Annotated in this window: 198 protein-coding genes, 7 pseudogenes and 1 CRISPR repeat array (2 of these 206 only partly in view); of the genes and pseudogenes, 69 read left to right on the forward strand and 136 right to left on the reverse strand. The window is 32.5% G+C overall.

What is annotated here, in order from left to right; translation table 11 throughout:
- The 8 genes from E0Z07_RS14925 to E0Z07_RS14965 form a co-directional block, all read left to right on the forward strand.
- Positions 1 to 137, forward strand: partial view of a Gfo/Idh/MocA family protein gene (locus tag E0Z07_RS14925; RefSeq protein ID WP_006259982.1) — the final stretch only. Its footprint begins 832 nt before the window's first position; only the last 137 of its 969 coding nucleotides appear in the window; its start codon lies beyond the left edge, outside the window; the stop codon is at positions 135 to 137.
- Positions 138 to 167: 30 nt separating this feature from the next.
- Positions 168 to 1,055 carry a 3-hydroxyacyl-CoA dehydrogenase family protein gene (locus E0Z07_RS14930; protein WP_006263756.1) on the forward strand — a complete coding sequence of 296 codons (888 nt, stop codon included), beginning with the start codon at positions 168 to 170 and terminating at the stop codon, positions 1,053 to 1,055.
- A 92-nt stretch (positions 1,056 to 1,147) separates the two neighbouring features.
- Positions 1,148 to 2,365, forward strand: coding sequence for a DUF1015 domain-containing protein (locus E0Z07_RS14935; RefSeq protein WP_025124814.1), 1,218 nt, complete (start codon positions 1,148 to 1,150; stop codon positions 2,363 to 2,365).
- Positions 2,366 to 2,380: 15 nt separating this feature from the next.
- Positions 2,381 to 3,052 (forward strand): YggS family pyridoxal phosphate-dependent enzyme, encoded by a 672-nt coding sequence (locus E0Z07_RS14940; protein WP_131540892.1) that lies wholly within the window; start codon positions 2,381 to 2,383, stop codon positions 3,050 to 3,052.
- Positions 3,053 to 3,069: 17 nt separating this feature from the next.
- Positions 3,070 to 4,419 (forward strand): exonuclease domain-containing protein, encoded by a 1,350-nt coding sequence (locus E0Z07_RS14945; protein WP_131540893.1) that lies wholly within the window; start codon positions 3,070 to 3,072, stop codon positions 4,417 to 4,419.
- Positions 4,420 to 4,430: 11 nt separating this feature from the next.
- A complete protein-coding gene (locus tag E0Z07_RS14950) occupies positions 4,431 to 5,282 on the forward strand; it encodes an ion transporter (protein ID WP_006259977.1) in 852 nt (283 codons plus the stop codon).
- Entirely contained in the window at positions 5,266 to 6,186 is a 921-nt protein-coding gene (miaA, locus tag E0Z07_RS14955) for a tRNA (adenosine(37)-N6)-dimethylallyltransferase MiaA (protein ID WP_006259976.1), read from the forward strand. The genes E0Z07_RS14950 and miaA overlap by 17 nt, the downstream gene beginning before the upstream one ends.
- A gap of 422 nt (positions 6,187 to 6,608) precedes the next feature.
- Positions 6,609 to 7,343: an acyl-[acyl-carrier-protein] thioesterase gene (locus E0Z07_RS14965; protein ID WP_131540894.1), complete on the forward strand. Its 735-nt coding sequence runs from the start codon at positions 6,609 to 6,611 to the stop codon at positions 7,341 to 7,343.
- 91 nt (positions 7,344 to 7,434) lie between these two features.
- On the opposite strand, the gene E0Z07_RS14970 is transcribed toward E0Z07_RS14965, so the two are convergent.
- Both E0Z07_RS14970 and E0Z07_RS14975 read right to left on the reverse strand, forming a co-directional pair.
- On the reverse strand, positions 7,435 to 8,307 hold the full coding sequence (locus tag E0Z07_RS14970) for a hypothetical protein (protein WP_131540895.1): 873 nt from the start codon (positions 8,305 to 8,307) through the stop codon (positions 7,435 to 7,437).
- Positions 8,304 to 9,131, reverse strand: a complete 828-nt coding sequence (locus tag E0Z07_RS14975) for a HipA family kinase (protein ID WP_039329733.1) — start codon at positions 9,129 to 9,131, stop codon at positions 8,304 to 8,306. Before E0Z07_RS14975 ends, E0Z07_RS14970 begins: the two co-directional genes overlap by 4 nt.
- Before the next feature lie 236 nt (positions 9,132 to 9,367).
- Here E0Z07_RS14975 and E0Z07_RS14980 point away from each other — a divergent pair, with 236 nt between their 5' ends.
- Positions 9,368 to 10,207 (forward strand): AraC family transcriptional regulator, encoded by an 840-nt coding sequence (locus E0Z07_RS14980; RefSeq protein WP_131540896.1) that lies wholly within the window; start codon positions 9,368 to 9,370, stop codon positions 10,205 to 10,207.
- Between the two features lie 66 nt (positions 10,208 to 10,273).
- Complete coding sequence (locus E0Z07_RS14985; RefSeq protein WP_131540897.1) at positions 10,274 to 11,455, forward strand: multidrug effflux MFS transporter; 1,182 nt, start codon at positions 10,274 to 10,276, stop codon at positions 11,453 to 11,455.
- Between the two features lie 66 nt (positions 11,456 to 11,521).
- On the opposite strand, the gene E0Z07_RS14990 is transcribed toward E0Z07_RS14985, so the two are convergent.
- From E0Z07_RS14990 to E0Z07_RS15020, 7 genes are all read right to left on the reverse strand, one after another.
- The gene (locus E0Z07_RS14990; RefSeq protein ID WP_131540898.1) at positions 11,522 to 12,748 is read right to left on the reverse strand and encodes a Ca2+-dependent phosphoinositide-specific phospholipase C; all 1,227 of its coding nucleotides are present in this window, start codon (positions 12,746 to 12,748) and stop codon (positions 11,522 to 11,524) included.
- Positions 12,741 to 14,771, reverse strand: coding sequence for a glycoside hydrolase domain-containing protein (locus E0Z07_RS14995; RefSeq protein WP_131540899.1), 2,031 nt, complete (start codon positions 14,769 to 14,771; stop codon positions 12,741 to 12,743). The genes E0Z07_RS14990 and E0Z07_RS14995 overlap by 8 nt, the downstream gene beginning before the upstream one ends.
- 1 nt (position 14,772) lies before the next feature.
- Positions 14,773 to 16,011, reverse strand: a complete 1,239-nt coding sequence (locus E0Z07_RS15000) for a YdcF family protein (protein WP_131540900.1) — start codon at positions 16,009 to 16,011, stop codon at positions 14,773 to 14,775.
- A 20-nt stretch (positions 16,012 to 16,031) separates the two neighbouring features.
- Positions 16,032 to 17,708, reverse strand: coding sequence for a RagB/SusD family nutrient uptake outer membrane protein (locus E0Z07_RS15005; protein WP_131540901.1), 1,677 nt, complete (start codon positions 17,706 to 17,708; stop codon positions 16,032 to 16,034).
- Between the two features lie 10 nt (positions 17,709 to 17,718).
- Positions 17,719 to 21,135, reverse strand: a complete 3,417-nt coding sequence (locus tag E0Z07_RS15010; RefSeq protein ID WP_131540902.1) for a SusC/RagA family TonB-linked outer membrane protein — start codon at positions 21,133 to 21,135, stop codon at positions 17,719 to 17,721.
- Entirely contained in the window at positions 21,132 to 22,052 is a 921-nt protein-coding gene (locus tag E0Z07_RS15015) for a FecR family protein (RefSeq protein WP_131540903.1), read from the reverse strand. Before E0Z07_RS15015 ends, E0Z07_RS15010 begins: the two co-directional genes overlap by 4 nt.
- 255 nt (positions 22,053 to 22,307) lie before the next feature.
- Positions 22,308 to 22,868: a sigma-70 family RNA polymerase sigma factor gene (locus E0Z07_RS15020; protein ID WP_006259963.1), complete on the reverse strand. Its 561-nt coding sequence runs from the start codon at positions 22,866 to 22,868 to the stop codon at positions 22,308 to 22,310.
- 237 nt (positions 22,869 to 23,105) lie between these two features.
- On the opposite strand from E0Z07_RS15020, the gene E0Z07_RS15025 reads away from it, so the two are divergent.
- The 5 genes from E0Z07_RS15025 (at position 23,106) to E0Z07_RS15045 (ending at position 28,809) form a co-directional block, all read left to right on the forward strand.
- Positions 23,106 to 23,972 carry a helix-turn-helix domain-containing protein gene (locus tag E0Z07_RS15025; RefSeq protein WP_006259962.1) on the forward strand — a complete coding sequence of 289 codons (867 nt, stop codon included), beginning with the start codon at positions 23,106 to 23,108 and terminating at the stop codon, positions 23,970 to 23,972.
- Between the two features lie 91 nt (positions 23,973 to 24,063).
- On the forward strand, positions 24,064 to 25,383 hold the full coding sequence (locus tag E0Z07_RS15030) for a TolC family protein (RefSeq protein WP_006259961.1): 1,320 nt from the start codon (positions 24,064 to 24,066) through the stop codon (positions 25,381 to 25,383).
- Between the two features lie 178 nt (positions 25,384 to 25,561).
- Positions 25,562 to 26,680, forward strand: a complete 1,119-nt coding sequence (locus E0Z07_RS15035; protein WP_058699900.1) for an HlyD family secretion protein — start codon at positions 25,562 to 25,564, stop codon at positions 26,678 to 26,680.
- A gap of 131 nt (positions 26,681 to 26,811) precedes the next feature.
- Positions 26,812 to 27,186 (forward strand): four helix bundle protein, encoded by a 375-nt coding sequence (locus E0Z07_RS15040; RefSeq protein WP_036496705.1) that lies wholly within the window; start codon positions 26,812 to 26,814, stop codon positions 27,184 to 27,186.
- 42 nt (positions 27,187 to 27,228) lie between these two features.
- Positions 27,229 to 28,809, forward strand: coding sequence for an MFS transporter (locus tag E0Z07_RS15045; RefSeq protein ID WP_131540904.1), 1,581 nt, complete (start codon positions 27,229 to 27,231; stop codon positions 28,807 to 28,809).
- Positions 28,810 to 29,691: 882 nt separating this feature from the next.
- Positions 29,692 to 30,800: a CRISPR direct-repeat array (repeat unit 37 nt; unit sequence GTTGTGATTGCACACCAAAAACGTGTACAGTACCAAC).
- A gap of 117 nt (positions 30,801 to 30,917) precedes the next feature.
- Here the strand turns inward: E0Z07_RS15045 and cas13b are convergent.
- The 3 genes and pseudogenes from cas13b to aqpZ form a co-directional block, all read right to left on the reverse strand.
- The gene (cas13b, locus tag E0Z07_RS15050; RefSeq protein WP_006259957.1) at positions 30,918 to 34,397 is read right to left on the reverse strand and encodes a type VI-B CRISPR-associated RNA-guided ribonuclease Cas13b; all 3,480 of its coding nucleotides are present in this window, start codon (positions 34,395 to 34,397) and stop codon (positions 30,918 to 30,920) included.
- 13 nt (positions 34,398 to 34,410) lie between these two features.
- The gene (gene csx27, locus E0Z07_RS15055; RefSeq protein ID WP_006261415.1) at positions 34,411 to 35,091 is read right to left on the reverse strand and encodes a type VI-B CRISPR accessory protein Csx27; all 681 of its coding nucleotides are present in this window, start codon (positions 35,089 to 35,091) and stop codon (positions 34,411 to 34,413) included.
- A 739-nt stretch (positions 35,092 to 35,830) separates the two neighbouring features.
- Positions 35,831 to 36,535 (reverse strand): annotated as a pseudogene (gene aqpZ, locus E0Z07_RS15060) (aquaporin Z).
- 399 nt (positions 36,536 to 36,934) lie between these two features.
- Here aqpZ and E0Z07_RS15065 point away from each other — a divergent pair.
- The 5 genes from E0Z07_RS15065 (at position 36,935) to E0Z07_RS15085 (ending at position 45,739) form a co-directional block, all read left to right on the forward strand.
- Positions 36,935 to 37,363 carry a hypothetical protein gene (locus tag E0Z07_RS15065; RefSeq protein WP_006259953.1) on the forward strand — a complete coding sequence of 143 codons (429 nt, stop codon included), beginning with the start codon at positions 36,935 to 36,937 and terminating at the stop codon, positions 37,361 to 37,363.
- 354 nt (positions 37,364 to 37,717) lie between these two features.
- Positions 37,718 to 41,536 (forward strand): efflux RND transporter permease subunit, encoded by a 3,819-nt coding sequence (locus E0Z07_RS15070; protein ID WP_131540905.1) that lies wholly within the window; start codon positions 37,718 to 37,720, stop codon positions 41,534 to 41,536.
- A 212-nt stretch (positions 41,537 to 41,748) separates the two neighbouring features.
- A complete protein-coding gene (locus E0Z07_RS15075; protein ID WP_131540906.1) occupies positions 41,749 to 43,224 on the forward strand; it encodes a TolC family protein in 1,476 nt (491 codons plus the stop codon).
- A 3-nt stretch (positions 43,225 to 43,227) separates the two neighbouring features.
- Positions 43,228 to 44,811, forward strand: a complete 1,584-nt coding sequence (locus E0Z07_RS15080; RefSeq protein WP_131540907.1) for an efflux RND transporter periplasmic adaptor subunit — start codon at positions 43,228 to 43,230, stop codon at positions 44,809 to 44,811.
- Between the two features lie 340 nt (positions 44,812 to 45,151).
- Positions 45,152 to 45,739, forward strand: coding sequence for a DUF3347 domain-containing protein (locus E0Z07_RS15085; RefSeq protein ID WP_131540908.1), 588 nt, complete (start codon positions 45,152 to 45,154; stop codon positions 45,737 to 45,739).
- A 68-nt stretch (positions 45,740 to 45,807) separates the two neighbouring features.
- Here the strand turns inward: E0Z07_RS15085 and E0Z07_RS15090 are convergent, their stop codons facing one another.
- Together E0Z07_RS15090 and E0Z07_RS15095 are read right to left on the reverse strand one after the other, a co-directional pair.
- Positions 45,808 to 46,248 carry a hypothetical protein gene (locus E0Z07_RS15090; protein ID WP_131540909.1) on the reverse strand — a complete coding sequence of 147 codons (441 nt, stop codon included), beginning with the start codon at positions 46,246 to 46,248 and terminating at the stop codon, positions 45,808 to 45,810.
- A gap of 360 nt (positions 46,249 to 46,608) precedes the next feature.
- Positions 46,609 to 47,781 (reverse strand): annotated as a pseudogene (locus E0Z07_RS15095) (IS4 family transposase).
- A gap of 486 nt (positions 47,782 to 48,267) precedes the next feature.
- On the opposite strand from E0Z07_RS15095, the gene E0Z07_RS15100 reads away from it, so the two are divergent.
- The 3 genes from E0Z07_RS15100 to E0Z07_RS15110 are packed head-to-tail and all read left to right on the forward strand — an operon-like array spanning position 48,268 to position 49,725.
- A complete protein-coding gene (locus tag E0Z07_RS15100) occupies positions 48,268 to 48,468 on the forward strand; it encodes a helix-turn-helix transcriptional regulator (RefSeq protein ID WP_006259945.1) in 201 nt (66 codons plus the stop codon).
- Complete coding sequence (locus E0Z07_RS15105; RefSeq protein ID WP_131541097.1) at positions 48,468 to 48,806, forward strand: HipA N-terminal domain-containing protein; 339 nt, start codon at positions 48,468 to 48,470, stop codon at positions 48,804 to 48,806. Before E0Z07_RS15100 ends, E0Z07_RS15105 begins: the two co-directional genes overlap by 1 nt.
- Entirely contained in the window at positions 48,799 to 49,725 is a 927-nt protein-coding gene (locus E0Z07_RS15110) for a HipA domain-containing protein (protein WP_131540910.1), read from the forward strand. Before E0Z07_RS15105 ends, E0Z07_RS15110 begins: the two co-directional genes overlap by 8 nt.
- Before the next feature lie 1,399 nt (positions 49,726 to 51,124).
- On the opposite strand, the gene E0Z07_RS15125 is transcribed toward E0Z07_RS15110, so the two are convergent.
- From E0Z07_RS15125 to E0Z07_RS15135, 3 genes are read right to left on the reverse strand one after another with little or no spacing between them, the layout of a single operon-like run.
- Positions 51,125 to 52,063: a hypothetical protein gene (locus E0Z07_RS15125; protein ID WP_131540911.1), complete on the reverse strand. Its 939-nt coding sequence runs from the start codon at positions 52,061 to 52,063 to the stop codon at positions 51,125 to 51,127.
- A 60-nt stretch (positions 52,064 to 52,123) separates the two neighbouring features.
- The gene (locus tag E0Z07_RS15130; RefSeq protein ID WP_131540912.1) at positions 52,124 to 53,128 is read right to left on the reverse strand and encodes an OmpA family protein; all 1,005 of its coding nucleotides are present in this window, start codon (positions 53,126 to 53,128) and stop codon (positions 52,124 to 52,126) included.
- A 60-nt stretch (positions 53,129 to 53,188) separates the two neighbouring features.
- Positions 53,189 to 53,653, reverse strand: coding sequence for a hypothetical protein (locus E0Z07_RS15135; protein WP_131540913.1), 465 nt, complete (start codon positions 53,651 to 53,653; stop codon positions 53,189 to 53,191).
- Between the two features lie 163 nt (positions 53,654 to 53,816).
- Between E0Z07_RS15135 and E0Z07_RS15140 the strand changes: the two genes are divergently transcribed.
- Positions 53,817 to 55,775, forward strand: coding sequence for a tetratricopeptide repeat-containing sensor histidine kinase (locus tag E0Z07_RS15140; protein WP_131540914.1), 1,959 nt, complete (start codon positions 53,817 to 53,819; stop codon positions 55,773 to 55,775).
- Complete coding sequence (locus E0Z07_RS15145; RefSeq protein WP_131540915.1) at positions 55,768 to 56,400, forward strand: response regulator; 633 nt, start codon at positions 55,768 to 55,770, stop codon at positions 56,398 to 56,400. The genes E0Z07_RS15140 and E0Z07_RS15145 overlap by 8 nt, the downstream gene beginning before the upstream one ends.
- A gap of 346 nt (positions 56,401 to 56,746) precedes the next feature.
- On the opposite strand, the gene E0Z07_RS15150 is transcribed toward E0Z07_RS15145, so the two are convergent.
- Positions 56,747 to 57,247 carry a hypothetical protein gene (locus tag E0Z07_RS15150; RefSeq protein WP_233445989.1) on the reverse strand — a complete coding sequence of 167 codons (501 nt, stop codon included), beginning with the start codon at positions 57,245 to 57,247 and terminating at the stop codon, positions 56,747 to 56,749.
- A 758-nt stretch (positions 57,248 to 58,005) separates the two neighbouring features.
- Here E0Z07_RS15150 and E0Z07_RS15160 point away from each other — a divergent pair.
- A complete protein-coding gene (locus E0Z07_RS15160; protein WP_073145115.1) occupies positions 58,006 to 59,454 on the forward strand; it encodes an IS1182 family transposase in 1,449 nt (482 codons plus the stop codon).
- A gap of 221 nt (positions 59,455 to 59,675) precedes the next feature.
- On the opposite strand, the gene E0Z07_RS15165 is transcribed toward E0Z07_RS15160, so the two are convergent.
- From E0Z07_RS15165 to nagB, 4 genes are all read right to left on the reverse strand, one after another.
- A complete protein-coding gene (locus E0Z07_RS15165; protein ID WP_131540916.1) occupies positions 59,676 to 60,131 on the reverse strand; it encodes a hypothetical protein in 456 nt (151 codons plus the stop codon).
- A 659-nt stretch (positions 60,132 to 60,790) separates the two neighbouring features.
- Entirely contained in the window at positions 60,791 to 62,830 is a 2,040-nt protein-coding gene (locus tag E0Z07_RS15170; protein ID WP_131540917.1) for a S8 family serine peptidase, read from the reverse strand.
- Positions 62,831 to 63,483: 653 nt separating this feature from the next.
- The gene (galE, locus tag E0Z07_RS15175; protein WP_131540918.1) at positions 63,484 to 64,500 is read right to left on the reverse strand and encodes a UDP-glucose 4-epimerase GalE; all 1,017 of its coding nucleotides are present in this window, start codon (positions 64,498 to 64,500) and stop codon (positions 63,484 to 63,486) included.
- Between the two features lie 374 nt (positions 64,501 to 64,874).
- Positions 64,875 to 65,675, reverse strand: a complete 801-nt coding sequence (gene nagB, locus E0Z07_RS15180; protein ID WP_131540919.1) for a glucosamine-6-phosphate deaminase — start codon at positions 65,673 to 65,675, stop codon at positions 64,875 to 64,877.
- A 416-nt stretch (positions 65,676 to 66,091) separates the two neighbouring features.
- On the opposite strand from nagB, the gene E0Z07_RS15185 reads away from it, so the two are divergent.
- A complete protein-coding gene (locus E0Z07_RS15185; RefSeq protein ID WP_207893705.1) occupies positions 66,092 to 66,451 on the forward strand; it encodes an adenylyltransferase/cytidyltransferase family protein in 360 nt (119 codons plus the stop codon).
- A 143-nt stretch (positions 66,452 to 66,594) separates the two neighbouring features.
- Positions 66,595 to 66,708 carry an IS66 family insertion sequence element accessory protein TnpA gene (tnpA, locus tag E0Z07_RS18430; protein ID WP_394346844.1) on the forward strand — a complete coding sequence of 38 codons (114 nt, stop codon included), beginning with the start codon at positions 66,595 to 66,597 and terminating at the stop codon, positions 66,706 to 66,708.
- A 312-nt stretch (positions 66,709 to 67,020) separates the two neighbouring features.
- Here tnpA (E0Z07_RS18430) and E0Z07_RS15195 read toward each other — a convergent pair.
- Positions 67,021 to 68,376: pseudogene (locus E0Z07_RS15195) on the reverse strand (IS3 family transposase).
- Between the two features lie 701 nt (positions 68,377 to 69,077).
- Here E0Z07_RS15195 and E0Z07_RS15200 point away from each other — a divergent pair.
- From E0Z07_RS15200 to E0Z07_RS15225, 6 genes are all read left to right on the forward strand, one after another.
- Positions 69,078 to 69,566, forward strand: a complete 489-nt coding sequence (locus E0Z07_RS15200) for a hypothetical protein (RefSeq protein WP_131540921.1) — start codon at positions 69,078 to 69,080, stop codon at positions 69,564 to 69,566.
- Positions 69,567 to 70,027: 461 nt separating this feature from the next.
- The gene (locus tag E0Z07_RS15205; RefSeq protein WP_038987574.1) at positions 70,028 to 70,276 is read left to right on the forward strand and encodes a hypothetical protein; all 249 of its coding nucleotides are present in this window, start codon (positions 70,028 to 70,030) and stop codon (positions 70,274 to 70,276) included.
- Between the two features lie 107 nt (positions 70,277 to 70,383).
- Positions 70,384 to 72,390 (forward strand): tetratricopeptide repeat-containing sensor histidine kinase, encoded by a 2,007-nt coding sequence (locus tag E0Z07_RS15210; RefSeq protein WP_131540922.1) that lies wholly within the window; start codon positions 70,384 to 70,386, stop codon positions 72,388 to 72,390.
- Positions 72,391 to 72,434: 44 nt separating this feature from the next.
- The gene (locus E0Z07_RS15215) at positions 72,435 to 73,061 is read left to right on the forward strand and encodes a response regulator (RefSeq protein WP_063176051.1); all 627 of its coding nucleotides are present in this window, start codon (positions 72,435 to 72,437) and stop codon (positions 73,059 to 73,061) included.
- 529 nt (positions 73,062 to 73,590) lie between these two features.
- Complete coding sequence (locus E0Z07_RS15220; RefSeq protein ID WP_063176050.1) at positions 73,591 to 74,406, forward strand: M12 family metallopeptidase; 816 nt, start codon at positions 73,591 to 73,593, stop codon at positions 74,404 to 74,406.
- Positions 74,407 to 74,486: 80 nt separating this feature from the next.
- A complete protein-coding gene (locus tag E0Z07_RS15225; RefSeq protein WP_131540923.1) occupies positions 74,487 to 75,392 on the forward strand; it encodes an omptin family outer membrane protease in 906 nt (301 codons plus the stop codon).
- A 213-nt stretch (positions 75,393 to 75,605) separates the two neighbouring features.
- On the opposite strand, the gene E0Z07_RS15230 is transcribed toward E0Z07_RS15225, so the two are convergent.
- Complete coding sequence (locus tag E0Z07_RS15230) at positions 75,606 to 76,646, reverse strand: hypothetical protein (protein ID WP_131540924.1); 1,041 nt, start codon at positions 76,644 to 76,646, stop codon at positions 75,606 to 75,608.
- Between the two features lie 422 nt (positions 76,647 to 77,068).
- Positions 77,069 to 78,658, reverse strand: a complete 1,590-nt coding sequence (locus E0Z07_RS15240; RefSeq protein WP_131540926.1) for a hypothetical protein — start codon at positions 78,656 to 78,658, stop codon at positions 77,069 to 77,071.
- Positions 78,659 to 79,144: 486 nt separating this feature from the next.
- Between E0Z07_RS15240 and E0Z07_RS15245 the strand changes: the two genes are divergently transcribed.
- On the forward strand, positions 79,145 to 79,504 hold the full coding sequence (locus E0Z07_RS15245; protein WP_131540927.1) for an adenylyltransferase/cytidyltransferase family protein: 360 nt from the start codon (positions 79,145 to 79,147) through the stop codon (positions 79,502 to 79,504).
- 220 nt (positions 79,505 to 79,724) lie between these two features.
- Here the strand turns inward: E0Z07_RS15245 and E0Z07_RS15250 are convergent, their stop codons facing one another.
- The 22 genes and pseudogenes from E0Z07_RS15250 to tnpA (E0Z07_RS15355) form a co-directional block, all read right to left on the reverse strand.
- Positions 79,725 to 80,204, reverse strand: a complete 480-nt coding sequence (locus E0Z07_RS15250) for a PglD-related sugar-binding protein (RefSeq protein WP_131540928.1) — start codon at positions 80,202 to 80,204, stop codon at positions 79,725 to 79,727.
- Entirely contained in the window at positions 80,197 to 81,030 is an 834-nt protein-coding gene (locus E0Z07_RS15255) for a formyltransferase family protein (protein WP_131540929.1), read from the reverse strand. The genes E0Z07_RS15250 and E0Z07_RS15255 overlap by 8 nt, the downstream gene beginning before the upstream one ends.
- Before the next feature lie 11 nt (positions 81,031 to 81,041).
- Positions 81,042 to 81,608 (reverse strand): sugar transferase, encoded by a 567-nt coding sequence (locus E0Z07_RS15260; protein ID WP_131540930.1) that lies wholly within the window; start codon positions 81,606 to 81,608, stop codon positions 81,042 to 81,044.
- Positions 81,609 to 81,612: 4 nt separating this feature from the next.
- Positions 81,613 to 82,308, reverse strand: coding sequence for a PIG-L deacetylase family protein (locus tag E0Z07_RS15265; RefSeq protein WP_131540931.1), 696 nt, complete (start codon positions 82,306 to 82,308; stop codon positions 81,613 to 81,615).
- Between the two features lie 7 nt (positions 82,309 to 82,315).
- Positions 82,316 to 83,218, reverse strand: coding sequence for an NAD-dependent epimerase/dehydratase family protein (locus E0Z07_RS15270; protein WP_131540932.1), 903 nt, complete (start codon positions 83,216 to 83,218; stop codon positions 82,316 to 82,318).
- Positions 83,219 to 83,220: 2 nt separating this feature from the next.
- Positions 83,221 to 84,048, reverse strand: a complete 828-nt coding sequence (locus E0Z07_RS15275) for a glycosyltransferase family 2 protein (protein ID WP_131540933.1) — start codon at positions 84,046 to 84,048, stop codon at positions 83,221 to 83,223.
- A 24-nt stretch (positions 84,049 to 84,072) separates the two neighbouring features.
- The gene (locus tag E0Z07_RS15280) at positions 84,073 to 84,771 is read right to left on the reverse strand and encodes a glycosyltransferase family 2 protein (protein WP_131540934.1); all 699 of its coding nucleotides are present in this window, start codon (positions 84,769 to 84,771) and stop codon (positions 84,073 to 84,075) included.
- On the reverse strand, positions 84,758 to 85,609 hold the full coding sequence (locus E0Z07_RS15285) for a glycosyltransferase family protein (RefSeq protein WP_131540935.1): 852 nt from the start codon (positions 85,607 to 85,609) through the stop codon (positions 84,758 to 84,760). The genes E0Z07_RS15280 and E0Z07_RS15285 overlap by 14 nt, the downstream gene beginning before the upstream one ends.
- A complete protein-coding gene (locus E0Z07_RS15290; protein ID WP_131540936.1) occupies positions 85,597 to 86,637 on the reverse strand; it encodes an EpsG family protein in 1,041 nt (346 codons plus the stop codon). Before E0Z07_RS15290 ends, E0Z07_RS15285 begins: the two co-directional genes overlap by 13 nt.
- Positions 86,638 to 87,702 (reverse strand): glycosyltransferase family protein, encoded by a 1,065-nt coding sequence (locus E0Z07_RS15295; protein ID WP_131540937.1) that lies wholly within the window; start codon positions 87,700 to 87,702, stop codon positions 86,638 to 86,640.
- Between the two features lie 58 nt (positions 87,703 to 87,760).
- Positions 87,761 to 88,618: a glucose-1-phosphate thymidylyltransferase RfbA gene (gene rfbA, locus E0Z07_RS15300; protein WP_131540938.1), complete on the reverse strand. Its 858-nt coding sequence runs from the start codon at positions 88,616 to 88,618 to the stop codon at positions 87,761 to 87,763.
- A gap of 11 nt (positions 88,619 to 88,629) precedes the next feature.
- Complete coding sequence (gene rfbD / locus E0Z07_RS15305; RefSeq protein ID WP_131540939.1) at positions 88,630 to 89,478, reverse strand: dTDP-4-dehydrorhamnose reductase; 849 nt, start codon at positions 89,476 to 89,478, stop codon at positions 88,630 to 88,632.
- 1 nt (position 89,479) lies between these two features.
- Positions 89,480 to 90,028, reverse strand: a complete 549-nt coding sequence (gene rfbC / locus E0Z07_RS15310) for a dTDP-4-dehydrorhamnose 3,5-epimerase (protein WP_131540940.1) — start codon at positions 90,026 to 90,028, stop codon at positions 89,480 to 89,482.
- A 111-nt stretch (positions 90,029 to 90,139) separates the two neighbouring features.
- The gene (rfbB, locus tag E0Z07_RS15315; RefSeq protein WP_131540941.1) at positions 90,140 to 91,186 is read right to left on the reverse strand and encodes a dTDP-glucose 4,6-dehydratase; all 1,047 of its coding nucleotides are present in this window, start codon (positions 91,184 to 91,186) and stop codon (positions 90,140 to 90,142) included.
- 1 nt (position 91,187) lies between these two features.
- The gene (locus E0Z07_RS15320) at positions 91,188 to 92,315 is read right to left on the reverse strand and encodes a polysaccharide pyruvyl transferase family protein (RefSeq protein ID WP_131540942.1); all 1,128 of its coding nucleotides are present in this window, start codon (positions 92,313 to 92,315) and stop codon (positions 91,188 to 91,190) included.
- Between the two features lie 3 nt (positions 92,316 to 92,318).
- Positions 92,319 to 93,323 (reverse strand): nitroreductase family protein, encoded by a 1,005-nt coding sequence (locus E0Z07_RS15325; RefSeq protein ID WP_131540943.1) that lies wholly within the window; start codon positions 93,321 to 93,323, stop codon positions 92,319 to 92,321.
- Entirely contained in the window at positions 93,320 to 94,249 is a 930-nt protein-coding gene (locus E0Z07_RS15330) for a glycosyltransferase family A protein (RefSeq protein WP_131540944.1), read from the reverse strand. Before E0Z07_RS15330 ends, E0Z07_RS15325 begins: the two co-directional genes overlap by 4 nt.
- Positions 94,231 to 95,691, reverse strand: a complete 1,461-nt coding sequence (locus tag E0Z07_RS15335) for a polysaccharide biosynthesis protein (protein ID WP_131540945.1) — start codon at positions 95,689 to 95,691, stop codon at positions 94,231 to 94,233. The genes E0Z07_RS15330 and E0Z07_RS15335 overlap by 19 nt, the downstream gene beginning before the upstream one ends.
- 92 nt (positions 95,692 to 95,783) lie before the next feature.
- Complete coding sequence (locus E0Z07_RS15340; RefSeq protein ID WP_131540946.1) at positions 95,784 to 97,127, reverse strand: nucleotide sugar dehydrogenase; 1,344 nt, start codon at positions 97,125 to 97,127, stop codon at positions 95,784 to 95,786.
- Between the two features lie 200 nt (positions 97,128 to 97,327).
- A complete protein-coding gene (locus E0Z07_RS15345) occupies positions 97,328 to 98,773 on the reverse strand; it encodes a hypothetical protein (protein WP_131540947.1) in 1,446 nt (481 codons plus the stop codon).
- 48 nt (positions 98,774 to 98,821) lie between these two features.
- Entirely contained in the window at positions 98,822 to 99,499 is a 678-nt protein-coding gene (locus E0Z07_RS15350) for a DUF6904 family protein (protein ID WP_131540948.1), read from the reverse strand.
- 101 nt (positions 99,500 to 99,600) lie between these two features.
- A pseudogene (tnpA, locus tag E0Z07_RS15355) lies at positions 99,601 to 100,013 on the reverse strand (IS200/IS605 family transposase).
- 255 nt (positions 100,014 to 100,268) lie between these two features.
- On the opposite strand from tnpA (E0Z07_RS15355), the gene E0Z07_RS15360 reads away from it, so the two are divergent.
- Positions 100,269 to 100,844, forward strand: coding sequence for a hypothetical protein (locus E0Z07_RS15360; protein WP_016649235.1), 576 nt, complete (start codon positions 100,269 to 100,271; stop codon positions 100,842 to 100,844).
- Between the two features lie 566 nt (positions 100,845 to 101,410).
- The gene (gene mobC, locus E0Z07_RS15370; protein ID WP_131540949.1) at positions 101,411 to 103,414 is read left to right on the forward strand and encodes a conjugal transfer protein MobC; all 2,004 of its coding nucleotides are present in this window, start codon (positions 101,411 to 101,413) and stop codon (positions 103,412 to 103,414) included.
- 61 nt (positions 103,415 to 103,475) lie between these two features.
- Here the strand turns inward: mobC and E0Z07_RS15375 are convergent, their stop codons facing one another.
- The 8 genes from E0Z07_RS15375 to E0Z07_RS15415 form a co-directional block, all read right to left on the reverse strand.
- A complete protein-coding gene (locus E0Z07_RS15375; RefSeq protein WP_131540950.1) occupies positions 103,476 to 105,491 on the reverse strand; it encodes a DNA topoisomerase in 2,016 nt (671 codons plus the stop codon).
- 1 nt (position 105,492) lies between these two features.
- A complete protein-coding gene (locus tag E0Z07_RS15380) occupies positions 105,493 to 106,782 on the reverse strand; it encodes a DUF4099 domain-containing protein (protein ID WP_131540951.1) in 1,290 nt (429 codons plus the stop codon).
- Positions 106,783 to 106,885: 103 nt separating this feature from the next.
- A complete protein-coding gene (locus E0Z07_RS15385) occupies positions 106,886 to 107,179 on the reverse strand; it encodes a helix-turn-helix domain-containing protein (RefSeq protein WP_006258064.1) in 294 nt (97 codons plus the stop codon).
- Between the two features lie 906 nt (positions 107,180 to 108,085).
- Positions 108,086 to 108,334 carry a hypothetical protein gene (locus E0Z07_RS15395; protein WP_058699861.1) on the reverse strand — a complete coding sequence of 83 codons (249 nt, stop codon included), beginning with the start codon at positions 108,332 to 108,334 and terminating at the stop codon, positions 108,086 to 108,088.
- 83 nt (positions 108,335 to 108,417) lie between these two features.
- On the reverse strand, positions 108,418 to 109,701 hold the full coding sequence (locus E0Z07_RS15400) for a relaxase/mobilization nuclease domain-containing protein (protein ID WP_131540952.1): 1,284 nt from the start codon (positions 109,699 to 109,701) through the stop codon (positions 108,418 to 108,420).
- The gene (locus tag E0Z07_RS15405; RefSeq protein ID WP_058699859.1) at positions 109,691 to 110,116 is read right to left on the reverse strand and encodes a plasmid mobilization protein; all 426 of its coding nucleotides are present in this window, start codon (positions 110,114 to 110,116) and stop codon (positions 109,691 to 109,693) included. The genes E0Z07_RS15400 and E0Z07_RS15405 overlap by 11 nt, the downstream gene beginning before the upstream one ends.
- 270 nt (positions 110,117 to 110,386) lie before the next feature.
- Entirely contained in the window at positions 110,387 to 113,434 is a 3,048-nt protein-coding gene (locus E0Z07_RS15410) for a DEAD/DEAH box helicase (protein ID WP_131540953.1), read from the reverse strand.
- A 118-nt stretch (positions 113,435 to 113,552) separates the two neighbouring features.
- Complete coding sequence (locus E0Z07_RS15415) at positions 113,553 to 114,122, reverse strand: hypothetical protein (RefSeq protein ID WP_131540954.1); 570 nt, start codon at positions 114,120 to 114,122, stop codon at positions 113,553 to 113,555.
- Between the two features lie 1,539 nt (positions 114,123 to 115,661).
- Between E0Z07_RS15415 and E0Z07_RS15420 the strand changes: the two genes are divergently transcribed.
- From E0Z07_RS15420 to E0Z07_RS15435, 4 genes are read left to right on the forward strand one after another with little or no spacing between them, the layout of a single operon-like run.
- Positions 115,662 to 118,691, forward strand: coding sequence for a SusC/RagA family TonB-linked outer membrane protein (locus E0Z07_RS15420; RefSeq protein WP_131540955.1), 3,030 nt, complete (start codon positions 115,662 to 115,664; stop codon positions 118,689 to 118,691).
- A gap of 29 nt (positions 118,692 to 118,720) precedes the next feature.
- The gene (locus E0Z07_RS15425; RefSeq protein WP_006258078.1) at positions 118,721 to 120,082 is read left to right on the forward strand and encodes a RagB/SusD family nutrient uptake outer membrane protein; all 1,362 of its coding nucleotides are present in this window, start codon (positions 118,721 to 118,723) and stop codon (positions 120,080 to 120,082) included.
- A gap of 18 nt (positions 120,083 to 120,100) precedes the next feature.
- Positions 120,101 to 120,874: a hypothetical protein gene (locus E0Z07_RS15430; RefSeq protein ID WP_006258079.1), complete on the forward strand. Its 774-nt coding sequence runs from the start codon at positions 120,101 to 120,103 to the stop codon at positions 120,872 to 120,874.
- A 4-nt stretch (positions 120,875 to 120,878) separates the two neighbouring features.
- A complete protein-coding gene (locus tag E0Z07_RS15435; RefSeq protein ID WP_006258080.1) occupies positions 120,879 to 123,431 on the forward strand; it encodes an alpha/beta hydrolase family protein in 2,553 nt (850 codons plus the stop codon).
- Positions 123,432 to 123,488: 57 nt separating this feature from the next.
- On the opposite strand, the gene E0Z07_RS15440 is transcribed toward E0Z07_RS15435, so the two are convergent.
- From E0Z07_RS15440 to E0Z07_RS15450, 3 genes are all read right to left on the reverse strand, one after another.
- Positions 123,489 to 123,830: a hypothetical protein gene (locus E0Z07_RS15440; protein ID WP_006258081.1), complete on the reverse strand. Its 342-nt coding sequence runs from the start codon at positions 123,828 to 123,830 to the stop codon at positions 123,489 to 123,491.
- A 581-nt stretch (positions 123,831 to 124,411) separates the two neighbouring features.
- The gene (locus tag E0Z07_RS15445; RefSeq protein ID WP_071307507.1) at positions 124,412 to 124,654 is read right to left on the reverse strand and encodes a hypothetical protein; all 243 of its coding nucleotides are present in this window, start codon (positions 124,652 to 124,654) and stop codon (positions 124,412 to 124,414) included.
- 166 nt (positions 124,655 to 124,820) lie between these two features.
- Complete coding sequence (locus E0Z07_RS15450; protein ID WP_131540956.1) at positions 124,821 to 125,648, reverse strand: helix-turn-helix domain-containing protein; 828 nt, start codon at positions 125,646 to 125,648, stop codon at positions 124,821 to 124,823.
- A 238-nt stretch (positions 125,649 to 125,886) separates the two neighbouring features.
- On the opposite strand from E0Z07_RS15450, the gene E0Z07_RS15455 reads away from it, so the two are divergent.
- Positions 125,887 to 126,732 (forward strand): RteC domain-containing protein, encoded by an 846-nt coding sequence (locus E0Z07_RS15455; RefSeq protein ID WP_006258084.1) that lies wholly within the window; start codon positions 125,887 to 125,889, stop codon positions 126,730 to 126,732.
- A 206-nt stretch (positions 126,733 to 126,938) separates the two neighbouring features.
- Here the strand turns inward: E0Z07_RS15455 and E0Z07_RS15460 are convergent, their stop codons facing one another.
- The 4 genes from E0Z07_RS15460 to E0Z07_RS15475 form a co-directional block, all read right to left on the reverse strand.
- On the reverse strand, positions 126,939 to 127,394 hold the full coding sequence (locus E0Z07_RS15460; protein WP_230486163.1) for a hypothetical protein: 456 nt from the start codon (positions 127,392 to 127,394) through the stop codon (positions 126,939 to 126,941).
- A 69-nt stretch (positions 127,395 to 127,463) separates the two neighbouring features.
- On the reverse strand, positions 127,464 to 127,898 hold the full coding sequence (locus E0Z07_RS15465; protein WP_230456739.1) for a hypothetical protein: 435 nt from the start codon (positions 127,896 to 127,898) through the stop codon (positions 127,464 to 127,466).
- 194 nt (positions 127,899 to 128,092) lie between these two features.
- Positions 128,093 to 128,566: a hypothetical protein gene (locus E0Z07_RS15470; RefSeq protein ID WP_006258087.1), complete on the reverse strand. Its 474-nt coding sequence runs from the start codon at positions 128,564 to 128,566 to the stop codon at positions 128,093 to 128,095.
- A gap of 35 nt (positions 128,567 to 128,601) precedes the next feature.
- Positions 128,602 to 128,958: a hypothetical protein gene (locus E0Z07_RS15475; RefSeq protein ID WP_131540957.1), complete on the reverse strand. Its 357-nt coding sequence runs from the start codon at positions 128,956 to 128,958 to the stop codon at positions 128,602 to 128,604.
- A gap of 870 nt (positions 128,959 to 129,828) precedes the next feature.
- On the opposite strand from E0Z07_RS15475, the gene E0Z07_RS18080 reads away from it, so the two are divergent.
- The 4 genes from E0Z07_RS18080 to E0Z07_RS15490 all read left to right on the forward strand — a co-directional run bounded on the left by E0Z07_RS18080 (position 129,829) and on the right by E0Z07_RS15490 (position 133,266).
- Positions 129,829 to 129,966: a hypothetical protein gene (locus tag E0Z07_RS18080; RefSeq protein WP_165868435.1), complete on the forward strand. Its 138-nt coding sequence runs from the start codon at positions 129,829 to 129,831 to the stop codon at positions 129,964 to 129,966.
- Positions 129,967 to 130,060: 94 nt separating this feature from the next.
- Entirely contained in the window at positions 130,061 to 130,252 is a 192-nt protein-coding gene (locus E0Z07_RS15480) for a cold-shock protein (protein ID WP_006258090.1), read from the forward strand.
- Between the two features lie 588 nt (positions 130,253 to 130,840).
- On the forward strand, positions 130,841 to 131,572 hold the full coding sequence (locus E0Z07_RS15485; protein ID WP_006258091.1) for an outer membrane beta-barrel protein: 732 nt from the start codon (positions 130,841 to 130,843) through the stop codon (positions 131,570 to 131,572).
- A 14-nt stretch (positions 131,573 to 131,586) separates the two neighbouring features.
- Positions 131,587 to 133,266, forward strand: a complete 1,680-nt coding sequence (locus E0Z07_RS15490; protein ID WP_006258092.1) for a S41 family peptidase — start codon at positions 131,587 to 131,589, stop codon at positions 133,264 to 133,266.
- 279 nt (positions 133,267 to 133,545) lie between these two features.
- On the opposite strand, the gene E0Z07_RS15495 is transcribed toward E0Z07_RS15490, so the two are convergent.
- From E0Z07_RS15495 to E0Z07_RS15525, 6 genes are all read right to left on the reverse strand, one after another.
- Complete coding sequence (locus E0Z07_RS15495) at positions 133,546 to 133,926, reverse strand: transposase (protein ID WP_006258093.1); 381 nt, start codon at positions 133,924 to 133,926, stop codon at positions 133,546 to 133,548.
- Positions 133,927 to 133,941: 15 nt separating this feature from the next.
- Positions 133,942 to 134,346, reverse strand: a complete 405-nt coding sequence (locus E0Z07_RS15500) for a hypothetical protein (protein ID WP_006258094.1) — start codon at positions 134,344 to 134,346, stop codon at positions 133,942 to 133,944.
- Complete coding sequence (locus E0Z07_RS15505; RefSeq protein ID WP_131540958.1) at positions 134,343 to 135,059, reverse strand: ISL3 family transposase; 717 nt, start codon at positions 135,057 to 135,059, stop codon at positions 134,343 to 134,345. The genes E0Z07_RS15500 and E0Z07_RS15505 overlap by 4 nt, the downstream gene beginning before the upstream one ends.
- A 158-nt stretch (positions 135,060 to 135,217) precedes the next feature.
- Complete coding sequence (locus E0Z07_RS15510; RefSeq protein ID WP_207893706.1) at positions 135,218 to 135,898, reverse strand: response regulator transcription factor; 681 nt, start codon at positions 135,896 to 135,898, stop codon at positions 135,218 to 135,220.
- Positions 135,861 to 136,646, reverse strand: coding sequence for a sensor histidine kinase (locus E0Z07_RS15515; RefSeq protein ID WP_006261437.1), 786 nt, complete (start codon positions 136,644 to 136,646; stop codon positions 135,861 to 135,863). The genes E0Z07_RS15510 and E0Z07_RS15515 overlap by 38 nt, the downstream gene beginning before the upstream one ends.
- A 630-nt stretch (positions 136,647 to 137,276) precedes the next feature.
- The gene (locus E0Z07_RS15525) at positions 137,277 to 137,588 is read right to left on the reverse strand and encodes a hypothetical protein (protein ID WP_006258099.1); all 312 of its coding nucleotides are present in this window, start codon (positions 137,586 to 137,588) and stop codon (positions 137,277 to 137,279) included.
- 195 nt (positions 137,589 to 137,783) lie between these two features.
- On the opposite strand from E0Z07_RS15525, the gene E0Z07_RS15530 reads away from it, so the two are divergent.
- A complete protein-coding gene (locus E0Z07_RS15530) occupies positions 137,784 to 138,635 on the forward strand; it encodes an RteC domain-containing protein (protein ID WP_006258100.1) in 852 nt (283 codons plus the stop codon).
- Between the two features lie 1,075 nt (positions 138,636 to 139,710).
- Positions 139,711 to 140,592, forward strand: a complete 882-nt coding sequence (locus tag E0Z07_RS15540) for an AraC family transcriptional regulator (RefSeq protein ID WP_006258102.1) — start codon at positions 139,711 to 139,713, stop codon at positions 140,590 to 140,592.
- 661 nt (positions 140,593 to 141,253) lie between these two features.
- Here the strand turns inward: E0Z07_RS15540 and tnpA (E0Z07_RS15545) are convergent.
- A pseudogene (gene tnpA / locus E0Z07_RS15545) lies at positions 141,254 to 141,705 on the reverse strand (IS200/IS605 family transposase).
- Positions 141,706 to 142,624: 919 nt separating this feature from the next.
- Between tnpA (E0Z07_RS15545) and E0Z07_RS15550 the strand changes: the two are divergent.
- Positions 142,625 to 143,890: a site-specific integrase gene (locus tag E0Z07_RS15550; RefSeq protein ID WP_036496846.1), complete on the forward strand. Its 1,266-nt coding sequence runs from the start codon at positions 142,625 to 142,627 to the stop codon at positions 143,888 to 143,890.
- A gap of 95 nt (positions 143,891 to 143,985) precedes the next feature.
- Positions 143,986 to 144,999 carry a PDDEXK nuclease domain-containing protein gene (locus tag E0Z07_RS15555; protein WP_036496715.1) on the forward strand — a complete coding sequence of 338 codons (1,014 nt, stop codon included), beginning with the start codon at positions 143,986 to 143,988 and terminating at the stop codon, positions 144,997 to 144,999.
- 64 nt (positions 145,000 to 145,063) lie between these two features.
- On the opposite strand, the gene E0Z07_RS15560 is transcribed toward E0Z07_RS15555, so the two are convergent.
- Positions 145,064 to 145,429 (reverse strand): transposase, encoded by a 366-nt coding sequence (locus E0Z07_RS15560; RefSeq protein WP_081048740.1) that lies wholly within the window; start codon positions 145,427 to 145,429, stop codon positions 145,064 to 145,066.
- Positions 145,430 to 145,448: 19 nt separating this feature from the next.
- On the opposite strand from E0Z07_RS15560, the gene E0Z07_RS15565 reads away from it, so the two are divergent.
- Positions 145,449 to 146,198, forward strand: a complete 750-nt coding sequence (locus tag E0Z07_RS15565) for a type II toxin-antitoxin system HipA family toxin (RefSeq protein ID WP_131540960.1) — start codon at positions 145,449 to 145,451, stop codon at positions 146,196 to 146,198.
- A gap of 192 nt (positions 146,199 to 146,390) precedes the next feature.
- On the opposite strand, the gene E0Z07_RS18085 is transcribed toward E0Z07_RS15565, so the two are convergent.
- The 5 genes and pseudogenes from E0Z07_RS18085 to E0Z07_RS18435 form a co-directional block, all read right to left on the reverse strand.
- Entirely contained in the window at positions 146,391 to 146,528 is a 138-nt protein-coding gene (locus tag E0Z07_RS18085; RefSeq protein WP_006258107.1) for a hypothetical protein, read from the reverse strand.
- Positions 146,525 to 147,343: a type II toxin-antitoxin system HipA family toxin gene (locus E0Z07_RS18140; protein WP_006258108.1), complete on the reverse strand. Its 819-nt coding sequence runs from the start codon at positions 147,341 to 147,343 to the stop codon at positions 146,525 to 146,527. Before E0Z07_RS18140 ends, E0Z07_RS18085 begins: the two co-directional genes overlap by 4 nt.
- A gap of 13 nt (positions 147,344 to 147,356) precedes the next feature.
- Positions 147,357 to 147,770 carry a HipA N-terminal domain-containing protein gene (locus E0Z07_RS18145; RefSeq protein WP_006258109.1) on the reverse strand — a complete coding sequence of 138 codons (414 nt, stop codon included), beginning with the start codon at positions 147,768 to 147,770 and terminating at the stop codon, positions 147,357 to 147,359.
- 21 nt (positions 147,771 to 147,791) lie between these two features.
- Positions 147,792 to 148,139: a helix-turn-helix transcriptional regulator gene (locus E0Z07_RS15580; protein WP_006261442.1), complete on the reverse strand. Its 348-nt coding sequence runs from the start codon at positions 148,137 to 148,139 to the stop codon at positions 147,792 to 147,794.
- Between the two features lie 206 nt (positions 148,140 to 148,345).
- Positions 148,346 to 148,477 (reverse strand): annotated as a pseudogene (locus E0Z07_RS18435) (transposase domain-containing protein); the annotation flags it as partial.
- A gap of 315 nt (positions 148,478 to 148,792) precedes the next feature.
- Between E0Z07_RS18435 and E0Z07_RS15590 the strand changes: the two are divergent.
- The gene (locus tag E0Z07_RS15590) at positions 148,793 to 149,962 is read left to right on the forward strand and encodes an ATP-binding protein (RefSeq protein ID WP_059051139.1); all 1,170 of its coding nucleotides are present in this window, start codon (positions 148,793 to 148,795) and stop codon (positions 149,960 to 149,962) included.
- Positions 149,963 to 150,046: 84 nt separating this feature from the next.
- Here E0Z07_RS15590 and E0Z07_RS18310 read toward each other — a convergent pair whose 3' ends face one another.
- The 3 genes from E0Z07_RS18310 to E0Z07_RS18150 are packed head-to-tail and all read right to left on the reverse strand — an operon-like array spanning position 150,047 to position 150,975.
- Positions 150,047 to 150,262, reverse strand: coding sequence for a hypothetical protein (locus E0Z07_RS18310; protein WP_225581824.1), 216 nt, complete (start codon positions 150,260 to 150,262; stop codon positions 150,047 to 150,049).
- Positions 150,263 to 150,293: 31 nt separating this feature from the next.
- Positions 150,294 to 150,482, reverse strand: coding sequence for a hypothetical protein (locus E0Z07_RS18315; protein WP_225581823.1), 189 nt, complete (start codon positions 150,480 to 150,482; stop codon positions 150,294 to 150,296).
- Entirely contained in the window at positions 150,472 to 150,975 is a 504-nt protein-coding gene (locus E0Z07_RS18150) for a DUF6088 family protein (protein WP_262491722.1), read from the reverse strand. The genes E0Z07_RS18315 and E0Z07_RS18150 overlap by 11 nt, the downstream gene beginning before the upstream one ends.
- Before the next feature lie 405 nt (positions 150,976 to 151,380).
- Here E0Z07_RS18150 and E0Z07_RS15605 point away from each other — a divergent pair, with 405 nt between their 5' ends.
- From E0Z07_RS15605 to E0Z07_RS15615, 3 genes are read left to right on the forward strand one after another with little or no spacing between them, the layout of a single operon-like run.
- Positions 151,381 to 151,584 (forward strand): type II toxin-antitoxin system Y4mF family antitoxin, encoded by a 204-nt coding sequence (locus E0Z07_RS15605; RefSeq protein WP_002992043.1) that lies wholly within the window; start codon positions 151,381 to 151,383, stop codon positions 151,582 to 151,584.
- Positions 151,584 to 151,919 (forward strand): HipA N-terminal domain-containing protein, encoded by a 336-nt coding sequence (locus E0Z07_RS15610; protein WP_006258117.1) that lies wholly within the window; start codon positions 151,584 to 151,586, stop codon positions 151,917 to 151,919. Before E0Z07_RS15605 ends, E0Z07_RS15610 begins: the two co-directional genes overlap by 1 nt.
- Positions 151,912 to 152,838 carry a HipA domain-containing protein gene (locus E0Z07_RS15615; RefSeq protein WP_131540961.1) on the forward strand — a complete coding sequence of 309 codons (927 nt, stop codon included), beginning with the start codon at positions 151,912 to 151,914 and terminating at the stop codon, positions 152,836 to 152,838. The genes E0Z07_RS15610 and E0Z07_RS15615 overlap by 8 nt, the downstream gene beginning before the upstream one ends.
- A gap of 625 nt (positions 152,839 to 153,463) precedes the next feature.
- Here the strand turns inward: E0Z07_RS15615 and tnpA (E0Z07_RS15625) are convergent.
- From tnpA (E0Z07_RS15625) to E0Z07_RS15700, 16 genes are all read right to left on the reverse strand, one after another.
- Positions 153,464 to 153,877: an IS200/IS605 family transposase gene (gene tnpA, locus E0Z07_RS15625; RefSeq protein WP_006261444.1), complete on the reverse strand. Its 414-nt coding sequence runs from the start codon at positions 153,875 to 153,877 to the stop codon at positions 153,464 to 153,466.
- A gap of 112 nt (positions 153,878 to 153,989) precedes the next feature.
- Positions 153,990 to 154,862, reverse strand: a complete 873-nt coding sequence (gene traN, locus E0Z07_RS15630; protein ID WP_006258119.1) for a conjugative transposon protein TraN — start codon at positions 154,860 to 154,862, stop codon at positions 153,990 to 153,992.
- Positions 154,863 to 154,891: 29 nt separating this feature from the next.
- Positions 154,892 to 156,181 carry a conjugative transposon protein TraM gene (traM, locus tag E0Z07_RS15635; RefSeq protein ID WP_006258120.1) on the reverse strand — a complete coding sequence of 430 codons (1,290 nt, stop codon included), beginning with the start codon at positions 156,179 to 156,181 and terminating at the stop codon, positions 154,892 to 154,894.
- Positions 156,156 to 156,446 carry a hypothetical protein gene (locus E0Z07_RS18320; protein WP_006258121.1) on the reverse strand — a complete coding sequence of 97 codons (291 nt, stop codon included), beginning with the start codon at positions 156,444 to 156,446 and terminating at the stop codon, positions 156,156 to 156,158. The genes traM and E0Z07_RS18320 overlap by 26 nt, the downstream gene beginning before the upstream one ends.
- A 12-nt stretch (positions 156,447 to 156,458) precedes the next feature.
- Positions 156,459 to 157,082 (reverse strand): conjugative transposon protein TraK, encoded by a 624-nt coding sequence (gene traK, locus E0Z07_RS15645; protein ID WP_006258122.1) that lies wholly within the window; start codon positions 157,080 to 157,082, stop codon positions 156,459 to 156,461.
- A 16-nt stretch (positions 157,083 to 157,098) separates the two neighbouring features.
- Complete coding sequence (gene traJ / locus E0Z07_RS15650; RefSeq protein ID WP_006258123.1) at positions 157,099 to 158,091, reverse strand: conjugative transposon protein TraJ; 993 nt, start codon at positions 158,089 to 158,091, stop codon at positions 157,099 to 157,101.
- Positions 158,092 to 158,094: 3 nt separating this feature from the next.
- A complete protein-coding gene (locus E0Z07_RS15655) occupies positions 158,095 to 158,727 on the reverse strand; it encodes a DUF4141 domain-containing protein (protein WP_006258124.1) in 633 nt (210 codons plus the stop codon).
- Positions 158,728 to 158,804: 77 nt separating this feature from the next.
- Complete coding sequence (locus E0Z07_RS15660) at positions 158,805 to 161,300, reverse strand: TraG family conjugative transposon ATPase (protein ID WP_006258125.1); 2,496 nt, start codon at positions 161,298 to 161,300, stop codon at positions 158,805 to 158,807.
- A complete protein-coding gene (locus tag E0Z07_RS15665) occupies positions 161,284 to 161,628 on the reverse strand; it encodes a DUF4133 domain-containing protein (protein ID WP_006258126.1) in 345 nt (114 codons plus the stop codon). Before E0Z07_RS15665 ends, E0Z07_RS15660 begins: the two co-directional genes overlap by 17 nt.
- An 11-nt stretch (positions 161,629 to 161,639) precedes the next feature.
- Complete coding sequence (locus E0Z07_RS15670; protein WP_036496719.1) at positions 161,640 to 161,948, reverse strand: DUF4134 domain-containing protein; 309 nt, start codon at positions 161,946 to 161,948, stop codon at positions 161,640 to 161,642.
- Between the two features lie 304 nt (positions 161,949 to 162,252).
- The gene (locus E0Z07_RS15675) at positions 162,253 to 163,158 is read right to left on the reverse strand and encodes a hypothetical protein (RefSeq protein ID WP_225581821.1); all 906 of its coding nucleotides are present in this window, start codon (positions 163,156 to 163,158) and stop codon (positions 162,253 to 162,255) included.
- A 75-nt stretch (positions 163,159 to 163,233) separates the two neighbouring features.
- Positions 163,234 to 164,055 carry a M12 family metallopeptidase gene (locus E0Z07_RS15680; RefSeq protein ID WP_006258129.1) on the reverse strand — a complete coding sequence of 274 codons (822 nt, stop codon included), beginning with the start codon at positions 164,053 to 164,055 and terminating at the stop codon, positions 163,234 to 163,236.
- A gap of 236 nt (positions 164,056 to 164,291) precedes the next feature.
- Positions 164,292 to 164,921, reverse strand: coding sequence for a response regulator (locus E0Z07_RS15685; RefSeq protein WP_006258130.1), 630 nt, complete (start codon positions 164,919 to 164,921; stop codon positions 164,292 to 164,294).
- An 88-nt stretch (positions 164,922 to 165,009) separates the two neighbouring features.
- On the reverse strand, positions 165,010 to 167,004 hold the full coding sequence (locus tag E0Z07_RS15690) for a sensor histidine kinase (RefSeq protein ID WP_006258131.1): 1,995 nt from the start codon (positions 167,002 to 167,004) through the stop codon (positions 165,010 to 165,012).
- Between the two features lie 94 nt (positions 167,005 to 167,098).
- A complete protein-coding gene (locus tag E0Z07_RS15695; protein ID WP_006258132.1) occupies positions 167,099 to 167,362 on the reverse strand; it encodes a hypothetical protein in 264 nt (87 codons plus the stop codon).
- Between the two features lie 561 nt (positions 167,363 to 167,923).
- Positions 167,924 to 169,312 carry an Ig-like domain-containing protein gene (locus E0Z07_RS15700; RefSeq protein WP_006258133.1) on the reverse strand — a complete coding sequence of 463 codons (1,389 nt, stop codon included), beginning with the start codon at positions 169,310 to 169,312 and terminating at the stop codon, positions 167,924 to 167,926.
- Positions 169,313 to 169,804: 492 nt separating this feature from the next.
- On the opposite strand from E0Z07_RS15700, the gene rfbA (E0Z07_RS15705) reads away from it, so the two are divergent.
- The gene (gene rfbA, locus E0Z07_RS15705) at positions 169,805 to 170,662 is read left to right on the forward strand and encodes a glucose-1-phosphate thymidylyltransferase RfbA (protein ID WP_006258134.1); all 858 of its coding nucleotides are present in this window, start codon (positions 169,805 to 169,807) and stop codon (positions 170,660 to 170,662) included.
- A gap of 208 nt (positions 170,663 to 170,870) precedes the next feature.
- Here rfbA (E0Z07_RS15705) and rfbB (E0Z07_RS15710) read toward each other — a convergent pair whose 3' ends face one another.
- The 5 genes from rfbB (E0Z07_RS15710) to E0Z07_RS15730 all read right to left on the reverse strand — a co-directional run bounded on the left by rfbB (E0Z07_RS15710) (position 170,871) and on the right by E0Z07_RS15730 (position 177,216).
- The gene (gene rfbB / locus E0Z07_RS15710; protein WP_006258135.1) at positions 170,871 to 171,920 is read right to left on the reverse strand and encodes a dTDP-glucose 4,6-dehydratase; all 1,050 of its coding nucleotides are present in this window, start codon (positions 171,918 to 171,920) and stop codon (positions 170,871 to 170,873) included.
- A 14-nt stretch (positions 171,921 to 171,934) separates the two neighbouring features.
- On the reverse strand, positions 171,935 to 173,143 hold the full coding sequence (gene wecC, locus E0Z07_RS15715) for a UDP-N-acetyl-D-mannosamine dehydrogenase (RefSeq protein WP_006258136.1): 1,209 nt from the start codon (positions 173,141 to 173,143) through the stop codon (positions 171,935 to 171,937).
- A gap of 75 nt (positions 173,144 to 173,218) precedes the next feature.
- Positions 173,219 to 174,340 (reverse strand): non-hydrolyzing UDP-N-acetylglucosamine 2-epimerase, encoded by a 1,122-nt coding sequence (gene wecB / locus E0Z07_RS15720; RefSeq protein WP_006258137.1) that lies wholly within the window; start codon positions 174,338 to 174,340, stop codon positions 173,219 to 173,221.
- Positions 174,341 to 174,527: 187 nt separating this feature from the next.
- Complete coding sequence (locus E0Z07_RS15725) at positions 174,528 to 175,928, reverse strand: UDP-glucose 6-dehydrogenase (RefSeq protein ID WP_006258138.1); 1,401 nt, start codon at positions 175,926 to 175,928, stop codon at positions 174,528 to 174,530.
- 265 nt (positions 175,929 to 176,193) lie between these two features.
- Entirely contained in the window at positions 176,194 to 177,216 is a 1,023-nt protein-coding gene (locus tag E0Z07_RS15730; protein ID WP_039329916.1) for a hypothetical protein, read from the reverse strand.
- 500 nt (positions 177,217 to 177,716) lie between these two features.
- On the opposite strand from E0Z07_RS15730, the gene E0Z07_RS15735 reads away from it, so the two are divergent.
- From E0Z07_RS15735 to E0Z07_RS15745, 3 genes are read left to right on the forward strand one after another with little or no spacing between them, the layout of a single operon-like run.
- Positions 177,717 to 178,829 (forward strand): DEAD/DEAH box helicase, encoded by a 1,113-nt coding sequence (locus tag E0Z07_RS15735; RefSeq protein WP_006258140.1) that lies wholly within the window; start codon positions 177,717 to 177,719, stop codon positions 178,827 to 178,829.
- Positions 178,830 to 178,853: 24 nt separating this feature from the next.
- Positions 178,854 to 179,282, forward strand: a complete 429-nt coding sequence (locus E0Z07_RS15740; RefSeq protein ID WP_006258141.1) for a cold-shock protein — start codon at positions 178,854 to 178,856, stop codon at positions 179,280 to 179,282.
- Between the two features lie 12 nt (positions 179,283 to 179,294).
- A complete protein-coding gene (locus E0Z07_RS15745; protein WP_006258143.1) occupies positions 179,295 to 179,486 on the forward strand; it encodes a cold-shock protein in 192 nt (63 codons plus the stop codon).
- A gap of 156 nt (positions 179,487 to 179,642) precedes the next feature.
- Here the strand turns inward: E0Z07_RS15745 and E0Z07_RS15750 are convergent, their stop codons facing one another.
- The 3 genes from E0Z07_RS15750 to E0Z07_RS15760 form a co-directional block, all read right to left on the reverse strand.
- Positions 179,643 to 180,752 (reverse strand): hypothetical protein, encoded by a 1,110-nt coding sequence (locus E0Z07_RS15750; RefSeq protein ID WP_131540962.1) that lies wholly within the window; start codon positions 180,750 to 180,752, stop codon positions 179,643 to 179,645.
- Between the two features lie 77 nt (positions 180,753 to 180,829).
- Positions 180,830 to 181,072 carry a hypothetical protein gene (locus E0Z07_RS15755; RefSeq protein WP_006258145.1) on the reverse strand — a complete coding sequence of 81 codons (243 nt, stop codon included), beginning with the start codon at positions 181,070 to 181,072 and terminating at the stop codon, positions 180,830 to 180,832.
- 691 nt (positions 181,073 to 181,763) lie between these two features.
- The gene (locus E0Z07_RS15760; RefSeq protein WP_006258146.1) at positions 181,764 to 182,648 is read right to left on the reverse strand and encodes a hypothetical protein; all 885 of its coding nucleotides are present in this window, start codon (positions 182,646 to 182,648) and stop codon (positions 181,764 to 181,766) included.
- A gap of 236 nt (positions 182,649 to 182,884) precedes the next feature.
- On the opposite strand from E0Z07_RS15760, the gene E0Z07_RS15765 reads away from it, so the two are divergent.
- Positions 182,885 to 183,715, forward strand: coding sequence for an IS5 family transposase (locus E0Z07_RS15765; protein ID WP_115283929.1), 831 nt, complete (start codon positions 182,885 to 182,887; stop codon positions 183,713 to 183,715).
- A 310-nt stretch (positions 183,716 to 184,025) separates the two neighbouring features.
- On the opposite strand, the gene E0Z07_RS15770 is transcribed toward E0Z07_RS15765, so the two are convergent.
- On the reverse strand, positions 184,026 to 184,343 hold the full coding sequence (locus tag E0Z07_RS15770; RefSeq protein ID WP_006258148.1) for a hypothetical protein: 318 nt from the start codon (positions 184,341 to 184,343) through the stop codon (positions 184,026 to 184,028).
- Between the two features lie 628 nt (positions 184,344 to 184,971).
- Here E0Z07_RS15770 and E0Z07_RS15780 point away from each other — a divergent pair.
- Positions 184,972 to 185,910, forward strand: coding sequence for a Dyp-type peroxidase (locus E0Z07_RS15780; protein WP_006258150.1), 939 nt, complete (start codon positions 184,972 to 184,974; stop codon positions 185,908 to 185,910).
- Between the two features lie 58 nt (positions 185,911 to 185,968).
- Here E0Z07_RS15780 and E0Z07_RS15785 read toward each other — a convergent pair whose 3' ends face one another.
- From E0Z07_RS15785 to E0Z07_RS15835, 12 genes are all read right to left on the reverse strand, one after another.
- Entirely contained in the window at positions 185,969 to 186,721 is a 753-nt protein-coding gene (locus E0Z07_RS15785) for an MBL fold metallo-hydrolase (protein ID WP_006258151.1), read from the reverse strand.
- Between the two features lie 71 nt (positions 186,722 to 186,792).
- Complete coding sequence (locus E0Z07_RS15790; RefSeq protein ID WP_006258152.1) at positions 186,793 to 187,623, reverse strand: helix-turn-helix domain-containing protein; 831 nt, start codon at positions 187,621 to 187,623, stop codon at positions 186,793 to 186,795.
- 128 nt (positions 187,624 to 187,751) lie between these two features.
- A complete protein-coding gene (locus E0Z07_RS18095; RefSeq protein WP_006258153.1) occupies positions 187,752 to 187,916 on the reverse strand; it encodes a hypothetical protein in 165 nt (54 codons plus the stop codon).
- Positions 187,917 to 187,982: 66 nt separating this feature from the next.
- Positions 187,983 to 188,486: a hypothetical protein gene (locus tag E0Z07_RS15795; RefSeq protein WP_058699832.1), complete on the reverse strand. Its 504-nt coding sequence runs from the start codon at positions 188,484 to 188,486 to the stop codon at positions 187,983 to 187,985.
- 70 nt (positions 188,487 to 188,556) lie between these two features.
- A complete protein-coding gene (locus E0Z07_RS15800) occupies positions 188,557 to 188,736 on the reverse strand; it encodes a hypothetical protein (protein ID WP_081048739.1) in 180 nt (59 codons plus the stop codon).
- 190 nt (positions 188,737 to 188,926) lie between these two features.
- Positions 188,927 to 190,207 carry an adenosylmethionine--8-amino-7-oxononanoate transaminase gene (bioA, locus tag E0Z07_RS15805; protein ID WP_131540963.1) on the reverse strand — a complete coding sequence of 427 codons (1,281 nt, stop codon included), beginning with the start codon at positions 190,205 to 190,207 and terminating at the stop codon, positions 188,927 to 188,929.
- 3 nt (positions 190,208 to 190,210) lie between these two features.
- Positions 190,211 to 190,840: a dethiobiotin synthase gene (gene bioD / locus E0Z07_RS15810; RefSeq protein WP_006258157.1), complete on the reverse strand. Its 630-nt coding sequence runs from the start codon at positions 190,838 to 190,840 to the stop codon at positions 190,211 to 190,213.
- Complete coding sequence (locus tag E0Z07_RS15815; protein ID WP_131540964.1) at positions 190,824 to 191,945, reverse strand: aminotransferase class I/II-fold pyridoxal phosphate-dependent enzyme; 1,122 nt, start codon at positions 191,943 to 191,945, stop codon at positions 190,824 to 190,826. Before E0Z07_RS15815 ends, bioD begins: the two co-directional genes overlap by 17 nt.
- Before the next feature lie 3 nt (positions 191,946 to 191,948).
- Positions 191,949 to 192,551 (reverse strand): hypothetical protein, encoded by a 603-nt coding sequence (locus E0Z07_RS15820; RefSeq protein ID WP_131540965.1) that lies wholly within the window; start codon positions 192,549 to 192,551, stop codon positions 191,949 to 191,951.
- Between the two features lie 287 nt (positions 192,552 to 192,838).
- Positions 192,839 to 193,672, reverse strand: a complete 834-nt coding sequence (locus E0Z07_RS15825) for a hypothetical protein (RefSeq protein ID WP_131540966.1) — start codon at positions 193,670 to 193,672, stop codon at positions 192,839 to 192,841.
- Between the two features lie 178 nt (positions 193,673 to 193,850).
- A complete protein-coding gene (locus E0Z07_RS15830) occupies positions 193,851 to 194,771 on the reverse strand; it encodes a hypothetical protein (protein ID WP_233445990.1) in 921 nt (306 codons plus the stop codon).
- A 213-nt stretch (positions 194,772 to 194,984) separates the two neighbouring features.
- Positions 194,985 to 196,922 carry a DUF262 domain-containing protein gene (locus E0Z07_RS15835; RefSeq protein ID WP_058699827.1) on the reverse strand — a complete coding sequence of 646 codons (1,938 nt, stop codon included), beginning with the start codon at positions 196,920 to 196,922 and terminating at the stop codon, positions 194,985 to 194,987.
- Between the two features lie 302 nt (positions 196,923 to 197,224).
- Here E0Z07_RS15835 and E0Z07_RS15840 point away from each other — a divergent pair, with 302 nt between their 5' ends.
- Together E0Z07_RS15840 and E0Z07_RS15845 are read left to right on the forward strand one after the other, a co-directional pair.
- The gene (locus E0Z07_RS15840; RefSeq protein WP_025125100.1) at positions 197,225 to 197,413 is read left to right on the forward strand and encodes a hypothetical protein; all 189 of its coding nucleotides are present in this window, start codon (positions 197,225 to 197,227) and stop codon (positions 197,411 to 197,413) included.
- A gap of 201 nt (positions 197,414 to 197,614) precedes the next feature.
- A complete protein-coding gene (locus E0Z07_RS15845) occupies positions 197,615 to 198,091 on the forward strand; it encodes a hypothetical protein (RefSeq protein ID WP_016649164.1) in 477 nt (158 codons plus the stop codon).
- 268 nt (positions 198,092 to 198,359) lie between these two features.
- Here the strand turns inward: E0Z07_RS15845 and E0Z07_RS15850 are convergent, their stop codons facing one another.
- From E0Z07_RS15850 to E0Z07_RS15890, 9 genes are all read right to left on the reverse strand, one after another.
- A complete protein-coding gene (locus tag E0Z07_RS15850) occupies positions 198,360 to 199,073 on the reverse strand; it encodes a hypothetical protein (RefSeq protein ID WP_006263978.1) in 714 nt (237 codons plus the stop codon).
- Positions 199,074 to 199,191: 118 nt separating this feature from the next.
- Positions 199,192 to 199,590, reverse strand: coding sequence for a four helix bundle protein (locus E0Z07_RS15855; RefSeq protein ID WP_058699826.1), 399 nt, complete (start codon positions 199,588 to 199,590; stop codon positions 199,192 to 199,194).
- 96 nt (positions 199,591 to 199,686) lie between these two features.
- The gene (locus E0Z07_RS15860; RefSeq protein WP_131540967.1) at positions 199,687 to 200,382 is read right to left on the reverse strand and encodes an HAD family hydrolase; all 696 of its coding nucleotides are present in this window, start codon (positions 200,380 to 200,382) and stop codon (positions 199,687 to 199,689) included.
- Positions 200,383 to 200,460: 78 nt separating this feature from the next.
- Entirely contained in the window at positions 200,461 to 200,856 is a 396-nt protein-coding gene (locus tag E0Z07_RS15865; protein ID WP_131540968.1) for a virulence RhuM family protein, read from the reverse strand.
- A gap of 141 nt (positions 200,857 to 200,997) precedes the next feature.
- The gene (gene darG, locus E0Z07_RS15870) at positions 200,998 to 202,032 is read right to left on the reverse strand and encodes a type II toxin-antitoxin system antitoxin DNA ADP-ribosyl glycohydrolase DarG (RefSeq protein WP_131540969.1); all 1,035 of its coding nucleotides are present in this window, start codon (positions 202,030 to 202,032) and stop codon (positions 200,998 to 201,000) included.
- Positions 202,033 to 202,035: 3 nt separating this feature from the next.
- A complete protein-coding gene (darT, locus tag E0Z07_RS15875) occupies positions 202,036 to 202,659 on the reverse strand; it encodes a type II toxin-antitoxin system toxin DNA ADP-ribosyl transferase DarT (protein ID WP_131540970.1) in 624 nt (207 codons plus the stop codon).
- A 115-nt stretch (positions 202,660 to 202,774) separates the two neighbouring features.
- Positions 202,775 to 203,752 (reverse strand): quinone oxidoreductase family protein, encoded by a 978-nt coding sequence (locus E0Z07_RS15880; RefSeq protein WP_131540971.1) that lies wholly within the window; start codon positions 203,750 to 203,752, stop codon positions 202,775 to 202,777.
- Between the two features lie 69 nt (positions 203,753 to 203,821).
- On the reverse strand, positions 203,822 to 204,394 hold the full coding sequence (locus tag E0Z07_RS15885; protein WP_006261476.1) for a Crp/Fnr family transcriptional regulator: 573 nt from the start codon (positions 204,392 to 204,394) through the stop codon (positions 203,822 to 203,824).
- Positions 204,395 to 204,499: 105 nt separating this feature from the next.
- Complete coding sequence (locus tag E0Z07_RS15890; RefSeq protein ID WP_039329963.1) at positions 204,500 to 204,835, reverse strand: hypothetical protein; 336 nt, start codon at positions 204,833 to 204,835, stop codon at positions 204,500 to 204,502.
- 275 nt (positions 204,836 to 205,110) lie between these two features.
- Between E0Z07_RS15890 and E0Z07_RS15900 the strand changes: the two genes are divergently transcribed.
- The gene (locus tag E0Z07_RS15900; RefSeq protein WP_006261149.1) at positions 205,111 to 206,106 is read left to right on the forward strand and encodes an IS110 family RNA-guided transposase; all 996 of its coding nucleotides are present in this window, start codon (positions 205,111 to 205,113) and stop codon (positions 206,104 to 206,106) included.
- Positions 206,107 to 206,780: 674 nt separating this feature from the next.
- On the opposite strand, the gene E0Z07_RS15910 is transcribed toward E0Z07_RS15900, so the two are convergent.
- On the reverse strand, positions 206,781 to 207,731 hold the full coding sequence (locus tag E0Z07_RS15910) for an RNase H family protein (RefSeq protein WP_006263985.1): 951 nt from the start codon (positions 207,729 to 207,731) through the stop codon (positions 206,781 to 206,783).
- A 290-nt stretch (positions 207,732 to 208,021) separates the two neighbouring features.
- Here E0Z07_RS15910 and E0Z07_RS15915 point away from each other — a divergent pair, with 290 nt between their 5' ends.
- Positions 208,022 to 208,240, forward strand: a complete 219-nt coding sequence (locus E0Z07_RS15915) for a hypothetical protein (protein WP_016649158.1) — start codon at positions 208,022 to 208,024, stop codon at positions 208,238 to 208,240.
- A gap of 210 nt (positions 208,241 to 208,450) precedes the next feature.
- Here E0Z07_RS15915 and E0Z07_RS15920 read toward each other — a convergent pair whose 3' ends face one another.
- The 11 genes and pseudogenes from E0Z07_RS15920 to E0Z07_RS15970 form a co-directional block, all read right to left on the reverse strand.
- A complete protein-coding gene (locus E0Z07_RS15920; protein ID WP_131540972.1) occupies positions 208,451 to 209,158 on the reverse strand; it encodes a carboxylesterase family protein in 708 nt (235 codons plus the stop codon).
- 120 nt (positions 209,159 to 209,278) lie between these two features.
- A pseudogene (locus tag E0Z07_RS15925) lies at positions 209,279 to 210,253 on the reverse strand (3-oxoacyl-ACP synthase III family protein).
- A gap of 324 nt (positions 210,254 to 210,577) precedes the next feature.
- Positions 210,578 to 211,180, reverse strand: coding sequence for a reactive chlorine resistance membrane protein RclC (gene rclC, locus E0Z07_RS15930; RefSeq protein ID WP_131540973.1), 603 nt, complete (start codon positions 211,178 to 211,180; stop codon positions 210,578 to 210,580).
- Positions 211,181 to 211,245: 65 nt separating this feature from the next.
- A complete protein-coding gene (locus E0Z07_RS15935) occupies positions 211,246 to 212,082 on the reverse strand; it encodes a helix-turn-helix domain-containing protein (RefSeq protein WP_006261486.1) in 837 nt (278 codons plus the stop codon).
- A 274-nt stretch (positions 212,083 to 212,356) separates the two neighbouring features.
- Positions 212,357 to 213,934, reverse strand: coding sequence for a calcineurin-like phosphoesterase C-terminal domain-containing protein (locus tag E0Z07_RS15940; protein ID WP_131540974.1), 1,578 nt, complete (start codon positions 213,932 to 213,934; stop codon positions 212,357 to 212,359).
- Positions 213,935 to 214,192: 258 nt separating this feature from the next.
- Positions 214,193 to 215,545 (reverse strand): alkaline phosphatase family protein, encoded by a 1,353-nt coding sequence (locus tag E0Z07_RS15945; RefSeq protein WP_006258186.1) that lies wholly within the window; start codon positions 215,543 to 215,545, stop codon positions 214,193 to 214,195.
- A 1-nt stretch (position 215,546) separates the two neighbouring features.
- Positions 215,547 to 217,532 carry an endonuclease/exonuclease/phosphatase family protein gene (locus tag E0Z07_RS15950; RefSeq protein ID WP_131540975.1) on the reverse strand — a complete coding sequence of 662 codons (1,986 nt, stop codon included), beginning with the start codon at positions 217,530 to 217,532 and terminating at the stop codon, positions 215,547 to 215,549.
- A gap of 16 nt (positions 217,533 to 217,548) precedes the next feature.
- Positions 217,549 to 219,285 carry a RagB/SusD family nutrient uptake outer membrane protein gene (locus E0Z07_RS15955; RefSeq protein ID WP_131540976.1) on the reverse strand — a complete coding sequence of 579 codons (1,737 nt, stop codon included), beginning with the start codon at positions 219,283 to 219,285 and terminating at the stop codon, positions 217,549 to 217,551.
- Between the two features lie 12 nt (positions 219,286 to 219,297).
- Positions 219,298 to 222,783 (reverse strand): TonB-dependent receptor, encoded by a 3,486-nt coding sequence (locus tag E0Z07_RS15960; protein WP_006258189.1) that lies wholly within the window; start codon positions 222,781 to 222,783, stop codon positions 219,298 to 219,300.
- A 152-nt stretch (positions 222,784 to 222,935) separates the two neighbouring features.
- Positions 222,936 to 223,865, reverse strand: a complete 930-nt coding sequence (locus tag E0Z07_RS15965) for a FecR family protein (RefSeq protein ID WP_006258190.1) — start codon at positions 223,863 to 223,865, stop codon at positions 222,936 to 222,938.
- A 95-nt stretch (positions 223,866 to 223,960) separates the two neighbouring features.
- Complete coding sequence (locus E0Z07_RS15970) at positions 223,961 to 224,500, reverse strand: RNA polymerase sigma factor (RefSeq protein WP_006258191.1); 540 nt, start codon at positions 224,498 to 224,500, stop codon at positions 223,961 to 223,963.
- A 744-nt stretch (positions 224,501 to 225,244) separates the two neighbouring features.
- Between E0Z07_RS15970 and E0Z07_RS15980 the strand changes: the two genes are divergently transcribed.
- From E0Z07_RS15980 to E0Z07_RS15995, 4 genes are all read left to right on the forward strand, one after another.
- The gene (locus E0Z07_RS15980) at positions 225,245 to 225,790 is read left to right on the forward strand and encodes an RNA polymerase sigma factor (RefSeq protein ID WP_131540977.1); all 546 of its coding nucleotides are present in this window, start codon (positions 225,245 to 225,247) and stop codon (positions 225,788 to 225,790) included.
- An 89-nt stretch (positions 225,791 to 225,879) separates the two neighbouring features.
- Positions 225,880 to 226,770 carry a FecR family protein gene (locus E0Z07_RS15985; protein WP_131540978.1) on the forward strand — a complete coding sequence of 297 codons (891 nt, stop codon included), beginning with the start codon at positions 225,880 to 225,882 and terminating at the stop codon, positions 226,768 to 226,770.
- A 35-nt stretch (positions 226,771 to 226,805) separates the two neighbouring features.
- On the forward strand, positions 226,806 to 230,117 hold the full coding sequence (locus E0Z07_RS15990) for a SusC/RagA family TonB-linked outer membrane protein (protein WP_131540979.1): 3,312 nt from the start codon (positions 226,806 to 226,808) through the stop codon (positions 230,115 to 230,117).
- 11 nt (positions 230,118 to 230,128) lie between these two features.
- Positions 230,129 to 230,686 carry the start of a RagB/SusD family nutrient uptake outer membrane protein gene (locus E0Z07_RS15995; protein ID WP_006258195.1) on the forward strand. 1,128 nt of this gene lie beyond the right edge of the window, so only the first 558 of its 1,686 coding nucleotides appear in the window; the start codon lies at positions 230,129 to 230,131; the stop codon falls past the right edge of the window.

Genomic DNA, 230,686 nt, shown 5'->3' on the forward strand with positions numbered 1-230,686 from the left:
ATAATGCTATCTTAGACGAGTTAGAGACATTCCATGACGCGATAGTGAATAAAACTACACCTATCGTGACATTAGATGATGGTACTAAAGCACTGCGCTTAGCTTACCAAATCATCGAGGCAATGGAGAAAAAATAAATTAACATCAAAAAATATAAATTAACCATTATGAAAAAAATTGCTGTTATCGGAGCTGGAACGATGGGAAATGGTATTGCACATACATTTGCTCAAAAAGGTTTTACAGTTCTTTTAATTGATATATCAGAAGCTGCTATCGAAAGAGGAATGACTACGATTATTAAGAATTTAGATCGTATGATCGCGAAAGGAAGCATCACTGAAGCGGACAAAAAAGCAACTATCGAAAACATCGTTACCTATACTGATATTAAAGATGGTGTAGCGAATGCTGATTTAGTAGTAGAAGCTGCTACTGAGAATGTAGAGTTAAAACTAAATATCTTTAAACAACTGAGCGAAGTATGTGATGAGAATGTAATCTTAGCATCGAATACTTCTTCTATCTCTATTACAAAAATCGCTTCTGTGGTGAAAAACCCTGAGCGCGTAATCGGTATGCACTTTATGAACCCTGTGCCTATCATGAAGTTAGTAGAAATCATCAGAGGATACAACACGAGTGATGAAGTGACTAAAGCAATCATGGATATGTCTAAAACATTAGATAAAGTTCCTACAGAGGTAAATGACTACCCTGGATTCGTAGCGAACCGTATCTTAATGCCGATGATTAATGAAGCTATCGAGACATTATACAACGGTGTAGCTGGTGTAGAAGAAATCGATACTGTAATGAAGTTAGGTATGGCTCACCCTATGGGACCATTACAACTAGCTGACTTTATCGGATTAGATGTATGTCTTTCTATCCTTAACGTAATGTATGACGGATTTAAAAATCCTAAATATGCTCCATGCCCACTATTAGTAAATATGGTAATGGCTGGTAAATTAGGAGTTAAATCTGGAGAAGGATTCTACGACTATAGCGAAAGCAAAAAAGCTGAGAAAGTAGCGAAAATGTTCGCTTAACCCTCCACTGTTATTGTAAACTAGTAAATACTAATAAAAGACAACCAAACTAAACTTTGGTTGTCTTTGATATTTTTGAAACCATACTTATAATGGCTAAAATAATTCCTTTTAAAGGCTTGCGCCCTACCCGAGATAAAGTAAGCTTAGTAAGCTGTAGATCATTCGAAGACTACAATGCTGTTGAGATTGCTTATCTTTTAGACTACAACCCCTTCTCTTTTTTGCACGTATTAAATCCTGCTTATGTAAACCCTTCAAAAGTAACGTATGATAAACGTTATAAGATGGTCGCAGCGAAGTTAAACGACTTTAAGAAAGAAGGTATTCTGATTACAGAAGATAAACCGATTTATTATCTGTATCAGATCAGTACAAAAAGTTGGAGTTTTACAGGGATAGTGGCAGGAACTTCTATAGATGACTACCAGAGTAATGTGATCAAAAAACATGAAGACACCTTAGAGTTTCGCGTAAGATTATTTAAGGAATACTTATATCACAGTAAGTTCAATACTGAACCTGTACTGATGATGTATCCTGATCAGGAGGATATAGAAAAGTGGATTATCACGAAGAAGCATGAGAAACCCCTGTATGACTTTAGTACTGTAACTAGAGAAAGACATACGATCTGGAAGATAGATGAGGATACTGATATCAAGTGGTTAACAGAACAATTTGCAGATATTAAAGAACTGTATATCGCAGATGGACATCACCGTTTTGCTTCTGCAGAACTGTTACAAGCAGAACATTCTAACGGAACTCCTGCTCATAACAATACAGTGATGACGTATTTAATCGCTGAAAACAATATTAAAATCTATGAGTTTAATCGTATTATACACGATTTAAACAATCATACTAAAGAAGAGTTCCTAAACCTTCTAAAAGAGAAGTTTCACGTTGTCAATAAAGAACAACAACTTTGGAAACCTACTAAGAAGATGGAATTCGGAATGTACTTAGACGGTGACTTCTATGCCTTAACGCTAAAAGACATCAAACAAACAGACTGCATCTTACAACAGTTAGATGCGCAAATACTATACGACGAAGTACTACATCCTATATTAGGATTAGATGACTTGAGAAATGATGCTCGTATAGACTATGTTCCTGGTAATGAGTCTATCGTTACGATCAAAGAACTAGTAGATGATGGTGAATACGAAGTAGGATTTATGCTTTATCCTACAAATGTAAGTGAGATCAAACAAGTGGCAGACAACGACCTTATCATGCCTCCAAAAAGCACATATATAGAGCCTAAGTTTATGAATGGTCTCTTTATATACGAAATTTAAAAAAAGATAAAAATTATGTCTATTACAGAGAATTTAAAACACGTTAAGAACACATTACCTGCTCATGTTACCCTTGTTGCTGTTTCTAAAACGAAACCCAATGAGGATATTCTAGAAGCTTATGAGGCAGGACAACGTGTATTCGGTGAGAATAAGATTCAGGAAATGACTGATAAATATGAAGCTCTTCCTAAAGATATTAAGTGGCACATGATCGGACATGTACAGCGCAATAAAGTGAAGTATATGGCACCCTTTGTCTCTCTGATTCACGGAGTGGATAGCTTCAGACTCTTACAAGAGATAAATAAACAAGCGAAACGAAATAACCGTGTTATAGAATGTTTATTACAGATGTTCATCGCAGAAGAAGATACAAAGTTCGGCTTAGATGAGGCAGAATTACTAGAAATTCTTTCAAGTGAGGAATTTGCTGGACTTAAGAATATTAAAGTAGTTGGACTTATGGGTATGGCTACTTTTACCGATAATCAAATACAAGTAAAGAAAGAATTTACACAACTAAGTAATATATTTGCAATGTGTAAAGAGAAATACGGCACGAAGGATAACCTAGACCTAAACATTGTTTCTATGGGGATGAGTAATGATTATCCACTAGCGATAGAATGTGGGAGTACGATGGTTAGAATAGGTAGTAATATCTTCGGTAGTCGTAATTATTAATTTATTAAAAGGACAAGTTGTACGCAGTTTTAGATATAGAAACAACTGGTGGGCAGTTTAATGAAGAAGGAATCACCGAAATTGCTATATATCGATTTGATGGTAATCAGATCGTAGATCAGTTTATTAGTTTAGTTAATCCAGAGATGGAAATACAACCTTTCGTAGTGAAACTTACGGGAATCAATAATGCTATGCTACGGCTAGCTCCGAAGTTCTACGAGATAGCTAAGCGCATCATAGAAATAACGGACAACTGCGTCATCGTAGCTCATAATGCTGAATTTGATTATCGAGTACTGCGCAACGAGTTTAAAAGACTAGGTTATGAATACAGTCGCAATACACTGTGTACAGTAGAATTATCACAGAAGTTACTTCCTGATATGCCTTCTTATAGCTTAGGTAAACTAGTGCGATCACTTGGTATTCCTATCGCAGATAGACATCGCGCTAATGGAGACGCTATGGCCACAGAAAAGCTATTCGAATTACTTCTATCAAAAGATAAAGAGAAGACCATCTTAACCTCTATGATTAAGTCAGATATCAAGACTGGGATTAATCCTAAGTTTATGGATATCGTAGACACTTTGCCTTCTACTGTAGGTATTTATTATATCTTGGACAAAGAAGGTAATATTATCTTCATCGGTAAGAGTAAGAATATTAGAAAGAAAGTCTTACAGCACTTTACAAGTAATTCGCCTATATTCAAGAAAATACAACAAGAAACCTATACTGTCACTTTCGAAAAAACAGGTACTGAACTCATCGCGCTTCTAAAAGAGGCTGAAGAGATCAATACCAATAAACCAAAGTACAATAAGGTCAGTAAGAAAAGTGTATTCCCCTACTCTATTTATTTAAAAACTAATCTAGAGGGATACTTATACCTATCTATCGAAAAGACAGATGGTAGAAAGAGAAATCTAATGGCGTTTACATCGCCTAATGAAGCTAGAAAATTCTTACATAAGATATTCCAAGGTCAACAAGAGTTACCTTATGTAGAGTTTATATATGAGAAAAAATCAACTAAAATAACAGCTGATAACTTCTTTATCAACTTTACCTCGACAAGAGAAGAGTTCAATGCTAATATACTTGAACTATTTAAGCCTTATGATATAGACAAAGACCATGTTCTAATCTTAGACAAAGGCCGTAAAGTAGATGAGAAAAGTGCTGTCGCTTTAGAAAAAGGGAAGCTAAACGGATATTGCTTCTATAACTTAAACCACCAAATCAACGCCCCAGAACGAATAGCAGCCAATTTAACGCCAATTTTGTTTAATAGAAACAACAGAAATATCATTCTTAATTATCTAAATAAGAAGATCGGTTACAAATTAATTCACTACTAAAAACAGTTTTTGTGAGACGCAGATTAAAAAACAAATGGGATATCCTACAGCAGAAGATTTACATCATTATTTATGGTTCAAATACTTTTGCAGGTAAATTATTTGATATTGCACTACTAGCGGTTATTCTGATGAGTGTACTTCTAGTGATGCTTGAATCGATAGAGAGCTATGATATGAAGCACCACACAGGTCTAGTAGTCTGTGAGTGGATTATCACTGTGTTTTTTACCATAGAGTATATCCTTAGGATTCTTTGTAATAAAAAACCGCTTAAGTACATCTTTAGTTTTTATGGAATAGTAGATCTTATCTCTATCCTACCGATGTATTTATCGTTCTTTATTCCTGGTTCTAGAGCACTTACTGTTGTAAGAGCACTGCGTTTACTACGTTTATTTGGTATCTTAAACCTTGTTCCATACATTGGACAACAGTCACACTTAAAGCTAGCTCTTAAGTCTAGTAGAACGAAAATTATTGTATTCGTATACTTTGTGCTTGTGATGTCGATCTTATTAGGTGCGCTAATGTATGTAATCGAGAGTAAAGAAAGTGGCTTTACGAGTATACCTAGAAGTATCTATTGGTGTATCGTAACGCTTACTACAGTGGGATATGGAGATATCGCTCCACAGACCCCACTAGGTCAAATGATAGCATCTTTTATCATGATTATGGGTTACGGTATTATCGCCGTTCCTACAGGTATTGTGACAGCAGAGTTCTCTAATATTAAACGCAACAGATTAGATGCGAAGAGAAGAAGAAACTGCTCTACATGTACTACTACAATCTATGATGATGATGCAAATTACTGCTATAATTGCGGTCAAAAATTAGGAGATGTCTACGAAAAATAACAATTATCTTATTGTTGTCATTGGACCTACAGCGATTGGTAAAACAGCTTTAGGAATCAAACTTGCACAACATTTTAATACCAATATAATATCATGTGATAGCCGCCAATTCTATAAGGAAATGGCGATAGGAACAGCTGTACCTTCTAAGGAAGAACTAGCTGCTGCTCCACATCACTTTATTCAGAATATCAGCATTCACGATACTTACTCTGTAGGAGATTTTGAAAGAGAGGCACTGGCTAAGCTAGATGAGCTCTTTACAGATAATCCTATACAGGTTATGGTAGGTGGATCGGGGCTCTTTGTCAATGCGATCCTCAATGGGCTTGATGACTTCCCTGATGTAGATCCTGGTATTAGAGAACAATTAAATCAAGACTTAGCAGAAAAAGGCCTTCCTTATTTGCAAAATATGCTAAAGGAATTGGATCCTATTCACTATGAAAAAGTAGCGATAGACAATCCTCAAAGAGTAACTCGAGCATTAGAGATCTGTATAGGTACTGGTAAGCCCTACTCTAGTTTCTTAAATATAAAACAACACACTCGCAACTTCACTCCTATCGTGATAGGTCTAGAAGCTGATAGAGAGAAGATGTATGAGCGCATTAATAAACGTGTGGATATCATGCTAGACAATGGTCTTCTAAAGGAAGCTCAAGAATTATATCCGTATCGCGATAACAATGCGTTACAAACCGTTGGCTATCGAGAATTATTTGCGTACTTTGACAACGAATTCACATTAGAGTTTGCTATTGAGGAAATCAAAAAGAATACACGCCGCTTTGCTAAGCGTCAGATTACTTGGTTTAAACGTACTCCTGATGTTATGTGGTTTGACTACCTTACGAATGCTGATAAGATTACTCAGGCTATAGAGAATGTTATAGCTGAATAAGAGACAGAAAACTGGAAACAGGGAACGGGGAACTGAAAACAGAGAACGAGGAACTGGAAACAGAGAACGGGGAACTGGAGACAGAGAACGAGGAACTGGAAACAGGAAACAGAGAACTGGAAACAGGAAACAGAGAACGAGGAACTGGAAACAGAGAACGGGGAACTGAAAACAGAGAACAGGGAACTGAAAACAGAGAACGAGGAACGGGGAACAGAGAACGGGGAACTGGAAATAGAGAACTGGAAACAGGAAACAGAGAACGGGGAACTGAAAACAGAGAACGAGGAACTGGAAACAGAGAACGGGGAACTGAAAACAGAGAACAGGGAACGGGAAACTGAAAACAAGAAACAACGATTTCACGGTTTCACAAATTCACAGTTTCACAAAAAAACAACAGCACAAAAAACAAAAAAACCATGCCTATATCACCCAACTTTACATCTATATTTACACAAAGCTTCGATGTTGATTACTTTGATTGCGATATCAATGCTCAGTTAAAAACAGTAGATTTATGTAAGATGATACAGATGGCTTCTTCTAATCATGCAGTCTTAGGAGGAATAAGCTTTTGGGATCTGCAAGAAGCAAACCAATCATGGGTAGTTTATAAGTTTAGAGTTGAGATAGACAAAATGCCTAAGTGGCAAGACCGCATTGATATCACTACTTGGATAGAGACATTAGATGGTATTCGTTCTGTGCGTAACTTTGAGGTACACTGTAACGGAGAGCTTGTCGCAAGTGCTAGCTCGATGTGGGTGATTATGAATACAGTAAGACGTCGTCCTGAGATGATGGCTATCCCTCACGACCACTTTACTAAACACAAGGACAAAAAAAGTATTCAAAGTGAGTTTACTACTTTTCAGAAGAAACCTGAGACAACGCATTTAATCACAGATAAGGTAAGATACTCTGATCTAGACATGGTTAATCATGTAACTAATATCAAATACCTTGAATGGGTGATTAATGCCTTAAAAGTATCCGAAAACACTTCTAAAGACATTTCTGTAGTTGACATGCACTTTAATAAAGAGCTTCGTTTTAATCAAGAGTATACCATAGAACAATGTGTTGCTAATAACAACCACTTTGTAATCAAATCTAATGAAGAAGACCTCAACTTCCAATGTGTAATAGAATAGTTAGAAGGGAACAGACTTATTATCATAAATAACAAAGGCTAATACATCGAGATGTATTAGCCTTTGTTATATTATTTAATACTTAATAATATTATCGTAAAATCAGTTCAGAGAATTTAGATGCTCCTGTTCTAAGAATATCAGCAGTTACTTCTTCTAGTTGATTTGAATTAATCAATTGATATAGTTCATTTTCTTGGTTACTTAATGTATCATATAATTCTAGATACTTCTCATCAATACCTTTATACTGATCTATAACTAGATAATGCTTATTCTGTTCAGGATATTCTACTAATTGCTTAGAAAAATCATTTAATCTAAAGTTTAAGCTTTCTAATTCAGATATATCTTTCTGAATAGTATCTATTGTTCTATTCGAATTAATATCAATACACTTTACACTATAAATAGATCCATTTCCTCCTATCCCATTTAATTTATAATCAAAAAACAAGGAAGGAATTACCTTCTTTTCAATCTTATAATCAATATCTATGATGTCTTCTAGAGGTTCTCTAAAGTGACTATTAATACGATTATAAAACACCTCATCTTTTTTGTTACTCTTAGTACTTGTCCTCAAGTCACCTATATATTTCTCATAGAATTTACTAAAGAAAGCTGCATCTATATTCATATTTAATTCAACTGGTTTGTCAAATTGAATTATTCCGTTATTATAAACTGCTAAACGATCTAAGTACTTCTTTAAAATATTAGTATTCTCTTCAATAAATAAATCTTCCTTAGCATTTAGTTCCAAAACTTCACTAATCTTCTTTATATTGAAATTTAATAGTTTACTCTTATTGTCATAGAATCTAGTAATAAAACTAATCTTTGATTCAGAAAACTTATAAAACACATTATTGGTTGAAGAAACCGCTATTAGTCCAATAACAATATTCTCCCTAGACAAGGAGTTATTAAAGTATCTAATTAAACTGTAATACGATTTCATTTTAATAGTTTGTTTAATATGTTGGAAATTCTAGTATTTCGTTCTTGATTACTAAGTATCTCTATTATTTTAAGCTTACCCGCCTTACTCAGTCCTACTTTTGACGGAAGGCTATCTAACACCTCTGGCAAGACCACTAGTGTTGTGTTAATTTTTTCAATAATTCTACTATTGAATTTTGAAAGTACTTCATTCTCAGCAAAATTACAAATCTTTTTGGTGAATTTTGAAGCAATTAACATATTTACAAGACTGACATCCATTACATTAATTTTCAACCCTTTATAGTTAGTTTGATTACCAAAAAGTTGTGTATGATCAATAGCAACAAAATCTATTTTTCCTTGATCCTCAACTAACAAAAGGTTCGGATTATTGATTCTACGATCTCTATTAGCTAACCATACATCACAAAAGGCTATATCCAAAAATTTATAGGGATCTAAGTATTGATTAAAATCATTCTTATTAGATAGAACTAAGTTGTGGTAATCTAGTTCTGTCTGACTATTAATCTCTTTAGAACCTATAACAAACAACTCTTCGATATCAAACTGACTATATTTAGATATCATATTATTGGTGATCAAATATTCTTGAAGTAACCTATTCTCAATTTTTATTATCTTTATTTCTGGTACTTTTATACCCCAAATCTTATAAACCTGATTCCCTATCAATTCATTAATAATATCTTCTAATGGAGGATGAATCTTAAAAATAGTTTTTGCATAATAGATATCAGCATCAGTGCCTAATATTTTAATAGGAATACTATTAGTTTCTAATATCTCGAGAATCTGTATAGCGCCAATTACCTCCATATCAATTCAGTATTTATTTCGTTTTATTAGCCTTATTTATACCACTTAATACACCGCTTATATGTAAATTTAACCTATAAAACAGATACTTACCAAAAAAAATAGATGTATATATTATATTTTTTAAAGAATGCCTCTTTACAATCAACTGTTTATACAATATAAACACATTCTTAAAACACTTTTAAATTACAACTAGGCAAAATAAACTACCTTTACCCCCTAATTAATCTACAATGTCTACACACAAGGTAATTAAAGCCAAACAATTTGATCAAGATGTACCTATTGAATTCTTTATGCTAGAAGACAATAGTCATCTATTCAACTTTGATTACCACTATCAATGTAACTTCTATCAGATCTACTGGTTTACCCAAACCAAGGAGACAACACAGAAAGTTGACTTTGAGTCCTACCCTATCTCTGATGATCAGATATGGGTCATCTATCCTGGGCAAATGCACAATATTAATCCCGATGGGGTAAAGGGATATTTTATTTCTGTCAATAAGGATTTCTTTAACCGCATTCTCGCCAAAGAATTTAACGAGCATAAGTTTAGATTTAATCCTCCCTTATGGTTTGAGTTATCAGAAGATAAAAAAGAAGTCTTTAAAGCAATCATGTTTTTATTCCAACAAGAATGGGATACACAGAAACGCACTTATATACTAGAGAAGTACCTTAATATCTATATCTCCCATATTCAAGGCTTAAAAGAGCTCTCACAGGACAATCCGCTTATAGATACTAGAGTCTTAAAGTTATTAGAGCTGGTAGAAGAAAACTATACTATACACCATCCTACCGCCTTCTACGCTGATAAAATAGCATTATCTGTAAAGCGAATGAATGAACTGGTAGTAAAGGCTACTGACTATACCCTTAATCAACATATTCACAACAGAATACTTCTAGAAGCAAAGAGGCTAATAGGATATTCTGACTTGAATATCCAAGAGATTTCAGCTGAATTAGGTTTTAGTGAAGTCAACTATTTTAACCGCTTCTTTAAAAAAAGTACAGGAGTAGCACCATTAGCTTTTAGAGAAAATGTGAAAAAAGTCCAATAAGAGTACTTATTTTGCCAAGGTCTAAGTGAATCAACAGGTTTACTTTTGCCCCATCAAAATATCAATATGAATAAGTTAACAAAAGCTCAGTTTATAGTCGTGATTATTTTATCATTACTATCTGCTATCGAACCTTTTAGTATAGATCTGTACTTACCTGGTTTCTTAAAGATCTCACAGACCTTTAATACAGATCTAAAAAATGTACAGTTGTCCCTTTCTTTCTTTTTAGGAGGATTTGCAGCAGGACAGCTATTTTGGGGAATTATCTCTGATCGCTATGGTCGTAAACTTCCGACTATTGCCTCTTTAATCATCTTTATTCTAGCATCAGTAGCCTGTATCTATGCAGAGACCATAGAACAGTTCTGGGCAGCTCGATTCTTTCAAGCCTTTGCAGGATGTGCAGGGGTAGTTATCGCTCGTGCCGTAGTGAACGAGTACTACTCTGCTGACCAGAGTATGAATGTCTTCTCTCTACTAGCTATCATAGCAGGAGTAGCACCTATTGTAGGTCCTATCGCTGGTAACTTTCTGATCAGTCACTTTGTATGGCAGTCTACTTTTGTTACACTAGTAGTACTAGGAGTTATCTGCTTATTAGCTGTTATCTTCTTCTTGCCTGAAACGCGTATTGTAACTGAGAAAAGAGATGTTAATCTAATGACTGACTTCAAAGAGATTGTCAAGAATAATGTCTTTGTCAAATATACATTAATCGGAAGTTTAACCTATAGTATCTTAATGATCTACCTAGCCAATGCCCCTTACCTTATTATGGAGTATGGAGGAATGTCTTCAGATATGTTTAGTGGTATATTTGCTTTTAATGCCATTGGATTAATCCTTGGTGCGTGGCTGGCTAACTCTGTATTGTCACGTTGGTGGACTGTAGAACAAGTCGTAAAATACACTGTCTATTTTGGTATTGCTTGGACAGTAGCCTTCTTAGTAATGTGTGTACTAAAAGAACCTATTGAGGCCTTATTAGTTCCGTTGTTCTTCATTGTACTAACTCTTGGAGTACTATTCCCTACAACTACTAAATTAGCCTTAGCACCGTTCACTACTAATAGTGGATCTGCGTCAGCTCTATTAGGTACATTACAGTTGTTGCTAACCTTTATTATATCAGCAGTAACGAATCTAATTCCTGCAGATATCATGACATTAACAGCCTATTCATTACTTGCCTGTCATGTATTGTATTTAGGGTGTTATCTGATTAAAGAGAAACAAGCTGAATAATATAATTTTAATACAAAAAGCCTTGTGACTGTAAGTTACAAGGCTTTTTTAAAAACAATAATTATACTAATTACTTTTTTTATAATTTACTGGGTTTATCCTAATCTGCTTAAGATTATCTGGCAGCTCTACAAAATACCCTGATTGATACGGGTTATAATCTTTAGAGAAGAAATCTGTTGATATAACTTGAGCACCACTAGAAAAAGCAGCTTTAGAACGAGTATGATCATTGACTTTCGCTTCATAGGTATCTATATCTGATCTAGTTCTCACAAGATAACCTTTAGTGACGTATTCTTTTATATCCTCTTGGCGTATAATAGCATTATCTAAAAGTAAAAACACACAATAAGTATCCGTTGGTTTAGACTGTACAAACATAACTCTTCCTTCTAAATTTGGACGATTGTGTACATAAGCTGACTCACCTTGATTTATCCCACCTGTAGAAGGTAATAACATAAACAACAGTTTCCCTTTAGACTGAGATACGAGTGGCCAGTTATTATTAGCCATAGCCTCTTTAAGCGTTTTATAATTTCCTCTTAAATCATCAGGTGTAATCAACCTATCTCTACCTATAATATCAACAATCTCTTGATCTAATAGGTCAAATGCATGCTCATCATATTTCAATACTTCTGTTGGATTCTTAAACAAAGGCCAATTTGAATCTTTTGCCTCAATCATGATAAATAAAGGGATATGATCTACATGCTGATCAGACCATTTCTTGATACTTTGTAATGCTAATTTTAACGTTGGATATTTAGACCTAAAATCTACATCTGCCATATGTAAAACTTTAAATCCAGGCTTATCTAAATCTGTTGTGTTATGCTTTGCTAGCTGCTTCACTCCTACTGATTTTAAATATTCATAACCTGCAGGGTTTGTATATCTATTGCCCGTTGAATCATAATAAACATCCAGTTCCAAACTTCTCAACCCACTGTCTAACTGAACCTCAAAGCTCGGGTGCTCATAAAACAAACTCTCCTTAAAATTAATTTCATTAGGGTGATACTCTTTAAAAAAGTCTAACTGCTCTTTACTCATTGCCTCTAATAACTTCCCTTTTGACTGATCTACAATTTTAGATACATAATCCAGGAGATTAGGATCTACTGGTTCTGCATAACTATTATGTGTACCTAGAACTTGAATCTGATTAATTCGTAAATCACTAGGTAAATTTATTTCTTGTTTTGTGTTTATTTGTCCATACATCACTATAGGTAATAGCATAATACCTAACAGAATACTACTTAACTTTATATTTCTATTCATCTTTTTTTATATTTGAAATCCACAATGGCTCTGACGGCCATTGTTTATTAGGTTTATCACTTGTTTTGAATATGATTTTTGATGCCTCCAAAAATTCTTTATAAGTAATATAGTTCCTTTGATAATTCTTATTATTATACGCTACCTCTTGTATATAAGAGCTTCTTTCTTTATTACTAATTACCAAATTATTGCGTATGATTATTTTTTCAAAAATAGGAGCATTGAGATAAAAAGTATCCGACCCCACATTAGCAGCGCTGAATCCTAAACTCCTTAAAACAAACCATGCTGACATTGTCCCTAAATCATCATCCATAGTTCGTAAAAAAGCTTGAGGCGCATTCTTATAAATCCTTCCGATATAAGGATCAATTCCTTTACTGTTATCATTAAAGTAGAACTGAATACTCTCTCCTAGTAGTAAATCATGGATCAATTTCTGACTCTTATGAGCACTTCTAGTAGTATTGTATAAACTAGATGTCTGAAGATCTGGCTGATTGGCGTGATTATAATAATGACCTTCAAAAAAAGTATCTAATTGGTCTTCAAATTCTTTTTCAGAACCTATAAGACTAATTAAGCCTTTTATATCATAAGGTACTAACCATCTATATTGCCAGATAGTTCCTTGATATAATCCTCTTGCTTGCATTTTATCCACATCGTGAATCTGAATATCCTTAAAATCCTTTAGCCAATAGTTCTTATACTCTTTTGCTTTTTCTAAATAATAGTTTGCAGATACAGTATCTTGAACACTTTTAAATATTTCACTCAGTGCCCAATAATCGTAAGATGATTCTAATGCCTTATCAGGAGAAGAAAAATCAAGTTGCTCAGCTTCCTTAACAAGGTACTCCTTAATGGAATCTATAGGTAACTGATATCCTTTATTCACTGCATCAGCCAAAACAACTAAAGCGTGCTCTGTCCTCACTGTAGGGCCAGGTTCATTGAGTGTAGAGAAGTCTTTTTTACCGTATGGATACATATTAGCAATAGAGTGAACTACATCTTTATACACTTCAGGATATAATATAGAATACATAGGAATAACTTCTCTATAATTATCCCATAGCGCCCAACCATGATATACATTAAAATCAGCTTTTTTCACCTCACCACTAATTGTTCTATAAGTCCCATCTGCCTCAGATATTAGATAAGGCGCCTGAAGAGTCCTGTAAAGCAAAGAATAAAAAAGCTTTACCCTCTCATCATCCTTATCACTAACCTCAGCAGCAGATAATAATTCATTCCATCGCTCTGTAGCTAGAGTTCTTGTTGTATCAAAACTTTGCCCTAATACTCTTCTATTCTGTGCATACTGTTCTGATACAGATGAAAAACCAATCTGTAATTCGACTTTAGGAGAAGGGAAATCAACAATAAATTGATATTCTCCCACCTTTCTTAAGATAGCTCCATTTCCCAAATCTATATTAAAATAAAAGTGATATATCCCAGCAGAGCATGTTGTTTTAGAACTGATCTTTCCCTGAATAACCTGATTAGATACTTCATATTCAGCACTGATAAAAGCATCACCTGTAGCACTTGACAAATCCACAAATAGTTGCCCTTTATTAGGGAAGGAATATCGATGCGCTCCATAATTATGTCCTACAGTAAAGTCAGCCTTAATGTTGTTTATAAATTCTACCTTGTAGTAACCAGGTGTTCCCTTTTCTTTCTCTTTGATTAACTCTGTTTCAATATTACTTCCTATAATTGGTTTGATTAGAATATTACCTCCACTTCCCTTACATCCCACTCCCTGAAGTCTAGTATGAGTTACACCTTCAAATTGTTTTGCTCTACTATCGTATCCTGTATGATTATAAGGATATGTCTCTGGAGAAATACATAGCATACTAAATGGAAAAGAAGCTCCAGGAGACAACTGTCCGTAATCCCCTGAAGTTCCTAAAAAAACATTCACTTTATCACTTAATTTATTTTTTTGTCCATAACCACATTGAGTTGCTATAAACAATAAAATAAGAAACTTCCTCATCTTATGGATCTAACGGCTCTAAAGGATTTATTTGTAGTAGTAATTCAGATGGGTAAAAGTCTAATAACTCCCCTTTTTTCTGCTTAACTATTTTCCCTGGTAAATAACCTAATTCACGCATAAAACGATCTAAAAACTTCTTATCTGCTATTGACTTTGTATGTAACTCATAAGAGACAATCATACTTTTTTGTTTAATATCAAAACCGTATTCAATCATTAAACGAGTAGCATTTCTAAGATTAGTAGTCGTATGTCTAGCATAAGGTTCTACAATAATTACCTCTTCCGGGATATTATATAACCCTATTAATTCTTTTTTCATTTCTATAGCTTCACAAGTCTCTGTACGATTTGGGTGTACGTGTCCACCTGAAACAATAATAAAAGGCGCCTTACCCTGTCTATACTGTTCTACTGCTAATTTTAGATTCAATTTTCCTAAAGCCCCCAAAGGATCTCTATAATTCTCTGGCCCATCCCCTAAGACGATTAATGCATTGTATTCATACTTTTTAAAATCAATGCGTTTAGCATATTCTATAGCCCTCTTATTATACAATTCCGCTAGAGGCTCATATCTAATACCTTCATCCCTGTGGTTCATATACATCAAATACAGTCCATAATCCAACATTGGTTCAAAGAAGCTCGCCTTAGAATAATCTGATTCATTTGCTAAATGCTTTGCCCAAAATAAAATAGCACTTTTAAAATAGCGTGAATTCTTATCATAAGATACTGAATCAATGTTTGGATAAAAAGGCTTCTCTCCTAATCCATATACTTTTAAAGTATGATTTAATCCGCTAAAGTTTAACTTCACTACATTAGAGATAAAATCTTTCTGATTCATCTCATTGTAATTAATGTATTTTTTAGACTGCTTTAATTCTTCAAAAAAAGTTTCTACTTTCTTCTCCTTATTATTTAAAGCAACTAACTCATCAGAGATACTTTTTATCTGATCGTCTGTAAAAATATAAGAATGAACCAATTCTTCGCTCTTAGGAAAAGTTTCACCATTTACTAACTTACTTATTAGATCTAATCTATTATGTTTTATTTCTGTAAAAGTCTTATTATCATTGAGCAACTTAACAAGACTAGGTTGTTTAGAAAGCTGATCTAAAAAATAAAAATTACTATTTCTTAACAATGTTACACTTTTATTATCACCACGTTGTCCGAAAGAAAAAGTACATACAGCGAGTAAAAAACCTACTACTATTTTTCTCATTTTTTTTATATTACTTAATATTAATAATTAGGATTTTGTTCAACTTTAGAAGTAGCCCCATCTACATATCTTTGTGGAATAGGAAAATATTCATTCTTTCCTTTAGTAAAATTAGCATTTGTCAAAAATGAACGTTTATGTTTCTCTGCTTCTAGATACTCTTGATTAATGACCTTATCTGCTATCCCCCAACGCACTAAATTAAAGAATCGTTCTCCTTCCATCGCCAACTCTAATCTACTCTCTAATTGTACAGCCTCTCTAGCCTTGTTTACATCACTCCAGCTATCATTATACAAGCCTATTTTATAATTAGCAGCGTATGACTTACCATCTAAAGCCATCACATACTTTGACTCTTTTGCTCTATTTCTAATCGCATTTACGATACTTCGAGCTTCTTCTAATTTACCTAACTCTACAGCTGCTTCTGCCTTCCATAACATTACTTCTGCATAACGAATAATATAATAGTTCAACGCAGAAACATAAGGCCAAGTCGCGCCATAATAAGATGATTTAGCAGAAACTATACGTTTCTTTGGTGCATATACTCCATAAGTAGCTACATCCCTTGCCCAAGATGCATCATACGTCACTCCTAAATCTTTATATGTTATACCTGGTCTACCTATGGTATAATCTAATCTTGGATCTACGAAATCTTGACTGTTTACATCTACATTATCTTTTACAGGTAATCCGTTAGCATCTGTCTTAAAAGCATTAACTAAATTTTGAGAAGGTCTATGAAAACCATACTGAGGATAAAAAGGGCCTCCTGGAGCTGTAAGACGATCTCCTATACTTCCATTATAGTTATTAGGATCACCATCATTAATAGAATGTTGTACTGCAAATATTACTTCTGAGCTATTGTCATTTTCTGGTAAAAACACATCTTCAAAATTAGACAGAAGCTTATATTGACTAGACATCACCTCTTCTGAGATTGTATAAGCCTCTTGCCATTTCTTTTGATATATCATTGTCTTCATCAAATAGGCTTTAGCAGCAATGCTAGTAGGCCTTCCTATCTGTGCTTGCTTAGAAGGTAATACTTTTGATGCATTATCAAAATCTGTTACTATTTTCTGCCATAACTCCTCAGAAGTAAACTCTACATTAGATCTATTATAATCCTCTACGTTAACAATTGTTTCATCTATATAGGGAATTCTATTGTAAATCTTCTTTAATTCAAAGTAGTAATGTCCTCTAAGAAAGAATAATTCTCCCTGTCTCTGCTTCTTTAGTTCTGGATCAAATGCTACTGATTGATTTAATAATCGTAGAGCGTCATTTACCCTTTTAATACCTTCATATAATGCACTCCACTTTCTTTCTATATCTATTACAGTAGGATCTGTCTGGTATAACTCCATCCTGTGGATTTGCCCTTGATCACCAGTACCTCCACCTCCTTTATATGCATCATCAGAGGTTACATCTCCAAAACTCCAATTAGACGCTGGAGAATTCATTGCATTTGAAGCATTATCCATCTGTCCATTCAGCATCTTATAAGCCCCTATAATTACTCTTTCTACATTCTTAGGATCTGTCATCTTGTCTGGTGATACTTCTCCATAAGTAGTTTCATCTAAAAAGTCTTTAGAACATGAACTCATTACTCCTGCCATAATAGTTGTGGCAAATAGTATCTTATATGTTTTATTTGAAATATATCTTTTCATTACTTATATTTTAATAATTAATACTTAATCCCATAGAGAAAGTACGTGCAGGAGGGTAAAGCCCACGATCAATACCTATATCTAAATTTTTATTACTCTTAGAATAACTTTGTAGTCCCACTTCTGGAGTTAATCCACTATAGTTAGTAATCGTAAATACATTTGTTGCTTGTAGATAAACTCTCATTTTTAGTTGTTTATGAAGTTTTTCTCCAAAAGAGTAACCTAGTTGTAAATTATTTAACTTGAAATATGAGCCATCCTCCACATAATAAGATGAAGGGCGTATATTGTTATTAGTATCATCTAAGGATAATCTTGGTATAGAAGCATTCGGATTGTCAGGTGTCCATGCCCCTAATACATCAGAAGACTTATTATAAGCTGATTGATTAAAGAAATGAGAGTTATATTTTGTTAAGTTATAAATCTTATTGCCAAAACTTCCATTAAAAAACATACTTAAATCAAACCCCTTATATTTTAAATCTACATTAAAGCCGAGAATAAAATCAGGGTGAGGAGAACCTATAAATGTTCTATCATTGTCATCTATCACACCATCATTATTTACATCTCTAAAGATTAAATCACCTGGTTTTGCATTAGGTTGTAATTTATACTTATCGATCTCCTGTTGACTTTTAAATATCCCATCATTAACATAACCAAAGAATGAGCCTATTGGTTGGCCTATAGCAGATCTAGAGATTTCTTGTCCAAAGTTTACACTGTGTAAAGACGAAGAAGGAATACCTAGATAATTAACAGAGTTTAATGCTGTCAATTCATTTTTATAAGTTGTAAAATTGAAATTAATATTATAGTGAAGATCCTTAATATTATCTTGATAAGATAGATTTAATTCTAAACCTCTATTGGTCATCTCTCCATCATTTACCCACTGTCCATCACTAGTACCACCATAGGTCAAAGGCAGCGATTTATAGACCAAAATATCTTTTGTTTTCTTGTTATAGATATCTGCTGTTACATTCAGTTTATCGTTAAAAAAACCTAAATCAACTCCTAAAGAGCTCTGTGTAGTAGTCTCCCATTTTAGCTCTGGGTTAGGTACTCTAGATTGAATCAGACCTGTCTCAACAGATGACTGTCCTCCATTAATATCATAATTTGAATTATAGCTATTACTAGAATAACTTTTTATAGTTGAGTAAGAGGGTACCTGTTGGTTTCCTGTAACTCCCCAGCCACCACGAAGTAAAAATGAAGTAAACGTATCTCCTAAATCAAAAAAGTCTTCTCTATCTATCCTCCAACCAAGTGACACAGCAGGAAAAGTATCCCATTTGTGATTAGCTAATCGTGAAGTTCCATCTCTACGCATTGTAGCAGATACAATATACTTCCCATCATAATTATAATGAACTTTACCAAAGAAGGAATTTAATGACCACCCATTAGCATTACCTCTATTTAGTTGATTGGCTGTACCATAATCTAAAAACCAATAATTAGGATCTTCATACATAAAGTTCTGTCTTGAAGCAGAAAAACCTTCATAGTAATACTCGACAGCTTCTTGTCCTAATAATACATCAAAATTATGATTGCCTAATTGTTTCTTATAACTCAGTGTATTAGTAAAAGTAAACTGATAATTAAACGAATTTCTAGTAGATAGTGAATTAACTGGATTAATAACTAGTATTTCATTAAACTTTGGTGAAAAGTTCCTTCCATTTATATTTACATAATCTAGCCCTATAGACGACCTAAAAGTAAAATCATTTAACTTTAACTCTCCGAATAAATTACCTAATAATCTCAGCTCCTTTGTTTTATTATTTTTATTTCGATCTAAACGCCCTCTAGGATTTTGAATATCATTTAATGGATTACCCGAAAACTCTCCTAACTCATTATAAACAGGCACTATAGAAGGATACATAAATGCATTATATACTATTGACCCTAATGCTGCATTAGTACCGATACCAACATTTTCTGTATATGAGGCATTAAGATTCTCCCCTATTGTCAAGATCCCATCAAAGAATCTATAATCTGAATTAAAACGTCCTGAAAATCTTTTAAAATAAGTGTCTTTTATGATTCCTTGTTGATCAAAGTACCCTAACGAAAAAAGTTGACTAGAGTGCTCCCCTCCTTTTGCTAATGATATATTGTGAGACTGAATCGTAGCAGGATTAAATATTTCTTTAACCCAATCTACATTACCACTTTTGATAGTTTTATCTTTATTTAAATAAAGCGGAATAGTTGCTTTGGTAGGGTCATTTCCATAAATATCATGTTTAGGAGCAACACCATCATTTTTATAAGCTTGCCATAACATATCACCGTACTGCTGAGCATCTAGCATCTTAGGTAGGTTAAAAGCACTTTGAACACCTGTAAAACTACTTACATCTATAGATATTTTTTCATTTCTCCCTCCTGACTTTGTTGTAATTAAAATCACTCCATTAGCCGCTCTAGAACCATAGATAGAAGATGAAGCAGCATCTTTTAATACTTGCATTGAAGCTATATCATTACTATTAATCGAATTCAACCCATTAGCTACAGGTACTCCATCTACAATTACTAATGGCTCATTATTATTAATAGTACTGAATCCCCTTATTCGAATAGAGTTCCCTCCACCTGGACTATTATCACTCATGACTTGTACCCCTGAAGCTCTACCTTGTAACATCTCGGCTACATCCGCCTTAGGTACATCCTTAATACCATCTACGTTAATAGTCGAAATAGCAGCTGTAATATTTCGCTTGCTCTCTGTTGTATAACCAGTAATTACAATTTCTTCTAAACTGCGAGCATCTTCTTCTAGGACTATAGAAGTATATTCTGGATTTTCTACCTTAATTTCTTTAGTATCATATCCTATATACTCTATTACTAATATGATCGGTTTATTCTGGACTACTTCTAACATAAAACTACCATCTAAATCAGTAGCTACAGCCTCTGTAGATTCTTTTATTTTTACAGTCGCTCCAGGAAGTGCTAGTCCATGAATGTCTTTAACTACCCCTTTTAAAACAGTCTTGTTATTTTGCTGACCTGTATTAACCTTATCTCCTTTAGGAATAACATATTGTGATTTAAAAGTGATGAATTTATCTGATATATTATATGTAGATCCTGTTCTTAAGGCAATATCCTCTAACAACTTCTCTAGTTCACGTTCTTTACTAGTAAATCTAAGAGGAATAGAGGTATTTAATGTCGAAGGAGAATAAACTACTTTGTAAGCAGTTTGTGCTTCTATTTTTTCAAATAAACTCTTCACTGTTTCTGAAGAATTACTTACATAGACATGGACACCTACCTTATCAGAAATTGTCTGATTAGTAGCATAAACGCCTGTACTTAATAAAGAAAGACAAAAAAGATATGTCTCTACTCTTAACCGGCAATAGTAATTTAATCTCATTTCTTGGTGTTATTAATAATTATAGTTTTATTTTCGTATTTATAATCAAAGCCATACATATAGCTGACACTCTGAACAATATCTGCTAGAGTAGAGTTTCTAAAATCTGCTTGAATAAATTCTTTTGTTGAAATAATATCTTCCAGGAAGTGTATCTGGATATCAAACTCTTTTTCTATTATTTGTTTCCACTGTGTAAGAGTGATGTTGTTCATCATAAGATAAGATGATGTAGAAGAGATACAAGAAAACACGTCTATGGTGTTTTTATATAATCTATGGTCTTTTAGTAAGGCCTTTTGCTCAGCAGTTAAAATGACATAGTTTTCCCTATCTAACAAGTTACTAACCTTTACTCGTCCTGTAGAGACTTCTACTATATTTCGTTTCACCCAAAAAGAAGTTCCTAAAACTTGTGTCTCAAAATTATCTGACGAAATAATAAAAGGTTTTGAGGCATCTTTAGCAACTTTAAAATAAGCCTCACCTAGTAATTTAATCTCTCTGTTTGATTGATTAAACTCATTTGACACGATTAATGTAGAGTTACTACTTAGCGTTACAGCAGTACCATCTGGTAGAATAATATGTTTAGCTAACTCATTAGAAGTAGAATATGTTAATTCTTGATTATTAACAGAAATATTCTTCTGATAAATTGTTAAACCTACCACTAATAAGAGTGAAAAAACTATTGATAATAATCTATAATTCTTTCTTCGCTTTCTTTCTCTAGTTTTATACTTTATACTATTATATATAGAGCTTCTCAGTTTACTATTCTCTTGAATTATCTTTAATTCTATTAATGGTCTTCTCTGTAAATTATCAGAAAAGTCTTCCACAACTTTTTTTTCTGTAGAGTTAGCTGTACCAAGTAAATATTTATTTAAAAAATGTTTAAACTTATTTTGCATAATTTAAGATTGTCTTACATAAGTAAGAGTCCTCTATTATTATAACTCCCTATGCAAAAACAAACGCTTAACTCATTCTTAATATGAGTAACACTTAGATAACATAGCTTTTCAATTCAGAACAAAGTATAAACTGATAAACGAAAACAATTATAAAAAAGACGCTTAAATAAGTACCCCCTACATACTCTAGTATAGTTTTAGAACTAAGAGAAAAGCTATGAAGCAAAATCACTTTACAGTATTTAATTAGTACTAATTCTGGGTTACCCCCATCAAATAACCTATCACAATAATATAGTCTACCAAATAAGGTAAAGAACTCTTAATACTTTTTAAAGCTTTACTAATTTGATTATCTACAGTACTTTCTGATATCCCAAGTTTTAATGCGATTTCTTTATAACTCAATTTATTACTATATCGAAGAACAAATATTTGATAACACTTCTCTGGTAGTACTTCTTGAGCCTTACTATATATCATATTAACTAATTGTTCCTTAAACATTATTTCTTCTTCTCTACTTAATATTTCATTATCTACTAATACATTATATACCTCTTCTAACTGAACAGTATTAAAACTAGTTGTACTAATAGCTTTTAAACTTTTATTACGAACAGACTGTATTAAATAAGCTTTAGAATTATCGATTATCAAATTGCTGTAATTATTCCATATATTCACAAAAACATCTTGAACTATATCAGCTGATAGATCCTTATCTCTCGTAATATTACAAGAGAGATAATACAATATATCCCAATACTTATAGTAGTTAATATCAACCCATTGATCTCTTGATAGTGCCATCTTATGTCTGATTAATCGATGCTAAAGTATAGCTTGCACAACTAATAAGAATTAAATAATCATTAACAAAAAATTATATTATATAGATAATAAATTGAAAACTTCCCCCCCTTCCCCAGTAACTCCATATCCCTAAAATATTCCTACTCACATCGCTTCTTTCAGCGAGTATTCTGCTTACAGATAAAGCCTATACTCCCTATTTTTTCCCTATCTTGCACCTATAAAACCATCCTTATGCTTCAAGGAAATATAGAGACAGCCAATTCTTCATTTATACATGTACAGATATACGATCAACAAAACATCTTTGATCATGCCAACTTTGGGCATCCCTATAGACCCACTCGTTCTTCCTTTCTATTTGTCAAAAAAGGAAAACTAAGAATAAGAGAACAGATTAATGAATTCGAAATCATAGAGAACTCTATCTTCCTTATTGATGTCAAATACGTATACGAAATCTTAGAGATAAGTCCCGATGCAGAACTGAGACTACTTAGCTATGATCGAAATTTCTTAGAAACTGCTTCTTTTAAGCTTCACCGATTAAAAGTATATAGAGATTTAAAAACACAATTACAACGCAATTTCCACATTAGCAAACAAGAACTAGAGATCTTCTGGACCAATGTAGAATCGCTGGGTTATTACCTGGAGCACTTCGACGAGATTGAGTATGGTCAATACATTATAGAAAATTATTTTAATATCATCCTCTATCACCTAGTAAGCGTAGCCACGCCTAGAAGTGAAGATTCTATTAACCAAATGACCTCACAGCAAAAGATCACGTATAAATTCGTGATGCTAGTCTCTGATTATTACCTAGAGACTAAGTCTGTTCAGTTCTACGCAGATAAACTACAACTCTCTATTAGACATCTAAGTACAGTAGTCAAGGAAACTTCTGGAAAAACACCTATAGAGATCATCAATGAGTTTATATTTAACGAAGCTAAAGCACAGTTATCCACTACTACTTTGCCTATCAAACAATTAGCCACTAAGCTACAATTTAGTGATCAGTATGCTTTCGCTCACTTCTTTAAAAAACATCAAGGCACTAGCCCAACTCAGTATAGAAAGATGTTTAAGCTATAGAATAATACTTTTAAACATCTTTTTTGATATTCTTAATCATTTTATACCATGTACTACTGAACTAACTTTGTCGGCATAAAGTACAAATAAAATGAAAAGAAATATTCACAAATACTTTTGTGGATTAAGCTTACTACTACTCTCATATACTTCAATATATAGCCAAGTAAGCGACCAAACACTTAGTATAGAACAAGCGGTGAACTTAGCGATGCAAAATCATCAACAATTAAAAGTCACTGCTTTAAACAAAAACATTAGCGAACAACAAACCCAATTAATTAAACAACAACGCTTACCTAATCTTGCCTTTACTGCCAATGCTTCTTATATAGGAGACGCGCTTATATTAGATCGAGATTTCAGTAAAGTCATGACGAAAGACATGCCTCACTTTGGCAACAGTTATGCAATACAAGCATCTGAACTCCTTTATAAAGGGGGAGCGATTAATAAGAATATAGAACTCGCTGAAATAGGCGAACAGCTTGCCTCTCTAGACCTTGTACAAGATCAACAAAGCATTAAGTTCTTAGTTATTTCTAACTACCTAGATGTATATAAACTGATTCATCAAGAGCAAGTTTATCAAAACAATAAAAAGTTAGCCCAAATCCGCCTTGAGAATGTCAATCGTTACTATAAGGAAGGGATGATGACTAGAAATGAAGTAATTAGAGGAGAATTAGTTCTTCAGAATATGGATCAAGCCCTATTAAGTGTAGATAATAATCTATCGATTCTAAACTATAATTTGGCGATTGCACTAGGACTACCTACATCAACTAAAATAACACCTAATGAAGCTCTTGTACACAGACCACTAGAGGGCGATTATAACTATTATCTAGATCTAGCCTATACGCAACATCCGATGATACAAAGAGTAGAAAAAGGAGTCGAAGCGGCACAAAAAAAGATAGAGATTGCCAATACTGATAAGTATCCTGCTCTAGCTGCAGTAGGTGGGTATAACATGAGTCGTCCGATCACCACATCTAACCCTGTGATGGATATGTATTCTAACGCTTGGCAAGTAGGGGTATCTCTGACTTATAATATTGACAATTTATATAAAACACCCAAAAAAGTCAAACTAGAGAAACTACAAAAGAACAAAGCAGAAGAATCTCTTACCCTTGTACAACAACAATTAGAGATGGGAGTCAATGCAGCTTATACCAAATATGATGAGGCTATACAGAACGCTAATCTATTAAAGAAAAGTCAACAACTCGCACAGGAGAATTACAAAATCATAGAGGCTAAATACCTAAACCAATTGGCTATTCAAGCTGAAATGACAGATGCAACTAATGCAAAATTAGAAGCCGAACTTCAGTACGCTAATGCCGAAATAAACGTATTATACCAATACTACAATTTATTAAAGTCAACAGGAACACTTTAATGCCCGCAGGGCATTTAATTAAGAATTAGGAATGTTTGGCTAAGCCATAATGTATTTATATGACGCGATATAGATTGTGGTAAAATACAACGATGGTGCGGATTTGTAATCCGTGACGTGACATGCAGTACCTCCTAAAAAACAAAAAGTACAAACGACATTATATCTAAAACAAGCAATGGAAAAAAAAGAAAATACAACTACTGAACAACCAGTTCAAGCTCCAGTAGAGCAAGTTGTAGAGGATAAAGCTAAAAAAGAAAAAAAGAAGAAAACAAAGATACTCTTAGTCAACACCCTAACATTTGCGGTAATAGGAATCGCTTTCTTCTGGTTATTGACTAAATACTTTCACATCAACGATAGAGATTACACAGAATCAGCACAGGTAGAAGAGTTCATTAACCCTATTAATACCCGTGTATCTGCTTATATTAAAGAGATCAAGTTCATAGAACATCAGCAAGTCAAAAAAGGAGATACACTAGTTATCCTTGACAACAGAGAAATCTTAACGCAAGTAGAACAAGCTGAAGCTGCTTATCTAAGTGCCTTAGCTGCTAAGAAAGTAACTAACTCCTCTATTCATACAGCATCAAATAATATCGGGGTATTTAGCTCTAATATTGAAGGTGCTAAAGCAAGATTGTGGAACGCAGAACAAAACAACAAAAGATACGAGAATTTACTACAAGCTGAGGCTGTTACCCAACAACAATATGATCAAGTAAAAACAGAGTACCAAGCTGCTAAATCTGCTTATGAAAGTTTAATAAAACAACAAAACACAACCAAACTTTCAGTTTCAGAGATAGAAACACGTCTTGCCCTAAATGAAGCAGATATCAAACGCACAAAAGCGATGTTAGATATGGCTCAACTAAACCTGTCATACACAGTGATTACAGCTCCTTATGACGGAGTGATGGGACGAAGACTAATCAGTGAAGGACAACTACTATCGCCTAGCCAGCAAATTACTACTATCGTAAAAGATAATGAGAAATGGGTAACAGCTAATTTTTTAGAATCTCAAATGAACAATATTCAAATAGGTAGTATTATTGATATGACAGCTGATGCTGTAAAAGGAATACGCTTTCAAGGAAAAGTAACGGCTATCTCTGCAGCTACAGGTTCTAGATATTCTAGTATGCCTACGGATAACTCTACGGGGAACTTCGTCAAGGTACAACAGCGTATCCCTGTGCGTATCGAATTTACAGATACGAATGATATAGAAAACATCGCTAACCTTAAAGCAGGGATGAATATGAATATACAACTGGCTAACTAATTAGGAATTTTAAATTAGGAATCATAGCCCTTCGGGCTTTCTAAATATATCCTATAATTAAATTTCTAATTCTTAATAATGGAATGATTAATGTGTACACTATATTTTTAAATTCATCAAATCCGTTTTCTATGAAGAATGAAAATATAGTACAAATTAAAAGCTATGCTTTTGCTATTCGAATGGTTAATACTTATAAACATCTAACTACTACTAAGAAAGAGTTTATATTAAGCAAACAATTGCTTCGCAGCGGAACATCTATTGGTGCAAATATAGAAGAAGCTATTGGAGGTCAATCAGATAAAGATTTCTATGCTAAACTATATATTGCATATAAAGAAGCTCGTGAATCTCATTACTGGATTCGACTGTTAACTGACACAGACTATCTAACGACTAAACAGAGTACAAGCCTTTTGACTGACATAGATGAGCTGCTTAAAATTATAGGAAGCATTCTAAAAACAATCAAAGAAAAAGAAAAAATAATAAACCATACTTAGGGATGTACAACGTACACAATTCCTAATTATTAATTCTATACCATGTATAACAAAGGATTATTTCACTCTTGGGTACCAAAACCAGTCATGCTATTACTCATTGTAATCATAGCTGCTGTGTTCTGTAGTATTAGTGGAATATATACCACTAATATAACCAATATCGTGGGTAGTACGGGCTCGATGACAGAGTACTACCTATGGGCTAACTATGCCTATGCCATAGGTCTAGGTACAGTCATGCCTCTTATTGTTAGGATCAAAGCGCGATTCAGAACAAAAGAACTTCTTGTAACCTCACTCACCATGTGTGGTTTATTATATTTGGTACAATCTACCACACATCAACCCTATATCATTATAGCCTGTTCTTATCTAATAGGAGTATTTAAAATGATGGGAATGATGGAAGTAGTATTACCCCTTATGATGCTTTTAAGTGTAGGAGGCAACAGAGGGATATTTTACAGTATCTACTACTCTGCCCTATTAGTTATCACCCAATTATCAGGTTACTTTGTAGCTAAGGTAAGCTTTATATTCAGCTGGCAGATTAGCTATATGAACCTAGCGATTATGTGCTTTGGAGCTGCATTGATTTGTATTATATTTCAACACAATCAACGCTTTATGCGCAAGGTCCCTTTTATTTACATTGACTGGATTAGCATCCTCTTATTCAATGTGACATTCATGACCTTAGCCTATATCCTAGCCTTTGGAAAACAACAGGCTTGGTTTGACTCAGAGATTATAAGATATGCCTCATTGCTATTTGGTATTCTCTTATTTATTTTTGTCATTCGCCAGCAGTTGATTAGAAGACCATTCTTACCTCTAAATGCCTTTAAGAAGAATAATGTAAGACACGGAACGATTATGTTATTGTGTTTAGGAATGTACCTTGCCACCGCTACGATACAGAATATCTTTGCTGTAGGTATATTAGGATATAATCCAATGACCAATGCCTCCCTAAATCTCTTACTGATTCCTGGGCTTATTACCGCAGCAGTTGCCTGTTATTATTGGTATAAAAACGAGATACCTATACGCATGCTCGTCTTCTCAGGATTCTCAGCATTTCTTATGTACTGTGTGATGATGTACCTCGCTATGGCAACAGAATTCAGCTATTCGATGTGGTACCTACCGATGTTTTTTAAAGGATATGGTATGGGAGTTATCTTTGTCACCACTTGGTATTACACCTTAGATAAGCTAGACTTAGCTAGTATGTTAGGACTGATCGGATTTGCTATTCTATGGCGTACATTTATCGCTGTAGGGATGTTTAGTGCATTATACAGCTGGACGCAATACCAGTTCCAAATTCAAAGTCTAAACAACTTAGCCGTATACCTAGATGATGCCATGCTACTAAGATCAGGATCGGGTATTAATCTATCCCTTGTCCAACTAAACGGGATACTCGCTGCTACCAAGACAGTATATGGATATATTAATATCGCTGGTATAGGAGTGTTGTTATATGTATTATTTCACCACTACGGTAGAATACGCACACTGAAAACTCGTGTGTATATCAATAAACTAGGTAATCTTATGATGAGCAAAAAAGATAAAGAGAGTATCGAAAATCAACTCCCTAACAATATATAGATTTGTACTTTTGAACCTCTAGTACACTGCTTCTTCTAAAGAAGAAAGAACTAGAGATTCTTTTTAATTTTAAAAAATAAAAGCGATTACAGAGTTCTCTGTAATCGCTTTTTCTGTTGTGATTGCACACCAATTATTCATAATCACGAACTCCTATATATAAAATAAGAACAACGTAAGTAAAAACGTGTACAGTACCAACTAGATTCACTTAGTGATAAAGATATATTTGGTTGTGATTGCACACCAAAAACGTGTACAGTACCAACTACTTTGATAAGACAGGTGTAGTCGATATCGTTGTGATTGCACACCAAATCTTTAGATTCACGAACTCCTATATTTAAAATAGAAACAACGTAAGTAAAAACGTGTACAGTACCAACTAATTGGTCGCACTGAAAAAACACTACATAGTTGTGATTGCACACCAATTATTCATAATCACGAACTCCTATATTTAAAATAGAAACAACGTAAGTAAATACGTGTACAGTACCAACATTAAATCGTAAAACAAAAAGTTATGCAGTGTTGTGATTGCACACCAATTATTCATAATCACGAACTCCTATATATAAAATAAAAGCAACGTAAGTAAACTGTGTACAGTACCAACCAAAAAGACTTCTTAATGTCAACAGTATCAGTTGTGATTGCACACCAATTATTTATAATCACGAACTCCTATATTTAAAATAAAAGCAACGTAAGTAAAACGTGTACAGTACCAACTTGCATCTTGATATAAATCAAATCTACTATGCTGTGATTGCACACCAATTATTTATAATCACGAACTCCTATATTTAAAATAGAAACAACGTAAGTAAAAACGTGTACAGTACCAACTTATATATCTCATCAAATCTAAGCAACAATGTTGTGATTGCACACCAGATACGTGTACAGTACCAACGTATTCATCGATCAGATAGAACTTGTTAATGTTGTGATTACACACCAAATACGTGTACAGTACCAACATTGGACTAAAGCAGAAGAATGGGTTACTAGTTGTGATTGCACACCAAATCTATGTACAGTACCAACGTTAGAAGAAGGCACAAATGAAGATATAGCGTTGTGATTGCACACCAAAAACGTGTACAGTACCAACGTTAGAAGAAGGCACAAATGAAGATATAGCGTTGTGATTGCACACCAAAAACGTGTACAGTACCAACGTAGTATAAAACCAAAACAAGGTCATTGTGGTTGTGATTGCACACCAAAAACGTGTACAGTACCAACATAAAGGAAAACAAATTGCTTTAAAACCTTGTTGTGATTGCACACCAAAAACGTGTACAGTACCAACAAGTATGCTGAGCAAATAGATATTGTTCAGGTTGTGATTGCACACCAAAAACGTGTACAGTACCAACAGAACTAAGCATTTGGAACGAACAGAAGGAGTTGTGATTGCACACCAAAAACGTGTACAGTACCAACTATAGACAAAATGAAGAAAGCGGAGTTATAGTTGTGATTGCACACCAAAAACGTGTACAGTACCAACCAAGAAGGAGAAGCAAAGTTAGTTCATGCTGTTGTGATTGCACACCAAAAACGTGTACAGTACCAACAGTATTTAGTGCGTGAAGCTAGTGCTAATAGTTGTGATTGCACACCAAAAACGTGTACAGTACCAACAGTGTATATATATACAAAACAAAGAAAGCGGTTGTGATTGCACACCAAAAACGTGTACAGTACCAACTATTAAGAAAAACAAACGTAATAAACAGTTGTTGTGATTGCACACCAAAAACGTGTACAGTACCAACGGGTAAAACTGGTTTGATTTGGTTAAGTACGTTGTGATTGCACACCAAAAACGTGTACAGTACCAACCGCAAAGGAGTTATTTGCGTTGTGTTTGGAGTTGTGATTGCACACCAAAAACGTGTACAGTACCAACATGTACGTACACAAGGTCATAACATCGAAGGTTGTGATTGCACACCAAAAACGTGTACAGTACCAACCTCTACATTTGCAGAGGTCAGATGTACTATATTTACTAGGGTGCAATGCCTTTTATACTTCTAAAAAAAGGCTTATCTCTTCTTATATTATTTCTTTTAAATACTATTTTTTTCATCCTAGTTTGCATATTTCTCTTTAATAGATCTGAATATCTCCATATAATACTCAGCATAGTATTCATTATCACTAATCGATCTATAATTATTTTCACAGAAATCAAAGAACTCCTTAATCGGCAGTTGGTTGTGAGCAAACTTATTACGGATATAGATTAGACTATACAAATCTTGCTCTACTTCCCCAGCTTGTCCTAACTGTATAATCTCCTCTTTTTTAAACTTGACGTCAGTTGATAATATAAGCATCTCTCTTACATCCATACCTATAGGCAGTAAACCCTGAAGTACATATTGTTTAAAGTTCTCATTACCTGATTGTTTTAAAGACTCTTTATTCGCTACTTGATTATAGACGCTACACTCTATTTCTTGTACCTCTTTTAACAGCTCTTTACTTCTAATAGATTCATAATTATCAAGCTGACGCTCTATTACATAGAGCTTATTACTATCTACCTCATTCGATAAATAAGCACTCCAGACTATGTCTGACTGATAAGTAAGAAACTCTTTTACACGACTATCATTCTCATATTTTCTAAAGTTGCCTATATCTTTTAGCTTCACATTATCAATATGGACTAAACCATCACACAACTGTAGATCAACGACCTTGTTCCAAATATAGTTTTTATTACGCTCCTGTGTATCCTTAGCTACTTGTTTATTCACTATACGCTCCTCTTTAGTTTGATAGAGCTCATTTAAGCTTAAACGGTCGTTAGATGATAATTTCAATACTTCTTCTAACATATAATTCACCATCATCAGTGTGAATACATCATTCTTCTGCTGTTGCTTTATCTTCTTCGTTACTTTAGCCTTTTCTCTTTTATCCTCTGTTGTTATCTCATAAACTTCTGTATCATAGAAGTTCTGATAGTTGCTATTCTCTTTATAATGTACGAACCAATCTGCGAACTTTTCCTTATGTTGTTTATAGCTTTTGCCTTCTAACATCGTAGGTTTATCATCCATAAAACCACGTTCTATAAAGAGTGGCATAGATAGAATGCGTTCTACTTGTTTATCTAAAGAAACTACAGTGTAGTTAGACTTTTTTAAGAAAGTAAAACATTCTTTACGAACCGTTTTAAACTGTGGAGTTCCTATACTATTCTTTACTCTTGTGATGACATTCTCTATATATTCTAACCTTGCTTCTAAATACTTATTCAGAAAATCAACTAATGTTCGTGACTTCTTTACTAAATCTATTAACTCAATAGGGTAATCCTTGACCATCACCATATTACTAAGAATTAACTCCAAATCACTTTTACTTGTATCAAAATAAGCAAAGAGTTTCTGTAGTTCGGTATGCTGATATCCCTTCCATTTAGACTTAGATTCTTTGAACATAAAGCGTTTAATATCATTGGCCAACCATACTCCTATCTTTCCTTTTTCAGCATTAAATAAAAGGTGTTTCCTTTTTCTACTTTTATCAATATTAAATTTTGTACTAGATGTATAATTATAATCATCTGCTCTTTGTTTCTGTTCTAGGATTAGCTTCTCTATCTCCTCTTTATCACGAGCTAAATCTCTAGTTATCTTATCTGTATCAGTCTCTTTTAAGTCGTTGTCCTTATACTTTTTTAGTATTTTAGTATCAGTATCTTTACTAAGAATCTCATTTATCTGTTTACCTATTTGGTCTATTAGCTTTGCTTCTACCTCTTCAGGAGTTTTCTTTAACTCCGCATTATCTGTTAATAAAGAGAAAAGCATTGAATGTATATCATTCATACTTAGATATGCAATAGGTTGACCAGTGAACACTAAAGGTTTTTCGCTTTTTACATTATCATTTGCTTCTATTATTTGTGTAATAATATCATATTTACTAGCCTTAGTAGCAGACCTCTCTTTAGGGTTTAATGACTTCCTAGCTTCTTCTAAAGCTGCCTTCTCTTTATATTGGGTATCTCTAAGTTTTACATAGATACCTATCTTTCCTGCATTCTTTTGTTCACCTTGATGCTGAAGAGTATGCTCTTTAGGGAAGTCATAACTCGGGTTAGGGAATAAAGTCCATTTATTATCTAACTCCTCCTTATCCTGCTCTTCTAACGAGTGAAAATAACTCGCTTTAGCACTATTTATATCTTTTAAGCGTGCAAATACTGTTACCTTCTCCTTGATTATCCTATCTGATTCTACTTTCCCTAACTGTTTCGTTCTTCTATCGTGTACATAATCTCCTAAATGTACTTGAAATCTCAACGTAGGGAAATCAAAAAACTCATCTAAGAAACGAATAGCAAAATAGTTAAACCTGTCTTCATAGCGCTTGCGAATCACTGGGTGAATTACTCTTGACAGATCATCTGTTTCTACGTCATCCTCATAGTCTTTATAATACTCATTCCAGTCCTCTATAAAACTATTTTGTTGAGTTGTTGATAAATGTTGATATACAACATTCGGCACTTTACTCAGCTCATCTATCATTTGCATCAGTAGCGTTTCTTTTACCCCTTCTTCTGATGTACGTATCTTTTGTTTTAATCCTCTATAAGTATGAAAAGAATAGATACGCTGTGTAGCCATATATTTAATGCTATTACCACTTTCTCTATCAACCTTTCCTTTAAAGCCTGTCAAATTTGCCTTTAGACTATCCATTTCTTTATTTGTCAGAAAGAAAGACAACAGATATACAATACCTTTCTCAGAGATATTTAAAGCAAAGTCAGGATCATTACTTTTATGATGGTTCTTCTCAAAATAAGCATCCGCACCTTTTGCTACTACCGTCTCTTTATCTTTATCTTTATCTTTATCATTAATAAATGACCAAAAAGCCTCATTATATATCGCATTGAGAATATCCTCTCTTTTATTAGCTTTAAACCTAGTATTCTTCTTCTCTATCTGCTTCTTTTTATACGCCTCAATCAGAATATCTAGTTCAGCTGCAATAGTCTCTTTTAAAAACTCTTTGGTTTTATCTGTTTTTAAATATTTATCTTTCACATGGAGCGCTGTTGACACGAATGAACTATTTAAGAAGTCCAATACCTTATTTTCTATCACTATATCACTGTGGTGATAATGTGTGTAAAAATTACGCAACTGGTCAACTGCAGTTACTAAAGAGATAAGCATCTCTCTAAACTGTCTTATTCGTTGAGAAAGAGTAAGGTCTATGGTTCTATTTCGTTCCTTAATACTCTTCTTATCCACTGTTTCTAAAATAGGAAAATAACTTGCGAATATTGCCACACGTTTTTCAAAATCACTAATACTCAACTCATCTTTAAAAACATGAATAATATAATTCTTTAAATTACCATTATCTCGCTTAGCTAGTTTACCAAAAGTATTTCTCTTGTTTACCTCCTCAAAGACCTCATAAATATTATTAGAAGCAAGATTAAAATATCCCCCAAAGAAGTATTTATCTGCTATTTTATGAGAATAAAAACGGTTTTGCTTTTCTGTTGTATCTGTAGTAAGTATATCTTTCATATTCGTCTTTTTATTATTTATTCGTTTGGTGTACTCTATCAGCATAATAACACCCGAACACTGTTATAATCATCTTTTTTCTCAACCAATTTGCTACTGGTACAGCGATACCAATAATAACAGCAAAAAAAGCTATCTTAAAAACAATCTCACTTAAGACATCTTTTCCTACACTTGTTATCGTACTATAAACTAAAGCAATAATCAGAATTACAATAGAGACGATCCCTAGAGTAAACATATTTCTAAAGAAGAAATACAAACTTTGGAAATTCTTTGCTTGTGCATTTTTGCCATTTACCTCTAAGTAATAATAAGCATAATCAAATAGGTTCTCTGCAGGTACAGCATTATTGGTATTAGCAGCTACCTCGTGTTTCTTATTGTGAAAATACTCTTGATTTAAAAAGGGAATTACTTGTTGGATATAATCATCTAGTTTGATCTCTTGGACAGACTTATAAATTATCTGGCGGTAGCTACCACACTTTAATAAGATATTAAAAGTGATAATATGAAGTGTTACTCCTATAAGAAGAGCGAATACTAAAGCTATCAAACTATTTGATAAATCCGATAGATTAAATAGAGTACCTGTACTTAATACATTGACAGAACACCAATTTAATAAATGAAGTGCTATACCTCCAGGAATAACAAAAGAGAACAGCTCGTAAAGAGAAAGTTTATCCATAATTTGTGATTAAAACATCTCTCCCAAGGTACAGAACAAACTAGTATTTTTAAAGACAAAAAATAGCAAAAATACATATAAGCAAAAGAATAAATGGCCTCATCATGATATGATACCAAATAAAAAGCTACCCTATAAATAGGATAGCTCTTTGCCTAATATCGACGACTTGGTTAGGGTTGTGCGCCTCTATAAGTTGAAAAGAAAAAAATTTTGGGTGTTTTGAACTCCGTTTTACTTATTGGCTTAAAAAAATAAAACTTCTATATTTTCTATACAACCAGAGTTTGTTGTTCCACATTTTAAATATACAACCATTTAGCAAAAAATCGCATGATATTTTTACACTACCCCAAATATTATTAAATTATAATTATTATCTGTTTTTTTTAATTGTTTTACTATGTATTAAGTACATTTTATTAACAATAAAACAAGAAAAAAGGAATATAGATAAGACTTATATTTACCTCTTTTGACATATTATAGCACTTTTTACAATTCAAGCCTAAAAAAACAATATCGATGGAAGACTTTTCTTTTCTAAATCTCAATAAAAACACAGTTATAGAGACACATTTTAAATCCATATTTAGGACAACTCCTATTTTATTAAATAGTCCTAATATTCTCTTTTTTTCCTTTTTTCTCTCTGCAATTAAGACAACCCAAAAAAACAAAAAAGGGCTCCGCATACTTAAATGCGTTGCCCTAATATATATATACAAAACAGGAGTTTTTATTTTTTCGCTTCTAAAAGGTATTTATAAATAAGCCCTCCTACTACTGCTCCTAGCATAGGGGCTGTAATAAACAACCAAAGTTGAGGCACATACTCTCCTCCTACGAAAATAGCTTGTGAAATAGAGCGTACAGGATTAACAGAAGTATTCGTAATCGGGATAGAAATCAAGTGAATCAACTTCAGTGCCAACCCAATAGCAATACCTGCAAACTTAACATTGGCTCTCTTATCTATCTGTAGCTCCTAAAATAATTACAACAAAGAAAGCTGTCAAAACAAACTCTGTGATAAAGGCAGAAGTCATACTAAACCCATTGGAGATAAGTTTCCATAACCGTTAGCTGCGAATGCTCCTGGAGTACTGGGATCTATACAACACATCTGACTTCCCTTAAAGATTAAAAACAAAGTAGCAGCGGCGGCAATAGCCCCTAGTATTTGAGAACCGATATAAGGCAAAATCTCTTTAGCTGAAAATCTCCCTCCCATATACATTCCGACAGAAACGGCTGGGTTAAAATGTCCTCCCGAAATATGTCCTACAGCATAAGCCATAGTCAAAACGGTAAGACCAAATGCCAATGACACTCCCATAAATCCTATTCCCACATCAGGAACAGCAGCTGCAAATAATGCACTACCACATCCTCCTAATACTAACCAAAAAGTCCCAAAGAACTCTGCAAAATAATTGCTCATAGCAATTTTAATATGTTTACTATTAAGACCTCTAGAATAAGCGAAGTCACATAGTGCGAACATTCTTTAACACCAATACAGAGAATATGATTTTACCTTAATATCATGTTAAAAAGAGGAGAAACAAGAACATAAAAAATTACAGATAGAATATCCCTATAATTACGTGCTCTTTTCAATTATCAACTTTATAAGACTTTAACTTTTTTACACTCCCTTTTCTCAAGGTTAAAAAGAGTATTTCTTGTCTCAAAAACAGAAATTACACAACAAAAAACAACAATTGTATAAGTGTAAAAATAAAAGTGTTTTTACGTCTGCAAAAATCATTTAAAACCTATCTATATATTTAAAAAACAAGTATCTTTGTCTCATCGTTTTGAACAATTCAGACATTAAATGAAGAAACACTTATCCATATTATTCCTATTCTTATCCTTCCTAGTGACGGCTAGCCCTATTATAGAGTGGTCTTGCACAGAGGAGGTGATGACTTGTGGTATGGAGATAAGTAATGATGGTGGTATGTCTTGTTGTGGTGGTGATATGGAGCAAGGTTCTCGCAGTATGGATATGAATATGCCATGTTGTACAGTTGCTTCACGTGTATTAGTTACCATAGCAGAGTTAAAAGTACAAACGCCAAAAGTTGTTCAAGACACAAAGGCTAAAACAGCCAATATTAAATCACAATGGTTTAACTCTAACTACTTAGAGGACTTAAAATCTATTGATTTAGTATCTGTTTCTCCCCTTTCTGTTTCTGTTTCTGGATTTAAGTATAAAGATATAGACCCCTTGTCTTATATCTGTATTTATCGTATATGATATTCTAAAAAAAGTAACTAGTTCACACCTATACCTTTAGGTCACTTTTATATTAGTTACTTCATCCACACCATTTCACTCTATTACTAGATAAGAAAGTATTATTTAAAGTACTTACCTTACTATGTACACATAGTAAGTATATAGCAACATAAATACTTAAATATTCGTTCTTAAGAAGTAATAGTACCTATCTGTGGATCAAATGATAATTACCTTTTTAGTTATCATCGCTAATTTATTTTTATCGGATTTTAGGTTTATAAATAATGTCTAAGCATATGGCATACCTATTGTTGCATAAAATAAAGGATTAGCAGATGTCATTTATTAATACAGTATAATATATATCTTATGCTTAATAAAATCATTAAGTACTTCTTACACAATAGAGTAATCACTCTATTACTACTGGTAGTAGTTATTGTATGGGGACTAATAACAGCTCCATTTAACTGGCACCAAAATATGTTGCCAAGTGATCCTGTGCCAGTAGATGCTATACCTGACATCGGTGAAAACCAACAGATCGTAGCAACCGAGTGGATGGGGCGCTCTCCTAAAGATATTCAGGAGCAAATCACTTATCCGCTAACGACTTCTCTACTGGGTATTCCTGGTGTAAAAACAGTGCGTAGTAGCTCTATGTTTGGGATGTCGTTTATCTATATCATTTTTGAAGAAAATGTAGAATTTTACTGGAGCCGCTCGCGTATCTTAGAGAAACTAAACTCTCTACCTGCTGGTACATTACCAGAAGGAGTTATACCTTCATTAGGTCCAGATGCTACTGCTCTTGGACAAGTATATTGGTACACACTTGAAGGGCGTAATCCTGAGACAGGAGAACCTACAGGTGGATGGGATCCAGACGAGCTACGTACAGTACAAGATTTCTACACTAAATATAACTTATCTGCTGCAGAGGGAGTGTCTGAAGTAGCCTCTATCGGAGGATATGTAAAAGAGTATCAGGTAGAAGTGAATCCTGATGCGATGCGCGCTTATAACGTATCTGTAATGGATGTGATGTCTGCGATTCAGAAAAGTAACCTGGATATCGGAGCAGAGACCATCGAAATTAATAAAGCAGAGTACTTAGTACGCGGTCTGGGATACATTAAAAATGTCAAGGATCTAGAGGATGCTGTAGTAACAGTACGAAACAATGTTCCTGTAAAAATTAAAGACGTAGCCTTCGTTAACTTAGGGCCTGCTACACGTCGTGGTGGTCTAGATAAAGAAGGTATTGAAGCTGTAGGAGGTGTTGTAGTAGCTCGTTATGGAGCTAACCCTATGCATGTGATTAGTAACGTAAAAGCTAAAATAAAAGAGATGGAAGCTGGGCTTCCTCAAAAAACACTTGCCGATGGTACCATATCTAAAGTAACCGTAGTTCCTTTCTATGACCGATCAGGATTAATACAAGAAACAATAGGCACATTAGAAACAGCCTTAGCACACGAGATATTAATCTGTATCATCGTAGTGATCGTACTTGTTATAAACTTGCGCGCGTCAGTGATTATCTCTAGTATTCTACCCATAGGTGTACTAGCGACTTTCATCATTATGAAGTATATGGGGATAGAAGCCAATATCGTTGCTCTATCGGGTATTGCTATTGCTATTGGAGTTATGGTAGATGTTGGCGTCGTCTTTGTCGAGAGTATCATCAGGTACATGGAAGAAGAAAAAGCCCAAGGAATACAAAGTAAGGGAATAGCCTTTGTCAATCTTATTACCAAAGCGGTATCAGAAGTATCAGGTGCATTGTCAACAGCTATGCTAACCACGATTATCAGTTTCTTACCAGTATTTGCGATGGAAGCGCAAGAAGGAAAGCTATTTAAACCCTTAGCCTATACGAAAACTTTTGCTTTATTATCTGCTTTCATCTTGGGAATTATCGTGTTGCCAACTATTGCATACTACGTGTATTCTATTAAAATAGACAAACAAAAAGTACGCAAAATAGCCAATTATATCTTAGCTGTAGTAGGTATAGGACTGTGGATCTACACAGGCGAGTTTATCGCTGTAACACTAACATTAGTGGCTATTAATAATCTGTTTACACCAGGTTGGAAAACAGATACAATAGCGAATTATATCAATGTAGCCCTTACCCTACTTGTGGCGTTATACTACCTTACAGTAGAATGGCTACCATTAGGGACGCAGCAGAGTACAGGATTAAACTTTGTCTTTGTACTTTTATCTATCGGATCTATATTAGGTGTATTGTGGTTACTAGTGATTTACTATGAGCAGATCTTAAGATGGGCACTTACCCACCGTTGGAAGTTCATGAGTATTCCTATTCTAACATTAGTATTCGGAATGCTAGTATGGTTAGGTGCAGACAAAAGCTTTGGTTTTGTAGCCAAAGGCTTTGAGACTGTGGGATGGAAATCATTTAGAGAAACTGCTTTTTGGCAAAAATCAACACAGACCTTCCCAGGTATTGGACAGGAGTTTATGCCTAGTCTTAACGAAGGATCATTCTTACTGATGCCTACAAGTATGCCTCATACAGGTATTGAACAGAACCTTCAGTTTATCGGGACACTAGACAGACGTATTTCCAATATTCCTGAAGTAGAATTAACAGTAGGTAAATGGGGACGTGTAAACTCTGCTCTAGACCCTGCTCCTACTCAGATGTTTGAGAACACAATCAACTATAGATCAGAGTATATCCTAGATGACAATGGACATAGACAACGATTTAAAGTTAATAAAAAAGGAGAGTTCGAGCTCATCAATGGAACTACTTATAATGTAGAAGATGCTTTTAGACTTATCCCTAGAGATAGTTTAATTATAGACAAAGACGGTAAGTTCTTGCGTCAATGGCGTCCTGAGATCAAAAAGGCGGATGATATCTGGCAAGAGATTGTCAATGTATCTCACTTGCCTGGACTGACCTCTGCTCCTAAACTTCAGCCTATCGAGGCAAGACTTGTGATGCTATCAACAGGTATGCGTGCGCCAATGGGATTAAAAGTATCAGGACCAGATTTAGAATCTATAGAAATAGGAGGAAAAGCATTAGAGACTGCGCTTAAAGACATCCCTTCTATTATGCCTTCTACTGTATTCTATGACCGCGCAGTAGGTGCTCCTTATGTAGAGATTCACCTAAACAGACATAATATGGCTAGATACGGAATTACTGTATCTGACCTGCAAGATGTAATCGGTGCTGCTATAGGAGGAATGGCCCTGACCACTACTGTAGAAGGACGTGAGCGATTCCCGGTAAGATTGCGTTATCCTCGAGAATTAAGAGATAACCCAGAACAGCTAGCAAAAATGCTAATCCCTACTGCTACAGGAGCTCAAATTCCTTTAAGCGAGGTAGCGGATATAGAATACGCTAAAGGTTCACAGATGATTCAGAGTGAGAACACCTTCTTACTTGGTTATGTCATCTTTGATAAAACAGAAGGAAAAGCTGAAGTAGATGTAGTACACGAGGCAGATAAGCTATTACAAGCTAAGCTAGCCTCTGGCGAACTTACCCTGCCAAAAGGAGTAACCTATAAGTTCGCTGGTAATTATGAACAACAAGAAAGAGCTTCTCAGCGATTACTATACATTGTACCACTGAGTTTATTAGCGATTCTTTTGATTCTATACTTCCAGTTTAAAACGATTGCGGCATCGCTTATCCACTTCTCTGGAGTGTTTGTAGCCTTTGCAGGAGGTTTTATCTTATTGTGGTTATACGGACAGCCTTGGTTTATGAACTTCTCTGTCGGAGATATGAATATGAGAGACTTATTCCAAATGCACAATATCAATCTGAGTATAGCAGTCTGGGTAGGTTTTATCGCCTTATTCGGATTAGCTACCAATGATGGAGTACTAATGGGAACTTATATACATGATACCTTCGAGGCTAGAGATCCTAAGACTAAAGAAGAAATTCGAGAAGCGGTAGTATACGCAGGATTAAAACGTGTAAGACCTGCAGCGATGACTACTGCTACTGCTCTAATTGCACTTCTTCCTGTGATGACCTCTACGGGTAAAGGTGCAGAAATTATGGTACCCATGGCTATCCCTACATTCGGAGGAATGCTAATACAGTCCATGACTATGTTTGTTGTTCCTGTATTCCAATGTTGGTGGAGAGAATGGGCGGTGAAAAGAATTAAAAATTAAGAATGGTTGCCCTACGGGCATTATATACACAATGTCGGCACGCAATACACTAAGGTAGAGACGCATTATTATGCGTGTCACATCTAGGACATAACTCGCTGCGCAAAGTCTCCCGACTTTGAGCAACTTAAACGAAGTATGATGGTGTGGATTTCCAATCCGTAACGACATAAACTGTGAACCATAAACCGTCAACTGTAAACTAAAAAACAATGAACAAAAATAAAACGTATATATATTTAGCTTCAGCCTTCTTAGCAGTGACTAGCTTCACTGCTACGGCTGTAGCGCAGCAGCAACCTAAAAACTCTCTATCAAGCTATCTCAATGTAGCCATAGAGAATAACCCGGGCATCAAAGCACAGAAATTTGCTCATGAAGCTTTTTTACAAAAGATTCCACAAGCAGGTGCTTTTCAAGATCCTGAACTATCTATGGACTTCTACACAAAGCCTATGGATATTGTAGGTGGGCGCTCTATTGGTAATGTAAGTATCATGCAGATGCTTCCTTGGTTTGGTACGCGTAAGACTGCCCGCATAGAAGCGGGTCATATGGCTAATATGCAAAACGAGCAATACAAAGAAGTGGTTGATAATATTACTTTACAAGTACATACCCAATGGTATGCCATGCAGAAGCTAAACGAGCAGTTAAGAAATAATGAAGAGAACAGAAAACTCTTACAACAATTAGAACAATTAGCTCTTAGAAAGTTCTCAGCGCCATCTAATAGTGCTAAGGTTACCGCTACTCCTAAAGTAAACACTAAGACTGCCTCTACTCCATCTGCTTCTACATCAAAAGGTATGGGAGGAATAAGTATGGGTGGTGGAGCTACTGCTAGTAGCACACCAGCGATGTCTTCTATGGGATCTGGCGGAGGTATGAGCGAAATGGGCGGCAGTAGCGCCTCAGGAATGTCTGATGTATTACGTATCGGATTAGAACTTATAGAGATAGAGAATAGTATTGAAAGCTTACACTCTCAATTAAAAGCAGAGAAAGCAAAATTCAATGCTCTTTTAAATAGAGAAGCAAACCATGAGGTCATATTAGGTGAAATAGAGAAAACTTCCTTTATCTATGGAGAGCAAGATGCTCTTCTTGCCATAGAGGCTAATAATCCTATGCTTTCAATGATCACAGAAGAAGGTCTTGCCTATAAAGCAAAAGCAGAAATGGACAAGAAAATGAGCTACCCTATGATAGGGCTTGGATTGCAGTATATGGTTATCGGAAAGACTAATGATAAAATGCTGGCTATGGGAGATATGAATGGGAAAGATATGATTATGCCGATGGTGACTGTTAGCCTTCCTATCTTCCGCAAAAAGTATAAAGCCCAACAAGAAGAAGGTAAACTATGGTGGAAGTCTAGTGATCAAAAATTCGAAGACACTTACAATACTTTAAAAAGTGAGTATTATGGATACAAAAGTCAATTAGATGATGCTGAACGAATTGTCACCTTGTATGAGAAGCAAACTACATTAGCTGAGACGACTTACAACCTTATTATCAAAGAATTTGTAACAGGCAAAAGCGATTTAACCAATGTAATACAAGTACAACGTCAATTATTAGATTACCAATTAAAAAAAGCAGAAGCAATTGCTAACTACAATACCATGGTAGCTTCTATCAAGAAATTATTAGCAATACGTGACAACACACAAAATATTTAGGCAATGGACAAAATAAGAAATATATTCAAAAACAATATTGTACGTTATAGTGCAATATTACTTGTAGGGTTATTATTAGGATGGATGGTCTTTGGTGGTGCAGGATCGCATCAGCACAATGGAGAACCAGCTACTACAGAAGAGGGAAATACGGTATGGACTTGTTCTATGCACCCTCAAATCAAAATGGATAAACCAGGGAAATGTCCTTTATGTGCTATGGACTTAATTCCGCTTAAATCTTCTGATGGTGGTGATGATGCAATAGACGATCAAGCAATCCAGATGTCTAAAGAAGCAGTAGCACTAGCTAATATACAGACTACTGTGGTAGGGCATCAAGATGCTGTAAAAGACATTCAACTCTATGGAACCATACAAGTAGATGAGCGATTACAACAATCTCAAACTTCTCATGTCAATGGTCGTATTGAAAAATTGTATGTTAACTTTACAGGAGAAGCTGTAAAACAAGGACAACTAATCGCTACTATCTATTCTCCTGATCTACTAACAGCTCAACAAGAGTTATTAGAAGCAGCTAAGTTAAAAGACTTACAGCCCTTATTATTAGACGCAGCTAAAGAGAAATTGCGCATCTGGAAGATGTCTGAAGCTCAAATCAACAAAGTCTTGAGCACAGGGAATGTTTCTCCTTATGTATCGGTACACGCAAATACAAGTGGTATTGTAGTAGAAAAGAGTGTAAATCAAGGAGATTATATTAATCAAGGAACTGTATTATACAGTATCTCTAACTTATCTAAGCTATGGGCTGTATTTGATGCCTATGAGAATGACCTTCCATTTATCAAAGAAGGAGATGTATTAGAATATACATTACAGAGTTTACCAGGAGAAGTATTTAAAGGAAAGATTGCTTTTATTAGTCCTATTATAGACGCTACTTCTAGAACAGCTAAAGTAAGAGTAGAAACAGACAATAGAAATAATAACCTTAAACCTGAGATGTACGCGAGTGCAAAAATATCAGCTCCTTTAAAACAGTACAATAAAGAAATGGTCATTCCTAAATCTTCTGTACTATGGACAGGTAAACGCTCTGTAATCTATGTAAAACAACCCAAGACTGCTACTCCTGCCTTTAAGCTAAGAGAAATCGTATTAGGGCCTTCCCTTGGAGAGAATTATGTAGTGATGTCAGGATTAGAAAATGGAGAAGAAATCGTAACTAATGGAGTATTTACAGTTGATGCTAGCGCGCAGTTAGAAGGAAAACGCAGTATGATGAACAACGATAATGCTCCTGCTGCTACAGGACATGAAGGTCATGCTAATCACGGAACTACGGCAAGTGCTAATCTAGAACATGCTATGCTTAAAGTAAAAGGAAACTGTGACCTGTGTAAAGAGAGAATAGAAACCGCTGCTAAAAAAGTAAAAGGGGTATCTACTGCTTCTTGGGATGTAAAGGAAAAGGTACTTCACCTTAACTTTGACAAAAAACTAACCTCTAAATCTGCCATATCTAAGGCTGTAGCCAAGGTAGGACACGATACAGAACTAGACAAAGCTACAGATGCAGATTATAAAGCCTTACACAGCTGTTGTCAATTCGAAAGATAGTTTCTTTTTTGTGAGACCGTGAATTTGTGAAATCGTTTTTTTTGTGATGTTGCGATAGTCTGATGTTGTTTTTTCGTGAAACCGTTTAGGCTATAACATCAGAGTATAATTAATTACATCATCTAAGTACATTATGCCCGTAGGGCAAGACTGTAAACCGTAAACTGTTAACTTTAAACAAAACTCTACCTTCTTTTTTCTAACTTTACCTTATCGAAAACGGTAACAGGTAACAGGTAACAGGTAACAAAAATACAAATAAGCGGTTTCACGATTTCACACCTTTCCGATTTCACAATTTGACAAAAAACAAAAAAATAGTAATACAAATAACAATCAAATGAAAAAAGTAATTTTAAGTTTTGCAGTATTAGCTTTCACACTTACTGCATGTAATGACAAAAAACAAGAAACAACAGCTCCAACAACAGAAGAGCATGCAGGACATGATCACGATGATCACACTACAGCTAGCGCTGCTGAGAAAGTAACAACAGTAAAAGAGTCTAATGTATTACAATCTACTCTTGATGCTTATTTCTTAGTTAAAAAAGCACTTCAAGAAGACAATCAAGCAGAAGCTGCTACAGCTAGTAAAACATTATTAACTAATCTTAATGCAGTAGTAACAGAAGATGCTAAGGCAAAAGAACTAGTGAAAGAATTAGTAGAAACAGCTACTAAGATTGACGTAGCAGACATCAAAGTACAAAGAGAAGAATTCGAAGACCTAACAGAAGACTTAGTAAAACTAATCAATACGGTAGGAACAGACAGAGTAGTATTTGAACAATACTGCCCAATGTACAACAACGGTGAAGGTGGTCAATGGCTAAGCGATGTAGAAGACCTATCTAACCCATTATACGGTTCTTCAATGCTTAAATGTGGTGCTAATCAAAACAAAATCACATTTGAAACTAAATAGTTTTATAACTAAAAAATAAAAGGCTGTCCGATGTGGACAGCCTTTCTATTTTTCCTCTGATAAAAAGGTTATTTTCTAACTAGAATTACACTTGGTACATTACTCATCTTAAGTTCTACTTCACTCTCTGATTTATGAGTAAAAGCATACTCTGTTAATAGACCTCCCATCTCTATTGATAGACGATAATAACCCTTTTTATTCTCCTGTACCACCGTCACATGATTGGGATCTACTCTATCTACAGCATTAATCTGTCCTTGATAACAATTTGATACTACCGTCACTACACATAGATCATTTGCCTTTAAGTTAAAACTGTGAAAGTCATACTCACTACTTCCTTTAGCCACCCACTGACCTTGTAGCCATCCAGGCATTTTTATCTTATGAGAATGTGATACCCCTACTTCCGTTGATCCCTCAGGATTACTTCCTCCTTTATTATCATCTGAAGAACAAGCTAGTGCCATAGATGCCATCATTAGTAATAGAACAATTCTTTTCATTTCATTTTTTTTTTATTATTAATACTACTTCCTTCGTTTTTTTTAGGAACGACAAAGGTATATTCTATAAATGACTCACTCTTACGGTTTTCCGTATATACAGAAATAAAGCAACTGATTTTAAGATATTTAGAACAATTCTAGTTTAATGTTTTTTATGCTCTAAAACTGAAAATACAAACTCATATAAACTTGATGGAATCTAATTTTATAAGCACACTAATGAACTATTAATTTCTTAGTAAAACTCGATATACGTTCATTAATTTTACTAATCAATAACCAATAGCGTCCTAAATAAATTTAAGGCATAAAATATCCTCCCATTTTAGTAGGTTATAGATGATATTTCGATAAAATTTAAAACAGAACCCCCTGTATCAATTTTGGAGGGGGTTTTCCTATCTCATTTATCGGATTATCTAACCATTTTTGCAGTTCAATTTTAACAAAAAGGTTTAGACGTATAAAAGCGACTAAATTAGATAAGTGCCATCCAAATTCAGACTGAGCACGCAGAGCTTTCAGTATTAAAATAGTGATAAGTGCAGTCCAAATTTGTATCATTACAGCATTTTCAGAAGTTCCTATAAAAGACTTAATATGCAGAAGTTGTTTAAGGTTTCTAAAGAATATTTCCACCATCCTTCTACTTTTATAAAGCTCACTAATTTGATTAGCAGTCCAGGTAAATTGATTTGTGATAAGCTCTATAACTTGTTCATTTTCTTGATCCCATACCGCTACTCGCCTTAGTTTATTAGGATATAGTTGTTTTGAGTTACTATTAGTTAAAGTAATTATCTCATCTTTTAAAATATTTTGATGTCTATTCTCAGGTAGTTCCAACTCTTTAATTGTTTCAAATTTTAAGTTGTCTTTATGTCTAATGACAAAGAATACTTGTTTGCTGTCCCAAACGTTTAAAAGGCTAAAATCATTATAAAAACGATCAGCAACTATAACACTACCTTTAAGTAAAGGAATATCATAAGCTCCTTTATTATTAGCTGTTTTACCATTAGTAATATTGATATAAGCTGGTAGATTTCCATCAAAATCAAGTAATGTGTGCATTTTAACTGCTCCTTTATTGGTTTTGTATTTAGCCCAATCAAAGATGCTCAAGCATAGTGATATTGTGGTGGAGTCCAATAGTAAGATTTTTGACTTGATTCTAAACTTCACTTATTTAAATTTGGGATGCTGTCCTAAACTTTGAAGTAAAACAAAATAATACTCTTTAAAAAGTTTATGAGTTCTGTTTATGTTCTGATAACTTACTGAGGATTTAGATGGTGCTCTATCTATACCAAGGTGATTTAGGTTACCTGTGGCTGAACGAAGTCTATTACTAATATCACGAACAGATTTGCTACGGGCAAAATGACAAAATAACATTGAGACAAGGTGACTCCAACTATTAAATCCTTTGTTGTGTTTGTCTGTCTGTTTTTCTTTTACGATTTTTTTGAATTTTGAACCATCAAGTTTTGCTATTATTTGAGAGAACAGTGTTATATTTACCATCAAGAGAGTCTTTTTTAGGTGTGCAACTCAAAGATATTTTGAGATCCGAAATTAACTCTCTTTTTTTGTACCTTTTTTTAAACGTTTAGCACGCTATTGATTTATACTCTTTATATAACCCTATTACTCGTTCCAAAGAAACGACCTTAGAAAACTAACAAAAAAGATTCTTACTCCTTTATAATCTCTTGATATGAATAGAGCTGTATCCAAATTTTAGAGATACAGCTCTATCTTTTATATGTACTATAGGGGCTATGTCTAATTTTTATAAATAAGCTAATACAAGAACCTTTGACTTAAATTTATCAGAAGAAAAACATATAAATAGAAACTTATTCTTTATGAATTTCCCAACCAAAAACACTTTCTATTTAACTCATAAAATAACCCCTATCGGGTATAATAACTAATATTTAGAACATATTTATACCCGATAAGGTATTATTTAGATTATTTATGTATATTTATACCTGAAAAGGTATAGATATGGATTCAATACAATTATTTGTAAAGCAAAAACGAAAAGAATTAAAGCTTACACAAGAAGATTTAGCTTTAAATGCTGGTGTAGGACTGCGTTTTGTACGTGATCTAGAACAAGGCAAAAAAACACTTCGTTTAGACAAAGTAAACGATGTGCTAGCTTTATTTGGAAAAGAAGTAGGTGTAATTGATAAAACTAGATAATAACGGCACGACAAGCGAAAATATATTTTCAAGATCAATTAGCTGGTTATCTTTTTGAAACAGATAATGGTTACTCGTTTTACTATGACAAGGATTATCTAAAAACACCTAATCCTAAACCAATTAGTTTAACCTTACCCCTATCTGAAGAAACTTATCATAGTAATGTACTCTTCCCTTTTTTCGATGGGTTAATTCCTGAAGGATGGTTACTAGACATCGGAGAAAAACATTGGAAGCTTAATCCACGTGACCGATTTGAATTATTAATCAACTTATGTAGAGACACTATTGGAGCTGTCTCAGTTTATCCGATGGAGGCAGAAAATCATGAATAATTGTTTATTTTGTTATAAGCCTGTTGAAACTGGTGAATATCATACTGCTTGTTCAAAAAAATTCTTTAGCACTACCCAAGTTCCTATATTAGAATTAGATAAAGAAAAAATAGATAAATTAGCACAAATAACTGTAAACGAAAGATTAGCATTAACAGGGGTACAGCCTAAAATATCCTTAAGTTTAAACAGTGAAAACGGTAGTAAGAGACTAACTTTAGTTGGTTTATGGGGAGATTATATCTTAAGACCCCAATCTCCTGATTTTGCTTTTATGCCACAAGTAGAAGATTTAACCATGCACTTAGCCAAGCTATTTAAAATTGAAACAGCACAACATGCTTTGATTAAAACCTCTACAACAGACCTTGCTTACATAACTAAACGCTTTGATCGTGAAAAAGGAAAAAAGATTCACATAGAGGATCTATGCCAGCTATCAGAATTACTAACTGAACAAAAATACAAAAGCTCTTATGAGCGTGTAGGAAAGATTATTAAACAATATACTACCAATTCAGGATTAGATGTAATTAAATACTTTAGACTTGTCTTGTTTAGCTTTATAACAGGTAATAACGACATGCACTTAAAGAACTTCTCTTTAATGCACACAGATAATGGTATCTTATTCTCACCAGCGTATGATCTTTTAAATGTGAATTTAATTTTTCCTGATGATAAAGAAGATTTAGCACTAACCATAAGTGGTCGTAAAAAAAAGATTCAACAAGTAAACTTTGATGAACTTGCACTAAATTTGGGTATTACAGAAGTTGTAAGAAATAATATCTATAAAGATTTCTCTAGACAAACTAATAAGGTATATGATTTAATAGATCGAAGCTTTTTAACTAATGAGTACAAAGAAGAATATAAAAGGATTTATACTGATAAGTTGAGACAAATTGGATTGTAGAAAATTATAATTGAATCAAAAACACAGATACTAAGAAAAAGACTTAGTCCATCGTTATTATAGTTATCTTCTAAAGAATCTTAAGTCATAACATATAAATCTTTAGCAAAATATAATATATTTATCTACTTAATACACAGCAAAATTATCAAATAGTTTATTTAAAGAAAAAAAGGAAAGCATCTTTTGTAAAAACAACTAATATTCAGCATATTAAAAAATTATTACTAATGTAATATCTTTAAAAACGAACACCAGCCTAGAGTAAAAAAACACAGAACTTCTAACAACTATAAAAGCTAATTTTAAAGGTAAATTAAGGTTCGCTAGAATCTGTTTATTTGTTTATTTATCATCTCTTTATGCCAAGTAAAGTCTGTGAATTTATCTAAAGTATGAACTGGATTTGACAATTAGACAGAAACAAGTAGTTATTATAGATGTATTTAACGTTTTATCTCATCGGTAGATTTAGAATTAGAGCGGGGTATCCTGATTAATGTTTACATTAATTCCGACTCAAGAATCATATGTCCTTTTAATAGATCAAACAAATTGGAAGTTTAGAAAGTAGAACATTAATATTTTAATGTTAGGTTATAGAGCCTTCTTAAAACAAAAAAAGACCATATAACAGTCTTATAATATCCCTCTCTAAGGGCAAAAAACAGGAGTAATTGTACATTATAAATCTCTATCTATTTTCAACTTCTTTTCCTTAGTACACGACAAAAGTACTAATTAGTTGATTTTAAGAAAAATAAAGGATAGGATTATTTGTAAAAAAAGGCTGATATTCAGTATATTAAAGAATTATTTCTCACCTAATACTTTTAAAAACGAACAGCAGCCTAGAGTACAAAAATACACTTTTCCCATAATATAACTATATGAGAGCACGCACGATTAGGGCAATATTCCAATAAGAAGATCAAGAAATAGATTCTGTAAAAAAGGTTAAATCCTGATCATACTCTCTTGGTATTTCTTTATCTGGAGAAACATCCACAGCCACTCCATTATTAAACTTAACATTCCTGTTCAATAAACGATATTTATTGTACATCAGTTCTTCTAATTCATATTTCTCTTCATATCTATTAGTCTTAGTAGAAGTGTACTTTATTTTAAAGTTTTCAGGAAAAAGATGTATCGGTTGAATACTAAGCTTTTATAAAAATTATCAAAAAAGTCAGGTAACGGTGCTTATTGCTTTGCTTTTCAATATATTTCCGTTAGCACGTAGCGAATATACAAAATTTAATAAATATGATATAGCATTTTGTTTTTCATCTATTTGAGCAATGATGTCTTTGAGAATTTATAAGGAATTTGCTGAACATTTGCATGACTCAAAATTATCAAAATGAATAATAATAGTTATCGGGTCATATCAATTTTACTTCTCTAACATTCCCCATCCACTCATCATAATAGCCAATGCCTTAAACCCCCAATTGATATCATCTTGTGTATAAACCGGAATAGTGGCTCTGTTGGTTAAATCGTGTACTGTAAGTTTAATTTCTTTAATTTCCTTTGGCTTCATTACCAAGGTTGGGGTTTCATTATTCAAATAATAAACATCTAAACGCAAAATCCCCTGATCTTCTTCTAAATAAAACGGATGTGCAAAATTAATTACGTTACTAAACAATGGCGAAGTATAAACAACTAATTTTTGTAATTGCATTGGTGCATTTTCATCTTTTATTTTGGGGGTATAAACAACTATATCGCATTCATAACCTAAAATAGTTTGTTTGTCTTTTTTTACTTCCCTATTAAACTGACTAAAATCTACATCATTTATTGCTCCAGATCCTTTGTTTTCAGAAGGTTTATAAGAGGAATATATTTTTTTGTCTTGTTCAATAATTTTATCGGTTTGCACCAACGTTTCCAAGTAAAGACCTACTTGATCCTGAGATTTATTATAATAATTATCCATTGACCATCCAAAACCACGAACTTTCCCTAATACTTCTTCATTTTTAATGTTATAAGTACATTCCGCAATATTTAACGTTACCGCCCAAGCTACTAACGGATTTTGGTTTCCCATATTCGCTATCAAATCAAAAATTGCTTTTACATCTGCATCGTGGGCTATCAATTTCTCGTATTGTTCTTTTATATTAGCTTTAGAGAAATCTATCTTTCCTATAAGCTTACCTAAATCAATGTCATTACTAAAAATTCCCATTTCAACGAAACCTTCTGTGAACGGTGTATTAATAATTTCACTGTCGCTATCTGGTAATTTGTTTTCGTCTGAAGAATTGCAACTAAACAAAATAAATACGGATAATAAACTGCTTATAATATTTTTTTTCATTCTTGATTTATTATAAAAAAGCTGTTTCCACTTTTTCAAGAAACAGCTTTTTATTGTTACTTATTTTTTCACCAATTCAACTCGACGATTTTTAGCTTTATTTTCGTCTGAATTGTTGGTTACCAAGGGTTTTTCAGAACCCAAACCTATAGCTGATAATCGAACTTTATCAATTCCGCCTGTGATTAAAGCATTCATCACCGAATTTGCACGATCATTCGATAATTTTTTGTTGTGAACAGCATCACCTGTATTGTCGGTATGACCCTCGATCGAAATGTTTAAGTTTTTATCTTTTTGAAGTGCTTCTGCAATTTGTTTGACCACTTCTTTTCCTTCAGCTGTAATATCAGACTTATCCACATCAAAATTGATGTATAAAATTGACTTCCCTTTTTCAGTCAAATCCTTGGCAATATCATCTGCAGTAACTTTGGTTATGGTTTGTTTAAAGGCTTCTTCCTGTAGAATATTTAATGCTGCTCCTGCATTATTAGATGTGAACTGGATATAAATATTTCCTTTTTCTTTACTTCGAATAACAAAAAACTTGATGTTTTGATTCCAATAGCCCATGTCTCCAGAACCACCTTTATTAGGGTCTTGTTTGTGATAACGTTCGTATTCTTCTTTGGTGATTTCACCATCAAAAACTTTAACCGCTCCAACAGATAGCAAATAATCCTCCATACTTTTTTCAAAATATCGTTGAGAATATTCTTCACCACGAACTGCACCAACATTGGCTTTATATAATTTACCTTCAAAAAAAGTCATCACACCATTGATCGGAAAGAAGCAAACATCAAATTTTTTTTCTATAGCTTCTTTGTGGGCTTCTAATCCTTGTGGAAGATTAATAAAAGGAAAATCACCAATATCAGCAGCAGAAAATGGAATGTTTTCAATATTGAATTCAGCCGATGAATTTGCCTCTTCTGTTTTAACTTCCTTGGCTTCAACGGTAACTTCTGTGGAATCTGCTGTGCTTTCCTGCTGTTTTACAGATTGATTACAAGATACAATCAAAGCTGATAATCCAAAAATAAGGGCTGCTTTTTTCATTTTTTTATATGTTTTTTAGGCTAAAGATAAACGTTTTTACTTTCTAAAAAAGCATTTAATCTATTGTTTTACGCCATCAAACTCAAAATAAACATCTGTTTCGGACTGTTCATCTGTACTAACACTAATGTTTTGATTAGAACCATAATAGTGAAAAATACCTTCTAAACTACCTGTTAAGGAAACAATATCCTTTGTATTTTCGCCAAAACAAGCACAAGTTTCTACGGTAAAGGTTTTAGGAGTTATATAAGAATATTTTTCACCTGATTTTGCGGTAATTTTTAATTTATTACTTCCTTCTTTTGTAACAATAACAATAGCATCGAACCATTCATATACACCATTTGTATCACTTGTGCTTAACTTTCCTTTATACGTTCCCACAGCAGGGTCAATAGAGCCTTGTATTGGTTGTTCGTATCCGTCATTATCATCATTTTTACTACAACTTGTAGCAACTGTTCCAAATGTCAATGTGGCTAATATGCCTAAAACCGTAATCTTTGTGTTTACTTTTTTCATAATGATTTTATTTTAACGTGAGATACAAAGATCTGCAAAACGAGAAATTGGAACAATCATTGAAAACCTTGATTTTATTTCTAATGGTTTACCATGGTTTTCTCGCAAGGGCAAAAAAGCAACACTTTTTATTTAGATATTTGTAATTTAATCACAAACCGCGATGTTCAGAAATATTTTATCTACACTATTTGTTTTTTTATATATTAATATACTACAAGCACAGCAACTTGTTGCTTTAGACGAAATAAAGTATGTAAAACAAATCAAGAGTAAAATTGAAAACGATGTAAATGACAGTGTTCGTTTACATAATTATTTGTTACTTTCCGAATATTGGTCTCAAACTGATAGTTTAAAAAGTAGGCAGGCACTAAATACAGTCTTGTCCTTCAAAAAAAAGATTTTACCCGAAGGTATCTTAGATTATTATCAAGGTGTTTTTTATTCACATCAAGGTAATAAAACCAATGCTCTAAAACATTATGAAAATGCAATAAATTCTTTAGAAAAAGATCCTAAAAATATTGACTTACTTATAAAATCATTATACAATCATGCTTACATACAAGTGGAAGACAAGGGATACGATTTTATGGTTAAGACACTCACAGAAAGATGCATTCCATTAAGCGAAAAAAGTAAAAACAAAAAACTTTTGGCGTACAGCTATACGCAATTGGGGTTAACTTTTATGTCGGTAGGACAATTCGAAACAGCAGAAGAGTATCATAAAAAAGCGTTAGAACAACTTGATGAAATCCCAGAATTAAATACAATTCATCTGATAACGTATCTAAATCTGGTAAGCAACTATTGTTATAAACCAGATAGTAAGTCTGCTGAGAAATATCTTAAAAAAGCAAAGAAACTTATCGAGCACTATCCAAATTCACAGCATTATTCAAATTATTACTATCAGGAAGCTATGTATTACACTACGGTTCAAGATTTTGAAAAAGCGTTAATGAGTTTAGATAAGGGTGTAGAATTAGCAAAAGAAAAAAAACAAGCCAAGCTGTTGCACATGCTTTATTTTAGAATGTATAACGTTTATCTGATGCAGAAAGATTATTATAGAGCTAAGATACAGTTAGAGCATATCTTACAGGAAAATATTTTAAGTAGAGAAGATGTAAATCGAAAAATTACCTACACGCAACTGGCTGCGGTAAACGATGTGTTGGGAAATCACAAAGAAGCCTATGAATGGATGAAGAAATCGAGTGCTTTGAGTGATAGTTTACAACAACAAAAATTATTGGAAAAGATGAACGAGCTTGAGATTGTACACCAAGCTGCTGATAAAAAACAAACGATAGCACAATTGAAACAAGAAAAAAAAGAAAATGAATTAATTACAAAAAATAAAAATCTACGGATTAGCATCTTAGGAATAGCTTTGGGCTTAAGCTTGATTATTTCTTTTTTAGTTTATCTTACCTATAAGAATCAAAAGAAATTAAACGCTCAAATTAGCATCAGTCACCAACAAGATCTTTTACATATTAAAAATGAACGAAAATACGAAGCAACAAAAGCTGTTTTGCAGGGCGAAGAACAAGAACGTCAACGAATAGCTCAGGATTTACATGATAGTATGGGTGGAATTCTTGCAAATATTCGCATGTCAATCTCTCAAGAAAATGCTCAAAATTCGGGTGAGTTATTGCAAAAAATAGATAAGTCTATTGTAGAAATACGTCGTATTGCCAGAAATCTAATGCCTGAAACATTAAAAAACCTTGGATTAGAAATTGCACTGAAAGAACTTTGCGAATCTATGTCACAAAAACAATTTAATATTCAGTTTGAAGCTTTCCATGTATCAGACAACATCCCATTTAGAATACAATTGTCATTATACCGCATTGTTCAGGAAAGCATCAGTAACGTTATCAAATACGCACAGGCAAACAATGTTATTGTTCAAATTAGTCAGCACCAAAATACAATAAACCTAACGATTGAAGACGATGGAATTGGTTTTGACACATCTAAAGTAGATTATGGTTTAGGAATAAAAAATATTAAAAGCCGTACAGCCTTAATGAATGGAACAGTAGAAATTTTATCGGAAAAAGGAAAAGGAACCACCATAAATGTAGAATGCTATGTATAAAAATAATTGTTTGAATTTGGTAATAGTCGATGACCACCCGATGATTTTAGAAGGACTAAAATCATTATTACAACAGGTGGGTAAATTTCAACTATTTTCTTTTACAAAAGGATTGTCAGCACTAGATTTTATTCAAGAAAACACAGCACATATTATATTGTTAGATATTGTACTAAACGATGGAAGTGGTTTGGACTTCTGCAAAGTAATTAAACAAAAATCGCCTAAAACCATTGTCATTGGGATAAGTAATCAGGCAGAACGTAGCATTATATTTCGTTTTTTGGAAAACGGCGGAAACGGCTACATCTTAAAAAATGCAGATGCACATGAAATCATTCAATGTATTGATAACGCTATAAATGGAGGAGTTGCATTAAGCAAAGAAGTACAGGAAATTATGTTATCTGCTTCATCAAACAATTTTGAATTGCCAAGACTAACCAAGCGAGAACAACAGGTGTTAGAATCAATTGCCAAAGGAAACACCTCTGCTGAAATTGCTAAAAAATTATTCATCTCAGTCATTACTGTAGAAACACACCGTAGAAATTTATTGCAAAAATTTAATGCTAAAAATATGATCGAATTAGTCAAAGTAGCCACGGAAAATAAGTTGATATAAATTAAATTCAGGTCAGATAAAATTATAATCTCCTGCCTTTTTTCTTTTTCTTCATTCGATTAGCAAACTGTTCTTCCTTGTAACCTTCTACCTGTGTATCACACAGCAAACTGAATAATCTCAAATCAGAATTCTACACATGTTACTTTGAGATAAACTCAAAAAGGTCTTTTGTTGATAAATCAACCATTGTATTGGTTTTGGAAATAGGATTGCCCTGTATCTTTATTACACATTAGCCCAATACTACAAAGCAATTCTACTTCATAGTTCTGAATTAGTTCTAAAACCATACTATAGTATGCTTTTAGAACTAATGAAAGACCTATTTTGTATAATTACTTGTTTATATGTCTATTGCATAATTTGGGTTTAATTGAGGTTTATTTTCATTGTTCCACCAATCATTAAATACATTTGCTGACAAGTTTCTATCTAAAGCTGAACCATTCCAAACGCTACGGCTTTCGTGGTCAATGAACGTGATGCCGTAAATCCGTCCGCTTTCGTTCTTGTGGACAATCGTATTAATACCTTGCTCTAAAAGTTGCTTTTTAAAATCTGGTTTGCTCTTTGTAGTATGTATAGCCAATTCAATGGTATTCTTTAGGACAGACCTTACAGGATTGATTTTCATTTTTTCTTTGGACTGTTCAAAATGTTTTTGAAGCTGTGTTACTCCTGCATCTTTTCCGAAAAGTGAGCCTTTGAACGGATTGCTTGTCTTGTTGCCATTCTCGTCTAATGCTACATAAACCAATCCGTTTACAGTTTGATCGTTTCGCTCGCCTTTGACTTCTTCCGCTGTGATATTGAAAAGAGAAAGTAAAGCATTATAACTACCCATAGTTGAATGTATTTCTCTAAAGAATATTTCCACTATCCATCTACTTTTATGAAGCTCACTAATTTGATTATCAGTCCATGTAAATTAATTTGTGATAAGCTCTAGAACTTGCTCATTTTCTTGATCCCATACAGCTACTCGTCTTAATTTATTAGGATATAGACCTATCAATATACTATATTGTAATAAAAGCCACTATTTTAAACAATAAAATTATCTTGAGCTTCTAGTATTAGAAAATTCCTTTAATATAGCATAAAAAAACAGTAGTAAACAAAAGTTTACTACTGCTATATTTTTTTATTTCACATTACTAATCCTCTATCATTTTTTAAACACACTATCTTATTTTTAGTACCTTAATTGTCCACTTTTTGCTGACGATTTACAACTTAACTATATTCACACACAAAAGAATCTAAATATACAACCTCCCTAAGTAAAGGTTGTTATTCACACTATGAGTACAAATAAGCAAACAGGCTATTTTAAGGTATTCACAACACCTTTTTTCATTTTATTAGCTCAAGAATGTAAAAAAACTGAAAAAAAACTTTATAAAACGTCAATAATTGTATTATGGCACCTATAATCATCAAAAACAAATAAGCGAATAAATTCATACCATAAAAAAGTCCGCCCCTTACAGGAGGGCACTGAAAAAGTCTTCTTTTTCGAAATAGAGGTAAAATAGAGAGCTTAAGCTCTCTATTTTACCTCTATGTTTTTTTAGCTTTGTACTGATCAAATAAAAAGCAATGGTAAGTCATCAAGAAACAATCTCTTTTAGTAAATATTCTGAGTTATACGATATGTTAGTTCCTAAGGATAATATGTTACGTCAGATAAATAATCTTGTCGATTTTACTTTTGTATATCAAGAACTATCAAGTAAGTATTGTGTCACCAATGGTAGAATGGCATATTCTCCTATTCGTTTGTTCAAGTACTTATTATTAAAAACAATCTTTGACATATCAGATCAAGATGTTGTAGAACGCTCGCAATACGACTTATCGTTTAAGTATTTCTTAGATATGTCAATCGAAGAAAAGGTAATAGAAGCTAGTACGCTAAGCAAGTTTAGAAAATTAAGGCTTCAGGATACTGATATGCTAAACTTGTTAATTGGTAAAACAGTAGAGTTAGCTATCGCAAAAGGGATTATAAAATCAGAGGCAATAATATTAGATGCAACACATACTAAGAGTCGCTCTAATGCAGTATCTGTTATAGAGTTTCTAAGATATCGTTCAAAGAATGTAAGGAAGGTTCTTTATGAAACAGATCCAACAGTAAAAGATCATTTACCTACTAAAAACACAGACGATAACGTAGAGAATGAGATGGCTTATTGTACAGAGTTAATCAACTACTTAGAAGACAAAGGATCTTTGAGTAGCTTACCTAAGGTAAGTGAGAAACTAAATGTTTTAAAAGAAGCGTTAGATGATGTAAAGGAACAACGAGATATATCTAAAGATCAAGATGCTCGTATAGGTCATAAGTCAAAAGAGGAATCATTCTTGGGATATAAAACTCATATTGCCATGAGTAAGGAGCGTGTTATCACAGCTGCAGTAGTCACTTCAGGAGAAAAGGGAGATGGTCCTTTGCTAACTACATTAGTAGAAGAATCTATTAAAAATGGAATGACAGTTAACACTGTTATAGGTGATCGTGCTTACTCCAGTAAAGACAATTTAATCTATGCTAAGAAGAATAATATTAGTGTAATCTCTAAACTAAATCCTGTAATTAGTCAAGGTACTCGTAAAAAAGAAGACCAATTTGACTTTAACAAAGATGCTGATATGTTCGTTTGTCCTGCAGGACATTTAGCCGTTAGAAAGGCTACTCAAGGCAAGAAAGGAGAAAATACTAATCAAGTTAAAACATACTATTTTGATGTTGAAAAGTGTAAACAATGTCCTTTAAAAGACGGTTGTTACAAACCTGGAGCCAAGACCAAATCATATTCGGTCTCTATATCAAGTCAAACACACTTAGACCAACTAGCCTTTGAAGACACTCCAGAATTTAAAGAAGAGGCTAAACATCGTTATAAGATAGAAGCTAAAAACGCAGAATTAAAGAATGCCCATGGATACGATACTGCTTTGTCGTACGGATTGTCGTCTATGCAAATGCAAGGGGCATTGGCTATTTTTGCCGTAAACTTAAAAAGAATACTGAAATTAATGTAGTAAGGATAGCTAGGTAGCATTTTGTCCTCTCAGAAAGAGAAATAAGGACTATTAAGCACTAGCTATATCTTTAAAAATAATCTTAAAAACAAAAGACGCTTTAAAAAAAGGTTAGTTATAACCTCCTTTAAAAGCGTCTTTTTTTGCCTTATAGTGACTTGAACTCAAAAAAAACCTTACTTTTTCAGTGCCCTCCCCTTACAGAGCAGACTTTTTAATCTCTAGTGACAATCATCCTGTTTATGCTTGTGCTTTTTATTGTGCTTATTTTTATACTTATTACTCTTTTTGTAGTGATGTTCTCTCTTATAGTCATAAGGGTGATAATGTCTATAATTATAATCCCCTGTATTCCATTTCTCGCGTTGCTCTACAGTTAAGATATTACCTATTTGTATTCTGATTTCTTTGTATAGTTCTTCTCTTTTGCGATCTAAATCATACTGCTTATAATGCTTAGCACTAGCCCAATGATTATATCTTGTCTCATAATCACTCTGATACTCTCTGATCTTTCTCCACTGATTATCTTTTAACCCCAGAGTAGACACATCATCATACACTATAGATACTAATCCCCCCAGATCAATACCGATACTAGTACCACTTACTTTAGTCTGAGCACTAGCCAAAGAGACTATCAACATAAAAGCCCCTAAAATTACTTTCTTTTTCATATTGCTAATTGTTTTAATTTCAACCTATTATTTTGTTAGTAAGGTAAAATACCACTTAATAGCAAGACAATATTCAAACTAGAGCCTCTATTTTTAGAAAGTACGTAACAAATGAAATCAAATACTGCAATATTTCAAAAACTATTCACTAAACATTAACTATTGTATCATACTGTTTTTTTACTGCCTCTAGAACTAAATTATTTCTAAAGAATAATGTCTTTAAAAAAGAATATTCCCTTTAAAACACAATACAAACTAAAAAACACACAATATCACACACTATTAACCATAAATTATTTAATTATAAATATTTTTTAACAAAAAGAACATTAAAGCATTAACTTTACAACAAATAATATTCTAATCAATAAAACTAATTTTCATAATTGTTCTTATACTCTTTACTTTAACTAGTACAAAGCGTTAGAATATTAAATAAAGATGAAATAAATGCCTTTAGTAATTTTGATAACACTCAACCCAGTTGAGTTTCCATACAATTTTATATTCAGAATTACCAAAAGGCAGAGATCCATTACTTGCAAAAAGAAATACTTCTTTGACCTACTAATACTTGTTTTTACGATAAGTGAAGTAAAAACAAAAAAGCACGAAGGTTCGCCTTCGTGCTTTTACTATATATCCTTACTATCTTCTTATCTTTTTGCAATACGAACCGTTTTAGAAAGATTCTCTGCTTTTACCTCTACCACATAGATATTAGAATTAAGACTTGCCATATTAATACTCACTCTTTCTTGTTGTACTGTATCCGAGCTACTTAGTACTAAACGTCCGTTTATATCATATACCTTTATATCGATTACCTTGCCATTGTATGTCTTGTCTAAAGACACATATAGATGATCCTTCACAGGATTAGGCCATAACCTTATCTCTTGTTTAGTCTCTATTTTACTCTCCTTAAGATCATCGAACTCCCCTACAGTACTAATTAGAGAATATTCCTGCTTACCAGTTTCTAATTTTCCTTTATGAGTGACCTCAATTACATAGGTTCCAGGCTCTACATCGTATAATTCTATCTTTTCGATATTATCTACATCATTGACTCCTTGTATGGCTCTAAGGTCATTAAAATCTTTATTTAACTTCCATGGATAATAGGTATTCTTGCCTTTTTTAACCACTACATCTAAATCATTGACTAGGTCGCTATTATTTTTTTTATAATTCTCATCTGAGTTTTGGTAACTCACCACACCAGGCGGATCTGTCCAGGCCAGCGTCACCACCATCTTACTTGTCTTTTCTGCTACTTGGATTTCATGTGTATATTTTTGTTGTTCTCTAAGCTCATTCTCCAGGATATGGGTACTTCGGTTATCCTTGGCCGCTAACATGACATCCACACCAGATTTAGCATTAATCACCCCCCAACCAAACAAATGATCAGGCCCCGCAGCATGACCAGCCTCATCAGCTGTATGAGCCATCAACGCGCGCAAGGTAGCTGATTTAAAAGGCATATTGGTATTAGAGGCATAAATAGCCCATTCTTGCCATAGGGTAAATACTCCACTAACAGCAGGAGCAGCCATCGATGTACCATCACTATAAGCATATAGACCAGTCTCAGCCGCCCCATATAAAGGACTTGGATTGCGATAAGCCGCTGATAATACATCTACCCCTTTAGCCGAGATATCAGGCTTTATCCTAAAGTCATTAGTAGGCCCTTGACTACTAAAACTGGCCAGCACTACATCAGAAGGTCCAGTATAGTTAGCAACCTCTACTACAGCAGCTACTACTACTGCATTTTTAGATACAGAAGAATCATTTAACAAATCACAATTACAGTTTTCCTTTTGACTCCCCCCATAAACACTATAGTGCAACTCCCCATCGTTTCCTGCTGCTATTACAGGCTGATAATAAGCAAATAAATATGCTACGCGGTCAAATTCTCTACTGTGCTCGGAATAAGCCCCAAAATTCTTCACTAAACCAGGCTCAGTTAAATATCCATAATCATCAAAGTAGTTATACCCATAAGAATGATTACTAACTAATATTCCTCCAGAGGCCATTTGCCCCATCTTGCGATAATCATTATTCCACGAATAACTCACTAGTTTTGCTTTAGGAGCGATTCCCTGGGCCTTCTGATTATATCCTAGCCCCACCATCGTTGCTCCTACATGAGTAGCGTGATAACGGCTTTTTTGATACCCTTTAGCATTATATTGTGTCAAAGAAGGAAGAGACTCTCCTAAGGTTACTCTCGAGGTTGTATTAGAAGTGGTTGTATAAAACTCTTGATGGGTATCTAATAAAGGTAGTCCGTCGATAATCCCAACTGTCATCCCTTCTCCCTCTAAGTACTTATTAACGCCAACCTCCTTTTGGATAGCATTTACCCTGGCTGTTAATCTAGAACCATAGTTTAGGGTAGACTTATAAAGCAGAATTCCATTTTTATCTATACCACTAAGCTCAAAATAATTCCCTCTGGCATTTATCCCACTTGTTGGCAGGTTTCTTTTCTCAGCCTCTAAAAAGGCCTCTTGTTTATTTAAAGCTGCTTTTCTTGTATATGCATTAATCTCTCTAGTTGCCTTTTCTAAATCATAAGTAGCCCTTACTGCACTACGCGTAGAGATTGTCTGCCCATAATGATCATACACCCCTAAACACAACAATGCAAAACCTGTTACTATTATTTTTCTCATACTTTCTATACCTAATAGGGACTAAAATTAACAATTTATTCTTATCTAAGAGGCTGATTTAATCTTTTTATTTATATCTATTCTAAACTAATGAAGAAATTCAAATATTTATAAGGGATATCTCCTTAATGATATTATAAAAAATAAAAACCTCTCTTATAAAAGAAAGGTTTTTTATTAGGGTAAGGTAAAAGGTTATTTATTTTTTGGGAAAATATAAATAAGAGTGATTAATAAAGATAGTTCCTCTTGTACCTTACTGCTGACAAAAATAACAATAGAAAACATTCATCCTTTACGGAAAACCGTAAAAGCTTATTTTTTTATTACCACGGACCTAAGCACGCGAAAAAAAACACATATAAATTATTCTCATTTTTAACCAAAACAATTTATATATTACAAAAAATAGCTAGCAAGGATTTACACCTAAACTCCAATACAACTGATAAATAGACATACAAAGGGGATAAAAAAAGAAAACCCACCAAAAGGTGGGTTCTTATAAAAAAAGCAATAGAGTTTTTATAAGCGATAGTAAAAGGACGAATTGTTATAAATTGTTTTTACTTCTCTATTGCTGTATTAATATTATTCGATTTTATTCTTGTTAGGCTCTATTACTCCACACGGATTTCATCTATACAAACTAGTTAACGATTACGTACCTTCTGTTCCCATTTCCAGGCGCTCTCTAGCATATCATCTAGTGCTTTTGTTGGTTTCCATCCTAGCACTTCATTTGCTTTGGTAGTAGAAGCATAAGCCTTATCTACATCACCTGCTCGGCGTTCTACTATTTTATAATTAAGCTTTATACCACTTACTTTTTCAAAAGCCTGAATAATCTCCATTACAGAAGATCCTTTCCCTGTCCCTACATTAAAGACCTCTACCTTATCTACATTCTCTTCTTTTATCAATCTATCTAGTGCTGCCACGTGCGCTTTGGCCAAGTCCACCACATGGATATAGTCTCGTATACAAGTACCATCAGGCGTATCATAATCATCACCAAATACAGACAACTCCTGACGCAACCCAATAGCGGTTTGTGTAATAAACGGAATCAAATTCTGAGGAACTCCATTAGGAAGCTCCCCAATTAAAGTTGAAGCATGCGCCCCAATCGGATTAAAATAACGCAATAATACTGCGCTTATATTACTTACACGAGTCACATCTGTGATAATATCCTCCCCGATTTGCTTAGTATTCCCATAAGGAGACATGGCCTTTTGTACTGGAGCCTGTTCTGTAATTGGCATTACAGCCGCTTGCCCATACACCGTACACGAAGAACTAAAGATAAAATGACTCTTCTCTTTCTTATCTAATTCTTTTAATAGATTCAGTAGAGGAACAATATTATTCTCATAATACATTAAAGGCTTTTCTACACTCTCACCCACAGCCTTTGATGCCGCAAAATGAATCACTCCTGTAATATCCTTATAATCTGCAAAAAGTTTACTTACTCCAGCTCCATCTCGTAAATCCAACTCCACAAACAAAGGGCGTACTTTAGTAATCCCCTCGATACCATCTAGTACCTCGATAGAAGAATTAGATAGATCATCTACGATAACTACCTCATATCCTTTTTGCTGCAGCTCCACTACCGTATGAGATCCTATAAATCCCAATCCTCCAGTAACTAATATTTTCACCTTTTTTACAGTTTATTTCTTTCTTTAACCATCAAAGATAGTCTTTTTACCTTTTTTAACAATATCAAAATGTCGAAACTATCTTTTTTTTGAGTCAACACCTATTTTAAGAAAACTGGGAACTTCCAATTAAGAGTTAAAAATTAACAATGTGTGCCTTGGCATTAAATTACATATAGTATTTTCTCTATTAAGTTATTCTAAATACGCACTATCGCTTAATAAAATGAAAAAGCCATTGTCTTAAGACAACAGCTTCTCTATAATCTTTGTTATCGCAGATTTATAATCCGTGATAAATATACCCTATACTGGTAGGGTAACAATTTCAAATTTTAAACTCCTTGAAACAGACTCCCATTCTCTAATATCAACTACTCGGTTCTAGATAAAAGCGATGCCGCTTCATTATCCAAGATATACTCTACATGAGACAATCTTTGTAAGAAAGTAGCAGGTATATCAGCGGAGATTTCTCCTTCTAATGCTTTTTTTATAATCTCTGCCTTGCGCTGGCTTAGCGCCATTAAGATTACCTCCTTAGCCTGAGTGATGGTTTGTACCCCCATTGTGATTGCCTGTGTAGGTACTTTATCCTTGCCTCCGAAATCATCTTTAGCATCCTCACGCGTAATATCATTCAGGGTTACCAGACGTGTTCTAGACTCTAGTATAGCACCAGGTTCATTAAATCCGATATGACCTGTACGACCAATACCTAATAATTGCAAGTCAAGTCCTCCAAAGTCTACAATCTTCTTTTCATATAGATCACAGTACGCCTGTATTCCCTCTAGAGATAAAGTCCCATCGGGGATATGTACATGTTTTGGGTCAATATCGATATGATTAAACAGGTTATGCTTCATAAACGATACATAACTCTTATCATCTATTGGTAAAATGGGATAATACTCATCTAGGTTAAAGGTAGTCACATTTTTAAAGCTTAGTCCCTCATCCTTGTGAAGGCGTATTAACTCTTTGTACACCCCTTTTGGAGTAGATCCTGTTGCTAATCCTATAATTGCGCGATCCCCTTTATTTTGTTTTTCTTTTATAATTTTAGCTATACGCTGTGCTACATAAGCCGAAGCAATATCCTTGTCCTTGTATACCTTGATAACCTCCCCTTTTCTATATGTGATTTCTTGCGTTTTAAATAATTCGCTCATCTATCTTTTTCCTTAACAACAATAAACAATTTTTTATTACCCCTACTATCTATATTTTTTCCTAAAATATAGCAACAACAAAAACACCTCATTATAGGTATTTCCTTCTTATTGGAGTAATTTTGATTCTGTAAATATAATCATTTATCCCTTGTAATGTCCATCACATTGGGTGAATAACTTGCTTTTTTGAGTAAAACAACTACACAAAAGGTATGACCTAATAAAATGAAACAAAAAGCCATACTAGAAGAATTAAGAGTTAGGAATTTATAATCGAATTATCTACCTACAGCATCAGGCATCTATATCACGTTTATTTGGCGCACAATACACATCACCAAATGTGTAGGGATAATATATAGAAATACAAAAAAACAGTAAGTTTGCACTACAACAAAATAGAGTCTAAAATCATGAAAACAGGAATAACCTTTAGTCCTTTTGATCACTTACATGCAGGTTATGTCAAAATGCTAGAAGAAGCCAAAAAACAATGTGATTACCTAATCGTAGGATTACAGACTAACCCTCATGCAGATCAGAACTATAAAGGACTTGCATCTCAATCATTAGTAGAGCGATACATCCAACTCAAAGCATGTAAATACGTAGACGAGATTGTACCTTATATCACAGAACAAGACTTAGAAGATATTATGCGCTCTTATAAAATTGATGTCCGTATTATCGGGGAAGAATACAAAGGTAAGGACTTTACAGCTAAAGACTATTGCTTAAAAAAGGGAATAGAGATCTATTATAATAAAAGATAAAATGTATCTCCGTTTAATGACATAATGCTATATTTATAATCTAAAAGAGAGAAATCATATGGCCAATCTATTGTATGCACCCGAGCAAGTGCATGTTTCATAATATAATGTAAGGAAGTAAGTTTGCTTTAAATAATAAAGAGATGAGCAAACAAGAAATTATGTACTCTCATGTAGAGGATTGGCAAGCAAGTGGATTGACACAATCAAAGTATTGTGAAAGTGTAGGGATTAACCTAGCGACATTTAGTTATTAGGTAGTAAAATATAAGAATAAGACTGTAGAAGAAAGATCAAGTAACTTTATAGTAATAGGTAAAACACCTAAAACCGAAAGTAAAGAATACGAAATTGTATACCCTAATGGAGTAAAACTTCGTGTAGAAACAAAAGACCTAAGTGAACTCTATTCATTAGTAAACCTTGTGTAATGTTTAGTCTGAGTAGTAGTCATCAATTCTATTTGTATAAATCAGCTTGTGATATGCGCAAGAGTTTCGATAGTCTGTGTGTGTATGTCTTCAAACTAATGTAGACTTTAAGTGTGTAAATATAAGATAGTGTATTAGTTATAAATTTATTACTTTTTGTTGATTATACAACTGCCTTCTTTTAGTTAAAGTTTCTTGTTTTAATACAGCTCTTTTTTCTAATATTTTATCTGAATTACCATAATAGACATCCTTAGGAGTTAGGTTATTAATAGCCTCATGATACCTGTTATTATTGTAGTTTTCTACAAAAATCTCAATAGCATCTATTAGCTCTTCAGGATGATAGTAATTATTAAGTTTTACAACATTTTTCATTGTTCTATGATATCTCTCAATTTTTCCTTGTGTTTGAAGATGTAGAGGTCTACCATGTACTTGTTTCATTTTCATATCATTCTCTAAAAAGATTTTTAAATCTTTTGCGATGTAGCAAGGTCCATTATCAGATAATAATTTAGGTTTTGCTTTTGATTTGAGTTTTGCCTTGTTTATAGCTGTTTCTACGGTTCTTTTTACATCATTAGCCTCCATAGAATCATAGTTCCCAATGAATAATATAGCGACTGTAATCGTCTAAAATCGTACTTAAATAATACCAACCCCATCCAATAATTTTAAAGTATGTGAAGTCTGTTTGCCACATTTGATGTACAAACTGTGTTTTATCTTTAAATTCATTAGATGCTTCTATTAGAATATGATTTGGAGCGGGTATTAAATCTCTCTTCTTTAATATTCTATAAACACTGGACTCTGAGATATAGATACCTTGTTCATCTGTAATTTTATAAGCTAATTCTCGTGAAGATAATTCAGGATATTCTAAAGCTATCTCAACAACTAAGTTTTGTTGACTCTCAGGAATACTATTCCATTGCCGATTACTTATTCGTTTACTCTTTTCTAATCCATCATATCCTTTTTCTAAGTAACGTTTATACCATTTATAAAAGCTACTTTTAGGAATACCAAACTCTTCAAGAGTCTTTTTAACTCCCAATTCACTTGTGGTTACGGTTTGGATTAGCTCATATTTCTCTGCTGCTGTTAGTCTCATATACTTGCGATATAATTCATTTATTCCAGCATGTCTAAGGTTTTTTTTACAATATCGTAACGCAATACCAAATCTGCAACTACCTCTTTTAGTTTTGAATTTTCTTTGCGTAACTCTACTACTTCATCACTGGTAGTCTCTCTTGTAATATCACCAGATAATCGCTTTTTACCTGCTTCTAAAAACTCTTTATTCCATTTATAGAACTGAGCTTGAGTGATAGAATACTTTCTACATAGTTCTGATACAGAAAGCTCTGCTCGTAATCCTTCCATTACGATCAATACTTTTTGTTCTGAGGTAAATAGTCTACGCGTATTTTTACGGATATCCTTTACCATACTTTCTGGTGTTTTCTTACTGACTCTTCCCATAATTATAAAGTTATCATTTTTTAGAAAACACTATCTTATTTTCAGTACATTAATTGTCCACTTTTTGCTGACGATTTACAATTAAATATACTTATTTATTACTTTTTTATACCCTCCTCTATATCCAATCTTTCCACTAGCAAACATAAACATTTGCCTCTGCATTAAAGAATCCTTCTGCTACTTAAATAAATATAATACTACTTACTCCCTCCCTGTCTAATACTATCCTGAATTTTACCATATTCGATATTCCCAACCACACTAAACTTAATTTTTATTGTTTGAAACGTTTCGTGAATATTAATCTTCTCAAGACTACTTATTTACTTATACATTTTTCTATCAATTAAAAACAATCTCCCCTTACCTAATCTCCATCAAATATAGTTTAATATGCTTCTATTATTTTATTTTTTTAGCACAAAACAATCACATACTAGCCTTATGAGTTCTATATAGTTATATTTCTTTAACTTATCAAAAACACCTTTATTAAAAAAGAGCCAACACTTGCATTTATTATAACTACACTATTTGAATTTAATCAAAATAAGCATAGTTTTGCTTTTAATACAAACTCCTTGTTAAAGGAGAAGGATTATACTTAGTTGTCAATTTTATTCTTTCTCTCTATTTATTTTAAAACAAGAAATAACAAATAACACTGTATAACCTAACTTTAAAACGAATTAAACATCATGACATTAACCCCTTTTAAAATCCGCACCCTGCTACTTTGCCTTATTTTTATATTAACTATCTCTTGTAGTGGTAGTGATGATTGTTCAAATAAAGCTAACTCAGTTCCACCTTATCAAACAGTAGGATTTAAAATTATCGATTCAAATAACAAAGAGATACAATTAGACAGTAAACTAATAAAGATGCACTCTTTTGATAAAAATGAAATAATAGATAGAACCTCTACCTTCTTTTCATGTTTTTCCATTAGCACTAAAAACCCTATCACTTCTAATAAAATTGAATTAGAATACAACAATCAGAAATTCTTAGAACTCAATTACGACAAACAAAAGACAAGAGTTGATTGTCACTCAGATCACTACTACATACAAAGTACTAAACTAAATATTCTGACAAAGCACTACATATTAGAACAACAAATTATAGACAATACTAATATTACCTATATAATCAGACGTGTTAATCTAGAACCCAACAAATAGTGATTCTTTTTTTAGCATTAGTCTATTGCTAGAGTAAAACAAGATATTAGATTTAAAGCGTTTTAAACGCATCTTTTTATCTAGGACAACTATTACCTATTTCTAGCTTAAAAGTCTTGTAATAGGCTTTATTGTCTTTAGAAGACACCTCTTGTCTACTTTTTTTAAAAGCAATAAAAGCGGCACTAGACTTTAGCCCTCTATTTATAAATTTTAACTTTTTAGGTAGCTAAGCTACCACATACTTGTTATCTGATACCCTAAGTTTATAATTAATATAAATAGCTTTCACCTTTATTATAGTAGACTGATACAGTATTATTTAACTATCCATAACTTATTAGATAATCACAACCTAATCTCTATTAATACTAACTATTAAAGACAACTACCTTACAGGTGTAGACTAAGCTTATTAAAAGTAAATCAACTATTTATTAATTATAAAACAATTACTTATTATGAAAAAAATCTATTTTATCGCAGGATTCCTAAGCTTATCAGCACTTGCCATTTCGTGCTCGAATGATGATAACTTTAAAGATGAAGTACAGAAAAACAAACAAAATCAAGGTGAACTGATGTTTATTCCAGACAATCAGACTAACAACACCTCAGATGACACCCCACTAGAGAGAGGAGACGAAGATCTAGATAAAGATAAAAGAAAAGGACCTTTTGTAGACAAAGGAAAAGGTAAAGGAAAATAATTAAGGTTAAACTAAGTCCCCACATATTAATACCTTATTAGTTAGTATAAGGCGCTTCAAAATTGAATCGCTTTATTTTTTTTTACTTTTGTTTAAAAGGGTTATTTATGTGTGTTAGGCTACTATTTTTAGTAATATTTTTATCTTTTGTTTCGTGTTTTAAACCAGAACCTATAAAACCAAGAAACGCCAATTACTTCTTAAATTATTTACATACCGACAATAAAGAAATCTATTTAGATAGCATCTCTAATTTAATAAAACTAGAGCCAAATGACTCTTTAACTAGGGAATTATACTTTAACCTAGCCTCTTGTTATGAAGAACTAGGCCTTTATCGAAAATTTAAAAACAACCTAGAGCAAACCCAGCGATTAGCTAGTCTAAAAAAAGACACTAAGCACATTGCTAAGACCTACTGGTTTTTAGGAGATCATAACGAGGCTAGACAGATCTTAGACAGCGCTTACTACTACTATTTAAAAGCAGAGAAACTATACGCATTAGAAAAAGACAGTATTCTCTGGGCTAAAATGCTCTCTTATAAAGCAGGAGTACTCTATAATACAGGCATCTACACAGAGGCCGAGACTTCTACTGCCCGGGCCTTACAGATATTGTCAAAACAAAAACAAACCCGACTTTACTACGAGGTTAACCTTCAGATGGCTCTTGTTTTAAAAGAGCTAAAAGAATATGACGCTGCCCTTCAGTATTACGCCAAGATTCCCGAACTACTAGACCTATTAGAACAGCAAGGTTACTCTAAAGATCTTTTACAGCGCTCCCAGCTATCTTACTATAATAATCTAGGGAGTTATTACCAGTCTATCTTAGACTATAGCAAGGCACAAGAATACTTTGAAAAAGGATTACAAAACAAGGATATTGATAGTTTCCCTAAGTTAAAAGCAATGCTTTTAAACAACTATGCCTATAATCAAATGCTAGCCAAAAAGGATCCTAAAACAATTGACTCCTTACTTACCCTATCCCTTGAGATACGCCATGAGATTAACCACAAACAAGGAATAACAGCCAGCCTTATGCGCAGTGCTCAGTTTAGCCTTCTCAAACAAGATACCCTTCAGGCAATCTATATCATGACTGGGGTATATAAAAATGCTTTGGAAGATCAAAACGGTTATGAACTGATAAAGAGCTTAAAGTTTTTAGCAGAAAACGATATCAAAAACAAACAAGCCTATACAGAACTCTATTTCACAAAGCAGGACAGCCTGCAGACTATCGATAGACAAACTAGAAACAAATTCGCCAGAATCGCATACGAGACTAGTGAAATATCAAAACAGAACGACCACCTAAATCAGAGAAACTCCCATCTTATTAGTATTATCTTATTAGTGGCGCTACTATCTTTTATTTTATTTGTTGTCTTTAGCCTTCAGATGAAAAACAAAAAACTACTTTATAAACAAAAAGACCAACAAGCCATACAACAGATTCAAACCTTGCTTTTACAGCAACAGAGAATCGCTAATAAAACCAAGATAAAAGAGCGCAAAATAATAGCCAAGAACCTTCACGATTCTATTATCAACAGAGTCTTTACCCTGCGTATTAATCTAGAGCAACTCCCAAGTGAGGCACAAGAGGAAAAAGAAAAGCTAATTGAACAATTAAAACAGATTGAAACACAAACAAGAGCGCTCTCACATGATATGCACAAAACCTTATTTTGCCCAGAACAGGACTTTGGACAAATTCTAGAGGATATTGTAAAGTCTCAAAAGAACTCTTTCCAGACCGCTTTTAACTGCTCTATTGACAAGCTTATCTATTGGGATCTGTACTCGCTTTACCAAAAGGCGCAGCTTTATCTAATACTTCAGGAGTTGCTTCAAAATGTAAATAAACATGCCAAAGCCACTACATGTCTTGTTCTATTTATACTTAAGGACAATCATATACAGCTAAGAGTACATGACAATGGTATAGGTATAGATCCTAAAAAAGTAAAGAAAGGACTAGGCTTTAAAAACATTACCCACAGACTAAAAGCACTAAATGGAACCCTATCAATATCAAGTGAGCATAACACAACTACGGTAAGTGTAAAAATCCCATACTTGCCAAAAGAAAAACAAAACTAATTATACCCAAAAACAATATAAAACCAAATAAAACCCCAATTCTTATGAGAATATTACTAGCCGATGATCACCTAATGACCCTAGAGGGCTATATCTCTATTTTAAATAACGAAGCCAATACCTATTTAAAAGCCCAATCTTGTAAAGAGCTATATAAGCAAATACTAAAACTTGACTATTTAGACCTAGCCATAATAGATCACGATATGCCGGGATACGAAAAAGAAAATCTTCACTCTGGTCTTGACTGCTCCTTGCTGATTAAAGAAAAGTTCCCTTTTTGTAAGATTATCCTTATCACCGCTCATGAGCAGGCACTAATTCTCTATAGCATCTATCAAAAAAGAAGTATAGACGCCCTTGTGGTAAAGTCAGACTTTACCTCAGAGATCTTACATCATCTTACCACCACTAGCCTACCTACACCCTATTACAGCCCCATAGCTAAAGAGGCTATAAAAAAGGTAATTGCCAAAAACACACTCTTAGATTCTAAAAACAGAGAAATCCTGATGTATCTATCTCACGGATATAAGATTTCCCAACTAGAAGCTTTTGTCTTTTTAAGCCCTAGTGCTATCCAAAAGAGAATTAGCAAGATGCTCCACGAGTTTACAGCCTCTGATTACCAAGAGCTCATTCAGATGGTCAAGCAATACCAAATGCTATAACAAAACACAAACTGTCCCCACTTTTTGTTCCCTTCCCTTTATTTTCTCTAGCTAAAGAGTACCCATACGTATTTTAATACCTTCCTTCCCTATCCCCTTCATATGCTCACTAGATAAAAGTAAAAGCCCCAATCAAAGAGCTATCTTACTTTTAATCCCAACTTCTACACTTGTGTTTTACAGACACTTTATCATAGCACTCTTAGCTATCTTATAGCATCCATTTTTATAAACCATTGTATTAGTAACAGCAGTTGAAAAACCAAGTAAACTTATCCGCGCTATTCTACTTTTATTACTACTATTTTAAGATTTAATTAACAATCTAAATACCCGCACTTCCCTTAAAGTTAATTCTTAAGCTTCGATTTTTGACATACACTCTGAATTGCTAAATTTATTTAACATTTAGAAAAAACAAGAAAATATAGCAACAATTCTTACAATTAAGTATCGAATAAAAGTATTTAAACACTAAACCTTAAATGTGCTAAATCTTAAAATAATTTAATAACCAAAATTAATCATTATGAAATTACACAAAAAGATCCTACTTGGATCACTTCTTTGCACGGCATTAGTATCTTGCTCTAATGACAAAGACACTTCTAGCTCAAACAACTTACAATCTCTAGCTGCTTTAAAGTCAGTACCACTAGCGGACATTCCTAAGGGCTTTGACAGCACACAAATGTGTAAAGACGTATACGCTCCAGGCACTGATCCTAGAGGAGCAGTTATCAGAAGTACTAAATGGCCTAACGGTAGTGTAATTACAGTAGGTTTATACGGAGGAAGTACTAAAGTGCGCAACAAAGTAATGCAATACGCTAAAGAGTGGTCTAATCACGCTAATATTACCTTTAACTTCGTAACCACAGGTACACCACAGATCCGTGTTACATTTACTCAAGGAGCTGGATCATACTCTTATTTAGGTACTCAGGCTCTTAATATTCCTTCTAATGAAGAGACAATGAACTTCGGTTGGTTTAACGACAATACTAGTGATGCAGAATTCAGCAGAACAGTTATTCACGAGTTTGGACATGCCCTTGGTATGATACACGAGCACCAACACCCACTTACTTCTATTCCATGGGATAAAAACAAGGTATATACGTATTATGCAGGCTATCCTAACTATTGGAGTAAAAGTGATGTAGACAATAACCTATTTGCTAAATATTCTACGACTCAAACCCAGTATAGCGCATACGACACACAGTCTATTATGCATTACAGCGTGAGCAGTGATTTGACAACAAACGGATTTAGCGTAGGAAACAATACAGTTTTATCTGCTACTGACAAACAGTTTATTGCCTCAGTATATCCATTTTAATTAAAAGTCATAAAATTTAATTCAATTATTTAGTGTCTACCTTGCTATAAGTAAGGTAGGCATTACTTATTTATATCCCTATGCACAGATACTATCTTCTTCTTAGCCTTTACTTTATTAGCCTAGCTGTACATGCGCAAAACCCAAAACAAAGCCCTTATATTATCCCTTACACCACTTGGGATACAGAAGAGCTTAACTGGGATATTGCAGGCAATCAAAGCGGAAAGTTCCCTAACCTATTATCAGAACTTAAATGGAAAGATCTTAGCGGACCTAAACTAGGAATCATCTCAGGTATCCCCATTACACCTAAACTTCAGCTTAAGCTTGAGCTTAGCTACAAGACCATTATATCAGGTAAGGTAAATGACTCAGACTATGCCGGAGATAATAAAGCAGTCAAGACCGCAGAGTTTAACCTTCAGGCAGACAAAGGCCATAGTATAAAGACTAGTTTTGAGCTATCTTATCTACTACTAAGTCGTCAAGACTTTACCCTAAACATACACGCAGGATACCTTGGTTATTATAAGACCCTTTATATGTTAGATAGTGACACTCCTTTAAACAAGGACAAGAAGTTAAATAGCACCTATAAACCAAAATACCATGGCGTAATCTATGGCCTACAGACTAGCTACACTATCCACCCTTGGCAAGCTACTTTAGACATCAGCGGCATACACATCCCGTCTTACTCGGCTAACGCCAACTGGAACCTAAGAGAAGAATTACAGCATCCTATTAGCTTTACCCATAAGTCTAAAGCCAGTGGCTATAACCTAGATCTACACCTTGGATATCACATAAGCAAAAACTTGCAACCTTTTATCACCACTAACTACACCCAACTAGACGCTTCTAAAGGCACTGATAAACTATATAAGATAAATGGTCAAACCCATACCACTCAGTTAAACAGAGTCCATACTAGTAGCTTTCATATAGGCGTGGGTATGAAAATACTTCTATTCTGTAATTAACTGTAATCAATAGGGAGAGAAGAAGAAAAGGGCCGAGCGTAAAGGAAATGTCCAGTGAACATTTTTAGCGATGGAGTCAGGAGGCGACAAGGACTTTAGAAGATGAATGAATTGGAAAAAAGGAGAAAATGAATTTGTATAATAACCAAAATAAAAAAGACTGCGATAAAAAATCTACAGTCTCTTGTTATACAAACATATAAGAATAATCATTTATACTACAGTAGAATCTAACTTAGACATAAGGTCATTTGCAGCATTTTTTGCATTTTCTATATCTTCTTTATTTATCTTGTTTCTATCTGAATCTTCTAATTTCAGCACTAATTGAACTTTACACATATTATATAATGCTCCTACAATTAAAACTGTATTTTCTATTATTAGTTGTTCATCTTTAGATAAATCTTCCCAGTTAACAAATTTCTCATAAGAGGAGTTTACTATTCTACGCATTTTTCTAAGTTGTACAATATACAGTGATTCTAGGTTCAATAGTGTACTATTATATTTTACTGCTGTGTTTTTTAAATCTAATAAATAATGATAAATTTCATTAATTTTCACTTCATTTTCTTTCATTTGCTCCATAGCTTTCTCTGCTTTTCCAGAAATCGCGGAACCTGTAAGGCTAAATATAACTCCTCCCACTAATAAACCAACACCTAAAGTAGCTGCTCCAAGAACTGTTGCCCCTAAAGCCATACCTCCCCCACCTGCTGCAAGTGGACCTCCTCCTAAAGCAGCTAAGGTAGCATTAGTTGCAGCAACCCCACTTAAAGTTGATATTGCTGTCCCTGTAGATGCTGTCCCTAGAGCCATTACAGCTGCTGTAGTTGCTCCAGAAGCAGCAAAGCCACCAGCTGTTCCTAGAGCCGCCCCTCCTAAACCACCAACAAGAATACTTGCTCCTACTGACGCATCTTTTATCTCACTCCCTTTAAACTCAGGTATTTCAACACCTCCTATTTTTATATCTTTAAAATCAGGTCGATTATGGATTCTTTCAAACAAATCAGAAAACTCTTTAAAATTTGCAAGAACTCTCATTTCATTTTTTCCAAGTTCATCCATTTCTGCACATGCGGCTGTATTGGCTTGTTCTAAACGTTCTAAATTTTTATTATTCTCTTCTTGAGCTAATTTCAACTTATCATTAGCTTTTTTCATCTTAACTCCACCATGAATTCCAAGCCCAACACCAGTTCCACCTGCAACAGCAGCAGCAATTCCTATAATTATTGGTAACGGCATACTTTTTCCTTTTTAATATATATATAATTATTATTATTTTACGCAAAAGCTAGGCAAACACTAAAAGAGCAAAACCAAAACTTAATTCACTTTTTATATTAGTGCATATCCATTTGAATGTGGTCATGAAATAATCAAACCTCACTTATTAGTAATCACCTTATTTACGATAATGCAATTACTTATTTTAAGACTATCACACACTTCCTTATTTAATTCATAGTACTCCTGTTTGGTATATACTTGTTTGAAGTATAAATCATAACATTGATCTACTCTACAAAAAATAGGCCTATCTTCATAAATACTACAAAGATTTTCTTTGAAGTATTTACATGTACCATCTCCTTTATCTAAATCAGCATAAAGAGTGACACCCTTTAGATTTTGACAACAAAGTCCACATTTACTACAATCAAACATTAGTTAAAAGTTAATGTATTATTCTTATCCTTCATAAACGAATCTATACTAGTATGATCTCCAAAAGGGGATTTAAAATTTGCTTTTTTATAAATCTCTTGTAATACAATTTTAAAATCTTGTTGATTATCTACTTGCTGTAAAGTAACAACTGCATTATTATATAACTCTGTTTCTTTCTTAAACTGAGCTAAATCAATATCCATTAACTTTACACAGTATTCCTCCAAAAGCTCAGCTTGCATTTTAGAATAAATAACAAAATCATCTATTGTAGGAATAGAATTAAGAGCTTCTACAAGTTTATTTATAGTAGAATTATTATCTAATAAATATAATAGAGAACAACTCATAATACCAGTAACTAGTGTCATAGAAAATACTTGAACTACCTCCCCTAGAACAGGAATAGCTCCAGCACCTGAGCTAGCAATCATATCTCCTACAACTGACCCCACCACAATACTAGCTCCTGTAGCTATAATTTTTGAAGCGGCTCTAAATCGCTCTCCAAACGGCAGACAATCAGGATTAAATAAAAGTATTTTAGTAGCTTCTACTAATGAAGCCCAACAATTTCTAATTATACGAACTAAACTTTTTGCTGTTGTAAAAAAAATATTACATAAAGTTGTGGTTAATGATGATAACACACCAGCTATCGCTCCTTCAATAAACTTTTGCCAAATTTCTTTATATTTACTTCTAGCATTATTATATCCGTTTTTAATCCCCTCTGCAATGCTATTAAATAAATCTTCACCATTTTGCTTCCCTGTTTTGATCTGTTCTCTAACTGCAAACCAAATCTCACTAAAGATTAACCCCAAAGCTTGTCGTAATCCCATAGATACACCAACTTTTGTTGCTGCTTTTGCACTCTCTTTAAAAAATGCAGAACTAGTATAATACGAGACATTTATCTTAGCATTATAGTTCTTTCTAGCTTGTCTATCTTTCTCAAGCATTCTTGTTTTTGTTTCTTCATCAAGTTCTGGATGTAAAGCAATATACTGTTCAATTGTTTTATCTTGCATAGATGCATTTAAACTTTTATTAGTCCATGCAAAATTTTCTTCAGCATCAGCTAATTCTTTCCCACTAAGTCCAGATAATACTCTCCCTCTATCTTCATGAATTTCTTTAGCAGATATAATGTGATCTAATTCGGCTTTTTTATCTGGAGTGATTGCTTTGGTATGTCCATGAAAACCAATAGAACCACCAGTATATTCGTCTTTAATATTCACTCCTGTTTCTTGCCATTTTTCACGTGCGTTATGTTTCTTGCTTCGGAAATTTCCGCTATTATGATAGCCAGCGCCATCATATACTTCCTTGTTATTATATGTATCTTCATTCTTTGAAGACTTATATTTTAATTTTCGATCTTTATCAATTTGGCGTACATTATTAATAGTATCAACATCTCCTCCATATTGATCAGAAACAAGAAAATCCAGTCCAAATGAGGTTATAAGACTCTGAATAACAACACGCTCATATTCAACAAATATGCTATCATACACATTCTCTTGTTTTAAAGGTGCACAACCATTATCAATATCTTTTATAAAATTACTTTCCATATATGACTACTAAACCTCTCCTTCAAGGCTATTAATAAATATTCCAAAATCGCAGGCAATAATCAGGCCGCAATATCAAAAAACAACTTTTAGTGTGTAAACAATCATTACTAAAGGATATAAGACCTAGTTTCTATTAAATTAAGTATCGTAAAATAAATACATTTCTTAATATTGGAGAAAACATTTTGGGTAAGCTTCCTTTTTTTGTTAGTAGAACATACTTAAATTTTATTCTTACAATATCATTACTAAAACAACAAAGACCGACCACATAGTATAATAACTCTTTTATTATTCAATTTAGGCTTTATGAGCTCTATAAAGTAAATTAACTACTATAGAAAAAGCCATTGCCCTAAGACAATAACTTTTCTATATATTTTCATCAAATTTAGTAAATCTCCCTACTCCCCTCCAAAGACAATATCCCCCTTGTCAAAACATAAAAAATTCAATAAGTTTACACAACTTAAAAGGTCAAAAATGAAAATAGGAATTACCTTCAGTCCCTTTGATCACCTACACGCAGGATATATCAAAATGCTAGAAGAAGCTAAGTCACAATGCGATTACCTTATTGTAGGTTTACAAACTAGCCCACATTCTGATAAGGATTATAAAGGATTAGCTCCACAGACATTAGTAGAGCGTTATATTCAGCTTAAAGGGTGTAAATATGTAGATGAGATAGTTCCTTATATCACAGAACAAGATCTAGAAGACATCATGCGTTCTTATAAAATAGATGTACGCATCATTGGAGAAGAATACAAAGGAAAAAACTTTACAGCTAAGAACTTCTGTATAGAGAAGGGAATAGAGATATATTATAATAAACGATAATTAGTGAACTAGGAACTAGAAAATCAATTAGCATAGATTATACAATAACAATACTCCACAAACTGCGTCCTGAACTTGTGAAGGATCCCATCCTATATATCAACAATACAAGACTACAAACTAACAAACAAATTATATCATAAAGACAAAAGCCAAAGATTACTAAATAATCTTTGGCTTTTTTATATTCATTTACTGTTTGATCTATCGGTTCCCCCCCCTAAAACACCTCACTCTTCCACACCACCTGTCCAGGCTTTAACGTCTGTCCTTCAGTAATACGAGCAAAACCCGCTACATAAGCAGCAGGATAAGTACATACATAATCCTCTACTATTACATCGTGATCTACAGTCACATTAGCGTTGATAATACAGTGCTTCCCAATTTTAGCATCAGCTTGTATCACAGCATTTGCTAATACTACCGTACCTTCACCTATCTCTGCAGATGGAGCCACATAAGCCGTAGGATGTATAACTGTAGCAAACCTATGCTTTACTTCACCCACTATACGTTTACGTACCTCATTATTTCCAATTCCTATAATCAACTCTGCCTCCTTTTCATAACGCTCACTATAAGGATTAGAAGCATCATCGAAGTACTCCACACTATTATCATTGTCCAACTGGTAAATCGTATCTTCTACTACCTTACCATGACCACCTTTACCGTATATTAATACTTTATTACTCATTATCAACTATATCATACTCTTGAGGTATCAAAAAACCATCCCTTAGTTTAAAACTAATAGATTCTAAATCTACCTTATCAACAAAACTAGTAGACCAGACAATGACCTTCTTATCTCCGTCTCTAAAAAAAGCACCAGGATAAGGTTTTGTTGTTGCTCTAACCAAACGATCTACTTCTACTACAGTCATTTCCTTATTAATCTCTCCATCTTTAGGGGTTCTTCCTTCCCAATATGTAGCTAAACTATTATCTTGTTCTACTAGCTTAACTTTATCATTGGCCATAGTAGGAAAAACATTTTTTATAAGAGTGATATGAGCTTGATCCACCAAATTATACAAAACAGTTGAGGTCATTTTATCATCTAATTCTATTTCTACTTGTCCTAAAATATCTCCTGTATCAACTCCTTCATCAAGCTTAAACATACTTACACCAGTTTTATCTAATCCTTTTATAATAGCCCAGGGAATTGCAGCTCTACCTCGACCTAATGGCAATAGAGTAGGATGCATTCCTACACAACCATATTTTACTGACTCTAATACTTCGTTAGAAGCTATTTGTGACCAACCTATTATAAATAACCAATCTAATTCAAAACTTTTAATTAAATCAATAGTTTCTTTATCATTAATATGATTAATCTTAAACAAAGGAATACTATGTTTAGAGCTTATGTCATCTAAATATATTCGACCAGATTTTGATTTGGCCTTTTCATCTTTTAATGTAATAACTACATCTAATTGCCCTCCTATATTATATATTTCTTCAATACAAGATAATCCCAACTGTACACATGTAACAAATCCAAATTTCATAATTCTATTTTTTAATATGTTGGTGGTTTTTTAGTTAAATAAGTTAATGTCCTAAAAATAATTTTCACATCGTTTATAAAGTTAATATCCTTTATATATATTCCATCAAACTTAGCTTTTTCCTCTTCTGGCATATTATCATAAGAACTTACCTGAGCCAAACCTGTCAAGCCAGGTTTACAAGATAGAGCTCCATTCTCTTTTCTCAACTCAATAAGTTTGACTTGGCTCTCAATTGGCGGACGAGGGCCTATTAAGCTCATATCTCCTTTAAGAATATTAACTAATTGTGGCAATTCATCAATATTTGTGCGTCTTATAAATTTTCCGAACGGAGTTATTACTAACTTTTTGGTTTCATGTGACTCAACACTTGGAGTATTGACAGGCATACTTCTAAATTTATAAAAATTAAAAACCTCACCATTAATTCCTACGCGACGTTGTTTAAAGATCACAGGTCCAAAATCTTGTAGAAAGATAACTATGCTGATAATACATAATAGTGGTAAAATAATAATTAAAACACTTACAGAAGCCAAAATATCAATAAACCTTTTAAAAAATATCTTATACATTATACTATAAATCTAAATTAAAATATATTGCTTGAAATGCCTCTGCATAATTAAGTCCTCCTTGTCCTCCTCGCATAGCTGCTAATCCCATAATAACTTCTTCTGATCTTGGGTGAGGATAAGGTCTCATTACACCTTCATATGCATCAATAGCTTCAATTTTCTTCATTACATTCTCTTTTCCTACCTCTACAAACATATTGGGTTGAAAACTATTCCCATCAATAGAATAAGCCCAGTCGGTTGAAGAAGGAATTTCCATTAAGAACAATCCCTTAATTGGTTTTATATTATCTCTTCTCTGAAACAATCTTGAAGCTGCCTGACAAGCTTTAGATACTTGGTAATGATCATTATTCAAATCATAAGGATGATGTGTAAAAATATAATCTGGTTGTATCTGCTCAATTACTTTTTCAATAAACTGAACTAACTCCAAATGTGGGACTGTATTGAATTTTATATTTGGAAAATTACCTAATATAGGCGCCTGCGCTCCTAAGATTTCTTGAGATTTATTTGTATGGTGATGTAATAAATCTACATCAGGTCGAAATTGTCTTGCTTCAACATCTCCTGATAAAATACAGTTATAAATCAAATGACCTTCCGCAGACCATTTAGCAGCCGATGCACCAAAACCTAAAGCTTCGTCATCAGGATGTGCTGTCACAGATAATATTACTTTTCTATCTTTCATAATTACTTTATTTATTGTTAAAAGAGATTAATGTTTCTCTCATACCATCTTCTGCTTTAATAGGTAGTCTATTAATCCTTAAAACTGATTTTATTTTATTATTTGATACTACTAAATTAGATGTCATTTTTACTAATCTATTAGTATTTAGCGGAATTGGTAAAAAATCACCAATTTTCGCAATGCATTTAACTATATTTTTAGGGATGAACAATTTAGAAACCTTCTTACCCGTTATTTCACCTATCAGACTAATTATAGTCGATGTAGAAATAGCTTTGTCATCACAAATATGATAAACACCTGAATCAATTATATCTGATTTTTTTATAATTTCACTAATAATAAAACTAAAATTACCTATGGATAAAAATGATCTTTGATTATCAAATTTAGCCAAAGGATAAGGAAAACCTTTACTAATTATTTTATACAAGAGTGTTAGATTTCCTTTATCTCCTGGGCCATGGACCATAGTAGGTCTAAGGATAATCACCTTCTTTCCATTAGGAATATCCTGACTCAACAAATACTCTTCTGCTTTACGTTTTGATTGTCCGTACCAAGAGATAGGATTACAATCCATATCTTCAGTCAAAATACTAGCTCTTCCATTCTCTTCTAATGCTGCTATAGAACTAACATGAATGAATAACTTTGCATCTGATTTTATAAATGTGGTATATAACTCCTTTACTAATTCATAGTTAGCATAATAAAAATCCTGCTCTGTAGCTTCTCCCTTATGGTCATGTGCTTTACCAACTAAATTAATAATAATATCATTTTGATATATTTTCTCTACATTAGCTAAATCACGCAAAGAACTAGAATCAATATCAAATTCTTTTCCTAATGTAGATAACATATTCATACCTATAAACCCTGATGCTCCAAAAACTACTATCATAATTATCTCTTCAACTTATCTAGAGTATTACTGTTTATTTCCTTTCTTCGCTTATCAAAGAACCATCCCCATTTATTAAAATAATAAATAGCTGATTTGATTCCTATTTTTGTTAGACGCCATGACTTATGTGACCCTTTTGCAAAATGATGATAAATACTTACATCTGGGTAAAAAACTGTTCTAAATCCTTTATCTATAATTCGTCGACATAAATCCGTTTCTTCCCCATACATAAATATATTTTCATCGAACATTCCAACCTTTTTAATAACATCACATCTTAAAAACATAAAACAACCTGACAGATAAGGAACATCCATTATGTTATTATACCCTGTAAATTTAAGCTCGAATAAGAGATTCCTTTTTTCAACCATACTTTTAATAGGATTAAATCTTCTTCCAATCCAATCATAAGGAGTTGGTAACAACTTACAAACATACTGAATAGATTTATCAGGATACTTTACTAATGGCATAACATTACCAATATCAACATTTTCCTCCATAAATTCAGTTAAAGTTTCCATTACACTATTATCGAAATAAACATCTGGATTTAGTACTAAATGGTATTTAACGCTATTCTCTATACTTTTCTTTAAGGCAATATTATGGGCTGCGCCAAAACCTGGATTAGATGGATTAAATATGTAAATAATTCTAGAATCCAACAACTTCAAATCACTTAGGCTATCGCTTGGTGAATTATCAACCAAATAAAGACATTCTATCCAATCATTGGACAAGAAGCTTTTTATTGCATCCTCTAACATTTGACGATTATTATTATATAAAACAATCGCTCCTGAAACTCTAATATTCATAAGATATACAACTTTAAACTAAAATTATTTTATCAAAGCAAAAAACAAATCTTTTCTCCATTTTATAATCTGTTTTAAACTAGAACGTTTCCCCGAGGTCACATTATTACTATGACGTCTATAATAAATAAGACATTCATCTACAAAAAACACCTTCCCTTTTAACAAATGCTTTAATCCTACATACCAATCATGCATTGGTAAATTGTTAGAAAAAGGTAAAATGTTAAACTTAACATTTTTTCTAAATGCCATTGTACATCCTAAAAAACGATTCTTAACAAAAATACTAACCACATTTAATAAAGGTTTTTTCTTAAAAAATGTATCACCACATTCATAACCAACATCATCTATAATAACCGCATTAGAGAATACACATGTAATACTTGGCTCGTTATCAAAAACTTTTAATATAGTTATAACTTTATCAGACCTCCAAACATCATCCTGGTCACAAAAGAAAATTATTTCTCCAGTACTATTACGAATTGCATTTTCAAAATTTTTTACTACTCCCTTACCTAATGTATTAAAATATACCTTGATTCTAGAATCTTGAAACTCATTTATAATTTCAAGAGTCTTGTCTTTAGAATAATCATCAGATATAATTATTTCATCACACTCTCTCAACTGTGAAAGAATTGATTCTACTTGTTGCTTGATATATCGCTCTCCATTATATGTAGCTAAACAGACAGAAATCCTATTTTTGACCATAATTTAAAAATCGCTTTTTAATAAAATAAAAACTTTTATGCGTTAGACTCAGTTGTAATACATGTGGTAGATCTACGTAAAGAAAAACTTTAAGCCAGTTACGCCCTTTATAATATTCCTTTAAGTCTTTAATATAAATACTATATCTATGCTTGGATTGCTCATAAGTATGAACATCATTAGAAAAATCTTGTTCTAAACAAACATCTATTACATTTATCATTTTCTCTTTTACCTTTACTTTATCAATAAAATCATGATCACAGAAATCTAAAAATAGTCTTTCGTTATACCCGCCAATCTCTCTAAAGAATGGTATACTAACCATCATTCCAGAATTAATACAACTTAATTTATTTAATTCCATTTCTCCTAAATTTATTTTCTTAAAAGGAGAACATCTATAATTATTAATTTTACAAGGGGATATAATTACATTATTACTTCTTACTACTGGACAATTAATATTCGACAGAGAACTATTAGTAACATACTTTTCATAAAAATCAATAGGTAAAGTAGTATCTTGATCTAGTAATACAATGTATTCCATATTTAATTCATGTCCAATATCTACCATTTTATTGTAAGCATATGGCAAGCCTCTATTTATATTCTCAGTAAAATAATTAACTTCTATAAAATTATCAAACTCATAAAAATAAGTTTCTCTCTTATCGTCGTCTCTCGGAGTATTGTCGAACACAGAAATGTTTAACTTGTTTTTTTTATTTGACATTCTAAAACTATGTATTAAAGTAATGAAAGTTTCACTCTCTTCTAACTCCACACCATACAATACAATGCAATAAACAATTCTCTTATTTAAATTAGCCATGATTGATAATCTTTAATTGTATCAGAAAAAAAAATATTATAGTACAAACAAATAAAACTAATACCAAAAATTAAAAGATAAGGTATTAAGCTAAGACGTTGAGGAAATACATTAATAATTAAAGGATATAAAAGAATTTGAACTATTGATAATAATTCAAATGTACGAATCGAAAAAGTTAAGCCAGTCCCACTAAAAACAAAAAAGAAGATCAACGAAAGCATGTGTATTTTTAATAAAATATCAAAATATTTATACTTAATCAAGTCCCTAAATCTAATTAAAATAAATAACATCACTAATGCTATCAAAATTTTAAAACTAAACAAATTAAGTGTGCTATCTTCCTGCTCTTGAATTATAAGATAAGAAGCTGCCTTACTAAATACTAAATCCAATCTTAACAAAATGATTAAATTTAGGTTAATTAAAGGAATAATTAAACTTAATAGCAAACTATAAAATAGTACCTTTAAGCTAATTCTATATCTTAACACTAACCAAATAGTTATGAATATAATACTTGACAAATGAAAGAGTGTTGACATTACAACACACATAAAGAATCTCTTATTATCCATTGGATATAAATATCTAATTGAATAAAGCAATATTCCTGAAGCTATTGCCGCTCTAATAGTAGTAAAATCCTGTAAAAAAAACAGATTGGTACTATACAATAAAATTGCTAAAGAAAAATATTTAAAATCTTTAATAGAAATAAACTTAAGGCTTAAAGAAATTAGTGCAAACGCAACAAAACTCCATTGCACATAAGATTGTGTAAACCAACTCAATATTACAGGAATTAAACTGGAAAGAAACTCTAATTCCCATTTCTCATTTCGATATACTATATCTTCAAATAAATATTTATAAAAATTAGAATCATTATCTATACCTACTATTCTAGTTCCTGCAAATAGGCCCAAAAAAACTACAAGAATATAAACAATAAACTTACTGTTTTTTTTATTCTTAAATAATGAGATAAGAAAACTAGAACAAACAACAAATACATATATCATTTACAGTAACTTTTTTAATTGGTTATCAATAATATTAGGCCAACAATATGCTTTAGAAAAAGTACTAACCTCTATTTTCTTAGTGTTTAAGTCATTCTTTTTTAAATTTTTAAAAAAACCTTCCCAATCCTTTATAGTAAAAAAGTAAACACTTTTATCTTCAAAATGATACATTAACTCATCTAATTTAGTGGATATAAAAGGAATTTGAGCAGTTATGTAGAAAGATGCCTTTGTTGGATAACAAATATTATAATAAAACCTTTCATCATTATATGGTATAATTCCTAAATCGCATCTAGATACAATATATTGAGCTTCTTCTTCCACATAATTACCTAAATAATATATATTTTCTTTATTGCTTAAATGATCAATCCATTCACCATTTGTACCTAGTAACAATAAAACCACATTATCACAATTAGAAACTATATCTATAAGCTGTTCTATTTGTCTTCCTTTATTTAATGTTCCTGCGTAAACTAACTTAATTTTTTCTTCTCCTTCCAAAATAGATAATATTTTATTCCCTATTTTACTATCAGTTAATTGATTCCCTCCATTTATTATATAACTACTATTATGAATAAAATATTTTTCCTTTATATATTTTTCCATATTCATTGATGCAAAAACGAAACACACAGTCCTAATAGAAAACAACTTATTCTCAAATCTTAAAAAAAACTCATCTATATCTAATTCTAAATCTTTAGCTTGTTCATATGGTAAATCATTAATTTCAATTAAGACTTTATTTCTTTTAGAACAAAAAATAAGTAATTCAAAAAATGATTTAAAGAGAATATTTATCTTTAAAAATTGTTTTGGATACAAATAAAAGAAAGTCCCTAAATGAATAAATATAATTCGTTCCTTAAAAAAAAACAGTATACTCAATATTTTTATAGCATTATATAATCGCAACAATATATTATCCGAAAACACATTAACTACTTTAAAACTACTACTTTTAAAATAATTAGCAAATGCATGATTTCTAGCCATCCCCCCATCATCAACTTTAGTTGAAACATGCCCTATATAATATTCCTTACTCATTCTGTATCTTTAAACATTGTAGACACATCTTACAATATGTCTACAATTATCATTTTTCTTATCCAATTCTCTTCAAGTAATCACCATATCCACTCTTGCATAGTGGTTCAGCAATTTCATGTAATTGTTCTTTTGAAATATACCCCATACGATAAGCAACTTCCTCAATTGCTCCTATCTTCATTCCTTGACGTTCTTCAATTACTTGAACAAATTGTCCTGCTTGCATCAATGAAGCAAATGTTCCTGTATCTAACCAAGCAGTTCCTCTATCAAATACACCAACTCTTAGTTTACCTCTTTTCAAATATTCTTTATTCACATCTGTAATTTCGTATTCTCCACGAGCAGATGGCGCAATATTCTTTGCAATCTCTACTACAGAATTATCATAAAAATATAATCCTGGTACAGCATAATTTGACTTAGGTTCTACTGGTTTCTCCTCTATAGAGATTACATTATTGTCTTTATCAAACTCTACTACTCCATAACGTTCTGGATCGTGTACAGGATAAGCAAATACAACTCCTCCCTCTTCTTGTGTACAAGATTGTAACAATTTAGACATTCCACTACCATAGAAGATATTATCACCTAATACTAGTGCAACCTTATCATCACCGATAAACTCTTCTCCTATCACAAATGCCTGAGCTAAACCATTTGGTTCATGCTGTACTGCATAACTAAATTTACATCCAATACGGCTTCCATCTCCTAATAATTTCTCAAAATGAGGTAAATCATGAGGAGTAGAAATAATCAATATTTCATTAATCCCTGCCAACATCAAAGTAGATAAAGGATAATAAATCATCGGTTTATCATATACAGGCATAAGCTGTTTACTTACTGCTAATGTCAATGGGTGTAATCTAGTTCCAGATCCTCCCGCTAGAATAATTCCTTTCATATTTTTTCTTATTATAACTTAACAAGCATTATTTTTAAACTTTCATCCCAATGTGGAATGTTTATATTATACTCTCTTTTAATTTTACTTTTATCTAATAACGAATAAGCAGGGCGTTTCGCTGGAGTTGGAAAAGCACTACTATCGATAGCATCCACTTCACAAGTAAAGCCCATTAATTCTTTTATCTTAGATGCAAAATCAAACCAACTAATTTCTCCTTCATTCGAATAATGATATAGTCCTCCTTTCCAAATATTACTACTAATAATTTGCATAATCACTTTAGCTAAATCAGCAGCATACGTTGGGGTTCCTATTTGATCACTTACTACGCCTAATGACTCCCTTTCTTGCATCAAGCGACACATTGTCTTCACAAAATTATTTCCATATGAGGAATATACCCATGATGTACGTATAACAATAGCATCAGAATGAACACTCATTAATACTTCTTCCCCTTTGCGTTTTGTAGCCCCATATACATTAATAGGAGCTGTTAGAGCTTCTTCATTCAACGGACTTGACGATGTTCCATCAAATACATAATCTGTTGAAATATGTATTAAATGTGATTCATTCTCTTCACACCACTCCCCTAATACACGTACACATTGGTGATTAACCATATCAGCTAAGTCAGCTTCTGATTCAGCTTTGTCCACAGCTGTATAAGCACCTGCATTGATAATAAAGTCAGGGTGTTCTGATTCTAATATTTCTAACACTCTCTCTGTATTATCTAGAGGCATTAACGCTCTATCCATAAAGACAAAGTCATATTGAGAATAACGCAGAACTAAATCTTTTAATTCTGATCCTAATTGACCAGTACTACCTGTAACGAGAATCTTCATCTTATTTCTTATAAATCTCGTTAAACGTTGGTAATATAATATCCTTATCAGATACTACTTCACTTCCTACTGTAATTCCCCAATCAATTCCTAAAGCTGGATCATTATAGATTATTCCTTGTTCTGAGTCTTTGTTATAGAAATTATCGCATTTATAAAAGAACACAGCTGTTTCTGAAAGCACAGAGAAACCATGTAAGAATCCTCTTGGAATAAACAACTGTAAATTATTCTCAGCTGATAATTTTACGGCTACATGTTGTCCAAAAGTAGACGATCCAGGACGAGCATCTACAGCGACATCAATCACTTCACCTTGCAACACACGTACTAATTTAGCTTGTGCAAACTCCCCTTCTTGAGCGTGTAACCCACGAATCACTCCTTGAGTCGAAAAAGATTGATTATCTTGTACAAATACAGTCCCTGTATTTGTCAATTCATTAAATCGTTTAGCATTAAAGCTCTCAAAAAAATAACCTCTACTATCTCCAAACTTTTGAGGCTCTATAATAAAACATCCTTTTAGATGTGTTTCTGTTACTTTCATTTCTTATGTGATTTTGTCCTTTGTAATTTTGGTTTTCTGTAATTCCGTATTTATGTTGTAAAGTTAGCTACCTTGGTAAAAACACGAAAAAACAAACAACAAAAAAACAGTCTATTTGTATTGTTCGTTGTAATAATCAGCGTAAGCTCCACTAGTCACATTATCTAGCCAATCTTGATTATTCATATACCATTCAATAGTCTTAGCTAATCCTTCTGGGAATGTAACAGATGGTGACCATCCTAATTCTTTATTAATCTTAGTAGCATCGATAGCATAACGTAAATCATGTCCTGGTCTATCTTTTACAAAAGTAATTAACTGTTCACTTTCACCTACAGCACGTTTTAAGACAATATCCATTTGTTTACACAACTCTTTTACTAAGTCAATATTCTGCCATTCATTAAACCCACCGATATTATAGGTCTCTCCATTTCCACCTTTGTGAAATACATCATCAATTGCTCTTGCATGATCGATTACAAATAACCAGTCACGCGTATATTTTCCATTTCCATAAATAGGCAATGGTTTCTTATTGATAATATTGTGGATACACAGTGGAATTAATTTCTCAGGGAAGTGATTAGGACCATAATTATTAGAACAGTTACTAACTACATAAGGCATACCATAAGTCTCTCCATACGCACGTACGAAGTGATCTGAACTTGCCTTAGATGCAGAATAAGGTGAATTAGGATCATAAGCTGTAGTTTCATAGAAAAAACCTGTTTCTCCTAAACTTCCATATACCTCATCAGTACTTACATGGTAAAAACGCTTTCCTTCCCAGTTACCTTGCCATAAACTTTTAAAAGCTTGTAGTAAATTTACTGTACCTATCACATTAGTTTTCACAAATGCCAATGGATCTGTAATAGAACGATCCACATGAGATTCAGCAGCTAAATGTATTACTGCATCAAATTTTTCTTTTTGAAACAATGCATTAATAAACTGTTCATCTGTAATATCTCCTTTAACGAAAGTATAGTTTGGAGCATTTTCTAAATCTCTTAAATTCTCTAGATTTCCTGCATACGTCAAGGCATCTAAATTATAAATTGAGTACTCAGGGTACTTATTTACAAATTGTCTAACAACATGGGAACCTATAAACCCAGCCCCTCCTGTGATTACTATCTTTTTCATATTATATATTATTAATCAAAAAATCTATTGAAATTTTCTTTAATGCTTCCCTTTTTGAATTAACAGCTTCAAAATCTATTTCTTCCGAAATTAAATCTGTTGATATCTCATTTACAGTTGATACTAATCTATTTTCTAGGCCAAACAACTTTAATAAACTTTCAAATCTAGCTTTTCCTCTTTCAACATTAGCAATCGCAATAAATGGTTTATTAAATATAATCGCAAATACAGTTCCATGGAATGAATCTGTAACAACAAAAGAGGACTTATAGAATCCTTCAATCCAATCTTCTATAGGAGGAAAAGCGTAATCCTTTAAATTATTAGACTTTCCTTTACCTCCTATTTCTGAAAACTTAGGCTGATTAGAGAACTTCTCTAAATTTAACTGACTACAAACTGTATCTATAATTTTATTTTTCTCGGCTGAAGAATCTAACACATAAGTATAAACACCTTTCTTTTCTACCAATTGGTTCTTTACAACAGTTAAATAGTCTTCTTTCTCTAACAATAAAGTAGGATCTAATACAACTTGAGCATCGTCTCTTTTGAGGTAGTTACTACATAATTCTATTCCTGATTTCTCTCTTACAGACACTGCATCAAACTGACTTAATAATTTACTACACCTCGCAAGCTGTTCTTCAGTATACTCACACTTATCTGTACCAAAAGATGCTGCATAAGACACCCTCTTAACATTACTTTCGTTAGGTAAAAAACTGAAGAACTCATGATAAATATTAGAAACATAGCCAGGACGCCAAACTTGATCACTACCAACTATTAATGTATTAATATTATGATTATTTACATATGTTAATAAATCTTTATCAGTTGGATTTATAAAATCTACCTTCTTAATATTATTCTTTACAAAAGCTTGACTATTCAGTGTTAAAACATCTTTTTCTTTAGGTGAAAAAATCTTATTTGTATGATGTTTTAATAAACTCTGTTTCAATCTAGACAATAGAATATGAAACATTGAAAATTTTTGGAGTCTATTTATTGTAATCACCTCATATCCGTTCTTTTCTAAAACTTTCTGCAATGCAAAATTCTGTAAGATACCTCCGTAATTGGAGATCAGTGGATGCGTAAAAATACCTGTCTTTTTCATTTGTTATATTTTTTTGAAGTTTTCTGAGTACCCCCTCCTTAATGACAACGTTGTTCTGAAATTACTTTTACACTTACCTATTGGTATCATACAAATAATCTTTTCAGATTCCGGTATATTGATAATTGATAACACTTTCCTGTCATCACTTACTTCCTTTCCCCAGTTTGCTGGACAATTTCCTACTTCATAATAATGTAAAGCATAAAGCAAATTCATTAAATAAATTCCTCCATCTATATATAGTTGATTACGTTCTCCGATAGTATAGTAATACTTACGATCATTCGTTAAAATTAGTAATTGAGTTACATTCTCAGTATACCCCACAAATCCCCCCTGTATAGCTAACAAAGAGTCTATTTTCTGCTTATCTTCTACTAAATACACATTACTTGCCTGTCTATTACAAACTGATGGTGCTGTATTAGCTAATTCTATAACTTTCTCAATAATACTACTATCAATCTTTTCTCCTGTGAAATCTCTAACACTTTTTCTTGAATGAGCAAACTCTTGAAAATCACTATTCTTTACATTTCTATAAAACTCTTCCTTAGAAAAATCATATACTCCTTTAAATGTATTAGAATAAAAACCTACTAATATATTTTTATAAAATTCATACTGTTCTTTTGTATAAATATCATCAATATCCCATCCCTTATCTTGATGTAATTCATAATATTTACACATTACTTCATATCCTACACGTATTTGAGAACGATCAATACTTTTTAATACTACATGATCTTTTAGGATTTTATGCAAATTACTAATACGATAAGCCGCAAATCCTTTTTTCATATCTTCAAACAACATTCCTTTTTCTAAAGAATGATAATTTAATATCAAATCCGCTTCTTTTTGTAATAAATCTTTTTTCCCAAACACGATAGAATATTTTTTATATAGTCTTAAGTCAATATAAAAATTATATAAAAATAAAATTCTAATACGTCCCCACCAATAAATAGGTCTAATTAATTGTTTTAATACTTTTTTCATTTTTTTACAAAATACAAATATGACTTAATAAACCTAAAGTCTATTAACAATACAGGATTTGCCATAAGAAGTTTTAATGATTTGACAAACATATTATACTCCACAAATAAAAGTATTTTATTTTTTAAGGTAACCCTCTTCACTTCTCTATTAATTCTCTCTCTTTCTTTTAGTCCACATTTAGTAACTAATCGTTCTTTTAATGCTTCAATAGCAGTAAAACGCTCAATTCTTTTATTAAAATCACCTAAATCACGTGAATGCGAAGCCTCTCTCACTAAATACCCTACCAAATCTCGTTTAATAGTTATCGTATCTTTATAGCAAAACAAAGGAATAAACATTTGAAAATTTTGACCAATCCTATTAACCTCTACTTCACCTCCAACATATTTTTTAACATGACAAGTCTTTGCCATATAACATATTGGTGCAAACCAAAAGTCACGTTCTAAGAGACAATCTTCAAATAAATTATACACATCTTCTTTTGTTTTATTTGCCAAACTACCATTTCTTTTAAAACTTCTTTCAGCAAACATTGTGGCAAAGGACCGAACCGTTCCTATTTTATCATCTGAATTCTTTAAAGAATTCACCATTATTTCTAATGCTGTTTCTTCTAAATAAAAATCATCTGAATCTGGCCAAGTTAAATACTCACCTCTATAAACCGTTAATCCTTGATTTAAAGCTTTAGCCTGTCCTCCATTTTCTTGATAGATATAGATAAATGAATAACCTCTCTCAATAAACTTACTCTCATATGATAGAATTATTTCTTCTGTTCTATCATTAGAACCATCATTAACAAAAATAAACTCAACATAAGGATAAGTCTGTTCTAATATCGAATCACATAACCTATGTAAATATGTCTCACCATTATAACATGGAGTAATAATACTTAATAAATCTTTTTCCATTTTTCCAAAATAACCATGTTTAACTTTCTTCTTTCCTTTTTATTAATACCCATCATATAGGCAAATAAAAGCACAAAAAAACAAGAAACAAAACTGACAATCATCATATTTACAAAACCAATGATAAAAATGCTTGACAAATATTTAATAATACAATAATTAATAATCGCTATAAATACACTTCTGCTAACAACATCAATATAATACATCTTTATATTAAAATCTTTTATATACTTTTTCAATAAAAGTGTATTAGACACCTGTCCTATAAACATTAAACTAATACTAATGGTAAAAACAACTGTAGGTAAAAATCCAAAATATAAAAAGAACCACGATATTGGTAGAATTAAAATATACAAGGTTCCATTAATCATACTCATCAATCTTACTCTACCAGTGGCATGTATAGCAAACATTACTGTTCTAAACATTATAGATATTAGCGTAAATAATAACGATAGACGACAGAATGAAACCGCAAAATCAGGTACATTTTTTAACCACAACTTCAAAATCAAACCCATATATGTATATATAGGCAAAGAGATTAAAAGCATTAGAATGAAAGCTAACTTACCTCCCAAAAACACTAATGCAAACATCCGTTCAAAATCTCCTTTGGCATAACTCTGAACCAATTGTGGTCTTATTGCTATTAAGAAATTATCAATAAGACTATTTAACACTCCTTGTACTTGATTTGCAATTCCAGTACTAGCATTAATAATAGCACCAAAGAACATATTTAACAAAATCATAATACCTTCACCTCTAACTGCTACACTGAAATTCCCATAAAGATCCCATGAAAAAAAAGATAGTATAGGTTTAGCAATCTCACTTTCATAAGTTAATTTCAATTTACTCTCTTTAATATTCTTAGTACAATAGCTGATATATACAACTCTAATTACAATACTCACAAAGAATACTAAAAAAGCATAAACAATTAAACTGTCTCCTAATTTTAATTTAAGTAAGTAAACAATTACTAAACTAAGCAATGATTGTAATATACCAATATAAGCTATAGCCTTCATCTTTTCATAAGCTATTAACAATGCATAATATGGAATTTGTAAAATAGCTATACAACTAGTTATTAAAGATAATTGATAAACTATCTTAACAGCATTTAACCGTTCATATGGAAACTGCAATACATTAAGTATGAAATAAAGCCCTATAGTTTCTCCTAAAAACAGAACAATAAAACATAAAAACAAATGGATAATAAACGCATTGCTGAAAGTTCTTGAAACTAATTCTTTATTTTCTTTAGCTAATGCTATATTTAAAAATCTAGCTGTAGCAGAACTCATAGAACTCTGTAAAAAAGAGATAAATATTACAATTCCCCCTACAACATTATATATACCATAATCAATAAAACCAAGATATTCTAGGACCACACGAGATGTATACAATGCTATTAACATAGTAATAAACATTCGTATAAATAAAAATAAAGTATTCTTCGCTATTGTCTTTGAATTAGACATAAATTGGTTCTCCTAATTTTAAAATATTATTACAATCTACTATCAACTATATCTCTATTCAATATAGCTTTTGCATCATAGACAATACCAGGTTCATTAATAAAACTTCTCACATCTAGATCATTAAACTCTTTATGTGCTGTCATTAATAAAACTGCATTATATGGACTTGGCATTAAACCATAACGATGATCTGTTCTCAAGAATCTATGTTCTTTCATTTCTTCTTCTGTTGTCATCACCTCTATCCCATACTCCTCTCTCACTTCCTCTACATTCACCCAAGGATCGTATACATCTACTTCTATCTCATAAGACACCAATTCCTCATAAATCTTTGCTACCTTCGTATTACGCGTATCAGGACAGTTCTCTTTAAATGCAAACCCCAATAACAATACTCTAGAGCGACTTACGTCAATCCCCTTTTGTATCATTAGCTTCACTACTTTACTTGCGATAAATACAGGAATCTCATCATTCACACGACGACCTGATAAAATCACATCTGGGTAATACCCTACTTGAATAGCTTTATGGGCTAAGTAATACGGATCAACAGAGATACAGTGCCCTCCTACAAGTCCAGGTTTGTATTTAAGAAAGTTGAACTTCGTACCTGCTGCTTCTAATACATCTTGTGTATCTATCCCTAATCTGTCGAAGATTAAGGCTAATTCATTTACAAAAGAAATATTGACATCACGCTGAGCGTTCTCTATCACTTTTGCCGCTTCTGCTACCTTTAAGGATGGTGCTTTATGTGTTCCCGCTTTGATAATGGTGCGGTACAAATCATCTATATAATCTGCTACTTCAGGTGTACTCCCTGAAGTAACTTTTACAATTGTCTCTAAGGTATTGACCTTATCCCCTGGATTGATACGCTCTGGTGAATATCCCGCGTAAAAATCTCTGTTGAATACTAGCTTAGAAGTTTCCTCTAATACAGGGATACACTCCTCTTCTGTACATCCTGGGTATACTGTCGATTCATAAATCACAATATCTCCTTGCTTTATTACAGTTCCTACTAGTTTAGACGATGATTTTAATGGAGTAAGATCAGGAGCATTAAACTGGTTAATCGGGGTTGGTACCGTAATGATATATACATTCGCATCTACGATATCACTGATACTCGTACTTGGTTTGTACCCCTTTACTCCTCCTGAGTTGTTATAAGTTAAGATAGAAACGTTTAACTGACTCTCGTCCACTTCTTTAGTAAGGTCAATCCCTCTTTGCAGCTCTGCTACTCTGCTTTCTTTAATATCAAACCCCACTACTGGGAAATGTTGTGCAAATGCAAGTGCTAACGGTAATCCGACATAGCCTTGCCCGATTACTGCTATCTTAAGTTCTTTTTCCATAGTTTTTTTCACATTATTGTTAGTTTCTAAAGATACCGTATCGTCAGTAAGTGTCATTATTTTTTAACAATAAGTTACAAATGTACACTTTTAAAATATTGGTACTAGCAAAAATATTATTTTTTGTGCGAAGTGGTGTTTTTTATTAGTAAAGACTCCCTCTTTCTTTTTCCTATATTTTTTAACTACATCTTTTTTTATTACATCAACCTTAATTTGTTTAGCTCATCAATCATAGCAGTCCTTCTTGGATATAATTCTTGAAGGGCTTTTATAGTAGTTTCTATTTTTACAGATTGATTAATAAATCTATCTTGTATTTCTTTAATAATGTAAGCTAGGCTTCTATAACCTGATCTATTGTTAAGCTCTTTAGCCTTTATAAATACCAGGGGCATTAAAAGATCTACTAAAACAAAGTCATCATAATGTTTTTGTAAAACATCAATATAACTTAGCACTAATCCTAGATTTTTAACTTGACTCACTAAATTAAACAAATCCTGTATCATATTTTCCAAAACATAAACCTTACCTAATCTTTCTAGTAACATTCTATTATATGCATCTCTGGTCATATAAGTATTTTTCTTACAAAACTTATCTACATCTTGAATTACTTCGTTTATATAATCCTTTAAAACAATACTCCAATTAGAATCACTATAGGTGTTTTTCCACTTAATTATATACTCAGATTTATCCCCCTTACTTTCTAGGGCAAACTTTTTATATAGACAGCGCATCTTTTCTATATCACCACTTAACTCATAAATCTCTAAAAGAAGACATTCCCACCTAAAAACAAGCCCTAAATAATCTAACTCCTTAGCTTGTTTAATACCTATATAGACTTGTTCTTTAGCCTTGTCAAATTCTTTATTGTCTTTATAATAGTTAGCCAGTCTAATTCTTACATCTGATAGCTCTAAGTTGTTCATTATAGTGGCTAAAAAAGAATCTATATCCTTATAATGTTCAAAAAAATCTAATTTGAGCTTAATAAGGTGTTCAAGCAAAAAACGATTATCTTTCTCTTTACTAGCCTTTTTATCAATATAGGTTAAAAAACGTTCTTTATTTTCCGTTTTAAAACAAAGCATTTTATATGAGTCTAATAAATCATAGCCATAGTCTCCATAGTCAAAGTAAATCTCTTTGTTTATTTGACTTTCTAAAAATTCGATTAGCTCTAATTTAAGCTCACCTATTTCTTGTGATTCTATTAGCTTATCTAAATACTGCAATATCTCAGATAACAAAACACCTATATGCCCACTACTATCATCACAATACTCTACAACTTTAATTACTTCTGTTAAAGCCGCCTTTATAATGTCTAAGGACTCTTTATACCTGTGACGTTGAATCAACACCTCTAAAGTCTCTAAGTGTTCTTGCAACTCACTAGCAAGTCTTGGTGTGTTATTATAATCTATAAAGCCCTTATAATTATAAGAGCTTATAATACTTTTAAAAAGTGCTCTATACCTATTTTGAATATCATCATTTTTAAACTTATCTGAGAAATAAGTCTCTAGATCCAGTTTAAACTGAGGATTCCTCTCACTGTAATACACAATAAACTCTTCTAATTCTTCTTTTTGAATGTCTTTTAAAATCTTATCTATCTTTATTTTATACATTACTGACTTTTTATTATACTTTCTACTTAAACTTACTAAAAGAAACAATTACCACTTCACGCTTTCATAATCAAAATAATCATCATCAAGCTCTAAACTTGTTACCTTAATTTTTAATCTTTTAGCCTCACGTTCTAGTTCTTCTCTGTAAAGATTATAACCCGAAGTTCCATAACAGGCTTTCTCTAGTAATCCTGGCAAGGCCTTAAAGGCCTTTTTACCTCCATTTAACAAGAAGTATTCTAGGTTAATTTTTCTCATATAAATATACAAGCAATCATTTGAGGTATCTATTCTACCGGTTATAAAACCTGTTAATTCCAAAGCTGTTTTAAAGTCAAATTCATACATTGCTTTTTCCATCCAATACTCAAACTCTAACAAATGTGCTAGTACTAGTTTATTAGTTGGCAATAGACTTTGTTTGTATCTAATGGCTTGAATAAAAAATATTCCTTGAACCCACGATAAACAACATCCATAATAAACAGATTCACTACCACTTAAATGCCCCGAATTTCGTTTTAATCTACTATCATTAAAGGCTTTTCTAATTTCATATAAAACCCCGCTTATAATTTTATCACAAGAATCAAATTCTAAATCTGAATCATAGATTTGATCATTAAAGAAAATAGAAAAAGAGTCATACAGCTCACTTAAATCTTCACGGCTTCCCCAAAGCTCAAAGCCCATAGCATTTTTGGTTGGTTTAATATAAAACATAGTCTTGTCTTTTATTTTTTACAAGATAAAAATAGTTTTTTCTCAACAATAACAACAAAGCTCATCTTATTAAAAGTAAGAAACTTAGCCCCAAAGGGGCATTATGATTGATTATCATTATGTTCTTGATACTTGACATATCGTTTTATCATATCTTCGTCAAGTCCTATGATACTGACAAAATATCCTCTGGACCAAAAATGATTACCCCAATATGGTTTCTGTTTTAATGTTGGATAAGTTTTAAAGAGCTTTATGGCTAATTTACCTTTAAGAATACCCATAAATTCACTGATAGATACCTCTGGAGGAATTGAACAAACTAAATGAATATGATCTTTTTGAACATTCATTTCTTGAATTTGCACTCCTTTCCAACTACTAATCAATTGAATATCATACTCAATCAAACTTTTTACCATTCCTTCCAAAATTAGGAAACGATACTTGGGTGTAAAACTATGTGATAATCACATTTGTAATACACATGCGTTAATTTTCTATATTTACTCACTTTTTAAATGTTTTATAGTACAAACCTATAAAAGGCATAGCCTATAAAACATCACCACCGCCAAAGGCGGTGGTTTTCTATACTTAAATAAAGCTTACTTTCAATATGTTATGATAAAATAATCCCTTAATAATAAGTTTTATCGGACACTAATGGGTAAGTATATACTTTTCTAAATATCTTTACGTTTAATTTAAATAAATCATTCAATCTTTATATATGCCTATAGACAAATCTTATTCAAAAATTTAATTAATGAAAAAAGCCATTATTTTATCTGCCACCTTACTAACATTTACCTTATCAAGCTACTCACAAAGCGATACAAATACAATAGAACACCAATTTAACACACTAATTAGCCAATCAAATAATTGGCAAAATTACAAGGTAGTAGAGAAAAATAAATTACAACAAGTACAACAAAATGTAAAGGATTCGATAAACAACCTACAAACTACTATACGAGAGAATAAGAATTCTCTTATAGAACAAAAAAAATCCATAGATTCTTTATCCAATCAATTACAAGTTCTTCAAGAAAACCTAACAATTGCAATTGATAAAGAAAACAATCTTGACTTTATAGGTATCAGTACCCATAAAAGTACTTTTAAAACAATAGTTTGGTCTATTATTTTAATACTCCTATTGGTTTTAGGTATCTTATTTATCCAATTCAAGAAAAGTTTTACCAACACAAAGGATGCCACTAGAAAACAAATCGAAGCAGAAAGTGAACTTGAAGAATATAAAAGATCATCCTTAGAGCGAGAACAAAAAATCAGAAGACAGCTTCAAGATGAAATCAATAAAAACAAACGAGTTTAACCCATAGGATAAAGCATATAAAAGACTGAGATTTATTTTATAATTCATTAAGAGTTAGCTTTGAGTTAACTCTTAATGATTATATCATTTTTCCCTTACAACTCTCCTGGTGTATATTCAATCACTCCCCCCCCTATTCTATCTATTTTTCTATTTAAAACTATTAAAAATGGCTTAGTACACAACAAAAATAGCATTGTGTCAATAAACGGAGATACATTAAATAGACTCACTATCAATTAAATGGCCCGAGTTTCGCTTTAATCTACTATCATTAAAGGCTTTTCTAATCTCATATAAAACCCCACTTATAATTTTATCACAAGAATCAAATTCTAATTCCGAATCATAGAATTTGATCATTAAAGAAAATAGAAAAAGAATCATACAGCTCACTTAAATCTTCACAACTTCCCCAAAGCTGAAAACCTATAGCATTTTTAGTTGGTTTAATATAAAACATAGTCTTGTCTTTTAAGGACAAACAAACCCTCTAAGAGTCAATAAGATAAAAAAGAAGCAATAACCTATATTTTTAATATTCTAATTTTTAAAAATATAAAACTATGCAAAGCGAAGATGATTTAAGAGCCCTTTCAAAGATTTTATCTTTTTTAAGAGCCGTTAGTATTATTATACTACTTCTGCACATATACTGGTTCTGTTACTCTTTATTTATACGCCTTGGGCTAACCCACCCTGTGATTGATAAAATCCTTTTAGGATTTAACTCAAAAGCAAATTTATTTGCACATCCACTCTATACTAAGATATTTTCTATTTTACTTCTAGCTTTAAGTCTTTTGGGAAACACAGGGGTAAAAAATCAAAAAATCACTTTAAAGAAAGTAGCTATTTTATTTTTAATGGGAGCTGGGCTTTTCTTTTTAAACTTTTTTCTTTTAAAAATAAACTTACTTATTGTAAATATCCTATACATCACAACTTTATCAATCGGGTATATACTACTTCTTGTATCGGGAGCATATTTAAGTAGACTTATAAATCAGGAGCTTTTAGAAGATGTTTTTAATTTAGAGAATGAAAGTTTTTATCAAGAGACTCGACTTTTGCAAAACCCGTATTCGGTTAATCTTCCAACTAAATTTTACTACCGAAAAAAATGGCATAATGGATGGATTAATGTAGTTAATCCCTTTAGAGCTACAATTGTTCTAGGGACTCCAGGTTCGGGTAAAACCTATGCGGTTATAAACAGTTTTATCAAGCAGCAAATAGAAAAAGGCTTTGCCATGTATATCTATGATTTTAAATACGATGATCTTTCAACTATTGCCTATAACCATCTTCTTTTACATGCTCATAAATACAAAATAACGCCTAAGTTTTATGTAATAAACTTCGATGATCCAAGAAAAAGCCACAGGTGTAACCCAATAAACCCTAAGTTTATAACAGATATCTCCGACGCATATGAATCTGCTTATACCATTATGCTTAATCTTAACCGATCTTGGATACAAAAACAAGGTGATTTTTTTGTAGAATCACCAATTATCCTTCTAGCGGCTATTATATGGTTTTTAAAGATTTACAAAAACGGCAAACACTGCACCTTTCCTCATGCAATTGAGCTACTTAACAAACCCTACAAAGATGTTTTTACTATTTTAACCTCGTACGACTCCTTAGAGAACTATCTCTCTCCTTTTATGGACGCCTGGCAAGGAGGAGCTCAAGATCAGCTTCAAGGACAGATTGCATCGGCAAAAATTCCGCTATCTCGTATGATATCTCCATCCCTGTACTGGGTTATGAGTGGAGATGATTTCTCCCTTGATATTAACAATCCCAGTGAGCCCAAGATTCTCTGTGTGGGAAATAATCCAGATCGTCAGAGTATTTACTCAGCAGCACTTGGTCTTTACAACTCTCGTATTGTAAAGCTGATAAACAAAAAAGACCAGCTAAAAAGTAGCATTATAATAGATGAGCTTCCAACTATTTACTTCAGAGGCCTTGATAATTTAATTGCAACGGCTAGAAGTAATAAAGTAGCGGTGTGCTTAGGTTTTCAGGATTTCTCTCAACTAGTAAGAGACTATGGAGATAAAGAGAGCAAAGTCATTCAAAACACGGTGGGTAACATTTTCTCTGGTCAAGTAGTTGGAGATACAGCCAAGAGCTTATCTGAGCGTTTTGGAAAAATACTTCAAAAACGCCAAAGCATATCTATTACTAGGCAAGATAGATCCACCTCTTTTTCCACTCAGCTCGATATGCTTATCCCCGCTTCAAAAATATCGTCTTTAAGTCAAGGGATGTTTGTTGGGGCTGTATCTGATGATTTTTCCCAAAAAATAAAGCAGAAGTTTTTCCACGCACAAATACTAATAGATTCTGATAGGATAAAAAATCAAGAAATGAATTATAAAAAAATACCAACTCTTACCTCTTTTACAGACTACAAAGGCAATGATCACCTAGATAGGGCTATTACAGATAATTACAATCAAATAAAAAAAGACGTTGAGCTGTTGGTTAAAAATGAAATTAAACGCATTGAAAACGATCCAGATTTAGTACACCTACTTAATAACAACAAATAAATTAAACAAAGATAGAGATAGGTATTTTAAAACAAACTATCTCTATCTTTTAGCTTAAATATTATTTAACTGTATCAAACATAAGACTTGCGTTTTTATCTAAAAACAAATACGCTTTAAAACAAATGTTATCTCTCGCTTTAAAAACAAATACTCTACTTGTTTTTTTAAGTTCCAATAACTCTTCAAGTTCTTTCTTAGATAGGTGTACTCCAAAGACTAATCTAGGTATAGTCCAATTACAAGTTTTATTTAAACAAACAAGCCTTTGATAGCTAAGCTCAAATTTACCACCTAAACACTTAGGACAAGATCCTTTTAAAGGTTCTTTTAACTCTTTTAAATAAGAGATGCTTTGGCTTAACTCCTTAAGCTTTTCACAACTGATACTATAAAACATCTGCTTATTTATCTCTGCTTGATTTGCCTTGAAAAATAAAACCTCAAAATCAAATAAATAAGCAAGGCTAGAAACAGGTAAATCTTTTGTTTTAAAATAATGATCAAGAGCCTTGTTTGTACAAACAAGATTTTTATTGTCTATATACAAATACTCTTGTTTTATTAACTGATCAAGGATTAAACTAAGACCGAGAAAAAGATCTGTAAAATAACAAAAATGTATTTGGGAAATTGCGTTTTCGTGTAAGGTTTTAATAAAGTCTTTTTTTAGTTTTTTAAACAAACCCTCTATACTAGACAAAGCATTCTGCTTTTTTGTGTGTGTTGTAATATTTACAGATTCTATTTTAAAAACTTTCATACCATTAAGCTGCTCTAGAGTATCGACTTGGTTTACCAAATTATCCTTTAAGAACTCTCCCTTGTAAATCTCTAAGGGTAAATCAAGACCTGCATCATCTACAAAGAGATTTAAACTAACTTTTTTTACATCTTCTTTAGGGGTAAAACAATCTATTGTTCTTTTTACTATCAACTGATAGATTACTTTTTCACACGTATTTAAACAAGTTGGTATCTTTAAAGTAGGTATAATGCCGTGAGTTTTTAAATCACTATCTACGATCACATCCTTATAATTAAGCCTAGCTAATTTTAAAGTTAACAGCTCTTTTTTAAACAAGGGATAATCTCTTAAGGCGTTTAATAATCTTGGTATACTTGATTTATACCAACTAGGCAGATAATTATTTAAAGTAAGGGGATAACTAATAAATTTTTGTCTGTAAAGACTAAGCAAGGCCTGTTTTGTTTTGCTAAAAGAAAACCCATATAACTTGTTAACGCATACTATAAGACTTATAAAATCATATAAAAGTAATTGCTTTTGCCTTAGAGTTTGTATGTTTTTTTCGCTTATCTCTACCCTTGAATCTTTATTAAGCAAACCAGATAAGTTTTGGGCTTGTTTTAATTTTTTATACTTTTTTTCAAAAAAGCAACAAAATAGTTTCTCCTTAAAACTAAGCTCGACACTTACCCTATAGAAAGTTTTAGTTTGACTATTCGCGCTCTTTAGATGCTCTTTAGATAATAAAGCGATAAGAACAGTTTTAATAAGACCTAGTTTAATTTTTGTTCCTGTTTGATTGTAATAATACCTACTTAACCTATTTTGAACAATCTTAAAGATAAGGTCCCTGTTATAATAAGTTTTAAAACAAGAAGTAGTATTATCTAAACATAAGTGATTTTTTAAAAAGGATTTCTCTAAACTATAAAGCCATAGGGTTTTACAAGGCAAGGTTATATTAAAGAATTCTTTGAAATACTCAAATTTTCTTCTTTGGGCCAAACTTGGCTCTGTGGCAATAACAATAGATTTAGATTTAAGGATGAGCTCCTTTATTAACTGCACTTTTTTACTTTGAACAACACAAGGCGTTTTTTTATTGGTCCTTTTTACAAGTTTTAATTTATAGTCTAAAAAATCTCTCCCTAGAAAAGAGTCATTATCTTGTTTAAAGTTTAAAGGCTTTAAATCTACCATGCAATCATCTATCCATACAACCAAATGAGTCTGTGAGCTATAATAATCAAAATGCCTATTGTTTGCATTAAAAAACGTGGCTAGAATTCTAGCCACGCTTGCTGATTGTGTTATAATAAGTTCCATATTAAATTTTTAAACCTTTATTTCTATTTTGAGCCTCTTTATTATTCTGTGTTTGACTCTCAATGATCTTAGGGTTACTAGGATCTGTGAAAGAAAAATTAGTTCTATTGTTTATTTTATCATAGTTTATAAAACCCTTATAAGGCTTGCCTCTTTTATCAATAAGTCCATCAATGGCCACAGTCTTGCCCTCTAAGAGCTCTTTATACTGATTATCATCTAGAGTCTTTCCTCTAAAGACCTTTAAGTCTTCAGGATTTGAGATCTTTTTATTTTTATTTGTCTTATCAAACAAAAATTCTATATGCTCTTTAGAGGCATTGTACTGAATATGAGCATCAAAAGGATTTCCTTTACTTGAGCTCATAGCCTTAACCAGAACCGCTTTTCCTTGTCTTAGCTCATTTAATTGATTCTCAGAAAGATCAACCCCTTTTATATGCGTTGGAATTTGCATTTTCTCAACACTAGTAACCATTATATTATTGGTTAATCTATCCACGCTTACAACCGATGGGATATAAGAATTAGTCTCAGGATCTAAAAGCTCCACTACCCTTCCCATATTACCTGTCTTTAAAAGATTGTGTTTATCTTGCCTGGTAAACTCATGTCCTTGAAAAGGTACATTTAAATTTGGGTACTTTTTTACTCCCTCAAGAGTCATTACAACCTCTCCGTTAGGGGCATGTTTAAGTCCAAGACGCGCATCTAATGAAAACTCAGCAGATCCCAAATTAAGATTAACCTGAACTAAATCTTTTGTTTTATATCCCTTTAATAAAGGTTCTAAAAGATCCATCTCTTCGAGTTTCTCTTTTGAGAGTCCTATCTGACTAAGTGATTCCCAGTTTATATGATCAATATTGTATTTATATGGATTATATTCTTTACAAGAGGTTATATCCTTATTGGTACTATTTTCAATACTTTGAATCATTTGCTTCGGATCTACTTGATGGGATAGATACAGCTGATGATTTAAAGTGTTTTTCAAGTCTAACTCACCTTGCATCTGCTTAGACAAACTAATGGCTAAATTCTCTGGAACCCTAAAAAAACTAAACCTAGTGGGGTCTTTTAATTGAGAAAAGAAATTGGTGAAAAAATTAGAAAAGAAATCTCCGCTTTTATCTAATCTTAAAAATGAGTTTAAATTATTCTTATTAATTGGTGCACTTTTAAGATTACCGTTTTCACTTAAGCCCTGTACGGCTTTAATTTTGTTATCCTTTGAATCACTAACAAGTAAGATATCATGTTTTGATTCACTGCTTTTTTTTACTTCCATAATTAATAGGTTAATTGATTAATACCCCAAAAGTATCTCCTAGACCATTTTGTACTTATTTTTGGCACAAAAAGGTATGTGTTTGACCTTTAGAGTCGTTTTACTATTCTCTTACCGGAACAGCAAAGCTGTCTCGTATAAACTGCTGCACATCAGAGAGCTTATAATATATCTTACCTTTTAATCTGTAATAAGGAAGCTTTTTATCAGATCTATACCTTTGAAGCGAGCGAGAACTTATCTTTAAAATCTGTAAAACATCTTGATTATCTAAAAGTTCTTCTCCATCGATATTTAAAGTTTGGAGTTGAACCTTGGCAATATGCTCACTTAAAGCATCAAGTTTTGTAGAGAGTCGTTCCATCCAGGAGATGAATTCTAAACGGGTAACATTCATGATTTAAATTTTTAATGGTTAATAGTCTTGTTAGCTAACCATACAAAATTCAAAAGCTTAAAAAAGGTGTAAAGCCAATTGGCATGAAAAAAACAGAAATTCTTATAAAACCGAAAAGAATTTTAAAACTAACTAACCACAAGACTATATACAATAAGACTTTAAAGGATAAAAGTAAAAAGACAGATAACGACTTCTTATATACGAATTTTTTCTGAATTACAAAGCCAATTGGCATCTGATTTACAGATAATTAAAAAGCGTACTATTTATTTCTATACTTTTTAAAAATAAACTAGCATATAACCTGTAAAGCTATAAAAAGAGCAAAAAAAAATTAAAGAGTACTAATCTTCAAGTAATTCTAAGTTAAATAAAAATACAATTCAACTAAAAAACCTTACAAACAATATTTAAAGATAAATTATAACAATAAAACACATAATTTGCAAAAAACAACAACTTAAAGTTATAAATTTAAATTAAAAACATACTTTTGTATAGTAAAAATCACATAAGGCCAATGTATTATAACCTTGATACATAAAACACATAATTATAACACATTAATGAAGTTTGTCTATTTAAAGACATGTTAATTAATACAATACGAAAAAAAAAATGAAGAAAAAACTACGCTTTATAAGTTACCTACTTATAACTGTATCACTGTTTATATTAATTAATCTAGTGTATCGCTATAATACTATAAATGAACCCTTTGATGAGTTAAACAAAGAAATATTTATCAGTTTACTTAATCTAATTATTGGATTAATCTTTTTTTTCAAATCAAGAAACACACAAAACGAGAAATAACAACGATAAGAAACACTTGTTTTTATAATTGGGTAAAAACACAGTTATTCTTTTTTTGTTTAAAACAAAGCCTAAACACAAACCATATTATTTGAGTCTTTTTGCTATTTCTTTAAAAGAGTCACCCTGTTTTTTTTCTAGTAAATCCGTTAGACTCTCTGAGGATCTTCTAATTTTATTTAGCTTTTTGTAGTTTATTTTAGTTGTGCTTTTACCAATAATATCAGTAGTTAATACAGTGTAATCTTCTTTAGACTTACTGCCTAAAAGAAAAGAAACAAAACTTTTAATTGAAAAGTAAACAAAAAAATAAAGACCTAAGAACATACTTATCATACCTTTTAATTTTAAATAATCACACCTATTTTTTAAATACTCCCCTTACATATATCCATGCCCATATAAAGTATTTCACTCTTTTAAAGAATATGTCTTTTCTTTTTGCGTTTTTTCTTTTTAAGATTCATAAACTGTTTCTGATCTAAATCATCCACTGGGCCAGTAAATAGAAAATTAAAAAAACTAACAAACTCTGCTTTATTATAAGAGTTGTAATAATTATCCACAAACTCAAAACAAGGATGAACCTTTAAGCTATCAAACTCTTTATTTAACTCAATAAATCTATGTTTTACAAGTCTCTCAATAGGATCTTGTTCCTTTTTAGAGTTGTTTAAAAGGGTATTAAAAAAAGGATCGTTATCTAATTTATTAGACAGCTGTCTATCAATATGAGAAAAAGAAAAAACTCGTCTATATTTATGACTAACAAAATAGAACTTACTTTTATCTTTATTATCAGTAACTAGATTAATTCCTTGGTTAGTGAGTAGTTTTTTAAAGTGCTTGTAATCTTTACTTTGAGAAAGATATGATCTTATTTGATCACTAACCTTGTTATCAATATTTAAGTCCTTAGCTTTAATAGACTTTTTAAAGTGTTTTTCTAAAAAGTCTATATCTACTTTTAAAGAAAGTTTACTTGAGCTTACTAGATTACTAATTTCTTTATTTTGATGATCAAGAGCAAAATACATTATAGAATTAAACTCTTTATTGTTTCCTAATCTAGCCTTGACTTTAAAGAGCTGTAAAATAGCGTTATAACTATCAAAATCTTCAAAACTATAATACTTAGGTAAACTACTAACAACACTATCTATTTGCCGGGTTAGATTTGACTCTCTATAATCTACAACCTTAAGGTCTAGGTCTACCTCTACTTTATATTTTTTAGTATAATCTGTTAGATTAAATTCTTTGATAAGCTCTTTACAGGCATTTTGAGCAATTATAAAATCAAAATCACGATTAATCTGATATCCTTGATTATTTATAGACACAGAAACAATATGAAGATGTACTCTTTTAAGATCAAAGTGTTTATAGATAATATAGGGTTGGTGTTTATAACCTATTTTTTCCATATAAGCCTTGGCTATCTTTAAAAGAGTAAGATCATCTAGTTTATCTATAGGATTAGGATTAATTGATATGTGTCTAACAGGAGTAACAGTTCTGAGATTATTAAGTAAATAAGGCTCAAAGTAACTATAAAAATACTTACTTGCATTTTCTAGGCTATATAATGGAAGTGCTATTTTATTTACCCCTAATATACAAGCAGACTTATTATCTACCTTAGTTTGATTATATACTAAAGGCTTTAAAATATCAATTCCCTTTCCAATTCTAACTACCATAATCCCTAGTTGTTTGTAAGACTTTATTCTCAAAGGATATGGTGAGTTTTATAATCTCTTGACACACTTTTGATAGTTCAATAGTAATCTCAGAGATATCTTTTAATATCTCTTGAGAATCTACAGCTAAATCTGTTCTATTTACTAGAACATTATAACTTATCCCTAAGGCTTTAAAATAGTTTATAAGATTGGTAAGGCTAGCATGGTACTCAAAAGAAGCTTGATCTATTACAACTACCTTAATAGATTCACTAAAAATACGAGAAACAATAAATCTAGTCTTATTATTAATATTGTATTTCAATAGTAATCTATCAAACTCTTTTTGTTGCTGATCAGTTAAAGCAAAGCCGTGTTTATGCCAAACGGTCTTTTTCTTCTCTATTATTTTATTATTAGTGTTTTTTTCCATGATCATAAATATTAGATATGGAGCAAACTAGTAATAAAAGTAACTGTTAAGTGATAATGGTATTTATGGGCGTAATTAGGCTTAGATTGACGATTGTTTGTATTTTAGGTCATTAGAATTTTTAAAAGTTAAGCACACATATAAAAGAAAAAACAGGGATTAGATCAGTATTTAAAAAGCTTTACAATTACAAGGCACTAGGCTAGTAAAAAACAAAAACACAGAAGTTAAATACTGTGTTTTTTATTTTTTATTACAGATACTCTAAAGCTATTTTAACTCCTTAGCCATTACATTAAAATAATCACAATTACTCCATAGATTTTTATTACCAACTACATAAAACCTTTTCTTTGCTCTTGTTAAGGCTACATTTAGCATATTGGGTTTCTGACTAACCCAGTTTCTTGCTCCTTGTGATCTAGGATCACCACCTAAAACTAAAAACACAACATCTGCCTCTTTTCCTTGGAATCTGTGTATGGTTCCACTTTCTATTTTTTTGTCATATAAAAATTCATTGTGACAATAACGAGCTATTGATTTAAAAGGAGAGATTACATAAATCTGCTTATTAAACCCTGAGCTTCTTAATTGAAAAATCTTTTCTTTTAATAGCATTATCTCATCAATAACAATATGTCTGTCTTGAAGTATTACTTGATCACTGACATTATACCACTGTGATACTGCTAATGATTGCGCCTCAGGGGTTAGATTAGTGGCCTTAACCATTTGCCCGTTATAGGCAATATCATTGGCAATTCTAAACATTGGATCATCACAACGCCTGTGCGTGCGAAGTGGAAAACCAGTCCATATTTTCTTATCAGTTCCACTTACATCCATATAAGTTCCATATCTTGAGATTCTATCGGCTAATTGTTGTACTGATGTTTTAGAATAAGACCAGTCAATATCAACCCTGTACTCCTGTCTTAGTCTTTTTACAAGCTCTACAAGCATTGTAACTACAGGTTCTACCTGTAATGGATCTCCTACCACTACACATCTTTTAGATCTTTGAATCACCCCTACAACGGATTGAGCTGTAGCCTGACCTGCCTCATCAAGTAACAACCAACCTATTTGCTGCTTACTATAACTAGAGAATAACCTCCCCACAGAGGCTAGTGTGGTTGATACAACAGGAACGCAGAGAAAAAATGTATCCCAAAGATTCTGATAGATTTTATCATCTGTCTTTATCGTGTTTTGTATTAGCTGAAAGTATGCATTTAAATTATTTCTAATTTTCTTTGCATTAACTAAAATCGCATTTTCATGCAATTTTAAAGCAGTTAAAAATATCTCACTTCTTAAACGTGCTATCTTCTTTGAGTGATATGGGTTTAAAAGATGTATCTGCTTGATTGATTTATCTAAAAAATTTAAATCACAAATATCATTAGTATCAATGCCGTATTTGTGGTTTAATTCTCTTTTAATATTATTATAATAGATAAAAAACTCATCGAGTTTTTCAATCTTAAGACCTAGTGCTTTTTTTTCTAATTGATAATCCTTTATGCTATTTAAACAGCTGTCTATCTGATTTTTTAAATCAGAAATTTGTTTATTTATTTTATTAAACTCTTGTAGTATTTCACTAGCCTGAGCATCCCAACTTGTAAAATTACTGGTTTTAAAAAGTTTATGAAAAAAGAAAAAAGAAGGTTTTCTAAGTGATAAGACCCCTAAAGTAGATTCTATTTTGCTAAAATCATTTTCTAATTCCTGTTTTTGATTTAAAAGCTCCTTTTCCCTATCTACACAATCCGTAACTTTCTTTTCAATTAACGCTATCGCAGATAAGTGTTTATCTTTTTGATTCTGATTTTCAATACACTTTGGCAGTAAATCATGAAACTCACTAGAAAGGCTCTGAAACTGAGTAAACTCGCTTATCAAGGATTTGAATTTTTGATTTTGCTTTTCAAATTCTCTAGCGTAAAGATTAGTGTTATCAGTCTTTTTATAAACACTATAAAGCAAAGCTTCAAAGCCAAAATGGTTTTCTTTTTCATTAGATTCCCAAAAAGCCTGTTTAAAAAGTGTTCTATTTTCACTATTTCCAAGGGCTGCTGCTAAAACCCCCCAACTAGGCTGATGTATAAGTCTTTGGGAATAATTTGAAAAATAACTAGCCTTTGAAAATGTTTCATTATCTATTTTTGATTTACAAGGTAGCTCTTTAGTTATATTCTCAACCGCTGCATTGTTGTTACTTGCCACAACAATTCCAAAATCCCTTTGAAGTTTTGGATTAAGAGGATAAGTATATAAATCAAAGCCGTTTTCTTTAGGTATAACATTATGCCCTTGATCAAAAATATGATCACAACCTAGATCTGATATCACAAGAGCTCTTTTTACAACTACCTCAGCAATAACATCTAACAATAGCGTAGTTTTACCCGTACCAGGAGGTCCGTTTACTCCTTGAATCCCTTCAGAGTCCTTAAGGTCTTTAAAGATTGTGTTTACCGCCGCGCTTTGAGCCGAGTAAAGTCCATATTCAATTTTAGAAGGCCACCTTCCCATGGTAAGATAGCAAGGATTAAGAGCCTTAAATAAATGCCATTTGTCTTTTATTAAGTCTCTTCTTTTATCAATACTGGGTTTAAGGGTAAGATATTGCTTTAAACTTGGGCTGAATTCACTAGTTTTTATACTAATTAAATAGTTAAGATCATCAAGGAAAAAACTATTTAAAAAACTAATTACAGCCTCACTATCCTTATAAACTTGTTCTTTTAAAACAAACACTTTAATATCAGAATTAAGCCAAGGAGCTAGCCAAGACAGATATGCAATCTCGTTTTGGATTTGTGTTAAGCAAAAAGGCTTATCCCCTTTTTGATATGAGTCACTAGAGTTATCAAGTATATTATGTCTTTCTATAAAATCCTGCTTAACCTTTTCTAGTTCTTCAGATATAGTAGATAAGTCTTTACCACTTTTAAGAGCTTTAATTCCAAGTATATAACTAGCCAGTATGTAACTATCTTGCTCTATTGATCCATTCTCATTAAGTATTAAGGCAGATAAACAGCTAAAACCAGTTACTGGTTCTTGCCAATCTTGAATCTGTTCTGATTTAAGTAATGTATTTAAATAGCTAATAATATTACTATTGCCAATTTTACCAAAATAAAGTGTGTACCTCCACTTATAATTATCTTTAGTCTTTGTTTGGTCAAGCATCCAAGGTAGGATCTGATTTAAATCTAATAGAACAGCATCTTTATTAAAGCCAGGTAAATTAAATACCTCAATGTCTCTCCAATACTTTAGTATGTTGTGTTGTTGTGTCAATTTTCTTTTTCTTTAATTACTATAATAAACCACATCAAAAAACACTTTAAATAAGCTACTATTGACAAATAGGAAGCTAGGGGAATGATTTGGCTTATTATGGCTTTTGAGATAGTATTTATTCTCCAATTAATTCTATTAATTCGGCTTTCGTTAAACCTTTATAATCATCGTAAAAATCTTTATGAATAAACACTAAATTATTCTTTATTTTATTTTTTAAACGAAGTATCTTATTATTTCTTGGTTCCTTATTTAACAGATTTGTAATTTCAGTACTTTTTCGACTATTACTATTCAAATTCATTTTTGAAAATGCCTTTGAAGCTGTTATAGGTGAATCGAATGTTCCTTCTAAAATTAAACGATCTAATTCCTTTGCAAGTGAATTTGTTTTATCTCTTTTAGCAATACCTTTACCTCTTCTCTCTAAGATAACCTTCTGTACAGATATATCTAATTTTTGTATCGGTAAAAATCTTTTTTTGGGATTACCAAACTCATAATATTTCAATCCAAAAACATCACTAATCATTACCATCTTCGCATACCCCAATCCTACTTCACCCTTTATAATGTCTTCTACATTTTTTGAATTAGAATTTATTAAAATAGCTAAATCATAAGCAATTAGCCCGTAAAATTCTAATGCTTCTTCAATTCTTTGATGAAAAGTTTTATCTATCATAATTATAGATGAATTAATTTTGTATTATCTATTTTAATTTATTATCTTTGACATTAAATTATGTCGATCTATAACAAGTTTATACTTGTTTATAAGATGTCTACTCGTTCTAAATTCGCCAAATTGCCACGAGCTGACTAATAGATCGCCTTACATTAGATTTTTATATATTTGTTTATAATATCTATGTAGGGCGTATCTTGTTAACTTTTGGGGCAAACTTGTTTCAGTTTCTGAACAAGTAGGTTTTTGGCGAAACCTTGAACAATTGTTTTCAGTGCGCCCTATTCTTTTGGCTTTTCTGATACTACAGACATCGTTCATATAATCTATGTGAGTGATTTTTTGTTTTAACCACTCACTGTTGTGATTCTTAAAAAGAAAAAACACAGTACAAGGTTCAAAACTCTAAATTGTTCTCATACAAATAGTGTGATAAAAAAAGGCCGTGATTCCTTGATTTATTTACACTACATCTTTACTTAAAAACACTAGTGTTTTAAGCAAGATTGGTTTTTCTTTAAATGATTTGCACTCTAAAAGTAAACCCTTTCTTAATGTTTTCCAAAAAGAAAACTTACTCTAACTAGTATTTTTTTAACAAAAGATGACAAAATGCGATAGTCTAACATCTAGGTGTTAGACTATCCAAGAGAATTAAGGTATTAGAAACAAGTGTTCTATACCTCAACATACCGCATAAACCTTTAATCTTTAGCCGTCTCCCAATTAGGCCATAAAGGTTTAAACAAACAAGGTGGACTTGTTTAGTATTCTTTACTTTGAATACTCTAACAATACCTTATCCTTAATGGACTTATCGAATGATTCAATTCGAAATTTTTTCAATTATTTATTACAACAAACAACAATTAGTAGTAACCAAATTCACATTTAGCCTATGATTAAACTCTTGTGTAACTACCCTTAGAGTTATGTTTTTTTAAGACTTTGATTTCATAAACAACTTAGCCCTAACTCTAAGGGATTCACATATAGTTTACCAAGTAAAATTACATTTTACGCTAGATCCAAGAACAGTTCTTGGATGCGTACAGGACCTCTATTGCCTATTAGTTATCACATCTATTTAAACCTAATAGGCAGTAAACAATTTAGTTAGTAAGGATAAAATGCTATGACAAAATACGATCCACTGTTCTATTTATTAACCAAATAAAACACTATTACATTATGGAAAAAAACGTCTACAGGCTACTGCTTAATTAGTTGGGTTTGTTTGAAATTAACTAGTAAGAAGGTTTTAAAAGTAGCTAAGTCTGTAGGCACAAAACACAAACAACACATTGTATGACTTAAAGGGATTTTAAGTCATACTAAAAGTCCATGACTATTCTCCCTGAGCTCTTGTTATGCATTTTGGGAGACATGTTAAAGAGCAAAGGGAGATAGTTCTATTAAAACAATATATAAAAACCAATTAACTAACCTTTGATACAAAGGCTTATTTAAGTACTACGGCAATAAAAATCTTAAGGATTTAAAAGTCTTCTTGTATCATTTTCAACTATAACAATTATGAAAACTCAATTTTTAACCAATACTGGTTGCGGGATAGTATTACTTTTAAGTAGTCTTACTATCACCTGTGCCTACGCCGTACCTAAAGATAGTCTTAATATCTTAGATTATCAAGACAAAACTAAACTAACTGGTAAAGTTAGTGACTCCACAGCTGAACTACCTGGAGTGTATGTTATGGTAAAAGAATCTAATATAGCAACTATAACAGATATAGATGGTAATTTTTCAATTGAAGTAGCTAAAGGACAAACCCTACTTTTTTCAATGATGGGTTATGCATCTAAACAAATTACCTACACTGGTCAATCCTCTTTAAATATTAAATTAACTCAAGAGATAAGCACTCTTGATGAAGTAGTTATAAACGCTGGTTATTACTCTGTAAAAGACCGTGAGCGCACAGGAAGCATCGCTCGTGTTACTGCCAAGGATATCGAAGTTCAACCAATTAATAATCCTCTTCAAGCTCTTCAAGGAAGAGCTCCAGGAGTAAATATTACAAATCTTACTGGTATCCCTGGCGGTGGAATTGATATTGAAATTAGAGGACAGAACTTTTTAGCTCAAAAAACAACAGGAAGAAATAATCCTTTTTATGTTATCGATGGGGTTCCGTTTATTTCAGATGCTCTTGGAAGAAATAACGGAGGTCTTTCCAGCGAAATTTTATCCAATAATATAAGCCCCTTAAACGCTATAAATCCAAGTGATATAGAAAGCATCGAAATCTTAAAAGATGCTGATGCTACGGCTATCTACGGATCGCGTGGAGCTAATGGTGTGGTGCTTATTACCACAAAAAAAGGATATCAATCTAAAACAAATTTTACCCTAAGCTCTTCTACTAGTTTTAGCAAAGTTGGTAAATATTTAGATATGATGAATACCCAGCAGTACATAAAAATGCGTGAAGAGGCTTATTTAAATGGTAATAGAGAAATTCCAGCCAGTGCTTATGATATAAATGGTACTTGGGATAAAAACAGATATACCAATTGGCAAAAACAGCTAATCGGGGATACTGCAACAGGGCAAGAGTTTTCTTTAGGAGTAAGAGGTGGTAATGAGTTTTCAAATTTCAATATCAATTACTCTCATAGTGAAAACACAACTGTTTTTCCAACAGATAAAGGTTATAAGAGAAACTCTGCTCTACTTAGTTACAACTATAAAAGTAAAGACAGTAGACTATCAGTAAACTCCTCTACTACCTACTCTAACCAAAGTAACAATCTTCCAACTACAGATCTTACCAGACAAGCCCTTACCTTACCTCCAAATGCTCCTTCGCTATACAAAGAAGATGGAAGTTTAAATTGGGAAAACAACACTTTCTTAAACCCATTAGCTCAGCTTAAGGGTACTTACGAAAATAAAACCTCAACTATTATATTAAATTCTAATATCTCTTATGAACTTTTAAAAAACCTATACACAAAACTAAACATTGGATATACAACAAATCAGTTTGAAGAAAGGAAAATTTTACCTCATACGATGTATAATCCAGCATTTGATCCAACAAGTGAATATTCTGAATCTAGTCTATCAAATCAAAATCACAATAGCTTTATAATAGAGCCTCAATTAAACCACGTATTATCAAAGGGTAAACATCAAATAAACTCTCTTTTAGGTTTTTCATACCAACAAACAGACTCTGAAGCACTTCGAGTTTATGGTAAAAATTTCTCTTCAAACGTTTTTATTAAAAATATTGGAGCAGCAAAAGAAAAAATCATCCACCCTAATGTAAAAAACCAGTACAAATACACTTCTATTTTTACTAGAGTTAACTACTCTTATAACTCTAAATACTTTGTAAACCTAACAGCTCGTCGTGATGGATCGAGTAGATTTGGAAATGATTATAAATTTGGAAATTTCGCAGCCGTTGGAGCAGCATGGATATTCTCTAAAGAAAATTTTGCTAAAAATATACCTTGGTTATCTTTTGGTAAACTCAGAACAAGTTATGGGATAACAGGTAGTGATAATATCGGAGATTATGCTTATTTAGATACCTACTCAGTGGGAGGTCTCTACAATGATATTCCTACTCTAAAACCAACTGCTCTTTTTAACCCAAAATACAAATGGGAAAAAACTAAAAAATTTGAAATAGCCACAGAACTTAGTTTTTTTAAAGATCGTATAAATGCATCTATTGCCTATTATAACAATCGCTCTTCAGATCAATTAGTTGGTATGACTCTACCCACCACAACAGGATTTTCTTCTATTACTGGTAACTCTCTAGCTGTTGTAGAAAATCAAGGTTGGGAATTTGCTATCTCTAGTCAAAACATAAAGACCAAAGATTTCTCTTGGTACACTAGCTTTAATATTTCTTTTACTAAAAATAGACTCCTTTCATATCCTGGACTCGAAGAAGGGACCGAGAGCAGTTTTTACGTTATCGGAAAACCTATCAACATTGTAAAACTCTATAAATATGAGGGGTTAGACCTAGAAACAGGAAATTTTACATTTAAAGACTACAGTGGAGATGGAAAAATAACATCTGAAGATCAACAACAGATAGTTAGCCTTGCACCAAAGTTTTTTGGAGGTTTACAAAACACAATTACCTACAAAAACTTTAATCTTGACTTTTTATTCTATTTTATTAAAACAGATAATTACAACCTTAATAGATACTATATCCCTTCTGGAGCAAACATGACAAATGTACCTGCTGTTATGACAGATTACTACTCTAAGTCAAATCCAAATGCAACCTATATGCCTGCCAATATAAGCAACCCTAACAATAATCTTTTTTCTCCATATATAAAAAGTACTGCCACCATTTCAGATGCCTCATATATAAGGCTAAAAAACGTAGGCCTATCCTATACTTTAAAAATGCCAAAACTTAAGATGGAATCTGTAAAACTATTCTTACAAGGACAAAACCTTTGGACAATCACCTCTTATAAAGCAATGGATCCTGAATTTATTTCTTTTGGTGGATTACCACCTCTTAGAACAATTTCCTTTGGAGCTCAACTAACCTTTTAATTCTTAAAATCATGAAAAAAATTACCTATATGTATAAAATAACAATCTCATTTATTCTAGTAGGCCTATTTTTTACTTCTTGTACTGATCAAATAGAAGTAGATATGCCTAATGATAAAATAGAGCATTCGGAAATATATAAAGATATAGCAACAACTAAAGCAGCATTAAATGGTCTTTATCTTGATCTAAATTACTCCTCTATCTTTAATAAGTTAAATACAGGAGTTAGTTTTAACCTTAGTCTTTTTACAGATGAACTAAACTACACAGGTAGCGAAACTGCAGCAAAAGACATGTATGAAAATACTATTTTAGATACTCATTCCAGAACAACTGCATGGTGGAATAATTCTTATCAAAACATATATTCTATTAATGCTTTTATTGAAGGAGTTACAAATTCTTCTTTTTTAGAAACAGAGTTAAAAAAACCTCTACTAGGAGAAGCTTATGTCTTAAGAGCTTTATATTACCATTACTTAGGTATTCTCTATGGAGATATTCCCTATACTACATCTACGGACTATAATCTAAATAAGTCTTTACAAAAGCTTCCTTATCAAGAAGTACTTTTAAAAATAGAATCAGATCTTACTCTAGCTACAGAGCTACTAGATTACTCTTATAGAGATATCAATAAATTCTACATAAATAAATCCATAGCGCAGGTTTTACTAATTGAAAACTATATTTTACAGAAAAAATATGACAAGGCAGAAAATACTGCCCACTTAATTTTAGAGCAAAAATTATACAGTATAGAAGATAATCTAGCTAGAACATTTAAAAAAAATGCCAAAAGTACAATTTGGCAAATTGCACCAATGTTTGCCTCTGATATAACATCAGAAGCATCACTCTATCTATTTTCTAACTTCACAAACAATAGCTCTACCGTGAGTAACCACTTACTAGATCTCTTTGATAGTAATGATAAACGAAAACAACAGTGGTTAAAAAAGACAAATATTAATAATCAAAAATTTTATCAAGTATACAAATACAAAAATCAACAAAACAATGCAGATGAGTTTTCAATTTTCTATAGAATCGAGCAAGTATACTTTCAGTTAGCCTACAGTCAATTTAGACAAGAAAACACAAAACAAGCCATAGAAACGCTAAACATTGTAAGACAAAAAAGAGGCTTAGAGAACCTGCCTTATAGCTTAAGTAATCAAGAATTTATAACAAATTACTTAGAAGAAAGCAGTAAAGAATTCTTTACAGAAAATGCTAGGCGCTTTATTGATTTAAAAATAACTGATCGGCTGGAAGATTTAAAACTCATAAAACCAAACTTTCAGTCTTACCACAACTTATTTCCTATCCCCTATAAACAGTTACAAATAAACAAAAACTTACTTCCTAATAATCCAGGATACTAACCTTTAAAATATACAAAAATGAAAGCAATAATAATATTAATAATTACATGTATTGTTAGCCTATTTTTCTTCTTGTCTTGCCAAGACAAACAACTAAATACGACAGAACAACTACAACAAAATGCTTACTTACAGAATCTTGATGGCAGTATTACCATACAAGGAAGAATTACAGTTAAAAACACAACTCATGCTCCTTTGGGTGTTACAACCGTAAACATTAAAAACAGATGGGCTTTTTCAAAAGATATAACAAGATTCCTAAAAGAAGAGTCTTCTAAAAAAACAATAGCTTATGGCCAAAACAAAAGAGTATTTGTAAATAAAAATGGGTATTACAACATAACTATAAATAAAAATGATACTCTTTCCATTATTCCTATTTCTTATCTATATAAAACTCCTAAAGATATTACAGGGCTTACCAAAAGTCAAATTTTAAATATAGAATTAGAACCTTTACCTCAAGAGGTAATTCAAGATTTTGAAAAAAACTCTCCAATAGGATATAAAGCATTATCACTTTTTTTAAAAGATGTGGTTCCTGATAGTTTAGTAACAGTATCAGGAACCATTTTTAAATCCGATACTGGAACTCCTTTAGAAAACATATATATAACTACTAACTTTTTATATAACACAAGAGGAGGGAATTCTTTTCATTTTACTAATAAACATGGACAATTTAACATTAAAGCACCTAAAAACAGTCACATTTCAATCAATCCATTACAATCAAACAACCCTAATTTCATAGTTAAAAATGATACTGTTATAAACCTTAAACTATAACATCATGAAAATTAAACTTATAATATATATATCAATAATTCTAAGTACCCTTTTTATAAAAGAGTCCTCTGCTCAGGGGAAAAAGAACGATCTTTTTAATGATCCTACATGGAGTAGTTTGTCCCCAGCAGCTTTATCTCCTGATGGTCAGTGGGCTGTTGTGTCAAAAAAATACAACAAAAATCCGAGACCTAATAAAACATACTTTATAAATACAACAACAAAAGAAAAAAAAGATTTCACACATTTTTCTAATTTTTATAAGTCATTTTTAAACAAAGGAATAGTTGTTGGAAACATCAAAAAAGACCTTGCAATTTTTTCTTTAAACCAAAATGATTCATTACTAATTAAAGAAGTAGCAAAGTTTGATACTAATGCTGAGCTAAATCTATTATTCAGTTTGAAAAATAACAGTGAATTTACTATCACTAAACTTAGTGATAATCTAAAAAAACTGAAAACTGAACTATCACTTCAAGCAATAGATAAATATTATTTATCGCCTAATTCAAATAAACTTGTTGTGATAACCAAAAAGAAAGAATTAATACAGATTAATCTAAAAGATTTTACATCCAATAAAATTACTGATTTAAAAGACAATATAAAGACTTTAAAATGGAATATTAACCAAGATGGCTTTGTTATACACATTGACAATAAACTCCATATAATAGATCTTAACTCTAATAAAATAGGGGTTATAGATATTACTGAAGATAAAGATATTGAAAACTTAAAACTAAGTTTCTTTTTAAATAATGATCTTTTTGTTTCCTATCAGTTCAATTCTGATAAGATTATACCAGAGAGTGAATATTTAGATATATGGCAAGGAAATTCTAGACAATTATTACCTAGTGATTTTAAAACAAAGTATAAAAAAACCTATAAAGCTTTTGTCTATAAAAACAAACAAGACGCTATTACATCACTAGAAAGAAGAATTGATAAAGATTATTTAAATATAGGCATCCCAGGTTATCTATTGTCTTATAATTATTTTAAAGATATAGACTTTGATACTTACTTCCCTCCTATAGAATATTCATTATACGATATAGATAAACAAAAAAATGTAATATCGTTATCAATGACCTCTCAATCTCCTTTTTATCCATCTATTGATGGAAAACACATTCTATACCCAGTTAACTATACTAAAGATAAATGGGAAGTATTAAATATAAAAACATTAGAAAAGCATTCCTTTGATACAGATAATCTAACCAAAGGTTTTTCTCCTATGTGGTCACAAGATTCAAAAACCATCTTTTATGCTTATAATGGCAATCTACATTCTTATAATTTAGAAAACAGAAAAACTATAAACCTAACTCAATTTAAAAAAACAGACAAAGTACACATAGGTAGACTAACAAACAAAGAGTCAATACCATCTTATGCTTTTTATATAGGTGCTAATAAGCCTTTTTATTTTATAGCTACACAAGAAAACAACAAAACTATATACATGTTTGATAAACAAAAAATAAAACCAATTTATACAACTAGAACCAATTTATCACTTACACCAACATCAAATAAGACATTTAGTAATGATCATAACACTGTACTTTTTACAATAGAAGATTATAATTTACCAACGAAGATATTAGCTATTAAAAATAAGAAAGTAAATACACTAATTGAATCTGATATTAATAAAGATCTGTATAAATGGCGAAAAAGAGTTGATTTCACTTTCACAGATAAATTTAATAAAAGTCTTAATGGATACCTTTTCTATCCTAAAAACTATGACCCTAAAAAGAAATATCCAATGATAGTTCAAGTATATGATCTAAAATTAGTATCTGATCCAGATGTATTTTCAATTCCTGTACATATTGACTCCGACTCTGGTTTTAATAGTTCATTACTAACCGAGAATGAGTATTTTGTTTTAAGTGCACAGACGTATGTAACTGAAGAAGGACCAGGAGTTAGCGCTGTTGACTGCGTTACTAATGCTGTTAACAAATCCTTAGAAATTGAACCTACAATTGACAAAGATAATCTAGGGTTAATAGGGCACTCTTTTGGAGGTTATAAATCCTCAGCTGTATCAGTTCTTACTGATATCTTTAAAGCATCTGTATCTGGAGCTGGTGTTCATGATTTTATAGGTGGGATGATGTTTAGATACAGTTATTATAGAAGAATGCCTGATTGGTTTATGGCTGAGAAATCTCAATCTAATATGATGGTTAGATTCTCTGAAGATCCTCAAAAATATTACAACAATAGCCCTATACTAAACGCCTATAAAACCAAAACCGCTATGCTCCTTTTTACAGGATTACAAGATAACAATGTTGATTGGGAAAATACTAGAAAAATGTTTATAGCACTTAAAAGAGAACAAAAACCCGTTATAGCACTTTTCTACAAAAATGTTAATCATGGTTTTAGTCTATCAACTCCTATGGAGAAAAATGATATAAGCAAAAGAGTATTAGACTGGTTTGATTATCATTTAAAAAACAAGAAAAACATCCCATGGATAAAAAAGGGACTTGATTATAATAAATATTCTATAAGTCCCTTATAGCTAATCAAAAGGAGGTCTTAAAATGACCTCCCTTTTGATTTTTAAAAGTATTAATTTTTATAATTTATAAAGTTCAATATAATCCCCTAAAGGAGTTTTTCCCCATAAATCATGTTCCTCATTATCAATAATAATTGTACATCTCTCAACAAATTCAGTTGGAGTACAATCACCTTCTTCAACTGTACCTACTTTAGTAAAAATAAAACCTGGTCCAGAAGGGTTTGGAGTTCTAATATAAATATCTCCACTAAAAGGATCATCTGCTTTTAAATCCGTTACAGATTCAGTATTAACAGCATTATCTGTTTTTTCACTAGCATTTATAGTAAATGCACCTACTGTTAGCATTGCAAAAACGGCTAATGGCATTAGTAGGTTTTTAATAAGTGTTTTCATAATAATAAATATTTTTAGTTACAACAACTAGCTTCTTGCTAGTTGCTAAAAAAAGTAATCTCATTTTTAAGGTTAACAAACAAAAACTTCTACTTAGTTGATTTACTTTAGCTTTTTAAATCAATCCACCACATTTATAAAAACTCGCGAGGTCTTTATAATAAAAACAGCCTATAAATAATACTAGAATTCTAAAGGCAAAACTCTTTAATTTAGTTACTGTGTTATTTTTACCTACTAAATTGATTCACAAAGCTCTATTATATATATAGATAGGCTTGTGTACAAAAAGGACAAAAGTGTCTGTATAAAGGACAATTTTATGATAAAAAAGGACAAATAGGCCTACTTTGAAAGCCTTGAAACCAAAGACAAGTAAAATGTTGTTATTTTAAATAGTCTCCTAAGAGTAGTTTAATGCGAAAATTAAGCTACATTTTTTTAGTCAATCACAAAAAAATAAAGGTGGGGTAAATCATAATAATTTACTCCCACCTTCACTTTTTAATTAAGGTTAAAACTTGTTACTAGCCGCATTCTTTTACAGCCCTGTCTAACTATTAATACTTTTTATCTAACCACTAGAATTGTATCTTATAATACTTTACTTTTTTCTTCTGAAACAAAAAGCTATACTTGTATTTTACAACAGGTGTTATTCTATAACCTTTTAGAATTAATTTATCTAATAATATATCAGATAACTCTTCAGTAAAATATATATTCTTTCCTTGCTTGGCACACTCTTCTAGATTTGAAATCAATCCATTATATTGCTGCTCTAAAGCATTCTCTGCAATAGATTTAAGTTCTTGGGCAGTCATTATTTTTTTATTAAGGTTTTTACTATGTGACAAAATTAATAAATACTCACCACAAACAAAACTATATCTGTTTTTTTACAATAATGACATATTCAGTTTAAATATTTTTGATTAATTATAAAATCAAAATCAAAATATATCAAATAAATAACTCTAATATCATCTCTTAAAGGTTGCGATAATATAAAGGTTGGTACTTTTGGTCTTTATTAAAAGCTCTTAAATACCCTCTATAACTTTCATAACCACATTTGTAGGCAATCTCTGATACAGAATAAGAAGAGAACATTAAAAGAAGTAACGATTCAATGAGTCTGTTTTGAATATGATAGTCATAGAAAGAAGTACCTAAATATTTTTTAAAATTACGCTGAAAGGTCTTAGGATGCATATTTATCTCTTGGGTAAACCACTTTAAACTAATACTAGGATTTTCTTGTTTTAAGAAACAATAATCCTGATAGTATCTTTTATACACCTCTCTTTGCTGTTTACTAATTAGAATATTCCCAGAGGGAATTGATTTAATCTTAACCCTTATTCCCCAGATATAAAATACCTGATTCACTGAAGATGTATTAATACTAAAACCTAATAACAAAATGGCATTTGAATCTTTAATAATTACTTGACTTATCACTTTTTTAAAGCTTAACACATCATTGGATGTAGTAGTTTTTAACCAATTAATAATTTCGGAGTTTTCTAATCCAAATAACTCATCACTTTTTATCATCCTTGAGATATCCCACTTTGCACTTTGCTTTTTAATAACAACAAAAGATTTTGCATCAGGGTTTTGGTATAATTTAAGGTTTAATCCAAAATACTTTTTCGCGCATACAAAATAAAGCAGCTTATCAAAAACAAAACAGGCATGCTGTAATACTCTATGTTCTAAAGCATTAACTGTTTTATCATTTAACCCCTCTAAAAACATCGAAAAACACTGCTGTAATACACCGCTAAAATCTTTAATTAAATCTAATCTCATTACCTAAATAAACCTTACAGAATAACAAGAAAATCTGGGGAGACTTTTGTTATAATATCATACAAAATCATAATTCATTGTTTTACAAAACATTACAAATTAAGACTTATTAGCTTAAAAATCATAACAAGTAAAGATTTTAACACATATAAGACTTAAAATCAGTAATTTAATCTCTTGTAAACAACTTTACAATAATTTATTTCTTACACTTAGATTAACCAATAACAAATAAATTATGATAAAACTCAACAGCAAAACCACTCAAGACTTAATCCTTAAAGAAGAGTCAAAGTTAACTCTAGATCCAAGTCAAATTATTAAAGAGGCTAAATACATGACCACATACCTTAGCCGTATTTTACAAAAGCAAAAACAAATGATTATAACTCATGGGTTTTCAAATCAAGAAGAAGAAATCTATTTCTTTAAGATTCTTAAACCCAAGATTCTCTCCAAGTTAATGTATTATAACAAAATATATAAAATAGAAACCCACTCTCCCAATACTGCATGCAAAACTCAAAAACAATACTACTTAAAAAAAATAAAACAAGTATCTTCTGAATATAAGCTATACTATACTAGTTCTGAGTTCTACAAATACTACAAAAGTCAAAGAACAGATAAAGATATAGAATATTACACAAGAGGTAATATCAATGTTTTAAAAGGGGTAAACAGCTTTGCATTTGAAATAGATCTTCAATTCTCAACATATTATGATTATAAACTCTCTCGTATTTTATCAAGTGAACTACTCTATGAGTATCTAAGTATAAGATTAAATCAAATAGATCCTCCTGCTTTTTCCAAAAGCATAACCATAAACAATGCCTTATCTTGGTCTGATTCCTCAGCAGCACTAATAGAACTTATATACGCTTTATATGCTAGTAGAGCTATTAATCAAGGAGATTTAGAAATAAGAAAAATAGCCTATCTATTTCAGAACTACTTTAATATTACCTTAAATGATATTCATCATACCTTTCACCGGATGAAAACAAGAAATTATTCAAGGACAATATTTCTAGATAAATTAAAACAATCACTTGAGGATTATATGGATAAGGACTACTAGGATAGAAATTAAAAATAAAGACCAAAAAGACCACTTACATATAGCCTTTGCCTACAGTGGTCTTTTTCATTTTAAAAGAAAATATTTACACCTTAATAAATAATCAACTCTATAGAATAATTCTTTTTGAAGGAAATAAAAAAGTTCCCGTAATTAAAGTTTCACAACTATCTTATAAGAGATAAGTCTATAAAATTGGGGTTATATTAATATGAGACGGATATATAGTTAAACCTAACCTTATATAGTTTCTCTGCGTTATCTGATTTTACTCTAACAAAAAGATTTGTAAAATTATAATTACCAAAATACATTCTGCCAAGATCTAAGAATTTTTTATTATGGATATTATTGTAGTAGTAGTCTAACATAAACTTATCAAAATCATTTATAGAGTATTCTTTTGTAAAAGCATGAGTAGGCACTTCTTCAAGAAATGTAAATTCATAAGTGTCTAAACGAGCCCCTTCAGCATTTGAAGGAAAAAAAATACTTGAGATTTTATTTTCTTCTTCTACTAGCCTGTAGCTTTTGTCTTTAGTTATGCTTACAACGATTGTATCAGTAATATTAACTTGGGCTAATGAAATATTAGCAATAAGACATAGGGTAATTGATAAAATATAGTTTCTCATATTATTGACATTCAATTGTTTTGTCATTCGTTCTATATATTCAGGTGGATGTTGTACAATAATAGGGGTTTTAATAATAATTAATTATATTAAGTACTAATCAAAACGCTTATTTAAATAGCCTTGAATATTATTATTTATTGTTCTATACAATTTAATATTGTTTTTATCTCTACTGTCTTTAATAATTACATTATCAAATGTAAATGCCCCTTGTAATATAGGAGGTAGGTTCTTGTTGTTTTGATATTCCATTAGTTCTTGATATTTACAATCACTATAACTAATAAAAAGAAGAATATCCATTTCTTTATATTTTATATCAGCATCTAACGAACTTAGTTCTTCTACAATTTCAAAATCATATTGTATACGAATATCATAATTAATATGATCAAATGTTAACTTTGAAAGCAGATTATTTTCTTCTTGTGTATCAATTTGTACATAATTGTATTTATTATTTTTATCGACATTAAGTGTAGTAGTATTATCTATATTTAGTATTATTGGATCTTTAATTTGAGCCATACTAGTTTGTAATATAAATAATAAGAATAACATGTATTTGATATTTATTTGCATTCTATCTTGTTATTTAGTGATTTCTTTATAGTTGTCATTTAATTCTTTTGTGAATCAAGTAAAAGAGTTCTTACGATAAAGGTTTCACAAGCACGCTATAAAAGATAGACTTCTATTAAGGGTGCTTATCTTATTTTTAATTACGCAATCTTCCACTCATATCGTATCGACACCTTATAATATCGTTCTTCAGTATCTTTAACCTTTAAATATAAGTTTTTATAAATCATAGTCTCTATATGCGTTCCTCCAAAATATGGAGGTTCTGGTTTTTTCCCATTAAGTTTCTCATATCTAGATATAGAATCATCAATAAAAGAATCAAGAGGTAGGATCTGATATCCACGAGGAATATCTTCTAATTTTATTTCTTTAATTACTTTAAAAATAAATACATCATGCTGGTTTGGCTCTATAGTCCATTCATTTGTCTCCTTATTAAACAGAACAGGCTGTGCAATTTTGTCTTTATTTTTAAGCTGTGTCGCATCCACTAAAATAACATCTTTAATTGGGTTGTTTTGACCAAAAGCCAGCAGACAAGTAAACAAAGTAAAAACTAAGAGTGTTATCTTTTTGAAGCTTTTACTTACAAATGGTTTTGTTGTTTTCATCTGTGTAATGTTTATTTTTAATTGTTGATTTCTTCTTACTCATTTAAAAATTCAATATACTGACCTTCAAAAGAAAAATGCTCTACCACTCCATTACTTTTCTTGACGATACACTTATTTGAGTTCTCCATTTTTATAATACTATCCCCCACTACAGCATAGCTTCCAATGATAGTAGTGGGATATACATTGATTAATTTATCATTTTGAATTCTAATTTTTAAAAAGGTATGAGGTAGTTTTTCACGAGGATTAAATTTCTCTACAACTACTCCTTTGAACCCTGTAGTGTAATTGCTTAGTACTTTTTGTTCTTGTTGCAAATTAGTATAATAACCAATAACAAAAAGGTTCAACACTATTATAAGCCCTATTATAATTTTATTTTTCATCAAGTGTCTTCTATGATCTATGATTCTACTAAAGTATGCATTATCGTAAGTAAAATAACGCTTTTGGTTTTAGAAAAGTACTTTTCCAAAACCAATTATAACGTTCTTATTGTTTATAGGTAGAGTATATTTAGGTAAAATAATGAAAATTATTTTTTTATTACAAATAATATACTTACATTTGCCGATGTAAATATGGATAGGCGAAATTTTTAATCAAAATAATAGCTTATTATGTACTTTAGTAGTTCTACACTATATTAAGAATTTATTACTCTTTAAACTTCAGTATAAAATAAATTCTATTATTTAATAGCACTTTTAAAAAAATCATTTTTTTATTTTTTTAAGCAAAATTTCATGTACTCAAAACATGGTTATCTTTTATACAACACCTCTACTGTATTAAAGTAAATAAAAAATAGACATTGTATGATTTTAAATATTTATCCTCTTTTAATAAAAGTAATTGATGATTTAAATAAGTTGTTCTTTTTCAATTTAATCAACATCTTTTAAAGTATCTAAAAAATACTCCTTCTATATAATAGGAATAAAAAAACAACCATTTATTAGGTGTTTTTATGTCTTACAACTTATAAAAGACTTAAATCTAACCACTAATATTATTTTTAACAATCATATTAAAAAGTTAGATAGTTAATACTTTATTTATAATATTGAGTTTAGATTGCACAACGCATTTAAGAAGATTATATCTAACTAAAGTAAGTAATACAAATCCATTTAATAGAATAAATATTTACACAAAAAGATTCATTTAGTTATACTAAATAGCCAAATTATCTTATTATAAAAAACAAATAGGTTATGAATTCCACAAAGAATTTCAAGCCAATAACAATATATATGAATAGAATAGAAATACAACACCTAGATCATAGAAATGATCTTACCCTAGAAGAAATGATTATATCAAAAAGTATGAATGGATGGATATTACAACTATACCTTCAACTATTTAAAAAAAAACCATCTAGTTTATAAATTAAGAGGGTTATAGAATAAATTATCTAAAATAAAATCCCTAGGTAAATACTTTATTAGGGACAATTAAAATATTAAATTAATAATTAAGATTATGCAAGAAGGTACAGTAAAATTTTTCAATGAAACAAAAGGATTCGGATTTATAACAAATGGAAATGAAGATATTTTTGTTCACGCTACTGGTTTAGAAGAAGACATTAAACAAGGTGATAATGTAACATATAACGTAGAGAAAGGACAAAAAGGTTTCAATGCCGTAAATGTAAAAAGAGCACAGTATTAGAACTAATTTTCACATCTAAGCTCGCTTTAAATTTGCAAATATTAGTATTTTTAAACACATCATTAGTAATAATTGATGTGTTTTTTGTTTTTAACAAAAAACTCTATTACAATTAAATTGCCTCTTTCCGGTTTGATTTATGCCACTTTGAAAATTTCATTACATTCCATCGATCTACTTACCAATTCACTACACAAGAGCACATGATTTCTTATTCACTTATCTTGTAGACTTACCTATTTTGTAATGTGATACCCTTTAAACAAACTCACTCCCTTACATTAAGCTTTAACATAAGTATCTTTTTTAAGGGTATATAATACTTCTAAAAAACCTATACTGATATTAACAAAGTAATTTTTTATATAAAAATTCAAATATTTCACTAAAAGTATAATTTAAACAACATACGATACAAATGTCAAATATTTATTAATATATCGTTTAATATGTTATATAATTAATTATATTGTAATTATTGTTTTTTTTTATAATCATAATCTTTTTTATCATATTTTATTAAGTTAAAATTATTTTAAATACATAGTATTTTTATCTATTTTAGAGCAACTAAATAAATAATAAATTATGATTTCAACAAAATTAGGTAGCTTAACAGCTATTTTTCTTTCAATGTTTAGCATGAGTCTCCATGCGCAAACTGAACAAAAAGAAAACCGATTCAAAGTAGGAGTTGATTTAGGGTATACTAATACCTCATTAAATACTAATATTTCGAATTTAGTAGATTCTAAGTATAATTCTCGTGGAGGTTTTGGGGTTAATGTTTCTGCAGAAATGGCCGTATGGAAGAATATATTTGTCTCTACAGGAGTTTCATACTTACAAAGAAACTATGAGTTTGAAAGAACAGGTAGTCGCGAAGGATGGTATTCTAAGTATAGTAATGATTTTATATCAGTACCCTTACTCGTTGGTGGATACTTAATTAACAATCCATATCATACTAATGGGATTTGGGTTAAAGCAGCAGGAGGTATCTACACTGAATATTGGGCAAAAATGAAAACTAAAGGGCAGTATCCTGTTTTTTCTGAGTTACAGCTTGATGGTTCATTTAATTATACAACAGTTTCTGAAAAATATGATTTTAAGAAGAATGAAAATCAGTTACGTAGATTATCTATGGGATTACAAGGACAGGTTCAAGTTGGTTATGCGATAGATAAAATAGATGTCTATGTAGGCTATAATTATCTTTATGGTCTTACAGAGACTTATAAATACGATAGTCCTGGGAATAAAAAGAATACTAGAGATTCGCACATGATTTCTATAGGAGCTGCTTATAAATTTTAATAAAATTACACACGATGAAAAGAGTAAAACATAAAATAACAATATTTAGTTTATCTATATTATCATTATCATCTCTAACAGTATTAAATTCTTGTTCTACTGATGATATTACAATTACTGATCCGAGAAGATTTACTTCAGAAGATGTAAAATCTTATGCCGATTTATTTGAAGTTTTTTGGAAGACAATGGATCAACAGTATAATTATTTTTACGAGCAGAAAAATCAAGGAGGTTTAGACTGGGATAATGTATATAAGACATATTATCCTAAATTCGCCGCTCTACAAACTTATGGTAGACCTAATGAGGATGATGGTCAAATACATGAAGATTATTTAACTGCTTTTCAGTACTTCAAAGAGATTGCACATCCAATAATAGATCGCCATTTCTATGTAAAGATTCAGTTTCCTGCAACTAATAAAAATATTATTAGAACTGAAACACTCTATGGAGGAATACTTGATACAGTAAGACCTTACGTGTATCCATTTGCACAGAAGTATAATTATATGAAAGATAGAGTGACTGCTAATGGATATAAGTCTAATACAAGTAGTTTTGGAATCATTGCAGGAAATTTAAAATCTAATCCAGATATCTATTATTTCTCTTTTAGTCAATTTGCAGTAACAAATAATTTAAAAATAACATTAGCGAACAATTATTTAAATCCTGGAAAAGGCAATGCACTATTATTGACTGAAGATATTTTAGAAGCTACTGACGAATTAAAGGCAATTGAAGATGTTAATATGCGTAATGCTATTAAAGAGGTGACCTTTAATATACTAAAAGAATACAATGAGTATTCTAATTCAAAAGCGTATAAAGAATTTATAGAAGAGGCAGCGAAGTTTAACCAAACTGAAGTGGTTAGTAATGAATTAATGCTTGCTACCCAAAATGCTTTAAGAGCATATAATGCGTTGCCTAAATATAAAACGGTTGCTCCATACGGAAACTTATATAATGAAGCGACACAATTCTATGTAGGTGAGTTTATAGGTCTTATGGATAATCACGTTAATTTTGGTTATAGATTTCCAGAATTAACAGGTGCATTAAGCCAAGTTTTAACTAGAGGAGAATTTTATCAGAAGTTCTTAAATCCTTTACATAAAGGTGAAATCAAGAAAATAATAATAGATTTACGTTCTAATGGAGGTGGTGCTGTTGTTGATGCACGTTTTATTTCAGATCGTTTTATTACTAAAAATGCTGTATTTGCTTATCAAAGAACAAGAGAAGGGAATGGTAGATTTAATTACACTCCATGGGTAGAGGCTAAAACTAAACCACATAATTTTGGTATTCCAGCGGATATTCCTATTGCTATTTTAACAGATAAAGGTAGTGCAAGTATGTCTGAAATTACTACGCTAATGTTAAAATCTCAAGGAAATCAAGTCGTAAGTGTAGGTGACTATAGTGCTGGAGCAACAGCAGGATTAGGCGCTGTAGATGACTTTAATGGAGGTACTAGAGATGAAGTTGCAGGAGGTAAATTAACATTCTATATGCCATTATTAGCAATGAAAGATGCTGATGGGGTGGTAATAGAAGGTGTTGGTGTTAAGCCAAATATTCATGTATCTCCACTAACAGATAGTGAAGTATCACAGATGACTTCACCTACTTTTGTAGATAGAGTGGTAAATGAAGCGATTAATTATTTGAATTCTAAATAGTTAAAATATACAAATAGAAATGCTCCTTAAGTATTTAACTTTTGGAGCATTTTTTATTCAATAAAAGTTATGAATTTCCACGCCATTCAGTTAGAAAGTATGGTTTCAAATCTATTGAGTAAAGAACAAAAGCTATCTAACCAAGCATTAATTAATAAACAATCCTACTATCGGTTTTGACATAGCGTAAGTGAGGTACTATATCTAATTCTATACTGGATATTCCACTCTATACTGCACCACGAATCCGTTAAAGTGGATCTTCCCCACTTTTGGTGGTTAATCTATCGAAAGCACCAATCTTTTTTCTAACAAATCAATTGAACATCTGCCATACATTTGTCTCTTTAGAGTCTTAAGTTTATTTACATTCCCTTCAACAGGCCCATTACTCCATGGTAAATCTATTGCATTTTTAATAGCGTTAGTATCTTTTAAAAGCCCTTTAGAAAAACTCTGAAACTCTGGGATACCACTGAGGTTTATTTTGTCAATCCAAGTATAAAAATAATCACTACATTTTTGTTCAAACATCATACATCGAAACTCTCTGACTACCTCCAATGTAAAACGTAAGGTAGGTGATAACTCATAAAACTGATCTAGTATATGCTTTTGTGCCTTATTGATTCTCTCCTTTTTAGTCACAAACAATATCATTGTACGTGAAGGACGTCAAAACACTAAGTTTGATGGTAAAATCACCTTGTTTCTAGCAGCTTTTCCAATTGAAATTTGAAATCGTTTAAGTGAGTCTGATAATGTGTTATAAGCGCCTGTATATCCACGATTTTTCAATTCAAAATGTAAAGTTTTAAGTAGAATTGTTGGTTCTTGAATAATTCGTGATTCGATATATTCGAGATGTTTTTCTATACCTGTTGAGCTTTGACAATGTATCGTAGGTAACTCATCATACAGCTCATATTTTTTTACTGTAACACGACTCATATGAAGCAATTTACTTATTTCTCTATGACTCTTACTTTGAGCTAATAGCTCTTTGACTTGGGTAAAACGTTGTAATTGATGATTTGACGTTTTAGTCTTTTGCCTTTTATTTTCTGGTTGTATTGTCATAGTATTTTTTTTCTCATTTTTTGAATAACCGCATATTCTCTATCTAAAATCTTTCGAACAGTCTCTCCTAAGTTCTTTAGTAAATGCCAACGATCAGCAACTTGTAAAGCTTGGGGTGCTCCTTGTGTAGAAGCTCTTTGATAATTGATAAATCTGTCTCTTGAAATTAATTGTACTTGTTTGTTTTGAGTAAGCCAATGATAAAATGTGTTTTCTTCCCTATCTTTTAACAAACCAATTGGTTTATTGGTATTTAGATCTATAAGAATACTTCCATAGCGTTCTCTTTTTCGAATAGCCCAATCATCTACACCTAAATGTGTAACATTAGTAGTTGTTGGAAGCTCTTGTTTTGCTATAATTCGAAGTAAAGAAGTATCGCTAATAGTAACAGAAAATTCTGCGCATATTTTCTCAATAGGTCTACCTCCTGTTAGAATAACTAAATTCAATAACTTTTTAGTTAACCTATCACTTCTTCTTTGATAAGAAGAAAAGATCGATTTAAATCGCTCTGTAAAGATTTTCAAAGGACATTCTAATGTAGAACAATAGAATTTTCGAGCTTTCAATTTTATCAGTGTTTGTTTACCAAAAATAGGAAGATCGACTATTTTTCTAATGTAGTAACTATGTAATTTTGAAGATGGTAGTTTGGAGTACTTGGTATATGGAGTTGTAGGTTTTGTTTGTTTAGCGACACAAATTTCTATAACCCTTCTTTATTTTACAAAAGTCAAGACGACTTCAATTAGTAAGAATTAATCTTCTATTACCAAAAGACTCTAGTTTATTTTTCTTGTTATAATGTGATTTAAAGCAATTAATTACATCTTTTTTGCTGTAGGCTAGTTAGTTTTTTTTTTATAATTCATTTTCTTTTAGAGGTTTTATAACTGTTTATAAAATCCTGTTTTTTAATATAATGCATTGAAATTGCATATAAAACAACACCTGTAAAATTATAAGATCCTGTTTTTTCAAGTAAACCTTCTTTGTGTTTTTCAACTGTCCTACAACTAATATGTAAGCTATCAGCTATTTCAGAGGAGCTAAGCTGTCTAGCGCTAAGAGTTATAATTTCTAATTCTCTTTGGGAGAAAACACATGTGGTGTTTTCTATATCAAAGCTAAGTTTTATTAGAACCTTTCTAACCCTTTTACCAAAATACTCTAATGATTTGTTAACTGTTAAAATAGCTTTTTCAATATCCTTAGATTTGGCTTTTTTACTTAAGTATCCTGAGACATTAAACTTAAGCATTCTAGCGATACTATGATGATCATAAAAGCTAGAAAGTATAATTACCTTTAAAGAAGGATAAGTTTTATTTAACTCTGCCACTGTTTGATAACCATCCATTTTAGGCATCTGAATATCTAAAAACACAATATCAACCTCTATTGTCTTTAAGCCTTGTAATAATTTTAACCCATTAGAACTTTTTAAGACTACCTTTACAGAGCTAATCCTAGATATAATCAATTCAAAACCATCTCGAAAGACTGTATGATCATCCACTATTGCTACTTTTATTATTTTGCTCTGCATAATAAATACCTATTGCATTTGAATTCTCTTCTCTTATATGCCTAAAATCAGCATTAATTTGTTTTAATCTAGCATGTATATTACTAAGACCTATACCTTTTTGGGCGTTATCACTTTTTATATCAGAATCATAGCCTATTCCATTATCACTAATTAATAAGATAAGTTTACCCTTATCCCAAAGAAGTCTTAAACTTACCTTACTAGCCCCGCTGTGCTTTATGATGTTTTGTATCAGCTCTTGAACTACTCTATAAAAAGTTAGTTTTACATTTTGATCTAACTCAAAACTAACTGGCTCATAGTGATAACTAAACTCAATACTACTTGTCTTGTTAATTCGGTTTATATAATCAGATAAAATACACTCTAAAGGATTATCCTCAATATAAGGTGGAGATAAATGATAACTCAGCTCTTGAAGCTGCTTATAAGTGTTTAAAGTTATTTTCTTTATCTGTTTTAAGGCATCTTTTTTTGTCTTTTTATCTTGATAGAGTTTTATTATCTGTAGATAACTTAACACACATGCCAACTCGTTACACACCCCATCGTGAAGCTCTCTTGAGATGCGAGCTCTTTCCTTGTGCTCAGCTTCTAAAATAATACTAAGTCGGTTGTTTAAAAGTTTGATTTGATACTCCTTAAGATTTTTCTGATATAATATCACAATAGCTATAACCACACCACACAAAGCAGTGGCCGAGATTGTGGCCAGCCAAAAGATAAGCGTTATTTTATTTTCCATATTCCAATAGATATTACAATTCTAAGGGTTAAGCTCCCTAGAATATTAATTAACCAATAATCTAAAAAATATAATTTGTTATCCACTCTATAACTACACAACACAAACAAAGGTATAGTCACACTATAATAAACAAAAAGGCCTATTACCATATAAAAATCAGGCCTTTTAAAGAGTCTTAGACTTGTTTTTTGAATAAAATTCTGATTAATTACAATAAAACTAGAAACAATCACAAAAATCATCACAAAGACCTTATTTATAGTTTTTGATACCAGAAAATGATGGTTTGTTAAAAAGCGTAATGAAAACAGATAAACTATTACAAAAAGACCTAAAGACAGGTAAAAGTAAGCCTTTGGCTTTCTATTTAATAAGTTTATAAAAAGGTAAAACAGAGCTATAAACTCTAAAAGGGAATAAACTTGGAACCAAACAAGAACATTGATCTTTAAAATAAGACTTGCTATTGTCTCGTACAAAGAAGCAATAAAAAACAATAAAACAATTCCCAAATAAGCTTTATCACAATAAATACCCTTTTGCCTTTTATACAGGTAAAGACAAAAGGGTATAATTCCAAACAATAAAGTTAATACTATTACCTCCATTGATACATAAAGCTTGCTTTTATCCCAAAGTATTATCATACGAACAAGCAGGAGGACAAGTGATTAATTCCTCTAGGATAATTCCATCGCTAATATCCTGCCCTTTTTGATCTACTCCTACTAAAACCATATTGGTTAAAGCGGTTTGTTTATTGAGCCCTGGATAGATACGCATACCTATACAATTGGTTTGACTCAAAAGCGCTTGTAGTTTATCTATCCCTACATAATAGCTATTTATCGCATCTGGATACTGAGCTTTAAACTCAGTGATATACTCAATAGCTTTTTGTTTTGTAATCACTTGACCACTTTGATTTGAAATTTTCATAAAAATACTGATTTATAATTAATCCATAAAGTTTAATACTTTAAACTATAAAGTCAATACGTATTTTTACGTAATTATACGTATAAATACGTATTGATTAAGATTAATATTTTTACTTATTTAGCACAGTTATCCAAAAACCAACATTTATGATAAATCTAAAAACAAAACCAACCTTAATAAAAATTACAACTCATGAATCAAACAACAACAACAAAAAATGCCCTTAGTCAGATTATCAAAAAAGAAGCTGAACTAGGGGCATTAGAATCTGTTTCTATTTCAAGTACATTAGAAATGATCGAGTTTTTAAAAGCTGTTTTAAAACAAATCAAAAAACAAGTTCTTCTTTATGGTTTTACCAGTCAAGAGCAAGAAATTGATTTTTTTAAAAACATTAAACCTTTAATTCTTGGAAAGCTTATCTTCTACAATAAATTATACGGTTTTAAGTGCGAGTCTCCAAGTGATATAGTATCTGCTAAGATATACTTTCAAGAAAAACTAAAACAACTCCACAGTGAATATAAAAAATACCACCTATATAGTGATATCTATAAATATTATAAAACAAAGGCTTCACATAGAGATATAGAATACTTTACAACAGGGCACATAAATAAAACACATCTGGTAAATAGTTTTAGTTTTGAAATAAACCCTAAATTCTCAACCTTTTATGATTATAAAATAGCACGTATTATAACCTATGAACTTCTAAGTGCGTATTTAAACAATAAAACAACCTCTTACAATTCCCTTATAGGTACAGCCACCCAAAACGCTATAACCTGGTCTGAATCAAATAGCGCATTAATAGAACTAATATATGCCTTGTATGTGACAAAATCTGTAAATCATGGTAAGGTTAAAATAAAAAAACTATCAAAAGCTTTAGGGCAAGTTTTCCAAATTAATATCTCAGATAATATTCACCACACCTTTCACCGCATGAAAACAAGAAGTTATTCAAGGACTATGTTTCTAGATAAACTAAAACAGTCTCTTGAGGATTACATGGATCAAGATCAGCCATACAAAGGTTAAAAAAAGCAAAGTGGGGCTAGTCTTTATAAGATAGCCCCACTTTAAATTCTGTTAATATCTAATAAAATATTAGATGTTTTTATTGTAGCATACAATCATACCTAACTATAGGTAATATCTGCAAATACTGAGTTAGTGTTATAAACTTGTTTTAATCTTTGTTTCTCTTGCTCTATAGAGATTAATGACTCGCAACCGGTTTGTTCATAAACCAACTCTGAAGCTTTCCAAACCTTTTTTGTATATTTAAAGGTTCTTTGACTTATACTAACTTCTTGCTTATTTTTATGATCAATAAAGTAACTATTGTAAAGCATTACAAAGCAAGTGCATTAAAACAAGCAAAAAATGTAAAAATGTAGGAATTAAGTCAGCAACATTTAGTTATTGGGTAATTAAGTATAAAACAGAATCAACACAATCCTAATATAATAATTTTATAAGTCTAACAAAGAATCAGTTAACTAGCATTCAAGGATATGAAATGCTCTATCCTAGTGATTTAAGCTACAAGTATATACAGATAATCTAAGTGAAATCGATTTCTCAGTAAACCTTGTTTGATATTTAACCTTAGTAGTTTGCATCAATTTAATTTATCTTAATCACCCTGCGATATAGATAAAAGTTTTTATTCTCTATTTGGCATTATTTAAAACAAGCTTAATCAAACGTTAATGGGCGTGTACTTGTTTTTATCAACCAGAGTAATCAAATAAAGCTTTTACATTGAAAAAAAGGGATTTATGCTGTATTTATTACAAGCTATTATAATTTATATTTTTTGCAAACTGAAAAAAAACATTTCGGATCTACATACTTATAACTACAAAAAGTTAATCTCAAACACTGTACAATAATATTTAGATCTCACAAAAAACTCTTACTCAGGGGTAGATAGGTATATTTAAAGACTCTATCTCAAATTACTCTTTTATTTGTGGGGATATACATATTACTTTCGTTAAAATATAAGATTGTATAGCTAATTTTCTTTTCTTTTGTACAAAGAAAATAATGAGTAATATTAGTCATTATTGAGATTACTCTAAAACAAACACTACTGTTTTTACTTATGAATAAGTTACCTTTGGAACCTTTTCTTCACCGATTTAATAATAGATTATACATCAACTGCAAAGATGTTAATAAATTAGTACAAATTAGGGATCAACACTTGTTTTATCCTCATAAATTAACTTTTTTTTGTATTCATCTGTTTTTGGAAGGACAAGGAACATATTATTTAGATTCTGTTTCAATTGATGTCGCTCCTAAACGAGTTTTAATAGTCTCAAAGAATCAGGTAGAGCAATATTGTCAGCCTATAAATTATAAGTCTGAGATTTTGATGTTTACTGAAGAATTCTTTTGTATTGATGAGCTACATTTTCAGTTTTTCTATAATACAAAACTTTTTGATTTAACTGATCATTTACAGTCAATTGATATAAGTGGGCAGTATGAAGAATTAACTTTATTATTTACACTTATCAAAAAAGAGTTAAACAAAAGTTTTTACCCTAAACAGCAATATATTTTAAATAATTACCTTTTCAATACATTACTAATTTTAGAAAATGCTATTGATAAATCTACTACTCAACAGCTAAATATTTCACACGATAAGTTAATTGTATCTAATTTCAAACATTTAGTTAACAATAATATAGATAAAAGCATGACTGTAAAAATGTATGCCTCTGAATTAAAACTAAGTGTTCGATCAATTGAATATGCATTTAAAAAAACTGATAATATCACTCCTTATGCTTGGGTATCAGAAAGAATGATTATGGAAATTAAGAGATTGTTATTATATAAAGATTTACACATAAATGAAATATCATTTAAACTAAAATTTAAAGAAGCTAATCATTTGACAGTATTCTTCAAAAGAAAAACAGGTCTAACTCCTTTGCAATTCAGAAATAAATATAAAGAGAATGGTGATTAACGCAGTTTTTATTCGTTTTTATATAAGCTTGAATAAGAGTTCAAGAATTAGCTTTGCATTGTTGTTAAAGCAGTAAATGCAGGAAGCGATAAAGTTATTATTTTTAATTTACATGTTTTAATGAAGAGAATAAGTCATTATTAATTCTCAATTTAATCTTTGTTACTAGATTTAAAAAAGTAACAACAAAACTCACACTTTAATTAATCTTTGTTGCTAGATTTAAAAGAAGTATCAAAACTCACACTTTTTTCAAGTAGCTCAAAATGAGCTAGCAAACAACAATTCACTTTTGAGGCTCCTAATTAGGGGCCTCTTTCTTAAATCAAGTTTAGCTTAAGAGTTGTGGGGGGATCTATATTTCCAATAAATAAACCAAGGCTTTTACTAATATTACAAACAGATTTACTACTGGTAAAATTACATAGAGATAAGAAATAGATATCTGTAGCTATTAATCCTTTTGGTTTATAAGAAATAAGTCTATTAAACTGGGGCTTTATTATTAATATCAAACGGATATGTAGTTAAATCTAACCTTATATAGTTGCTCTGTGCTATCTGACTTTACTCTAACAAAAAGGTTTGTAAAATCATAATTACAAAAATACATTCTGACAATATTTAATTTTTTTTTAACAAACTACTTCAAGGTATCGCGTTACTTAAAAGATAATAGTAATTGATTTTGATTGAACGACTTATATACAGTATTTTCTTCTCCTTGATTTTGAATGTATTTCTTAATTACATCCTCATTACCATATTGATCAACTGTATTTACATAATATCCGCTTGTCCAAAAATCACCTCTACCATAGCTGTTTTTTTTACTTCTGGATGCAATCGAAAAATCTCTTTTGAGGTAATACTTTTCACTGTCCTACCAATAATCTTTACAGAAAGTTTTGGTACACTTTAAATCAGAAAATGTACATGATTTTCATCTGTTCCGATTTCAACAAAATGTATTTCATAACGCTCTGAAATCTTGCTACAAACTTCAACCAAACTAATTTCAACATCCTCTGATAAAACAGTTCTTCTATATTTTATTAGACAAACCAAATGATATAGTAGTAAGCTTTTATTAGGCCGTTTGAATATATATATTCACTAATCAAACAAATATACTAATCTTTAATCTTCTACCTCAAGGCAGAGCCTTGTGAAAATCTTTTGATTATACTAATAAGTAATAGTAAATAATACCCCATATCACTAAAAAGAATAAACCTACTAAAATATTATTCTTTTGTCCTTCAAAATCCCTTTTAACAAATAATATGTATAAAAGACAAATGATAAAAACAACTATTAAACCAACTGAAATAAAAGGATACAACATATTATCTACTATTTAATTAAATATATTTACAATATAGTATTTTTTTTCAAACAATAGTGTAATCTAAGCCTTTCATTTTAATGATAACTTCAATTTAATTTTAAAAACCACCATTGGATACTCTTTTGGTGCAACAGGAAAACTTGAAGTAAAGCAAAACAATAGTAATATATTTTTACCCAATACAATCAAAGATAATATCACCGTTGCTTCATACAAACCTCATAGCTCTTTTAGATAGTCAGCAGGAAGTGCATTAACTTACAACTTAACAGATCAATTAGGACTAACATTATATGTTGATTATTCTAGTCCAAAACCAACAATAATCTATACTCCTGAAACCCCTCTATTAAATTTAAATTCTAATAAAGCAGATTTGCACTATATAGCATCAGGATTAAGACTTACAGCTTATTTCTAATAATGAAGTCATCTTAACTTTTTAGTTTTGTAAAACTTCTTCAATACTATGACAATAAAAGTCCAAATTTAAAGGCTTTACAATCGTTTTTTGATTTTTTGGTAATGAGGTAAAAAGCAGAAAAAAGCGAGGTTTGACAAAAGTAAGGTTACTAAAACGTTACTGTTAAACATTGGAAACAATCGTTCTAAAAAACTATATTTCAGTGTTTTGCATAGGTTTTCATATTGTTTCGTGGCTCACATAGGTTTAACTTTATCATTAAGAATTGTGAGTATGGAAACGACAAAAAATCAACGTTTAAGGTTCTTTTCTACCTTAAAAAGAATGCCCCGAAGAAAAACGGAAAAGTTGTAATTATGTGCAGAGTTACCGTAAACGGTAAACAGTCTGCATTCAGCACAAAGTTGGATATTTCCGCAACTAATTGGGATTTGAAGTATGGCAGGGTTTTAGGCAAAAGCCGAGAAGCCCAAGAGGTAAACGGTAAACTTGATAAAATCCGTTTGGGTATCGAGGAATGTTATTCCAAAATCCTAAAGAACGAGGAAACGGTAAACAGCACTAAACTAAAAAATACCTTTCTCGGAATGGGAAGTGGAGAACTGACCTTTTTCAAATTCTACGAACAATTTATAGCAGACTTTGAAAAAAAGGTAAACAGCGGACTTCGGGTACAAGGCACAAACAGCAGGTACAAAACGCTTTTGAAGCACCTGCAGAATTTTGCCCTCGTCAAATACGGTTATACCGATATTACGTTTAACGACCTTACTTCCGAATTTGTACAGGATTTCGACTACTATCTGCGGAACGATTTAAGTATCGGGCATAATACGATTTGGGTGTATATGATTGGTTTTACTACCCTTTGCCGATTGGCAATGAGCAGAAAGCATCTTGCCTTTAATCCGTTCAGCGAGTACAAGAACACCAAAAAGGATAAGGACAGGGGTTATCTGTTGCGGAACGAGTTGGAACAGCTTGTAACGTTCAACTGCGAAAAAAAGAAAGACGAGTTGGTTAAAGACCTGTTTGTTTTCAGTTGCTTTACAGGACTTTCGTATTCGGATATAAAAGGACTTAAAAACAGTAATATACAAGAGTTCTTTGACGGCAATCAATGGATTATTGTACGTAGAAGAAAGACAGCCACATCGTCCAATGTAATGCTGTTGGATATTCCCAAAATAATTATAGAAAAATACGCAGGACTGTCAAAGGACGACAGGGTTTTCCCTGTTCCGTCCAACAGTTTCTGTAATGATAGACTAAAAGTAATTTCCCAACAAATTGACTGCCTTAAAGAAAAGAAAGTAACCTTTCATTTGGCACGCCATACGTTTGCTACCTTGTTTTTGAGTGAGGGTGTTCCTCTTGAAAGTTTGAGCAAAATGTTAGGACATAAGAACATTGCCACCACACAGATTTACGCCAAGATACTCAACGAGAAAGTCGGTAAGGATATGCAAAAGGTATCACATAAATTTAAAGGTTTGGAACGGTCTTTTGTTGCTCAACTTTGATAATAACGTCATTATTATACATTAAATTAGGTGTAATCAGAAGTAGCCGTATATTATAATTTGTACCTTTGTTAAATGTAGATGAATATTTAAGTATGCTTATAAACCAATCCATTATAACAGATATAAAAGCCATTATAGCCCAATCAAAAGATAAGGCTATACGTGCCGTTGACCATCAGCGAACGCTGATGTATTGGCATATTGGCAAACGTATCTTTGAAGAAGAACAAGAGGGAAAAGAACGTGCAGATTATGGAACGTTTCTTATCAAATATCTTTCAGAACAACTGCAACCCGAGTTCGGAAGTGGTTTTTCCACAAGACAAATCAACCTTTACCGTCAGTTTTACCGCACATTTGAGAATGTGCATACACTGTATGCACAATTGAGTTGGAGCCAATACAAGCTACTTTTAAGCGTTGACAGTCAGGATAAAAGAGAGTTTTATATTGCTGAAACAATAAAAAATAATTGGACGGTGCGGCAATTGGAACGGCAGATTTACAGCAGTTTGTACGAACGGCTTTTGTTGAGCAATGATAAAGAAAGTGTTTTAGCGGTTGCCAAAAATGAGAAACAGCCGTCTGATGCCAAAGAAATCATTAAAGACCCAATGTATTTGGAGTTTTTGGGCTTGAAAAGAGAAACATCTTATTATGAAAGAGATTTGGAAAGTGCCATTATTACACACTTACAGGAGTTCTTGTTGGAGTTAGGCAATGGATTTTCCTTTGTAGCAAGGCAGAAAAGAATACATATTGAGGGCGATGAGTTCTTTGTGGACTTGGTATTTTACAACCGCATTTTGCAATGTTTTGTAATTATTGAAATCAAAACCACTAAACTAACTCATCAGGATATTGGGCAGTTACAAATGTATGTGAACTATTATGACAGGATAGAAAAACTGCCATACGAGAACCCTACCATTGGGATTTTGCTTTGTGCTAATAAAAATGATGCAGTAGTAAAATTTACATTACCAGAAAATCAAAAACAGATTATTGCAAGCCAATACGAACTTTACTTACCAAGCGAACAGCAATTATTGGAAGAAGTAAATAAGGAATTGGAGAGTTTTGAAGAAAGGGAGGATAAAAAATAGATGCTCTTTTGATTGAATAATACCAAGAGAATTTTAAATTATTAAAAAAAGATATAAATAGATGCTAAGTACACGACAAAAAACTAAAGCAATTGATATTTAAAGGGTTGTGTCCATTTTTAGAGAGTAATAATCTTGATAAGTAGTCAAGTCCAAGTTTAAATACACTAATAAGCCTATTGCCATGATTCTTGATTGTGATAGGCTTAATAGTGTCAATATAGTCCCCAATCTTATAGCACCATACAAAAGCAATCATCACTAACATGACTAGTTTTTCAAGCCTATCGATTTTTTGTAAGTGTGTATCTTCTATATTAAATCCGCTAGACTTGAAGGCTTTAAATAGTGTTTCTATCTGCCATCTTATTTTATAAGTATCTAAAGCTTTCTCTGGTTTATTAAACCCAATGACAATACAATAATCTATCTATGGAAATGAATTACGGTTGACAAATGAAATTGAAAGTGGTCATTATATTTTAAAACCTATATCAGATTTACCAAAAAATAGAGAATTTGCACCTGCAAACGAACATTTAACGATGCAAATTGCGAAACAAATTTTTAAAATTAAGACAGCAGAAAATGTGTTAATCTTTTTTGAAGATGGAAGTCCAGGCTATCTTACAAAGCGTTTTGATTACGATGGAAATGGGAATAAATTAGCTATAGAAGATTTCGCTTCATTATTAGGAAAATCACCTGCAACAGATGGAGAGCAATACAAATATGAAGCAAATTATTTAGAGTTATTTGATGCATTGAAAAGATATGTACCCGCATGGAAAGTAGAAGCACCTAAGTTGTTTACTTTAATCGTTTTCAATTATCTATTTTCTAATGGAGAGGCTCATTTAAAGAATTTTTCATTGATAGAAACTCAACAAGGCGATTTTAAATTAAGTCCAGCTTATGATTTGCTAAATACTAAAATCCATATTCACAATGCTGACTTTGCATTAAAAGAAGCAATATTACCTAAATCAATCTCAAAAGGAAAAATCATCGATCAATTGATTGTATTGGGAGCTAAGGCAGGAATAACAGAAAAATTGATTGCTAAAGTTCTTCAAAATCTAACTTCGAAAGAAGAACAAGTGGTAGATTTAATCGAAAGATCATTCTTATCAGAGAAACTAAAACGTAATTATTTACAAGATTATCAACGTCGATTGAAGAAATTAAGAAATGATTAATTTCAAATACAAATTTACAACTTGAATCCCCGTATACTTTTAAGCTAATACATCTTGTGCAATAGAATAATAGTTAATCGAACCTTAAAAAGTCATTTTAAGCTTAAGATTCCCTAATATTAGGTTGGTTATTGTATAAAACGCTTCTGTAAAAAAGAGCCAAAAAGATGATTTACATTTGTTGATCCTGTTTTAAAGCGTGAATTCAACTTTAAAATCGGGTTCATTTATCGCCAATACTTCCTCTCTATATTCTTGCTTTGGATCAAAGAACAAAAATACAGGCGTGGTGATTTCTTTAAACTTATTACGTGTTTTATCTATAATCATTTCATTTCTTTTATTAATTCACGATCTATTTGATGTGCCAATGCTGTGTCAACTTGATACATCTTCGCATAATGATTCCAGTTTTTTACTAAATCAAGTGCTTGATCTATGATTTTATTAGGATTGCGAATAGAATTTTGTTCGGCGATGGTTACTAAATCTTTGCGTTCAAAATCTTTGCGTTTTCCGTTGATACTCAAGTTGTGTTGGCTCACCCACATACTATCTGGACGATAGGCAAAACAAATATCATAGGCGGGGGCTAATTTCCATTTTCCTTGAGCATCCATTAAGAATGCAAAATTCTTGGTGTGATCATCACAATTACGTGCTACTACATTAAACACCATACGTTTAAACATTTGTTCTGCCTCTGCATAGGTTAAGCGCAATAAACGCATGGTTTGAAATACTTGTTCGTAGCTATATGATGTGATATTTGCAAAATCGTAATGTTGCAAGGCACATAAGGTTTGTGTATGTACTTTTTGATTTCCACCCACACGGTCAAAACGTTTGGTCATAAAATGAACGCGTTTGTTTTCTTCAATCAAACGTGATTCTGTCATTTCAATCCCAAAATCTGTCGCCATTTTATAATAAGCCATTTCTACACGACCGTAACTTTTTGAAACACCAAATTGGACATCGCTGATTTCATCAAACTTGATTAACCAATGTTCGAAACCATCTTCGGCTAGTGTTTGCCCGGATTTTACTTTTCCCGTTTTCTTATTGTATGCTATAATTGCTTTAGGGCGAGCCCCTCCTGCAGAAGTTCCCATTTTAAGCACATCTAACATCACATCTTCCATATTGTGTTGAGTACTAATATGTAATTCTTCTTTTTTTTTCTAATAACGCTTTAGTGGTTTCTATTAAATCCGATAACTCTAAGTCGTAAGACGTAGATTCTTTTCCTATAACCGGCTCAAATTCTAAGGCGCCCATTCCTCTTTTTCCGATAAAACATAATAACTCTACCGGATTTAAACTGTTGTCTGGTCGACCTTGACGTGCTAACCAAGCATTGATTAATTCCTTACCGTAGCGATCGGGTAATGCATCGGCTAATAAACCTGGCATTCCTTTGAAAGTATCATTATCCCTAAATTCGGGAAAATTATAAATACGGTTTTTGTTGGGCATTTTAATGGGAGCAATGGGCAGCTCCTCCAACTTGAATTGAGGATCATACTCAAAGCTTGCCAACCCTCTGTTCGGATCCCAAACGTTTGCCATATATGTTAATAAATGCAGTTGTTACCATCCTAAATCTGAATTGTCTTGTTGTTGGTTAGGTGCTTTTGATGCTCTTTGTCGTTTTTGCTTTTCGCCTTTAGCTAATTCTATTGGGCTGAGTTCTTCTAGCACATCAAAACTATTTAAAACATACAAAGCATTTAAAATACGTAAGATTTTGATGAGATTAATCAACGAAATATTTTCACCACGCTCTAGCAAACTCAAGGTAGTACGACTAATAGCCGCTTGTTGGGCTAAGTCTTCTTGCGTCAGATTTTCTTTGATTCGCGTTTGCTGAATAAAAAATCCTAGTTTTTGTAAAATAGCTTTATCTGATAAAGCAGTAATGTCTATTATATCGTTCATAAAGTACAAATAATCCTATTAATGAATTATATTCTATACAATGAGAAATGTTACTTTCACTATATAGCTAATGTACAAAAAAAACGCATAAACCAAACAAAAATCAGTTTATGCGTTAAATATTGTGCAATAAATAGCGTCCTAAACGTTTAAAAAAGGCATAAAAAGGATCCACCTAAGCAAGTACACCTTGTGCAGTCTAAAAATCATTCTACTGAGTCTGTAATTAACTTCTTATAATTATGCGGATATAGGTCTGTAATATTCTTGTGGTTGATGGATTGAATATTTTCAAGAACATATTTAAGCCATTGATAAGGGTTAACATCATGCTTTTTACTTCAATGATATATACCAATTACAAAGATTGGCTAATAAATAGAGAGAGAATTATAATTTTAATCATCCTCATAAAGTATTAGGAAATAAATCTCCTAAAGAATATAATCGAGTAGGAGGCTGAAGAAATAATCTTCAGCCTCCTACTCGATTATTTACTTATCGCTTTTCAAGGCTCAATTAACTCCCGATGGCTCAGATTTACAATCCGTAACAACAAAAAAAGATAAAATAGCACTCATATAGTGCATTTATTTAAAATAAATGCACTATGTGAGTGCATTTATACTTATATTTGTAATAAAATAAACAGTATGGAACGGTTATTTGAGTATTCAAACAAGTTAATCAATGAGGCTAACACAGATTTCTTTCGCTACATATATAATCAAATCAATTGGGAAAATCGAATGATAGGTCTAATTGGTCCCCGTGGTGTAGGTAAGACTACTCTTGTCCTGCAATATATCAAACAGAATTTAAGTCCTACAGAAACACTTTACATTACCGCAGAGGACTTTTATTTTGTGGATAATAAAATCATTAAGTTAGTTGATACCTTTGTCAAGTTTGGAGGCAAGTATTTATTTATTGATGAAATTCATAAATACCCTGATTGGGCAAAAGACCTCAAACTGATTTATGATTACCATAAAAATTTAAAAGTTGTATTTACGGGCTCATCTGTACTTGATATTAAAAAGGGAGCTTCTGATTTAAGTCGTAGAGCTATTATCTATAATATGCAAGGTTTGTCTTTTCGAGAGTATCTGAAACTATTTCATAACATTTCTGCTAAAACATACACATTACAAGAAGTACTACAGCATAAGGTTAATATTCCAGAGATAGAAAGGCCTTTATTATACTATACTGATTACTTAAAGAAAGGTTATTATCCTTTTGCCTTAGAACAAGACTTTGATATTCGTTTGGCTCAGATAATTAATCAGACTTTAGAGAATGATATTCCAATGTATGCTAATATGAATGTGGCTACAGGTAGAAAATTAAAACAATTATTAGCTATCGTTTCTCAAAGTGCTCCTTTTAAACCTAATATGAGTAAAATAGCTGAAATGCTATCTGTAAGTAGAAATAATATTGCTGACTATTGTCTATACATTGAAGAAGCTGGGCTAATCACTCAACTACGTAACAATACTGGGGGAATTAGAGGATTAGGCAAGGTAGATAAAATCTATCTAGACAATACCAATTTGATTTACAACCTAGCAAGTGATTCTTCAAATATTGGAAATATTCGTGAAACATTCTTCTTAAATCAGACACGAGTAAAACATAATGTTATATCTTCTGCTGACTCAGATTTCTTAATTGAGAATATAACCTTTGAAATAGGAGGCAAAAACAAAAGCCAAAAACAAATTAAAAATATTGAGAACAGTTATGTTGTAAAAGATGATATAGAAACTGGCTTTCTGAATGTTATTCCTTTATGGCAATTTGGATTATTGTATTAATTTTTTTGTGCTTTTGTTGTTTACGGATGTGATCAGCACACAATCATATGGGCGTAACACCTTACGCCTATACTACTGTGGATGTTATCTGTGTGACACGGTTGATAAATCGTCTCTACATTGACGTGCTGTGTGCTTAATTTCATATAAATTCGGATCTACTCCCAACTCAGTTAATTGATGTATTAACTCTTCTCTAAATTCATTAATAATAAATCCTCCAGAAGCTTTTCTAAGTTTTTTAATTTGTGTTTTAGAATCAAGCTTACCAAACCCCAGCAAACGCTGGTCAATAATCAAATCAATATCTTCTGAAAATCACTGTATTAAATTATAAGCCCTTACTCAGAGAAGTTTCTCCTTTAAATATAATAGAATCTGCATACTTAGATTGAAATATTGCCTTTAAAAGAATACAAACCCACCAATCTTTCTCTATTACAAAAGCTGGTAGTCCATAAACAACTTCAGCTTTTTTTAGTACAGCAACTCTTTGTTCTTCAGATAAATTAATCCACATACTCCTGTTTATAATAAAGTTTTTTAATTTCTTTTTGAATCCAAACCGGAGCAAATTTCAATTGAGATTCTACCACTTGTTGATCTATTTTATCAACAGCTAATTTAATCGCATTTAAAAAAGAATCCGTAATTTCTCTTTGCCCCTTCTCTTTAAAAGCCTGTACTACTAAATGTAACAGATCATCTTTTATCATAAGGTTTTTAGGGACAGTTCTCTTAAAATTAATCTTCCTATTTCCAACCTTAATTTCTCTTTGAGATCCTTTAGTCAAATAAACAGTCTTTAAGGGGATCTGGGTTGTTAATCCTAATAGATACAACGCTAATACACCAGTTGGCGCTATAGGCACCTTATCTCTTTTTGCAATCTCATTTTCAATTTCCTCTATACTAGGATAAATTGTTCCTAATAAAGAATCTTGCTTTGGTTTTATATAAATACCATGGGTTAATCGTTCAATAAGGTTTTCTTTTTCTAAACGAGAGAGTATTTGTCAAATATTGTCAGCTGTACCATATTTAACAAAATCAATAGCGAAAAAAATTTCTCCACGCTTAGATTTAGAAATCTTATCTACTATCTGATTACTAATAGATTCATTCATAAAAAAAGATTTACATTTGTCACAAATTTAATCAAATCCTTCCGCAGGTCAATCACCCTTCTAATAAGCCTTTCCAAACAGTAAAGCCTTTGTTGTTATTTGAATAATCGTGGACAATTCCTAAAAAAGTAATAGGATTAGTATCTAAATAGACCATTTGAAGGAAAAAACGCTTTATTTAATTCATAAAATACCACCTATCGGGTATAAAATATTGAATCTCACACAAACTATACCCGAAGGGGTATTATTCCATTTTTTATGTATATTTATACCTGAAAAGGTATAGATATGGATTCAATACAAGTATTTGTAAAGCAAAAGCGAAAAGAATTAAAGCTTACGCAAGAAGATTTAGCGCTAAATGCTGGTGTAGGCTTGCGTTTTGTACGTGATTTAGAACAAGGTAAAAAAACACTCCGTTTAGACAAAGTAAACGATGTGTTAGCTTTATTTGGTAAAGAAGTTGGTGTAATTGATCAAACTAGAGAATAATGGCACGACAAGCTAAAATATACTTTCAAGATCAGTTAGCTGGTTATCTCCTGGAAGGAGATGATGGATATTCCTTTTACTATAATCAAGATTATCTAAGAACACCTCATCCGCATCCAATTAGCCTAACGCTCCCCCTATCTGAAGAAACCTATCATAGCAATGTACTCTTTCCTTTTTTCGATGGGTTAATTCCTGAAGGATGGCTATTAGATATCGGAGAAAAACATTGGAAGCTCAATCCCCGAGATCGATTTGAATTATTAATCAACTTATGTAGAGACACTATTGGAGCGGTCTCAATTTATCCGATGGAGGCGGCAAATCATGAATAACTGTTTATTTTGTTATAAGCCTGTTGAAACAGGCGACTATCACCCTACTTGTTCAAAGAAGTTCTTTGACACTACAAAAGTTCCTATATTAGAATTAGATAAAGAAAAATTAGATAAGTTAGCACAAATAACGGTAAACGAAAGATTAGCGTTAACAGGGGTACAACCTAAGATATCCTTAAGTTTAAACAGTGAAAACGGTAGTAAACGATTAACCTTAGTCAGTTTATGGGGGGATTATATCCTCAAGCCTCAATCTCCTAATTTTGCTTTTATGCCACAAGTAGAAGACTTGACCATGCACCTAGCTAAGCTATTTAAAATTGAAACCGCACAACATGCTTTGATTCGCACCTCTACCGGTGAGCTGGCTTATATTACCAAGCGTTTTGATCGAGTGAAAAACAAAAAAATTCATGTAGAAGATTTATGTCAGTTATCAGAATTGTTAACGGAACAAAAATACAAAAGCTCCTATGAGCGTGTAGGGAAGATCATTAAACGATACGCTACCAATTCGGGCTTAGATACAATCAAATACTTTAGACTTGTCTTGTTTAGCTTTATAACAGGTAATAACGACATGCACCTAAAGAACTTCTCTTTAATGCACACAGATAAGGGTATCTTATTTTCTCCAGCGTATGACCTTTTAAATCTGAATTTAGTCTTTCCTGATGATAAAGAAGATTTAGCACTAACCCTAAGTGGTCGTAAGAAAAAGATTAAACAAGTAAACTTTGATGAACTTGCAATGAGTTTAGGTATTACAGCAATTGTAAGGAATAATATCTATAAAGATTTCTCTAAGCAAGCTAATAAAGTATATGACTTAATAGATCGAAGCTTTTTAACTGATGAGTACAAAGAAGAATATAAAACAATCTTTACTAAAAAGTTGAAACAGATTGGATTGTAGAGAAAAGGTTAATCAGGAAGAAAATACTAGAAAATAAATATACAACACTCATTTATCTCAGGACAAAAAAAGTATTCTTGTGGAAATTGAAATCGAAAATAACCTGTCCAAATCGAAAAATTCACTTCCGTTTTTATTGTGAATTATTCAACCAAAACAACAATATTTTCTCATTTATCTGTTAAAACCCATCCGTTGATTTTCCTTTAAAATACTTTAAAAAAGTGTTGTGCAAAAAAACAAGGTTACCCCCCTATGAATGCTAGGATATTGATACTATTAAGCCTATCACAATCAAGAATCATGGCAATAGGCTTATGAGTGTATTTAAACTTGGACTTGACTACTTATCAAGATTATTGCTGTCTAAAAATAAGTACAATCCTCTAAATATCAATTGCTTTAGATTTTTGTCGTGTACTTAGGAAAAACTTATATTATATTCTTAAGGTAAACTAAAATAATCAGTTGAAGATCAGGAATAAGAATCATCCATACAAAGTTAAAAAAAACAAAGTGGGACTAGTCTTTATAAGATAGCCCCACTTTAAATTCTCTTAAGATCTAGTAAAAAACCACCATTAAAAATGGTGGCTTTGTTTTTCAGATTAGCCCCAAAGGGGCATTACGATTGATTATCGTTATGTTCTTGATACTTGACATATCGTTTTATCATATCTTCGTCCAATCCTACTGTACTAACAAAATATCCACGAGACCAAAAATGATTACCCCAATATGGCTTCTGTTTTAATGTTGGATATGTTTTGAAGAGTTTTATAGCTAGTTTACCTTTAAGAATTCCCATAAATTCACTGATAGATACTTTGGGGGGAATCGAACATACTAAATGAATATGATCTTTCTGAATATTCATTTCTTGTATTTGAACACCTTTCCAACTACTAATCAATTGAATATCATATTCTATCAAACTTTTTACCATTCCTTCCAAAATTTGGAAGCGATACTTGGGTGTAAAAACTATGTGATAATCACATTTGTAATATACATGCGTTAATTTTCTATATTTACTCACTGTTTAAATGTTTTATAGTACAAACCTATAAAAGGCATAGCCTATAAAACATCACCACCGCCAAAGGCGGTGGTTTTCTATACTTAAATAAAATATTATACTATGTATAAAACTATATTCTTAACAATTCAATCTGTTTACTGCTTAATACATTATGTTTTAGCACTCTTATTTTTTGATTTCTCACTCCATTCTTCTCATTAATTTCAATTAAAAGCATTTGTTTATCTGATAGGGTAAACTGATCTAACATAAATACATTGTCTTGTTTACTTTGAATATTAATAGTTTGAGCATCACTATAGCTTCTAATGGGCTTTAAACTCATTTCTTGAATAGTGGTTCGTTTAGAGGTCCTTCTGTCTTTGATTCTAAAACTAATATAGTCAACTTCATAGGGTAGATTGCTTTTATTGTTAATAGAAAGATGAAAGTAGAGTTTACCATCTTGAGTGTAGATACTTTTCAGCCTTGCTTCTACCCCGTAGCTTTTGCTTTTAATATTTAGCTCTTTCTTGTTTCTTTTGATGATTGCTTTCATAAAAAGATCTGCTAGAGTTGGACTGGTGTCCCCTAAGTCTTTAAATAGAACTTCGCTTTGCTGTTTACTGTTTTGATTTTCAAACTTGGTTAAGTCATAGCTCAGTTGTGTTGGCTCTTCATTGTAAGTAGCACAAAAACTATAGTATTTACCATCGTTTGTAATTACAGTAAAGTTTGTAGGTGAAATATATTCTGTAATCGTTTTTAAACGAAGTACATTTGATGTAACCTCTACTTTGCTTGCTATTATGTCACTACTTCCTAAATCTACGTATTCAACACTACTTGGAAACAAGATATGAGTAGTTTTGTTTTGGGTTAGTTCTACCTCATAAGGAGTTACCTCAGCATTTGATAAATTGATAGACTTGGTATAATTTTGGGAAGTTACTGTGTTTACTGCTAATAAGCATAGTAACATATATTTAATGATTGTTTTCATAATGATTTGTTTTACTTGGTTATTAAATGTTATTCTTTCGGTACAAGAAACAGTTCTTGTCCTTGTTTTAGGGTTACTCTTTGGGCTTTTACTTTCTTTGAAAAGTAACCAGATACTCCTTGAATAAGTCCTTTAGTTAGATCTGAAGCAATTTGATCTGAAGCAGATCTACTCATAGATATACTCGTTCCTGCTGTTTGTCCCATATTGGCAATGATTTCTTTTGAGGCGCTTATTTCTTGAAGGTCTAATACCTCTAAGCCTCTTTGCCCATAATTATCATAGCCGATAAGCTCTGTTTCTATGATGGTCTCTTCTATCTTAATAGAATTTACAATAAGCTCTAACCTGCCACTGTTTACCTTTACCTTAGCAATCAGTGTACTTGATTCAGGTAACAGAGCCCCATTTATTACGATTCTTTCTAAGAGTCTTAGTTTGATGTAACCTTCGTTTATAATAACCTGATTTTCTTTAATACTTACCCTTATACTGTTTTTATGGTTCTGGGTTTTACGTTCTCCTTCTGCTGTATAAAAGGTTTGATTTGATTTAGGATTAATAGGTAAAAAATCTAGTAAACTTGTTGGTTTTACCAGTGAAGATACAATCTCTTTACTTGTTTTATCAAGCATTGTTATGACCTGTTTTTTACTTGAAATTGTTTTAGCGTTTGTAGTCTTATTTGAAGACGGTAATTCAGTTTGATTTTGACCTCCTGGCAAATACTTTGCTGCCATCTGAAAAGACTTTTCCATAAGTTCTAATTGATTATCCATAGTAATAGGTGTTGGAGTGTCTTTTTCTTCTAATTGTTTCTCTAGCTCTTGTATTTGCTTTTTAAGATTTTCGGTTTCAGAATTTTCAGTACTACTACTGTAAAAACTACCAAGTACATCTTGGCTTTGTTTGTAGTTCTCGTAAGACCTCTCATAAGGAGTGTAAGTAGGTTCCGCATTATAATCCTTGTGATTGTAAGTATTATTAGACTCCTCTTGCGAATCATTCCAATAGTCTGCTAAGGAGTGAATCTGATTTTCATTTTCTTGCTTTTTCTGTTCCCATAGCTCTTTTTCATAAGCTTTTACTTTATCTGTTGGCATCCCCTTGGTTATCGCCTCAGGAACAGAATCATTATGAGAGATTAACTCCTTTTCTTCGGGTTTAAACAAAAGGTACATTACCCCTAAAAAGACAATGCCCATTAAAGCAAAGACTATGTGCTTTTTGTGTTTTTCTATAAGATTTTGAATTGCCTTTTTTTCTTTGGGTACTTTCTCTATCTGGTGGGTTTTATTTGATAACTGATCTTGATTCATAATATTTTAGTTTAATAATTGAGTGTGATTCTATCTTTTGCCTTTTAAGCAAATACTTAACTGGTTTTATATTACTCTGATCCTCCCTACTTATTGCCTGCTTTATTTTAGAGCTAAAACTTGTCTTTACAATAAAAAGACAAACTAATGTGTAAAGAGTAAAAGCGGTAAGTAATAAAACTCGTTGTCTTTTTATAGAGAGGTTATTCCAGTAAGCTTGTAGTTTACTTAAATAACTATGTCTTAAAAGTTGTAGCTTCTTCATAATCTTGTTTTTTTAACGTTTAACAACTTCTAAGTCTTTGTTCTCTACAACTGTAAACTTTTCGATAATAAATCCTTGCGGGTTATTATCAGACCGTACAGCTGAGATAAGCTGACTACTTGTAACAAGATTTCTTTTAGTTAGGTTACTAGATCGTATGATATACTGCGTTGCATAGGTTAGCGTCTTATAGGGATAGGTGTTAAAATCTATTTTAATACTATCCACCTCAATTCGTTGCTGAATATTTCCTGAAATGACTCTGCTGTAATATCCTTTTTCAAGTAAGTCTTTATAATAGTCAAAGGCGGTTTTATCAGATAGATTAAACGCTCTTTGCATATTACCCTCAATGGCTGATTTTTCAGGTGAGAGAGTAAAGAACAGCTCGTGAAAGCGCCTTACGTGCTCTCTTGCCTCTACTGGCCTATTTATACTTGCGTCTTGAGACAGAGCTAGCATAAGTGATTTACCTTTATCAAGCACATAGATCTTCTCTCGTTGCTCTTTAGCAAAATCATAGCTTTTGTAAATAGCGAATCCTACTACTATAAGGCAAACAACTGCAAATACAATAGCGTAGAGCCGAATCTGCACAAAACTATTTTCTATATTTCGAAGTGATTTAAATTCCATGTTTAAAGTGTTTAAATTATTTAATTAGTCTACCTGTTATATTTCCCGAGGTAGCCCCAACTGCCGCCGAGCTAATATTACCTGTTTTAAGCGCAGATTGATTTACATTACGAAGAAAGCCCGAGCCTCCACTGGCTTGAATAATCCAACTTGTCACTGTAGGAATTGTAAAGTATCCCACAATGCCAATGATCATAAAAATCACATATATCGTGTTTGAGGTATCAGGGATAAAACTTGGATCTGAAAGCAATAGCATATCTCTTTCAAGAATTAAGGATTGAATTCTAGCTAGCATTGCGCTAAATAAATCCGCTACAGGAAGCCAGAGATACACGCTTATATACCGCGTGAGCCACTGTAAGAGCGTAGATTCAAAACCACTCCAAATAGAAATGGCAAATGCAATTGGCCCTAGTATGGATAACACAATTAAAAAAAAGGTCCGAATCGTGTCTATAATTAAAGCAGAAGCCTGAAAAATCATCTCTAAGATTTCTCTAAAGGCATCTCTTAGGTTTTTTTGAAAATCATATTGCCATTTCTCTAAATACATTCCTGTCATAGTGGCTAGATCCGAGGGTGACCAGCCAAGCTCATCAAGTTTTTTATCAAAGGCCTCATCAGAAATTAAATAAGCAGCCTCAGGATTTCTAAGCATAGCCTCCTTTTCTAAAATATCTTTCTGTTTTTGTAAAGATGTTAGATCTATAACCTGGGTTTCTAATATCTGATGCGTTCCCTTTACAACAGGACTTAAAACCGTGTTTAAAGTTCCTAGAACAAGGGTTGGAAAAAACATAATACAAATTCCCAAAGCAAATGGCCTAAGCATTGGATACACATCAATAGCTTCTGCTCTTGCTAAGGCTTGCCATACTTTAATGCCGATATAAAAAAGCGCTCCAAGACCTGCTAGGCTCTTAGCCACAGATACCATCTGACTTGTAAGTGGCATCATATCGTAATAGAGGTTTTGTAAAACCTCATGAAGATTATCTCTAGCCATAACTCACCAGTATTTTTGATTAGAAGTACCGTATAAATCAAGTACCCTTTGGGTATTATTTTTCTTTTTAGCCCTTAAGATGCTGATGCCAATATTTTTTCTTGTATAGTAACTAACAAGGTTGTGATAGTCTTTTACTTCTTTGTAAACTCTATCTATAACATCCATGCGCTCTTTATCATTTAAAGACAAGGTTGAGCTACTTACAATCTGCTTAAGCTCTTTGACAAGCTCTGTGCTTTCTTGAAGAAGCACGGAATATCCATTGGCAATAGCTACAAGCTCCTGGGCAGAGAAGTTTGGATCATTAAGCATCTTGCCAAAGTTTTTGACATACAGCTCCGAAACGTCCCCTACTAAAAGCACTGTCTGTTGAACCTTTCTAGCGTCTTTAACTAGGTTATTAACCGATTGGAGTTTATCGTAATACTCCTTGCTCTGGTTATAGACTTTTTCTACTTCCTTGAAGTTTTTAACTACATTGCTAACTGTAGCAGAAGTTTGCCTTATTTCATTAGCACTATTTATAATACCTTGGGCTAAATTTCCAGGATCATATACTGTCCACTGCCCATAATTCTTTATTGGTAGAACTAGTAGCATCGCTACCACAACTACCTGCAATAGTTTTTTCATATTTTATGTTTTAATTGATTGGTTACTCTACTGAGTACTATTTTTTATCCTTAGAAAAGTTGGGTTAGCGTATTTACTTATTCAGTCTGTTTTTCTTGTACAAGACGCTTTATAGCCATCTCTACATTACCGTTGAGCTCTTTAGCCAGGTTCATTACCTGTAGTTTTTCAGTCTCTTCTGTGGTATAAGCTAAGTATTCTGAGTAGCTTACTTCTGTAGCATATACTCCCGATTGCATTCCACCTAGGCCAATCCATACCTCTTTGTAAAGGCGGTTAGGATTGTTGTTTAGGTTTATTGAAAGTATCTGAGCTTTTTCTTTGTCAGTAAGGCCAAGCATCGCTTGTATATCATCAAACTTATTCATGTACTTGCGCTGGTCAAGTAGAATCTTACAATCAGAGTTATTGATAATACTTTCCTTTACAATCGGAGATTGGATAATATCATCTACCTCTTGGGTAACTACTATTGCCTCTCCAAAGAATTTTCTAACGGTCTTAAAAAGATATTTAATGTACGATGCCATCCCCTCTTTAGCAATGGCCTTCCACGCCTCCTCAATTAAGATTAGCTTGCGCTGTCCTTTAAGACGCCTCATCTTATTTATAAACACTTCCATGATGATAATAGTCACAATGGGAAAAAGAATTTTGTGCTCTTTGATTGAGTCTATCTCAAAAACGATAAAGCGTTTGTTTAAAAGGTCAAGCTCACTTTCTGAGTTTAATAGATAGTCATACTCCCCGCCTTTGTAGTAAGGCTCAAGTACATTTAAAAAGTTTGCCAGATCAAAATCCTTTTCTCTAACTTGTTTCTCTTCTAACTCAGTTTTGTAATCTGTTTTGATGTACTGATAGAAAGTATTGAAACTTGGTTTTATATCGCTGCTTTGAAGTTTTTGGATGTATCCACTAACAGCATTTGAAAGCGCAACTTCTTCCGATCGTGAGGGAGGCTGGTCATCGCGCTTCCAAAGCGTTAAAATGAGCGTTTTAATACTCTCTCTTTTTTCAATATCAAATACCCCATCATCGGTATAAAAAGGATTAAACGCAATTGGGTTTTCTTCGGTATAGGTGAAGTATACTCCATCCTCCCCTTTTGTTTTGCCTTTAATTAATTCACATAAGCCTTGGTAGGAGTTTCCTGTATCAACTAAGAGCACATGAGCGTTTTGCTCATAATACTGTCTTACCATATGATTGGTAAAAAAACTCTTACCACTCCCTGATGGTCCCAAGATAAACTTGTTGCGGTTGGTGATAATTCCCTTTTTCATGGGTAGGTCGGAGATATCTAAATGAATCGGTTTACCAGTTAGTCTATCTGCCATTTTAATTCCAAAAGGAGATAGTGAGTTTTGATAATTGGTCTCCCCTGTAAAAAAGCATAAGGCAGGTTCTATGAAAGTATAAAAGCTCTCTTCACTTGGAAAGTCTGCGCTATTTCCTGGCATACCTGCCCAGTAAAGTGTGGGGACGTCCACTGTGTTGTGTCTTGGTACGCACTCCATAGAAGCGATTGCGCTTCCACAGTCATTTTTAAGCTGTTTAAGCTCATTTGGGTTATCTGACCATGCCATTACATTAAAATGAGCTTTAATGGATATTAGACCTTTACTATGCGCTTCATTTAAATACTCTTCTATCCACTGCTTGTTTATTTGATTCGCTCTACTGTATCTAGCAAGAGAGTGCATATTCTTGGCCGACTTTTCAAACTGTTTTAAATTGTAATCACTATCTTCTATAAACAAATACTGATTGTAGATATGATTACAATTAAGCAAGAGTCCAACAGGCGCTGCAAACGATAAAGCCATACTGCTTTTATCAGTTGATAGTTTTTCATAACTTGATAAACACGATACTTCACTAGGAAGATCTTCTGTGTTTGAAAGGGTATGTAAAGAAAGATTATTATCTCCTACTCTAACCTTATCGCTACTTATAGCTATATCTTGAAGACTACCTCTTTTACTGGGACTTAGCGTTAAATACTGCTCTAAGAGCCCGCTTTTATCTTCTGAGCCGATAATATCTTCTTCCGTAAGTTTAGTTAAGTGAATTATTCCACTGTCATTTACTATCTTTTCTAATTGTGTAGTCGCTTCTAAAAAGCTTTGAATAGTGTCTTTATCTCTAATCTCTTTAGGGATGAGTTCTCCTCTTGTAAGTGAACAGAAGTTACTTTGACTTTTAATTCGCTCTTTAGTGGTCTTAGTGATAAACAAATAACAACTGTGATTCAGATAGGGACGCTCATTAAAATGCCTCTCAAAGCTTCTACTTAGATAGCTTTGCTCTGCATCTTTAAAATCAGCGTGGTAACTTTCCTTTACAAACCAATCCTGCTTGTGAATCACAGTAAACTCAGGAAGCGTTTTTATAGCCTTATGCCACAGGCTGTGAATAGTCTCATACTCCTTATCTGAGATGGTGAATATCTCAGGTAAGATCACTTTATAACAAACCGTGATATCTCCTTGCTTTGAGACAATACAGTTGTTCTCCACTGATAGAATTGGAAACATCCGCTCTAATGTATTTGTCTTAGCTGTATTTCTCATAGTGTCTTAGTTTTAAGTTTCTACTTAAATACCCTCTAAGATCTTTTCTTGAGATGATATACCTTGGAAAGTACTTTCTGGCTTGAAGTTTCATAAGACCATACTGGCCGTATTTCTTATTTAATGAAAATACTTTGTAAACAAGATACCCCGATAGTCCAAGACCAAGGGCTAAACAAACTTTGTTGTTTACCCCAGCCATATACAAAACCATAACAAGAATTAGATTTCCTAATAGTCCACCTGCAAAATAAAACAGGTACTGAGCCTTGAGTCCTTTAAACTCTGCGCTTGCTCCAATGCCTTTATTGATACTATACTTTTTCATATAAGTATCTTTTAAAGGAAGAATGATCTTAGAATTGTAGCCGCTACAATTAAGAAGATACAAGCTCCAAACCAGCTTGCAGCTGTCTTGCTTGTATCGGGATCACCACTTGAGAATTTGTTATACACCTTTACCCCTCCAATAAGACCAACCACAGCTCCAATAGCGTAGATAAGTTTAGTGGCTGGATCAAAATAAGAAGTAACCATCTGGGTAGCTTCTGTGATACCTGCTATTCCGTTTCCTTGAGCAAAAAGATTGCTTGATAAAAGTAATGTTAGACCTAACAATACTAATTTTTGAAATGTTTTTGTTTTCATAAAATTTGACATTTATAAGTTATTTATTAAGCTGTTTGCTTAATATCTTAGCTCAAATGTCCCAGGAAAACTATCTATTAATAAAACTTGGTATGCTCAGTCTTTAATTGACTTTAAATAGCCTTTTAAAAGTTTTATTATGGATTGATAAAAATAAAAAAAGAGGATATAATCCTCTTGTGTGGTATATTTAATACCCTTTAAATTATTTATGTAATAAAACGCTAAATAAAAAATTCAAAATTATTGTCTTATTTTTTATCAACTACCGGGTGTTCTTACTTTTTAAGAAAACAATTATTTTTTATAAGGAATCTAAAAATACCTTCACTCCTAGCCCTATGCTTAAACTGTTTGAATGAACTTCATTTAATTGGGCGGTATGAGTTGTTCCATTTGCCTTAAATAACTTATCGGTTCCCTTATTTATTTTTGTATGGGTATAGTGAACAGAGAAAAAAGGTTGTATGCGCTGTGTGAGCTGATAGCCGATATGTAATCCTGTCCTCCACCCCACTCCCTTAGATTTGTGCTTAAAACTGGTGGGCTGTCTAAGTTCTTCTCGGAGGTTCCAAGTTGCCTTAGCAGTGTAAGAGGGTAGATATATAGCGCTAATATCAAAATCTACATTCCAATTCTGATGAATAAAATTCGTTTCTAATCCCATGATGACTCCATGAGATTGAGGTTTATAGGTGCTATTTAATTTTTTGCCTTCTATAAGAGGGACATCTCCATCTAACATATAAAGAGTCTGATAGGCACCATAATACCCAATATGGGTATTAAAATAAAAGTGATGATTAGACCATAGCAAATAGGATAATTCAATACGTGTGTAAAAAGAATGACCTTTATCTGCTTGTAAATCAAGTTCAGAGGTTTTTAGGAATCTATTGTCTCCTGCATAATCTGTATCTTTCACAGTTCCTCTTGTTATCTCCTTGTAATTTAGGTCTGTTTTTAAGCGAAATTTCGATGAAAGAGAGATAACAGATTCAACACCTACAGAAGGTCCGCGAAGATCGCGCCAATCTAATTCTGATAATACATTAGGGTATTGTCCTTGTTCATTGCCTGCTATATTCCAATTCAAGTTTTCTTCACTCCAATTTACATAAGGTGAGATAGAAGAGGGTTGTCTTTTGGCTTGAGCTTGTATTAAAAAAGGAAGAATACAAAAAAGTAATAGAAAGTAACTTTTATTCATTGTCATAAATAGATAAAGTCTACCTCACACTAGGGTAAGGTAGACTATTATTAAAACTAACCTAATGTATATACTTTAGTTTCTTGGATAAACTGTTGCAATAAACTGTTTATCTGTTGCTGATAAAACAGAGTTATTTCCTACACTAAATCCATTTGTAGTAAGAGCACTGCTTATGCTGTAATGCATAATCGACTGCGTGTCATAAGCACTATACTGAGTTTGCGTAGTTGAATAGGTTGCAAAAAGATTGTTATCCACATCATTTTTACTCCAATAGTTCGGATAACCAGCGTAATAAGCGTACACTTTATTTTTATCCCATGGAATATTCGTTAAAGGATGTTGATGCTCGTGTATCATTCCTAGCGCATGACCGAACTCATGGATAACTGTTCTACTGAACTCTGCATCGCTAGTCGAATTATCAAACCAACCAAAGTTCATTGTTTCTTCATTAGATGGAATACTAAGGGCTTGTGTTCCTAAATAAGAATACGATCCTGCTCCTTGGGTAAAAGTAACTCGAATCTGAGGAGTTCCAGTTTCCACAAAATTAAAAGTGATATTGGCATAATTAGACCACTCCTGCGCGTATTGCTTAACCTTACTGCGAACATAAGGAGTACCTCCATATAGTCCTACAGTAATAACACTTCCATTAGGCCACTTTGTACTTCTAACAACAGCTCCTCTTGGATCTGTTCCTTTAGGATAAACATCTTTACAGACTTTCGCTCCTTCAAATCCTGAAACAATATCCGCTTTAGGTACTGCTCTTAATTCTTTTAATCCACTAGTACTATCATTTACTGCTGTATCATTGTCATTAGTATTACATGATACCAGTGCTACTGAGATGAATGACCCTAATAGGATCTTGTGGTGTAATTTCATATTATCAATATTGTTTTGGTTTATAATAACATAAATTTAACAACATCAAATCAATATAAAAAACTGACAACAAGACAATTAACTAAAACGGAAGTCAACCTACAGCAAGTGTTAAAAAAACAAGCATTTCCACCCCTTTAAAGTCTAAATATTAGTTATAAATAAAAATATACCAATAAAATCACTTTTTATCCTTAAATTCAAGTAATATATTATAAATCAATATATTTAAAATACTATAGCAATTGGTTGTGTTTTATTATTTGAATTAATTCCTGATAATCCGTTACATTAAACTCATGTAGCATTTTACTTATTCGCTTTTGTATAGCACTTGTACTTAAAAATACAAAGCTCTCTAACTGCGTAATTTTATATCCATGAGATAAATACATTAAAATCTCTCTGTTCTTAGGGTCTAGAAGTGTATTTTTAGCGATTACCTTTTTGATAGACTCCTTGGCAATAGGGCTGTAAAAAAGTTCCGGTCCTTTATCATTAAGAATCAAATCCTGTAAAGTCTTGGCTGAAAAATCAGATTTTACAATCAAGGCATCTATTGTTTTATTTCGGTAAATGCTATAAAGAATAAGTGCTTCCTCATGGGCTGTAATTAGAATAATATTACACTTAGGAAAGCGCTCTTTAATCAAGGTTGTACAGTCTAAACCTGAGGATATATTTTGCTCCTTATATATAGGCATATCATAATCTATAATAGCTACATCAAGCTGTTCTAAGCCAAGAATCTGTTTATAGAGTTCCTCACAGTTTTGGGCTTTTATATACGTATTAGATTCATTATTTAAAATAGAAATATACCCCTCTAAAGTCATAAAATGATCGTCGGCTAGTAATATGGTCATATAGGCGTTTTATAAAAATTACAAAGCAATTTAGGAATAAAAAAGAACTACACAATCTTAAATTTATAAAAATTACAACAAAATAAAACTATACTTCCTTTTCACTATAGGGAATTTCTAAACTAATCGTTGTCATCTGATTAAGGGTAGAGATAGTCATTTTTCCTTGTAGAGATTGTAGTCGATGCCTTATATTTTTAAAACCCAATCCTTTATTTATTTTCTTGGTATCAATACCAATACCATTATCATGAATTTTAACTACAATATGCTGTTCACTTAAAAGAATAATAACTAAACACTTACTCGCATGAGCATGTTTATTTACATTTTGAAGCAATACTTGTACAATAAGGTATAACTGTGCTTTTTGATACCAGGTGTAAAAATCCCAATTAATAAGTCTATCAATAGAACACTCAAAAACAGTTTGAAATGGATTTTTCTGACTTAATATTAAATTCTCAAGTACTAAGCTAAAGTCTTGCTCTTGATTAAACAAGGTCTTATGCATATTGTGAGATAAGGCTCTGGTCTGCGCTTCGATTTGTGTTAATTGATCGATTAACTTTTCTTTCTCTTTAGTTTGATCAGTTGACAATTGTCCGAGATTGATACGCACCGTAAACACTCTATTAATAATAGAGTCATGTAGGTCTTTGGCTATTTGTTTTCTTTGTTTATTTTTTGCCTTATAGGTTATGCTTTGTTGTTGTAAAAGCAAAGCTTGAATCTGGTGTATAGCCTGTTGATCTTTTTGCTGATATAAGAGTTTTTTGTTTTTCATTTGCAAACTAAGCACAATAAAAAACACAATAGACAGTAAGACGACAAGCAAAATGACTCCTCCTAAATATGTATTTCTTTGCTTTAAAAGATCATTTCTCTTTTCTATTTCTCCTGTTTCATATTCAATACGGGCAAATTTATTTCTAGTCTGACGCTCTAGAGTTCTTATGCTATCTTGGGTTCTGAGATAAATAGTGGTATAAAACTCTTTGTCATTTACATCGTATTCGGATAAAAACTTTAGACTTTCGATTAACTCATAAAGATTCCTATCCTCTGCCGCCATAGCATAAGCGTCTTTCATGAGAATTAAAGCCGCTATGGTATCTTTTTTTAGAAGACTTAGCTCTGCTATTCTTATTTTACTAGCGACAATGCCTTGTTTATGATTAATCTGGGTACGAATCTCCAAAGCAGATTCTAGTGTAGATTGGATCACCTTAGTATCCTCACAAAGGAGCATCTGATTATATCCATAGTTATTTAAAACCATCGCTTTTAATCGTGGAAAACTATCAACATACTGGTTTCTAAGCGCAATCTGAAAGTAATTTTTGGCTTCTTGTAAATTACCTACTTCTTGATAATAGCCTCCTAGATTATTATAATACGATAGCCAGGAGCGTTGTAAATTATATCTATCATATCCTTCTTCTTCTAACCTATTTAGCAATTCTGGTATTTTTACATAATACTCTAGAGCTACTCTGTACTCTTTCAGTTCTTTTAGTACCGAAGCCATTTGGAAGTTGGCTTCATAGATAAGTCTTGTGTTTTTTTGTTTGGATAACACTTGTAGAACTTGGGCTATCGTGGTCTCGCTCTCTGTATAAATCCCTGTATCGTGTAAAACACCTGCTTTATAAGAAAGCATTTTAGCCCAGTTGATACTATCTTGTTGTAAAGCATAAAGTTTCTCCGCTTTGAGATAATAAAAGTAAGCGCTATCTAAAATTTGTTTCCTATCGTAATAATCTCCTAAATACCAATAGGTCTTGGCTATATGTGCTGTATCTCCTTGTTGTTTTGAGTAAGTATACAGTTTTTCTAGATTTTTCTTAACCTTTCTATCCCGCTTTATCCATTCGTAACGGTTAGCTAATCTTAAGAGTGCTTCTCTAGTCAAAGAGTCATTAGGTCTTTTTATGATTAAAGTAGCAATACTGTCTAGATAAACTTCTTTATCAATAGCCTCAGCATAACCTTCAAAATAGTTTGTCTCTTTCGTTTTTTTCTCTACTACCCCATTACAAGATAGACAACAAAATAAAAACAATAATAAACTAAAACGCATAACGATTCTTTTATAACCAAAATAATAAAGCGATCCAAGATGAATCGCTTTACTATACTGCAAAATCTATAACCTTAAAAAAGGTAAACACTTATTACTTTCCTTTTCCTTTTCCGTTTCCTTCTCTCTTTGTTTTATCCTTATCTAAATCAAAATCCCCACGATCATTCATCTCTTCAGTAGAGAAGCTTTTCGTTTCAACTTCCGTTTCATCTTTTATTGTAAGTACTCCTTGCGCCTTTGCTTGTTTCTCTCTTTGCTTTACTTCTATATCTTGTTGTAAATTATCATCGTTAGAGCAAGATACCACCATGGTTGAAAGAGTTACTAACCCCATCATAAAATAGATTTTTTTCATACTGTATAGATTTAATAACTAACTATAATAACTACTCCATAGTTAGTTATGGTTATTAATAAACAATAATTTAAGATGTAAAAACATATTCACTCTAAGTAGAATTTAATTTCTGCTGTAAAACGCTTTTATATTATTCTATTTCTATAATACGTTCTTCGATAGTCTATCGTCACTTTTATCAAAGAAGGACTGCTTTACTTATAATAATTACAACAAAGAGTTTTCTAAATCACTTAGTATAAGTTTTATATCATAAAATAGATACATCTAAATTTCATTTATAAACTTAAAGCAATAATTACACTTACTGTTGTAGTTTAAACTCATAAAATGTTAAATTTTTATCTCATTGATGTGGTAGACGCAATGTATTGTGTAGCCATATGTGATTGTCCTTCTGTTGTATAAATGCATTATGTATTGCACAGAATGAAACCTAAAATCCTTGATATACTTACCAAAGTCAAGAACAATAGAATAAAAAAACGACAATACAGCCTAACCATATTGTCGTTGTATTTTATATCAAGAGCCTATTAAAAAAGAACTATTTCTTAATTAAAAAGCCTTTGGGATCGGTATTCCAGTAACTACGTTGACTTCTTTTCTACATTTGATGGCTACGCCTTTATACATTAAGGTAAACTCGGCGTATGGTTTATAGACTTTGTTTAACTTAATAGTATAAATCTGTTGTAGTGTATAGGTTTTAGAATCTCTAAAGATCACTCGATTATATCCGTCATAGAGAATAAAGTCTTGTATAGAAATACCATCTCTCCTAGAACTAAACAGCTGATACTGTAATTCGCCTGTATGGGTTCCGTCATTTTTAATCTCGTCAAAGATTTGTGAGCTGACCAAAACATCATTTATAAAACTGATCACTTCTACTCTCATTATGATCGATACATGAGGATTTTGTTTACTTCGAAGGGTTACATTTGTCACGCCTAGTTGACCAAAGAATGTTTTGATATATCCGTTAATATCAATTTTGATAATTGGATTATCCATAGTCACTTCGAAGTCCTCAAAAGTTTCACCTAAAGGCAGTAGAACTAGATAAAATTGTTCTTCTTGTTCTTCGACAATTTTTATATTGGTGCCATAAGGTGTTTTAATTTCAAGAATCCCTTTAGAGACCACTCTTACCTCTATTGATTTCCTTTTGCCATTAGGCAATATAACGGTTAGTGTACTACTATCCAATCTATCAGAGTAGAGTGTTTCGTTATCAAATAAACTAATGCCTCCTGGTGAAATCTCCCATTTGACTCCAGCAGTACTGGCTCCCTTTGGTAGGGTACGATAAGGGATCTTATTTTGTTGCATCCCCGTAATTTCAATAATATCTTCATCAAAAATAATGTCTTGGAGTTCATTGTTTTCAACGATAACTGTAATAATAGCTTTAGACTTTCCAAACTCTACAGTGATTTTAACTTTACCTTGTTGATAAGTAGTAATCTGTCCTTTATTTATAGTTAAAATATTAGAGTTTTCTACAGTCCATTTTAGTTGATCTAACTCAATATTTTTAATTTCTAATAGATCGTTTAGATTGAAAGTCTTATTTGTAACTAAAGATAATTCTTTTTGTTTAAATTGTAAAATCTGTTCTTGTACACTAATTTTCATACTCGTCTGAACATTAGTATTCTTTACTTTGGCTGTAATTTGGATTTCTCCTTCTGAAAGCGCTTTACCTATGCTTCCATTTAAACGAACAACACTTGGGTTTTCACTGAGCCAGACAACTTGTTCTTTAGTTGCATTCTCAATCTTGAGTTCATTCATCAAGTCAAAACTATCGTTTATCAATACTTGTTTTTCTTTATTGATAAAAGTGATAGTCACTTTTTTTTCTCTAATGCCTTCATCTTCTGAAGAGCACCCTAATACTACTAATGAGAAAAGAGTTAGTAGTACAAATTTTGCTTTCATAATGTTTTTTATTAAAGAAGATTTTCCTTTATCCTCTATTAAATTTACGATTTATACAGCTTTATTTTCTTTAAAAACCAATAATAACTATACCTTAAAATACTAAAAATCAATATTTAACACCTTTAAAAATACCCAGCTTTTTAGAGGCAAAAAAACATTAAACACAATTTACATGTTAATTTTTGCAAAATTAACATACACTCCATACATAAAACAATAATATATGTTTTTTAAACTCTATTTTTTTATCATTACACCTTGCTTTAGCCTATATACGTAATTTATTTTATGCTCTTTTAAGAGGTTAACCCTAGATTTCACATGAGGTAAATCTAATATACAAGGTCAAGTTCACACCTCTTTCTGTAACTCTACAAGTATACCCTAATCTAAATTAAAGCCTAGAATATTTTATTGATTTTCGTTTATATGTCTATCGTGTAATCTTGATTTAAAAAATCATTAACTTTATCCCTTTATTATTTTAAGATGAAAGGAATTATTCTCGCTGGGGGATCTGGAACTCGATTACACCCACTAACATTAGCTGTAAGTAAACAACTCATGCCTGTCTATGACAAGCCAATGATTTACTACCCTTTATCCACGTTAATGCTAGCGGGAATCAATGAAATTCTGATTATTTCTACCCCTACTGACCTTCCTAACTTTAAAAAGCTATTAGGAGATGGAAGTCAAATAGGCTGTTCTTTTACCTATGCTATACAAGAGGAACCTAATGGATTAGCACAGGCTTTTATAATCGGAGAGAAATTTATCGGTAAAGATCCTGTAGCGCTTATCTTAGGAGATAATATCTTCTATGGTAGTGGCATGTCCAAACTATTACAAGCTTGTGTAAAAAGTGCAGAACCAACGATATTCGCTTATTCTGTCACAGACCCTCAACGCTATGGTGTAGTAGAATTCGATCAAGATAAAAATGTACTATCCATAGAGGAGAAACCACTAGAGCCTAAATCTAATTTTGTGGTTCCTGGTTTGTACTTTTATGACAATGATGTGGTGAATATCGCCAAGACTATTCAGCCTTCTAAAAGAGGAGAATACGAGATAACAGACATCAATAAAGAATATTTGAGACAAGGTAAGCTGAAAGTAGGCATATTAGACAGAGGAACGGCTTGGTTAGACACAGGTACGTTTGCTTCTCTGATGAAAGCTGGTCAATTCGTTCAAGTCATCGAAGAGCGCCAAGGGCTAAAAATAGGAGCCATTGAAGAAGTTGCTTATCGAATGGGATATATCACAAAAGAACAACTACATCATATCGCTCAACCCCTATGTAAAAGTGGGTATGGAGAATATCTAATGGCAATAGAGTAATAATGTATTAAACCCAAAATCTGCGTTAGCCACATACTACAAAGTAATTCTACTTCATATCTCTTTCATTAGTTCTGTAACCATACTAAAGTATGCTTGTATCGCTAATTCAGACCTATTTTGTATAATTACTTTTCGCTTATATGTCTATCGCTTGTTTTGGGTTGAAAAGGCCTTGTACCATCTCAGAGTACAAGGCCTTTTCTATTTACTTTATATACTGTTTTTGATAATATTCTTGGTAAGCTCCACTTGTTACATTCATTAACCAGTCTTGATTATTCATATACCAGTCAATGGTCTTCGCTAATCCTTCTTCAAAAGTCACTGATGGGCTCCACCCTAACTCTCTATTAATCTTAGTTGCATCTATAGCATATCTTAAATCATGTCCTGGTCTATCTTTTACAAAAGTGATTAACTGTTCACTCTCTGCTACTTGGCGCCCCAAGACTGTATCCATCTGTTGACACAATTCTTTGACTAAATCAATATTTTGCCATTCATTAAAACCTCCGATATTATAAGTCTCTGCATTACCTCCTTTGTGAAATACATCATCAATCGCTCTGGCGTGATCTAAGACATAGAGCCAATCACGAGTATACTTCCCATTTCCATAAATAGGCAAGGGTTTCTTATGGATGATATTGTAAATACACAATGGAATTAACTTCTCTGGGAAGTGATTTGGCCCATAATTATTAGAACAATTGCTCACTACATAAGGCATTCCATAAGTCTCACCATAAGCTCTTACAAAGTGATCTGAGCTAGCTTTAGAGGCAGAATAAGGGGAATTAGGATCATAAGCGGTCGTTTCGGTAAACAAACCTACCTCTCCTAATGTTCCATATACTTCATCTGTGCTGACATGGTAAAAACGCTTTCCTTCCCAGTTGTCTTGCCATAAGGCTTTAAATGCTTGTAGTAAATTCACTGTTCCTATTACATTTGTTTTCACAAAAGCCAACGGATTAGTAATGGAACGATCTACATGCGACTCTGCAGCTAAGTGAATCACAGCATCAAACTGCTCTTTCTTAAATAGTTCCTGAATAAATTGCTCATCTGTGATATCTCCCTTAATAAAGGTGTAATTAGGGGCAGACTGTATATCTATTAGATTCTCTAGGTTTCCTGCATAAGTCAGAGCATCTAAGTTATAGATGTGGTATGCAGGGTACTTATTTACAAAATGTCTAATGACGTGTGAACCTATAAAGCCTGCACCGCCAGTAACAACAATCTTCTTCATTCTACTTACTTTTATTATTTCTTTATTCCACAAAAATCTAAAACTACTTTTCCACTTGGAATTTCTACTGTTTTAAATTCATTATGTGCTACTAAGAATACAATAATATCTGCTTTTTCTATAGCTTCTTTGTAGTTCGTTAACTTGAACACTTTGTGGTCATGTACATTTGGTTCTACAATATACATATCAGCATCTCCTGAATCTTGCAAAATACGTTCCGTAATATAGATAGCTGGCGATTCACGCAAGTCATCTATATTCGGCTTGAAAGCCAATCCCATTACTGCAATAGCAGGTTGACGCCCCTGTTTTAATTCAAACTCTAAACGAGCTGATTTTACTTTTTCTGCACACCAAAATGACTTATAATTATTCACTTCTCTAGCATGAGCAATAATTCTAGATTCCATAGGGAATTCTGATACAATAAAGTAAGGATCCACTGCAATACAATGCCCTCCTACTCCACATCCTGGTTGCAAGATATTTACGCGTGGGTGTTTATTTGCTAATTCGATTAATTCCCAAACATTAATCCCTGCTTTATCACAAATAAGTGATAACTCATTAGCAAATGCAATTTGCACATCTCTAGAAGAGTTCTCTGTCAGTTTACACATCTCTGCTGTACGCGCATTTGTTTTGTGTAAAGTTCCCTTTACAAATTGGCTATAGAATGCTACTGCTTTTTCTGTAGAGGCTTCATTTACCCCTCCAATAACACGATCATTGTGAACTAATTCATACATCACATTTCCTGGTAATACGCGCTCTGGACAATAAGCTAAATAAATCTTACCTTCAAGCTCTGGGCGTTCTGTAAAGATGTATTCCATCATCTTCTCTGTTGTTCCTACTGGAGAGGTAGATTCAATGATATATAAATCACCTTCTTTCAATAATGGAAGTATAGCCGTAGTTGCTGCCTTTACATACGAAATATCTGGTTCATGATTTCCTTTAAATGGAGTCGGTACAACTACTAAATATGTATTAGCTACAATAGGAGTAGTTGCTGCTTTTAAATATCCAGCTTGTACAGCTTCGGCTACTGCCTTGTCTAAATCTGGTTCTACAATATGAATTTTACCTGCATTAATCGTATCTACCACATGCTGAGAAATATCCACTCCATGTACACTTATTTTATTTTGTGCAATTAATGCTGATGTTGGTAATCCTATATATCCTAATCCTATTGTTACTACTTGTGTATTCATTTATATATCTTTTTATTAGACGTAGATATTACGTCTCTACTGTATTCCTTTTATTAGACGTAAGGTATTACGTCTCTACTGTAATTTACTGATAAATTCCACTATACGTGCACATGCTTTTCCATCTCCATAAGGATTGTGTAAAGCTGACATCTTCTCATAGCGAATTATATCTGTCAATAAGCTATTTGCCTCATTTACAATTTTATCTTTATCTGTACCTACTAAGATCACTGTTCCTGCAGCTACAGCCTCAGGGCGCTCTGTCGTATCTCGCATCACTAAGACAGGTTTTCCTAAGCTTGGTGCTTCTTCTTGTACTCCTCCACTATCTGTTACAATCATATAACTCTTATTCATCAACCACACAAAAGATGGATAAGCCAATGGGTCAATTAATTTGATATTATTAATTCCTGATAAAATTTCGTAAACAGGACCTTTTACATTTGGATTTAAGTGTACAGGATAAATAATCTGTACATCAGAATGTGTTAAAGCAATTTCTTTTAGTGCTTCACAAATACGAATAAACCCATCTCCGTGGTTCTCACGTCTATGACCTGTTACTAGAATAAGCTTTTTAGCAGGATCGACAATTTGCTTTAATTGTGTGATTTCTTCATTTTGCAAGTCTTCTACACGCTCTACACTTTCTAACAAAGCATCAATAACTGTATTTCCTGTAATAAGGATATCTTTAGTAGCAATATTCTCTCTTAATAAGTTTTCTTGAGAAGCTGCGGTTGGTGCGAAGTGATAATCTGTCACACGACCAGTGATCTGTCGATTTATTTCCTCAGGAAAAGGTGCTCGTTTATTATGTGTTCTAAGGCCTGCTTCTACGTGACACACCTTGGCTCCACTGTAAAAAGCTGCAATACTTGCTGACATCGTTGTAGTAGTATCTCCATGTACATATACATAATCAGGCTTGAACTCCTCTAAAACAGGCTTTAATCCTGTGATAATATCCCCTGTTAAAGAATACAAATTTTGATTGGGTTTCATCAAATTCAAATCATACTCTGGTATAATATCAAAAAATTCTAAAACCTGGTCAAGCATCTCTCTGTGTTGCGCGGTTACACATACACGTGTATCAAATTGATCATTGTGCTTCTTAAACTCTTTTATTAAAGGAGCCATTTTGATAGCTTCTGGTCTTGTACCAAATACAATCAAATTCTTTTTCATAGTTAAATAATGTGTGTTAATGTCTGTTTTTATTTTTTAAAAAAACAGTTAATATCATCAATTTAATAATCTCTTCTTATATTACATTTGTAATAAAATTCATCTAAATATAAGAGATACTCTAAAGAATATAAATCCTAATATTTTATATCCTTGCATTTTTATTGCTTAATTTACGTGTTAAAGTTTATTTTCCTCTACCTATTGTATAAACTTCAAATCCTATATCTTCTAACGCTTGACGATCTAATATATTACGACCATCGAATATAAAGGCTGGCTTCTGCATCTTATCGTAGATACGTTGCCAATCATACGTCTTAAACTCATCCCACTCTGTCAATACTGCAATACCATGTGCTCCTTCTAGAGCAGTATAAGGATCTTGGTGCACTGTCAAATGTTTTTTATTCAACTCCGCCTCACGAGTCGCTAAGTAATCTAAATCAGACAACATCTGTTGTTCCATTACTTTAGGATCATATACGTGGATCTGTGCTTCTTCCTCAATTAACTCATTGGCTACATAGATAGCCGCTGATTCTCTTGTATCATTGGTATCTTTCTTAAATGCCCATCCTAAGAAAGCTATTTTTTTATCGTTAACTGTATTGAATAAAGTCGTTACAATATTTTCTGCAAAACGACGTTTCTGATGATCATTCATAATGATTACTTGCTCCCAATAGTCTGCTACTGCATCTAGTCCATAAGACTTAGCGATATACACTAAGTTCAAGATATCTTTTTGGAAACACGACCCTCCAAATCCTACAGATGCTTTTAAGAACTTGTTCCCAATACGGCTATCTGTACCAATAGCTCTAGATACTTCAGCTACATCTGCCCCTGATACTTCACATAGTTCTGAAATCGCATTGATAGAAGATACACGTTGTGCTAAGAAGGCATTGGCTGTCAGTTTAGAAAGTTCTGACGACCATACATTGGTACGCAAAATACGCTCCTCAGGCACCCATGCTTCATAAATAGATGCTAACGCTTCAATAGCTTCTCTTCCTCTCGGAGTTTCTGCTCCTCCAATCAATACACGATCAGGATTCATCAAGTCTTGAATAGCTGTACCTTCTGCTAAAAACTCAGGATTAGAGAGTATTTCAAACTCTACTGCATTGCCTGTTTGATCAAGAATTCGTTTAATTGCTTGTGCAGTTCGCACAGGAAGTGTAGATTTCTCTACTACGATTTTATCTGTCTTGGCAACTCGTGCAATCTGACGAGCACATAGCTCAATATATTTTAAATCTGCAGCCATTCCCTTTCCTTTTCCATACGTCTTGGTTGGCGTATTTACTGAAATAAAGATCATATCTGCTTCATCAATAGCTTTATCTACATTGGTATCAAAAAATAAATTGCGCCCTCTTGCCTCACCAACCACCACATCTAAACCTGGCTCATAAATAGGTAATTTACTCAAATCCTTATCATTCCACGCTTTGATACGCGCTTCATTTAAGTCTACTACTGTTATTTGAATATGTGGGTTTTTCTGTGCAATAACTGCCATAGTAGGCCCACCTACATAACCTGCTCCTATGCAACATATTTTTTGTATATTCTTCATATAATCTCCAAAAGTATAATTCTTATCTAGAGTCTATTAACTCTTATAGTCTTAACCCCTCTTATCAGGGGCTATAAACAATAGGTGTAAAGTTAATTATTTACCTACTATAAGCAATAGGTGTTTTTATTTATAAATTCTATGTGTGACATGTATTTAATGCAAGGTGTTGCCTCTACTGTTAAACGGATATACGTTGTCAGGCGTATGAAAACCGCACGGATTACAACCTTAAATCCGCACGAACAGGAACCATTCTTAATTTTTAATTCCCCGAAGGAAGGAAGTCGTTTTCTTCTTCTAATATCACTTTATAGATTAAATAGGCTTCTTGGTATTGATTTCTACGGGTTAGGAATTTAGCTTCTTCTAATAGTTTTTCTCTTTCTGCATGTACTCTTGAGCGATAAGACGTTGCTTTTTGACCAATAGTTTTATCCTGTACATAAAAACCCGCTACATTCACTGTCAATTCCTCTCTCACATAGATATATTCAAATTCGTTTAGATACGTTGTCGCTAAAGAATACTTTTTTTCTTCAAGGTAACCATTGACCTTGTCTAATAAAACATAGGGATATGATGCGTGATAAGCTGTTGCTAAATCATATGGTCTATAGACATTGTTATATTTTTCTGTTCTAAAGATAAGGTGATTGGGAAATAGGTCTTCTCTTTGGGTATATACTTTGGTCAAATAGTTCGCGAACTTTTTGGCTAATTCTTTTGGTAAATCTGACAACCTTTTTTGTAATCTACCCTTGCTATAAGGGAGTGAACAAGTTCCTAATATATCCGATTGGCAGAAGTAATCGAAGTGATACATATAGCGTTTTCCGTTATAAATAACGATATAAGTAAGGGGCATTTGACTACCAAAATAGGGTCTACAGTAAAAAACTGGAATAAAAACCGCCTGAATATCTTCGTGTTCTTCAAACCAAATTCCCTCGTCATAAAACATCAACATTTGGTTATCTGGAAGGCGTTCTCCATAGTTTATACTTACTTTATTCTCTTCGTTAATCAACTCTATAGAGATAATGGATTCGTATCCACCCTTAGCAAAGATTCCCTTGCTATCATAGTTATTACAGGTCGCTCCTACTTTTATATATAGGCTATTCTCACCATTAAGGTCACGCCAAAGCTTCACTACACTCACTTGATCTTCATCTACTTGCTGCCCCCATACTAGAGAGCTCATCAATACACAACAACAAATAAACCATCGTCTTACTAAGTCGTCATGCTGCTGTACTATTGTTAACCAAGATTTTGTTTTCATTCAAGTGATTTCTACTGATTCTTTATGTTCTTCCAAATTTACTATTCTTCCTCAATATTGCTAACGCCTTTTTGCTAAAAAGCGTATTTTCTTTCTTAAACAAACATCTTATTTGAATTGTTATCTCTCTAATTCAAAATAAATACTTCATTATTCGATTATTAATTATACCTTTGTGCCTGTATTATTAGTTAATAGATTTCTGCCTTAGTTATTCTAAAATTAAATAGTTTTAAAAAACCTCGTTTAATTTTACTTCCTTGGTCTTTACTTTATTTAACTCTTGATTCTTTTACAATTTCAATAGAAAGTAAAAGATGTTTCCCTGCTTATGCTCTTAGAGCTTTATTGCAAAAACAAAAGACCACTTACCTACGAAATATGAGTTTCTGATGCATAATAGAAAAACAAGTTCACTAGGATAAATAATACCAAAAGACTTTAAGACCTAATAGTTTTAAAGCATATAAAGATAAAAGAATAAGTACAGGCAATAATAAATGAACTTTAAAGATTTAGCATTAACACAAGAGATACAAACAGCATTAACTAAAATAGGTTATTCTACAGCTACTGAAATACAACAAAAAGCAATCCCTCCTATTCTGGAAGGAAAAGATGTAATCGGTACTGCTCAAACAGGTACAGGTAAAACTGCTGCTTTTGCTATTCCTATTTTACAAAAACTGCACTCTACTCCTAAATCGACAAAAGGTATAAGAGCCTTAATTTTAGTTCCTACAAGAGAATTAGCAATACAGGTAAAAGATAGTTTTTTAGACTATAGTACTGAGCTTCCTCTGAAAACAGTAACTTTATTCGGTGGTGTACCTCTTCCACCTCAAGTAAGAGCGTTAAAACAACATCCCGAAATTATCGTGGCTACTCCTGGTCGACTATTGGATCTAATCAATCAAAAAATAGTAAAGCTTTCTAATCTAGAGATATTAGTACTAGATGAGGCTGATCAGATGTTAGATATGGGATTCATACACGATCTTAAAAAAATTCTTAAATTTGTTCCTACTAAAAGACAATCTCTGTTCTTCTCAGCTACAATGCCTAAAGAAATAGAGCAATTCGCTAGAACAATCGTCTACAAACCTGTAAAAATAGAAGTAGCTGCTGAAGTAATCACAGCGACAACTATCGAACAGCAAGTATACTATACAGAGAAGAAAGATAAGAAAACGTTATTACACACTATCTTAAAGGAGAATACGGAGTCTACATTAGTATTTACAAGAACGAAATACGAGGCTAATAACCTAGTTAAATACCTTCAAAAGGTCAATATGGTGGCGATGGCTATCCATGGAAATAAATCTCAAAGTGCTCGTGTTAAAGCATTAGATGATTTTAAAAATAAGAAAATCAATATCCTTATCGCAACAGATATTGCTGCAAGAGGAATAGATATAAGCAAACTTCCCTTTGTGATCAACTATGATATACCAGACAAACCAGAGACTTACGTTCATCGTATCGGTCGTACTGGACGAGCTGGAGTACAAGGGGTTGCCATGTGTTTTTGCACACCTGAACAACGAAAAGAGCTGAAGGATATTCAGCGATTTACAGGTATCAAAATGCAGGTAAAACAAGAAATTTAATATTAACTTAAAAACGCAATAAATATGGCTGATTCTTTTTCGAAAAAAGAGAAAAATAAAAAGAAAGCACAGAAAAGACAAGAGAAAGCATTAAAGAGAGAGGATCGTAAAGTAAACAACAACAAGGGTAAAGATCTTGAAGATATGTTGGTTTATGTAGACTACAATGGTAATCTAACAGACGTTCCGCCAGAAGAGCAAGACATCGAAGCAGCTAAAAGGGAACTTGAAGAGCGCTTAGCGGCAGCTTCTGCTCCAGATACTGAATGCACTGGAGTAGTGACTTATTTTAGCAGTAAAGGTTTCGGGTTTATAACTGAAGATGATTCAAAAGAAAACATCTTTGTACACAGTAGTCAGTCTAATCAGCCATTACAGCAAGGTGATAAAGTTACCTTCAAAAAAGAAAGAACTCCAAGAGGCCTAAGTGCCGTTGAAGTAAATAAAATTTAAATACTTAATATTATGCAAGAAGGAACAGTAAAATTCTTCAACGAAACTAAAGGTTTCGGTTTCATTACTCCAAATGATGGAGGACAAGACATTTTCGTACACACAACTGGTTTAAACGAGAGAGTTCGTGAAAACGATGCAGTAGTTTATGAAGTTGAAAAAGGTAAAAAAGGATTAAACGCTGTTAACGTAAGAAGAGCTTAATTCTTTTTTAATAGGTACGAATATTTTAATGTTCCTACTTATTAGATAAACTAAAAAAAGGCTAAACAAAATATTTTGTTTAGCCTTTTTTATTTATCGCACGGATTGCAAATCCGCGCAAACTGGTATAGGTTGTTGGACATATACGATACACTTCTACATACTCTGGACGGATTGCAAATCCGCGCGAACTGGCATATATGCCGTATGTATGAAACTTAGTTCTCTATTCTTATTTCTCAACCTATAGATAAACACTCCTACAGATAATCCTAAGATAATAATAAGACTCGTCACTACGACCATCAATATCACATTTCGAAGCTCATCGTTCTCGGTAGCTACTCTCTCTGTTTCATAAGCAATACGAGCAAAGCGATTACGCGTAGCATAATCTAGTTCTGCAAGATCATTACTCAAGGTTATAATTTCTTTTACTCTACTATTATTATCATAATGCTGATGGGAAACTAAAAACTCTAAGGCATTCTTCTGATCTACCTTTATATTCCGGTCAACTGCTAGTTGATATACTTTCTCAGCCCAGTTAAATGCTTGAATACTATCTTTATCTTGAAGATATAAGCTCGCTATAGTCATAGCCATTTCATTCATCACATAGCTATTCGTTAAGATAGCTGCTTCATCATAAGTATTCTCTAGTTGTTTTATATAATAATCAAACTCTGTTTGACTATAGCTTTTTAAACCATCCATAAACTCCGCTTTTGCGATACCTGAATTCAATACACTCTTTAATAAAGAGGGAATCTCAGGTATAATAAAGCTCAATCCTGTAGAAGCATACTTAGTTACTTCTTTATAATCTTCTAAATAATATGATACTTCTGACAAATTATAGTATAACATACTTTTTGCCATCTTTAATCTATTTAAATCTAGTATTTTATTTTGTTTAGCATCTTTTTGCATTAATGCTAGCGCTTCTAATAAATACTTTTTAGCTCCTTCAAAATCATTCTGATTCAAAAGACAGGTCCCCATTAATTGATTAGCCTCAAAAGGTATAGGGCTAAATGGGTAGTTATTTAATACTTGTAAAACACTTGCAACTTTGCTTTCACTTTCTATATGTAGACCTTTTTCAAAAAGAACACGGGCTTGATAAAATTTAAGCTCCCCCATCTTCATAGAATCTCCTATCTCTCTATAGATATTCTCTGCCTTAATATAGTAATAGAATGTACTGTCTAGGATTCCTAAATTATGATTATAAACTCCTAAATCATTGTATATACTAGCCAATGCATATCATCAGACTTTCTTTCGGCAAACTTTATTGCCCTTTGACTAAGTTTATAAAACGACGAAGAATCACGTGTTCAGCGCAATTGATTGAGAACACTATCAATAAAAACACGATTGTCAGGTGTGTTTTTTAAACTTAAGGCTTTCTTTATACTAGGTTTTAAAGTTTCAGCTAAGCTATCCCTATAATCATCACTATACCACACTGCATATAGCTGATCATAATCAGTTCCATTCAATTTTTTAGACCGACTACAATTCACTAATAACAATGCAAGTACAACAAATAGAAAATTAATTTGGTGAAGTTTTTTCATATCAGTTTGTATCAATACATAACAAATGTAAACAATGATATTTGAATTCTAACAATAGTTCACATTTAGAAACTTAGTTTATCAATAAAAATAATGATAAACACAAGTTGATAGATTAACACGAGATGCACCACACATCATAGTAAGAGTACTTTTAAAAGAAAAACATCCTTTTACAGCAAAAATGAAGTAGGTATAAAAAAATACTCCCTAATCAGAATTGGAAGCCTGACTAGGGAGCGAGTCATCAAATAACAGATTTTGACAACAGTGCAATATTACTACCTTTTGAGTAAATATGCAATATTTTTAATACTATTTTTTACAAAAATTGACACAAAATAACTGATAATTCAATAAAAAACTCATTAACAGATACTTATATTACAATATACATAAACAAAGATGGGATATATACAAAAAAATGCTCCCTAATCAGAATTGGAAGCCTGACTAGAGAGCGAGTCATCAAATAACAGATTTTGACAACAGTGCAATATTACTACTTTTCCAGTAAATACAAGCAATTGAACGCATTTTTTTTCAAAAAAACATCACTTATATAAAACACTTATAACGAATGTTTTAAAAACAAAAAAGAGCTTTAACCCAAAGGCTAAAGCTCTTTTTTATGTGATAGGATTCCCTTTTCACTATTTATTTAGGCTTAAAAACATCAAATACATTCTTATTAGGATGTAAATCCTAACTGTATTAAACTGTCTTGTTGGACTAATTCTCCACTACTCTTATACACACTAATAGTATCTGTAGCCTTGTCTAATACTTCATAAAAATCTAGTTTACCCTCTTTATAAAAATAAAAGTACTTATCTTCTTCTCCGATACAAGTCTTGTCAGTTAAAACACCATCTTGATAAGTCAGCGAACATCTATAGCCTTTCTCAATAAAAAACTCTTCTGTAAGCACTCCTCTGTTGTCGAAGAACTGAGTGCGCTCGTTTAGTACATCTTTTATCTTCTGTATATTTCCATTTCGATAGTATACTTTATGAGCTTGATTAATATTGTCTTCTATACTCTCAACGGATTCATCCTCGTAATAACTATAAAAAATAGTATTATAATCTAATTCTAAATCAAAATGGATAACTTGTTTACTCACTAATTTACCTGACTCAAATCCTTCTACAGTAAAGATTCTATCTTCTAAAGAAAATCTAGAGGTAACTATATCTTCTTCTTTTACAGAACCTTCTACAGCTACTCCTTTTACAAAGGTTAAATCGAAAATACTTCCATTTACCTTACTTCTAAGTTTACATTCTCCATCCAGCAAGCCAAATTCTCCTACGCAGAACTCTCCATGAAAAAAACTATTATCGATAATGTATCCTCCTTTATCTAAAACCACTTGTTCAGTCTGGATTGCCTTTTCATAATAATCACAAAGTTCCTGTTGAGTATAGTTTTTACACTCTTCTGAATGAAGTCTTTGGTAGAGATCATAGTTAATTAAACGTTGAACTATAATTTCTGCCCCACAGTACACTTCATCTATATCGAAGAAGTATGACTGATCTAAAGTTATATATTTTTGTAGATTTTTATTCATATTGATAATAAAACAATAAAATTAACAAATTGTTTTATGTCGTCTTTTTTTGTTTTACTTACCTTCTTTTCTATACTCCTTATCAATTAATAGGCAAAAAGACAGAACAAGGACGACTAATATATTAACAAAACTAAAACATTTTATTCAATAAATAATGAAGTCGTCTTGACTTTTGTAAAATAAAGAAGGGTTATAGAAATTTGTGTTGCTAAACAAACAAAACCTACAACCCCGTGTACCAAGTACTCCACAAAGATAGTATAGAATTAGATATAGTACCTCACTTACCACTTCCAAAAAGAGGATTTAAATCAAAAGCTCCACTTTATGAGATAGTTAGTGCTATATTGTATAAACTAAAAACAGGTATCCAGTGGAGTTATTTAATAGTTCAAGCTTTATTTAGCACTCAAATATTAAGTCATAAAACAGTATTTGGTCATTTTCGTAATTGGTGTAAAGCTGGTGTATGGCAATCTTGTTGGACTGAATTATTAAAAAAGAATAAATCTCTTATTGATTTATCAAGTGGAGATTTAGATGGAAGCCATACCACAGCTTTAAGAGGAGGTGAACAGGTTGCTTATCAAGGTAGGAAAAAACGTAAGACGACAAACTCCTTATATTTTACAGATCGTCAAGGCTTACCTTTAGCTATGTCAGAACCGATAGCTGGAAATCACAATGATTTATTTGATATAGAAATCTATTTTGAAGATATAACCGATCAATTAACTAAAGCAGAAATACCTCTATCGGGATTGTTTATTAATGCTGATGCTGGGTTTGATTCACAGAAACTTAGAAAAATATTTAGTGATAAAGAAATAATAGCTAACATCTGTCCTAATAAACGAAATGGACAAAATAATGAAGATGATTATTTTGATGAACAACTATACAAAGAAAGATATGCGATTGAAAGAACAAATGCTTGGATAGATAGTTTTCGTTCTTTACTCAATAGATTTGACACCACACTTTCTAGTTGGATGGCGTGGAATTTTATGGCTTTTATTGTTATAGAACTAAAGAAATTTCAGAAAACTAAAAAGTCAAGATGACTTCAGTATTTAAACATGATAATTATCAAAAAATATGATTATTTTTTGTCCCTACTCTACTTATTTTAATTCTACTCGAATATTTATTCCTATCTTTTAACAGAGTCTATCCTATTTTTTATAGGCTGTAAGTCCTTTATTTAACTCAGATTCGCGATAGACATATAAACGAAAAGTAATTATACAAAATAGCTCTGAATTAGTGTGTAAAGCGTACTATAGTATGTTTTAACAACTAATGCAAGAGATATGAAGTAGAATTGCTTTGTAGCATTTAGCTAATGCGGAATCTAAGTTTCAGCTAGTTTCACTAGTTCTTTTTACCTCCATTTACTTTCTTATCTAGTCTATTCCACATAGCAAAAAGAAGAACTACTAAAATAGCATAACTCACTAACCAAGAAAGAACAGGAGACTGAAGAAAGAAATAAAACAATACTGCGATTAAAAATACTAAAGGATATAACATCACCAATACACAGAATGTTTTAGAAACAATACTATTCCAATAATACATCCCTTTTAGTTCTTTTGCCCTCGGCGAAGCCAAAGACATCAGAGAAGGAACGAACATCACTAAACTTCCTAAAAACACAAGGCTAACTATAACCCATAATACAATTTCCATACAAATAGTCCTTTTATGACACAAACTTACAAGAACAAGATGGATGATACCAATTCTCTAAGGTAAATTATTTAGTTATTTCTATTACAAGCAGATTCTGTAAAAATCACCTCCTTATTAGCTGATCTAACTTACTCCAGATAATGAATAAAATAACAGAGACTACTACATAGCCAAATAACCAAGGTAGAACCTTTAGATCAAAAAAACGATAACACAATACAGCTATCAAAAATAATAGAGGATAAAAAAGTACGGATATAAAAAAAACTCTAGATACCTTGTCTAACCAATAATATCTTCGTCCTACAACGCTAGACTTAGGAGATGCAATCGACATAATAGAAGGAACAAACATAACGATACTCCCAATAAAAGCCACACTAACTATAATCCATAAAATAATATCCATATTTCTCTTATATCCATCACAAAACTAACATAACTAGATAAAGATACTAACGTTTTAACTTGTCCTTATCATTTCACTAGTGTGTTCAATTATTCTAACAAAGATATACTCTCGTTCTTAAAACCTTTTTAAATACTGCCTTATCCTTGACCTATTGCCAAAATTTTAAATATCTTTACAGAACACAGTTAGTTTAATCGTTAAAAAGAAAGACAAATGAGTCAAAAAGCACAAAATGTGACAGATTATCCAAATAACAATACTATTTTTTCAGTTTGGAAGTTTAAAGAAGGCGCTGAAATAAAACAAGCTTTTGAGGCTTTATGTGGTCTAGTCAATAACTTAAACAATTCATTTAAAGTTAGAATAAATGCTGGACCTACTAGCTGTATCTTAGGAGTAAGTCATAACGCTTGGTTAAAGCTAGACTTACCTACTCCAATGCCGAAGGAATTAAAAGTTTTTGAAGAAATCAAAGGAGATAAACATAGTGCTGTATCTACAGATGCAGACTTACACCTACACTTGAGCGCTATTAATCCTGCTATTTGCTATGATATGGCCATGGCGATATCTAAAGTTCTACTGCCTGTAGCAGACTGTATAGATGAAGTACAAGGGTTTAAATATTGGGATGGTCGTGCAATCATAGGTTTTGTAGATGGTACTGAAAACCCTATCGGAGAAGACAGAGATTACTTTGGAATCGTAGGAAACGAAGATCCTCAATACAAAGGAGGTAGTTACTTATTCGTCCAAAAGTATATTCACTTTATGAAGGATTGGGACAACTTATCTACAGAGGAACAAGAGAAAGTCATCGGTAGATATAAAGCTACAGATATAGAGATGGAAGAAGAGAAAAAGCCTGTCAACTCACATACTGCCCTTACAGCTATAGAAGATGAAAACGGTAATGAACTAAAAATCATTAGAGCGAATATGCCCTATGCTAACCCTTCTAAAGGACAAGCAGGAACTTATTTTATCTCTTATGCCTCTACCTTCAGCACAACAGAAAAAATGCTTAAAAATATGTTTATTGGAGAACCAGCAGGTAACTACGATAGAATATTAGACTTTAGTAAAGCCATAACAGGAACGTTATTCTTCGTACCTTCTTTAGACATTTTAGATGATTATTCTGCAGAATAACACTACTTTATAAAATCAAAAGCACCTCAGTATAACTATTGAGGTGCTTTTTTATATACTATACTTCTAAAAACTCTTTTATATCGTGATAGCCATACACCACTACTTCTGGATACTGACTTATAAACTCCTTTATACGCTCTAATGACGCTATTCTTAAATCATTATCATCCGCTCTAGTACTCGTTAGTTGATGCATAGGGTGATTAGGATTACTGAGTTCTTCTCTTAAATAATAAGCATCCCCTATATAAAAATACCACTTCTCCTCTACTTGATAAATAATACCACAATGTCCTAAAGTATGTCCAAACAATGGAGTCAAATACAACTCTACTCCTTCTATCTGTATTCTTCTTACTTCTAATCCTCTCCATTGTTCTCCTGTAGTACTATACTGTATTATAATAGGCTGATGGAGTAAGAGTGTCTTTACATATCGAGGATTGTCAGATTGGTAATTTTGATACTCTTCAGAGGCAACATGTATAGAAGCGTTCGGAAAATCTACAATACCCGAGATGTGATCACAGTCTAGATGAGATACCACCACATCCGTTACCTTTCTAGGATCTAGACCTCGTTGTTTTAATTGCTCATATACGGCCATAGAAGGATCTAATCGGAGCCCAACAGCTGTTACTAATTCGGGTGAGAATCTAGATTGCACAGGATCGTTGTCCTGTACTCCTATTCCTACATCTAGTAGAACTAATTTATTTTCTATTTCTAAAACTGTACAGTGCCCGATGGCTCTATCTCCTGTTGGAGCATTAATCTCTACAGCATTCAAGTGATATACGTTGATCATACTATTTTTCTAAATTTAATTGAACAAAAATCAACTTATTTCAAGTCAAAAAATAGAATGATAACGCCAATTTACTCTACGCCAATTATTCTAAAGGGTATAGAAATATCTACCTGTGGAGTATCCATAAAATGGCTATTTTGAAGAAATGCTTTAGGTGAATCTCCTACAAATACCCGAAACTCTCTCCCGAAGTGAGATTGATCAGCATAGCCTACCTCGTACGCTACCTGAGTTAATGAGGTAGCTTGACTATTTTGCATAAAGTGTAATGCTTTCTGAAATCGTATGATTCTACTATAAGTATAAGCATCTATACCTACTATTTCTTTAAACTTTCTTTGAAAACTTCTCCTAGACATATTCACTTCTTCTGCTAGGCTCGTTGTATTAGCTAATTCACAAGTCTTATTTAGCTTTTGTATGATGTACTCTATCTCTTGATTAGAAGATGTTATAGCATATCTTAAGAAGTGATTTTCTAATATTTTAATTGCCTCTTGGGTAGATGTACTTTCATAAAGTTGTCTACACACTTCACTTGGCAAGAGATCTTCTGCATCTGCTAGCGTATTTGTCAATTCTGTAGTATGAAAACCGAATATCTTTTTAAAAGCAGTAGGATGCAAGTCTACTCCTAGTACAGTAGCTTTATGAGCAAAGTAATTAAGACAAGGATTATCGCTCTTTTGACCATAGATAAAAGACTTAGGCAAAGCCTTTTGATTTTCCTTATTGTACAATACTGATCGATTCTGAAACAGCTGTATAATGATCCCTGTATTTCCAGAAGCGATTATGCGATACACCCCTTCCCCTTCTATTAGATCTACTTCTCCATGCCAGAATCTACTTACGATACCTCTGAGCTCTTTTCTAGGCAAACAGTACTTTACATTCATATCTTATAAATCCTATTCAATCAATTAAACTACTAAAAATAGTATTAATCTCGCGTTTCTACAGTCGAAAAAACTCCCTTTTTCAAACAAAAAGCCGATAGAATCATCTATCGGCTTCTTTAATTATATTATTCCTTATGTTGACTTTTATAGATAAGATAGGCTCCTAATATCACCCCTAATAGAGCTAATAGAACCAAGAATTCTTCAGGTGTATTGCCATTTAGTCCACCAATACACATCCCTAAAAAGAGAACCGCTATCGCGATAATACCCCATCCTATAATCTTCATCTTCTTTTCTTAAATATGATTCCTAAATTTGCTTACACTATAAATAAGTCATCTTATACTGTTTTACTAAAAGTGTCTATCCCAATTATTCTCTAGGATTACGCTATTAGCATAATAGACGCAGTGTTTCTCTTGTATAGCTCTCATCTCTCCACATTCAGGACAAGTTGCCTGAGCCGTATCCTCATTCACGTGATTCTGCAATTCTTCACTATCATCATAACACTCTCCTCCTAACCCTCCTAGAGTGATAGTATATCTATAGCCTCTCTCACTCATAAATGAGCACTCCCCATCTGTAATGTTTTGAGTAGAGAAGTTCACATCGTCTAGCCATCCTTCACTAGGCCAGTTGATATGTACTAAGTTTCCATCCTTCACCTCTACACTTACCTGATAAGTACTACTACTCTTTGTATAAGGGTTTTCATACATCACCTCAGCACAATACACTCCATCTTTATAATAGTCACTCTCACCATAAATGGTAAAACCGTGTGACCCGGCACTTTTTTTACAAGCGAATAACAATAATGTCATACTTGCAAACAACAGAATTATTTGTTTCATTATCCTATTTAAAATACCTCAACCTATGTAAGACCTTGCCCTAGCCTTGTACTACGTACTAAAAATGAGTCTACTTACACACTCCACAGCTATTTCCTTTCTGAGAGCAGTGCTTACAGTATTTACAATTCTTACACGCTTTACAATTCGAAGATCCTGTACAGGTAGCATAAGTTACAGAACTATAATTTCCTGCAAACACTAACATACTTAATACAGATACACCAATCAATAAACTACTGTTTATCATATCCTCCTATTTTATATTTAGGTACTCGATAAAACAACAATGATGCCAAGCAATTTACGTCTCTTTTTCCTCGTGCTAAAAGCGGTGCAAATGTATCAAAGGAACTGTGAAAAAAAACTTAAATTTATAAGCTTTTTTACTCTTTTTAAAGAGACCTGTTTCTTTTGTTTTGACACCTAATACAGAACAGTTATATCATCTCTAAAGCCTCTAATATACAGCTATATATATACGCTAGATCTTCGTCATTCGTACAGTATGGAGGTACTAGATAGATGATATTACCTAGAGGTCTCATCAGGACTCCTCTCTCTAAGAAGAAAGGATATAATATATCATGCATATCACTAAAATAAGAAGTACATTCTGTTGTTTTCCATTCCATCGCAAAAATAGTTCCGCATTGACGCGCATCTTGTACTTTAGGATGCTGTTTTAATTGTTGTATAAACCCTTTGTGTTGCTCTACAATACGATTAATATGATCCTGTGTATCTTTAGACAACAAGAGATCCATACTTGCTAAAGCTGCTGTACAGGCTAAAGGGCTTGCCGTAAAAGAATGTCCGTGAAATAGTGCTTTAGTCTTATCATCTGCATAAAATGCTTGATACAGATCTTCTGTACAAGTAGTAATCCCTAAAGGTAAAGTACCGCCTGTAAGCCCTTTTGAAAAACACATAATATCAGGCGACTCACTAAGGTGATTAGCGGCAAAAAGCTGTCCTGTTCGCCCAAACCCTACGAATATCTCATCTTGGATTAAGAGTATATCCCTTTCTTTACAATAGTTCATTAACGCTGATAAGTGTTCTGCCTTGTGCATTAACATTCCCCCTGCCCCTTGTACTAAGGGTTCATAGATAAAACAGATTGTCTCTTCTGCATATGTGCCAATGGTCTTCTTTATACTCTCTAGATTCTCTGCTGTGGGCACCTCTATAAATAAAACCTCAAACAACATAGCTCCAAAAGGATCTGTCCATATTCCTCTACCACTCACAGACATTGCCCCAAAAGTATCTCCGTGATACCCATTGTTAAAAGCAATGATTTTATTCTTCTTACCGCCTTTATTATAATTAGCCTGAATAGCCATTTTTAAAGCAACTTCTATCGCTGTAGAGCCATTATCTGTATAGAATGCCTTAGTCTGATTAGAAGGCAATAAGGCTAATAATCGCTCTGATAACTCTATAGCAGGCTGATGTGTAAATCCTGCAAAGATTACTTGCTCTAGAGTGGTTAATTGTTCTGTCAATTTCTGAGCAATATAAGGATGTGAGTGCCCATGTAGAGTCACCCACCAGGATGATACTGCATCTATATATCTCTTGTCATTCGCATCGTACAGATAGCTCCCTTCTCCTCTTACAATAGGTATAATATTTTGAGCTGTTTTCATCTGAGTATAAGGATGCCAATTCACAGTATAATCGCGTTCTATTAAATTATCTTGTCTATTTTTCATTTGTTATTTTTGTGATGAAACACTTGCTAATTCAAGTGCTGTTAACATAACTGCTTCTTTAGTAATCTCTTCTAATGCCGGTATGTGTATTAATTGTGTATCTCTGTCTATGAAGTTCTTTATCGCCTCCAATGAATAAGGGTTAAACGCTCCATTTAACACGAGGTAATCGATAGGAATATTCCTTGTTCTCAATGCTTCTATCGATAACATCGTATGGTTAATACACCCCAAATAGTTTTTAGTTACTAATGCAACAGGAATCTTTAAATGTTGAATTAAATCAATCATATAAGTAGAAGAATTAACCGGAACAAACAATCCTCCTGCTCCTTCTACAATGAGATTATTCACAGTGTCAGGTAGCGTAAAATCACTTAATTGCATATTTACATTTTCTTTAGCTGCAGATTCATGAGGCGAAGCGGGTAACTGTAGCCTGAATCTTTCTCTATGAATAGTCACATGCTCATTCCACTGTTGTATTTTCATACTATCTGACTCATGTAGATCTCCAGACTGAATAGGCTTCCAGTAATCAGCCTTAAAATAATGCGTTAGAATAGCAGAAGTAACTGTTTTACCTATTCCTGTATCAATACCTGTTACAAATAGTTTAAGGGGTTGTGTCATTTCTTTTTATAATTTCAAATAATAAATTCATTTCTTCTTTTGTATTAAAGACATGTAGACAGATCCTCATACGCTCTGTACCTTTAGCCACTGTAGGAGCCTTAACGATATAAGTATTGAGATTGTGGAACAATAAGTCTGCTTGAAAGCTTGGGATATCTCGAATTCCTTTAAGGGTAAGCACTTGTATAGGACTTGGAGTAGATGCAATCCCTTTAGGAGATAGTTCTGCATAAGTCTTGATAACACTTTCTAATTGTAGTGATAGCATAGGATGCTTCTCTAAAAAAAGATACGCAAGCTTAATACTCATGCCCATCAAAGCATTAGGAGCTGTACTATAAATAAAAGAAGAAGCAAAGTTTATAAGAGAATCTATCAACATCTTACTGCCCAATACAGCAGCACCATGTACGCCCATCGCCTTGCCATAGGTCACGAGAGTTGCCCATACACCAGTCTGTAATCCTAAAGAATGTACTCTGCCTAGGCCGTATACTCCTATGGCATGAGCCTCATCTACTATTAAGTAAGCACCATAACGCTGTGACAACTCTACTAACTCCTCTAAGGGAGCTAAATCTCCATCCATAGAATATACGCTCTCTACGGCTATGTAGATATCTCCTGTTGCCTTATTAAGTAGGCGCTCTAGATCTTCTAAATCATTATGTCTAAACTTCCACTTTCTCACTCTTGACAATAGACATCCATCGTGCGCAGACCGATGTATCAGTTCATCTACGATAACAGTATCTCTTGCAGTAGGTAGATTACCTAGTAGAGCTAAATTAGCCTGATAACCAGAATTAAAAAGAAGTGCTCCCTCTACGCTATGCCTAGTTGCTATATACTCTTCTACTTCTTCTACCTCCTTCGTATTTCCACTGATTAATCTAGATCCTGTACTGCCACTTAACAGAGCTGGATTATCTACTACCATATCTAATAAAACTTGCTGAAAAGCACTATTTCTACTCAAACCTAGATAGTCATTCGACAGGAAGTCTATTGCTGTTGTATCCCTAAGCTGTAGACTTCTATAATTCTGGTCGTGAAGCCGCTCTGACAATCGCTGTTGTAGATTATAAGGTAGTGTATTCATACCTTAATTAATCGCTTTAGCAATAGCCTCCATCCACTCTTGACAAAGCGATTCTTCATACTCTACAATGATATCAGCATAGTATTGCCAATCAGGTGAAAACATCTCTAACTGAGAAATCATCTCTTCTAAATGCCCTTGTTCTTCTGCTATAATTGATTTGACCATGACCTTAGAACCAGATCGATCTAAAACACCTTGATAAATAGGATATAATTTGTCCGCTCGTACCTCTATGGCGTGCGTAACCAATAGATAAGCAGCGAATTTTAAAGGTGCTCCATGAAGTCCAAGTGACTCTTTTAGATATCGAACGCAGAATACATCTAATCGTTGTAGATACTGTTGAGTCTGAACAGGTGCTAATAGATTAGTGGTATCATAGTGCTCAGGAAAACAAACTTGTAGTTTCTTAATTTGTTTTTTTAAGTAATAGGCATGCCTATGTTCTTCTGCCGCATGCTTTAATTGTAAAAAGGTAACTTGATACGGATTTTCACAAGCGGATATTTTCCTCGCCCCTGTGTTCTCCATAAAGGATAAGGCATTTAACCATTTGCTGTGTAGCTCATCGCTCGCTACGATTACTTCTAATAGTTGTTCCATTTTGTGTTCGTTTAAGCCACAAAACTAGAAGGACTAACTGAATCACCACAAGACCACTTTTAAGATAAATACTAGTCCGGATACTATCATACACTCTACCGAGAAGATAGTACCTCTTCTATCTCCGTGATATATCAGTGCCCCATATGAATCTATTCCATCCTAAAAAGGTCTTTTAACTAATATGTATCAGCTATTCTACACTGTTTATAACTGTAGACAGTAAGATGAAGAAGATTAATTATACATCTACAGACTGAGTTTATAATTCAGAAGACACACTAGTATTACTTCTCCCTGCGTTGCATCTTATAGTGTAGTTTTAAGAATGGAATGGTATAAAAACTAAAGTAGTGATCTGTTTGTAGCTTTCCATCAGCATCTACATACATATGGAGGCTCTCATGTAAAGCTCTAACAAATTTCACCCAATGCTTCCCTTTGTGATTCGTAACATAAAAGTAAAACCCCACATCGCCAAATTGCTTACCATTGCTCTGTAAGAGTAAGCTTCCATCTTCTTTAACCTCCTGATTGAGTAATACTGTAGCATTGCCATTGGGCAACGGAAAAACTACTTTAAACAATTCTTTATCCTTACTAGGAAGATAAGCATGTGTATAAATACCAGAGAACAACGTCTGACCTGTTTCTTTGACCTTTCGATACCAAATCGTCCAGACCGTTTGTTCTTTTTTCTGAAGTTTTATTATTTCGCTTTCTAGCCCTTTGGCTAGACTCCTAGTATTGGTGGGTATATTCAGTTGCTGTAATCTCTTACTAAACAACCATCCTAATAACGTACCAAAGGGTTTAAAAACACCTTTCCACTCACACCAAACCTCGAAATCGTAATCTGATGTATGGGTGTAGAAGTCTATGATCTGTGGATGTAATCTACCGCGCTCTGATGCTGTAAAATCTAGTACATTGATATCTTCTATAAGTCCACTTCCAGCTTGATTAATAATTACATCATACTGACCAGCTAATCTGTCAACATAAGACTTATCGATAATCTTCCTATCACCAATAACTCCTTCTATCCAAGGCATCTGGGTGATATCAATGCGCCTTCCAAATAACTTTACCCAGAGCTGAGTAACCCAATCTTGTAACATACACGTCCATTACTTTATCTAAAAGTACTCTTTTTCTTAGAAAAGACCTATTCTGTATCAACCCTAAAAACTCTGCTCTGCCTAATCTGCTATTCTATGAATAACTAGTTACCCTAAAGCCTATCTGCTTTAAGCAACTTCATTCATAAATCAATTGTTTTGTATATCTAGCAACGAATTATTCGTCTACAGGCTGAGTTGTTACCTTAGTAGATAAATATGTCCTATAAATATAAACAGCTCCAAATGAAAATGTCACTACAACAAAAGTAGCGATAGGCAAACTCATCACCTTCTCTGCAGGAAATACATAAACTAAAAATGGAAAAGCGTATACCGCAGGCACTCGCATCTGAAATAGTTGAGACAAACCATACATCATAATCAACAATAGAAATGCAAGCACCAACCAATGCTCAATATACTGATATAATACTACTCCTATGCTAATAGCTAATGTAAGAATAGCGATTTGCTTAACCATGATCTTCAGTGAATACATCTTCATATTTAAAGATTCGTACAGTACTACAGCTATAGGAGGGATAATAGCCATCTGCTGGTTACCTGAATAATAAGCCACTACCATCCACAACAGATTAATAGCAATATAGGGATACATCATCTTTGTATTGACCTTCCCTTTTGAGTCAATCCCTTTATTTAAGTCTAATACATACACCACAATCATCAGTACAAAAGTAGTTACCAATATGGCATAGATAAATGACCACGCATGAGCATTAGTCACAATAGGAAGAAAACCAGTAGCTAATGCAGGTGGCAAACTATAATTAATTACTTTCATCAGTACTAACATCAGTATCAGTACAATCAACAACTTAGAGATATAAGGAATAGCTAACATATTTAGCCCAAACCCCATTAACGCTGTTAGTGAAGGAAGAATAAATATCTTATCAGGCTGTCTCAGCCATGCTTTCTCCTGGAATACCCATAGCCCCACAGCTAGCGCTGCTATCTCTGGCAAGACAATCTCTGGATCCTGAAAATACACTGCTCCACATACCATCAGTAGTATGAATACAAATGCTAAAATATAGTGATATACCGTTGTTTTATTTGCTAAGTTCATCATCTTCATTACTTATTTGAAGCAAAATTAATTGAACTAGAGCACAAAGTGCTTATATAATTTTGTGTTTTTGTTATATGGAACGTGATGTTGTGAAATCGTGAAGGCGTGATGTTGTTTAGACTATTACATCAACACAAGTATATCTCATCATCTAAGTACATTATGGCGAAAGCCAAACATTCCTAATTCCTAATTTTGAATTCCTAATTAAAATCACACTTCATCTAGTAACAATCTCTTCATCTCTGTCTCTTGAATCATCGGTAATTCCCAATGTTCAATGAAAGCCTCCATCATCTTACGTCCTCTAGTCTCTATATTTTCCTTATTCCAGGTAGGGTATTCTAAAAGGTCTAACTCTAACTTACTTACTCGATACTCGTGCTTTACAGCATTCTGTACTTTGTGTTGTATCTTGTCGAAAGGATTCGCTTCATAGCGGTTATATGCTAAGAACATATTCCCTATCGAATGGCTATAACGGTCACGATTGACCTTTTGCATGGTATTGATGTCTTTATACGTACTTCTTACCTCATAATCATCTTCCTCTGGATAGACTAAGTACACTTTAGGTTCGGTCTGTTCTAATAAACCTCCCATACGCTCTTCTATGCCTTTTAAGAAATAGTCTAATCCTGCCCAAGTCTTAAATCGTCCTCCTTTATGGATATGACGAATTACCTCTTTCCATCTGAAGTGCTCTACTCTACTCTCCATCAACACATTGATCAAGTATTCATTATTATGCGCACGTCCACGTAGATAGTAAAAATTAATATCTCTGAAAGTATCCTCTACATTCAGCGTAGAGTTGTTTCCTTGGAGCAAGAAGCACATGATATTATGGCGTTCCATCGCAAAGAACAAACGCTCTATACTAGCCAAGCGCTCTTGTAGCTCAAAGTCTGATAGTCCATGATCTTCCTTCACAGGCAAATCTCTCATCAATACAGCCAATACAAGGTTAAGCATATACTTACCGTATCCTCTAGGGAAATTAGACAATCTTAGTAATGACTTCTGTATCGCAGGAGTAGTCATATACACAAAGTCTTCATCTGTATCTACAGCATAAGGATTATTAATAAAATACCACAGCGCTACTGCCTTGCGCATACTTTCAAGCCATTGGGTAAGTTCACTATAATCAGCGTAATTCACGCTTCCCGTCTCTTGTTGATCTAGCTGAAAGTCGATGGTAAACAAATGCTTCTGATAAGACTTAAAGTCTGTAGATACCATCTTAGAATGAGAGAAGTACAACAACCAAAAAGCCTTTAAGAAAGCATCATCATCCATAGCCTGTGTAGGGTTTCGCCCCAGCCATTTATAGACTTCTAGCCAACTCTGATTAACCTTTTTACGACTGCGGTCTATTGTACTTGCTACTGTCAACTGCTTAGAGACGATATAAAGCACCCTATTTTTCAGACGTTCTAGACTTGATAATTGTTTTCCTCTAAAGTTTAGCGTCTCGAATACCATAGACACGTCTAATGGGCGCTCCTTAGACTCATTTAAGTTCAATATAGAAAACAATAAATGCTTAGTCAGCTTCTCTATCCAAAAGACTAATTCGACCTCTGTAAATGCTTTAATTCGCTCATTAAAGAATGCTTTTGCAAAAGATAGATTATGCGTGTATAAGGTTTCTGTTTCTTCTGCATCATAATCAGTATCGTTAAATATCTCTCTGATTAAATAATTATGAGAAGGAACATCTACATGGTACCCAAAAATATAGCGATAACCATCTGCTTCTTTAACCTTAAAATAGTGTTCTGTAAGTCGTTGTTTGAGTGGGCTATCCTCTAATGCCATCACTAACTCTGACAACAAGATCAGAATCGTAGTCAGGCGTTGCTGCCCATCTACAATATTATACCCCTCATAGTCACTTCCTTCTATCACTAACTTTCCTCCTCTTACCACGAACCCCTCACGTCTAATACATTCGGTATCAAACTTGCTGAAGTCAGTCACCGTAAGAATACCCGTAAAGTGAAAAGCATTGCGGTTGTGATGGGTATTGTTCAGATCACCCCACAATTCTTCTAACTCCTTCTTCGTCCACGAGTAACCTCGCTGATAATCAGGAATACGAAAGACTTTACCTCTAAAAACTTCTTCGAAAGTGATAATGTTCATACTATAAGTGCTTACCTATTTTTAAGGGATGCAAAAGTAGACAATATCACATAGATGGGCTAATGAATTATAATTAAGGATAGTAGTTTAACAAGTGATAAACACAAAAAAAACTAATATTAAGTGCAATCACCTAAATTCGCCTATTGAGATTGATTTTGAACCTGGTAAAATAGAGTATATTTATACTCCCTTAGGAGAGAAAACAGAGAAAGGAGTTTTTACCTACAGCAGAAAACTTTTTAAATGCTAAGACTAATACTTATGCGTATCAATTTAAAGGTCATCTAGACAATCTAAGGTTGTCTTATAGTGATAAGAGTAAAAATAATATAATTGAAGCAAATGAGATTATAGAAGAAACAAACAATTATCCTTTTGGATTAACTCATAAGGAGTATAATCAGAAGGATGATACTTTAATGAAAGACTATAAGTATCAATACAATGGTAAGGATATTACAAAAAGGATTAGACATATTTTTCATTAGAAGGAAGCCAATTTACCTATCAAAATGAAAAGATAAACAACTAAACGAGGATTGTTCTAATCTTATAAATTACTGTACAAATAATGTTAATGTTGCTGATTCAGCTACTTTTGACCAAATTCATATTTCGAAGATAGTGAGCGTAAAACAATGAAGAACCTGTTGATGATAAATTAACAATTAATCTATTAACTAAATAAAATGATACCAAATAAAAAACTAAAAATATTTTCATATAGCGCTTTAGTTCTAATAATATACTTTATTAGTTCAATTCTTATTGATCCTAATGGTTTTTTTATTCAAAATCAAAAAATAAATAGTGTTCCAAAAGAAAAAGCTATAACAAATAAAACTTTTATAGAAATACTTGAACCTCAACTTGTTTACGTAAATCAAATGAAAAAAGATTTTTATGTTTACACATACAACTATAGCTATTTGAAAAGTTATGGAATACTACAATTATTCAAACATAGAGTTATTATAGATAAACAATGTTATTATAAATTCATTATCGCTGATTCTTTAATAGATCTTTCTGAATTTGAGATTCAATATAATGATTTAAAGACTAATCTTTTTAATGATATTGAAGGCTTTAATACAATGAAAAGCAATGATGTTATGATAATAATCAAGTACAAAGATATACTTATGTACAAGGCATTATATTAAAACATCCACTAATAGCTAGCCTTATGATGTGACATATATAAGAAGTAATTCTTTTTATATTGTTGTAAAAGAGGAAAAGACATAGGGAGTTTAGTTTATCAGTATTTACCTTACCAATACCTATTCTAAGGAATGAATAGGGATTAGATGCATGATAAAGCCATACTGTCTCTGTTAAAAAGCCTGTTTTAACGGAGACAGTACGGACTCACTACGGACTCATCCGCATTTAAACAAAAAGAGCTACCTCATCAGTAGCTCTTCTCATTTACTCTTTAAGCATTAGCTTATATTCTCTTTTATTACTCTTAGGATTAATATCTATAAACTCATACTGATCGATATTACTCAGTACTTGTTCAAATCGCTTTTTTGCTTCTTCTAAAGCCCAAGTCGTAGGAAAGTAAAAACCGTCAAACTTGCTCTCTGTAATATCTGCTTTAAACTCGTGGATATAATCATAAAAACCACCATAGGCTAGGGCTATCACCCCTGACCACTGTATAGCATAATGCTTATTAGCCAATGGTGTAAAGCTAATGGTATGATTCGCCGAAAGGTCATGGCCTAGTAGGTAGATACCAAAAGCCAATTCAGACTCTAACATATCATCTGCTAAAGGAAGCGGATTAAGTACAAACTCTCTATTATCTAATAAATCAAAGCTAAAAGGTGTGGTACCATCAGAAAGGAGAAGTCCTCCTTCATCTGACCAGTACGTAGAAGACAATGTACACTGGTGATAATTATCCCACACAATTCTAGATTGCCACTCGCTCATACTGGTATACTCTGCATCATCGTCGAAGTCCTCTTCCTCATCTTCTATATACTCTTCTCCTTCACTTAGATAATAGTATTTTGACTTTAGGTGTAGGTCAAACCACAGTTTGCCTGATTCGTCTAAACGACCTGCCCAAACAAACTCTTCTAACAGATGGGGTTTAGGATAGGCACTGTCGATAAATGTAATTGTACTCATGTATGCGCTGCTTAACAAAATATTGATACGGTCAAAGCTACAAATATCTAGAGTAGTAATACAAGCTTTTTCTTTTAAAAACAGAGGTAAAACTCTATGTTTATCACGACTTCTATTTTTAAGTAAATCGATAGTGTAACAGTCTATAATAGTTCGCTGTTCTACTTTCGAACAACTGTTTCCCTACAAAATCAAAGATGATATTCTTTAAATCTAATAGGGATACGATGTCTTCATTGATTAAAAACCCTAACTGTCCACAGAGCAAAATCTGTTTCTCTAAAGTCATACAGCAGTTAGAGATATCATCTAAGTAACAGACAAAATCTTCTTCTATCTGACTCTTTAACCCCAAACCGATATACAAAGAAATCATCCCACTAATCTCTCTCATCTTAGCGATCGCTCCTAGATGATCCTCTTTAAAGTTCTCTAAAGTTAGTTTATAGATTGTTAACTTTAGTTCTAATGATTTAATCAACATCGCATCTCGTTGATATACACTCACAAAGCTCATAACAAATAGTTTATAGATTAACTATACTACTACCATTACAATACCAAAGAAAGCATTTCTATGTGAACAAATTGTTATGTTTTGAGTTAATATAGACTATGATTTCAAGTAGTCTACTACTTCTCTGATGTTCTTTAACTGTCTATAGTTTTCATAAGCTAGCTCTTCCTCTACTACTTCGTGTGCCCAGGTCACATGAAAAGGAACGTGTAGTGCTGACCCTCCAAGTTCTAACACAAGGATAATATCAGACTTAACTGAATTTCCTACCATCATAAACTCCTGGGGTTGACAAGAGAGCTTACTTACTAAATTTCCATAATCCAATATCTGCTTATCACTCATTACCTCTACATGGTCAAAATACTTCGATAGGGAAGAATTCTTTAGTTTTCGCTCTTGATCTAATAAGTCACCTTTAGTCGCTAGTACTAGCTTATAGGTGCCATTTAGTTGATCTAGTGTTTCCTCCACTCCGTCTAAAAGAGTGATTGGCTTATCAATCAGTTCATGTCCTAACCCCAAGATGCGGTGCATTAATACATCTGTCATTTGAGCTCCTGTAATCTGAGCTCCAGTTTCTAATAAACTCAATAAAAAACTCTTCGCTCCAAAGCCATATCGATCTAGATTTCGCATTTCTGTCTCAAAAAGGACTTTAGACACTTCTTCTGCTGGTAAATAATCTTTTAGAAGCTCGCAGAAAGCGTGTTCTGTCTCTTGGTAGTATATTTCATTATTCCAAAGTGTATCATCAGCATCAAATGCTATAATCTGTATATCTTTACTCATATTCTATTTCTTTATACCTTGTCAAATATAAAGGTTGACTAGCAATTCTAAAAAGACTTTTGTCTTTCTTCATTTATTCTACTGATGTTCATCATCTAATACAAATCCCCTTATCAAATACTCCCTCAATACTCCATTAGCCCACTTTCTGAATTGTGTCACTTGTACAGAATTAACCTTATACCCCACAAATAGTATCATTTCTAAATTATAGAAGTTAGTCTTATAGTTTTTACCATCAGAGGCAGTATGTGCAAATTTTGCACATACTGAATCCTCTTCTAATTCACCGTCTTTTAATACATTAGCAATATGCTTTGTGATAACACTTCTATCAACACCGAATATCTCACTCATTGTCTTTTGTGACGCCCAAATAGTCTCTTGATTACTATCAACTATAACTTGAACACTTGTTTTACCTTCTTTATTCTGATAAAACAGAAAATTCGAAACGTTGCTTTCTTCTTTCATAGTATATATTTGTAAGTAGTACTTAATCAATTCTTTGCAATCTACTCTATTTTATACACTTACTCTTTAAATACATTGCTCTAAATAATAGCAAAAGCCCATCATGTGATGGGCTTTGATTGTTGATACTTACATAATTAATTAGCTAATCTCGTCTAAATGCTGAATACCTAATTCTATCATTTTAGTATTATTCGCAAATAACTTTCGTTTACGTGAATTCCAATTCATTAAGTAATTAGAAATATCTTCTAATGAGTCTACTTTCTTCTCTTGTTTAATAAAATCAATAGTTGATAACAACTCTAATGCAAAATTGGAATAATATCCAGATAAAAAGTCTTGTGTTCTATGTACTATATCCAAATACTTTCTATTATTCTCTGTATTTAAATAATCTAACACTGCTTTTTCGTCTTCTAAATTAATCCCTAATATTTCGAAAGGTTTCTTATCCTTAGTAACATATCCAGTGATATAACTATTATTCAAGTAGTACAGTACATGTCTAACCTTGCCAGAATAAGGACCGTAATGTTGAGCATTAAACTGAAGCTTGAACTCTTCTCTTGCTCCAAACTTCTGTAAGAAATAAGCTATTTTTTCTGCAGAGAATTCTGACACAAACTCACCTTGTTTAACCAAATCGTACAAGACGGCTAATAACATTGCTCGTGCTGGTGTCAGACTTACTTTATCCTTATTAATTTTCTCTTGAATCACACTGGTTGGTTGATAAACCGATATCTCACAATGAACATCATGAAGATAGTACTCTATTCTCTTCTGTACTTCTCCCCAATCTAAACCACCATTTCCTGCTCCTAAAGCTGGAATGGCAATAGATGTGATATTATATTGAGCTATAATTTGTTTTAAGTCAACCAATCCAGCTTCTATATAACTATATTCTGAAGGTTTACGCCAAGTGGTTTTTGTAGGAAAATTGACAATTATCTTCTGACCTCCTAACAATGTCTCTTCTTTAAAAACAAATGATTTACCTATAGCTATCTCATTATTGTCACAAGCCTTTTTATAAGCTTTAAAATTCTCAGGAAATTGATTTTTAAATTGTAAAGCAATCCCCTTCCCCATCACTCCATCGAGATTCACTGTATTGACTAAAGCCTCTGCTTTACTCTCCAATAAATTTCCTTCTATATACTCTATCATCACTTAAAAATAATATCCTCGTTTTATCACAATCTTACTTTCTTCTACCCCACTATTGATTAACTTCTTTCTAGCTTCCTCATTATAACATACATACCCTATTATAAACTCCTTAGTTAAATCACCATCCAATAGCAACTCAGCCTCCTTTCTTCTCTTTTTGTCTACATCTTCTTCATCAAACCAATATTTAGATGCAACTGCATTAAAGTCAACCAATTCATTTACTTCTCCTATTCTGTCATTTTCATAATATGAAGTCAATGCACTGTTTGCTTGACCATCTGTAAATAAAAACGCTTTTTGACAATCTAAGATCTTTTGAATAGATGTCACACAATATACAATATCAATAGGGTTTACTTTTTTTACTCCCATGTATCCCTTTTGAATTACATATAACATAGGAGTACAGAATCCAAAATAAAAAGGTAGATAACTTCCTATATGTCTACCATTATTTAATAATCTATTAGCACGAACAGTGATAATTTCTTTATTTCCAATAGGAATGTAATTTGGATTACTATTCTCTGAATCTACATGTGTCAATCCATTCATTGCAATATGACTCACATTATCTATATGTGTCATTCTATACACCCATAGTTTACTAAAGTTAATCATCGTAATTCTTGCAAATTTATATATTTCTTATCTGCAATTTAATGATTATAACGACAAAATACAATTAGACATACTAATTAAACATAACCTAATCAAATACAACAGTATTATTCTCTTACTCTGTTATCATCACCAATCTTTTTCCACTGCTAAGAGGTATATCCCATACCTCACTTATCTCTTGCCACGGATAACTCACTGTCTCAAGGCGTAACTTCCCTGCTACTGCAAGGTCAAAAGCTTCTGGTAACAATACTTTAAAGAAGCGAACCATCTCTTCATCTGTCCAACTGCCTATTCCAGATCCTAATAGCATAATGTCCGTTCCCCTTAGTATAGAAGAAGACAACTCCATCATATCACCAGACATCGCTCCTACATTGACAAAACGAGTTCTATGCTGATACTTGCCTTTACCTTTTAAAGCTGATAATATAGCTGAGGCGCTATCTCCCCATAAGTAATCGATCACCACATCGATAGGCGTTTCTTGATGTACTTGACTAAATGCTGTTACTAGAGTTTCTTTATTCTGATGCAGACTGATCACCTCATCTGCTCCCAGTTCCTTTAATGAGGATAATGCTTCTTCATTGCGCCCTGTCACGATTACTTTACTCGCTCCATAATGCTTGGCCATTTGTACAGCTACTTGCCCTGTGACACCTGTAGCTCCATTGATCAGCACTACTTCTCCCTTTTGTAACCTGGCTCTGACTACCATAGCGATCACAGACCCCATAAGGGCATTAGGCATAGCAGATGCCATTGCTAAATCTATTCCTTTTGGCAAGGGTACTAATTGATTCTTATCTACAATAGCGTACTCACTTAACATCCCCTGCAGTCCAAATCCATAAGCCATGGTTCCGTCTGGAAGCTCCCCTACTCCGTCTGTTCCGATAACAAAAGGAGCAAAAGGTTTAGTGCTCACCGAATAATGCTTGCCACTGGCGATAGCTCTATCGAGATTCTTAATCGAAACTGCCTTAATCTTCATCAACACTTCTTCTGATGAACTTACTTCTACAGGCTTAAAATCGGTAGTATATACTGGATTCTGTCCTTTTTCTTTTACAATAACTGCTTTCATATCTCTTTATTTTATAGAGACAAAAGTATTGGATAGCAACCGTGTATATCGATAACAAATGTTATCAAATTAGGACTTTAGTAGCTTGCTTTTGATACGGCTTAAGTGAACCTTAGATATTCCTATATAAGAAGCGATATAATGCTGTGGAATACGTTGTATAAGCTCTGGTCTACTCTCATAAAGTTTGAGATAACGCTCCTCTGGGGTTGACTGTACAAAAGATAAGCTGTGATTCACATAGTCGAATGTTCGCTGAAAAATCACATCTATAAACATATCTCTATACTCTGATATAGCTAAAGATTCTTCTAACAGAGGCCTTATATCTTCTTTATCTGCTACCCATACTACTGTGGGTTCTATTGTCTCAAGGGTAAATTTACTAGGCATCCCTCTCCAAAAACTCTCAATAGATGAGACCATACTGTTCTCTAAAAAGAATTGAAAAGTCACCTCATGTCCGTCTTTATTAATCCAAACACGCAGACATCCCTTACTGACCCAAAATACTTTATTCGCTATCGCTCCCTCCTCTAACAATACTGTTTTAGCAGGATACACTTCCTCTCTAAAATAAGGTTTATACTTATTGATAAACTCTTGACTAAGTAAAGAATCTTTATCTACTTTTTCGAACATGACTTACAATGTTTGATAACTTGTATTTATACATTACTAAAGTAATGATTTTACCCCTTCAGGCAAATTATAAAATCAAGCCCATCATACGATGGGCTTATTTATTTATATCCTTAGAAGTAATTTATCCCACTCATTTTCTTCCTCTTCGATAAGACTACTAACAATCGCATTAACAGCATCAATTCTTTCTATTAAAGTGTCTATGATCTCTGCTTCTAATACACCTAGGGCCTTAGTCAACATTAAACAGGTATGCAATAGAGCACATTCCCTTCTCGTGCTCTCAAGTTGATCACTTAATATACAGTTTTCAAAGGTGGATAATTCTATACTCAAAGGAATCTTTAACACCCGCTCTCGGATATAAGCAATTAAATCTGCATGATTAGAACTCTGATCTACTACAGACTCCTTATACAGGTAAGTAACTAGGTCCATTGCCTTCTCCCAAGCTTCTAAGGCCTTTTCTGGTTTCTTTTTTAACCCGGATTACCTTTAGATTTGTTGAATAAGAAAATGATAATTTTATAGAAGTATAAAAAAGCAACCAAATCAATAAAGTGAACCAACCGGATTCCCAAGTTAATTACTTAGAATGCGACTAGGACTTTGTTGATTTTACTAAAAAGTATTAGACTAGTAATTAAGACGTTTGGGTCTAGTATTAAGGTTTAGATGATATTTAGTATTCGGTTGCCTTAAATAATTATCATATGGACAAATTTACACAATTTATCGGAATCGACATTTCAAAAGAATATTTTGATGCATCAATTTATGTAGAAGTAAGCAATTATAAGCACAACCAGTTTGCTAATACCAAGAAAGGTGTATTACAATTTATAAAATGGATGAAAGGTGAAGGTTGTTTAGTTGATAATACTTTGATCTGTATGGAACATACAGGGATTTATAAGAACATTTTAGTTAGAGAATTACAAATTAAAAACTGTAATATCTGGGTAGAGATGGCTTACAAGATTATTAGAAGTAGTGGAATACAAAGGGGTAAAAATGATAAGGTAGATTCAGCAAGAATAGCATTATATGCTAAAAAGAATCAAGAAGAGGCAGCTTTGTTTAAAGCATCTGATCAAGTAATAGATAAGATACAAGCATTATTAGGGCAACGCGAAATGAGTATAGTTCATAAAACAGCAATGAATGTAAGAACAAATGAATTAAAGGACTTTAATGCTGAGTTGTATAAAACACTATGTGCTAATGAAAAAGCTTCATTAAAAGCCTTAGAAGAGATGATCAAGTTAATAGATGAGCAATTAGATATTCTTTTAAAAGAGAATCAAGAAATTAAAGAGATTTATGATTGTGTTACATCTGTTGTTGGTATTGGTCCTATTACAGCTATGTTCTTAATCTGTTATACTAATAGATTTACCTCATTTGATGAAGCTAGACAATTAGCATCATACTGTGGAGTAGTCCCTTTTGAGTATACCTCAGGTAAGTGTGTAAAAGGGAAACCTAAAGTACACTTCATGTCAAACAAGAAGCTTAAAAAGCTTTTACATATGTGTGCATTATCAAGTATTAGGCATGATCCTGAGATGAAGAGTTATTATGAGAGAAAGGTGGGAGACGGAAAACACAAAATGCTTGTATTAAACAATGTAAGAAACAAATTAGTACAACGTATATGTGCATGCGTGAAAGACAAAAAAATGTATGTAATGAAACAAGTAGCTTAATCAAAAGCTATACATAACGGATATAAATATAGAGGATAATATACATTATTCCAGGTATATCTATGTCTTAGATTATTGAATTATTATCAGAAAAACGAAATAAATATTATGAATTATTATTTGCTTTTATCATAGTAATCGAGATAGACATATAAACGAAAAGTAATTATACAAAATAGCTCTGAATTAGTGAGTAAAGCATACTATAGTATGGTTTTAGAACTAATGAAAGAGATATGAAGTAGAATTACTTTGTAGTATATGGCTAATGCGGAATCAGGGTTAAGCATAATGAATAATTTTTAGTTCATTATATTACATCTAAAACAATACCAACTAAAGATAATTAAGATGAACAAATCGTTAGGAGAATATTATGATTGATTACTAAGCGCTTAATAATTAATAACAATAATCCGATTAATCACGAAGTCAAAAAAGGGAATAAACAGGTGTAAATAGAAGTAAAACGGAGTTCGATATTTATATCTAAACACAATGGGTATAATGACTTACAAAGTTTATGTGCTATAAATTTGCTCTCTTCTTTCCGAGTTGTTCCCAAAAAGTACGGTTTTAGGGAGGTCTTGAAAGCATTTCGGAAACAAGACTAAGCCATGACAGCAATCTGAAAACATTTAAAACAAGTTTTCACAAAACAAAATCATCCCAAATTATCTATGAAAATACCACTGATAAAAATCGGTATTAAAAGTATCAATCTTACAGTTCGGAATAATCTGTTTTAGCACTCCTTCTTGATGCTGTTTACGCAAGAAGCGGTTAAAGAGTACTGGATGAGGAAAGCGTTCTTTTAAAGTCTTATTTTTACGTATTTCATCGTATAAGTCGGTAGAACGCAACTCTACTTTAGTAGGTTGATCTGCAAAGTATTGATTCAATTGATCTCGGATAGTCACTAACAATTTAATATCACTAGGCATTCTAGTAAATACTGTTGGACGAGTATGGCTTTGACTCTCTTCTGTTTCTTCCTCCTCGTCTTCGTGCTCATCCTCTATCTCATCTAAAGACTCATATACAGGCTCATAAACAATCTCTTCTTCGGGTTCCTCTATCGTATCTAATACCACCTCTATCTCTGCTACACGATGCTCATCTATCAAATCGTGTAACTTGTACTGTAACTCCTCTAGATAAGCTCTATACACCTCATCTATCAGTAAGTTGGGTTGTAATAGTATAGCAGCGCCTACATCTCTACACTCTACTAGTTGAGGATACTTTTTATAATTAGACACATAGTTAAAGGTTAATTTATGTCTCTCCATCTGAACTGCAAAGCGCATCCATAGATCAACATTCAATGGAGGCTCTCCATCTGCTTTTAACCAATCATTGTATTTCCAATTTAATACCCATCCTTTCTCAAAGGTATTCATCACATACTTAGAAGTTGCATAAATAGTCACCTCTGCTCCTTCTTTAATCTGCTCTAACCCCTTCACAATAGCCATAAGCGAAATACGAGATTGAGAGTTTTCTATAAACCCTTCTGCAAATGTTTTGCATTGATCACCTATACACAGCATATTAGCATACGCCTTAGCATCACTAGAAGTATCTATCTTTACACGAGTATATAGGTCTATTTTATATTTCATATCTATTAAGGGTATTTGAGTACTTAAAGATAAGGACTTCTGAGTAAATCACAATAGAAAACCTCTTAGGAATTAAGAATATTCCCCCTTACATATTTATAACTTAAAAAGTGTTTTTCATATCAATATCTCAAAATGACAAAACAAAACTCTCATTTTCAAAACACAATACGCTAGGCTATAGCTATAAGGATAAAACATAAAACTGCTCTCTAAATAAATATAAAGTTGTTAATTTACAGTATAGTTTTGGTGGTATATAAAGTACTTATAAACTTAAAAAAAATGTTATGGCAGAGCATGGAAGTATCCTTATTTATCAGACAGAAGATGGCCTCGCTAAGATAGAGACCTGTTTAGAGAACGAAACAGTATGGCTAACTCAAGCCCAAATGGCAGAATTATTTCAAAAAGATAGAACTGTCATTACCAAACACATAAAGAATGTATTTGAAGAAGGTGAACTAGTAGAACAAACCAATGTGCAAAATTTGCACATTGCAAATTAAGACAAACCTGTCAAGTTTTATCATATCTGTAGGTTATAGAGTAAAGAGCATTCAAGGAACTAAGTTTAGACAATGGCCAACTAGATGACATCTCCAGAGTAGAAGAAGATTTTATAGAGTATATCTTAAAAACAGCGAAGACATTAGCCAATAATATGTAAATAAAACACCCAAAGCTTTTTGACTTTGGGTGTTTTGTTTATGTTATACTTAGATTTCTTCTTTGTTTTCTGAACTAATTGAGGCATTACTCTTCACATGTTGTAATAACCAATTATATACCTCCATGTGTCTATATAGATCCTCTACACTACCATGCGTACCTCCTTTGACTACTTGTAGTTCTACAGGCGCTTTTTTATCACACTTTTGGATTGCAGTCATTATCTTCTTAGACTCTTTTAGTGGTACGATAAAGTCTTTATCACCATGAATAAGCTTAATAGGGATATTAGTCACTGCACAGGCATCTCTTTCTTCACCTCCTCCACAGATAGCGATAGCAGCAGCTATACGATTAGGATACTTACCAGCATATTTCATCGTACCATATCCTCCTAAGCTCATTCCTGTTACATAAATGCGACTCTCATCGATATTATAATTTGTAATCATATAACTTACAATTTCGTCAATCTTATCCGCATTCCATGGCCCAGAAGGCAATTGAGGAGCTACTAAATAAGCTGGGATATCTAATCCTTTCTCTATTCCTTTTAGCGCACCATATCTCTTTACCCTATCTATATTGGTTCCCGAAAGACTTCTCCCGTGTAAGAAGATAATGAGAGGATTCTTTTCTTCTACGACTTTAGGTTCGTTTAACCAAAATTGATAAGTCGTTTTATCCAAAATAGCTTTGGGTTGAGCAAAGGTCGTCAATGAGACTAGACAGATTAATACCGTGAGAAATTTCATAACTTTTTTTGAAAGTAAATATACTTGTAATCTGGTAATTTCAAAACAAAAAAATCACTGTAAGTATTGAATATACTGAGTTTATCCTTATGTAAAGTTAGATAACTAACATCTAAATACTTAGTATTTCCACAACATTAAACCAGCCTGATACCCTGCCCCTAATGTCCACATTAAAAAATAATCTCCTTCTTTTAGAGGTGTTCCTTCTTTCTGATACTGATGTAAAGCTAAAAAAGGACTAGAAGCTCCTGAATAACCAAACTCTTTCGAATAAAAAGGTACTTTTTCTTCTGGTAATTGATAATGTGATTTAATCATCTTAATATTTTTCAGTGATAACTGAGAGAATAAGAATAAACTGATATCTTCTATTTTCAGATCGTTCTTTGCTAAAAAGACCTCTATTTTATCTAAAGCAAACTCCACACTTCCGCTTCCATCAAATGATGTATCCCACATTGTCAATTCATCAGATAAAGAACAAGAATGTCCTTGAGGCGGATACAGAACAGTATCACAAAAACTACTATCTGTATGATACATAACGTCTACTAATCCAGATGTAGTAGTCTCTTTCTCTACTATAAATGCAAAAGCAGAATCTGAAAAACAAAAAGCTGTTACAGGGTTTTGGCTATCTAAAATACGAGATAACTGATCAGAACAAACTACTAAAGCATTTTTAGCTCTACTACTGCTATTGAGATAATGCGTCACTTGATCTAATGCTACAAAAGCCCCAATACAATTAGCGTTAATATCATAACACATTGTATTATTCTTTCCTTGCAAAGCTTGGTGTATAAAAATAGAGTCACAAGGTATCTGATGCTCTGGAGTACAAGTCACAAAGACAATAATATCTATTTCTTCTATTGAGATACCACTTTGTTTTAAAACTCCTTTTGCCGCCTAAATTCCCATAGAAACCGTAGTTTCATTTGACTCTTTAGCGACTACAAATCGATTATATCTACCAAGTGCTTCTTGTATCTTTTTCATAGAGACACCTTGGCTTTCGAATTGTTTAATTACTTCCTCATTACATTCAATATTAGAGGGATGATAAAAATACGTGTGTTGCAATTTCATATTAAAATGTTTTTTGATTATTACTTTTTTTAACCATTTATAAAAATATTACTTTTTATAAATAAAAAATAATAAATATGCAAAACAACAACCATAAAGCATATTTAAATTGCAATAATTATAAATAATAAAAACATTAAATAGCAATAATATAAAATATTTTAACTCATATTAATTAATTCTTTTTAACTAGTACACACATTTCGGTTATTAAAAATAATAGTATACTTTCAAAAATTATTATCTCCTCTAAGAATAAAAGCTTAATACTAGATAAGTACTAAGCTTTTATTCTCACTTTATTTTATATTCTAATTCTATTAATCACTTATAAAGCAAATTACGTGCTGAATCACCAGCGATCACTAATCCTCCTGCCATCATGATAATGTCCTTTAAGACTAGCCTTCCAGCACCTGATAAATAAGGAAATCCATAGTTAGGTGTAGAAAAATCACCTCCTAAATTAGGCACATATACTTCTGGAGTAGTAATTAGAAATGATAGTGTGACCAAAGACATTCCTAATGTTAATACCCCTCCTAAAAAACCGAGTCTAGGATACCATATCCCTAATAATACGAGTATCCCTATACTTACAATCACTGTACCTAGAATATACGAAAACACATAAGTACCATTCTGTTTATGCCAATCAATGTTCTTCTGCACTACTTTGCCCTCGGGATTTTTATGTTGAGTATATTCATATACTTCTTTGCCAGATTCATCTAATACTGTTTTTGTTGAATTCTGATAAAAAAAGCTCATAAAAGGACTATTCGTTACAAAAGGTAAAATACCATCCGCTTCATATTGAAAAGCTTTTAGCCCTCCTATCCAAACCATGACAATACAGATAGATAAACGAAGAAAATGAATCGATTTCTCTTGTAAACTACTAAATAATACTAAAATTTGTTTCATTGGTTTTATTTTATTTTTCAACAAAACTAGAAGGTTTAGCAGAGAGATAACATGGACTATTCCTTCTATTCCATAGACTTTTTTGCCACTACTGATATTCCTACTTGTTCTCTGAATATCTTAGGAGATACACCTACTTCTTTCTTAAAATAACGACTAAAATAAAACTCATCCTCAAATCCTAATATCTTAGCTATCTCTTTTACACTCTTATAAGTCAGATGAAGTTGTTTTTTTGCTTCCAAAATAAGGCGTTCCTGGATTAATTTAGAAGGTGTTTTTCCATAATGCTTTCTAACCTTTTTACTAAACACATCAACAGATAAATGATACTGTTCTGCATAAAATGCTACTGCTCTAGACTCCATAAAATGCTCTTCTAGCATCTCTTGAAAGCTAACTATATCTTCTAAGAACAGTCCTGAAGTCTTTTGTTTCTTATTGATCAACTGTTTCTCCTTACTACTCAGGGCTAATACCAATTGTAAATACGTCTTGAGAATCGGAATATCATAAGCAGACTGTTGGTGTTCTAATTGCTCTATTTTATCAAAAAGCTGAGTCAATTCTAGAAATAAAGATGACTGAATAGGAACATAAGGAGCGTCAAATAATGCGTTAAACAAGACCCCATTACATGCTACCTCCTCTTTGTGATATTCTATACAATAGAAGTCTCCATGAAACTGTATAGTCTTCATTGACTTAATTTCTACTTTTTCCCATGTCAACAACTGATAAGGAGATAAAAATAAGATATACTGTCCAGAGCAAGAGTATCTATTAAAATCTAAAGAAAAAGTAGCTTCACCATCTATAAGAATAGCAAAATAATAAGGCTTATTTATAGGAGATAACGCTCCTTCTAACTGCTGCGTGTTTACTTTTATAGAATAATGCATAATACTAAGCTTTCGTTAGTTCTAAATTAGTCATATTCATTTTTCATTTTATATGTCTAGTAAAGATAATAGGAAGAAAACGCTCTGAAAACATTTTATGATTCTTCTAAGAATAGATATAGCAGAAGACCTTCTTATAACTCCCCTACACAAACAGAAAAAGCCCAGTATCTAACGATACTGAGCCCTTTCAACACACTTAATTTAAATCCTGATTCAATTATAAGCGAGCTCGCTATAATGATAAAGAATCTAAACCTTATAAAAAACTATACTATTTACTTTTCTCGATTTTGTATGTCTTTTGTGCGATATGCTCTCTACCAAACATATCTGTCACCTTCACTTCTACTTTATGCTCTCCTACCCCAATATTAAAAGGTAACTTAGCACTCCATAAATGAGATGATTTAATCGGGTGAGAAGGTTTCTTTCCAGTTAATAATTTTTCTGTCAAATCATACTTTTGAACTGCCGCATAGAAGCTTGGGTCAAAACTCTCTTCTTTCTTCATCTCTTTCCACTCTCCTCCATCTATTCTATATTGTACTAGATCTTTCTCTGTTCCCATAAAGACATTTGTATATACCTGATAGTTATTCGATTTCTTATCCGCAATAACCTTAGGCATAAACAATTCCATTTTATAATCATCTGATTCCCCAGACACTTTATAGTCTAACTCATACTGATTTCCCTTAACTACTAAAGTAGCATATCCTCTAGGAGTCCCATCTCTCATAGTAGAAGCAGGCACACCTAACTCGTTAAACTCTCCTGAGTACCAGTCGCCTGACGTTGTCCCTACATTATACTCATGTAGTGGCTTTATACCTGACCATCCCTGTTCTTTCGTATAGAACTGATGCATCTGATAGTGAGTATGTGCAGATAATAGTAAGATATTCTCATGCTCTTTTAAAATATCTAACAACTGTTGTCTAGACTCTTGATCAAAGTGTTTTTCGTTTCCAACAAATAATGGAATATGAAAAGAAATTACCACTAACTTATCTTTAGGAACGAACTTCAGATTGTTCTTCACAAAGTCTAATTGATCTTGTCTAAAACCACCTAGGTACCCTTTCTTTTTAATTGGGTGAGGATATAGAATATCATCTAATACGATAAAGTGAGCATCCCCATAATTAAATGCATAATTAGCTGGTCCGAAGTTCTTCTCAAAGGTCTCATCAGAATAGATATCTTCAGTTGCCTCATAGTTCATATCGTGATTTCCCATCACATTATACCATGGTAGCCCCACTTCTTTCATCACCTCTTTATAAGGCGTATGCAAGTCTAATTTATCTCCTACTAAATCACCTAGACTGATACCAAAAGAGATTCCTTCTGTCTTATTCTTTACCTCATCTACTACTGCTTTTTTAAAGTAATCTAGTTCCTCCAGACTATATGGCTGAGGGTCTCCAAAGATAAAAGCCTTAAAATCTGCTGACTCCTCTTGTGCAATCAATCCAAAGTTTACTTCTTTTGGCAATTTCCCTGTAGGAGCTACACCTTCATACTTGGTTCCTATTGGCGATCCTTTAGGTTTATGCGTTACATAAGAGGCAGGTAGATTATATTGGTCTAACACAGTAGCGTATTGACTTGGTTTAATCACAAAGATTTGATTATCCCCTGTTAAAGGCATTTCATACAGTCCTTTATCATCAGTCTGTACGACCTCCACTCCATTAGATACCGCTACCCCAGCTAATACCTTTTCACTTCTGTCTTTTTTTCCGTTCTTATTAGCATCCTCGAATACATAGCCACGAACACTAGTCTGCCCAATGGCTAATGCTGCCGTAAATAAGAAGGCAACAGTAAAGAATCTTTTTTTCATTATATATGGTTTATGTTGTTACAAATAGAGCGTATTAAAGTATTTCGTTACGAAAAAGAATATTTAATGATTTGATAATATCCCCTTACTGTTCAGAATGTCACTTTTTTTCAATGCCCAAAATTAGTGATGTCTTCCTACACTAATCTTATGCTATTGTTAAGCTTATGTAACTTAATTAATTTAAAAATTACAATCTTCCGAATTTGACTACTATTATTTTAAAGAGTAGCCTTCTTTATAACATTAATTCTATCTTTAGATACTTAGTAGTTGTTGTTTTAACTCTTTTGAAAGAAATTTAAAATCCAGTTCCAATAATTCACTAATAAAGGGGCAAATATCTATCAAAGCCATTTGTTCGATCACCACTCCTTGTTTTATTCCTTTTCCAAAAGCAACAAATCCAGTTTGCATACTTTTATCGCTATTCAAAAATCCGTGTGCTCCACCTTCTTTATTTAACTTACTCAATACTTCTCCTTTAAGGCCTCCACCAAATGTTGTGTGATCTAAACCTGTTAAGGCTAACTCTGCCTCTGGATCTGCACCAAGCTTTTGTAGCTCTTCTTTTGATATCATGCGATAGCGGTTTCTAATTTCTTGTGGTTGTTTTTCTAATAAAGCTTTAACTTTTTCGATTGTTTTTACTTTATCCTTTCCTTGCACTCTCAAGAAAGCTGAACCTCCTTGGGTATGAAACATTGCTTTCCAGTCCATTGTTTTTGCGTCGTTTAACAGTCCTGCATCCTTTAACCAAATATTAGGTTGTAAACGGTGTGTGATTTTCTCAAACCCATGATCTCCTGTAATAATTATTACATAGTTATCTTTCAGTTTTGAACGATCTAATGCCTCAATAATTGTTTTGATTGCACGATCAGCTCCAGCAACACTGGCACGTACCAAAGGACTATCCAAACCATCTTGGTGCTCATAGTGATCTGTACATGGAAAGTGAAGGGTTAATAGATTCGGTTGATACTGCTGAATCATATAACTTCCCATACGTGCAATATTCTCATCCATAATCAGCTCTTCTTCTGTCATTGCCCAATCTTTAGCTCTTAATGTTCCTGTTGCTTCATTTTGTATCTCGCGCCACAAACTATAAGGTGTAGTATATAAAGCTGTAATACTTCTTCTATCGTATCCGTTAGTAAGATCCCATATATCAGGAACATTATAATCGATAGGCGCATTGACTGTTACAGGCCAAATTACATTAGCAGAAGTCAGCTTTTTTTGCTTCACCACATCATATAGTGTTGGTATTTTAATTGCACTATAATCCCAATACCACTTTTGAGAGCCTGTAGCAGGGTCAAAAATATTGTTATATACTATTCCATGTTGAGCAGGAAATTCTCCTGTAATAATGGTTGTGTGATCTGGATAAGTAACAGAAGGGAAGATAGGAGTAACTGCCTTAGCAGCTACTCCATTTTTCATTAACTCTCGTACTGTATGCATTCCCCATTGCTCTTCTAAATAGAAATCTGGTCTAAAACCATCGATTGTAATTAATACAATATGAGGTGTTTTTTCTTGAGCTATAGTGGTTGTACTTAAACCGCAAAAAAGCCCTATCGCAATTAGTATTTTTTTCATATTAATCTATCGTAAAAGTTGCCATAACAGGCCAATGATCTGAAGGCCATATTAGGCCAAAACTTGTTCGTATTACTTTTCCTTCTATTAATTTGAAAGGAGAAGAATAAAAGATATAATCTAAAGTAGTTGAACCTGTTGGCCCCCATTTGTGAAATGTTTTTAATGATTCGTCTACAGCATTCAACAATTTTGGTTGCGTTGTTGTTTTTAAAACATTAATTTCTGTAGTATGAGGTTGTCCATTAAAATCTCCTATACAAATTACAGGGCGATTCTGGTAATTTTGCTCGATAATATTAACGACATCTTTAGCCATTTTTGTTCTATCTTCTGAAGAAACAGTTGTCCAATGACTATTCGTTACAAAATATTCTTTTTGCTTTTGCTTGTCAAATAACACCACCCATGCACCACTTCTATTCTCAGTATATTTCATTTGATAAGTAGCACTCCCTCTCAAATCAAAACGATCTTTTTTATAGAAGATCACTTTAGGTGATCCGTATGAATTAGCTTCGTCCATATAATACCCATAACCTTTGGCTGCCATCTGTTGTTGCATCCATGTTTCAAACCAATTATCAGAAAACTCTTGCAACCCAACAATGTCTGGCATTTCGTCTATAATCACTTGTAAGATATACTCCTTTCTACTCTCTAATGAATAGGGATCTGTAGCATCGTGATGACGAATATTAAAAGACATGACACTTACATTTCCTTTTGAAGGCTCAGGTACTTCTGGTGTTGTATTTCCTTCTGCAAATACTGTTACTCCATTGGCTCTCTCGATGTCTGTTAAAGAAGATTCTCCTGCACAATAACTTAGCTGTACAATAGTAGAATTTCTCAGTACCTTCCATTCCTTTCTATCTGTAGAACCACCTAACTTGATAAAATCTCCTACATCCGAACCTGGTTGACTAAACAAATGTACATTGGAACCTTGTCCAAAAAACGGTTGTGCTTTACCTTCTTTATCTTTTGTTGCATAACGGTCATTTTGTTCTGGCACACGATATCCCCAATTGTTAACCGAATCATATACTCCTTCTAATGATGTACCATAAAAAACAGCGTCTAAAGGAATTGATTCTCCTGTAACTGTTGTTCCTTTGAACACTGCAACACCATCTGCTACATTCTGACCATCTTTCCCTAAATTCCCTAAGATTCCTCCATTAGGATCTCCAAAACCGTCTCCTGCTTCTAATTTATAGTCTTTTGTAGCAATCCAATTAGACGTACTGATATCTGTACTTTTTCCACAACTGCCATAACCTGAAAGTACCTTTGACTTTCCTCCTACATAAAAGAAGGTTCCCTTTTTTGCCTTTCCTGATACTAAATCAAACTTATAGGTTACATTTCCTCCTTGTGCCCATCCTCTATCTCCAACAATACCATTGTTTGCCATAACTACACTATAAGGTGTACGCTCAAAATCAATATCCTCTAAAGCCATTAACTGTACATACTCGTACCCTCCAATATGATTTACAACTACTTTACCTGCATCATAAGTAGAGGATGTGCCATTAGCTGCTGCATCTGTTCCTCGCGGATCGGCCTGTATTCCAGTAATTACAATAGGAGAATTTTGAAGAACAACATCCTTTGGAGCAATATCTAACTTGATCTTGACTTCTTTATCTTCATTCTTTATTTCTACCACTACTTCGTTAACTTGATTTTCGTAACTACTCTTTAACTTATAGCTTCCAGCAACCAAATCACTAAACACAGCTGCTCCTGTTGTTGAAGATTCCTGTTTTTTTATCTCTTTCTGCTTTTCGTCATATAAAGTTACTTCTGCCTTAGCTAAAGGAGACTCTATCTTATTTACCACCAAGGCTGTTAGAGTAAACAACTTTGTAGGATCCTTCTTTGGATTTTTATTTGTATAATCATCTTCATAATTACAAGAGATACAACAAAGTAATAAAACCACTACTTGAATTATTCTTATTATTTGACTTTTCATTTCTATTACAATTAAATTACCAACCTTGATTCTGACTTAATTTACTATTTAATACAATTGCGCTATATGGAATTGGGAATACATACTGATGGTTTTCATAGATACGTTTTAGATTGTCCATAATTATAAGTGTCCCAGAATCACCATTAGACAACTTATACTGGTTGTTATCAATAATATAGTAGTACACTCCTTTTTGTGGATTTGCAGGTACTTTTGTTACAAAAGAAACATCTGACTTACCATCCCCATTCATATCTAATGGTGTATTCATGGCTGGTACATACATTCCCTCATAGCTTTTGGTTAAAAGCCCTCCTAACTTCCAACGTCTTAAATCATCATATCTAAAGCCTTCTAACACCAGCTCTATTCCTCTTTCTCTTCGAATTTCTAATAAATTTGCATCTGATATGTTTGGAAAAAACTCTTGTTTTAAATAAGCATCTGCGACTGTTGGTATACTACTATTGGTAATACCTGCTCTTTCTCTTAGCAACTTGATTGTTTTGTCCCAATCAGCACCTGTAAATTCTTCTAATTCGGCTTTTGCTTCAGCATAATTCAACAGAACCTCAGCGTACCTAATTAAAGGCAGTGTATTATTATTTTCTGCTACTCCATCTGTAGCAGAAGAATCTAAGGTTAATTTTTTGGGCTGATAACCTGTATAAGTATAGGTGAAATCAGGAGCAGCAGCTTGTCCATCTCTTTTGTAATCTCCCATTCGAATGGTTTGTTCTAAACGTTGATCTCTGCCTTTTACTTCTTCCCAAAAAGGTATAGTTGCATGCCCAGCTTTATCTGTAAAGCGAGTGCCATCTATATTTAAATAGGTATTGATAAACGATTTAGTCAAATTAGAGCGATTCCCATACGTTGCACTTGTATAATACCAATTTGCATCGTTAAAGATTCTATAAGCTGCACTTGCATTAGCCGCTAATATCACTTCTGAAGCTTCTACTGCTTCTTTATTAAACAAGTTTCGATAGCTTTGATTCCCTTGCGCTGTATTTAAGCGATAAGAAGACGTTTTCATTAATTCATCTGCGGCATTAGCAGCTTGTTTTAACCACTCTGACGAACTACCTACCAACCCTAAATCTGTATGATATTTTCGATAGGTTCCTTCAAAAAGACATACTCGAGATTTAAAAGCTAATGCAACATGTTTGGTAATTCTTGAAGCACTATTATCTTTTCCTCCTTCAATAGCACTAATTGCAAAATCTAAATCTTCTAAAACCTTTTGCATCACCAATTCTCTTGTATCTCTTGGTTTATACAAATCGGGATCATCTACTGTTAGTGTTTTGTCATACCAAGGCACATCGCCAAAACGCTTTACTTTATCAAAGTAAAACCACGCTCTGAAAAAGCGAGCCAATCCTTCGTAATGTGCTTTCCGTTTATCTATGATCTTAGCTCCTTTTGATTTTTCTAAAAAATAATTGATATTTCTCAAATCACTCCAACTCCAACCCCCACTATCATAGGCTGTATAAGTACCTGTTAAATAGTTATTGATTGTTCGACCAATAACATAATCAGACATATTATCTCCACGAACGACATCATTTCCGTTAGGTAATATTTTATAAAAAGAATTGCTATATAATTCTAAATCTTTTTCTGTTGTAAAAGCTACATCTGGTGAAAGTTTATCAAAGGGTAATTGATCCAAGTCGTTTGAACAAGAAGTTGTGATAAACAAACCTGCTAAAGCAGTTATTAATATTATTTTTTTCATTGTTTGCTTGTTTTAAAAAGTAATATCGATTCCTAAAGAGAATGTTTTTAACATCGGATAACGCATTCCATTACCAGCGTTTGGTGACAATTCTGGATCTGCTCCATCAATTACTTCAGGGTCCATTGTTTTTAAGACTCTAAACATGGGTGAATAGGTCCATAAGTTTTGTCCTGAAAAGAAAATTCTTAGACTCTCTATTTTATTCTTTTCTAACATCTGTTTGGGAAAGTTATATCCTATTGTTAAGTTCTTTAAGCGGATATAAGCTGCATTTTGGATATACTTGCTTTGTTGTACTTGTAGCTCTCCTCTATTGTTAAGAGCAACATACCCTCTCATCCTTGGAAAATAAGCATCTGGATTCTCTTCAGACCACATCATATCATTCATTTTTGTTGGATGCCAACTGTATGGTCTATTGTATGCACCCCAAAATAAAGAGTTGTCTGCTCCAGGCCAAAAATCGCGTTTACCTACACCTTGAAAAAAAGCAGATACGAAGAAATTATTCCACTCTAAATCAGTATTAAAACCGAAGTTAAAACGAGGTGCTGAATTTCCAATAATTTTTCTATCTCCAGGGTTATCTACTGTATTATCGCCTATATTAATTACTCCATCTCCATTTAAATCTGCAAATTTGATATCTCCAGGCATTAATATATTTGCTGCAGAAACACGGATATAGCTTTGATCTGCATGATTATTAATATCATTCTGATCAATAAAATAACCCGCATTTTCAAATCCCCATATTTCTCCTATCTTCATTCCTTTGTAATATGTATCTAATGAATTTGTTGGATTATTAAATTTTGTAATCTTAGACTGATTGTCTGAAAGAATAAATCGGAACTTATAAGTCAAAGGTTTATTAAAGTTGATTTTATCTCTCCAAGCAATCGACAACTCCCATCCTTTTGTTTCTAAATCAGCATAGTTTCCTTTAGGTTCTGTTGCTCCAAATACTTGTGGCAGAGGCGTACCTTGTGTATACATATCTGTTGTAACTCGTTTGTACCAATCAAAAGAGGTTGTTAATCGTCGGTTAAACCATTCTGTATCAAAACCAATATTGAATGTAGTAGCCTTCTCCCATGTTAATCCATTAGGAATTACATTTGGTTTATTGGTATACAATGGATTTTTTCCGTTTAATAAAACATTTAATTGATTAACAGACATCGTTTCTAAATACTGATAAGGAGAGATATTTCCATTTCCTAATGAACCATAAGAAGCTCTGAATTTCAACTCAGGTAAAATATCTGCTAAACGACTGTTTTGCCAAAAGTTCTCTTGTGATAAACGATACCCTACAGAAGTTGATGGAAAGAACCCCCACTGTTGATTCTGTGGGAATTTTGAAGAACCATCATATCTCCCGTTTACTTCTATAAAATACTTTTCTCTGAAATTATAGTTCAATCGAAAGAAAGCCCCTAAAGTCGCCCATTGATATCCTCCTCCTTTTAAAACAATATTCTCTCCAGTTGCTAAACCAAAATCAGGTAATAAAGAATTCGTTAACTCATTGCGTTCTAAAGTGCGCTTGTCTAAACGCAATTTTTCGTAATTATATCCTACTAATCCTTTCAAATAGTGACTACCGAATTGCTTTTTATATTCTGCATAAAGATTCATCCCCTTATAAGTCGTTTTCTCTTGCAACTCTTCTAACTTATTCTCTCCTCTTTCAAGTAACTCTCCTGGTTTGGTACTATATGGCACTGGAGTATATTGTTTCGTTTCTACTTCATTTAAATTTCTAAAAGTAAAATCTCCATATAACTTCAAATCATCTTTAATTACGTCAGCAACAAAACTTGTTGTATTTCTCAATTGTTGTCTGTTTGTATCTGAATAATTTCCTCCTGAAACAAAACTACCAAATACAATTGCCGCATTGTGTGTTAAGGTTCCATCAGGATTAAACATCATCGCTACAGGGAAGGCCTCGTCTGATATTCTACGCCAAACTGGTGTATCTGAAGGGTGATTTAAGATTGGAAAGAAATAATCCATTTCAGCATATTCAAAGTTATTTTCTAACTTCAACCAACTTGTTGCTTGTAAAGACCCTTTTCCTCTTAAATTATACATATTAAATTTATCGGGGTTATATCTAAAAATACCGTCTTGAGAATTTATTCTACCTGATAAGTAATAGCTTGCTTTTTCCCCTCCACCACTAGCACTTAAATTATACTCTTGTGCTGTAATCATATCTGCATACAACTCTTTCATCCAGTCTGTATTTCCATAGTACACATATTTTCCAGTTACAGGATCAATATCTACTTTACTCAAACTTGGGTTTTCGTCATGTTCCTTTAGTTGTTGCAAATATTCCATAGAAAAAGGAAATACGCTATTTGCTTTAGACGGATGCATTTTGTAATCATTCCAAGAATAATAAGCGTCGTCAAATTGTTTCGCCCATTGGTATCCATTAGTCACTAAATCAGGTTTAACTGTATGATCTAAAACCGAAAAAGAGGTAGAAAAGTTAATCTTTGACTTTTCATTTTCAGATGCTTTAGTGGTAATTAGAACTACTCCAAAACTTCCTCTTGCTCCATAAATAGCTGCAGAAGCAGCATCTTTAAGAACAGATACACTTTCTATATCATTGGGATTTAATAAAGAAGGATCACCAGGTACTCCATCTATTAATACCAAAGCATTCCCTCCTCCTCCAATTGAAGTTGTACCACGCACATTAAATGTTGCACTTCTGGTAGGTTTTCCATCTCCTATGATAAGGTTTAGGTTTCCTATTTCTCCTTGTAATGCTTTAGCTACATTAGAAACAGGGCGATCTTTAAACACCTCTGCTCCTACTTGATCTACAGCTCCTGTAACATTTACTCGTTTTTGCTTTCCATATCCCACCACTACTACTTCATCTAAATTAGTTTGGTCTTCTACTAAAGCTACTTTTAAATTAGTAGCTGCTATTACTTCAACTGTTTTATATCCAATAAAAGAAATTTGTACTCTATCTTTTCCCACTACAGCATCCAAAGCAAAATTTCCGTCCAAATCTGTACTTACACCTTTGTCCGTTCCCTTTAATATAACTGTAGCTCCTGGGACCCCCAATCCTTGTTCGTCCATTACAATTCCTTTTATCTTTTGTGTTTTTACTTCTCCTAATTTTACAGAGATAGTTGAACCTGTAATTTGATAAGTAATTCCATATTGTTTAGACATATAATCTAAAATACCTTTTATGTCTTTAGCGTCAATATGCATATCCACTTTTTTGGTCAAAGCGGTTACTTTATCACTATAAATTAAAGTGTAATTTGATTGTTTTTTAATGGCGTTAAAAACATCTGTAATAGAAGCTTGATTCAACTGAATTGAAATCGGTGTCGCTGCTTTTTGTTGTGCATAAGTGTTTTCTGCACTTAATAAGTGTAAAAAAAGCAAAGCAGTAGCTAATGGAGTATATAATTTCTTACCTCCTTTGAATAATTTGAGATACATAATTGTTATCTTTGTTTTTTAGTTAATTGTTCTGCTGGATAATTAATTATCACTTCTAAACCTGTTCATCGCTGCCACTTTGTACAGGTTTTTTCTTTGTAGTTAATTGTAGTTGTGTTATTTCATTTCATAATATTGTGGTTAGACATAAACTATTTGAGGTGTACTATAATCTTCCCATCACTTTGCTTCTTATATTGAAGACCGTATATAAATTGCAAACTTTGAAGGATGTCTTCAATTTTATCGCTTGTAAAATCGCCACTAATTGTTGAAGTTGGTAAATTAGTTGATGCTAACTGCAAATGCGTATTGAAACGCCTATTCAATACTGTAATTACTTCTTGGATCCCCATTTGGTTAAATTTGACTTCTCCTTTATACCATTGATTAAACTGCTGTTCTTGTATAGTCGCTTTCTGTAATGAACTTACTGCATCTGTCCAAGTCACTTGTTCATCTTTTGCCAAAATAACCTGTTGCTTAGTTTGTTTGTCTTCTACTTTTACTTTTCCTTCATAAACACTTACTTGTACTGTTTCATTAGGACTATCGTTTACATTAAACTTTGTTCCTAATACTTGTGTTCTTAATTTAGGGCTAACAACCAAAAACGGAGTATCTCTTGAAGTGTGTTTTACTTCAAAAAAAGCTTCTCCTACTAATTGTACTTCACGAGAATTTCCGTTAAATGTTTTAGGGTAGATTAATTTACTATTTGAATTTAAGTGTACATAGGTAGAGTCACTTAAATAAAACTGAAGCTGTTGTCCTTTAACTGCAAATTGCTCCACATATTCTATTTCTTTTGTTGAAGGGAAAAGAAAATAATAAGATAATGATAAAACAATTGCTACTGCTGCTGCTATCTTATAGTACATTGCAAAAGACGTTTTTGGGACTGGTTTAATTTGAAGGTTTATTCTTCTTTTCATCCTTTCGCCAACAGCTGTACTTACATCTTTTGGAAGCACACCTTCCATTTGCATGCGATCAAAATACTGATTAACTAAAGATTCTTCTTCTTTATTACTATTTCCTTCTGCGTATTTTGACAATATTCTTTTAAACTGTTTTATCATTCTTAGTATGCTTTATACTATGATGTTCTTCTATTTTAAAAAACACCTATGTATCAAACCATACTTAACGATTAGATAATACAGCTAAACTTTACTTAACACATAATACTTAACAATACAGAAAAATGCATATCTGTAATATATCTTGTATTTCCTCGCAACAGTTTTAAAGCCTTGTTCACTTGATTCTCTACTGTACTTTCAGAGATATTTAGACGAGAGGCAATCTCTTTATAAGACAATTGCTCATAAAAACGCATTTTAAAAATAGTTAAGCATTTATCTGGTAGAAGTGAGATTGCAGTTTGATTAATTTCGTTCAATAATTGTTGTTTTACTTCTTCAAACTGTATCTCGTCAAGATCTGGAACTAAAGAAGCTATATTCTCTATTTGTACTTGATTGAAGTTTCTATTACTCAATGCTTTTGCACACTGATTTCGAACAGCTTGAAAAAAATAAGCCCTTGGTAGTTCTACATTAATGGTATTCATGCGGCTCCAATAATCAATAAAAACCTCTTGTACAATATCTTCTGCTATAACTTTATCCCTTGTTACGTTAAGAGCAAAAGCATATAACTCAGACCAATGCTTTTCATATAAAGCATCAAACATTTTCTCTTTACTTATCATTATATGTTGTTACTTTTAGTAGGTTTTCGTGTAGGATCAAATGTAATATTATAGCCTGTCTTCAATTTTATTAAATCGTTAAGATTACCACCTACTATTTATTTCATTTTTACTCGCTAAGTTTAATTAACAAACAATTCCTATTTCTTATTATTATAACATAATTATCACATTTACTTATTAATATTTTTAATTATTTATCCAGACTCTTACTTTCTTGAAATGAAGTCATCTTGACTTTTTAGTTTTATAAAACTTTTTCAGTCCTAAAGCAATGAAGTTCCACGCCATCCAACTAGAAAGTATGGTGTCGAACCTATTGAATAAAGAACGAAGGCTATATAACCAATAATTCGTTCTTTCAAAGGAATTCTAGCACTTTTATTGCCCAAAATGCCCATTTCAGGAGGAAATGTGCAAGAATACAGCAAGTAATCTCCTAGTAGACCAACATATAATAATCTCTATAAGAAGACGTCGCATAAAACGTAACAACTCCTATCTTATAGTTATTTCTTTACACTTCCTTAACCATACACTAACTTATATTCTCACTTAAACTCTCTCTCTTTTATCAGTATATCAATACTATACCTTGTAAAACACACACAATATATCCTTACAAAAACACTACTTTTTAGAAATAATGTCCTTATTACATAAAAAAGCTTAATGCTTTAGTAAAGTTAGAGAAAGAACATTACTCTTATTATAAGATAATTTTGGTCTCAAAATAATATAATAATGACTAATAAAGATAGATTCGTAAACAACTTGTATACGTCTTATTGGGAGTCTCTGTATATCTATGCTAATAACCTAACTCAAAATACTGCACAGACAGAAGATATCATTCAAGAAGTATTTATTGATCTTTGGAAGAGATTTGATACCTTACATATTGAGAATTTTAAAGCCTATCTTTATACAGCTGTTAAATATAAATGTCTAGAATATTTGCGCAATAGAAAATTTACTTCTGTAGAACTAGAGACTGCTTATGAGGCATTATCAGAATTTGAATTACTTACTGTAGAGGAACAAGAACAATTTAAACTTTACCTACTAGAACAAGTCAAATCAAAAGCTGAAGAAATATTACCAGAAAAATGTTTAGAAATTTTTCAGTTGAGATATTACAGTCAGAAGTCTTATTCTGAAATTGCTCAACTCCTAAACTTGTCAGAAAACACAGTTAAAAACCAATTAAACAAGGCATTATCCTTATTAAGAGCTAATCTTTCTTATTCTGTTGAAGCCTTTTTCTTCTTTCTTTTATTCGTTAAGTAATTGTTACCTATATTAAGTAATCATTAAATCCAGTTTTTCGCATAGTACCATTTATAGAATAGCACACTTTATAGATATAAGCACTATTCATGGAAAACAAGATTAGAAATATTATAGATCAATATTTAAAGAAAAACTCATCTGATCAAGAAAATCAATTTTTAACTTCTTGGTTAGAAAGATTACAACAAATAGGTACATCTACCATCGCAGACAAAGAAACTGTTGAAAACAGATTACGCAATAAAATAGTAGCTAGTCAGAAAGCACATACTAGACGCATGCGCTTTAGACGCACTGCTACCTGGACTGCTTGTCTTACAATACCTTTGTTAAGTGGTGTTCTTTTATGGAATCAATATAATTCTTCTACTAATCTATATTATGCAGAAAAGACTACAAGTATCACTTTAGATGACAACACTATTATTATTCTAGAACCTGGTACTACATTAGAAATTAACGATGAATACAATACCTCTAATCGTTCAGTAGAACTAAAAGGTACTGCCTTATTTAAAGTAGCCAAAAACAGAGATCTTCCTTTCTTAGTCAAGTCTGATCACCTTAACACTACAGTTCTAGGAACAACATTTACAGTGAGTGATAAGACTTCTAATAACCATAAAGTTCACGTAATAGAAGGAATAGTATCAGTAGAAAACCCTAAAGATTCTTCGTTAAGAATATTACATGCTAACGATAGTTTGGTATGGCATAATGATAAACTAGCTCATAATACTTTACTCACTCAGACTTCATTCTTTGACTTTAATAATATCCCTTTAGATAAAGCAATCAATCAGTTGGAAAAATACTACCGTATCCCTATCCACATTGATCATCGTGTTAACACCCAAGCCATCTTACATGGACAATATCCAAAACATGAGTTGTATGCTATTCTGAGAAGTATCTGCTTCTTGGAAGACCTTACCTATAAAAAACAAGATAAAGAAATTTCAATTTTCAAAAAATAACTAAACATTTAAAAAACCTATTATGCACTTAAACCATGAAAAACAAATACAAAAAAATTAAGTTTCCTGTAATAGCACTAGCTTGTCTGATGTGGTCAAATATTACTCTAGGACAATCACCTTCTCAAATTAATTTAGCACTACCTAAAAGTGAATTAACAATCAATGAATTAATAAAAACAATAGAGAAACAAACTTCTATTAAGATTTACTATACTGATGAATTACCTCAGAGTACTAAGGTAAACTTTAGTAGTAAAACACTTACTCTTCAACAAATATTAAGTTCATTACAAGCCAAAGTTAATCTATCTTATAAATTAGAGGACAATCTACTTTCTATCAAAAAAGGAAACTCTTCTATTGCTTTAAGTATGCTTAAAGGAAGAGTATTGGACAACAATGGACTTACATTACCTGGAGCAACCATAGAAAACTTAAGTAATATACAGTCTACCATTACTGACTTAGATGGAAACTTTGATATCAAAGCAAATCCAAATGACTTAATAAAAGTCTCTTTTATTGGTTTTCAAGATCAAATGGTAAAGGCTTCTTCTATGATGAATATCAAAATGAGAGAAGAAGCGTCTAATCTAGATGAGATTGTAGTAATTGGTTATGGGACAGCTAAGAAGAAAGATATTACAGGTTCAGTAGGACAAGTTAGTGGAGATGCAATAGAACAGCGAAATACAACACAGCTTTCGCAGGCTCTTCAAGGACAACTATCAGGAGTAATGGTAACGCGTAACTCAAGTAAAACTGGTGCTAAAGCTAATATCAAAGTTCGTGGTGTGACTACTATAGGTAATACAGATCCATTAATCGTTGTAGATGGAGTGGCACAAGATGATATGGATCAAGTAAACACTAATGATATCGAAGAAATATCTGTCTTAAAAGATGCAGCAGCGGCTTCTATTTATGGAGCTAGAGCAGCAGCAGGAGTTATTTTAATTACAACTAAACGCGCTAAAGATAACGAATTTCACTTCTCTTATAAATCTGATTACGCCTTTGAAAAACCTACGATGATGCCTAAGTCTGTTGGTTATAAACGCTACATGGAGATGATCAATGAAATGTCTTGGAATGATGCAGGGACAGCTCCTGGAGGAGAATATGGTATCTATAGCAAACAAGACATAGACAATTGGTATCAGAATAACTTAGAGAACCCTAATAAATCCCCTATTACAGACTGGCAAGATCTATTGCTAAAAGATTCTGCTGCAAAAGAAAGACACTCCTTCTCTCTTTCTGGTGGTGGTGAGCGAATTAAGACGCGTGCAAGTGTAGATTATGAGAATATCAAAGCAATTTATGATATTGAGAATTACAAAAGAATTATGACTCGTGTAAATAACAATATCAAGGTTAATGATTTTATCTCTGGAGATATTGATTTATCATATAATACAACCCAACAAACTTCCCCTGTTAATGACCCTGTATGGGAAGCTATGCGTTATGCTCCTGTATATGCTGCTACTTGGCAAGATGGAAGAATAGCTGAAGGAAAATCAGGTTCTAATGCCTATGCTAGTTTGTATCATGGAGGAACTAAAAGACATCACTCTGATAAAATATACGGAAGAGTAGCCTTGAACTTTACGCCAATTCAAGATTTAAAAGTTTCATTAGTTTTAGCCCCACAACTAGCTTTTGATAGAAGAAAGAACTTTACAAAAAAAATAGAATATTATGATGCTGAGAGCCCTGAACGCTTCTCAGGCTATATAAATGGTCATACAAACAATACTTTAATCGAGAATAGAAACGAAAGCAAAATACTGACAAAACAAGTGCTTGCTACTTACACTAAAGATCTAAAAAAACATAGTATTAATCTATTATTAGGGTATGAAGATAATTATTCTTCTATAGATAATTTAGGCGCTAAAGCAATGAATATGGAATTGCCTAATTTTCCATATTTAGACCTTGCTCCTGTAGAATTTATGACTAACTCTGGTGATAAAACAGAGACAGCTTATCAATCTCTTTTCTCTAGATTAATCTATTCATTTGACAACAAATATCATTTGCAAGCTAATATTCGTAGAGATGGTTCTTCACGCTTTCACAAAGATCACAGATGGGGGATATTCCCTTCTTTTTCTGCAGGATGGACAGTATCAGAAGAAAACTTCATGAAAAACCAAAATGTAATAAGCTACTTAAAACTTAGAGGTTCTTGGGGTACTCTAGGAAATGAACGAATCGGAAACTATCCATATCAATCTTCAATCAATTTTTCTAATACCTTATTCTATAAAGACAACCAGATTATCTCTGCTCTAACTGCTGCTCAAACGCAATATGCTATCCAGAACATCACTTGGGAAACAACAGAATCAATTGATTTTGGTTTGGATATTAATTTCTTAAGAAATCGCCTTAGTATCACAGCTGATTATTATAAAAAGAAGACACGAGATATGCTATTAGAGTTAGAGATTCCTGCTTTTATGGGATTTGAAAACCCTCAACAGAACGCTGGTAATATGCATACTGAAGGTTGGGACTTAGATATTAATTGGCGAGATCAGATTGGTGACCTAAAATACTCTATAGGAGCTAATCTATCAGACTCTAGAACCACTATGGGGGATTTGGGAGGACGTATCGTTATGTCTAATGGAAAAATCATAAGACAAGGAACTTCATTTAACGAATGGTATGGATATATTTCTGATGGTCTATTTCAAAATAAAGAACAAATAGATAATAGCCCTAAACTATCTAATGCTGTAAAACCAGGAGATATTAAATATCTAGATATAAGTGGACCTGATGGTGTTCCTGATGGAAGCATATCACCAGATTATGATCGTGTGCCTTTAGGTTCTTCACTACCTCGTTACATATTTGGTGGACATATTAACCTTGATTACAAAGGAGTGGAATTAGGAATAGCTTTCCAAGGAGTTGGAAAACAAAAAAGTCTATTGACAGAAAACCAAATCAGACCTTTCCAATCTTCATGGACAAGTCCAATGCAAGAGATAGATGGTCAATACTGGAGCCCATACAATACTGTGGAACAAAATCTAAATGCTAAATACCCTAGATTATCGCATGTAAGCGCAGAAAACAACAATTATAAAATGTCTGATTTCTGGTTAATTAATGGAGCTTATTTCCGTATTAAGAATATCACTTTAGCTTATAATTTCCCTAAAGATTTAGTAAACTCAGTGCATTTAGACAAGCTTAAAGTATTTATTTCTCTAAACGACTATTTTACATTCAGTAATTTTCCAAAGGGATATGATCCAGAATCAACATATAATGCATACATCGCTAAATCATTCAACTTCGGGGTATCTGTTAACTTCTAATATTATCTAAAATGAAAAAAATACTTTATATACTTAGCTTACTTATCTTTACATGCAGTTGTGCTGATTTAGATTTAAACCCTCCTTCTAGTGCTTCTTCAGAAAATTGGTATTCTGATAAAAATGAATACGAACTTTCTATTAATGATTTTTACAGAGAATACCTTTGGAATCTTGAAACAGGCTGGGCTGGTGAACGATTAACAGATAACTGGTCTCAAAGACAAGTAATGAATGAATATGCTGCTGGTACCATTAATAGTGAATGGGGTACAAGTGCTGCATTGTGGAAGAATACTTATAAGGGAATTGCTAGAGCAAATACTATATTAGAAAACTTAACGCAAAACAGAGGTAATCTATCAGAAGTAGATAGAAAACAGTTTGAAGCTGAAGCACGTGCCTTTAGAGCTATATTCTACGGTAGATTACTGTTTTTCTTTGGCGATGTTCCTTTTTATACTCAAACGCTTACGATAGAGGAGGCTTTCAAAATGGGAAGAACTGATAAAAAAATTATTTTACAAGAAGTGTACAATGATTTTAACTTTGCAATCAATAACCTACCT

Origin of the sequence: Myroides odoratimimus (assembly GCF_004337635.1) — a bacterium.
GTDB classification, from domain to species: Bacteria; Bacteroidota; Bacteroidia; order Flavobacteriales; family Flavobacteriaceae; genus Flavobacterium; species Flavobacterium odoratimimum.

Coding starts and splice junctions, on each gene's coding strand:
- rfbA (WP_131540938.1), bottom strand. CDS start 88,618: ATGAAAGGAATTATTCTAGCGGGAGGATCTGGAACTAGATTACACCCA.
- E0Z07_RS15845 (WP_016649164.1), top strand. CDS start 197,615: ATGATACCAAATAAAAAACTAAAAATATTTTCATATAGCGCTTTAGTT.
- E0Z07_RS15450 (WP_131540956.1), bottom strand. CDS start 125,648: ATGAGATTAGATTTAATTAAAGATTTTAGCGGTGTATTACAGCAGTGT.
- E0Z07_RS15455 (WP_006258084.1), top strand. CDS start 125,887: ATGATAAAACTCAACAGCAAAACCACTCAAGACTTAATCCTTAAAGAA.
- E0Z07_RS15165 (WP_131540916.1), bottom strand. CDS start 60,131: ATGAAAAAGAAAGTAATTTTAGGGGCTTTTATGTTGATAGTCTCTTTG.
- E0Z07_RS15480 (WP_006258090.1), top strand. CDS start 130,061: ATGCAAGAAGGTACAGTAAAATTTTTCAATGAAACAAAAGGATTCGGA.
- E0Z07_RS15910 (WP_006263985.1), bottom strand. CDS start 207,731: ATGAAATATAAAATAGACCTATATACTCGTGTAAAGATAGATACTTCT.
- E0Z07_RS15915 (WP_016649158.1), top strand. CDS start 208,022: ATGGCAGAGCATGGAAGTATCCTTATTTATCAGACAGAAGATGGCCTC.
- E0Z07_RS14940 (WP_131540892.1), top strand. CDS start 2,381: ATGTCTATTACAGAGAATTTAAAACACGTTAAGAACACATTACCTGCT.
- E0Z07_RS15980 (WP_131540977.1), top strand. CDS start 225,245: ATGACTAATAAAGATAGATTCGTAAACAACTTGTATACGTCTTATTGG.
- E0Z07_RS15490 (WP_006258092.1), top strand. CDS start 131,587: ATGAAAAGAGTAAAACATAAAATAACAATATTTAGTTTATCTATATTA.
- E0Z07_RS15680 (WP_006258129.1), bottom strand. CDS start 164,055: ATGAAATTACACCACAAGATCCTATTAGGGTCATTCATCTCAGTAGCA.
- tnpA (WP_394346844.1), top strand. CDS start 66,595: ATGAGCAAACAAGAAATTATGTACTCTCATGTAGAGGATTGGCAAGCA.
- traJ (WP_006258123.1), bottom strand. CDS start 158,091: ATGGCTAGAGATAATCTTCATGAGGTTTTACAAAACCTCTATTACGAT.
- E0Z07_RS15770 (WP_006258148.1), bottom strand. CDS start 184,343: ATGGAAATTGTATTATGGGTTATAGTTAGCCTTGTGTTTTTAGGAAGT.
- E0Z07_RS14930 (WP_006263756.1), top strand. CDS start 168: ATGAAAAAAATTGCTGTTATCGGAGCTGGAACGATGGGAAATGGTATT.
- E0Z07_RS15615 (WP_131540961.1), top strand. CDS start 151,912: ATGAATAACTGTTTATTTTGTTATAAGCCTGTTGAAACAGGCGACTAT.
- mobC (WP_131540949.1), top strand. CDS start 101,411: ATGCAAAGCGAAGATGATTTAAGAGCCCTTTCAAAGATTTTATCTTTT.
- E0Z07_RS15135 (WP_131540913.1), bottom strand. CDS start 53,653: ATGAAAAAAGTAAACACAAAGATTACGGTTTTAGGCATATTAGCCACA.
- E0Z07_RS14995 (WP_131540899.1), bottom strand. CDS start 14,771: ATGAGGAAGTTTCTTATTTTATTGTTTATAGCAACTCAATGTGGTTAT.
- E0Z07_RS15785 (WP_006258151.1), bottom strand. CDS start 186,721: ATGATCAACGTATATCACTTGAATGCTGTAGAGATTAATGCTCCAACA.
- E0Z07_RS15685 (WP_006258130.1), bottom strand. CDS start 164,921: ATGACCATATTACTAGCCGACGATCATTTTATGACTTTAGAGGGGTAT.
- E0Z07_RS15825 (WP_131540966.1), bottom strand. CDS start 193,672: ATGTTACAAGATTGGGTTACTCAGCTCTGGGTAAAGTTATTTGGAAGG.
- E0Z07_RS15950 (WP_131540975.1), bottom strand. CDS start 217,532: ATGAAAAGTCAAATAATAAGAATAATTCAAGTAGTGGTTTTATTACTT.
- E0Z07_RS15890 (WP_039329963.1), bottom strand. CDS start 204,835: ATGGACCTAGTTACTTACCTGTATAAGGAGTCTGTAGTAGATCAGAGT.
- E0Z07_RS15815 (WP_131540964.1), bottom strand. CDS start 191,945: ATGAATACACTACCTTATAATCTACAACAGCGATTGTCAGAGCGGCTT.
- E0Z07_RS15280 (WP_131540934.1), bottom strand. CDS start 84,771: ATGGTCAAAAATAGGATTTCTGTCTGTTTAGCTACATATAATGGAGAG.
- E0Z07_RS15240 (WP_131540926.1), bottom strand. CDS start 78,658: ATGGAAAGTAATTTTATAAAAGATATTGATAATGGTTGTGCACCTTTA.
- traN (WP_006258119.1), bottom strand. CDS start 154,862: ATGAAAACAATCATTAAATATATGTTACTATGCTTATTAGCAGTAAAC.
- E0Z07_RS15830 (WP_233445990.1), bottom strand. CDS start 194,771: ATGATGAACTTAGCAAATAAAACAACGGTATATCACTATATTTTAGCA.
- wecC (WP_006258136.1), bottom strand. CDS start 173,143: ATGAATACACAAGTAGTAACAATAGGATTAGGATATATAGGATTACCA.
- E0Z07_RS15220 (WP_063176050.1), top strand. CDS start 73,591: ATGAAATTACACAAAAAGATCCTACTTGGATCACTTCTTTGCACGGCA.
- E0Z07_RS15045 (WP_131540904.1), top strand. CDS start 27,229: ATGTATAACAAAGGATTATTTCACTCTTGGGTACCAAAACCAGTCATG.
- E0Z07_RS15385 (WP_006258064.1), bottom strand. CDS start 107,179: ATGAATGTTACCCGTTTAGAATTCATCTCCTGGATGGAACGACTCTCT.
- E0Z07_RS15675 (WP_225581821.1), bottom strand. CDS start 163,158: ATGAATAAAAGTTACTTTCTATTACTTTTTTGTATTCTTCCTTTTTTA.
- E0Z07_RS15435 (WP_006258080.1), top strand. CDS start 120,879: ATGAAAATTAAACTTATAATATATATATCAATAATTCTAAGTACCCTT.
- E0Z07_RS15090 (WP_131540909.1), bottom strand. CDS start 46,248: ATGAAAAGAATTGTTCTATTACTAATGATGGCATCTATGGCACTAGCT.
- E0Z07_RS18140 (WP_006258108.1), bottom strand. CDS start 147,343: ATGGAAGATGTGATGTTAGATGTGCTTAAAATGGGAACTTCTGCAGGA.
- E0Z07_RS15790 (WP_006258152.1), bottom strand. CDS start 187,623: ATGAATGTAAAGTACTGTTTGCCTAGAAAAGAGCTCAGAGGTATCGTA.
- rfbC (WP_131540940.1), bottom strand. CDS start 90,028: ATGAAAGTAACAGAAACACATCTAAAAGGATGTTTTATTATAGAGCCT.
- E0Z07_RS15540 (WP_006258102.1), top strand. CDS start 139,711: ATGAATAAGTTACCTTTGGAACCTTTTCTTCACCGATTTAATAATAGA.
- E0Z07_RS14985 (WP_131540897.1), top strand. CDS start 10,274: ATGAATAAGTTAACAAAAGCTCAGTTTATAGTCGTGATTATTTTATCA.
- E0Z07_RS15110 (WP_131540910.1), top strand. CDS start 48,799: ATGAATAATTGTTTATTTTGTTATAAGCCTGTTGAAACTGGTGAATAT.
- E0Z07_RS15270 (WP_131540932.1), bottom strand. CDS start 83,218: ATGATAGTAGTTTTTGGAGCATCAGGGTTTATAGGTATGAATATGTTA.
- E0Z07_RS15335 (WP_131540945.1), bottom strand. CDS start 95,691: ATGTTAATAGCATTGTATACATCTCGTGTGGTCCTAGAATATCTTGGT.
- E0Z07_RS15210 (WP_131540922.1), top strand. CDS start 70,384: ATGTGTGTTAGGCTACTATTTTTAGTAATATTTTTATCTTTTGTTTCG.
- E0Z07_RS15655 (WP_006258124.1), bottom strand. CDS start 158,727: ATGAAAAAACTATTGCAGGTAGTTGTGGTAGCGATGCTACTAGTTCTA.
- E0Z07_RS15295 (WP_131540937.1), bottom strand. CDS start 87,702: ATGAGTAAGGAATATTATATAGGGCATGTTTCAACTAAAGTTGATGAT.
- E0Z07_RS15580 (WP_006261442.1), bottom strand. CDS start 148,139: ATGAACGATATAATAGACATTACTGCTTTATCAGATAAAGCTATTTTA.
- E0Z07_RS14935 (WP_025124814.1), top strand. CDS start 1,148: ATGGCTAAAATAATTCCTTTTAAAGGCTTGCGCCCTACCCGAGATAAA.
- E0Z07_RS15075 (WP_131540906.1), top strand. CDS start 41,749: ATGAACAAAAATAAAACGTATATATATTTAGCTTCAGCCTTCTTAGCA.
- E0Z07_RS15150 (WP_233445989.1), bottom strand. CDS start 57,247: ATGGGTAGTTATAATGCTTTACTTTCTCTTTTCAATATCACAGCGGAA.
- rfbA (WP_006258134.1), top strand. CDS start 169,805: ATGAAAGGAATTATTCTCGCTGGGGGATCTGGAACTCGATTACACCCA.
- E0Z07_RS15255 (WP_131540929.1), bottom strand. CDS start 81,030: ATGAAATTTGGATTTGTTACATGTGTACAGTTGGGATTATCTTGTATT.
- E0Z07_RS15010 (WP_131540902.1), bottom strand. CDS start 21,135: ATGAGATTAAATTACTATTGCCGGTTAAGAGTAGAGACATATCTTTTT.
- E0Z07_RS15265 (WP_131540931.1), bottom strand. CDS start 82,308: ATGAAAGATAGAAAAGTAATATTATCTGTGACAGCACATCCTGATGAC.
- miaA (WP_006259976.1), top strand. CDS start 5,266: ATGTCTACGAAAAATAACAATTATCTTATTGTTGTCATTGGACCTACA.
- E0Z07_RS15185 (WP_207893705.1), top strand. CDS start 66,092: ATGAAAACAGGAATAACCTTTAGTCCTTTTGATCACTTACATGCAGGT.
- E0Z07_RS15735 (WP_006258140.1), top strand. CDS start 177,717: ATGAACTTTAAAGATTTAGCATTAACACAAGAGATACAAACAGCATTA.
- E0Z07_RS15700 (WP_006258133.1), bottom strand. CDS start 169,312: ATGAAAGCAAAATTTGTACTACTAACTCTTTTCTCATTAGTAGTATTA.
- E0Z07_RS15415 (WP_131540954.1), bottom strand. CDS start 114,122: ATGATAGATAAAACTTTTCATCAAAGAATTGAAGAAGCATTAGAATTT.
- E0Z07_RS15170 (WP_131540917.1), bottom strand. CDS start 62,830: ATGAGAAAAATAATAGTAACAGGTTTTGCATTGTTGTGTTTAGGGGTG.
- E0Z07_RS15360 (WP_016649235.1), top strand. CDS start 100,269: ATGAAAAAAGCCATTATTTTATCTGCCACCTTACTAACATTTACCTTA.
- E0Z07_RS15510 (WP_207893706.1), bottom strand. CDS start 135,898: ATGCAGAGCAAAATAATAAAAGTAGCAATAGTGGATGATCATACAGTC.
- E0Z07_RS15245 (WP_131540927.1), top strand. CDS start 79,145: ATGAAAATAGGAATTACCTTCAGTCCCTTTGATCACCTACACGCAGGA.
- E0Z07_RS15465 (WP_230456739.1), bottom strand. CDS start 127,898: ATGGCTCAAATTAAAGATCCAATAATACTAAATATAGATAATACTACT.
- E0Z07_RS15285 (WP_131540935.1), bottom strand. CDS start 85,609: ATGGCTAATTTAAATAAGAGAATTGTTTATTGCATTGTATTGTATGGT.
- E0Z07_RS15420 (WP_131540955.1), top strand. CDS start 115,662: ATGAAAACTCAATTTTTAACCAATACTGGTTGCGGGATAGTATTACTT.
- E0Z07_RS18320 (WP_006258121.1), bottom strand. CDS start 156,446: ATGAAGAAGCTACAACTTTTAAGACATAGTTATTTAAGTAAACTACAA.
- E0Z07_RS15205 (WP_038987574.1), top strand. CDS start 70,028: ATGAAAAAAATCTATTTTATCGCAGGATTCCTAAGCTTATCAGCACTT.
- E0Z07_RS15380 (WP_131540951.1), bottom strand. CDS start 106,782: ATGGAAGTAAAAAAAAGCAGTGAATCAAAACATGATATCTTACTTGTT.
- E0Z07_RS15070 (WP_131540905.1), top strand. CDS start 37,718: ATGCTTAATAAAATCATTAAGTACTTCTTACACAATAGAGTAATCACT.
- E0Z07_RS15965 (WP_006258190.1), bottom strand. CDS start 223,865: ATGATAAAACAGTTTAAAAGAATATTGTCAAAATACGCAGAAGGAAAT.
- E0Z07_RS15405 (WP_058699859.1), bottom strand. CDS start 110,116: ATGGAAAAAAACACTAATAATAAAATAATAGAGAAGAAAAAGACCGTT.
- E0Z07_RS15820 (WP_131540965.1), bottom strand. CDS start 192,551: ATGGAACAACTATTAGAAGTAATCGTAGCGAGCGATGAGCTACACAGC.
- E0Z07_RS18085 (WP_006258107.1), bottom strand. CDS start 146,528: ATGATTATAGATAAAACACGTAATAAGTTTAAAGAAATCACCACGCCT.
- E0Z07_RS15740 (WP_006258141.1), top strand. CDS start 178,854: ATGGCTGATTCTTTTTCGAAAAAAGAGAAAAATAAAAAGAAAGCACAG.
- E0Z07_RS15330 (WP_131540944.1), bottom strand. CDS start 94,249: ATGGAAAAAGATTTATTAAGTATTATTACTCCATGTTATAATGGTGAG.
- E0Z07_RS15000 (WP_131540900.1), bottom strand. CDS start 16,011: ATGAGAAAAATAGTAGTAGGTTTTTTACTCGCTGTATGTACTTTTTCT.
- cas13b (WP_006259957.1), bottom strand. CDS start 34,397: ATGAAAGATATACTTACTACAGATACAACAGAAAAGCAAAACCGTTTT.
- E0Z07_RS15730 (WP_039329916.1), bottom strand. CDS start 177,216: ATGAAAACAAAATCTTGGTTAACAATAGTACAGCAGCATGACGACTTA.
- E0Z07_RS15425 (WP_006258078.1), top strand. CDS start 118,721: ATGTATAAAATAACAATCTCATTTATTCTAGTAGGCCTATTTTTTACT.
- E0Z07_RS15215 (WP_063176051.1), top strand. CDS start 72,435: ATGAGAATATTACTAGCCGATGATCACCTAATGACCCTAGAGGGCTAT.
- E0Z07_RS15130 (WP_131540912.1), bottom strand. CDS start 53,128: ATGAAAAAAGCAGCCCTTATTTTTGGATTATCAGCTTTGATTGTATCT.
- bioA (WP_131540963.1), bottom strand. CDS start 190,207: ATGAAAAATAGACAAGATAATTTAATAGAACGCGATTATACTGTGAAT.
- E0Z07_RS15015 (WP_131540903.1), bottom strand. CDS start 22,052: ATGCAAAATAAGTTTAAACATTTTTTAAATAAATATTTACTTGGTACA.
- E0Z07_RS15850 (WP_006263978.1), bottom strand. CDS start 199,073: ATGAGTACAATTACATTTATCGACAGTGCCTATCCTAAACCCCATCTG.
- E0Z07_RS15350 (WP_131540948.1), bottom strand. CDS start 99,499: ATGTTTTATATTAAACCAACCAAAAATGCTATGGGCTTTGAGCTTTGG.
- E0Z07_RS15590 (WP_059051139.1), top strand. CDS start 148,793: ATGGAACGGTTATTTGAGTATTCAAACAAGTTAATCAATGAGGCTAAC.
- E0Z07_RS15605 (WP_002992043.1), top strand. CDS start 151,381: ATGGATTCAATACAAGTATTTGTAAAGCAAAAGCGAAAAGAATTAAAG.
- E0Z07_RS15445 (WP_071307507.1), bottom strand. CDS start 124,654: ATGACTGCCCAAGAACTTAAATCTATTGCAGAGAATGCTTTAGAGCAG.
- E0Z07_RS15325 (WP_131540943.1), bottom strand. CDS start 93,323: ATGAAAAAAGTATTAAAACAATTAATTAGACCTATTTATTGGTGGGGA.
- E0Z07_RS15320 (WP_131540942.1), bottom strand. CDS start 92,315: ATGAAAAAGACAGGTATTTTTACGCATCCACTGATCTCCAATTACGGA.
- E0Z07_RS15275 (WP_131540933.1), bottom strand. CDS start 84,048: ATGAATATTAGAGTTTCAGGAGCGATTGTTTTATATAATAATAATCGT.
- E0Z07_RS14965 (WP_131540894.1), top strand. CDS start 6,609: ATGCCTATATCACCCAACTTTACATCTATATTTACACAAAGCTTCGAT.
- E0Z07_RS15250 (WP_131540928.1), bottom strand. CDS start 80,204: ATGAGTAATAAAGTATTAATATACGGTAAAGGTGGTCATGGTAAGGTA.
- rfbB (WP_006258135.1), bottom strand. CDS start 171,920: ATGAAGAAGATTGTTGTTACTGGCGGTGCAGGCTTTATAGGTTCACAC.
- E0Z07_RS15855 (WP_058699826.1), bottom strand. CDS start 199,590: ATGAGCTTTGTGAGTGTATATCAACGAGATGCGATGTTGATTAAATCA.
- E0Z07_RS15160 (WP_073145115.1), top strand. CDS start 58,006: ATGGTAAGTCATCAAGAAACAATCTCTTTTAGTAAATATTCTGAGTTA.
- E0Z07_RS15460 (WP_230486163.1), bottom strand. CDS start 127,394: ATGACAAAACAATTGAATGTCAATAATATGAGAAACTATATTTTATCA.
- E0Z07_RS15610 (WP_006258117.1), top strand. CDS start 151,584: ATGGCACGACAAGCTAAAATATACTTTCAAGATCAGTTAGCTGGTTAT.
- E0Z07_RS15290 (WP_131540936.1), bottom strand. CDS start 86,637: ATGATATATGTATTTGTTGTTTGTTCTAGTTTTCTTATCTCATTATTT.
- E0Z07_RS15530 (WP_006258100.1), top strand. CDS start 137,784: ATGAATCAAACAACAACAACAAAAAATGCCCTTAGTCAGATTATCAAA.
- E0Z07_RS15945 (WP_006258186.1), bottom strand. CDS start 215,545: ATGAAAAAAATACTAATTGCGATAGGGCTTTTTTGCGGTTTAAGTACA.
- E0Z07_RS15780 (WP_006258150.1), top strand. CDS start 184,972: ATGAGTCAAAAAGCACAAAATGTGACAGATTATCCAAATAACAATACT.
- E0Z07_RS15470 (WP_006258087.1), bottom strand. CDS start 128,566: ATGAAAACAACAAAACCATTTGTAAGTAAAAGCTTCAAAAAGATAACA.
- E0Z07_RS14970 (WP_131540895.1), bottom strand. CDS start 8,307: ATGAAATCGTATTACAGTTTAATTAGATACTTTAATAACTCCTTGTCT.
- E0Z07_RS15725 (WP_006258138.1), bottom strand. CDS start 175,928: ATGAAGAATATACAAAAAATATGTTGCATAGGAGCAGGTTATGTAGGT.
- E0Z07_RS15515 (WP_006261437.1), bottom strand. CDS start 136,646: ATGGAAAATAAAATAACGCTTATCTTTTGGCTGGCCACAATCTCGGCC.
- E0Z07_RS15035 (WP_058699900.1), top strand. CDS start 25,562: ATGGAAAAAAAAGAAAATACAACTACTGAACAACCAGTTCAAGCTCCA.
- E0Z07_RS15440 (WP_006258081.1), bottom strand. CDS start 123,830: ATGAAAACACTTATTAAAAACCTACTAATGCCATTAGCCGTTTTTGCA.
- E0Z07_RS15200 (WP_131540921.1), top strand. CDS start 69,078: ATGACATTAACCCCTTTTAAAATCCGCACCCTGCTACTTTGCCTTATT.
- E0Z07_RS14975 (WP_039329733.1), bottom strand. CDS start 9,131: ATGGAGGTAATTGGCGCTATACAGATTCTCGAGATATTAGAAACTAAT.
- E0Z07_RS15140 (WP_131540914.1), top strand. CDS start 53,817: ATGTTCAGAAATATTTTATCTACACTATTTGTTTTTTTATATATTAAT.
- E0Z07_RS15100 (WP_006259945.1), top strand. CDS start 48,268: ATGGATTCAATACAATTATTTGTAAAGCAAAAACGAAAAGAATTAAAG.
- E0Z07_RS15040 (WP_036496705.1), top strand. CDS start 26,812: ATGAAGAATGAAAATATAGTACAAATTAAAAGCTATGCTTTTGCTATT.
- E0Z07_RS15525 (WP_006258099.1), bottom strand. CDS start 137,588: ATGAAAATTTCAAATCAAAGTGGTCAAGTGATTACAAAACAAAAAGCT.
- E0Z07_RS15005 (WP_131540901.1), bottom strand. CDS start 17,708: ATGAAAAGATATATTTCAAATAAAACATATAAGATACTATTTGCCACA.
- E0Z07_RS15495 (WP_006258093.1), bottom strand. CDS start 133,926: ATGATATTGTTTGTGACTAAAAAGGAGAGAATCAATAAGGCACAAAAG.
- rfbB (WP_131540941.1), bottom strand. CDS start 91,186: ATGAAAAAGATAGTAATCACAGGAGGGGCTGGGTTTATAGGTTCCCAT.
- E0Z07_RS15555 (WP_036496715.1), top strand. CDS start 143,986: ATGCTTATAAACCAATCCATTATAACAGATATAAAAGCCATTATAGCC.
- E0Z07_RS15860 (WP_131540967.1), bottom strand. CDS start 200,382: ATGAGTAAAGATATACAGATTATAGCATTTGATGCTGATGATACACTT.
- E0Z07_RS15935 (WP_006261486.1), bottom strand. CDS start 212,082: ATGCATTATTCTATAAAAGTAAACACGCAGCAGTTAGAAGGAGCGTTA.
- E0Z07_RS15745 (WP_006258143.1), top strand. CDS start 179,295: ATGCAAGAAGGAACAGTAAAATTCTTCAACGAAACTAAAGGTTTCGGT.
- E0Z07_RS15885 (WP_006261476.1), bottom strand. CDS start 204,394: ATGTTCGAAAAAGTAGATAAAGATTCTTTACTTAGTCAAGAGTTTATC.
- E0Z07_RS15940 (WP_131540974.1), bottom strand. CDS start 213,934: ATGAAAAAAAGATTCTTTACTGTTGCCTTCTTATTTACGGCAGCATTA.
- E0Z07_RS15865 (WP_131540968.1), bottom strand. CDS start 200,856: ATGAAAGAAGAAAGCAACGTTTCGAATTTTCTGTTTTATCAGAATAAA.
- E0Z07_RS15020 (WP_006259963.1), bottom strand. CDS start 22,868: ATGGCACTATCAAGAGATCAATGGGTTGATATTAACTACTATAAGTAT.
- E0Z07_RS15485 (WP_006258091.1), top strand. CDS start 130,841: ATGATTTCAACAAAATTAGGTAGCTTAACAGCTATTTTTCTTTCAATG.
- darT (WP_131540970.1), bottom strand. CDS start 202,659: ATGATTAACTTTAGTAAACTATGGGTGTATAGAATGACACATATAGAT.
- darG (WP_131540969.1), bottom strand. CDS start 202,032: ATGATAGAGTATATAGAAGGAAATTTATTGGAGAGTAAAGCAGAGGCT.
- bioD (WP_006258157.1), bottom strand. CDS start 190,840: ATGACACAACCCCTTAAACTATTTGTAACAGGTATTGATACAGGAATA.
- E0Z07_RS15065 (WP_006259953.1), top strand. CDS start 36,935: ATGAAGAAACACTTATCCATATTATTCCTATTCTTATCCTTCCTAGTG.
- nagB (WP_131540919.1), bottom strand. CDS start 65,675: ATGAGCGAATTATTTAAAACGCAAGAAATCACATATAGAAAAGGGGAG.
- E0Z07_RS15690 (WP_006258131.1), bottom strand. CDS start 167,004: ATGCGTTTTAGTTTATTATTGTTTTTATTTTGTTGTCTATCTTGTAAT.
- E0Z07_RS18315 (WP_225581823.1), bottom strand. CDS start 150,482: ATGTGGATTAATTTATCTGAAGAACAAAGAGTTGCTGTACTAAAAAAA.
- E0Z07_RS15345 (WP_131540947.1), bottom strand. CDS start 98,773: ATGTATAAAATAAAGATAGATAAGATTTTAAAAGACATTCAAAAAGAA.
- E0Z07_RS15660 (WP_006258125.1), bottom strand. CDS start 161,300: ATGAGAAATACAGCTAAGACAAATACATTAGAGCGGATGTTTCCAATT.
- E0Z07_RS15260 (WP_131540930.1), bottom strand. CDS start 81,608: ATGTATAAGATATTTTTTAAAAGGTTTATTGATATTTTGGCTTCTGTA.
- E0Z07_RS15985 (WP_131540978.1), top strand. CDS start 225,880: ATGGAAAACAAGATTAGAAATATTATAGATCAATATTTAAAGAAAAAC.
- traK (WP_006258122.1), bottom strand. CDS start 157,082: ATGGAATTTAAATCACTTCGAAATATAGAAAATAGTTTTGTGCAGATT.
- E0Z07_RS15835 (WP_058699827.1), bottom strand. CDS start 196,922: ATGAACATTATCACTTTCGAAGAAGTTTTTAGAGGTAAAGTCTTTCGT.
- E0Z07_RS15125 (WP_131540911.1), bottom strand. CDS start 52,063: ATGAAAAAAAATATTATAAGCAGTTTATTATCCGTATTTATTTTGTTT.
- E0Z07_RS18145 (WP_006258109.1), bottom strand. CDS start 147,770: ATGGCAAACGTTTGGGATCCGAACAGAGGGTTGGCAAGCTTTGAGTAT.
- rfbD (WP_131540939.1), bottom strand. CDS start 89,478: ATGAAGATTCTCGTTACAGGTAGTACTGGTCAATTAGGATCAGAATTA.
- E0Z07_RS18095 (WP_006258153.1), bottom strand. CDS start 187,916: ATGAAGATTATAGGATGGGGTATTATCGCGATAGCGGTTCTCTTTTTA.
- E0Z07_RS15375 (WP_131540950.1), bottom strand. CDS start 105,491: ATGGAACTTATTATAACACAATCAGCAAGCGTGGCTAGAATTCTAGCC.
- E0Z07_RS15900 (WP_006261149.1), top strand. CDS start 205,111: ATGGACAAATTTACACAATTTATCGGAATCGACATTTCAAAAGAATAT.
- E0Z07_RS15225 (WP_131540923.1), top strand. CDS start 74,487: ATGCACAGATACTATCTTCTTCTTAGCCTTTACTTTATTAGCCTAGCT.
- E0Z07_RS15025 (WP_006259962.1), top strand. CDS start 23,106: ATGCTTCAAGGAAATATAGAGACAGCCAATTCTTCATTTATACATGTA.
- E0Z07_RS15085 (WP_131540908.1), top strand. CDS start 45,152: ATGAAAAAAGTAATTTTAAGTTTTGCAGTATTAGCTTTCACACTTACT.
- csx27 (WP_006261415.1), bottom strand. CDS start 35,091: ATGGATAAACTTTCTCTTTACGAGCTGTTCTCTTTTGTTATTCCTGGA.
- E0Z07_RS15800 (WP_081048739.1), bottom strand. CDS start 188,736: ATGATAAACAGTAGTTTATTGATTGGTGTATCTGTATTAAGTATGTTA.
- E0Z07_RS15990 (WP_131540979.1), top strand. CDS start 226,806: ATGAAAAACAAATACAAAAAAATTAAGTTTCCTGTAATAGCACTAGCT.
- E0Z07_RS15080 (WP_131540907.1), top strand. CDS start 43,228: ATGGACAAAATAAGAAATATATTCAAAAACAATATTGTACGTTATAGT.
- E0Z07_RS15760 (WP_006258146.1), bottom strand. CDS start 182,648: ATGAATAAAAATCTACAAAAATATATAACTTTAGATCAGTCATACTTC.
- wecB (WP_006258137.1), bottom strand. CDS start 174,340: ATGAAAAAGAATTTGATTGTATTTGGTACAAGACCAGAAGCTATCAAA.
- E0Z07_RS18080 (WP_165868435.1), top strand. CDS start 129,829: ATGAATAGAATAGAAATACAACACCTAGATCATAGAAATGATCTTACC.
- E0Z07_RS15340 (WP_131540946.1), bottom strand. CDS start 97,127: ATGGAAAAAGAACTTAAGATAGCAGTAATCGGGCAAGGCTATGTCGGA.
- E0Z07_RS15920 (WP_131540972.1), bottom strand. CDS start 209,158: ATGAAATTTCTCACGGTATTAATCTGTCTAGTCTCATTGACGACCTTT.
- traM (WP_006258120.1), bottom strand. CDS start 156,181: ATGAATCAAGATCAGTTATCAAATAAAACCCACCAGATAGAGAAAGTA.
- E0Z07_RS14980 (WP_131540896.1), top strand. CDS start 9,368: ATGTCTACACACAAGGTAATTAAAGCCAAACAATTTGATCAAGATGTA.
- E0Z07_RS15955 (WP_131540976.1), bottom strand. CDS start 219,285: ATGAAAAAAATAATATTAATAACTGCTTTAGCAGGTTTGTTTATCACA.
- E0Z07_RS15795 (WP_058699832.1), bottom strand. CDS start 188,486: ATGAAACAAATAATTCTGTTGTTTGCAAGTATGACATTATTGTTATTC.
- E0Z07_RS15880 (WP_131540971.1), bottom strand. CDS start 203,752: ATGAAAGCAGTTATTGTAAAAGAAAAAGGACAGAATCCAGTATATACT.
- E0Z07_RS15430 (WP_006258079.1), top strand. CDS start 120,101: ATGAAAGCAATAATAATATTAATAATTACATGTATTGTTAGCCTATTT.
- E0Z07_RS14990 (WP_131540898.1), bottom strand. CDS start 12,748: ATGAATAGAAATATAAAGTTAAGTAGTATTCTGTTAGGTATTATGCTA.
- rclC (WP_131540973.1), bottom strand. CDS start 211,180: ATGAAACAAATTTTAGTATTATTTAGTAGTTTACAAGAGAAATCGATT.
- E0Z07_RS15960 (WP_006258189.1), bottom strand. CDS start 222,783: ATGTATCTCAAATTATTCAAAGGAGGTAAGAAATTATATACTCCATTA.
- E0Z07_RS15500 (WP_006258094.1), bottom strand. CDS start 134,346: ATGACAATACAACCAGAAAATAAAAGGCAAAAGACTAAAACGTCAAAT.
- E0Z07_RS15970 (WP_006258191.1), bottom strand. CDS start 224,500: ATGATAAGTAAAGAGAAAATGTTTGATGCTTTATATGAAAAGCATTGG.
- E0Z07_RS15755 (WP_006258145.1), bottom strand. CDS start 181,072: ATGAAAAAACTTCACCAAATTAATTTTCTATTTGTTGTACTTGCATTG.
- E0Z07_RS15145 (WP_131540915.1), top strand. CDS start 55,768: ATGTATAAAAATAATTGTTTGAATTTGGTAATAGTCGATGACCACCCG.
- E0Z07_RS15475 (WP_131540957.1), bottom strand. CDS start 128,958: ATGAAAAATAAAATTATAATAGGGCTTATAATAGTGTTGAACCTTTTT.
- E0Z07_RS15395 (WP_058699861.1), bottom strand. CDS start 108,334: ATGATAAGTATGTTCTTAGGTCTTTATTTTTTTGTTTACTTTTCAATT.
- E0Z07_RS15230 (WP_131540924.1), bottom strand. CDS start 76,646: ATGCCGTTACCAATAATTATAGGAATTGCTGCTGCTGTTGCAGGTGGA.
- E0Z07_RS15665 (WP_006258126.1), bottom strand. CDS start 161,628: ATGAAAAAGTATAGTATCAATAAAGGCATTGGAGCAAGCGCAGAGTTT.
- E0Z07_RS15670 (WP_036496719.1), bottom strand. CDS start 161,948: ATGAAAACAAAAACATTTCAAAAATTAGTATTGTTAGGTCTAACATTA.
- E0Z07_RS15030 (WP_006259961.1), top strand. CDS start 24,064: ATGAAAAGAAATATTCACAAATACTTTTGTGGATTAAGCTTACTACTA.
- E0Z07_RS15695 (WP_006258132.1), bottom strand. CDS start 167,362: ATGAAAAAAATCTATTTTATGATGGGGTTAGTAACTCTTTCAACCATG.
- E0Z07_RS15400 (WP_131540952.1), bottom strand. CDS start 109,701: ATGGTAGTTAGAATTGGAAAGGGAATTGATATTTTAAAGCCTTTAGTA.